The following is a 225,631-nucleotide window of genomic DNA, read 5'->3' as shown; positions in this document are numbered from 1 at the left end:
ACAGGGCCCCGGCGGCGCACCCTCCCCCTAGAGTTGCCCCATGGCTGAAGGCGTACGGCTCCGCGACCCGGAACCGGGGGACCTGGGGTGGATCGTGCAGCGCCACGGCGCGCTGTACGCCGCCGAGTACGGCTGGAACAGCGATTTCGAGGGCCTGGTCGCCCGGATCGTCGCGGACTTCGCCCAGGACCACGACCCCCACCTGGAACGGGTGTGGATCGCGGAGCTGGACGGCCGGCCCGTCGGCTCGGTGATGTGCGTACGGGAGGAGGGCGCGCCCGGCACCGCCCGGCTGCGGCTGCTCCTGGTCGACCCGCAGGGCCGCGGCCGCGGCATCGGCGCCCTGCTCGTCGACACCGTCGTGACCTTCGCCCGCTCGGTCGGCTACCGCGAGCTGGTGCTGTGGACCAACGACGTGCTGACCGACGCCCGCGAGCTCTACCTGAAGGCCGGGTTCACCCTGATCGCGGAGCGGCCGCACCGCTCGTACGGAGCGAGCCTGACGGGACAGGACTGGCGGCTGCCGTTGCAGGAGGGCTCCCCGCGCTGACGCCCGAACCGACCCCCGTACGGTTCACGGCGCGCGCCGGGGCCAGCGAGGTCAACGCCACCCCGCCCACCAGCAGTACGGCCGCCAGCCAGCGCAGCCCCGAGACGGACTCCCCGAGGACCAGGGCCGCGGAGGACATCCCGAAGACCGGGACCAGCAGCGAGAACGGGGCCACCGCGGAGGCCGGGTAGCGGCGCAGCAGGTGGCTCCAGGCGGCGAACCCGAAGACGGTGGACACCCAGGCGACGTAGCCGATGACGGCCACCCCGGACCAGTCCAGGGCCCGCAGCGCGGCCAGGTCCCGCTCGGGGCCCTCCAGCAGCAGCGAGAGCGCGAGCAGCGGCAGGACCGGGACCGTGCACACCCACACCATGAAGTTCAGGGCGTCGGGCGGGGCGGCCTTGCGGGTCAGGACGTTTGACACGCCCCAGCAGGCGGCGGCCGCCACGACCAGCGTGAAGCCGAGCACCGGCCCGGAGGTCCCGCCGTCCACGGCGGCGACCACGATCCCGGCGAGCGCCACGACCATCCCGAGCAGGCGCACCCGCCCCGGCCGCTCGCGCAGCACGAAGGCGGCGAGGACGGCGGTGAAGACGGACTGGACCTGCAGCACGAGCGAGGACAGCCCGGCGGGCATGCCGGCGTCCATGCCGGTGAAGAGCAGGCCGAACTTGGCGACGCCGAGGGCGATCCCGACGCCGACGATCCACTTCCAGGCGGCCTTGGGCCGCCCGACGAAGAACACGGCGGGCAGGGCGGCGACGAGGAAGCGCAGGGCGGACAGGAGCAGGGGCGGGAAGTGGTCGAGGCCGATCTGGATGACCACGAAGTTGAAGCCCCAGACGGCGGCGACGAGCACGGCGAGGGCGGTGTGTACGGGACGCATGCTTCGAGCATCGACCGCCCGACCATGTAGCACCAGCGCGGATGTCTTCCGGGATGGATGAAGCATTGCTTACGGATGTCCGCGGTGCCACGATGGAGGCATGCTCGATCTCGCCCGGCTGCGCGCCCTGCACGCCGTCTCCGTCCACGGCTCGGTCGCCGGCGCGGCGGCCGCCCTCGGCTACACCCCCTCGGCGGTCTCCCAGCAGATCTCCAAGCTGGAACGGGAGACCCGCACCACCCTGCTGGAGCGGCGCGGGCGCGGTGTCGCGCTCACCGAGGAGGCCCGCCATTTGGCCGACGCCGCGCAGGAGTTGCTGGCGATCGTGGAGCGCACCGAGACCACCCTGGAGGAGCGGCGCGGGCAGCCCGGCGGGCTGTTGACGGTGGCCGCGTTCGCCTCGGCGGCGCGCGGGCTGCTGCCGCAGGTGCTGGCCGATCTGGCCCGCCGGCATCCGGCGCTGGACGTCCGGCTCACCGAGGTGGACCCGCACCTGTCCGTGGAGCTGGTGGCCCGGGGGGTCACCGACCTGGCGGTGGCCCACGACTGGGACATCGCCCCGTTGCCCGCACCGCAGGGGATCGAGCAGGCGGTGATCGGGGACGACCTCTGCGACCTGGTCGTACCGGCCGGGCACCCCTTCACCGCGCGCCGGGTCATCCGGCGCTCCGACCTCGGCGGCGAGCGCTGGGTCTGCCAGCCGCCCGGGCGGGTCTGCCACGACTGGCTGGTGCGGACGCTGCGCACCGCCGGTTTCGAGCCCGACATCGCGCACGTCGCGGAGGAGAACCACACCATCGTCGCCCTGGTCGCGGCCGGGCTCGGGGTGGCCGTCGTACCCCGCCTGGGCACCGGCGCGCTGCCGCCGGGGGCCGTGGCCGTACCGCTGGAGCCGGGCCCCGTACGCCGGTTGTACGCCCTGTGGCGGACCGGGGCCGCCCGGCGACCCGCGATCACCGAGGCCGTGCGGAGCCTTCAGGAGCACTGGGCGGACCGGCGGGAGGCGTAGCCGGGACGGGACGGGACGGGCGGAGCAGGCAGGACGAACGAGGTGGCGCGCGGCAGGCGCAGGAGCACGGAGCAAGTGGAGCAGGTGGAGCGGGCGGAGCAGGCCGTGCCGGTCCGGGGCCTCGTCCGGGGGACCTTCCGAGTGTCCGTCACTCCCCGCGCGTACCGCGGCAGTAGGGTCCGGCGCGTGCCGTACCACGCCTCGCGCCGGAACCTGCTCGCCGCAGCCGCCATGGTCGCCGTCACGGCCGCCGGGGCGGCCTCCGCCGCGGTGGGCCCCCCGCACGCCCCCGACGACGCACGGCCCCCGGGCCGCCGCCCGGGCCGGGCGCGGCTGCGCGCCCTCGTGGACCGGATGAGCCTCGCCGAGAAGGTCGGGCAGCTCTTCGTCTCACGGGCCTACGGGCATTCGGCGACCGACCCCGATCCGGCGGACGCCGAGCAGAACCTGGCGGCGTTCGGGGTGCGCACCGCCGCCGAGTTGGTCTCCCGCTACCACCTCGGCGGGATCATCTACTTCGCCTGGGCCCACAACACCCGCGGCCCGCAGCAGATCGCCGCGCTCTCGGTCGGCCTCCAGCAGGCCGCCCTCACCACCGGTCCCCGGATCCCCCTGCTGCTCTCCACCGACCAGGAGCACGGCGCCGTCGCCCGGATCGGCAAGCCCGCGACGCTGCTCCCGGGGGCGATGGCGCTCGGTGCGGCCGGCTCCACCGCCCACGCCCTGCGGGCCGCGCGCATCGCGGGCTCCGAGTTGGCCGCCATGGGCATCCGGCAGGACTACGCGCCGGTGGCCGACGTGAACGTCAACCCGGCCAATCCGGTGATCGGCGTACGGTCCTTCGGCTCCGACCCGCACGCCGTGGCCAAGCTGGTGGCCGCCCAGGTCCGCGGCTACCAGGGGGCCGGGGTCGCCGCCACCGCCAAGCACTTCCCGGGCCACGGGGACACCGAGACCGACAGCCACGTCGGGCTGCCGGTGATGCGGCACACCCGGGCCGCCTGGGAGGAGCTGGACGAGCCGCCCTTCCGGGCCGCGGTGGAGGCGGGCGTGGACGCCATCATGACGGCGCACATCGTCTTTCCCGCGCTCGATCCCTCGGGGGACCCGGCGACCCTCTCCCGGCCGATCGTCACCGGTCTGCTGCGCGAACGCCTCGGTTTCGAGGGGGTGGTGGTCACCGACGCCCTGGACATGGCCGGGGTCCGCCAGAAGTACGGGGACGACCGCGTCCCGGTCCTGGCCCTGCTGGCGGGCTGCGACCAGCTGCTGAACCCGCCGGACCTGGGCCTCGCGCACCGCAGCGTGCGGGCGGCCGTCGAGTCGGGCGAGCTGACGCAGGCGCGCATCGAGGAGTCGGTGCTGCGGATCCTGGAACTGAAGTCCCGCCGGGGGCTGTTGGACGAGGCGTACACCACGGGTCGGGAGGTGGGGGCCGTCGTGGGCGTCCAGGAGCATCTCGACGCCGCCGACGCGATCGCCGCCGCCACGACGACCCTGCTGGCCGATCCGCGCGGGCTGGTGCCCTTCGATGCGACGGCCGGACCACGCCTGCTGGTCACCGGGGCCGACCCGGTCTCCCCCACGGGTACGACCGGACCCCCTACGGCCGTACTGGCCCGGGAGCTGACCGCCCTGGGCTGCCGGGCCACGGCGGTGCCGCCCGCCCGCGCCGTGGCCGCCGCGGCCGGTCACGCGGCGGTGCTGGTGTGCACGTACAACGTCCCGGAGGGGATGAGTCCGCAGCGCACGCTGGTGGCGGACCTGGTCGCCTCCGGCGTGCCGGTCGTCTCGCTGGCCGTCCGCAACCCGTACGACCCGGCCCGGCTGCCGGAGTGCGCGGCGGAGCTGGCGACGTACTCCTGGACGGACGTGGAGATGCGGGCGGCGGCCCGGGTGCTCACGGGGGTGCTGCGGCCCACCGGCCGCCTCCCCGTCCCGGTCCCGGGCCGCTACCCGCTGGGCCACGGGCTGACGCGCTGATCCCTCGGCGCCGGCCCGCGGCCCGCACCCCGCAGGCCGCGGGGTACGGGGCGCGGGGTGCGGAGCGCGTGTCCCGACTCCCGGCTACGGCCGCAGCTGCGGCTCGCGCTCCAGGTCGCGCTGGTCGAGCTGCGCGTCCGGCGCCGCCAGCGGCGCCGCCTTCCCCGCGTCGGCGAGCGCGGCGGCCGGGGCCACCCCGGCCCACTGCAGGATCTTCGAGGTGGCGAGGGCCTTCTCGCCGTCCATCAGCTTGGCGACGTTCGCCCCGTGGTTGGCGCCCGGCGCGATCATCACGTAGCTGTCGCGCACCCCGTAGCCGAGGCGGAACGGCTCGGCGCCCCACGGGTCGTTCTGCCCGTACACGAAGAGCATCTGGTGGGCGTTGTCGCGCACCCACTTGTCCACGTCAGCCATCGCCCCCGGCTGGAAGGTCATGGGGATGTCGCGGGGCACGAAGTTGCGCGGCGGCTGGTATCCGTAGCGGCTCAGGCCCTTCAGGTGCGGCTGCTTGATGTCCGGGGAGCCGAGCTGCGTACCCGCCTGGTAGTAGTACGGCGTGTACGTCTCCAGTCCCTGGTCGGCGTAGGCCGAGAAGCCGGAGATCGTGTCGATCGTGTCCCAGATCTCCTGGTCGCTCGCGGTGGCGGCGGCCGGGATCGAGGCGCAGTCGGCGAGCAGGCTGTACTGCCAGAAGGCCCACGCGTAGTCGAGCACGACGGCCTCGTAGGCCTTGTCGAGGTCGCCGATGGTGGTGAAGGTCCAGCCGTTCTCGGCGGCGGCGACCGCGTACTTGGCCTCCAGCGGCTCGCGGCGCACCAGTGCCTCGCGCTGGACGGCGTTCAGCTTGTCGCGGCATTCCTTGGTGCCGACCTTGGCGAAGAACCGGTCGTAGGCCGAGTCCTCGTTGTTGACGACGTCGTTGGGCGCGACGTACGCGACGACACCGTCCATGTCGCGCGGGTAGAAGCGCTCGTAGTACGTCGCCGTCATGCCGCCCTTGCTGGCGCCCGTGGCCAGCCAGTTCTTCTTGTAGATCTTCTTCAGCGCGGTGAAGAGGCGGTGCTGGTCACTGGCGGCCTGCCAGATGTCCAGGTTCGACCAGTTGGCCGGGTCAGGACGGGAGGGCGTGAAGAATCGATACTCCAGAGAGACCTGGTTGCCGTCGATGATGGTCGTCGGCTCGCTGCGGCGCGGGTTGGTGTTGACGTTGTAGCCGGAGGTGAAGAACACCGACGGCCGCGAGACGTCCTTGTGCAACAGGGTCAGGCGCTGCTTGAAGGTGCCCTTCCACGGCTGCCGGTGGTCCACCGGCTGCTCGTAGTTCAGTACGAAGAAGCGGTAGCCGGGGTACGGCTTCTCCTCGATCAGGCTCATCCCGGGAATGCCGAGGATCTGGTCCTTGATGTCCGTGGCGGCCGCGGGCTGTGCGGCGGTGGCCGCTTGCGCCGTGGAGCCGGCCGCACCCATGGTGCCGATCAGCACCACGAGCGACAGCAGCCATCCGAGCGTCTTGCGCATTCACCCTCCCCTTGAGTTCACTTCGGTCGCCGTGAACCTAGTCGGATCAACGCTCCACTGACCAGACCTAGTTGGGCCTGTCCGTCAGCACAGGATCCAGCCGGAATCCGCGGATCCGGCCCCCACGCTCCCCTTTACATACACGCAGCGGTTGATCGCACCCACGGTGACGGGCCCGGCATATCGGGTGAATCGCCCGGCCTCGCGCACCGGGGCACCGCCGCGCGGCTGGATGCTCACCGCCATCCGGCGCCGCTCGCCGGAGACCCGCGCCACGGTCATCGCACAGGCCTGGTTGCGGCTCTTGTAGACCCGCACCTCACCCGTCTCGAACGCCACCGTCCGGGCCAGTCGGCCCCCGCAGCCCTCGGTCGCGGCCTGCGCCGCCGGTGGCGTGCCCAGCCCGGCCGCGCAGAGCCACAGCGCCACCACGAACACCCCCAGGGACGCGACCCGGCGGCCGCGCCTCCTCCACCCCTGCAACACCCTGTCCCCCGATCGGTCGTACGTACAGCGCACGCACGCACGTACGACGCCCCAACCCCCCGGATGGTTGCCACGCGCAAGGGCCCGACCCACCGACATCGGCCACCCTCGCTCGTACGGGTGCATCCACCATCCCCCGGCGGGACAGCGGGAGTTCGCACCCGAGGGGGCGATTACGCTAGGTGACCCGTACCCCGCTCGCCGTGCCCGCACCGGTGGCGGCAGCCGTGAAAGGCCATGAGATGACGAACGACCTGCTCGACCGCAAGCTGGCGCGCGCCTTCACGCACCTGGACGCCGACAGGAGCGGCGTGATCGACGCCGACGACATCATCGCGCTCGGCTCCCGGCTGCTGACGGCCCTCGCGGAGCCGGCCGACTCGCCCAAGGCGGAGCGGGTGATGGGCGGCCTGGCCGACTTCTGGCAGGACCTGTTCACCGAGCTGGACATCGACCGGGACGGCAAGGTCACGCCCGAGGAGTACAAGCAGGGCATGACCCGCCTGTACGCGCAGGGCGGGCCCGCCTACGACCGCTCCTTCCGCCCGATGATGAGCGCGATCCTGACGATCGTGGACACCGACGGCGACGGGCTCATCAGCCCGCAGGAGTTCCACCGGGCGCAGGAGGCCTTCGACACGCGCCTGAGCCCCGCCGACACCGAGGCGCTCTTCCGCCGCATCGACGCGAACGGGGACGGCTGCCTCACCGTCGACGAGCTGCTCGCCGCGGTGCGCGAGTACTACACGGGCACCGACGAGGACGCCCCGGGGAACCTGCTCTTCGGCGAGTTCTGACCCCCGGGGCCCGCCCGCTCAGGACCGCCCGATCAAGGCCGCCCGCTCAGGCCGCCCGCTCAGGCCGCCCGCTCAGGCCGCGGCGCGCTCGTCCTCGCCGACGAAGGTGCGCCACAGCTCGGCGTACCGGCCGCCGCGCGCCAGGAGTTCGGTGTGGGTGCCGTCCTCCACCACCCGGCCGCGGTCCATGACCACGACCCGGTCGGCGCGCGCCGCGGTGGTCAGCCGGTGCGCGACCACCAGGGTGGTGCGCTTGCCCGCGAGCCGGTCCGTCGCCTGGTTGACCTGGGCTTCGGTTGCCAGGTCGAGGGCGGCGGTGGCCTCGTCGAGCAGCAGCACGTCCGGGTCGACCAGCTCGGCCCGGGCCAGTGCGATCAGCTGGCGCTGGCCCGCGGAGAGGTTGCGGCCGCGCTCGGCGACGGTGTGCAGGTAGCCGCCGTCGAGGGTGGCGATCATGTCGTGGGCGCCGACCGCGCGGGCGGCGGCCTCCACCTCGGCGTCGCTCGCCGCGGGGCTCCCGTAGGCGATGGCGTCACGGACGGTCCCCGGGAAGAGGTAGGCCTCCTGGGGGACGACACCCAGCCGGTGGCGGTACGCCGTCAGGTCCAGCTCCTTGATGTCCGTGCCGTCGGCGGTGACCCGGCCGGAGGTCGGATCGTAGAACCGGGCCACCATCTTGACCAGGGTGGACTTACCGGCTCCGGTCTCGCCGACGAAGGCGACGGTCTGCCCGGCGGGTATCCGCAGGTTGATGCCGGCCAGGGCCTCGCCCTTCTCGCCCCGCTCTTCGGCCGTCCCGTACTGGAAGCGGACGTCCTCGAAGGCGATCTCCCCGCCCAGCGATTCCAGTGCGCGCGGCCGCTCGGGCAGCGGGGTGGTGGTGGGCTCGCGCAGCAGCCCCTGGATGCGGCCGAGGGCGACCGTGGCCTGCTGGTAGCCGTCGAAGACCTGGGAGAGCTGCTGGACGGGCGCGAAGAACAGGTCGATGTAGAGCAGGTAAGCGACCAGCGCGCCGGTGGTGAGCGTCCCGGCTTCCACCCGGCCCGCCCCGACGATCAGCACGGCGGCCGCGGCGCCCGAGGAGAGCAGCTGCACGAAGGGGAAGTAGACGGATATCAGCCACTGGCCGCGGACCCGGGCCTCGCGGTAGGAGTCGCTGCGCTCGGCGAAGCGCTTGGCGCCCGAGCCCTCGCGGCGGAAGGCCTGGACGATGCGCAGGCCCGAGACGGACTCCTGGAGGTCGGCGTTGACCAGGCTGACCCGGTCGCGCGCGAGCTCGTAGGCGGCCACCGACCTGCGACGGAACACGATCGTGCCGACGACGAGGACGGGCAGGGTCGCGAAGACGATCAGCGCGAGCTCGACGTCCAGGACCAGCAGCGCGATGAGGATCCCGAAGAAGGTGAAGACGGAGACCACGGCGGTGACGAGCCCGGTCTGGAGGAAGGAGCTCAGCGAGTCCACGTCGGTGGTCATCCGGGTCATGATCTTGCCGGTCAGCTCGCGCTCGTAGTAGTCGAGGCCGAGTCGCTGGAGCTGGGCGAAGATCTTGACGCGCAGGGCGTACAGCACGCGCTCGCCGGTACGGCCCGTCATGCGGGTCTCGGCGAACTGCGCGGCCCACTGCGCGACGACGACGGCGAGGGCGAGCCCGGCCGCCGCCCAGACGGCGCCGAGCACGGCCTGCTCCACGCCCTGGTCGATGCCGTGCCGGATCAGGCTCGGCAGCAGCAGCCCGGCCCCCGCGTCCGCGGCGACGAGGGCGAGGCTGATGGCCAGCGGCGCCCAGAAGCCGCGGAGCAGGCGGCGCAGGCCGTAGCTCTCCTCGGCGGCCGCGGCGCGGGTCTCGTCCACCTCGGGCAGGTCGTCGGCGGGCGGCAGCGCGGCCACCTGCGCGAGCAGTTCGGGGGTGGCGGGCATGCCGGAGACGGACCCGGCCATGGAATGCCCGGCTCCGGGCGCGCCACCGGCGGGAGCGGGAGCGAGGGCGGCGCCGGGGGCGGTGTCGGGCTCGTCCTGGCGGCGCCAGAGCTCGGGGGTGACCCCGCCGGCGACCCGGCGCTTGGCGTTGACGGGCTCCGAGTCGATCTCGGCCTCGAGCTCGATGCCGCGTTCGAGGTCCCGGTCGAGCTCGCGCTCGAACTCGGTCATCACCCGGGCGTCCGGGGTCCGCGGCGAGGCGGCGCCGAGCGCGTCCGGGTCGGTGAGCAGCCTGCGGTAGAGCGCCGACCGGCTCTCCAGTTGCTCGTGCGTGCCGATGTCGGCGAGCCGCCCGCGGTCGAGTACGGCGATCCGGTCGGCCAGCGCGAGCGTGGAGCGGCGGTGGGCGATCAGCAGGGTGGTTCGGCCCGCCATGACGGAGCGCAGGGCCTCGTGGATCTCGTGCTCGACGCGGGCGTCGACGGCGGAGGTGGCGTCGTCGAGGAGCAGCAGCCGGGGGTCGGTGAGGATGGCGCGGGCGAGGGCGATGCGCTGGCGCTGGCCGCCGGAGAGGGTGAGCCCCTGCTCGCCGACCTTGGTGTCGTACCCGGCGGGCAGGGCCCGGATGAACCCCTCGGCCTGGGCGGCGCGGGCGGCGGCCTCGATCTGTTCCTCGGTGGCACCGGGGTGCCCGTAGGCGATGTTGGCGCGGATGGTGTCGGAGAAGAGGAAGGAGTCCTCGGGGACCAGGCCTATCGCGCCGCGCAGGGAGTCGTACGTCAGCTCGCGGACGTCGTGGCCGCCGACGCGGACGGCGCCGCCGTCGGCGTCGTAGAACCGGGGCAGCAGGAGCGCGACGGTGGACTTGCCGCTGCCCGAGGACCCGACGACGGCGACGGTCTCGCCCTGCGCCACGGAGAGCGAGAACCCGTCGAGGACCGGCCGCTCGGGGTCGTAGCCGAAGCGGACGTCGTCGAACTCGACGGTGGCGGGTGCGTCGGCGGGCAGCTCGTGGGTGCCCTCGTGGATCTCGGGCTCGGTGTCGATGAGCTCGAACACGCGCTCCACGCCGGCCCGGGCCTGCTGTCCGACGGTGAGGACCATGGCCAGCATGCGGACGGGTCCGACGAGCTGGGCGAGGTAGGTGGAGAAGGCGACGAAGGTACCGAGGGTGACCTGCCCGTTGGTGGCCATCCAGCCGCCGAGGGCCAGCATGGCGACCTGGGCGAGGGCGGGGACGGCCTGGAGGGCGGGGGTGTAGCGCGAGTTGAGCCGGATGGTCCGCATCCGGCCGGCGAACAGCCGGCGGCCGGCTTCGCGCAGCTTGCCGGTCTCCTGCTCCTCCTGGCCGAAGCCCTTGACGACGCGGACGCCGGTGACGGCCCCGTCGACGACGGTCGCGACGGCGGCGGCCTGGCCCTGGGCCCACCAGGTGGCGGGGAAGAGCTTCTTGCGGCTGCGCTTGGCGATGAACCACAGGGCGGGGGCCATGAGCAGGGCGACGAGGGTCAGCAGCGGCGAGAGCCAGAGCATGATCCCGAGGGACATCCCGAAGAGCAGGAAGTTCCCTATCGTCATGGGCAACATGAAAAGAAGGCCCTGGATTAGCTGGAGGTCGCTGGTGGCGCGGCCGACGACCTGGCCGGTGTTCAGCTCGTCCTGCCGCCGCCCGTCGAGGCGGGCGATGGTGCTGTACATGTCGGTGCGCAGGTCGTGCTGCACGTCGAGGGCGAGCCGCCCGCCGTAGTACCTGCGTATGTAGGTCAGTACGTACACCAGCAGGGCCGCGGCTATGAGCATGCCGGCCCAGGGCGCCATGGGCTTGGTCTCGTCCCCGATGACGTCATCGATGATCACCTTGGTGACCAGCGGGACGACCGCCATGACGGCCATGCCGGCCAGCGAGGAGCCGAGCGCGAGCAGCACATTGGTCTTGTACCGCCAGGTGTAGGCCGCCAGCCGCCTGCCCCAGCCCTGTTTCTCCCCAGCCGCTGTCTCTGCCGCCGCCACGTGAGGCCTCCCCGTTCGTCCTGTCCTGCCGGAAGCGCCAACGCTCCGACCGGCGGATTTCATCCCGCCGCAACAATCGCACTGCCGTACGGCGGGGGCGCGCGGACCGCGTCCGACCGGGTCGGGGAGGCGGCGGGGCGGCGTGGGAGAGGCGGGGCGGCGGCGGGGAGGGGAGGTACCGGGACCTGTCAAGTCCCGACTTTCCGGGTCTGGGCCCCCCGGGCCGTGCTCCCGATGCTGGAAGCACAGCCGATGCCGACCGCCGACCTCCGACCGGGGCGGCGGGACCGAAGGGACCAGGGCCATGACCACTCACGAGCAGCCGGGCGACCACACCTTCGTGCAGCGGACCGCCCGTGCCGTCGTCCCCTTCGTCACCGCCTTCCTGATCGCGCTGTTCGCGGCGAAGGCCGTGAGCCTGGTGACCGACAACGGGTGGACCCGGCTGGCGACGGCGGTCGGGGTGGCCGTGATCAGCCTCTTGTTCCACCCCTACGAGAACGACGACGAGCAGCCCGGGCCGTGACCGGCCCCCCGGGCCGCGGTGCCGGTCAGGGGGCGGGCAGGGGCTTCACCACGGGGGGCTTCGCCAGCGGCTCGTTCTCACAGCCGAGCGCGTCGGTGACGCGGCGGGCCATGAGGTAGGTGAGGGCGGTCTGCCGGTCCTTGGCCGCCTGGTCGATGTCCGTCCGCCCGATGTTGACCGTGTACGAAGCCTCCGCGTACAACCATGCCGCCTTCGACGGCTCCGCGAGGTCGCCGGGCATATCGCACCGGACGAACAGATTCGTGAGGAAGTAGTTGCTCTCACCGAAGGCACCGTTTGCATCGAACCGGCCTCCGTCGGCCATGGACGGTTCGGCATCCTTCGAGGTGCGGGGCACCCACCCGACCTCGAACCGCGCACGCTCGACTCCTGCCCGAGGAGTCGGCCCGTACGCGCACAAGGATGTCGAAAACGTCTTCTTGTCCGAGCCGATCGCCCGCAGATCCCGCTCCAGCGACTCCACCACACGGTTCGTGCGGTGGAAGACGTCGGTCTCGAAGCCATCTGCGCGGAGGATCCCGCGAAGGAGCGCTTCCTCTTCTGAGGCAGCGCCGACGGTGCACAGGTGCTCGATCTTTGCCTCGGGCTCGCCCGAGGCGCACGAAGCCAGCACCACCATGGAGAGCAGGGCGGTCGTCGATCGCGCGAAGGCCTTGCGCACCTTACGGCCGGAGGTGAGCACGTGCAGCCTCCCGGCCTGCTGAGTACGCGTTGCCGGCCCCGTCCTTGGCATGGTCGAACACATCGTTCTTTCCCATGTTCCGTTCATCTCTCCATGCATCCATCAGCTCGTTGAGTCCGCTCACGCCGGCGGCCGTGTACTCAGCCGCCCATTCCCCCACTGCTGGCCCCGGTTCGTCTTCCTTGTCCTTGCAGACGTCGCCCCCGATACCGTTGAGAGCGCCCGCTACCGCCCCGATGGCATCCGCGAGGCCCTCCGGGCCGAGGTCTCGGTCACGGGGCCGGAAGCGGCTTCACCACCGGGGGCTTCTCCAGCGGCTTGTTCTCGCAGCCGAGCGCGTCGGTGACGCGGCGGGCCATGAGGTAGGTGAGGGCGGTCTGCCGGTCGCGGACCGTCTGGTCGATGTCTGTCCGAGGGGGGCTGACGTTGTGCAGAGCATTCGCGTGGAACCAAGCCGACTTCGACGGCTCGCCGAGCTTGCCGGGCATCTCGCAAGCGACGAACAAGCTCGTCTCGGTGTCGTTGGTCTGGCCGAAGACGCCGCCGTCCGCCTCGAACGGAATACCGTTGGGCAGGGGCTCTTCCGCCTTCTTCGAGGCGCGCGAGACCCAGCCGAAGCTGAACGTCACGCGGTCACCGCCGTTCTGGCCGGCCACCCACAGGGCGCACGTCATCTTCGTGGACATCCGACTTTCCGGGGTGGTCTCCGGCAGTGCGTGCCTCAGCGCCGTCGCCGCTTCGCTGGTGCTGTTGTAGATCAGACTCTCGAACCCTTCCGCACGGAGGATCCCCTTCAGGAGGGCGCCCTCCTCCGAGGAAGGGCTGATCCCGCACGACTGCTCGTTCTTCGCCTCTGGCTCGCCCGAGGTGCAGGAAGCCAGCATCACCACGGAGAGCAGGGCGGTCGTCGATCGCGCGAAGGCCTTGAGCACCTTACGGCCGGAGGTGAGCACGTGCAGCCTCCCGGCCCGTCGTGTATCCGTCGCCCGCCCCGTCCTTGGCATGCTTGAACGCGGGGTCTTGCCCCATGTGCCGCTCATCCCTCCATGCATCGAGCAACTTGTGGGTCCCGTCCAGTCCGCCTGTGTAATTGTTGCTGGACTCCTGTTTGCTCTGCTCCTCGGCCGCCTCCTTGACGCCCTCGACCCAGTTGTACTTGGCCGCATCGATCAGGGAGCCTCCGATCGTGCCCACGACCGGGATCTCGCCGATGAGCGCGTTCCCGGCGGCAGCGGAGTACTCGGAGGTGCCCTCCGCCCACTGGACCTGATCGTCCTCCTTGTCCTTGTAGACGTCGGCGCCGATGCCGTTGAGGGCGCCGTTGGCCACGCCGATGTCGTGTGCGCGGTTGTCCCAGTCGGCGCTCACCGAGTGCGGGGAGTCCGCCTTGAACGGGGCGGCGGTCGCGAGCTGTTCCGCCGAGTACGCCTGCTCCGCCTCGACCAGCAGGGCGTAGGACGGGCCGTCGTCCGCGATGCCGCGCATCACGCGGATCAGGCTGCCCTGGCCCACCGCGATCTGGGCCTTGTCGCCCGAACCGTGGATCGAGTCACTGCCACCGATGCCACCCAGGTCGGAGTTCTGGCCGCCGAGGATCTCGTGGGTGTCGCTGACGTAGTCGACCAGCGCCTTCGCCATCGGCTGTTGCAGGCCCTCCAGGTCCTCCTTGAACTCGTCGCCCTTCATATCGGTGTCGAGCAGTCGGATCGCCTCGTGCATCACGCGCGTCTGGCCCTCGGTGTGGGGTCCCGGCGGGCCCAGCTTCTCGCCGTCGACGTGGCCCGTGGCCGCCGCCTGGATGGCGGCGCCCAGGCCAGCCGTCTTGTCGCCGTCCATCTCGATCGGCTGTCCGACGCCGGTCGAGATCCAGGGGTCGGGCATCTCCCGGTCGTCGAGCATGTACTTCAGGTGCTCGTTCTTGTTGCCCGGCGCTTCGGGGTCGAGGAAGTACGTCGCCGAGTCGGGATCCTTGGCCATGATGCCCAGCAGGCCGTCCAGCGGGTCGGAGACCAGGTTCGGGCGCTGGGAGTCCCATGCGTGGTCGTACATGTGCGGCTTCGACTTCTCGGCCTCGATCATGCCGTCGCCGAGGTCGTTGAGGAACTGCTTGCCGTAGCCGCTGCCGTTCGCCATCACGGTGACGAGTGCCTGGTAGCCGTACATCGGCCTCGCGCCCTTGTCGAGGAGCTGCGCGCCCTGCTCCTTGAGCCCGTCGACGAACGGCTTGTAGGCGTAGCTGGCCGGATCCTTGGTGCCCGAGGCGATCGTCCCCGCGAGGCCGGAATTGATCGACTCGTAGAGCTTCTTGTCGGCCACCGACGTGCCGCGGTCGTTGGACGCCAGGTTCATCTGGTCCGCCAGCAACAGGGTGTCCTTCGGCCCCAGCGCGTACAGGTACGCCTCGCTGAAGTGCTGGTCCCCGGAGTTCTGCTTGAGGACGTCGTTGTAGTGCCGCAGCTCCTCCGGCGAGGCCTTGCCGTCGCGGATCTTCTGGGTGAGGGCCAGCGCCTCCACGGCCTCGACGTCGTTGACGGGCTTGGAGTTGAAGCCGAACATCGCGGTCCCGTCGGCCCCCGACGCGTTCAGCAGGGCCGTCTTGACGTCCTGGTCGAACTCCGTGATCGCCTTGACCGAGTCGCCGATCCGGCTCGTCCAGGACCGCTCGATCTCCGGGAGGTCGGGATCGTGGCGGATCGCGTTCACGCTGGCCGGGTCGGCCTTGGAGAAGTCGTAGCTCGCGACGCCGTGCTCCGAGACCTTCATCCCGGCTTCCTTGGCCTCCGCCACGGCCGACACCAGGCGGGACTTGAGGTCCGTGAACCGGGCGTGCGCGTCACGGAGCAGCGACTCCATGGCCAGCGCTTCCTTCTGCGCGGCTCCGTACTCCTGGCGCGTCATGGCGGACCGGGTGGCGGCGGCCTGCTGGCTTGAGCCCAGCCAGCCGTTGCCCGCGGAGACGCTCTGGACCTCGTCCTTGTAGACGTCCTCCATGGTCTTTAACTGCGTCGCCATGGCCTTCCAGCCGTCGGCGGCGGTGGTGAGCGCGGAGAGGTCCGTCTGCATGACCTCGGCGTAGTTCGGCATGTCTCCCCCTGGTAGAGCCCTGTGACCTGTTAGCGGAGTCCGGTGACCTTGGACTGCACCGGCTGGAAGCTGCTGCCCGTCAGCTGATCGGTTCCCGACAGGAGCGTCGAAGCCCCGCGCAGGCCCGTCTTCTCCGAGTCCAGCCGTGCCATCAGGCGCTTCACCTGGTCGTCCCAGTGCGTGTGCGCCTTCGACAGGCCTGCCGCCGTGTCCCAGCCGCTGAAGGCCTTGACCGCGCTCTTGGTGGGCTCGTCGGCCGCGTCCGCCGCCCTCGTGGTGCCGGGCTGCAGGACGTTCTCGATGGTGTTGGCCGCCTTCTTCTTCTCTGGCGGAGCCGTCGCCAGTACGCCGAACCCGGGCGGCGTGGAGCCTCCCGGGTCGGTGGGGACCTGGTTCAGCCGCATCTGCGGCGACGAGACGCCGGCCGTGGCCTGCTTCTGTTGGGCCCACTCCTGCTCGAACGACACCGTTCCCCCTCGTTGCCCGCCCCGGAACTGATCGCGCACACCCTACGAGCCAGCGGGGCGGGCCCTAAAGGTGCGTCGGGGCGAACATCTTGAGCTTGGCCGAAAGCAGCAGTACCGAAGGCCCCGGAGTGCCGAGGGCGTTCTTCAGGTCGTCCTTCAAGGACTCCGGGGTGGTGGTGGAGGCCGGGACGCCGAAGGACTCGGCCAGCGCCACGAAGTCGGGGCCGGCCAGCTGGGTACCGGTGTCGCAGCCGTACTCGCGCAGGATGCCGTAGCCGCCGTCGTCCACGATCAGCCAGGTGACGTCGAGGTCGTGCTGCTTCGCCGTGGCGAGGTCCGCGACGGAGTACATCGCGCCGCCGTCGCCGGACACCGCCAGTACCGGGGTGTCCGGTTCCGCGACGCACGCGCCGAGGGCCGCCGGGAAGGCGTAGCCGAGGCCGCCCGCGCCCTGGGCCGAGTGCATGGTGTTGGGGTGCTTGGGGTCGAAGGCGGACCAGGCCCAGTAGGACAGGATCGTCATGTCCCAGAAGGACGGGGAGCGGGCCGGGAGCGCGGCCCGGATCGAGCGGAGGAGTTCCTGTTCGAGGGCCACGTCCTGGGTGGCGAGGCGGGCCGCGATGTCCGCGAGGACCAGGCGCACGCGCTCCGGGGCGGTCGGGTCCGCGCGCTCGGACACCGTCTCCAGCAGGGCCTGGAGCGCCAGGCGGGCGTCCGCGTGGATGCCGAGGCCGGCGTGGTTGGACTCCAGCTTGCCGAGGTCCGCCTCGATCTGGACGACCCGGCCCGTCGGGAAGAAGGTGTGGTAGTTCGACGAGAGCTCACCGAGGCCCGAGCCGACGACCAGCAGGACGTCCGCGTCCTCCAGGAAGTCCGTCATGTGACGGTCCTCCAGCCAGGACTGGAGGGAGAGCGGGTGGGTCCACGGGAAGGCGCCCTTGCCGCCGAAGGTGGTGACGACGGGCGCGTTCAGCCGCTCGGCGAGCTGCTTCAGCTTGCCCGCCGCGTCCGAGCGGACGACCCCGCCGCCCGCGATGATCACCGGGCGGGTGGCGTTCTCCAGCCAGTGGGCGGCGAGCGCCGTGAGCTCGGGCCGCGGGGCCAGCTCGTGCGGGGTCGCGTCCACACCCGTGACCTGCGGGATGACGGTTTCGGCCCGCAGCACGTCCTCGGGGATCTCGACGAACACCGGGCCGTGCGGGGCGGTCAGGGCCGACTCCCAGGCCTCCGCGATCACGGAGGGGATCTGGGAGGGGGTGCGGACCGTGTGGACGGACTTGACCACGTCCCGGAAGGACGCCGACTGGTCCCGCAGCTCGTGCAGGTGCCCGCGCCGCCCGCCGCCCAGGCCCGCCACCGGGACCTGGGAGGAGATCGCGAGGACCGGGGCGGAGGCGGCCGCCGCCTCCACCAGGGCGGGCAGCGCCATCAGCGCGCCCGGGCCGGTGGAGAGCAGCAGCGGCACCGCCTCGCCCGTGATCCGCCCGTACGCGTCGGCCGCGAAGCCCGCGTTGTTCTCCGTACGCAGCCCCACGAGGCGCAGGTCGGAGCGGCCGACCGCGTCGAAGAGGGCGAGCGCGTGCTGGCCGGGCAGGCCGAAGACGGCGTTCGCGCCGAGCGAGCGCAGCGTTTCCACGACCAGGTCCCCGCCCGTCCGGCCCGGCGGGGGCGCGAGCGCGGCCGCCTTCTGGGCTTCGGTGGGACGGAGTACCAGGTCGTGGTCGTGCGTCACTTCGCTTACTTGCCCTTCGCCTGCGCGATCTGTCGCGACATGATCGTGGTCAGCTCGTACGCGGTGTGCGAGGCCGCGACCGAGGTGATCTCGGCGTGATCGTACGCCGGGGCGACCTCGACGACGTCGGCGGAAACGAGGTTGCAGGAGGACAGGCCGCGGATGATCTCCAGCAGCTCGCGGGAGGTCATGCCGCCCGCCTCCGGGGTGCCGGTGCCGGGCGCGTGCGCCGGGTCGAGCACGTCGATGTCGATGGAGATGTACAGCGGGCGGTCGCCGATGCGCTGGCGCAGCTGGTCCGCGACCTCGTCGGCGCCGCGGCGGTAGACGTCGGCCGAGGTGACGATGCCGAAGCCCATCTTGGCGTCGTCGTCCAGGTCCTGCTTGCCGTACAGCGGGCCGCGGGTACCGACGTGGGAGAGCGCCTCGGTGTCGAGGATGCCCTCCTCGACGGCGCGGCGGAACGGGGTGCCGTGGGTGTACTCGGCGCCGAAGTAGGTGTCCCAGGTGTCCAGGTGCGCGTCGAAGTGGAGCAGCGCGACCGGGCCGTGCTTCTTCGCGACGGAGCGGAGCAGCGGCAGGGCGATGGTGTGGTCGCCGCCCAGGGTCATCAGGCGGGAGCCGGCGCCGAGCAGCTCGTCGGCGGCGGCCTCGACCGTCTCGACGGCCTCGTTGATGTTGAAGGGGTTCACCGCGATGTCACCGGCGTCGGCGACCTGGGCGAGCGCGAACGGGGAGGCGTCCTGGGCCGGGTTGTACGGGCGCAGCAGGCGCGAGGCCTCGCGGATGGCGTTGCCGCCGAAGCGGGCGCCGGGGCGGTAGGACACGCCGGAGTCGAAGGGCACGCCGACGACGGCGACGTCGGCGGAGCCGACCTCGTCGAGGCGGGGCAGACGGGCGAAGGTCGCCGGGCCCGCGTAGCGCGGGATGCGGGAGGAGTCGACGGGGCCGCGCGGCTGCGTGCTCATGGCTGTGCCTCTTTCTCTGGCCTGACGTGTGCGGTACTTCGAGCGTAAGCGGGCCGCCCGGGGGTGGGGAGTGTACGTTTCATCCATCTGGCAGAGCTGAAATATACGGAGTATCCATGCCCGGTCCTCCTCGTGATCCGGAGTACGGCAACGGCCCCGCCGGGGAGCCGCTCACCCCGCCGGTGCTCCTCGCCGCACTGCTCGGCGACCGGGAGCTCGGCCTGCGCCACCTCGCCGGGCCGGCCACCGCGGGGGTGCACGGGGTGCACGCCTCCGAGATGCCCGACCCCTCCCCGTACCTGCTCGGCGGCGAGCTGCTGCTGACCGCCGGGGCGGGTCCCGCCGACGACCCCGACGGGTACGTGGCCCGGCTGGCCGGGGCGGGCGCGGCGGCCCTCGGCTTCGGCGTGGCCCCGGTGCACGAGGAGGTCCCGGCCGCGTTGGCCGAGGCCTGTGCGCGGCACGGGCTGCCGCTGCTGGAGGTCCCGCCGCGGACCCCCTTCTCGGCGGTCGCCCGCGCGGTGGGGCGGCTGATGGCGGAGGCCCGGACCCGGGAGCTGCGCCGGGTCACCGAGGCCCAGCAGGCCCTGGCGGCGGCTGCGGCCCGCCCCGACCCGGTCCCGGCGGTCCTGGCCCGGCTCGCGGCGAGCCTGGGCGGGTCGGTGGCCCTGTGGCCGGGCGGCCGGGCGGCGGGCCCGGAGCTGCCGCCCCCGGCGTGGGAGGCCCTGTCCGCACTGCTGGCCCGGGTCGGCCGCGAGGGCGGACCGGCCACCGCCACCGACCGGGCGGGCGGCCACCACCTGGCCGCCTACGCCCTGGCCGGGCGGGCGGCACTGGGCACGGCGACCCCGGCCCGCGCACCCGGCGACCACACCGTGGCGTCGGTGGCCGCCGTCCTGCTGACGCTGCTCACCGCCGAGCGGCCCGCCGGGGCGGAGGCGGCGGCCCTGACCCGGCTGCTCCTCGACGGGGATCCGGCCGCGGCCCTGGCGGCCGGGCCCTGGTACGCCGTCCACGCCCGCGGGGCCGGGGACCCGCAGGCCCTCGCGGCCGCGCTGGGCACCGTACTGCTTGACCAGCACGAGGACGGCGTACGGCTGCTCACGGACCGGGAGCCCGCCGCGCAGTCCGGCTGGCGGCTCGGGGTGAGCGCACCGGCCGCGCCGGCCGGGCTGGCCACGGCCGACGCCCAGGCCGCGCGGGCCCTACAACGCGCGGAGGCGGCCCGTACCCCGCTGGCCCACCACACCGACCCCGGCTTCGCGGGCCTGGTCGGTGAGGCCGAGGCGCGCGCCCACGCCGAGGCCCTGCTGGAACCGCTCTCCGCCGCCCTGCGGGAGACCCTGCGGGGCTGGCTGGCCCACCACGGCAACTGGGACCGCACGGCCGCGGCCCTCGGCGTCCACCGCAACACCGTCCGCCAGCGCATCGGCCGCGCCGCAGAGCTGCTGGACCGGGACCTGGACGACCCGGACGTGCGGATGGAGCTGTGGTTCGCGCTGCGCGTCGCCGCCGGGTGAGGACGTCCCGGCCGGGCGGGGCGTCCCGGCCGGGCGAGGGCGGGACCGCCAGGCGAGGCGGGACCGCCGGCGAGGCAGGACCACCGGGCGAGGGCGGGCCCTCTCATCCCGGGTATCCGTTGGGCGAATCGGTACGTGAGACCACGAACAAGGCATTCATGAGCGCATTCCGGCCACCGCGACGCGGACGAACCCCCTCCATCGGGGTCGCCGCCGGAGGGCCGGGGGTGAGCCACCCCACCCTTTCTTAGGCGCCTGCACTCTGGACAGCTAGTTTGACTGGCCGGTAACTTACCCTGAGCAAGCGCTTAGGCATGGCGGCGGACCGCCGCGACCGAAGGGAGCCGGCTGTGCGCCGTACCGTTTTCAACGAGGACCACGAGGCATTCCGCGAGACCATCCGCGCCTTCATCGAGGCCGAGGTCGTCCCGGTCTACGACGAGTGGTTCGCAGCCGGTCAGGCGCCGCGCGACTTCTACTACAAGCTCGGCGAACTGGGCGTCTTTGGCATCAACGTGCCCGAGGAGTTCGGCGGCGCGGGCCTGGACACCCACAAGTTCGAGGCCGTCCTCTACGAAGAGACCTCGCGCGCGGGCGTCAACTTCGGCGGCTCCGGCGTGCACGTGCTGCTCGCGCTCCCCTACATCAAGATGCTGGCCGACATCGAGCAGAAGAAGCGCTTCCTGCCGAAGTTCGTCTCCGGCGAGGAGATGTGGGCCCTCGCGATGACCGAGCCGGGCACCGGCTCCGACGTCGCGGGCATGAAGACCACCGCCAAGCTCTCCGAGGACGGCACGCACTACGTCCTCAACGGCTCCAAGACCTTCATCACCGGCGGCGTCCACGCCGACCGCGTGATCGTCTGCGCCCGCACCTCCGCCCCGAGCGAGGACGACCGCCGCTTCGGCATTTCCCTCTTCGCCGTGGACACCAAGTCCGAGGGCTACTCCATCGGCCGCAAGCTGGACAAGCTGGGCCTGAAGACCTCCGACACCGCCGAGCTGGCGTTCGTCGACGTGAAGGTCCCGGTCGAGGACCTGCTCGGCGAGGAGGGCAAGGGCTTCTACTACCTCGGCCACAACCTGGCCTCCGAGCGCTGGGGCATCGCCTTCGGCGCGTACGCCCAGGCCGCCGCGGCCGTCCGGTTCGCCCAGCAGTACGTGACCGAGCGCACCGTCTTCGGCAAGCCCGTCGCGCACTTCCAGAACACCAAGTTCGAGCTGGCCGCCTGCCAGGCCGAGGTGGACGCCGCGCAGGCCGTCGCCGACCGCGCCCTGGAGGCCCTGGACGCCGGCGAGCTGACGCCCGCCGAGGCCGCCTCGGCGAAGCTGTTCTGCACCGAGGTCGCGCACCGCGTGATCGACCGCTGCCTCCAGCTGCACGGCGGCTACGGCTACATGAACGAGTACCCGATCGCCCGCCTGTACGCCGACAACCGCGTCAACCGCATCTACGGCGGCACCAGCGAGATCATGAAGTCCATCATCGCCAAGTCCATGGGCCTGTAAGGGCCCCGGACACGAAACACGGGGCACCTACCCTTCCCCCATGAACGACGCACTGACGACGCTCCTCGATCTGCTCGACCTCGAGCAGATCGAGGAGAACATCTTCCGCGGTACCAGCCGGCCTTCGCTGGTACCGCGCGTCTTCGGCGGCCAGGTCGCGGCCCAGGCCCTGGTCGCGGCCGGCCGGACCGTCCCCGCGGACCGCACCGCGCACTCGCTGCACTCCTACTTCCTGCGCACCGGGGACACCTCCGCGCCCATCGTCTACTCGGTGGACCGGATCCGCGACGGGCGCTCCTTCACCACGCGCCGGGTCGTCGCCGTCCAGCACGGCCAGCCGATCTTCCACCTCTCCGCGTCCTTCCAGAAGTACGAGGACGGCCTCGACCACCAGGTCGCCATGCCGTCCGCCCCGGACCCGGAGTCCCTGCCCACCGCGGCCGAGTCGCTGCCCGCGTACCGGGAGATCTTCCGCGACCCCGGCACGGTGGAGCGGCTGATCGAGACGCGGGAGGCGGTGGACCTGCGCTACGCCACGACCCCGCCCTGGGGCAGCATCGGCGAGCCGGTGGAGCCGCGCTCGCAGGTGTGGTTCCGTACGGCCGGCAAGCTGGACAGCGACGACCCGCTGCTGCACACCTGCCTGGCCACCTACGTCTCCGACATGACCCTGCTGGACTCGGTGCTGCTCGCGCACGGGCGGGGCGGCTGGGCGGTGGGCGACGTGGTCGGCGCCTCGCTGGACCACGCGATGTGGTTCCACCGGCCCTTCCGCGCGGACGAGTGGCTGCTGTACGACCAGGAGTCGCCCTCGGCGGCCGCGGGCCGGGGCCTCGGCCAGGCCCGCATCTGGACGCAGGACGGCCGGCTGGCCGTGACGGTCATCCAGGAGGGCGTCGTACGCGTCCCGCGTGCGTGACGTCCGCCCGTCCGCTCAGTCCCACCAGAAGCCCCAGTGGTTGCTGCCGGTGACCGCCTCGTCGGCGTAGGCGCGGATGCTGCCGGAACCCTGCCAGACGTTGTCGGGCGAGAAGGCGAAGTGCTCCGCCGCGACGGGGAGCGCGTGGGCGACCGTACGCGGCGGGGCCGCCACGGACACGTGGAGCTCGTCGAAGCCGAGGGCGACGACGCGGGCGCCGAAACGGTCCTCCCAGGAGCGCAGGACCGTGCTGATGAGGGCGGTGTCGGTCTCGTGGTTGGTCGGACCGCACCAACCCATCGCGGCCGGTACGTCGGCCCCGCGGCCCGCGGGGACCAGTGCGAGCCGGGGGCTCGGCAGGAAGCCGCTCGCGATCAGCCCGTCCGCGAGCCCACAGGCCACCGCGTCCGGACCGCCCGGATCGTCCGGAGCCGCCCCGCCCTCCGCGAGCCCGGGCCAGTCCCGGCCGAAGGGAGCGATGAGCTCCTCCCCCTCCGCCCCCTCCTCGGGATCGGGCACCACCGCGCTCCAGAACTCGCGCAGCACCGGCTCGACGTGGTGGTCGTCGGGGTCGGACATCCGCTCCGGTGAGAACTCCCTTGCCTGCCACCACCGTTCCAACCCGCGCCGCCCCTGGAGCAGCACCGCCTGCAACCCGGCGGCGGCGAGCGCGGGAGTCCGGTGCGCGGCGAGCGCACCGCTCCCCACGGCCTCGTCGGACACCCACAGCAACGGCCGGGGCTCCTTCCACCACCCCCGCCGCCCGGGCCGGTCGATGAGCGACCCGGGCGGCAACTCAAGCCCCAGGGACCGCCCTTGGGGATCGTCGGCCAGGACGGACAGCGGGTTGCGCGGCTTCGGAGACTTCGACATACGGCGACCGTAACCACGACCACTGACAACTGCCGCCGCAGGCTGAGCAGTACGGAGGAGGGGGGTGAAGTCCCCGCGGGACCTCACCCCCCTCACCGGTCAGCAGCCCGGTCAACCCGGGTCAGAGGGCGATGTCGTACCCGTTCCAGCCGGTACCGACCAGGGTCCGGCCGGTGCTCAGGAAGTCGCAGAGCTCCCCGGCGCGGGTCACACCGACGTGTTCCGGCGTGCCGTCGCTGTTGAGGTCGGCGGGGTAGGGCATCCATTCCCCGATCCACCAGCCGTCGCCGACGAAAGCGGGACTGCCGAAGGAGATGGGACCGTCGCCGCTGCTGGTGTTCGGGTAGATGTAGAGGTTGCTGTCAGCGGCGTGCCCGAGGATGTCGACCTTCTGGTCGTTGTTGAGGTCGGCGAACCGGATGTTCTTCCAGCTCTCGGGCCACCAGCCGTCGCCGATGAACACCCGGGTGCCGAGGGCTTCGGTGCCGGTGCCGCCCTTGTGGGGATGGACCCAGAGATTGCCGTCGCTGCCACGGGCGATGAGATCGGTGCGGCCGTCGCCGTTCATGTCTCCGAAGCCGAGGTCCGCGTACATGTTCCAGCCGGTGCCGATCAGGACGCGATTGCCGAACGGTTCGGTTCCGGCTCTGCCGGTGCCCGGGAACAGGTACAGCCCCCCGTCATGGGTGCGCGTGACGATGTCGGTGTATCCGTCGTTGTTGAAGTCGGTGGAGTAGATGTTGGTCCAGTAGTCGCGCCAGAAGCCGTTGCCCACGAAGTAACGGCTGCCGAGCGTGCTGGTGCCCGTACCACCGGTACCCGGGTAGATCCACAGGTCACCGTTGGCGTCGCGGGCGGCCACGTCCGTGTAGCCGTCTCCGTTGTAGTCAGGTCGGCTCTGGGTGCCGCTGGTCCACAGGCTCTGGCCGGAGGGGTTGTAGAGGACGAGGACGCCGCGGGGCTGGAGCACCGCGTACGAGCCCGGAATGGTGGTCCTGCTGCTCCAGAGGGGGGACTTGCCGTCGGCCGCGTAGACGACGAAATTGCCGTCGCTCTGCATCCGGGCCGTGGCGCCCGGGTGCTTGTCCGTCCTGCTCTCCCAGATCGTCTTGTTGTCCTTGCTCAGCAGCACGAGGTTGCCGTCGGCCTGCATACGCAGCTTGGCGTTGCCGCTGGAGAACTCCTGCCCCGAGGTCAGAGTGGTACCGGAGGGAATCCGTGCTCCGGGTACGCCGTCGATCTCGAAATGAGTGTCGAAGGCACTGACGGTCTTGCCGTCGGCGGCGAGCCGACCCGGCCAGCCGACCATGGTGTTGTCGGACCGGCGGGCCCACAGATCGGGGGTGCCGTCGCCGGTGAGGTCACCGGACGAACCCACCTGCGGATAGTTTGCCTGCGATACGCCGGAACCGACCTTGGCGCGGGCCTGAGTGCCCCAGGTGGCGAGGTCGACCGTCCGGTTCTCCTCCGGGCTCTTCTTGCCGTAGGTGCGCAGGACGTCGCCCGTGGCATTGTCCCTCAGCAGCAGATCGAGCACGCCGTCCTTGTTGAGGTCCCCGGGGGCGATGACCGTGTACTTGTTCCAGTCGGTACCACCGACGGGCACGGGATCGCCTTGTGCACCTGTGAGGGTGTTGTAGTACGCCCAGAGCTTGTTCCCCTGCTTGACGAGGATGTCCGGGAGCCCGTCGCCGTCGAGGTCGCCAGGGGCGATGATCTGCTCGGCGTCGAACCAGTGGTTGTCCTCGGCGTCCGCGGTCATCTCGATGCGGTTGCCGACAGCGCCCCGGCCGTCCGCGTTGCTGTAGACCCACAGCGACTTACGCGTCATGCCGGCCTGCTGCTCAAGACTGAGCATGTCGTTGTATCCGTCGTCGTCCCAACGGCCCAGGGTGGCAACCTGCGCCTTGGCGAAGGACTCGGGAGAACTGACCGTCGCCGAGAACTTCCCGTTGCCCTGGCCCGTGTAGGTCATGAGGCTGCCGAAGAGGTCGCTGCTCCAGATGTCGCGGGAGCCGTCCCCGTTGAGGTCGTGGGGCCCGTCCGCCGTAGCCGTGCGGGCCGCGTAGAACGGGTACACGGTGGTGTCGGACCGGTTGCCCGCGGCATCCTGACTGAAGGCGTAGACGAAGTGCGGGCCGGCGCCGGGTGGGGTGAGCTTCGCGGTGAACGACGTACCCGCCGCCACGGTCGTGCTCTTCACGTCCGGGTCCCAGTCGGTGTAGTAGCCGTACCAGGTGACGTCCTCGACGCCGTTGGCGGAGACGACGAAGTCCCCTTCCTGGCGGGCCTTGCCGGTGCCCGCGGGCCAGCCGTTCCTTCCGTCGGGGAAGACGGTAGAGGTGATCTTCGGCGCTTCGGTCGGCCGACCGCGGTCCACGGTGAACTTGCACGTCTGGGACCAGGCCGACTGGGCACCGTCCTGGTCGGTCGTCCGCGCCTTCCAGGTGTAGTTCCCGTTGGGGAGCGAAGCGTCGGGGACGTTCCAGGTGGCGACCCTGCCGTTGTTGGCCGGGACGGACTGGCTGAGGGGGGTGGTCTGCCCCTCCTTGAGAAGCTGGAACTCGGTGTTCAGGTTCCCCGAGTCCCGGTCGGAGATCGTCGCGTAGAGACTGACGGTGGTGTTGCCGATCGAGCCGCCCTGCACGCACGGCACCCAGGGAGAGGTCCCCGGGTCGGACGGGGTGTCGGGCGGGTTGTTGTACTCGATCTCCAGCGTCATCGTCTTCGCGTCGAAGCGCTTCCACTGGTACTCGTCGCCCTCGTTCGAGGCGAACAGGCCGAGGGTCACACTCGACCAGTGATTGGCGGCGGACTGCTGCACGGCGTCGGTGGCGTTGAACTCGAGGTTGCCGGCGCCACACTCGGCACGCCCTTTGGCATCCTTGACCGTGTCCTGCCAGCGGGCGCCGGCCTTGCCGGGCTGGTGCTTCCAGGTGGTGTCACGCGAGATCGGACCGGTGGCCCACAGCTCGACCGGGGTCTTGGTGCAGGACCAGGCCCAGGTCTCCTTGATCCTGAACGTCGCCTTCGTCACCTGGGCTCCCTTGACGCCCGAGGTGTCGAGCTGGAAGTAGGCCCGTGAGAGGCCGTTCGTCTCGGCCTCGTAGCCGACCCGCACGTCCTCCTTGGTGTTCCAGTAGGAGTTGTTCTCCCACGTGCGGTAGACCCACGACCAGTTCTGCCGCGCACCCCAGGCCACCGACGGGTCGATGTAGACGGGGTACTTCGTCTCGGCGCCGGTGAGGAGGGCCTGGTCGGGCTTGATCTCCAGATTGCCACCCGCGACCGTGGTGGGCATCTGCGCGTTCTTGGCCCCGGACGGCGTCACGAAGACGTCCGAGGGGGCGTCATTCACACCCGAGCCGGCGGCGGCCACTCCCGCATGCTTGGCGGCCTGGGGGGCGGCCCCCGTGGTGGTGGAGTCCCACATCACCGGGGTCGGGGAGGTGAAGACGATCTCGCCGGCCGGGTTGACCGCAGTCAGCAGTCCCGTCGTCGCGTCCCTGCTGACGTCGAGGCCCACGGTGTCGAGCTTGAACTTCAGCGTCGTGAGGTCGGGATGCTTGGCCGCGGCGGCGGTCTTGACCACGAGCAGCTGGGAGAAGCCCTCGACCTCGGCCTTCAGCTGCAGGTCCACATCGGGCAGGACGTTCGGGTACGTCGCGACGTTCGCGGCGAGCGTCGGCTTCGGGAGGGCCGCGGGCCAGGTCAGCGACAGGGTCCGCCCGTCCTTCACCCCTGTCAGCAGCGGCCCGGTACCTCCGCCGGAGAAAGCGATTGCGACGGCCGACGCCTTCGGCTTCACCTTCCCGTCCGCGGCGAACTGCAGCGACGGGTCGGTGGCCACCCAGCCACCGGCGCGCCGGATGCGCACGGTCGTCCCGTGCCGCTTGACCGACCACTTGCCGGTGGGCAACGCCCAGGTGTCCGAGGTCTCGGTCCGCGCGGACGTCAGCTCATAGGGCTGGCCGGTTTCTTTCGCCTTGGCGAGCGCGAAGTCAGCCGCACTCATCGAACCCTCGGCAACCGGATCGGTCGCAGCGACCGCATTGGTTGAAGAATTAATCACAGTCAATCCGGTAGTGACTATTCCGCTTACCAGGACCATCGAAATGGCCCGCGAAATCCTCCGCCCACCCGACATATCGGATGGGACTTCTCTTCTTCTCACACGCACTCCATCTGCCCGATATCCACGAGGCGACTCTACTCAGAATCTCGACGTGAACCCATTTTGACCTGCATCTTTTATGCGGATCCCACGCGTGTCACCCTATTTAATCCAGTAGATCCAAATAAAGCTTGTTCCGAGATACCGGACTAATGAATTCCGCCTGCTAGTCTGCGCCTTAAATCATTTCCAGAAGCATGGGTGGGGTGTGAGAAAATTCAGTGCGCGAGGACTTTCTGTGGCGTTGACCGCAGCCGTCCTCTCAAGCTTGCTACCAGGCGCGGTTGCCGTAGCCGACAGCAAATCCGAACCGTCATTGCCGCAGCTCAAACAGCCGAAGGCGGTGCCGGTCAAGCCGGTCCGCACGGGTGGGGCTCAGAAGCCCGACGACGCGGGTGCGACTCCGTGGAAGGCTCCGGAGGTCTCTTGGCCGGCGGCGGGCTCGGCGGAAGTCGATCTGACGGCCGCTTCGGGCCCGGTCTCGAAGTCGTTCCTATCGGGTGCCGCTCGTGGCCCAGTCGTCGGACCGGGCTCGCAGCAAGCGGGCAAGCTCCCGGTCGCGGTCCACGTAGCACCGGGCAAGGCGGCCGAAGCACCGTCGAAGGTGAAGGTCTCCGTCGTCGGCAAGGACGCGGCGCGCAAGGCCGGCGTCGACGGTGTCCTGCTGTCGGTGGGCCGCTCGGACGGAACGGCGCAGTCCGCGTCCGCGCAGGTCGAGGTCGACTACAACTCCTTCCGGGGCGCTTACGGCGGCGACTACGTCTCCCGCCTGCGTCTGGTGGAGCTTCCGGCGTGTGCGCTGACGACGCCGGAGCGCGCAGAGTGCCGTACGCAGAAGCCGCTGCAGACGCGCAACGACACGCGCGCGGGCAAGTTGTCCGCCCAGGTGACCACGCTCGGCGCCGCGGCACAGTCGGCCAAGTCCGCGGGCACGTCGGCGAAGTCGGCTCCCGCGGCTTCGGGCGGCGCGACCGTCCTCGCCGCGACGGCGGGCGACGCGGGTCCGACGGGTGACTACAAGGCGACCTCGCTCCAGCCTTCGGGCTCTTGGAGCGCGGGCGGCTCGACGGGCGCCTTCTCCTGGTCCTACCCGGTCGCGATGCCCTCCGTGCCCGGTGGGCCGGCCCCGCAGATCTCGCTCGGCTACAGCTCCCAGTCCGTCGACGGACGCACGGGCCAGTCCAACAGCCAGGGCTCATGGATCGGCGACGGCTGGAGCTGGGAGCCCGGCTTCATCGAGCGCAAGTACAAGCCCTGCAACGACGACAAGACCGGTGGCACCAACACCACCAAGGTCGGCGACCAGTGCTGGTTCAACGACAACGCCACCATGTCGCTGGGCGGCAGGTCGACCGAACTCGTCTACGAGCAGGGCAAGGGCTGGCATCCGGCCTCGGACGCGGGCGAGAAGGTCGAGAAGCTCACCGGAGCCGTCAACGGCGACAACGACGGTGAGCACTGGAAGATCACCACGACCGACGGTACGCAGTACTTCTTCGGTCTGAACCGGCTGCCGGGCTGGAAGGACGCGTCCACCCCGACGACGAACTCCGCCTGGACCGCGCCCGTCTTCGGCAACCAGGCTGGCGAGCCCTGCCACAACGCCTCGTTCGCGAGCGCTTGGTGCAAGCAGGCCTGGCGCTGGCAGCTCGACTACGTCGTCGCCCCTGGCGGCGCCGCCATGGCGTACTACTGGAAGACCGAGACCAACAACTACGGCCGCAACTTCTCCGAGACCACCGGCAAGTCCACGGTCACGCAATACATCCGCGGTGGCTGGCTCGACCACATCGACTACGGGCTGCGTTCGGACGCCGTCTACACCGGCAAAGCCATGGCCCAGGTGAAGTTCGACGTCGCCGAGCGCTGCCTCACCGCATGCGGGACCTTCGACGAGGCCACTGCCAAGAACTGGCCGGACTCGCCGTACGACCTGTTCTGCAAGGACGGCTCAACGGAGTGCAAGGGCCAGAACTCGCCTACGTTCTGGTCGCGAATGCGCCTGACGGGCATCCACACCAAGGTCCTCACCGGCGGCGCCTACCAGGACGTCGACTCCTGGTCCCTGGACCAGAACTTCCCGCCGGCGGGCGACGGGATCTCCACCCCGATGTGGCTGAAGTCCATCACCCGCACCGCCAAGGGGGGCTCCGCAGAGGACATCTCCCTCCCCCCCGTCACCTTCACCGGTGAGCAGCGGCCCAACCGGGTGGACAAGACCGGGGACGGTCTGGCCCCCTATGTGCGGCTTCGGATGTCCCAGGTCAACACCGAGACCGGTGGGACCATCGGTGTCACCTACTCCCAGCCCGAGTGCACCCCCACCACGCTTCCCGCAGCGGACGCGACGAACACCAAGCGCTGCTACCCGGTGAAGTGGGTGTGGGAGGGCGAGGACTCCAAGCTCGACTGGTTCAACTCCTACGTCGTCAACCAGATTGTGGAGGGCGACAACCTCGCTTCGACGCCCGACAAGGTGACCTCGTACGCCTACGTCGGCGGGGCGGCCTGGGACAAGGACACCAGCGAGTTCACCAAGGCCGAGGACCGCGTCCACTCCGTCGCCCGCGGCTACGGACTCGTCCAGACCCGCATCGGCGCCGCCAACGACCCCCGCTCGCTGTCCGAGACCCGCTACTTCCGCGGCCTCGACGGCAAGGAGGTCAAGGACGGTACGGGCACCGCGGTCACCGACCGGCCCGAGTACGCCGGCATGGTCCGCGAGACGGCCTCCTACGACGGCGACGACACCGGCAAACTCGTCAGCGCGACGTCCAGCACCCCGTGGCGTTCGGGCGAGGTCGCCAAGCGCGTGCGGCCCGGCCTGCCCAATCTCGTCTCCTACAAGACGAATGTCGAGAAGGAGTCCACCCGCACCACGGTCACCGGTGGCACCCGCACGACCGAGACCAGCCGTCACTTCGACGACTACGGCATGGCCGACTGGCAGGCGAGCACCGGTGACACGGCCAAGACCGGCGACGAGTCCTGCACCCGGACCACCTACGCACGCAACACCGCCACGTGGATCCTGGACCGGCAGAGCCGAGTCGAAACGGTCGCGCTCCCGTGCGAGGCGACGGGTAGCACTCCAGGCGACGTCATCAGCGACACCCGCACCTACTTCGACAACGGCACGCTCGGCACCGTCCCCGGCACGGGCCTGGTGACGAAAACCGAGAAGATCAACGGCGTGGGCGACGGCTACGACACCGCATCCACCATCCCGTCCACCTGCGGCGCTGCCAAGAACGAGCTCTGCTACGACCTCTACGGCCGGGCACTGGCTGCCACCAACGCCTACGGAAAGGTCACCACCACTGCATACACGCCGACCACCGGCGAGGTCCCGACCGCAATGACGGCGACCAACGCGCTTGGGCACACCGTCACCACCCAGCTCGAACCGCTGCGCGGTCAGGCGGCCAAGGTCACCGACCCCAATGGCAAGGTCACCACGACGGCGTACGACGCGCTGGGCCGGGTGACGAAGGTCTGGGTTCCGAACTGGACCGTCGAAACCAATCCGGAACGCCCAAGCCGCGTCTTCGAGTACACCGTGCGCAACAGCGGCCCCAACGTCATCACGTCCAAGACGCTGACGCACGACTACAAGTACTCCGTCGTCCACTCCATCCAGGACGGCCTGCTGCGCGCGCGCCAGACGCAGACCCAGACGCAGACGCCCGAGAAGGGCGGCCGCCTGGTCACCGAGACCTTCTACGACACCCGCGGCTTGGCCTGGCGGAACTCCGGCACCTACTACGCCGAAGGCACGCCCTCGCCCGAGCTGGTGACCGGGCAGGAACTCACCTACCCGGCCTCCACCGACACCGTCTTCGACGGCGCCGGCCGACCCACGACCGTGATCGCCAAGCACCTCGGCAACGAGACCAAGCGCACCACCACCAGCTACACCGGCGACACCGTCACGGTCGTCCCGCCTCAGGGCGGCACTACGACCACGACCGTCGTCGACGCGCTGGGGCGCACTGTTGAGACCAAGCAGTACACCGACCCGGCCCGCACTACCTCGCAGTCCACCTTGTACGCCTACAACAAAATCGGGCAGCTGTCCCAGGTCACCGACCCCGGCAACGCGAAGTGGACGTACAGCTACGACGTCCGCAGCCGCCAGACCGAGGCGAACGACCCGGACAAGGGCATCACCAGGACCGCCTACGATGTCGGCGACCGTGTCACTGACGTCACCGACGCCCGCGGCGTCACCCTGCACACCGAATACGACGACCTCGGCCGTCCCGTCGCCACAAAGCAGGGCACCACGACCCTGACCTCGACCGTCTACGACACCGTCGCCAAGGGCCAGCCGACCAAGTCCACGCGCTATGTCGACAGCAAGGCGTACACCTCGGAGGTCCTGGCCTACAACGACCTCTACCAGCCTCTCGACACCCAGGTCACCATCCCGTCCACCCCCGACACCGGCGCTCTGGCCGGCACCTACAAGTGGACGAACACCTACAACATCGCCGGACAGGTCCTGACGACCAAGCACCCGGCCATGGGCGGCCTCCCCGCCGAAACGGTCGGCATGACCTACAAGACGGTCTCCGGACTGCTCAACACCATGGCTGCAGGCACCAGCCGCCTCGTCTCGACGATGACTTACGATCCCTACGGCCGCACCATCAACCAGCGGCTCGGCTCGTCCGGACAGAATCTCTACCGGTCCAACGAGTACGACCCACACACCGGCGCTCTCACCCGCACCGTCATCGACCGCGACGTCGCACCGGCTCGCATCGAGGAAACCCGGTACACCAACGACTCTGTCGGCAACCTGACTTCCATCGCCACCGCGTACGGCCAGGACGCCACGCGGACCACCGACACCCAGTGCGTCAACCTCGACACACTGCGCCGAATCACCGAGGCCTGGACCAACAAGGGCGAAACCTGCGCGGCCACTCCGTCGACCACCATCATCGGCGGCGAGGACCCGTACTGGACCACGTACACCTACGACGCCGTCGGCAACCGCAAGACCGAGACCAAACACAAGACCACCTCGGGCCCGACCGCCGACACCGTCCGCACCTACGCGGCACCGACCACCGGGAAGCACGACCTTCCCAAGGTCACCCAGACCGGCACCAGCCCGCACGAGGAGACCTTCACCTACGACGCCACCGGCAATACCAAGACCCGGAAAAGCGGCACCGGTGAAACCCAGTACCTCGACTGGGACGCCGAAGGGCACCTCAAGTCCCTCATCCAGGGCACGACCACCGACTCGTTCATCTACGACACGACCGGTAACCGCATCCTGCGCAAGGAGAAGGACGCCACCACCGTCTACCTGCCGTCCGGCAACGAGCTGAAGCTCGAGAAGTCGGGCGCCGTCACCGGGACCCGCTACTACGGCGACGTCGCGATGCGCACGGGTGGCAAGCTCAGCTTCACTCTCGCCGACCACCACAACACCAGCACCACGCAGATCACCACCGACACGACCCAGGCGGTCACCCGTCGCAAGACCGGCCTCTTCGGCGAAGCCCGCGGCGGACAGCCTTCGACGTGGACCGGCGAGAAGGCCTTCGTCGGAGGCACCAAGGACAACGACAGCGGCCTGACGCACATCGGAGCCCGCGAGTACGACCCCTTGATCGGTCGATTCATCTCCGTCGACCCGATCATGGACCTGCAGGACTCCCAGCAGCTCCACGGCTACACCTACGCCGCCAACAACCCCTTCACCTACTCCGACCCGAGCGGCCTGAGGTACTACGAGGGGGACAACGACGGATGGTTCGAAGCCGCGCCGGAAAAGGTGGTGCAGGTCGCCCAGGCCCGCGAAAATCGCCGCGAGAGCCGACAAAGACTGGAGGACTCGAACAAAAAAGCTTGCCGAAACGATGCGGGTTGCAAGGGGCTTGACAAGAAGCGAGCGATAGTCACCCTTGGCGTCACTCTCGAGAAAGAGTATCGAGCAAATACCAGATGGCCGTACGGGTGGAATTCCAGCGGAACTCACGAGTATAACAAGGAGGACGTGGACGGGAACATGTGGGAGGGCACCAATGTCGCAGAGAAGATAGCCTGCTCGGAGAATCTCATCGACTGCCTGGACATCTACGGCATTAAAACCTGGGCCGAATCCATGACGGCCATCGAAAACGCCAAGGTCGAACAGGGTGGGGAGTGGCTCAATACGAATGCATTCCGCCACGCCATTACACAAGCTCGACTTGACATCGAGTACGGAGAAGATGTCGCTGACGTATGGATTGATGCACACGAGGCATATCACCCGCGCTCCGAACAGGACGACCATATGGCCGACCTGGTCAATAACTACAATGGGCGCGAGATCGGTCGAGGAGTTTATCAGATCGCGCGAGCGAACGACAAGTCGGATCCAGTGGGGTGGCTGCAGGGCATGGAGTACAAGCCGCTGATTGATGCGGCACGCTCCTACGCGAGGTCGGAAGATGCGGCGCACCGTAATGACTTCGTGGATTACCTGTGATCAAATGGGGAAAGTTCGCCGCGATCGTTTCAATAGTCACCCTCGCCACTGCAGCCGCGGCCGCGGTATTCATTTTCTCCCTGGAGGGTGAATCGACTCATCGTTTCAACCCGAAGGCTCGACCCGAATTGGCGGGAAACTGGGAAAGCAGTAACGGCGGGACCATGCGGTTCGAGGAGAACGGCGACTTCAGCGCCACGAACATAGGTCTCGAACTCGTCTGCTCCGCCAAAAAGAATCGGAAATTGGAACCCCGTATGTCCGGATCCGGAGAGTGGAAGTTCGGATCATATCCAGACGAGGGCCCAGGTATCGTCGTGGCTTTCAAGCCTGAAGGCTTGGGTGTCGCCGACTGTACGGTATGGGGAAGGTTCGGTGGAGATGAGGAGAACCCGAGGATCTACCTCCTCCAAGACGATGGGACGCCGGAGTACTACCAACGCCCAGTTTCGAAATAAAGCTGCGGGACTGATTCCAGATTCGTCGCATTCTGCGTCGGTCGACGCAGAATGCGACGACTGAAGTGGCGTCCTGGGTTCCGGCTCGAGTGAGAGCGGGGACCCAGGGCACGCCACGGCGAAGGCGGGACGGCCGATACCAGCCGCGCCCTCCCCGGTGACGCGCTGTACTGCCGCACCCGACATGCCCAGCGATAGCGAGAAGCCCCGGCCGGATGCTCCCGGCCGGGGCTTTTCGTGTCGGTCCCGCTACGCGCCCAGCAGCCCCGCCGCGTCCAGCAGGTACGCCACCATCGGGTCGTAGAAACGCGGGTCGCGGACGTGGTCGTCCAGAGGGACCGTCACCTGGACGGTGCCCTCCGCCTCGCCGATGAACAGGGCCGGGTCGTTGCAGTCCGCGTAGCCCACCGCGTCCAGGCCGCGCTGGGCCGCGCAGCCCGCCCAGCCGTGGTCGGCGACGACCAGGTCCGGCAGCGGGCGGTTCTCGGCGGTCAGGCCGTCCAGGATCGCGGCCATCGGCTCCGGCGAATGGGTGTGCCACAGCGTCGCCCCGCGCTCCAGGACCGCGACGTCCGCGAACTGCCACACCGAGCCCTCGTCCGCCACGAGGCCCCGCGGGATGACCACGATCTCGCAGCCCGCCGCCCGCAGGGCCGCCGCCGTGGCGCGGTGGACGTCCAGGAGGCCGCCCGGGTGTCCGGTGGCGAAGAGCACGCTCTGCCGGTCCAGCGCGGCCTTGCGCAGTCGCGCCGCCAGGCGGTCCAGGCCGGCCACGGTCAGTTCGGGGTCGATGGTGTCCTGCCCGAAGCGGAACTCGGGGTCGTCCACGACGCCGCAGCGCTCCGCCATCACCGCGAGCACGTCCTGCTCGTCCGTCCAGCGGTCGCCCAGCTCCAGGCCGAGCCAGTAGTGCCGGTCACCGTTGGCGAGCTTGCGGTAGTGGCTGAGGTTGTTGTCGCGCGGCGTGGCGACCTGCCCCGCGATCCGCGTGCGGACCAGGTGGTCGACGAGTTCGGCGCGGGTGGGTACGGACGTCTCTATCGGCTTCGGCATACGGGCCATTCTGCCGCCGCCGGGCCGGAGTCGGCGCGTCCATTCCGGTCGGCGGACGCCCCGGCTCATGCCGACAACGCCCCGAACGCGCCGTGCGCGAGGCGCCGCAGCAGCGATTCCACCGCCTCGCGCCCCAAGGCCGCCAGGTGCGGGGTGGAGTTGAGCAGGCCGAAGACCGCGTGCACGGCGACCCGGACCTCCGCCTCGATGACCTCCGGGTGCAGTTCGCGTACGACCTCCACCCACAGCTCCACGTACTGGCGCTGCAGCTGCCGCACGAGCTTGCGGTCGGCCTCCCGCAGCCGGTCGAGCTCCCGGTCGTGCAGGGTGATCAGCGCCCGGTCGTCGAGCGCGAAGTCGATGTGGCCGTCGATGAGCGAGGACAGCACCCGGGCCGGGTCGCCCGCCGCCTCCGCGACCCGGTGGCGGCCGCCGGTGAGCAGCCGTTCGCTGATGCCGACGAGCAGTTCGGCGAGCATGGCGTCCTTGCCCGCGAAGTGCCGGTACAGGCCGGGGCCGCTGATGCCCACGGCGGCCCCTATCTCGTCGACGCCCACGCCGTGGAATCCACGCGCGGCGAAGAGACGAGCGGCCTCACTGAGGATCTGCTCGCGACGGGTGGGTGCGGCCGCTCTGGTGCTCATGGGAAACCATTCTAGACAGGGCCGTTAGCGGTCGTTAACCTAAGTCCCACACACGTTAACGCTCACTAACAGCGTGCACCGAGCAAGTGGAACGAGCAAGGGAGCTCGACCGATGCAGCAGGCACCAGTGCTGACGAGCGCCGCGGACCCGGCGTCCGAGGCCTGGCGGACCAACGAGGCCGCCCACCGCGAGCTGACCGAGGGCCTGCGCGCCCGGCTCGACGCGGCCCGGCTCGGCGGCGGCGAGAAGGCCCGCGCCCGCCACACCGCCCGCGGGAAACTCCTCCCGCGCGACCGCGTGGACGCCCTCCTCGACCCCGGATCCCCCTTCCTGGAGCTGGCCCCGCTGGCCGCCGAGGGCATGTACGGGGGCGCCGCCCCCGCCGCCGGGGTCATCGCGGGCATCGGCCGGGTCAGCGGCCGCGAGTGCGTGATCGTCGCGAACGACGCCACCGTCAAGGGCGGCACGTACTACCCGATGACCGTCAAGAAGCACCTGCGCGCCCAGGAGGTGGCCCTGGAGAACCGTCTCCCCTGCCTCTACCTGGTCGACTCCGGCGGTGCCTTCCTGCCGATGCAGGACGAGGTCTTCCCCGACCGGGAGCACTTCGGCCGCATCTTCTACAACCAGGCCCGCATGTCGGGCGCCGGCATCCCGCAGATCGCCGCCGTCCTCGGCTCCTGCACCGCCGGCGGTGCGTACGTACCGGCCATGAGCGACGAGGCCGTCATCGTCCGCAACCAGGGCACGATCTTCCTCGGCGGCCCGCCGCTGGTGAAGGCCGCCACCGGTGAAGTGGTCACGGCCGAGGAGCTCGGCGGCGGCGAGGTCCACTCCCGGACCTCCGGCGTGACGGACCACCTCGCGGAGGACGACGCGCACGCGCTGCGGATCGTACGGAACATCGTGGCGACCCTGCCCGAGCGCGGGGCCCTGCCCTGGTCGGTCGAGGCTCCGGAAGAGCCCAAGGTGGACCCGTACGGGCTGTACGGCGCGGTCCCCGTCGACTCGCGCACCCCCTACGACGCCCGCGAGATCATCGCGCGGATCGTGGACGGCTCCCGCTTCCAGGAGTTCAAGTCCGAGTTCGGCCAGACGCTGGTCACCGGCTTCGCCCGGATCCACGGACACCCGGTCGGGATCATCGCCAACAACGGCATCCTGTTCGCCGAGTCCGCGCAGAAGGGCGCGCACTTCATCGAGCTGTGCGACCAGCGCGGCATCCCGCTCCTCTTCCTCCAGAACATCTCCGGCTTCATGGTCGGCAAGGACTACGAGGCCGGCGGCATCGCCAAGCACGGCGCCAAGATGGTGACGGCCGTGGCCTGCACCCGCGTGCCGAAGCTGACGGTCGTGGTCGGCGGCTCGTACGGCGCCGGCAACTACTCGATGTGCGGTCGGGCGTACTCGCCCCGCTTCCTGTGGATGTGGCCCAACGCCAAGATCTCCGTGATGGGCGGGGAGCAGGCGGCCTCGGTGCTCGCGACGGTCAAGCGCGACCAGATCGAGGGCGCGGGCCAGGAGTGGCCCGCCGAGGACGAGGAGGCGTTCAAGGCCCCGGTCCGCGCGCAGTACGAGGAGCAGGGCAACGCCTACTACGCCACGGCACGGCTGTGGGACGACGGGGTCATCGACCCGATGGAGACCCGGCAGGTGCTGGGGCTCGCCCTGACGGCTTGCGCGAACGCTCCCCTGAGCGATTCCGCTTTCGGCATCTTCCGCATGTGACGTGAGGACCTCTTCGATGTTCAGCACTGTTCTGGTCGCGAACCGCGGCGAGATCGCGGTCCGGGTCATCCGCACGCTGCGGGAGCTCGGCATCCGCTCCGTGGCCGTCTTCAGCGACGCCGACGCGGACGCCCGCCACGTACGGGAGGCCGACACGGCCGTCCGGATCGGCCCGGCGGCGGCCGCCGAGAGCTATCTGTCGGTGGAGCGGCTGCTGGATGCCGCGAAGCGGACGGGCGCCGAGGCCGTCCACCCCGGCTACGGCTTCCTCGCCGAGAACGCCGCCTTCGCGCAGGCCTGCGCCGACGCGGGCCTCGCCTTCATCGGGCCACCGGCGAGCGCCATCAACCTGATGGGCGACAAGATCCGGGCCAAGGAGACCGTCAAGGCGGCGGGCGTGCCCGTGGTCCCGGGCTCCTCGGGCAGCGGCCTGACCGACGCCGAACTGGTCGCGGCGGCCGCGGAGATCGGCATGCCGGTGCTGCTGAAGCCCTCGGCGGGCGGCGGCGGCAAGGGCATGCGGCTGGTGCGTGACGAGGCGGTGCTGGCCGAGGAGATCGCGGCGGCCCGCCGCGAGGCGCGGTCCTCCTTCGGCGACGACACGCTGCTGGTCGAGCGGTGGGTGGACCGGCCGCGGCACATCGAGATCCAGGTACTGGCGGACGCCCACGGCAACGTGGTGCACCTGGGCGAGCGCGAGTGCTCGCTCCAGCGCCGGCACCAGAAGGTGATCGAGGAGGCCCCCTCAGTCCTGCTCGACGAGAAGACCCGCGCGGCGATGGGCGCGGCGGCGGTCGACGCGGCCCGCTCCTGCGGGTACGTCGGCGCGGGCACGGTGGAGTTCATCGTGCCGGGCGGCGACCCCTCCTCCTACTACTTCATGGAGATGAACACCCGTCTCCAGGTCGAGCACCCGGTGACGGAGCTGATCACCGGGCTGGACCTGGTGGAGCAGCAGCTGCGGGTCGCGGCGGGCACCCCCCTCGACTTCACGCAGTCCGAGGTGACGCTGACCGGGCACGCCATCGAGGCCCGCGTCTGCGCGGAGGACCCGGCGCGCGGGTTCCTGCCGTCCGGCGGCACGGTGCTGGCCCTGTCCGAGCCCTCGGGCGGTGCGGTGCGCACCGACTCCGGGCTGACGGCGGGCGTACCGGTGGGCTCGACGTACGACCCGATGCTGTCGAAGGTCATCGTCCACGGCCCGGACCGCGCCAGTGCGCTGCGCTTGCTGCGGGGGGCTCTGGCGGACACCGTGATCCTGGGTGTCCAGACCAATGCCGGGTTCCTGCGGAGGCTGCTGGCCCACCCGGACGTCGTTTCCGGCGACCTGGACACCGGCCTGGTCGAGCGGGACCTTTCCGGGCTCCTTCCGGAGGGGGTCCCGGACGAGGTGTACGCCGCGGCAGCCCTGCTGGCGCAGGGTCCCCGGGCTCTGCCCGGACCCGGTCCTCAAACGCCGGACGGGCTGGGTAGGTGGGTCGACCCCTTCGACGCCGGCAACGGCTGGCGCCTGGGCGGCACGCCCGCCTGGACGGTGCACCACTTCCGCCTCCCCGGGCAGGACCCGGTGACAGTCCGCACCCGTCCCCAGGGCACCGGCCACGAGCTGCTGATCGATGAGGCCGGGGCCGATTCAGCCTCGCCAGGGGGTACCCCCGGACGGAGTCTGGGGGAGATTGAGGCGCGGGGTCCGGGGCAGAGCCCCGGCGCACCGGAGCGAGCCCGGATCATCACCCGCACCCCCGACACCGTCACCGTCGAACTCGACGGCGTCACGCACCGGTTCAGCCACGCCACCTCCCCGGAGGGGACCTGGCTCGGCCGGGACGGCGACAGCTGGCACGTCCAGACGTACGACCCCGTCGTGGCCAACCTCAGCGGAGCCGGCCGCGGCGGCGCCGACACCCTCGCCGCCCCCATGCCCGGCACCGTCACCGTGGTGAAGGTGGCCGTCGGTGACACGGTCGCGGCCGGGCAGAGCCTCCTCGTCGTCGAGGCCATGAAGATGGAACACGTCATCTCCGCCCCGCACGCCGGCACCGTCACCGAGCTGGACGTGACCCCCGGCACCACGGTCGCCATGGACCAGATCCTGGCCGTCGTCACCCCGGACGAGGACGCGAACGAGGGCAAGGAGGGAGCCGCATGATCGGGCTGCCCATGAACGTCCCGGTCCCCGGCCTGCCGGCCCGGGTCCGCATCCACGAGGTCGGCGCCCGCGACGGCCTGCAGAACGAGAAGTCGGCCGTCCCCACGGAGGTCAAGGCGGAGTTCATCCACCGCCTCGCCGCCGCCGGGCTGACGACCATCGAGGCGACCAGCTTCGTGCACCCCAAGTGGGTGCCCCAACTGGCCGACGCGGAGGAGCTGTTCCCGCAGCTCGCCGACATCGACGCGCACCTGCCCGTCCTCGTCCCCAACGAGCGCGGCCTCGACCGCGCGCTCGCCCTCGGGGCCACCCGCATCGCGGTCTTCGGCTCGGCCACCGAGACCTTCGCCTCCCGCAACCTCAACCGCACCGTCGCCGAGTCCCTCACCATGTTCGAGCCCGTCGTGGCCCGGGCCAAGGAGGGCGACGCGCACGTGCGCGGCTACCTCTCGATGTGCTTCGGCGACCCCTGGGAGGGCGCCGTCCCGGTCCACCAGGTCGTCTCCGTCGCCAAGGCCCTGCTGGACCTCGGCTGTGACGAGCTGAGCCTCGGCGACACGATCGGCGTCGCCACCCCGGGCCACGTCCAGGCCCTGCTCTCCGCGTTGAACGAGGCCGGTGTCCCCACCGACCGCATCGGCGTGCACTTCCACGACACCTACGGCCAGGCCCTGTCCAACACCCTTGCCGCGCTCCAGCACGGCGTGAGCACCGTCGACGCCTCCGCGGGCGGCCTCGGCGGCTGCCCGTACGCGAAGAGCGCCACCGGCAACCTCGCGACCGAGGACCTGGTGTGGATGCTCGACGGCCTCGACATCGAAACCGGGGTCGACCTGGCCGCCCTCACCGCCACGAGCGTGTGGATGGCCGAACGGCTGGGACGTCCCAGCCCCTCCCGTACCGTCCGCGCCCTCTCCCACAAGGAGTAGTCACACCATGCCCCTCGACCACCGGCTCACCCCTGAGCACGAGGAACTCCGCCGCACCGTAGAGGCGTTCGCGCACGACGTCGTCGCCCCGAAGATCGGCGACCTGTACGAGCGGCACGAGTTCCCCTACGAGATCGTCGCCGAGATGGGCCGCATGGGCCTGTTCGGCCTGCCCTTCCCGGAGGAGTACGGCGGCATGGGCGGGGACTACCTCGCCCTCGGCATCGCCCTGGAGGAGCTGGCCCGCGTCGACTCCTCGGTCGCCATCACCCTGGAGGCCGGGGTCTCCCTCGGCGCCATGCCGATCTACCTCTTCGGCACCGAGGAGCAGAAGCAGCAGTGGCTGCCGAAGATGTGCTCCGGTGAGATCCTCGGCGCCTTCGGCCTGACGGAGCCCGGTGCCGGCTCCGACGCGGGCGGCACCCGCACCACCGCCGTCAAGGACGGCGACGAGTGGGTCATCAACGGCTCGAAGTGCTTCATCACCAACTCCGGTACGGACATCACCGGTCTGGTCACCGTGACGGCCGTGACGGGCCGCAAGGCGGACGGCCGCCCGGAGATCTCCTCGATCATCGTCCCGTCCGGCACCCCCGGCTTCACGGTGGCCGCGCCGTACTCCAAGGTGGGCTGGAACTCCTCGGACACCCGTGAGCTGTCCTTCGACGGCGTACGGGTCCCCCTGGCCAACCTGGTGGGCCAGGAGGGCCGCGGCTACGCGCAGTTCCTGCGGATCCTCGACGAGGGCCGGATCGCCATCTCCGCGCTCGCGACCGGTCTCGCGCAGGGCTGCGTGGACGAGTCGGTGAAGTACGCCAAGGAGCGGCACGCCTTCGGCAAGGCGATCGGCGACAACCAGGCCATCCAGTTCAAGCTGGCCGACATGGAGATGCGCGCCCACATGGCCCGCATCGGCTGGCGCGACGCGGCGTCGCGGCTGGTGGCCGGGGAGCCGTTCAAGAAGGAGGCGGCGATCGCGAAGCTGTACTCCTCGACGGTCGCCGTCGACAACGCCCGCGAGGCGACCCAGATCCACGGCGGCTACGGCTTCATGAACGAGTACCCGGTGGCCCGAATGTGGCGGGACTCCAAGATCCTGGAGATCGGCGAGGGCACGAGCGAGGTCCAGCGCATGCTGATCGCGCGCGAGCTGGGTTTCGCCGGCTGAGGCACCCGATGACGACGTCCGGCGTGGGCCCCGTGCCCGCGCCGGACTTCGGCGTGCCGGCGGGCGGTCAGGAGAAAACTATGAGCGTGGCCGTGGGAACCAGGGTCACCAGGGCGCACACCGGCCAGTAGACCCGGGCCGCCGCCGTGTTCCATCGCCGTAGGAAGCGGTTGGCGAGCCACCACAGCACCCCGGACGCAGCCACGATCGGGACCAGAATCGGGACCATGCCGTCGTTCTCCGTGGGTTCCCGAACGGTCCAACCGAGGTCGGCGAGCGGCCCGTTGACGGCGATGTACCAAAGGAGCCAGACCGGCACGACGCCAGGGACCCCCATCACGAGGTTCGCTCCTGTGGCTATCCACCATTTGTTTCGCATCGGCCCAGTATTCACAGCCATGATCGAAATCGGTGGACGGCGGGGCTCGGCCCGGTCGCACCCGCGGGCGGACGGAGCCCGACGCGGGCCGGTCCCCTCACGGGTTCGCAAAGCCCCCAACTCGGGCCCTCGCCGCGGGCGGTACGGGTGCCGGCCGGTCGGGCCGGATTCCAGGATGGTGATCCACCTCACGGACGGATCTTCCCCCAGCTCTGGACATACCCTTAGGTTAGGCTAACCTTCTCACCGAACGGCCCAGCGGCCACCCCTGCACGCACGAAAGCGGACATCGACATGCCCAAGTCCCGAACCTCCTCCTTCACCCGTCGCGGCTTCGTCGCGGCAGGTGGCGCCCTCGGCCTCGTCGCGGTCCTCGCCGCGTGCGGCGGCACCGACTCGGCGAAGGGTGACGGCGGCAAGGACAACGGCGCCACCGCGTCCGCTGCCTGGACCTTCAAGGACGACCTCGGCAAGGACGTCACCACCAAGGCCAAGCCGAAGAACATCGTCGCCTTCACCGGCACCGCCGCCGCGCTCTACGACTACGGCGTCCCGGTCAAGGGCGTGTTCGGCCCGACCAAGACCGCCGACGGCAAGGCCGACGTCCAGGCCGGCTCGCTGGACATCTCCAAGGTCGAGATCCTCGGCAACGTCTACGACGAGTTCAACGTCGAGAAGTACGCGGCCCTCCAGCCCGACCTGCTGGTCACCAACAGCTGGGACGGCACCTACTGGTACCTGCCCGAGGCCTCGAAGGACAAGATCCTCTCGCTCGCCCCGGCCGCCGCGATCAAGGTGGGCGGCGACGTCACCCTCGACAAGGCGCTGGAGCGCACCGCGGACCTCGCCAAGTCCCTCGGCGCGGACCTGAACTCCAAGAAGACCGTGGACTCCAAGGCCCGCTTCGAGGCCGCCACCGCGAAGGTGCGCGAGGCCACCAAGGCCAACCCGGGCGTCAAGGTGCTCGTGGCCTCCGGCGCGGACGCCCTGTTCTACGCGTCCACCCCGGACACCGCGGCCGACCTGAAGTACTTCAAGCAGCTCGGCGTCGAGTTCGTCACCCCCGAGAAGCTGGACGAGGGCGGCTTCTTCGAGGCGCTCAGCTGGGAGAACGCCGGCAAGTACAAGGCCGACGTCATCCTGCTCGACAACCGCACCGGCACCCTGCAGCCCGAGCAGCTGAAGGACAAGCCGACCTGGAACGAGCTGCCCGCCGTCAAGGCCGGTCAGGTCGTCCCGCGCGTGACCGAGCCGATCTTCTCGTACGACAAGTGCGCGCAGATCCTGGAAGACCTCGCGAAGTCCATCCAGAACGCCAAGAAGGTCAGCTGACCCTCGGCGCCCGGTGACCCCGGGCGCCAACTGGGCCGTACCGACTTCCAGGGGGGACCTCTCCGCATGACCGCCACCGCATCCGACGCCCCGGCCGTCGCACACTTCCGGTTCTTCGAGCTCGAAGTGCTCCGCACGCGCCGTCTGGGCCACTCGTTCCTGCGGGTCACGTTCGGCGGGGAGTCCCTCGCGGGCTTCCGCTCGGGCGGCTTCGACCAGAGCCTGTCGCTCTTCCTGCCCGCGCCCGACCAGGAGCACACGGTGCTCCCGTCCACGGACGAGGACACCTGGTTCGCCGCCTGGCGCGGAATGCCGGAGGAGGAGCGACCGGTGATGCGCTCCTACACGGTGCGCGAGCAGCGCCGTACGCCCGAGGGCGCGGACGAGGTCGACATCGACTTCGTCCTGCACGGGGACTCCAGCCCCGCGTCCCGCTGGGCGGGGCGGGCGGTGACCGGCCGTCGGATCATGGCGATCGGACCTGCCGTCGCCGAGAACAAGTCCGTACGCTTCCAGCCGCCGGCCGACACCGACGAGATCTGGATGTACGCGGACGAGACCGCGCTGCCGGCCGCGGCCGCGATCTTGGACCGGCTCCCCGCCGGGACCCGGGTCAAGGCCTGGTTCGAGGTCCCGCACGAGGACGACCGGCTCGACCTCCGGGCGCCCGCCGACGCGGACATCACCTGGATCGTGCGCGAGAGCGGCGGCCGGGAGCGGACCGAGCGGGTGTTGGGCGCGCTGCGTGCGGCCGACCCCAGCACGGCCGTCGCCCCGTACGCCTGGCTGGCGGGTGAGGCGGGCACGATCCGCGCGGTCCGCCGGCACGTCGTGCAGGAACGATCCGTCGACCGCCGCGCCGTACGTTTCACCGGCTACTGGCGGCTCGGCGCGAGCGAGGAGCAGCTCCTCGCCGAGGCGTACGCGGGCAAGGCCCCGAGCGAGGACCCCGCGTCCGAGCTGTAGTCAGCTTCCTTACCCCATGGAGCAGTTGAGAAGGGCCCTGGCTTTTTCAGCCAGGGCCCTTCTACGTTTGGCCAAATACTAAGGTTAGGCTAACCTTAGCCTCGCACGCCACACCCCCACCCCCCCTCTCCACCCCTTGCCCGGAGGAAAGTTGATGCGCTCGCATCTGCTGAACGAGACGACCGCGGACCTCTACCGGCGCTCCGTCACCGAGGGCGTCGACCGCGTCGCCGCCAAACTCGCCACCACGCAGCGGCCCCACACCGGTATATCCGTCGACGAGCTCGCCCCGGTCATCAACGGGATCGACCTGGACAAGCCGCTCGCCGACGCGACCGCCGTCCTGGACGAGCTGGAGGACGTCTACCTGCGCGACGCGGTGTACTTCCACCACCCGCGCTACCTGGGCCACCTCAACTGCCCGGTCGTCATCCCTGCCGTGCTCGGCGAGGCGATCCTCTCGGCCGTCAACTCCTCGCTCGACACCTGGGACCAGTCCATCGGCGGCACGCTCATCGAGCGCCGCCTCATCGACTGGACCACCGAGCGCATCGGCCTCGGCCCCGCCGCGGACGGTATCTTCACCTCCGGCGGCAGCCAGTCCAACTTCCACGCGCTGCTCCTCGCCCGTGACGAGGCCTGCCGCCTCGTCATGAAGAAGGCGCTCGACGAGGGCCGCGAGCTCACCAAGGCCGAACTCCTGCCGAAGCTGCGCATCTTCACCTCCGAGGCGAGCCACTTCAGCGTGCAGAAGTCGGCCGCCATGCTCGGACTCGGCTACGAGGCCGTCATCTCCGTCCCGGTCGACCGCAACCGCCGGATGGACACCGCGGTGCTCGCCCTGGAACTGGAGGAGTGCGCCTCCGAGGGCCTCTTCCCGATGGCCGTCGTCGCCACCGCCGGCACCACCGACTTCGGGTCCATCGACCCGCTCCCCGAGATCGCCCGCCTGGCCGACGAGCACTCCGCGTGGATGCACGTGGACGCCGCCTACGGCTGCGGACTGCTGGCCTCCCCGACCCGCCGCCACCTCCTCGACGGCATCGAGCGCGCCGACTCGGTCACGGTCGACTACCACAAGTCGTTCTTCCAGCCGGTCAGCTCCAGCGCCATGCTGGTGCGCGACCGCGACACCCTCAAGCACGCCACGTACCACGCGGACTACCTCAACCCGCGCCGCATGGCCGAAGAGCGCATCCCCAACCAGGTCGACAAGTCCATCCAGACCACGCGCCGGTTCGACGCGCTCAAGCTCTGGGTGACCCTGCGCGTCATGGGCGCCGACGGTGTCGGTTCGCTCTTCGACGAGGTCATCGACCTGGCCGCGGCCGGCTGGGACGTCATCGACGCCGACCCGCGCTTCGAGGTCGTCGTCAAGCCGCAGATCTCCACCCTCGTCTTCCGCTACGTCCCTCAGGGCGAGGACGTCCGCGCCGACCTGGTCGACGAGGCCAACCTGCACGCCCGCAAGGCCCTGTTCGCCTCCGGTGAGGCCGTCGTCGCCGGCACCAAGGTGGACGGGAAGCAGTACCTGAAGTTCACCCTCCTCAACCCGCAGACCACGACGGCCGACATCGCTGCCGTCCTCGACCTTCTCGCCGCACATGCCGAGCAGTTCCTGGGAGAATCCCTTGCCCTCCACCGCTAAGACCCACGACTTCATCGGCATCGGCGTCGGTCCGTTCAACCTCGGACTCGCCTGCCTGACCGCCCCGCTCGACGAGATCGACGGTCTCTTCATCGAGTCGAAGCCGCACTTCGAGTGGCACGCCGGCATGTTCCTGGACGGCGCCCACCTGCAGACGCCCTTCATGTCGGACCTGGTCACGCTCGCCGACCCGACCTCGCCCTTCTCCTTCCTGAACTACCTGAAGGACAAGGACCGGCTGTACTCCTTCTACATCCGGGAGAACTTCTACCCGCTGCGGGCCGAGTACAACGACTACTGCCGTTGGGCCGCCGACCGCCTCGACAACGTCCAGTGGTCCACCTCGGTCACCGAGGTCACCTACGACGAGCAGGCCGGCCTGTACGAGGTCCACACGGACAAGGGCGAGACCCACCGGGCCCCCCGCCTGGTCCTGGGCACCGGCACTCCGCCGCACGTCCCGCCGACCTGCGAGGGCCTGGGCGGCGACTTCCTGCACAACTCCGTCTACATGCAGAACAAGGCGGAGCTGCAGAAGAAGAAGTCGATCACCCTCATCGGCTCCGGCCAGAGCGCGGCCGAGATCTACTACGACCTCCTCGCCGAGATCGACGTCCACGGCTACCAGCTCAACTGGGTCACCCGCTCGCCGCGGTTCTTCCCGCTCGAGTACACGAAGCTGACCCTGGAGATGACCTCCCCCGAGTACGTGGACTACTTCCACGCGCTCCCCGAGGACACCCGGTACCGGCTGGAGACCCAGCAGAAGAACCTCTTCAAGGGCATCGACGGCGACCTGATCAACGCCATCTTCGACCTGCTCTACCAGAAGAAGGTCAGCATGCCGGGCCAGGTCCCGACCACCCTGCTGACCAACACCTCCCTGAACAGCACCGCGTACGACACCACCACGGGCACGTACACGCTGGGGCTGCGCCAGGAGGAGCAGGAGCGGGACTTCTCCCTCACCTCCGAGGGCCTGGTCCTGGCCACCGGCTACAAGTACACGTTCCCGGAGTTCCTGAACCCGGTGCGCGACCGCCTGAACTTCGACGGGCACGGCCGTCTCGACGCCGCCCGCAACTACAGCATCGACACCACGGGCCGCGGGGTCTACCTGCAGAACGGCACCACCCACAACCACTCCCTCACCTCGCCCGACCTGGGCATGGCGGCGTACCGGAACGCGTACATCGTCGGTGAGCTCCTCGGCCGCGAGCACTACAAGGTCGAGAAGTCCATCGCGTTCCAGCAGTTCGCCGCCCCGGAAGGCACCCTCTGATGAGCACAACCGAACTCCTCTTCTCCCGCACCGACAAAGAACTCGGTTCCTTCGCCGTGCGCCCCCTGGACCCCTTCGCCGACGCGGAGCTGCTCCACGGCTGGGTCACCCACCCGAAGGCCTCGTTCTGGATGATGCAGGACGCATCCCTGCCGGACGTCGAGCGCGAGTACATGAGGATCGCCGCGCACGAGCACCACCAGGCCTTCATCGGCCTGCACGAGGGCCGCCCCGCCTTCCTGATGGAGACCTACGACCCGTCCGAGCTGGAGCTGGTCGGCCTCTACGACGCCCAGCCGGGCGACGTCGGCATGCACTTCCTCGTCGCCCCGAGCGACACCCCGCTGCACGGCTTCACCCGCGCCGTGATCACCACGGTCATGGCCGCGATCTTCGCCGACCCGGCCACCGAGCGCGTCGTCGTCGAGCCGGACGTCTCCAACACCGCCGTGCACACCCTGAACGAGGTCGTCGGCTTCGTGCCGGAGCGCCAGGTCACCAAGCCGGAGAAGGAAGCCCTGCTGAGCTTCTGCACCCGCGCCCAGTTCGAGGCCGCCACGGCCGCCCAGGGGGTCTCCATATGAGCCTCGCCGACGCCGTCGCCCACCTGAACCCCGAGCTGTGGGCCCGCGCCAACCGCGCCCTGGTCCGCAAGGGCCTCGCGGAGTTCTCCCACGAGCGCCTGCTGACCCCGAAGCCGCTGGGCGAGGGCTTCTACTCGGTCCTCAGCGACGACTCCACCGTGGAGTACCGCTTCAAGGCCGTCCTGCACGCCCTCGACCACTGGTCGGTCGACGAGGCCTCCATCACCCGCCACCGTGACGGGGCCGAGCTGGAGCTGGACGCCCTCGACTTCCACATCGAGCTGCGCGAGGCCCTGGGCCTGAGCCCCGAGGTGCTGCCCGTCTACCTGGAGGAGATCTCCTCCACCCTGGCCGGCACCGGCTACAAGTACACGAAGCCGCAGGTCTCCTCCGACGTCCTCGCGAAGTCCTCCTTCCAGGACATCGAGACGGGCATGACCGAGGGCCACCCCTGCTTCGTCGCGAACAACGGCCGGCTCGGCTTCGGCGTGCACGAGTACCTCTCGTACGCCCCGGAGACCGCCAGCCCCGTCCACCTGGTGTGGGTGGCCGCCCGCAAGGACGTCTCCACCTTCACGGCGGGCGCGGGCCTGGACCACGACTCCTTCATGCGCGAGGAGCTCGGCGAGGAGACCATCGGCGTCTTCGCCGAGCGGATGACCGCGCTGGGCCTGGACCTCGCCGACTTCCACCTCTTCCCCGTGCACCCCTGGCAGTGGTGGAACAAGACCACGGTCACCTTCGCGGCCGAGATCGCGGGCCGCCGCCTGGTGCTGCTGGGCGAGGGCCCGGACGCGTACCTCGCGCAGCAGTCGATCCGCACGTTCTTCAACCAGAGCGCGCCGCGCAAGCACTACGTCAAGACCGCCATCTCGGTCCTGAACATGGGCTTCATGCGCGGCCTGTCGGCCGCGTACATGGAGGCCACCCCGGCCATCAACGACTGGCTGCACCAGCTGATCGAGGGCGACGAGGTCCTGAAGTCGGTGGACTTCTCGATCATCCGCGAGCGCGCGGCGATCGGCTACCACCACCGCCAGTACGAGCGCGCCACCGACCGGTACTCCCCGTACCGCAAGATGCTGGCCGCGCTGTGGCGCGAGTCCCCGGTCAACCTGATCGAGGGCGACGAGCGCCTCGCCACGATGGCCTCGCTCCTGCACGTGGACGCCGAGGGCAAGTCCTTCGTCGGCGCGCTGATCGCGGAGTCGGGCCTGACCCCGGCCGAGTGGCTGCGCCACTACCTGCGCGCCTACCTGGTGCCGCTGCTGCACTGCTTCTACCAGTACGACCTCGCGTACATGCCGCACGGCGAGAACACCATCCTCGTCATCGAGGGCGGCCTGGTGAAGCGGGCGATCTTCAAGGACATCGCCGAGGAGATCGTCATCATGGACGCGGACGCGGTGCTGCCGCCCGCGGTCGAGCGGGTCCGGGCAGACATCCCGGAGGACATGAAGCTCCTGTCGATCTTCACCGACGTCTTCGACTGCTTCTTCCGCTTCCTCGGCGCGATCCTGGCGGACGAAGACATCTGCGACGAGGACACCTTCTGGCGGGCGGTCGCGGACTGCGGCCACGAGTACCAGGAGTCGATGCCGCAGCTCGCGGAGCGCTTCCAGCGGTACGACCTGTTCGCGCAGGAGTTCCAGCTGTCCTGCCTGAACCGCCTCCAGCTGCGCAACAACAAGCAGATGGTCGACCTCGCCGACCCGGCGGCGGCCCTCCAGCTGATCGGCAACCTCAAGAACCCCGTCGCGGCCTTCGCCCGGCGGTGACCTGGGGTCGGGCAGGCTGTCGATACGGTCCCTCGACCGCCTGCCCCTCCCTCCAGCACGAAGGCGTGTCCGCGGAGCCAGACTGGCCCTCTCCACGGACACGCCTCGCGTGTTTCTCGGTCCGCCGTCGGCGCCGTCTGCTCGTCGGGCTATTCCTCGCCGAGGATGCGCAAGTTGTGCTTGTCCTTGAAGTAGTCGTAGTCCTTGAGGTTCAAGGTCGCAAGCGGCAGGTCATAGGTGAGGCAGCAGGCGGCGATCCACATGTCGTTGGTCGGCTGCGGCCGTCCGGCCTTCCTGCCTGCGGCGGACAGTTTGCCCCAGGTGGCGGCGACGGCTTCGTCCCCGGGCAGGACGGGGATGCCGGACAGCCAGTCAGCGAGTTCCTGGCGTCGTCCGCTGCCCCAGTCGCGGATCTCCGCCCATTGGGTCAGCTCGCCGAAGGTGACGAAGGTGATCAGTGGCTTGCGGCCGATCAGCCGGGTGGCCAGCGGGCCGGTGAGCTTGCCCTTGTGAGTGAGGGAGGCGACGTCGGTGTCGAGGACGACTGGTTGCATGGCGGCGGCTCAGGCGACGTCGCGCCGACGCTCGGCGTAGGTGAAGGCGAGGAACTCGTCCAGCTCCTCGTCGGACTCGAAAGTGTCCGCTTTCAGATCGTCCAGGGACGTGATCGGCTGGGTGTTCTTCGCAGCCAGCAGTTCCTCCACCGACAGCCGCGGCCGGATCGGCGGATGGATCGGGTGCTCGGTTTCCGCACTCATGTGAGGACCTCCCCGCTGACGCCGGTCACAGCCTGCTGCGGCCCATGATACGGCCGCACCACGTCGGCCGGAGCCGACCTCTACCAACGCCTCTTGGTGATCAGCAGGGAGGCGTCGGGGCGCGGGGCGGCGCCGATACGGCCCCTCGGCGCCGCCCCGCCTCTGCAAAAGCGTGTCCGCAAAGCCCGGACCGGCCCTAATCGCAAACACGCCTCGCGTGTTTCTCAGTCCGCAGCCAGAGCCCGCCGGAAGTCGGTGACGATCCGGCGGTAGCCGGTGTGCCGTGTCTCCCGCGCATGCCGCAAGGCCCACACGGCGGGCCCGTCGTCATCATCGGCCGGCCCGGAACCGGCCAGACACGAGGTGCACTCCACCTCGTAGATCGCCGGACTCCCCGTCCGGTCGGGAGTCAGCACCCAGGCTGTGGTCACGGCACCTTCACGGACAGCTCGGCCCATACCCGCTTCCCGGGCCCGACCCGCTCCCCGACGGCCCAGCGGTCTGCGACGGCCGCCACCAGATGGAGCCCGCGCCCGCCGTCACCGTCCAGGTCCGACGCCCCGAGCACGGGCCGCGCGGGACTGGTGTCATGCACCTCGACCCGTACGGAGAGACCATGACCGCAGAGATCGTCAGCGCCTACCGCAAGTCTTCCTACTCCGGCCTTCCTGACCGGGCTTCGGTCGCCCGCAGCGGTCCACCGGTTTCCTCCGGGGACCGCCGCTTCGGCCTCGGCCGGCAGGGCATCCTCTTCCTCATGAGCACACCACCAGAAGGATTGCCCGTCTACCGAGTTCTGACCGGCCGGGACGACGCGACGTTCTGCCAACGTGTGAGCGAAGCGATCGGCCTTGGCTACGAACTACACGAAGGCCCCGCCATCACCTTCAACGGTGAGCACGTCGTCGTCGCCCAGGCATTGGTCTGGCGAGCAAGCCCGTAGCGGCCTTGGGAGCAACGGTGGTCGTGACCGAGGACACGACCGGACGTGCATCCGCAGCCCGTTCTCCTTCCGACGCGCCGGACCGCCGGCGCGTCGGAAGACGCGGAACAAGGGGCTACGACCACGGCACGTCCGGCGCCCGGAAGAAGCCGATGCCCTGCGCCTCCAGCCGGGGCGCCTGCGCGGCCAGGCGGCGGCCGTAGGCGGTCCAGTCGAGCGCGGCCGCCGGCGACCAGCCCAGCTCGGCCAGGCCCAGCACCCGCGGAAAGGCCATCAGCTCCCAGTCGCCGCGCGTCGCGACGGTCTCCGTCCACAGCGGGGCCTCCACCCCCAGCACCGCCGACTCGGGGACCCCGGCCAGGTACGCCCCCGGGTCCCAGGAATAGGCGCGCCGCACCGGGACGTACCCCGCCCAGGCCAGGCCCGGCTTCGTCGCCGGGTCGTACTTCATGTCCAGGTACAGCCGGTCCGCCGGGGACAGGACCAGCGGGTGCCCCGCCTTCGCCGCCGCCACCACGGCCGCCTTGTCCGCGGCCGCCGTCTTGTCGTGGCCCCAGTACTGGAGCACCGCGCCCCGGGCCGGGCGGGCCCCCGCCAGCTGGTGCCAGGCCATCACCGTCTTGCCGTACCGCCCCACCACCGCCTGCGCCCGGTCCATGAAGGCCGCGTAGTCCGCCGCCGGCGTCGCGTGCGCCTCGTCGCCGCCGATGTGCAGGTAGCGGCCCGGGGTGAGCTCCGCCAGCTCGCCGAGGACCTCGTCGATGAACTCGTACGTCCGCTCCTTGGCCACGCACAGGGAGCTGAAGCCCACCTTGACGCCGGTGTACCGCTCCGGGGCCTTGCCGTCGCAGTTCAGCTCGGCGTAGGAGGCGAGCGCCGCGTTCACGTGCCCCGGCATGTCGATCTCGGGGACCACGTCCACGTACCGCTGGCCCGCGTAGGCCACCAGCTCCCGGTACTCGTCCTTCGTCCAGTGGCCGCCCGGCCCGCCGCCGACCTCGCTGCCGCCCCCGTACTCCGCCAGTCGCGGCCAGGAGTCGATCGCCAAGCGCCACCCCTGGTCGTCGGTCAGGTGCAGGTGCAGGGTGTTGACCTTGTACTGGGCGAGCTGGTCCACGTACCGCTTCACCTGGTCCACCGAGAAGTGGTGGCGCGCGATGTCGACCATGGCCCCCCGGTACGCGAAGCGCGGCCGGTCGGTGACCGTCCCGCCCGGCACCGTGCCGGGACCCGCCACCGGCACCAGCTGGCGCAGCGTCTGCCCCGCGTGGAAGAGCCCGGCCGGGGTCCGCGCGGTGAGGGTGACCCCGGTCGGGCCGGACTCCAGCCGGTACCCCTCCTCGCCCACCCCCTGCGCCCCCTCGTCGATCCGGAGCCGGATCCCGTCCCCCTGCGCCCCGTCGACCACCGGCAGCGGCAGCCCGCTCGGGCCGCGCAACTGCTCGGCGAGGAGCTCGCCCACCCGGCGGACCTCCTCGCCCGGGCCCCGGCCGGTACGGATGACCGTGCCCGCGCCGAAGGAGTACCCGGGGCCTTCGGCGCGCGCGGAGACGGGCACGGGCAGCAGCCGTTCGAAGGGGGCGAGGGCCACCGGCGGGTCGTCCCCGGGTCTGGCGTCGTCACCGTGGGCGGAGGCGCAGGCCGTGACCAGGGCCGGGGCCGCGGCGAAGGCGAGGAGGGTGCCGAGCGTGCGTCGCAGGACTCTCATGCGCACAGGTATAGGCCAAGGGGGCCGTCCCGTCCGGTGAGTGAATCCGGGGCGGGCAGAAATCATCCGAAGGGGGGCACACCGAGCGTCCCACTGGTCCAGACCAGAGAGATCCTGCCCGGAATCGGGCAGGATCTTTGCGTTCATCGCTGTTAGCCGCCAATATCTACGAGTGCTCGATCGCCGCCCGTCGCATGACGACCTCGTCGACCACCTGGTGCGCAGCACCGCGCTCCAGCGCGGCGAGGCAGCCCGGGTGGTACTGGACGTGCTCGCCTACTTCGACGAGACGACCGAGGAGTTCGTCCGCCGCCGCCACCGGGAACTGCAGTCCGGCGGAGCGGTGAACGCGGAGATCTTCGAGCGGATCGCGGCCGAGCTGCCGCACCGCGCCGTGGCGCCGCCGGAGCTCTCGCTCCGGCAGTTGCGCCGCATCGTCTACGGCTGAGCCGGCCGCCGCCGCACGCGGCTCCGGACGAGTACAGAACCGAACTTCAGGAGGGGCAGAACCGTATGTGTGGAATCGTCGGTTACATCGGCAAGCGTGACGTGGCACCGCTGCTGCTGGAGGGCCTGGCACGGCTGGAGTACCGCGGATACGACTCCGCGGGCATCGTGGTCAACACCCCGAAGGCCCCGGCCCTGAAGGTCGTCAAGGCCAAGGGCCGCGTCCGCGAGCTGGAGTCCCGCGTTCCCAAGCGCTTCGCCGGCACCACCGGCATCGCCCACACCCGCTGGGCCACGCACGGCGCCCCGAGCGACATCAACTCCCACCCGCACCTGGACCCGGAGAACAAGGTCGCCGTCGTCCACAACGGCATCGTCGACAACTGCTCCGAGCTGCGCGCCAAGCTCGAGGCCGAGGGCGTCGTCTTCGTCTCGGAGACCGACACCGAGGTCATCGTCCACCTGATCGCCCGCTCCGAGGCCGACTCCCTGGAGGAGAAGGTCCGCGAGGCGCTCAAGGTCATCGACGGCACCTACGGCATCGCCGTCATGCACGCCGACTTCGCCGACCGCATCGTCGTCGCCCGCAACGGCTCCCCGGTGGTCCTCGGCATCGGCGAGAAGGAGATGTTCGTCGCCTCGGACGTCGCCGCGCTGGTCGCCCACACCCGCCAGGTCGTCACCCTCGGCGACGGCGAGATGGCCACCATCAAGGCCGACGACTTCCGCACCTACACGACCTCCGGCACGACGACCAACGCCACCCCGGAGACCGTGGAGTGGGAGGCCGCCTCGTACGACATGGGCGGTCACGACACCTACATGCACAAGGAGATCTCCGAGCAGCCCGACGCGGTCGACCGCGTGCTGCGCGGCCGGATCGACGACCGCTTCAGCACCGTGCACCTGGGCGGCCTGAACCTGGACCCGCGCGAGGCGCGCGGCATCCGCCGGGTCAAGATCCTCGGTTGCGGCACCTCGTACCACGCGGGCCTCATCGGCGCCGGCCTCATCGAGGGCATGGCGCGGATCCCCGCGGACGCCGAGCCGGCCTCCGAGTTCCGCTACCGCAACCCGGTCGTGGACCCCGACACCCTCTACATCGCGGTCTCCCAGTCCGGTGAGACGTACGACGTCCTCGCGGCGGTGCAGGAGCTCAAGCGCAAGGGCGCCCGCGTCCTCGGCGTGGTCAACGTGGTCGGTTCCGCGATCGCCCGCGAGGCCGACGGCGGCGTGTACGTGCACGCCGGCCCCGAGGTCTGCGTCGTCTCCACCAAGTGCTTCACCAACACGGTCGTGGCCTTCGCGCTGCTCGCCGTGCACCTCGGCCGCATCCGCGACCTCTCGGTCACCGACGGCAAGCGGATCATCGAGGGCCTGCGCAAGCTGCCCGCGCAGATCCAGGAGATCCTCGAGGGCGAAGAGGACATCAAGAAGCTGGCGGCCGAGTACGCCGAGGCCAAGTCGATGATGTTCATCGGCCGGGTGCGCGGCTACCCGGTTGCCCTGGAGGCCTCCCTCAAGCTGAAGGAGATCTCCTACATCCACGCCGAGGCCTACCCGGCCTCCGAGCTCAAGCACGGTCCGCTGGCGCTGATCGAGCCCTCGCTGCCGACGGTCGCGATCGTCCCGGACGACGACCTGCTGGAGAAGAACCGCGCGGCGCTGGAGGAGATCAAGGCCCGCAGCGGCCGGATCCTGGCGGTCGCCCACCGCGAGCAGGAGAAGGCGGACCACACCATCGTGGTGCCGAAGAACGAGGACGAGCTGGACCCGATCCTGATGGGCATCCCGCTCCAGCTGCTGGCGTACCACACGGCCCTGGCCATGGGCCGGGACATCGACAAGCCGCGCAACCTGGCGAAGTCCGTCACGGTCGAGTAGTCGCCCCCCTCACCGCACGCGGACGCCCCCGGGACCCACGGTCCCGGGGGCGTCCGCGTTCAGTCGACGACGGCGGTGGCTTCGACCTCGACCAGGTGCTCGGGGACGTCCAGTGCCGCGACGCCGACGAGGGTGGCCGGCGCAGCCGGGGTGGTCCCCAGCCGTGCGGCGGCGCGCGCGATGCCGCGCATCAGCAGCGGCATCTTGTCGGGGGTCCAGTCGACGACGTACACGGTCAGTTTCGCCACGTCGTCGAAGGAGGCTCCGGCCGCGGCCAGCGCGGCACAGACGTTGAGGTAGCACCGCTCGACCTGAGCGGCGAGGTCGCGTTCGCCGACGGTGGCCCCATCAGCGTCCCAGGCGACCTGTCCGGCGACGAAGACCAGCTTCGACCCGGTGGCGATCGACACCTGTCGGTAGGCGTCGACCGTCGGCAAGCCGGTCGGGTTCACGAGGGTAATGGCCATGTTCCTGCCTCCAGTGCTCTCTTGTGGTTACTCGGGCACCGTAGGAGAGTGTGCTCTGACATGGAAGAACGCACTTTTTGGTGACGGGGGAACCTGATGGTGACCAAGCAGTTCACGGGCTCGCCCGACGAGGCCGACCTCAGGCGCGCCGACTCCCTGGCGCGGGAGATCTTCTCGGACATCGCCAACAAGTGGGCGCTGCTGATCATCGAGACCCTGGGCGAAGAGACCCTGCGCTTCGGCGAGCTGCGCGACGGGATCGAGGGCATCAGCCACAAGATGCTCACCCAGAACCTGCGCATGCTGGAACGCAACGGCCTGGTGGAGCGGACGGTGCACCCCGTCGTCCCGCCACGGGTCGAGTACACCCTCACCGAACCGGGCCGGGTGCTGCGCGTGACGATCGACGGACTGTGCGACTGGACCCACCGGTTCCTCGGTGACATCGAGGCCTCCCGGCACCGCTTCGACGCGTGAGGGCGGGCGCTTGACGGGCGGGCGCTTGACGGGCGGACGCCGCCCGCCGGCACACGCGTACGGCCCCCCGGATCGTCCGGGGGGCCGCAGGTGGGATGGCCGTCAGCTCGCGGCGACCGCGCCGCCGCTACGGGCCTTGCCGAAGGCCATCGGCCAGTGCGCCAGCGCCGCGGTGGCGCCGTACCAGGCCAGCAGTCCGGAGACGGCGGCGACCCAGCCGCCCGCCTTCGCAAGCGTGCCGTTGTCCACGAACGCGCCCATGGCCAGCAGGAGCAGCGACAGGGTCAGCAGGGCGTAGACGCCCTGGCTGAACAGACCGCTCGCGGCGGCGACCGTGAGGGTCAGCGCGAGCATCGCGAAGAGGACAAGAAACGTTCCGGCGGCTTCGTCGGAGACCGAACCGCCCGCGCCCTTGGCCCACGTGAACCAGAAGATGCCGAGGCCCGCGAACGCGGTGCCGTTGAACCCGTTGCCGCCGCGGTACTCCAGGAGACCGAGGAGGAACAGGGCCGCGCCGCCGACGTACATCGCGAGCGACACGGAGTTGGCAGCGGACACGCCGTCGATGACACCGGTGTGGCCGATACCGAACGCGAGAAGGGTGAGACCCAGGGCGATGTTCCCGAGGGTCGAAGTCGAGGCCGTGCTTCCCGCAGAGACACCATTGTCCACGGCGGGCTCCCTTCGATCTGCAGTTGTTTGCTGCGTCCCAGCAGCACTTATCTACCCTTTACACAGGGGCACAACCGCACAAGCGGCTTAACAAACGGTCACGGAACGACAACGGCGAGCGACCGGATCGGTCGCTCGCCCGAGGGAGGGGAGCGGTCAAGGAATGACGACGACCGGTCGCTGTGCGCGCTTGGCCAGTCGGCCGGCAACCGAACCGAAGATCCGGCCCACGATCCCGTGCGTGGAACCGACGACGATGGCGTCGGCCGAATACTCCCGGCCGACTTCCTCCAGCTCGTGGCAGATGTCACCACCGCGCTCGACCAGGATCCACGGCACTTCGGCCAGATAGTCCGCGCAGGCGAGCTCCAGTCCGAGGACCTCGGTGCGGTGGTCCGGCACGTCGACGAAGACGGGCGGCTCGCAGCCGGCCCACACGGTGGTGGGCAGCCGGTTGGCGACATGGACGATGATCAGACCGGATCCGGAGCGGCGGGCCATGCCGATCGCATAGGCGAGTGCGCGCTCACTGGATGTGGATCCGTCGAATCCCACAACGACCCCGTGCCGGAAGGCCGGATCGCAGTGCACACGTGTCTGTTCCACCGCGCGCAGATCGGCGGCCGACTCGGGGTCGACGACGCGTTTGCGCTTGCGGTCCGCGGGTTCGGAGAATTCGTGACCGGCCATGGGTGTCTCGGCGAAGAGGTCCTTGGAGGAAGCAACAGGGGCGAAATCGGCGACGCAGTGTGACGGAGCTCTGTCCGGGAAGCATCTTCCCAAGCCCATACCCACCAGGGTACGGCGACACTCCTGTCCTGCACAGGGCATGCCGCCCTTGGAGAGCGTCCCAGGGAGCATGCCGGAGTGAGCGCGCCTTGGCAATGTCCGCTGCCCCCTACAGCCAGTGACGAGACGGGCCACCGCCACCCGTTGGCACAGTGACCGAGCCCGCCGCCGGGCGTTGGGACATGCGTCCGACCAACAGGTAAGAGCCCGCAGGGAGCACGCCGTGCCCGGTCATCCGGTTCACCCCGTCCAGCCAGCTCAGCCGACGCGGTCCGCCGCATCCCTCCAGAACGCCGACGCCGCCCCGCAGTTCGCCCCGTCCCCCCGCTCGACCCTTCACCCGTCCGTGCGTTCCGCCGGACACGCCCACGACGACCCCGCGGGTGACGTCGTGCGCTGGGCGGCCTTCAGCTGCCTGCTCGTCCCCGTGGTCCTCGTCGTCTACGGAACCTCCTTCGGCGGGGCGGCCGTCGCGACCCTCGGCCTGCTCGCCGTCACGGCCGCGTGCCGGGTCCTGCTGCGCCACTCGGAGAGGACCCGGCGGGCCGCGGCCCGGGTGCCCGTGGAGGACCACCTTCCGACCGCCCACCGCGGCCGGCACTCGCGCGCCGGCGGCGGACTGCACCGCGGATGCCGGGGTTCCGGACCGCTCTCCCCGCACGACTGACTCATTCGCACACCCACACACGCATGTTTTCAGCCAACTTCCCGGCAGGGTGCCCTCCTTGCCGGAATGTCCCCCCGTCCCCCTCATCACCAGCGACGACAGACCTCGAGGGGCGTTCCGGCCCTACAGGTACTGGCCATGGCCGGGCGGCACGCTTCCCGTTCGGGTAGCGGAGTGGAACGCTTACTGATCGAATGCTTTTCGCCAAGTTGAGAAGTCGACATAGCGCTGCGTGCTGAACTTGTCACGCCGACACCACGGGACGCAGTAGATTCGATCATGTATTTACGGCGGGGGATCCACGTGCAAGGCCGAGGGGAAACGTGCAGGTGCGACCAGACCAAGGAGTCGCGACACCCAAGGGGGGCTTAGCGCCATGAGCCAGGATTCCACCGCCGTCGTCACAGCAGACGCCGGCCGGAAGCTCGCGGGGCGTCGCCGCAGGGAGATCGTCGCGGTGCTGCTCTTCAGCGGCGGACCGATCTTCGAGAGCTCCATTCCACTTTCCGTGTTCGGCATTGACCGGCAGGACGCGGGAGTTCCACGCTACCGATTGCTCGTGTGCGCCGGTGAGGACGGTCCGCTCAGGACCACCGGCGGGCTCGAACTGACCGCGCCGTACGGGTTGGAGGCGATCGCCCGGGCAGGAACGGTCGTCGTTCCCGCCTGGCGCTCCATCACTTCACCGCCGCCGCCGGAGGCGCTCGACGCACTGCGTCTGGCGCACGAGGAGGGGGCCCGGATCGTCGGACTGTGCACGGGGGCCTTCGTGCTCGCCGCCGCCGGTCTGTTGGACGGCCGGCCCGCGACGACGCACTGGATGTACGCGCCGACGCTGGCCAAGCGGTACCCGTCCGTCCACGTCGATCCGCGCGAACTCTTCGTCGACGACGGCGACGTGCTCACGTCCGCCGGCACGGCGGCCGGAATCGACCTGTGCCTGCACATCGTGCGCACGGACCACGGCAGCGAGGCGGCCGGGGCCCTGGCCCGCAGGCTCGTCGTGCCGCCGCGCCGCACCGGCGGCCAGGAACGCTATCTCGACCGGTCGCTGCCGGAGGAAATCGGCGCCGACCCGCTGGCCGAGGTCGTCGCCTGGGCGCTGGAACACCTCCACGAGCAGTTCGACGTGGAGACGCTGGCCGCCCGCGCCTACATGAGCAGGCGCACCTTCGACCGGCGGTTCCGCTCGCTCACCGGCAGCGCTCCGCTCCAGTGGCTGATCACCCAGCGGGTGCTCCAGGCACAGCGGCTGCTGGAGACCTCCGACTACTCGGTCGACGAGGTCGCCGGACGCTGCGGGTTCCGCTCGCCGGTCGCCCTGCGGGGTCACTTCCGGCGGCAGCTGGGGTCCTCCCCGGCCGCGTACCGCTCCGCCTACCGGGCACGCCGGCCGCAGGCCGACGTGGCGCAGGTGGCCGAGATCAACGCGGGTCCGGTTCCGCACCAGCGCACTCCGCAGCCCCACCGGGCGGCGGCGGCCCTGGCCGCGTCGGGTCCCACGGTGACGGAGCTGTACGCCCCGGGCCGGGTCCTGCGGGAACACGCGTGACCGCGAGCTGAGTACGACGCACGAAGGTCCCCCACCGGTCACCGCCGATGGGGGACCTTCCGCATATGCGGTCCGCGCCGTGGGGGACCGCATAAGGTGGGACACATGAACGATCGCATGGTGTGGATCGACTGCGAGATGACCGGGCTCTCGTTGACGGACGACGCACTTATCGAGGTGGCCGCACTGGTCACCGACTCGGAGCTCAATGTGCTCGGCGAAGGCGTGGACATCGTGATCCGCCCGCCGGACGCCGCGCTGGAGACCATGCCCGACGTGGTGCGCGAGATGCACACCGCCTCCGGCCTGCTCGACGAGCTGGCCGGCGGGACCACCCTCGCGGACGCCGAGGCGCAGGTCCTGGCCTACGTGCGGGAGCACGTGAAGGAACCCCGCAAGGCGCCGCTCTGCGGAAACTCGGTCGGCACCGACCGCGGCTTCCTGCTGCGCGACATGGCCGCGCTGGAGAGCTACCTGCACTACCGGATCGTGGACGTGTCCTCGGTCAAGGAGCTGGCGCGCCGCTGGTACCCGCGGGCGTACTTCAACAGCCCGCCGAAGAACGGCAACCACCGGGCGCTGGCGGACATCAAGGACTCCATCACCGAGCTGCGCTACTACCGGGAGGCGGTCTTCGTACCGCAGCCCGGGCCCGACTCGGACACGGCCCGCAGCATCGCCGCCAAGCACGTCGTGCCGGGCGCGTAGCTCCGGCCTGGCCCCTCCGGAGGGGGCGCGGGGAAAGGGGGGAGCGAGCACCCTCCCGGACCCTGTACCCTTTTCTTCGGCCGGTCGGTTTTCCGACCGGACATGGTGGGTGTAGCTCAGTTGGTAGAGCACCTGGTTGTGGTCCAGGTGGCCGCGGGTTCAAGTCCCGTCACTCACCCTGCGGGAAGGCCCCGGTTCGCGGAAGCGGACCGGGGCCTTCTGCATGACCGGGGCCTTCTGCATGACCAGGACCCTCTGCACGACCGGGGCCTTCTGCACGACCGGGGCCTTCCCCCGGCCCCCGGCCGGGGCCGTCAGGACGACTCCCGGACCACCAGCCGGTTCGGCAGCACGGCGGCCGCCTCGCCCCGCTCCCCCGCGATCCGGTCCAGCAGCATCCGCGTCATGGTCCGGCCCATCTCCTCGATCGGCTGCCGGACGCTGGTCAGCGGCGGGTCCATGTGCCGGGCGACCACCGAGTCGTCGAAGCCGACCAGCGCCACGTCCCGCGGGATCCGGCGGCCGGCCGCGCGCAGCTCCCGCCGGGCGCCCGCCGCCATGACGTCCGAGGCGGCGAAGACCGCGTCGAGCCCGGGGTGGCGCTCCAGCAGTGCCCGCATGGCCCGCCGGCCGCCCTCCTCGGTGAAGTCGCCGACCGCGATCATCCGCTCGTCGACGGGGTGTCCGGCCTCGGCCAGGGCCTTCCGGTAACCGTCGAGGCGGCACTGGGCCCCGTACACGTCCAGCGGGCCGGTGATCGTGGCGATCGCGCGGCGGCCCCGGTCCAGGAGGTGGCTCACGGCCTCGGCCGCGCCCGCCAGGTTGTCGGAGTCCACGCTGGGCAGGGTCTCGGCGGCCGAGCGGCGGCCGCTGATCACCGTCGGGATGCCGAGTTCGGCCAGCAGCTCCGGCAGCGGGTCCCCGGCGTGGACGGAGACGAGCAGCACCCCGTCGACGCGGTGCCCGGACAGGTACTGGGCGAGCCGGCGGCGCTCGCGGTCGCTGCCCGCCAGGGTGAGGACGAGCTGGACCTCGGTGTCGGCGAGCTCGGCGCCGACCCCGCGGACCACTTCGGAGAAGTAGGGCTCGGCGAAGAAGCGGGCCTCCGGCTCGGGGATCACGAGGGCTATGGCGTCGGTGCGGTTGGCCGCGAGGGCGCGCGCGGCGCGGTTCGGTACGTATCCCAGCTCGGCCACGGCCGCCTCGACGGCGACCCTGGTGTGCTCGCTGACCTTGGAGGATCCGTTGATCACCCGGGAGGCCGTGCCGCGCCCGACTCCGGCGCGCGCCGCGACCTCCTCCAGGGTCGGTCGTCCCCCACTGCGCCCGTGCCCGTTCATGACTTCCTCCCGGTTGTGAATCTACCTCTTGACGGCTGTGGGAGCGCTCCCACACTGTGTCACACGACACCTGGCACGTTTCGTCCTTCTGGGAGGAAGCACATGCGCGTCCGAGCCCGAGCCCGAGTCCGAAGAACCCTCGTCACGACCGTCGCCGCGGTCGGAACCGCGGCCCTGCTGCTCGCGGGGTGTGCGCAGGACCCCGACGAGGGCCCCGACCAGGGCTCCCCCTCCACCGGTACGTCCGGCGGCGGCGCACAGACCACCCTCACCGTCGGGGTCTTCGGGGCCTTCGGACTCCAGGAGGCCGGGCTCTACGACGCGTACATGGCGCAGAATCCCGGGATCCGCATCGAGCAGACCTCCATCGAGCGGAACGAGAACTACTACCCCCAGCTCCTCACCCATCTGGGCACGGGCAGCGGGCTCGCCGACATCCAGGCCGTCGAGGTCAACAACATCGCCGAGATCACCGCCACCCAGGCCGACAAGCTGGTGGACCTGGCCAAGGTCCCCGGCGTGGACAAGGCCGCGTACCTGCCCTGGAAGTGGGCCCAGGGCACGGCGCCCGCGGCCAAGGGCGGGGCCACGGTCGGCCTCGGTACGGACATCGGCCCGCAGGGCATCTGCTACCGCAAGGACCTCTTCGAGGCGGCCGGGCTGCCCACCGACCGGACGGCGGTCGGGGCGCTGTGGGCGGGCGACTGGAACAAGTACCTGGAGGCGGGCCGCACCTACCAGGCGAAGGCCGGCGAGGGGAAGTCCTTCGTGGACTCGGCGTCGGGCGTCATGGCGGCGGTCACCGGGAGCAGCGCCCAGCGCTTCTACGACGACCAGGGCAAGGTCGTCTACAAGACCAACCCGGCCGTGCGCGGGGCCTTCGACCTGGCGGCCTCCTTCGCCACGGACGGGCTGAGCGCCAAGTTGCAGCAGTTCACCCCGGCCTGGGACCAGGGCTTCTCCAACGGCTCCTTCGCCACGGTCTCCTGCCCCGCCTGGATGCTCGGCTACATCCAGGACAAGGCCGGCCCGGCGGGCAAGGACAAGTGGGACGTGGCGCAGGCGCCGAAGCCGAGCAACTGGGGCGGGTCCTTCCTGGTGGTGCCGAAGGCGGGCAAGCACGCCGAGGAGGCGGCCAAGCTGGCGGCCTGGCTGACGGCTCCGGCGCAGCAGGCGAAGCTCTTCGAGAAGCGCGGCAGTTTCCCGAGCGCGAGCGCCGCGTACGCGCTGCCGACGGTGTCGGGCGCGCAGCACGCGTACTTCGGCGGCGCCCCGATCGGCGAGATCTTCGCGAAGGCCGCCGAGGGGATACCGGTGACGGTGGTCGGCCCGAAGGACCTGGTGATCGCGCAGAACCTGGCGGACATCGGGATGCTCCAGGTCGACCAGAAGGGCCGCAGCCCGCAGGAGGGCTGGGAGGCCGCGGTGAAGGCGATCGACAACGCCCTGGACCAGTGAGGCACCGGTGACGGACGAGACGGCCGTGCTGTCCCCCTCCGCGGTCGGCCCGGAGCGGCCGGCGGCGGAGGGGGGCGGCCGGGGCCGGCCGGGCCAGGTGTGGCGCTCGCGCCGCTACCGCTGGGACCTGCGCTTCAGCCCGTACGCCTTCGTGGCGCCCTTCTTCCTCTTCTTCGCCGCCTTCGGGCTGTTCCCGCTGCTCTACACGGGCTGGGCGGCGCTGCACCAGGTGGAGCTGACCGATCCCGACAGCATGACGTGGGTGGGGCTGCGGAACTTCACCCGGCTGTGGGACGACGAGTTCTTCTGGAACGCGCTGCGCAACACGGTGACCATCGGGCTGCTGTCCACGGTGCCGCAGCTGGCGATCGCGCTGGGGCTGGCCCATCTGCTCAACTACCGGCTGCGGGGCTCCGCCTTCTTCCGGGTCGCGGTGCTCACCCCGTACGCGACCTCGGTCGCGGCGGCCACGCTCGTCTTCGTCCTGCTCTTCGGCCGGGACTACGGGATGGTCAACTGGGCGCTGTCGGCGGTGGGTTTCGAGGCGGTCGACTGGCAGAACGGCACCTTCGCCTCCCAACTCGCCGTCTCCACCATCGTGATCTGGCGGTGGACCGGCTACAACGCGCTGATCTACCTGGCGGCCATGCAGGCCGTACCGGGCGAGCTGTACGAGTCCGCCGCGCTGGACGGGGCCTCGCGCTTCCAGCAGTTCCTGCACGTCACGGTGCCCTCGCTGCGGCCGACGATCTTCTTCACCTGTGTGGTGTCGACGATCGGGGCGACCCAGCTGTTCGGCGAACCGCTGCTGTTCAACGGCGGGGCGGGCGCGACGGGCGGCTCCGACCACCAGTTCCAGACGCTCGGGCTGTACCTGTACGAGCAGGGCTGGGTGAACCTGCACCTCGGGCGGGCGTCGGCCATCGCGTGGGCGATGTTCCTGATCCTGCTGCTGATCGCCGGGGCGGCGCGGCTGCTGCGCGGACGGAAGGACTCCCGATGAGGTCACTGCGCGCGGGCCGGTTCACGTACGTGGTGCTGGCCCTGTTCACGGCCGGCTCGCTCTTCCCGCTCGTGTGGACGGCGATCGCGGCGTCCCGGAGCAACACGCGCCTGGCCCAGACCCCGCCGCCGTTCTGGTTCGGCGGGAACCTGGGGCGCAACCTCCAGGTCGCGTGGACCGACGCCAACATGGGCACCGCCCTGCTGAACACGGTGATCGTGGCGGGCACGGTCGCCGCGGGCACCGTGTTCTTCTCCACGCTCGCCGGGTTCGCCTTCGCCAAGCTCCGCTTCCGCGGGAGCCGGCCGCTGCTGGCGCTGGTGATCGGGACGATGCTGATCCCGCCGCAGCTGAGCGTGGTGCCGCTCTACATGCTGATCGCGAAGCTGTCGTGGACCGACCGGCTGCAGGCGGTGGTCCTGCCGACCCTGGTGGGCGCCTTCGGGGTGTTCTTCATGCGCCAGTACCTGGTGCACGCGCTGCCGATGGAGCTGGTGGAGGCGGCCCGCACGGACGGGGCGAGTTCGCTGCGGGTGCTGTGGCACGTGGTGTTCCCCGCCGCCCGGCCCGCGATGGCGGTGCTGGGGATGCTGACCTTCGTCATGGCCTGGAACGACTTCTTCTGGCCGATCGTCGCGCTGACCCAGAACGGCAGCCCGACGGTGCAGGTGGCCCTGACCGGGCTGGGCCGGGGCTACGTCCCCGACCAGTCGGTGATCATGGCGGGCGCGCTGCTGGGCACGCTCCCGCTGCTGCTGGTGTTCCTCGTCTTCGGCCGGCAGATCGTCGGCGGCATCATGCAAGGAGCGGTGAAGGGATGACCCAACCCCCGACGAACACGCACACGAACCCGAACGCGGAAGCGGAAGCGGACACGACCGCGGAGGCCGACGGGCGGGAACTGCGCTTCCCCGACGGGTTCCTGTGGGGAACGGCCACGGCGGCCTTCCAGATCGAGGGCGCCGCGGCCCTGCGCGGACCGTCCATCTGGGACACCTTCTGCCGTACGCCGGGCAAGGTGCACGGCGGCGACACGGGCGACGTGGCCGTCGACCACCACCGGCTGTGGCGGGAGGACGTGCGGCTGATGGCCTCGCTCGGGCTCGGCGCCTACCGGTTCTCGGTGTCCTGGCCGCGGGTCCTCGCCGGCGGGATCGGCTTCTACGACGCGCTGGTCGACGAGCTGCTCTCGTACGGCATCCGGCCCTGCGTGACCCTGTACCACTGGGACCTGCCGCAGGAGCTGGAGAGCGCGGGCGGCTGGCCCGAGCGGGAGACGGCCTACGCCTTCGCCCGGTACGCCGAGCAGGTCACGGCGGCGCTCGCCGACCGGGTGGAGCTCTGGACCACCCTCAACGAGCCCTGGTGCAGCGCCTTCCTCGGCTACGCCTCGGGGGTCCACGCCCCCGGCCGCACCTCCCCCGCCGACTCGCTGCGCGCCGCCCACCACCTCAACCTGGCCCACGGGCTGGCCGCGGCGGCCCTGCCGGCCGGGGCCCGGGCCGGCATCGCGCTCAACCCCAGCGCGGTACGGCCGCTGACCGGCTCGGCGGCCGACCTGGACGCGGCCCGCCGGATCGACGCGCTGGCCAACCGGGTCTTCACCGGCCCACTGCTGCACGGGGCCTACCCGCAGGACCTGCTCGCGGACACCGCCGCGGTGACCGACTGGTCCTTCGTCCGCCACGGCGACGAGGCGCTGATCCACCAGCCGCTGGACTACCTCGGGGTGAACTACTACACCCCGGCGGTGGTCTCGGCCGCCCCCGACGGGAACGGCCCGCGCGCCGACGGGCACGGGGCGGCGGCGCACTCCCCCTGGCCCGCGGCGGAGTCGGTCGCCTTCCACCAACCCCCGGGCGAACGGACCGACATGGGCTGGTCGATCGACCCCACCGGCCTGTACGACTTGCTGATGCGCTTCACCCGCGAGGCGCCCGGGCTGCCGCTGCTGGTCACCGAGAACGGCGCGGCGTACGCCCCGGACCTGCACGACCCGCAGCGCATCGGCTACCTGGAGGCCCACCTCGCCTCCGTCCACCGCGCCCTGGCGGACGGGGCCCCGGTGGAGGGCTACTTCCTCTGGTCGCTGATGGACAACTTCGAGTGGTCCTACGGGTACAGCAAGCGCTTCGGCATCGTGCAGGTCGACTACGAGACCCAGACCCGCACCCCCCGCTCCAGCGCCCACTGGTACGCCCGCCTGGCCCGGAAGGGAAGCTTCCGCACCTACCCGGAGGAGGCGTTCTAGGGGGTGTCACGGCCCGGCCCCGCCGCCGCCGGGAGGTGAGTCCCGTACGGGCAGCGCAGTGCGTCGCAGACACGGGTGGGTCGGCGTGCGGCTGGAGGTCATCCGTGCCCCAGCCCGTCCCCGCGCCCGCGCGCCGGTTTCCGCGCGGGTTCGCACTCGGCGGCAGTGCCCTGCCCCTGTACGCGTTCCTGTGCCCCACCGGAACGCTCCTGCTCATCAACACCCGCGACGGGATCGGCGACGCCGGCGCCGTGGCCGCCGCGCTCTGGCTCGGCCAGGCCCTCGGCGGCCCGGTCATCGGCCGGTCGCCGATCGGCGCGGCCACCGCCCGGTGCTGCTCCTGGCCTGCGGCGCGCTCGCCTCGCGGCCGGGCTGGTGTGGGCCGCCATGGCCGTGACCAGCTCGGTCGCCGGCATCGTCACGGTCGTCCGGCCGGGTTCGGCGGACCTCATCGCCCGGCTGCGGTGGACCATCGCCGTGCAGGCGGTCCTCGCCCTGCCGCTGCTGGCGGTCTCCGGGCCGTGGGGGGACGCCTTCGCCGTCGCGGGCATCGGGCTGGCCGGATGGGCGAGGCGATGACTGTGGTCGGCAGCGGACCGATCCCGGGCCAGGCGCTGGCCGCGGCCGTATCGGGTCCCCTGGCGGGCGCCTACGGCTACCGGGCCGCCTTCGCCGTCTCGCGCGCGGCGGTGACCGCCTCCGCCGTACTCGGAAGGCGCAGGTGAGCCCTCAGGAGCGGCTCTGGAGCGGCTCCTGAGGGCTCAGGAGGCCTTCATCGCCGCCAGGCCCCTCGCCAGCTCCTCGGCGTTCATCACGGGAGCGACGTCGACCTCGGCGTGGAACTGCAGGAACAGATCCTCCATCAGCGGCGGCATCTGCGCGCTGTCCTGGAGGTCGAAGACCATCCAACAGGAGCGCACGCCCTCGTGCAGGCCGAAGTAGGCCGCCTCCGGCTTCACCTTCTCCATCAGGGTCTTGATCGCCTGGGGCAGCGCGCCGGTCTTGATGCCCTCGTTGGTGGCGGCCGTGTCCATGTGCGCCCTGAGCATGACTCTCATGCGTGGCTCCTTCCGTCACGCCCACCCTCGGCGCGGGCCGGGGGCGCAGCAACATGTGCGCCCCCGTCCGGGTCGGGCCCCCGGCTAGGCGCCCTGGATGTGGAAGTTGAAGTCCGTGTGGCCGAGCGCCCCCATCAGGCGGAGCCAGATGGGCAGCAGCATCTCGGTGCCCCGGGCCGTCTCGATGCCCCCGAGGTCGAGGACGCTCGCCTGCGGCCACCCGAAGGCGTACAGCAGTTCGCGCACGGACTTCTTGGCGTCCGCGTCCTCGCCCGAGAGGAAGACGTGGTGCTCGCCGGCCACCCGCCCCGGGTCCACCATGATCTGGCAGTTCATCGTGTTCAGCGTCTTGACCACCCGCAGCCGCGGGAAGGTGCGCTGGATCAGCTCGGCCAGGCTGTCGTCGTTGACCGGGTCCAGGACCGGCGGGAAGCCCCCCGAGAAGTCCAGCGGGTTCGCGATGTCGATGAGGACCTTGCCCTCGAGGTGCGCCGCGTCCGCCTCCGTCAGCGCGGCGATGCTGGCCTGCCCGCCGGTGGCGTTGACCAGGGTCTCGCCGTCCCGCGCCGCCTGCGCGAACGTGGCCAGCCCGACCGCGGGGTGGGCCTCCTGCCACTGCGCGTACTCGGAGCGGCCGAGGGTGACTGCCGGTTCCCTGGTGCCGATGACCACCTGGTGGCCCAGGCCGTCGAGCCGGGCGGCCACCGTACGGCCGACGATCCCGGTGCCGAGGACTGCGTAGCGCATTGCGGAGATCCATTCGTCGAACGGAGGCCGGGCCGCACCGGCCCGCCCGGGCACCGGTCAGCCCGGGCACCGGTCAGCCCGAAATCCGGACATCGTAGAAGAACCGGTACCGGTTCGGGCCGTCCGGCAGGAACCAGTGGAAGCCCTCCTGGAGGAAGACCGCCAGCATGCTCACGGCGATGACCATGCCCAGGAACCACAGCGCGCACATGCCCGCCGTGCGCAGCGGCCCCGGACGGACGGCCAGGACGGCGCGGTCGGCCGTCATGTGGGCGAAGGCCAGGACGACGCCGATGGCGACCACCGAGAGCTGGAAGAGGATCCACGCCCATACGTACAGGTGCAGGCCGAACACCTCGCTGCCGTACCCCTTGGCCCCCGGCAGGATGTGCAGCATGGTCTGCCGCCAGGACGCGAAGGAGCCCCCGATCGCCGCGACCAGGGACGTCCCCCAACCCGTCATGTAGACGCGGGCCGGCACGGTGCCGCTGAGCAGTGCCGCGCGGATGATGTACGCCGCACCCAGCGCGGCCAGCAGCATGAACATCCGCTGCACGACGCACAGCGGGCACGGGATCTCCCCGCGACCGAACTGGTGGTAGAGGCCGGCGCAGACCACCGCCGCCCAGCCGAAGGCGAAGGAGCAGGCGAACCAGTACTGGACCCGGCCCAGCAGGCCGCTCTCCGGCGGGGCGTCGGGCACGAGGCTGTGCATCGTCGCGGCCACGGTCAGTAGCTCAGCTTCAGGGCGAGGCCGCTGGTGATGTGGTGCGCCGTCAGCAGGGTGACGGCGATCAGCACCGCCCACCACGCGCCGAGCACGACCGTCCGGGACGCGCCCCGGTACAGGGCGATCAGCGTGGCGAGGAGCCCGCCGAAGATCAGGGTGTCCATGCCGCGGACCGTACCGAGACGGCGACATCACGCCTGCGAGGCGCGCCCCCGGTTACGTCGGTTGCCGCGTCGGCCGCGCCCGGCCCGCCCCGCGCCGGGGCCGCCGAGACTCCGCCCGTCCAGGCCGATCCAGACCCGGACCTCGGTCCCGCCGAGCACCGAGCGGCCCAGCCGTACGTCGCCGCCGGTCGACTCCGCGACCCGCCGCACGATGTCCAGGCCGAGGCCCGTCGACCCGTCGCGGCCGCCGTCGTTGCCGCGACGCAGGGCCGCGTCCGGGTCTTCGATGCCGGGGCCCGCGTCCGAGACCAGCACGATGACGGCGTCGCCGGCGTCGTGGACGTCCACCGCGAAGGGGGTGCCCTCGGGGGTGTGCCGGAAGACGTTGCCGAGCATGGCGTCGAGGGCGGCCGCGAGTTCGGGCCGCGCCACGGGGATCCGTACCGTACGGTCCACGCCCGCGAGCCGCACCTCGCGGCCCTCGTCCTCCGCGAGCGCCGACCAGAAGGCCATCCGGTCGCGGATCACCTCGGAGGCGTCGCAGCCCGCGCCCGCCCCGGCCCCCGGGCCGGTGGCCGGGCGCTGCTCCCGGGCGGTACGGATGATCGTGTCGACCTCGCGCTCCAGCTGCTCCACGGCGGCGCGGGTCTGCTCGGCGGCGGGGCCGTCACCGAGCGAGGCCGTGTTGAGCCGCAGCACCGTCAGCGGGGTGCGCAGCCGGTGCGAGAGGTCGGCGGCCAGTTCCCGTTCGTTGGCGAGGAGTTCGACGACCTGGTCCGCCATCGCGTTGAACGCGGCGGCGGCCGAGCGGAGTTCCGTCGGCCCGTCCTCGGGCACCCGGGCGCCGAGCTTGCCCTCACCGAGCTGGTGGGCCGCGTCCGCGAGTCGTTCGGCGGGCCGGACCAGCCGGGCGCCGAGCCGGTCGGCGACCCCGACCGAGCCGACGATCAGGGCCAGCCCGACGCCCGCGAGCACCAGCCAGGCGGTCGCGACCCCGTTGCTGACCTCGCTCTCCGGTACGAAGATCTCCACGACGGCGATGTCCCCGGAGCCGAGCGCGGTCGGCTGGAGCAGCGCCGAGCCGCCGCCCGGCACCGAGGCGGTCGTCCCCCGGCCCATCCGCCGGGTCTCCGCGACGGCGCGCTCCCCGGCCCGGCCCCGGCCGATGTCCACCGGCGGGCTGTCGCCGATCGCGGGCACGTGGACGGCCATCCGCCGGGCGGCGCCCATCTGGGTGGACTCCACCGCCTTGCGCAGCTGCACGGGGTCGGTGGTGATGGACAGCGTCGGCCCGATGCTGGCGGCCTGCCGTTCGGCGTTGGAGAAGGCCCGGTCGCTGGCCATCTCCTGGACGACGAGGCCCAGCGGTACGGCGAAGGCCACGACCACCATGGCCGTGACCGCGAGGCACACCTTGACGAGCGCCCATCTCATCGCGCGCTCACCGGGGCGGCTCCAGCTTGACCCCGACCCCCCGCAGCGTGTGCAGGTAGCGCGGCCGGGCGGCGGTCTCGCCGAGCTTGCGGCGCAGCCAGGACAGGTGGACGTCGATGGTCTGGTCGTCGCCGTACGACTGCTGCCAGACCTCGGCGAGCAGTTCGCGCCGGGCCACGACCACCCCGGGCCGCCCGGCGAGGAAGGCCAGCAGGTCGAACTCCCGGCGGGTGAGGTCCAGTACCGCCCCGTCCAGCTCGGCCTGGCGGCGCAGCGGGTCGATGGCGAGCCCGCCGACGCGCAGGACGCGCGAGGGCGGTTCGGCCCCGGCGGCGGCCCGGGCGCGGCGCAGGACGGCGGACATCCGGGCGGAGAGGTGCTCCACGGAGAAAGGTTTGGTCAGGTAGTCGTCGGCGCCGTCGTTGAGCAGCCGGACGATCTCCGCCTCGTCGTCGCGCGCGGTGGCGATGATCACGGGTACGTCGGTGATGCCGCGCAGCATCTTGAGCGCCTCGGACCCGTCCAGGTCGGGCAGTCCGAGGTCGAGGATGACCACGTCGAAGCGGTGGTGCGCGACCTCGCGCAGCGCCTCCAGGGCCGTGCCGACGCTCCGCACGGTGTGCGAGGCCTCGGTCAGGTGCCGGATGAGGGCGGAACGTACGAACTGGTCGTCCTCGACCACGAGCACACTTGCCATGGCCCGCACCGTAGTCCATCCGGGCGACTCAGCGGGGTGTCGGGCCACTCTTGTGGCGGGTGGTGCAGTATGTGCCTTGATGCGACGAGGACTTCTTCACGCGATGGCCTGGATGCTGGCGACCGGCGCGGCGGTGACGCTGTCGTGGTGGGGCGTGCACACCGTCATGTCGGGAACGGCCTACGATCCGCCGCTCGCAGTGCCCCTGACCAACCGTCCGCTGTCCTCGTCGACGCACGGCGCGCAGGCGTCCCCGTCGCCCTCCTCGTCCGTGTCCCCGTCCGGGTCCCCGTCGCCCTCCGGGTCGCCCGCCCCGGACGCGTCGGCGAGCGCGGGGGCCTCCCCGGAGAAGTCCCCGAAGCCGTCGACCGCCCCCGGACCGAACCAGCGGGCGGGCCAGGACGCGGGGAAGGTGCAGGCCTATCCGGTCTCCGGCGGCCGGGTCGTCTTCTCCCTGGGCGCCTCCTCGGCCGAGCTGGTCTCGGCGACACCGGCGACCGATTGGCGGATGCAGGTGTGGAAGACGGACTTCTGGATCCGGGTCACCTTCACCCGGGACGGCCGTGAGGTGTCGGTGTTCTGCACCTGGCACGACCACCCGCCGCTGGTCGAGATCGTCGACCCCTGAGGCGGCGGACGACCGTCCAGCGGAAGACCGTCCGGGGCGTCGCGGGCCCGGCAAGATCCGAAAGGGGCGGCCTAGCGGAAGACCGAGGGCGGCGGCTGCGGAGAGGCCACCGCTGAGGCGTCCACGACCGGCGTCGCGCCGCCCGCGAAGTCGGCCAGGGCCCGGCCGTGCTCGACCCGGCCCGGGTGCGGGTCGCTCGCGACCCGGCGGGTGAACTCCGCGACGGGCAGCTCGCGGTCGGCGGCCACCAGGACGGCGTTGCCGAACCGTTTCCCCCGCCACACCACCGGATCGGCGGCCAGCGCCAGCTCCGTGAACCGGGACGCGGCCGTCGCGATCTGGCCCCGCAGATGGGTCAGCGGCGGACCGTCCGCCAGATTGGCCACGTACCACCCGGTGGGCGCGAGGACGCGGCGTACGTCGTCCAGGAACTCCGTGCTCGTCAGGTGCGCCGGGGTGCGCGCCCCGCTGAACACGTCCGCGATCACCAGGTCCGCCCAGCCGTCCGGGACCTTGGCCAGACCCGCCCGCGCGTCCACGGCCCGCACCCGCACCCGCGCCTGCGGGTCCAGCGGCAGGTGTTCCCGTACGAAGGCCACCAGGGCGGCGTCGATCTCCACGACCTGCTGGGTGGAGCGGGGGCGGGAGACGGCGGTGTAGCGGGCGAGGGTGAAGGCGCCGCCGCCCAGGTGCACCACGTTCAGGGGCTGCCGGGCGGGCGCGACGAGGTCGATCAGGTGGCCGATCCGGCGCTGGTACGCGAAGTCCAGGTACCCGGGATCGTCCAGGTCCACGTGCGACTGCGGGGCCCCGTCGATCAGCAGGGTCCAGGCCCCGGCCCGCTCCCGGTCCGGCTCCAGCTCCACCCGGCCGCCGTCCACCTGCCCGACGACCGCCTCGGCGCTGCCGCGGCCGCGCTGCTTGCCCTTGTTCCTGTCCTTGCCCGCCACCACCCCATTGTGACGGGCGGCGGCGCAGGACCCGACCCGGACGCTTCAGCGGCAGTTGTCCGCGGCCTCGATCAACCGGGCCGCCTCGCCGAGCGCCGCCCGCAGCACGTCCGGATCGGTGACCGGTCCGACGGCCTCCGGCGGGAGCAGCCAGCCGGTGACGTCCGCGGCGCCCGCAGTGGGCGAGGCGGCGTCGCCGAAGCGCATGCCGCGCCCGTTGGTCTGCGTACACGCGCTGCCCGGCAGGTCCCACGCGTCGGCGGTGCCGGGCGGCACGAGGAAGCCGAGGGTGTCGCCGGACCCGTCGTGCAGGACGGGTCCGACCCCGCCGGCCTGGCTGGCGGCGCGACGGATGATGTCCACCGCCTCCAGCCCCTGCCGCGTGGGGACGGTCACCAGGTCCAGGTCCAGGTCCAGGTCCGGGGCCGTGCCGGACTCGGACGCGGTACTCGTTCCAGTGCTCTCCATGCCGCCCTCCACCAAGGGAACCCCTCCTCGATCCGGATCCGCATGGGTTCAACGCACGGGAACGTCAACGGGTGCGGCGGCAAGACGCCACAAAGGATGGCAGTTCATGGCGGATCGCGGGTGAGATATCCCTTTTGTAGCCAAACATTGCATGAACACCCCCTCGCTGGCGGTACTTTCGTGCGCGCCGGACCCCCCGTCACACCACCGGTGCTGCGTTCCTTGCCAGAGAGGTCACGTCCATGGCGGCGTCCCCCCACTCACCCAACTCCACGTTCCGGCAGCTGCGCGGGCAGCACTCCCCGGCCGAGTTCGCGGCCCTGGTGCGCCGGGCGGCGAAGGAAATCGGAGAAACGGTTTCCTGCGACGCGCGCTACATCGGCCGGGTCGAATCCGGCGAAATCCGCTGCCCCAACTACGCCTACGAGCGGGTCTTCCTCCACATGTTCCCCGGCCGCGCCCTGGCCGATCTGGGCTTCTCCCCCCGCGAGAGCGTCCGAGGCCGCTCGGCCCAGCGCGATCCCCTCTCCGTCCCCGTCCCCGTCCCCGTCCCCGTCCCCGTCCCCCGTTCCCCTTCCAGTGCCAAGGAGAGCGACGTGCTGCGTCGCGCGTTCATGGCGGGCGGCTCCGCGACCGTGGCGGCCGCGACGCTCAGCCTCACCCTGCTCGGCGACGCCCGCCGGCTCCCCAACCGCGCCGGCGAGTCCGAGGCGGCCGCCGTCGAGGACGCGGTACGCCAGATCCGCCTCCTGGACGACCGGCACGGCGCCGACTCCCTGTACCGGCGGGCCGCCGAACCCCTGCGCACGGCCTACGCGCTGCTCGACGCGGGAGCCACCCGGCAGTCCACCGAGGACCGACTGCACTCGGGCGCCGGTGAACTGGCCGTCTCCGTCGGCTGGCTGGCCCACGACTCGGGCCGCTTCGACGACGCCCGCTCGCACTACGCAGAGGCCCTGGCGACGGCCCGGGTCGCGCGGGACGCGGGCCTGGAGGCGCACGCCTTCAGCAACATGGCCTTCCTGGCCCGGGACTGCGGCCGCTCCCGGGAGGCGGTACGGGCCGCGCAGGCGGGCCGCCGCGCCGCCCGCTCCCTCGGTTCCCCGCGCCTGCTGTCCCTGCTCGCGCTGCGGGAGGCGGGCGGCTGGGCGGGGCTGGCCGACCGCAGGGCCTGCGAAGAGGCGCTGACCCGGGCGCACACGGAGTTCTCCCGGGGCGAGTCGGACGCCGACCCCGAGTGGATGTCGTTCTTCGGGCAGGCGGAGCTGGAGTTCCTGGAGGCGCGCTGCTGGTCGGCGCTGGGCGAGCACGCCCGGGCGGCCCGGCACGCGCGGCGGGCCGCCGACCTCCAGGACCCGCACTTCGCGCGGAACGTGGCCCTCTACACGGCCGAACTGGCCGGCGACCTGGCCCGCGCGGGCGCCCCGGACGAGGCCGCGTGGGCGGGCGGCCGGGTGCTGGACCTGCTGACCGAGGTCCAGTCCACCCGGGTCCGGTCCATGCTCTCGCAAACGGCCGAAGCCCTGATCCCCCACCAACGCTCGCCCCGCGTGGCCGCGTTCCTGACGCGGCGGTAGCCCTGCCGGGTCCCCTGCGGGGGGCTCGGCAGTGTGGGGTCGCCTCAATCGCCGGCGGGGCTTCGAAGGGTGGGGCGGTGCCCCGCACGAGGATCTCCTCGGCTCGCGCCAGACGGCCGCGGTCCTGCCGTACGGCCTGGGTTGCGCGCTCGTCCTGCGGGGACCCTCCTACGTGTCCCCACCCCACACCAGGGCTCCGACAGCACAACCCATCCACCCCACCCATTCAAGCCCCGCCAGCGCTTGAGGCACGGTCCACACTTTCAGCCCCGCCAACAATCAAGACGCGGGCCCGCATTTTCAGCCCCGCCAACAATCAAGACGCGGGCCCGCATTTTCAGCCCCGCCGGCGTTTGAGGCGCGGGTCCGGGCGGAGCCCGGTGGGGATACGGGCACGCCGTACACCGCCGAGCAGGCCCGCACTTTCAGCCTCGCCGGCGATTGAGGCGCGGGTCCGGGCGGAGCCCGGTGGGGGTCCGGGCGCGCCGTACACCGCCGAGCCGACCGCAGGGCAACCGTCGAAGCCAGTGCTAAACGTCCAGGTGACCGGTGTCGTTCCAGCGTTCCAGCGCCGGCGCGCCATAGGCCCAGCCGAGGACCGACAGGGAGGTCGGCTCCAGCCGGATGCGGGCACCGAAGGAGGCCTCGAAGCCCAGCCAGCGCGCGGCCAGCGTGCGCAGGATGTGCCCGTGCGCGAAGACCAGGACGTCGCGCTCCGACGAGCGGGCCCAGGCGACCACCTCGTCCGCACGGGCCGCGACGTCCGCCACGGACTCACCGCCCGGGACGCCGTCGCGCCAGATCAGCCAGCCCGGCCGCACGGCCTGGATCTCGGCCGGGGTCATGCCCTCGTAGTCGCCGTAGTCCCACTCCATCAGCGCGTCCCACGGCTCGGCCCGGGCGCCGAAGCCCGCCAGGTCGCAGCTCTCGCTCGCCCGCACGAGCGGGCTCGTGCGGACCTCGACGCCCGGCAGCCCCCGCCACGGGTCACGTGCCAGCCGCTCGCCGAGCAGCTTCGCGCCCAGCTTGCCCTCCTCCAGCATCGGCACGTCCGTGCGTCCGGTGTGCTTGCCGAGCTGGGACCACGCCGTCTGGCCGTGGCGGGCCAGCAGGATGCGGGGGGCCATGTGAATTCTCCCGGTTCGTTCGAAGTCCGTCCATCATCCATCACCCGCCCCCACCACCGGTTTCCGCACTAGCTCCACGATTGTCAGTGGCGGATGGGACACTTCCGCGGGTGAGCTCCTACCCGCCCAGCAGCCCCGCGCAGCCGACGTCCCTGCGGCAGCGGCTCGCCGGTCTGCGCGGCCCCGCCGTGCCGCCCCGTCCGCTCGACGCCCGGGCACTGGCGGCCCTCGCCGCCAATCCCGGCTGCGGCAGACGCGCCTTGCTCGACGGCGCCGGCGTGGACAAGACCGCCCTGGCCTCGGCGCTCGGCGCCCCCGCCTCCTTCGGGCAGTCGCAGTTCGCCCTGGTCCGCGGGAACTCCTTCGAGGCCAAGGTCAAGGGCGACGGCGGGGCCGAGCTGCTGCGGCTGGTCCACGCGCACCTCGACACGGCCGCCGAGCCGCCCGGTGCCGGTGCCCGCGTGCCCGATCTGACGGCCGCCGGGCCCGAGGGCCGTGCCGCGCGGACCGCGCTCGCGCTGCGCGAGGCCACGTCGGCGAAGGACTGGACGCTGCTGGACCACCCGATGCTCGCCCTGGAGGTGGCCGGCTCCCCCGCCTACCTGGAGCCCGACGCCGTCGTGGTCCACCCCGACGGCCGCTGGACCGTCGTGGAGATCAAGTCGTTCCCGATGGTCGACGGCGTCGCCGACGCCGCGAAGGTGGGCGCCGCCGCCCGGCAGGCCGCCGTCTACGTCCTGGCCCTGGAGAAGACCGCCGGGAAACTGCCCGGCGCCGTGGTCGGGCACACCGTGCTGCTGGTCTGCCCCAAGGACTTCTCCAACCTGCCCACCGCCGCCCCCGTCGACATCCGCCGCGAGCGCTCCGTCACCCGCCGCCAGCTGGACCGGCTGACCCGCGTCGAGGAGCTGGCCGCCGCCCTGCCCGAGGGCCTCAGCTTCGACCCGGCGACGCGCACCCCCGAGGAACTCGTCGAAGCGGTCTCCGCGGTCGACGCCGCCTACGCCCCCGAGTGCCTGGCCGCCTGCGAGCTCGCCTTCCACTGCCGCGACCGGGCCCGCGCCGCCGACCAGGTCACCGCGCTGGGCCGGTCGGTACGGGGCGAGCTGGGCGCGCTGACCACCGTCGAGGCCGCCCTCGCGGCGGCCGCCGGGGCCGGCTGCGCCGAGGATCCGACCGCCGCCGCCCTGCACCGCGCCGCCCGGCTGCGCGCCGAGGCCCTGGAACAGGCCGCCGCCCGTCCGCCGCACCACGCCCCGGAGACCCCCGCATGCCCCTGCTGAGCACCCTGGCCCGGCTGGAGGCCGTACGCGCGGGCCGCGCCCAGCCGCTCGCGACCGTGCGGCACCGTCACCTGAGCGAGCGCCCGATGGTCTTCGTGCCGCTGACCACGGCCGGTGAGGCGGGCGCCCCGCTCGGCGCCGTGGTCGGCACCGACCGGCACGATCCGCGGGTGTTCGTGATACCCCAGCCGCGCGACCGCGACCGGCGCTGGGCCTTCCTCGCGGAGCTGGCCGTACAGGTGCTGGCCCACATCGACGCGTACGCGGACGTCGTGGAGCCGGCCGAACGCAGCGAGACCGACCCGGAGACGGGCAAGCGGGTCAAGGTCGAGACCGAGCTGTGCGTGGACGCGCCGCAACTGATCGTGCCGAGCCGGGCGGGCATCGAGTACGTACGGCTGCTGGGGCGCTCGATGCGGTTCCGGCGCACCGCCGAGGAGGACCCGGACAATCCGTATCCGGCGCCCTCCCAGGTGCCGATGCTCGGTCGCTGGTTCACCCACCTCGCCGAGCGCTCGCGGGTGCCCGGCTCCTCGATGCTGCTGTCGGCCACCGACCTGCTGTCCCGGCACTGGGCCACCGGCCAGAGCAACCTGGAGGACCAGCACCTGGGCGCGCTCCTGGGCTGGATCGCCCCGCCCGAGGGCCGCTCGGGCGCCGAGGAGGCCCACCGGGCCGAGCTGGGTCGTGACGGGGACGGCCAGCTGCTGTGCCCGCCCGCCGGTCCGGCCACCGACCCGGTCTTCGACAACAAGCTGCTGGCCCCCGCCATCGCCCGCTACGACGCCGCGCGCACGGCCCTGGCGGCCGGCCCCGGCGACGACGACCGCCACGTCCGGGCGGCCGAGCAGGAGGTGCACCGGCTGGTCGAATCCCAGCTGTCGAGCACCTGGCGGAAGACGTGGGAGGCGATCGACCTGCTGCGCGCCCTGCCGCCGGGCGAACGCGCGGAGGAACGCTGGACGCGCGACCGCTGGTCCTACACCGGCCACCGGGACCGGGTACGGGCGGGCGAGCCGCCGCAGCCGCGCCGCGACGACGCGGTGACGGCGGCCCAGAAGCTGGCCACGCGGGAGACCGAACAGGTGCGGCTCGACGCCCAGGAGGCCCTGGACGACCCCCTGGTGATGGCGGGCCGACGGCTCGCGGGCGAGGCCTTCGCCGGTGAGGTCACCGAGGTGGTGATGGAGTGGACGGAGTCGACGCGGCCGAGCCCGCGCCCGCTGGTGACCGTGGTGACGGAGGACCGCCCGCAGCTCGCCGACGAGGGCGGCGGGAAGGTGTTCCGCTCGCTGGACGGGCGCCCGCAGAGCGCACGGTTCGTCCGCTTCGAGGAGGACGGGCGGCTGGTGCTGCGGCTCCTCGACAAAATGGGCCGCGGCCGGGACCCCGAGCCGGGGACGGTCCCGGAGAAGGGCGACCGGCTCTGCTGGACGCTCTTCGAGCACGATGCGCGCGGCGGCCCGAAACTGCCGGAGCCCGAGCAGACCCCGTGGACGCACGGCGGCCCGCCGGGATCGGCGGGCGCCCTCCCCCTGCCCGACACCGTGACCGACGAGGACCTGCTGTGACCACGACCGCTCCCTTCGACCCGGGCGCGGCGGCCGCCCGGGCGACCGCCGCGATCCTGGCCGACACCCTGCACGGGACCGAGCGGGGCGTGGTCGTCGACTCCCCGCCCGGAGCCGGCAAGTCCACGCTCGTGGTCCGCGCGGCGCGGGAGCTGGCCGCGGCCGGACGCCGCCTGATGGTGGTGGCGCAGACCAACGCGCAGGTCGACGACCTGGTGCTGCGCCTCGCCGACAAGGACCCGGAGCTGAAGGTGGGCCGGCTGCACAGCAGTGACGGGGACGCCTACGACCCGTTGCTGCTCGAGCTGCCCTCGGTCACCCTGTCGACCAAACCGAAGGACCTCGCGGAGCTGCCGATCACCATCTCCACGGCGGCCAAGTGGGCCTTCGTCAAGGACGTCGAGCCCTGGCAGCACGCCATCGTCGACGAGGCGTACCAGATGCGCTCGGACGCGCTGCTGGCCGTGGCCGGGCTGTTCGAGCGGGCGCTGTTCGTGGGCGACCCGGGGCAGTTGGACCCGTTCAGCGTGGTCGGCGCGGAGCAGTGGGCGGGCCTGTCCTACGACCCCTCCGCCTCGGCGGTGAGCACCTTGCTCGCGCACAACCCGCAGCTGCCGCAGCACCGGCTGCCGGTGTCCTGGCGGCTCCCGGCGTCGGCGGCGCCGCTGGTGTCCCGCGCCTTCTACCCGTACACGCAGTTCCGTAGCGGTACGGGCCCGGGCGAGCGGCGGCTGTCGTACGGGGTGCCCTCGGACGGGTCGGGCCCGGACCGGGTGCTGGACGAGGCGGCCGAGGCGGGCTGGGGGTTGCTGGAGCTGCCCGCGCGGCACACCCCGCGCACGGACCCGGAGGCGGTGCGGGCGGTGGCCCTGGTGGTCCGCCGGGCCCTGGACCGCGGGGCGGTGACCTCGGACGAGCAGTCCCCGGAGCCGGCCCCGCTGACGGCGGACCGGATCGCGGTCGGCACGGCCCACCGGGACCAGGCGGCCGCGGTCCGCGCGTCGCTGGCCGCGCTCGGGGTCTCGGGGGTCACGGTGGACACCGCGAACCGGCTCCAGGGCCGCGAGTACGACCTCACGGTGGTCCTGCACCCGCTGTCGGGCCGCCCGGACGCGACGGCCTTCCACTTGGAGACGGGCCGGCTGTGCGTGCTGGCCTCGCGGCACCGGCACGCGTGCGTGGTGGTGGCCCGGGCGGGCATAGCGGAACTGCTGGACGACCATCCCTCGACGGAACCGGTCCAACTGGGCGTGACGGTCAAATTCCCGGATGGCTGGGAAGCGAACCACTCGGTCCTCGCCCATCTGGCCGAGCACCGGGTCCCCTGGCGACCTTAGGGTCGGCGGGCAGGGAACCGGGGAGCCCCCGATCGCATCCTTGAACATGTTCAAGTGAATGTGACCAGGGGGTTCTCAATGTTGTCCGTACGACGCAAGCGCATCACGATGTGGCTCGCGATCACCGCCACGACAGCCGTACTGGCCTTCGGAGGCTGGTACGCGTACCAGGTGTCGGCGGCCTTCTCCGGCACCTTGGGCGTGCCGTGCGACGAGGCGGCCCGGTTCGTCCGCGCCGCCGAACTGCCCGCGGGGACGCACGATCGGCAGTGCACGACGGGCCAGTGGATGAGCATCTCGTACGACCTGGACTTCCGCGCGCCCCGGGGGGCGGCGGAGGCGTGGCTGCGGGCTTCCTATCCCGAGGCGAAACTTTCCCCGGAGTACTGCCTGGAGGGCGACGCCTGTGCGCACCCGCAGCTGCCGGGTCCCGCGCCCGTCAAGGACGAAGCCGGCCACCGGCTCGCGGACGGGGTGAGCATCGAGCTCGACTACGAGGACGGGGACGTCACGCACGTACGGATCTCCGGATACACCATCTAAAGCCTGCACGGCCGCCGGGTCAGGGCTTGCGGCGGGTGTCCAGGTGCGCGTGGAGCGCCCCGCCGACCTCGGCCAGGGTGCGCAGCTGGTCCGGGGTCAGGATGTCGATCAGGTGGCGGCGTACGGACTCCACGTGGAGCGGGGCCGCGTCCGTGATCATGGTGATGCCGGCGTCGGTGAGGACCACCTCCGCGCCCCGGCCGTCGGTGGCCACCTCCTCGCGGCGGACGGCGCCGCGCTGCTCCATGCGGGTGAGCTGGTGGGACAGCCGGCTGCGGGACCAGCGCATCAGCTCGGCCAGTGCGCTGATGCGCATACGGTGGCCGTCCGTGGAGCCGAGCACCGACAGGACGTCGTAGTCGGCTTCGGAGAGCCCGCTGTCCTGGGTGAGGTCGCGCGCGATCTCCGCGTTGACCAGCGGGAACATCCGCCGCCACGCGTACCAGGCGTCCTGTTCGGACTCGGTGAGCCAGCGGGGCCCGGGCTCCGGTGCGGGGGTCATGTCCGCCACTCTAGCCAGGTCGGTGACACATCACTTATCTAGTTGACATGTCACTCAGATCCTGGGTTTGATCAGGTGACACATCCATGATCACGCCGACCGGGAGTCCTCACCATGACCCGCCTGCACGTCATCTCCGCCGCCACCCGCCCCACCTCCGCGGGCCGCCCCCTCGCCCGCTGGGTCACCGAGCAGGCCCGCGAGCGCGGCGGCTTCGACGTCACCTCCGTCGACCTCGCCGAGATCGCCCTGCCCTTCCTCGACGAGCCCGAGTACGCCTCCACCGGCAACTACGCGCACCAGCACACCCGCGACTGGAGCGCCCTGGTGGACTCGGCCGACGCCTTCCTCTTCGTCCTGCCGATGTACAACGGCGGCTTCACCGCCCCCTTCAAGAACGCCATCGACTTCCTCTACAACGAGTGGAAGGGCAAGCCGGTCGGCATCGTCAGCTACAGCGCCGGCCCCACCGGCGGCGCCCCGGCCGCCGAGATGCTGCTGCCGATCCTCACCCGCCTCGGCATGCTGCCCGCCGAGCGCTCCGTCGCGATCCCGGGCATCCCCAAGCTGCTCGACCCCGAGGGCTTCCAGGCCCCGGAGGCGCTCGCGGGCGAGCTCGCCGGGGTCCTGGACGACGTGGCCGAACTGGCGGCCGGGCGCGCCGCCGAAGCCGTCACGGTGTGAGCAGGGTCCCCACCGGGTGCTCGTACGCGGCGTGCGCGTGCACCCGTACGCCGTAACCGAGGGCGCCGCCCACCGGCCGCCAGCGCGAGGAGGCGTGTGGCTGACGGCCGGTCAACACGATGCGGACGGGACGGGACGCGCCTCGATCGCCTGTGCGACTCTCCCGCCACTCGGCCCGTCGGCCTGCTCGTGCGCCCCATCGGCCATACGGGTGTTCTAGCCCGTCGCGCAAGGGTCTTGCGCAGCGTTGGACAATGGACGGTGGCCCGGAATCACCCCGCACGCGCAGCAGGAGGACACGCATGGCAGAGCACGAGCGGACCGAGCGGCGGCTGCGGCCGGCGCCTCTGCTCTTCGAGCCCTCGGAGGCCGTGGCGGACCCCGAGCACTTCTTCGACCTGGAGTCGATCGAGGACCCTCAGGAGCTGCTGGTCCGTGCGACCGAGCTGACGCTGGCCTTCCGGGCCGCGCAGGAGCGGGCGGTGGAGTTCCAAGCCCTGGCGGCGGCCCAGCTGGCGGATCCCCGCCGGTTCGACCGGCTCTCACCGGCCCTGATCGCCGAACAGGCCGAGTGGACCGAGGACTACGCCCGCAAGATGATCGAATTCGGCGAGACCCTCCAGCGCGGCACGGGCACGCCGTAACTCCTCGATCGACCGCCGGAGGGGCCGGACGCCCGACCCCTCCGGCGGTTCGAGGGGCGCACCATACTCCGACGGCGGCCCCGCCGTCCCGGTTTTTCGTAACTCGCGGATACTAGTCCGCTACGGCGGGTAGACAGTGGCATATGACGACGCTGACGACGGCTCCCGGCTGCACCGCCCTCCATGCGCACGACGAGCGCACCCGCACCGCGCCCGCCACCCACGTCACCCACCAGGGCGCCGCCTGGCTCACCTCCGGAGCCGCCCACCCCCGACGCACCCTCGCGGTGTGGGAGGCGCGGCCCGGACTGCCCGCCACGCTGCCCTGCGGCGACCCCTTCGACGTCGTCAACGTGCCGCTCGTTCTCGGGCGCCGCATCCTCGACCTGCTCTGGGCCGAGGGCCCCGGCTCCGGGCCGGTCGCCGTACACCGCGGCCGGATGCTGCTCTTCGCCACTCCCGGCACCGCGCACCGGCTGCCGGCCCTCCTGGCGTGGGAGGAGTGGGGAGGCTCCCGCACCGCCCCGGCGCCGCTGTGCCACGGCCGGGGCGACGCCGTCACCGTGCCGCCGCTGGCCGCCACGCCCGGGCAGTCCCGGTGGCTCGTGGCCCCCGACGCGCGCGAGCCCTGGCTCCCCGGGCCCGAGGCCCTGCTCTGGGCCTTCGTACGGGCGGCCCGCACCCCCGCACCGACCGGACCTGGGGATATCGATTTTTCGTTCCGCCGATCCTCCTGCTAATGTCTTCCTCGTCAGCAAGCGCCGCTAGCTCAGTTGGTTAGAGCAGCTGACTCTTAATCAGCGGGTCCGGGGTTCGAGTCCCTGGCGGCGCACAGACGGAAGAAGGCCCCCACGCAAGTGGGGGCCTTCTTCGTTGTCCGGCGGGGCGCGCCGCGGTCCGCCCCGCGGCGCGCCCGGCAGTCAGGTCGTGATCTTCACCGTGTACGCGCCGGACCGGGTGCGGTCCGCGACCTCGATGGTGATCCGCTCCCCCGGCACCGTGTACGTCTCGCCGACCTCCAGCGGTGCGTCCGCCAGCGGCGGGTACACCGAGCGGTCCCAGCACGCCTCCGTCGACGGGTGCGCGTCCAGCACCTCGATCGGGCCGCCGCCCGACGACGCTTCGTTGCGCACCCGGTAGACCAGGACGCCCTCCGTGCAGGTGTCCCCGTCGTTGCCGGCGGAGCCCCGCGCCTCGACGGCGATCGCGCTGCCGGGGCCCGTACGGATCACCGCGAGCCGGGTGCCGCCCGTTCCGCCGCTCGGCGGGGCCTGGGCCAGCGGCTGCAGGGTGTGCAGCGAGGAGCCCGTCTGCACGCAGTCCACCTGGGAGGCGTCCAGCCAGCCCAGCTTCCACTTGTGCCAGGCGAAGAGGTCGGGGGCCATGCCGAACTGGCTGCCCATGACGTCCCAATCCCCGACGTAGGTGTCCCAGTCGCCCTTGCCGTCCGTGGGCCGGTGGTAGAGGTCGGGCAGGTCGAAGACGTGCCCGGTCTCGTGGGCGAGCACGTTCCGGTCCGGCGGGTGGCGCTCGAAGACGGTGACGATCCGCCGCAGTTCCGTGCCGTCCGCGACGATCGGGTGCTCGAAGTTGACGACCTTCGTGGCGTCGGAGTCCACGCCGGGCGCGTCCGGGTCGGCGACGAAGTAGACGACGTCGTACTTGCGGAAGTCCACCTGGGCGTCGGCGGTGGCGACCGCGTCCCGCAGGTAGGAGGCCCGGTCCCCGGGGGCCCAGTCCCGCTTTATCCCGTACGCGGTGGACGGCTTGGGCATCTGGATCCACTGCTTCTGCGGGTGCGGGACCAGCCGGAACCGCCCGTACGAAGCCTGCTGGAAGAAGTCGCTGGTGGCGGGGAAGTAGTCACCGACGATCTGGTCGGTGGTCAGGGCGCTGCGGTGGTCGGGGAAGGAGAGGAAGACCATGACGGCGTTGAGCGTGCGCACGGGTTTGGGGTAGGCGCCGTTCCAGGTGTCCAGGCCGAGGGAGTGGTGCGCCGAGGTGCGGGTCAGCGCGCAGGGTCCGGCTCCCGAATCGGCCACCGCGGGACCGGCGACGAGCGACATGGCGGCGAGCGCCGTCAGGGAGGTGAGCGCCGCGGCGGTACTTCGGATGCGGGAGCGTTCCACTCCCCCGGGTGTCTGCTGTCGCGCCACATCGACCTCCGGTGGTGGATTCGTGCCTGTTCATCCACCTTGAGGCGATTGTCTTACTAATGCCCTGTTCCGCTGCCCCACACGAGTGAGTAGTACGGCAAGTCGGTGACCCTCGAACTTCACGCCCCTGCCTACAGACAGTCACGACCGATCACCTGAGATCAGCAGGGGCCTCGGCATGCTCATAGGCGCGCAGAAACGATCGCCCGGTCTGAGGTCGCCGATCCGTCATCACGCCGAACCGAACCGTCTCAACCCGTGGCGCCGCTGGATAGGGCCTCCCCGCAGCCTCTATGATCGGCACACTTTCCTGCGCGGACACTCACGAACACTGCGGGAGCCAACGGTGAGCGGAACCTCAGAAGGAACCGGTTCGGCGGCCGACAGCATCCGATCGGCCATTACGGAGCGTCACCCGTCAGTGCCGGCAGTGCCGTCGGCGTCGGCCACTCAGGCCACCGAGGCCGCGCCGGCCTCGCCGTACCGCGCCGCCGACTCCGACCTGCGCGACTACCGGGCCGCTTTCAACGCGGCCCACCTCGCCATGGCCGTCGTCGACCGCGAGGGCTACGTGGTCGCCGCCAACCAGGCCTTCGCCGGGCTGCTCGGCAGCGAACCGCACGCGCTCGTCCACCGGCCCGCCGCCGACCTGGTCGACCTGGCCGCGGAGGCCCGCACCTGGGCCGCGTACCAGGAAGTGCTCCGCGGCCGACAGGCCCGACTGCGCTGCACCCGCCGCCTCAAACACCCCGACGGGCACTCGCTCTGGACCGAAGTCACCCTCGGACCCGTCCCCGACACCGGGGACGTCCTGCTGTCGGTGGCCGACATCAGCGACCGCCGCGACCTCCAGGCCCGCCTGCGCCACCTCCAGATGCACGACCCGGTCACGCGCCTGCCGAACCGCGCCCTGTTCTTCGAGCGGCTCTCCGCCGCCCTGGAGGCCGCCTCGTACGAACACGGCGGCGGCACGGGCCGGATCGGGCTGTGCTACCTGGACCTCGACGGGTTCAAGGCCGTCAACGACACCCTCGGCCACCGGGTCGGCGACCGGCTGCTCACCGCCGTCGCCGCCCGGCTGACCCAGTGCGCCGACCAGTCGGGCTACGGGCGCACCGGCGGGCACCTGGTCGCACGCCTCGGCGGCGACGAGTTCGCGCTGCTGGTCGAGGACTCCACCGGCACCGAACAACTCGCCGACCTGGCGCGCAGCGTGCTGACCGCCGTACAGGAACCCTTCGACCTGGCCGGGCAGCGACTGTCCGTCTCCGCCTCGATCGGGGTCGTGGAGCGGACGGCGACCGGCACCTCGGCGACCGGTCTGATGCAGGCCGCCGACACGACCCTGTACTGGGCCAAGGCGGACGGCAAGGCCCGCTGGACGCTGTTCGACCCGGAGCGCAACGCGCACCGCATGACCCGCCAAGCGCTCTCCTCCACGCTCCGGCCGGCCGTGGAACGAGAGGAATTCGAGCTGGAGTACCAGCCGCTGGTGGACCTGGAGAGCGGCGTGGTGCGCGGGGTCGAGGCCCTGGTGCGCTGGAACCACCCGCAGTTCGGCACGCTCACGCCGAATCGGTTCATCGGGATCGCCGAAGAGGACGGGTCCATCGTCCAGTTGGGGCAGTGGGTCCTGCGGACCGCCTGCCGGCAGGCCCGCCGCTGGCAGATCGAACGGCCCAGCGACTCCCCGGTCTTCGTGTCCGTCAACGTCGCCGTCCGGCAGGTCTGGGACTCGGACCTCGTGGGCGACGTCGCGGAGATCCTGGCCGAGACGGGCCTCGCCCCGCAGCTGCTGCAACTGGAGCTGACCGAGTCCGCGGTGATGGGCTCGGCCGGGCGCCCCCTCCAGGCCCTTCAGGCGCTCAGCGACATGGGCGTGCGGATCGCGATCGACGACTTCGGCACCGGCTACTCGAACCTCGCCTACCTCAGCAGACTTCCTGTATCAGTTCTGAAACTGGACGGCTCGTTCGTGCGCGGGTTCCGCTACGAGGAGGGCGCGCACCCGAACCCGGCCGACGAGACGATCGTCGAAGCCCTGGTCCAGCTCGCCCACCGGCTCGGCCTGACGGTGACCGCGGAATGCGTGGAGACCGCCGGACAGGCGGCGCGGCTGCGGCGCGTCGGCTGCGACACCGGTCAGGGCTGGCTCTACTCGCGGGCCGTGGCCCCGGACGCCATCGCCCGCATAATCGACCGCCAAGCGGCGGCAGCGGCCTCGGCTTCCGAACCCGTCTCGGCTTCCGCTTCGGCCTCGGCTTCCGCATCGGCTCCGGAATCCGCTCCGGCCGCCACACAGTCCGACGCGCCCACCCCGCACCCCCTCGGCTGAGAACCGGGAGGGGTACGGGACGGGGAGGGCCGGGTCCGGCCGGTGCAGCCGGGACGTCACACGTCCCGGCACAGGCCCGCCACCGCCCCGGCCGCCCGCGCCGCTCCCCCGTACCCGTCCGGGGTGACGCTCAGCGCCGGGTGGTGCGGCGTGCCTGCTTGCTGACGGCCTTCCACTGGCGGCGTACGTCGGCCATCTGGGCTGGATCCTCGCGGCGGCTGCGATAGGCGATCTCTGCCTGGAGTTTGCGCCAGGTGGTGAGCCGGTCGGCGTCCAGGGCACCGGTGTGGATGGCTTCTTCGACGGCGCAGTCGCCGTCGCCGTCGTGGCTACAGTCGCCGTACCGGCAGTACATGGCCAGGGCGGCGATGTCGGTGAAGACATCGTTGACGGACTCCTGTCCCGCGGCCACTTCCAGGGAACGGATGCCAGGGATGTCCAGAAGGACTCCGCCGCTGGACAACAGGTGCAGGCGCCGCGTGGTGGTGGTGTGGCGGCCACCGGCCCGGCCAGGGGCGGCGACTGTTTCGGCGGCGCCTTCGAGGGCGTTGAGCAGGGAGGTCTTGCCCGCGCCGGAGGGACCGAGCATGACTGCGGTGGTGCCGTGGGTGAGGTGGCTGCGTACGACGTCGAGGCCGTCGCCGGTAAAGACACTGACCGGGATGACGGGAACGCCGGGGCTGAGGTGTTCGGCGGTGGTGGTGTCCTCGGCGCCGCCGTCTTCGGTGGTGTCGCTCTTGGTGAGGATGAGAACGGGCTGGGCGCCGCTGTCCCAGGCCATGACGCTCAGGCGTTCGACCATGGTGGTGTTCAGCCCGCCGTCCAGCGGGACGACGACCAGAACGGTGTCGATGTTCGCCGCGAGGACCTGACGCCCGTGTTTGGCGGTCTGGCCCCGGCCGAGCGCGGTGGTGCGGGGGGCGACGGCGTGGATGCGGCCGTCGTGGCCGAGCCTGACCCAGTCGCCGGCAACGGGGGTAATCGGCAGGGAAGCTGCGGCGCTGGCGGTGTGTGCGATGAGGGTGCCGTCGTCGGAAGGCTGCAGAACGTCGCAGACGGTGCCATGGTTGACGACCGCTCGTGCCCATCCATGGCCACTGGGTGCCCGGCCGAGCCGGGTGACAGCGGGCGTAACGGTCATGGGGTGTCCTTGGTGGTGATGAAACCGGTCCAGGTGCGGCGCATACGGTCGCCCGCAGTGGTGTCGACGCGCTGGATGGCGTGCATGGTGTGGGCGCGGAAGATGACCAGGCGGTTGGGGCGAGGCAGGATGAGGGCCGGGTGCTTGGCGGTTTGCAGGAGGGCGGCACCATCGAGCGCGTCGGCGCGGGAAGCCTCGTCGATCAGGGCCAGGCCGCCGCCCCAGTCGGTGTTCCAAGTGCGGTGGGTGAAGTAGACGTAGGCCCCGATACGGCCGGCGCCGGCGTCGTTGTGCCAGCTCAGTCGGGAGCCGGCGGGGTAGCCCCACGCGCTGAGGGTGAGGGAGATGTGATCGGCCCGGCCGGTGGCGTCGAGCAGATCCAGATGGGCGGATATCTGTTCTTTGACGGCCCGCTGCCAGCGGGGCGCGTCGGGTGCGGTGTCGCCGAGGGCCTGCCTCTCCTCGCCGCCGCGGTAGGCGAATCCGTCGTACACCGGGTCGATGGTGCTGAGCACGGGCTTGAGGCGGATGCGCTCGTCGGCGGCGGCGTCGAAGTCGGCCTGAGGCAGCAGGTCGTCGATGACGACGTACCGGTCGCCGCGTGAGTGGACGCGGAAGTCCGGGCCGGTCGCGGAGGGTGCGTCAAGGGCGGCGAGGCTCATGCGGTCGCCTTCCCAGCCTGCCCGGCGAGGCGGACGGCAGGGATGCTCAGCAGGATGAGGAGAACGCCGACAACCGTGAAGACGGTGTCGTAGTGGTCGGCGAACAGACCGCCCAGGAGCATGCCGACCGGAACACCGGCGGCATTGACGAAGTTGTCCACGGAGCCGAGCCGGGAGAGGAACCGCTCGGGTATCTCGCTCTGGTACGTGGTGTCCCAGACGATGCCGCAAGCGGCGATGGTCAGAGAGGCCAGGGCGAAGGCGGCGCCGACGACGGCGGTGGGCAACTCGTCGCGCAGGGTGAGGGCGGCCAGTTGCAGGACGACGCCGATGGTGACGACGACGGATGCCGCCTTCCACGGATGCTGTTTCATCGCCATGACGGCCAAGGAGCCGACGAGGGAGCCGGCGGCGAGGCAGGTGGCGAGCAGCGACCAGGCGCCGGTGCCGCCGAGGGACTCTACGGCGATGACCGGGCCGGCGACGGCAGCCAGACCGATGCTGAGGGAGACCACGAACCACAGGGCCATGCCGAAGGAGAACCACGGATAGCGAGCCATGATCGGGAACGCGGCGCGGAAGCGGGTGTCGGTGTCCGCATGCGCCGCGCCAGCGTCGGATGCGGCCGGGGCGGTGCCGGGTTCGGCCTCCGTGCGCGGCGCCACCGGTTGGCCGGCGGGAGTGCGCAGGCGGGTGAGCCGGATCAGGCAGCCGAGGTTCACGGCGAAGGAGGCCACGTCGAGCCAGAGCACCCAGGAGAAGCCCACCGTGCTCATGAGGACACCGGCGAGAACGGGGCCGAGCAGGAAGCTCACATCGGCGAGGAGGGACAGCAGGCCGTTGGCCCACTGGAGCTTGTGCTCGGGGACCAGCTCGGGGGTCAGACCGATCTGGGCAGGGTTGTAAAGAGCGGTGCCCGCACCGTACACAGCGGCGGAGAGGCACAGGTGCCAGGTGTGCAGGGGCAGGGGACTGATCACGATGACGGCGAGCGTGCCCTGGGCGACGAGGCGCAGCACGTCGGCGCCGATCATCACCTTCACCCGGTCGTACTGGTCGGCGAGTCGGCCGCCGGTGGCGACGAGGAGGAAGCGGGTCGCCCACAGGGAGAGCAAGACCCACGTGAGTCCGGCTGCCGAGTTCGAGACCTGGTAGGCGGCCAGGGCGAACGCGACGGGGACGGGTGCGTCGCCGAGGCTGGAGGCGGCGTGACCCGTGAAGAACGTCGCGAAGCGGCGCTCCCGGAACATCGCGGCCCGGTCCTTGAACGTGGCGGTGAGCACAGGCGGGTCATCCTTCGCAGATTAGGAAGTCGTTGCGGGCGCCGAAGGCGACCAGTGCGCGCAGGTCGGCGGCAGGCAGGTCGGCTGCGTCGACCAGGGTGTCGAACGTGAGGGCACCGCCGCGGCTGAGGAGGGCGATGGTTCGTTCCAGGCGGCGGTCGAGGCGGATGCGCCGGCCCATGGTGGTGACCGTCAGGTGTTCGCCGTCGGTGGTGATGTACGGGGGGAACCGGCTGGCCCAGCGGATGCGTGTGGCGGGGCCGACATTTCCGGTCAGGGCGCTGCGCAGAGAGGCCCCGGCGCGGCGGTCGGGGCGCAGGGCCAGCCGGGCCGCGAGCCATTCCGTGTCGTGGGCGCGGTCCCTGGCGGCGGCGTGGGCGAGGTGGCCGACGGGTTCGCGGCCGGCGCGTGCCTCATCGCAGAGCTCGGCGAACGGCTCGTATCCGACCGTGAGGTGGACGGTGAGTTCGCCGGTGCCGCATACGCGGTGCGCGGTGTCGCGTGGCACGGACAGGCACATGCCGGGGGTGAGAACACGGTCGAGGCTGTCGTCCGCCAGGTCGAGGGAGCGTGCACCGGCGCGGGAGTCGACCTGCCAGCGCTTTCGGCCCAGGAGTTGCAGGATGAGTGCGTCGTGGCCGTCGCTGTGCAGGTCGAAGGCGGAGGCGTCGCCTGCGGTGATGTAGCAGTTGACCCACGCGCGGGCGCAGAGAAGGTACTCCAGAGCCTCGCACAGCAGCATGACGCGTTCGTCGAGCGCTTCGAGATGGCTGATGACGAGGGTCGCCCCGCGTTCGACGGCGCTGTGCAGATAGGCGGGGACGAGAGCGGTGTGCAGGATCTCGCCGTCGCCGACACGGGAGCGCATCCACCGGCTCCGGTCGATCTGGCGGCCGGACTCGACAAGGCGGAAGTTGGTAGCCAGTGCGCCCGGCCGAGCCAGCGCGGACCAGACTCCGGCCAGCAGGGCTTCCTGCGCGGTGTGGTCCTGGCCGGGGCCGGCGGGTTCGTGGAGGCGGACTCCGCCGGCCGGCGGCTGCTGCTCGCCCAGGCCCGCGAGCAGCGTGCGGGCGTGATGGAAGGCATCGAAAGCGGTCATGCGGCGATCACCGCTCCCAGGGTGCACAGGGCGCGGGCGAGCTCGACGCGGCTGTCGGGCTTCAGCTCGGCGGGCAGGAGCGCTGTCAGTTCGCTGAAGGTGAAGGGGTCGGGGGAGGCGGTCGCCCGCACCAGGGCGGTGAGGTCGGCCCGGCCCTCGAGGGGAACCGTGAGGGTACGGCCACGGGCGACGAGGGTGATGCCACCGGTGCGGGGGGCCACCGCGACGGCACCGGGCCGGGACCAGCGCAGCGGGCTGTCGGTGACGGGGGCCGAGCGGGGCAGGGCGGCGCGGTGGGGCCGGCTGAGGTGGCCGTTGGTGCGCAGGCGGAGCTGGGCGAGTGTCAGCTCGTGGGCGACGCGCTCGGCGAGAGGGGTCTCGGCGGTGTCGTCGGCCAGCAGGGTGCGGGCGCGATCGGCGACGGCGCGGGCGGGCGGGTAGGCCGGGAGGGGATCGGCCGGGTCCGCAGCGCGCCACAGCGCCTCGGTGATCAGGGAGCGCGTCCTGGCAGGGTAGAGGGTGAGTCCGAGAAATACGGCGGGGCCGAGGTTTCGGAAAACGTGATACGTGTCCTGCGGGATCAGCAGGAAGTCGCCGGGACGCAGAAGATAGCGTTCGGCGGAGCCGAGATGTTCCTCGATGTCGAAGGTGATGTGACCGAACGACGGGCTGGGGGTGATCCCAGAGTCGTCGAATGGGTTGTCATGCCAAACCCAGACCTCTTTGGGGGACGGTCCGAGGTGGAAGATGAGCGAGGGCTCGCCGTCTTTGTGGATGCCGAACGGTGTCCATCCGGAATGGGCGATGAAGGTGTACACATCGGTGCCGGACGGCAGTTCGTGGATCCCGTCGACTACGAGCTCCTCGACCATGCCGGCGACTTCGGCGCACAGTTGAAGGTTCCAGCTGGAGATGTCGTTGACAGCCAGGCACGCCTCGTCGCTGCCGGCCGTACGGGCCAGCCACTCAACTGCGCTCTCGCCATCGGCGAGGGGCGTCTCCACGAAACGCTTGGTGAGTAGATAGTCGAAGGCACCGGGGCGGAAGGCGCGCAGACGCAAGTCACCAGGCGCGTGGCGGGTCGCCGTCCGCAGGCTGTCGTCGATCAGCCGACCGAGATGCCGTGGGTCGGTGACCAGGCCGGGGAGGAAGACGGTGCTCGTGAAGTCCGGAGCGTGGGCCGCCGCGAACGCCTTCCAGGTCTTCGTATCGATGCTCATTCAACTCACCACTCGCTCGGGGAATACGGCCGGCGCGGCCGGCTGTCCCTATGGACAGCCGGCCGCGTGACGGTGCGGACCTCAGTGGCCGACGTCCCGACGCGGGCTGAACTCGGCCTCGAAGTCGTAGTTGTCGTCTTCGAGGATCTCCATGACGAGGTTCTGCTCGTTCTCCATGATGTGAAATTCCCTTTCATTCGATTCTGCTTTGCTGGTACTTCCGACACGAGGTCGGAAAGTTTCCCGGATTGGAATGAGCCGGCCCGCCGAGCGAGTTGTCCGTGCACTTCCCTGTTCCGTTCTGAGAACAACTCTGACACTCCCTCAAGGGTGTTGTCATCCATTCTTCTTGGCACAGAATGCACCTGGCACAGTCGTGTCACAGGAGGCCTCTCTGCGCGGCCTGGAGGCCCAGCTGAAAACGGCTGCCGGCGTTGAACCGTTCAGTGAGACCGGAGATCATCCGGCGTTCGCTGCGCAGGGAGATGCCGAGTCTGCGGGCCGCTGCCTCGTCGGTCAGCCCTTCGGCCAGGAAGCGCAGCAGCGCCCGTTCCTGCTGTGAGCACGGGGCGGGGGTGCCGTCCGCGTCCTCCACCTCGGCCGCCATGTCCCACAGGTACGTGAAAAGGGCGCGCAGCCCCATCAGGACGCTGGACTCGGTCAGCAGGACGACGCCGGTGTCGGGATCGTCCGGGTCCAGAGGCATGACGGCGCGCGCACCGTCGACGATGCGCAGGTGCAGCGGCAGGGAGGGCAGGGTGCGGATCTCGGCGCCGGCCTGCACCAGGCGCTGCACGGCCGTGCGGCGCTGCGGCGAGCCCTCGACGCTGGCCAGATGGAGTACGCGCACGCGCACGCCTCGGGCGAGCAGGTCGAGATGGATGGGCACATCGAGGTCCCACGGGCCGCCGGACGCGGCGGTGGGGGCGAAGGCGAGGACTTCACCACGGGCCTGTACGGACAGGTCGGACTGGATCCGGTGCACGGCCTCAGCGCCGGTGAAGCGTTCCACGCGCGCGGCGGCCGTACGGCCGTGCGCGGTGTAGTCGGCGAGGAGGTCATCGACGGCGGAACGGCTCGCGTCAATCTCCATCTGGGTGCGGGCGAGTTCGTTCTGGCGGCGCTCCAGGAGCGCACCGAGCCCGGCCCGGGGCGGTACGAGCAGCGGTGTGCCCGGGGGTGAGCCGTCCGTGCCCGCCGTGCGCAGCAGGGCGAGGTCGGCGAGCGTGTCCAGCGCCCGGATGACGGCGGACCGGTCCTGGTCCAGCGCCTGGACCAGCTGGTCCACACCCCAGGAAGGATGCTCCAGCATGAGCCGGTAGACCGTCTCCGTGTCGGAGTCGAGTCCGAGTACGCCCAGCATCAGAGTCCCCCTACGGTCGTGTGATGCCGGGCACATGTGTGCCGCGGCATGTTCGTGGCTTCGCCAGATCTGGGACAAGGCCCGTGACGTACGGCACACTCGGGGCGTGCACCTCGTCGAGTTCGCCTTCGCCAAGCCGCAGGACGCGCCGGTACTGACCGGCGACGTCGTGCTCGCCGCCCTGTGGTCGGCGGCCGGCCCTGACGACGGCGTGGAGCACATCCGTCTGCACATGAGCCGGGCCGGCGCCCGGGGCGCCGCGTTCCTGCTCGCCTCTGACGGGGAGAGCGCCGTACGGCAGTGCCGTGCGGTGTGCCGGCGGGCTCTTGAGATCTCCACCGCCCTGCGCGACTGGCGACTGGTCTGACCAGGCAGGCGTGACGCCTCTCGGCCCGAGGGGGGCGAGGCAGGTGTTCCGGTGACTGCGCCGTCCTGAAGGAACAGCAGTCGGTGGGTACGGCCCGGCCGCGGTGGCACGCTGGAAACGGGACAGTGGCGTGGTCACGCCGACGCATCAGGCGGCAGATAGCGGCGCCGCATCAACGGTGAAGCCGCGTGGCAGCGGCGAAGCAGGGAGTTGGCGCGGTGTGTCGTGCTGCGGAAGCCGGGCGCGGTGGGATCGAGGGTGAGCAGGCACATCAGCACGTCGACGCGGTCCCGCTCGGCACGTCCGGAGGCATGCTCCAAGCCGTCCTCGGGTGTCGTATGGGCCCATAGGGCGTCCAGCACCTCCGACACCTCGCTCTTCGGCTCGGCATGCACCCTGGTGCGGCGGTTCAGGCTGGCGTAGATGATGTCCATCAGCGGTTCAGCCCCAGGTGGCGCTGTCCACGGGCGCCGGCTGGACGGCGGGGGCCAGGGCGACCGCGGCCGGAGCGGAGGCGGAGTGGAAGAAGACGGCGCCAAGCGCGAGGGCGGCAACCGCGAGGACCTGGGTGATACGAGTGCGGATCATGGTGATCGTTTCTTTCGGAGGCACGTGGCCGAGGTGTTCTGTTCCGTCCGGGGCACGCGGTTGACCTTCGTCCGGCTGTCGTTCGAGGTGTTTCCCGCGGCGATGAACAGCTTCGCCGTGGATCACGGCCCAGGGAAGGACTTCCCGGAGTCCTGAACAGGGCCTATCCGGATCAGGACATGTGGCACGCCGACAGCCGGGCGGCCTGGGTACGGGCCGGCGCAGCCGGCCGGCCCCTGGAGGTAGTTGCGTGTGATGGAAGCGGCCACATCATCGAGGGGCCGTCCGTCCATACAGCCTTGAACTGCGCGAACGACCAAAAGATCTTGGATGGTGGTGTGCCGGACGATACTCTTGCCGACTGGCGCGCGGCCGGGGGGCATGCGTTCCGGAGGGGACCACAAGACCATGCTGCAAACACTCGGAATCAGCACCGTAGCCGCCGCCGTCTACCAGGCGATGCTTGACCAGCCCGGCTACGGTGTCGACCAGATCGCCCGCGAATGCGGCCTGACTCACACACAGGTCCACAACGCCTTGGAGGATCTCGGACAGCTGATGCTGGTCCGTGCCTCCAGCGAGCACCCCGGACAGATGAGAGCCGTCGACCCGGACATCGGCCTGGCCGACATCGTGGCTCGACAGGAGGCCGAACTCGCGGCCCGGCAGGTCCAACTGGCAGCCTCCCGCGCCGCTGTCACCCGCATGGTCGCCGATCGCGCCGAACAGCGTTCCGCCCACGGCGAGCGCCTGCTCGGCATGGACGCCATCCAGAACCGACTCGAACGCCTGGGCCGCGCCGCCCACACCGAGATCATCGGCGTCCAACCCGGCATCCAGAACCCCGACGACCTCAATGCCGGACGCGACCACGACCTCGCCGCCCTCGTCCGCGGCGTCGCCATGCGCACCCTCTACCAGGACCACTCCCGCCGGCACACCCACATCGTCGCCTACGGCCACACGCTGATCAGCCACGGCGGAGAGGTTCGCACCGCGCCCACCATCCCCCAGCGCATGGTCATCATCGACCGCACCCACGCCCTGTTGCCCATCGACCCCACCAACACCCGCAAAGGCGCACTCCACGTCACCGAGCCCGGCATCGTGACCGCCCTGCTTGAACTCTTCGAGCAGGCGTGGAACACCGCCGTCCCCCTCGGAGCCACCCGGCCGGACGACCCGCGGACCGGTCTCACCGACCACGAACGCGAACTCCTGCGCCTCCTCGGTACCGGTCTCACCGACGAAGCGGCCGGACAGCGCCTCGGCCTCACCGACCGCACCATCCGGCGGCAGGTCGCCTCCATCATGGAGCGCCTCGGTGCCGCCAGCCGTTTCGAAGCCGGCATCAAAGCCGCACAGCGCGGCTGGCTCTGACGTCGTCCACTGCACGGATGTCCCCCCAGGGCCGTCCGCCGGGCGCCGAAGCGGCCGATCAGCGGTCCCGCTGCCACCGCGGGGAGTGTCGTGGCTCAGGCCCGGGTCGGTCGACGGCGAAGGCTGCAAGACGCCGGCCGCACCGTCCACACGGTTCCTCGGGCTCCTGAATCACCTCCGGCTTGCGGTAGTTGGGGTCCCCAGCTCGGCGCGCCCGGCGCAGGGCGGCCGCCCGGGCATGCGGTCAGAGGCTCCGGACGAACGCCGTGAACGCCTCCGGCGCCACCGTGAAGGCCGGCCCGTCGGGGTTCTTGGAGTCCCGGACCGCCACCTGGCAGGGCTGGGCGGCCACCTCGACACACTCGCCGCCGTTGGTGCTGCTGTACGAGGCCTTGCGCCAGGCCGTCGGGCCGAGGGGGGCACACTCGACGCATTCGCCGCCGGTGTTCCCGCTATAACTCGACTTACGCCACCGCGCGTTGGCCAGGTTCTGGTTGATGCCCATAACGTTCCTCCATTACGCGGACAATCAATGCCGCCGAAGCCTCAACGGAGAGAGCAGCGGCCTGCACGTGAGCGTAACGAAGCGCGGCTTCCTTGACCGTGTCAGGGTTGGCCGTCATGTGTCCGGAGATGAGGTCCTCCGAATAGACCATGTCCGGGTCATCGTCGAACCTCATGGCGGTGAACGAGCCAATGAGGCTGGCGTGTTCACCAGCCGCAAAGGGCAGCACCTGGATCCTGACCCAGCGCTTCTCGCGAAAGCTCAGTAGGTGGGCCAGCTGGTCCCGCATGACGTCCAGGCCACCGATCGGTCGGTACAACGCGGCCTCGTCGAGCACCACCCACACCATGGGCGGGCGCCCCCGGTCCAAGATTCGCTGGCGGTCCAGTCGCGCAGCCAGCATGTCATCCAACTCATCTGGCAACCCGCTAGCCAGCACAGCGCGCGCATAGTCAGGCGTCTGCAACAGCCCGTACACCAGCTGCGCCTGATACGTGGAAATGTACGAGGCCCGGGCCTCCATCTCCGCGAACGGCTGGAACCACACCGGCAAGACGCTCCGTAGGACCAGGCCCACCAGGCGGGAGAAGTGGCCGTCCGTGCCGAGCGCCGCGTCCACCCGTTCCGAGAAGTCCCGCGTCGGGACCCGTTTGCCGTTCTCGATCATGCCGATGAGCGACCCGGTGCAGAAGATGATCGCGCCCAGCTGGGCCTGTTTCAGGCCCGCCTCTTCCCTCAGCCGGCGCAGCTCGTAGCTGTAGTAGTCCAGCGGCGAGGCACTGGGATCGATGTCGCGGACGACGGCCATGGGACGGCACCTCCGAGCGGAGAACGAGCTTGTGGCCGAGAGTAGCGACGTCGACACGTACCGGTGTCGGGAATCCCGCAACCATGTGACACAGCTCCGCCCCACCCCGGTGAGGGGCAGGGCGGAGGTGTCGCTCGGCGCGGGGTGGGGGGAGATCAGCAGGCGCCGAGGTCCTTCCAGACGCCCCACTCACCCGTGGTGCCCGGGGTCTCGTTCTGCGTCCACCACTGGGCCTTGTACTTGCGGCCGTTGTGCGCGACCTCGTTGCCGGCCGTGTAGACCGTGCCCGCGACGTACGCCGGGGTCGAGCCGCAGCCCGTCGGCGGGGTGGTCGGGGGCGTGGTCGGCGGGGTCGTGGGCGGAGTGGTCGGAGGCGTCGTCGGCGGGGTGGTCGGCGGGACCGTGGTGCCGCCGAGGGCGTCCGAGATCTGGTTCAGCAGCGTGGTGTTGTTGTCCAGGCCGAGCAGGGAGTACATCATCGCGCCGGCCAGGCCGCGCTGCTTGCCGTAGTCGACCCGGGCCTGGATGGACTTCTGGTTCAGGCCGGTGAAGAACTCGCCGTCCTTGTAGAAGTACGAGGCCTTGGCCTGGTCGTCCCAGAACGTGGTCGCCGGGTTGTCGACGAGGCCGCCGAGCTCCTTGTAGTTGGCGATGCCGGCCTGCTGGCTGGTGGGGCGGGCGCCCGAGGCGCCGGTCGCGGACTGGGCGAGGCCGTTGTTCGCCCCGGCGGGGACGCCCTTCCAGCCGCGGTAGTAGAACTCGTAGCCCAGCGTCAGCTTGTTGGCGGGGAAGCCGCCGGTGATGCCGTAGGCCGGGTTGCCGTCGATCCAGGAGTCGATCGCGTTGTCGATGCTGTACTTCTGGGTGCCCGGCGCGATCGGGTCGGTCGGGTCGCCTGCCGGGGAGTAGAGCGGGGACTGGTGGTACGTGGGGCCGTCACCGTCCCAGGCGCCGTGCATGTCGTACGTCATGATGTTCGCGTAGTCGAGGTACGAACCGATCTTGTCCGTCTCGATGTACTTGATCTTGTCCTGGCCGGCCGGGAGGGCGGCGGTCAGCATGAACTTCTTGCCGCCGTTGGCCTGGCCGTGGGCGTCGAGCTGCTCGCGGAACTCCTTGAGCAGGAGCGTGAAGTTCTGCTTGTCCTCGGGGGCGTAGTGGTTGCCGAGGTGGCCGCCGGACGAGCCCGGGTACTCCCAGTCGATGTCGATGCCGTCGAAGATGCCGGCCGCGACGCCCTGGCCGCCGTAGCCGCCCTCGACCGGGAGGTTGCCCTTGATGTACTGGTCGATGCAGGAGGAGACCAGCTTCTTGCGGGAGGCGTCGGTCTTGGCCGCGTCGCTGAAGTACTTGGAGTAGGTCCAGCCGCCCAGCGAGATGTTGATCTTCAGGTGGGGGTACTTGGCCTTCAGCTGCTTGAACTGGTTGAAGACGCCGACGATCGGCTGGTCCCACTTGTCGGCGACCCCGCTGACGCTGTCCGCGGCGCTGAAGGACTTCTGGTAGTCGGCGTACGAGTCGCCCGCGCCGTCACCGGCGTTGGGGTTGTTGTCGTCGCCCGCCGCCTTGTTCGCCTCGAAACAGGTGAGGTTGGTGGGGTGGATGTTGCCGAACGAGTAGTTGATGACGTCCAACTTGCCCGCTATGCCGCGGGTGTCGAGGTGCTTGGGGTAGAAGGCGTTGCCGTACACGCTCCACTGGTCGTAGTAGGCGATGCGGACGCCTCCCGCCGCTGCCGCGGCGCCGGCCGGGGCGTCGGCGGCCTGGGCGGTGCCGAGTCCCGCGAAGGAGGCCAGCGCTCCGGCGGCCAACGCGGCCGTGGCGGCGGCAGCGATGAGTGGTTTACGGATGTGCATGAGCTGTCTCCGTGGGGGTGGGAGGGGAGTTCAAGCGGTTCGGGTGAGAGAAGTGATAGCGATCACTCCACCCCCGCGTCAATGGTTCGGACCAAAGAAGGACTAGACCACTCACGTGCCATTTCCCCAAGTCAGAGACCTGAGCGCACATCAGAAACCGCTCGCCACCCCGGGTGACGAGCGGTTTAAGGCTGCCTTCAGGCAGCTCTTCGCAAGGTTTCGGCAACAAACCAGCCAAACGCCGTTCGCACGGCGTCAATCGGCGGCGGGTACCTCCACCGGCAGGCCGTACGCATCTGCGATGAGCTCGTACGAGCGCAACCGGGCCGCCCCGCTGTGGGCGTTGGTGGTCAGCATCAGCTCGTCCGCGCCCGTGCGCTTCGCCAGGTCGTCGAGCCCGGTGCGGACCTCGTCGGGGGTGCCGTGGACGACGTTCGCGAGCCAGCCGTCGACGAACTCCCGCTCCAGCGGGGAGAACGCGTACGCCGCCGCCTCTTCGGGCGTCGGGATCAGGCCGGGTCGTCCGGTGCGCAGGCGCAGCATCGACAGCGCGCCCGTGAGCACCTGGGCGCGGGCGGCCCCGGCGGTGTCGGCGGCGAGCGCGGAGACCCCGATGACGGCGTAGGGGGCGTCGAGGACGGCCGAGGGGCGGAAGCTCTGGCGGTAGAGGTCGAGCGCGGGCAGGGTGCCGGCCGCCGAGAAGTGGTGGGCGTAGGCGAAGGGCAGGCCGAGCTCGCCGGCGAGGCGGGCGCTGAAGCCGGAGGAGCCGAGCAGCCACAGCGGCGGCCGGCCGGCGGGGCCCTGGACCGGGCCCGGTACGGCGTGCACGCGTGCGTACGGGTGCCCGTCGGGGAAGTCGTCGTCGAGGAAGCGGGTGAGCTCCGCGAGCTGCCGGGGGAACTCGTCGGCGGCCTCGTCGAGGCGACCCGGTCCGCGCAGCGCGAGGGCGGTGCGGCCGTCGGTGCCCGGGGCGCGGCCGAGTCCGAGGTCGATCCGGCCCGGGGCGAGCGCCTCCAGGGTGCCGAACTGCTCGGCGACGGCGAGCGGGGCGTGGTTGGGCAGCATGACCCCGCCGGAACCGAGCCGGATGCGGGAGGTGTGCGCGGCGAGGTGGGCCAGGATCACCGCGGGCGAGGAACTGGCGACGCCGGGCATGGAGTGGTGCTCGGCGACCCAGTGGCGGTGGTAGCCGCGGGATTCGGCGAGGCGGGCGATCTCGACGCTCGTGCGGAGGGAGGCGTGGGCGGTACTGCCCGCGCCGACGGTGACGAGGTCCAGGACGGAGAGCGGTACGGCCGCCCGGCCGTGCGCGGCGGCGCGGATCCCGCTCGCGTTCCGGTTCTCCGCCGCGCCCGCCCTCACGCGGGCCCGTACGTCGTCCCCTGCGTCACTCATCGCCACTCCCGTTTCGCTCTCCTGTGCGTGCGGCATCAGTGCGACACCGTACGAAGAACTCGAACCGTGGGCGGTCGCCGGGCATTCCCGGAGGGACGGGGCAATGCTCATGCCGCTGGCATATGCCAATGGAGTAGGTCCAGGCAGACAGACATAATTGAGCCAGCAATCTCCCCAACGGGCGCTCCACACGGGCCTCTTGATGGCTATCGTGGTAAGGCAAGCGGTAACAACCTGCTAGGGGGAAACCGTGGCGCTGAAGCCCGAGCCGACCGCGCCGTTCCACTCGGTGCAGTACGCACTACGCGTACTCGAAACGATCGCACGTCACACCGGCGGTGTGACGGACGTGCAGATCGCGCGTGAGACCGGCCTGCCCGCAGCCCATCTCGCTCCGATGCTGCTCATGCTGCGCCGGGAGGGATACGTCCTGCAGGTGTCCGACGGTGCTTACGCCATAGGGGATTCCCTCGTCCTGCTCGGCTCCGGCATCGACCGGCAGCAGGCGCTCACCGACAAGCTCCAGGAGACCCTGGACCGGCTGCGCGACTCGGTCGGCGCGGCCGTCTACATCAGCCGGTACGTGGACGGCGAGGTCAGGATCACGCAGTTCGCGGACAGTCCCCGCACCCCGAAGGTGCACGAGTGGGTCGACTTCCGCTCCGCCGCGCACGCCAGTGCGGTCGGCAAGTGCCTGCTGACGCAGCTCGACCTGAACGGGCGGCGCGACCACCTGTCCCGGCACAAGATCGCGCGGCTCACGTCGAAGACGATCGTCAACGAGCGGATCCTGTTCTCCAAGCTGGACGCCCAGCCCGCCACCGTGCCCATGCTGGACCTTCAGGAATACGCCGTGGGCACGGTCTGCGCCGCGGTCCCGATCACGGCGGGGGCCTCGGTGGGCTGCCTGGCCCTGTCGATGCCGGTCGAGCACGCGCACCGGCTGCGGGCCGCGGCGGACACCTTGAACCGGAAGGCCGCACCGCTGCTGCTGTCGCTCACGCTCTAAGCACGGGCTGCGGGCCCAGCAGGCTGGGAAAACACTTCGGGCGGTTCCCGGTGAAACCGGAAACCGCCCGAAGGACAGGTGCGCCGCCAGGGACTCGAACCCCGGACCCGCTGATTAAGAGTCAGCTGCTCTAACCAACTGAGCTAGCGGCGCCTGCTGACAGAGAAAATACTACCCGGTCCTCAGGGGTGCTCAAAACCATTAGCCGCGGAGGTAGGCGAGGACCGCCAGGACCCGGCGGTGGGTGTCCTCGGCGGGCGGCAGGTCGAGCTTCACCAGGATGTTCCCGATGTGCTTGCCGACGGCCGCCTCGGACACCACCAGCTCCCGGGCCACGGCCCCGTTCGACTTCCCCTCCGCCACCAGGCCCAGCACCTCCCGTTCCCGCGGGGTCAGCGCGGCCAGCGGGTCGCGCCGCCGGCGCAGGAGCTGGCGTACGACCTCCGGGTCCACCACCGTGCCGCCGGCGGCCACCGTGACCACCGCATCGAGGAACTGCTCCACCTGCCCGACCCGGTCCTTCAGCAGGTAGCCGACGCCGCCGCCGTCCCCGGAATCCAGCAGGTCGGCGGCGTACGAGCGCTGCACGTACTGGCTGAGCACCAGCACCGGCAGGTCCGGGCGCGCGGCCCGGAGCTCCACGGCAGCGCGCAGTCCGTCGTCGGCCAGGCCCGGGGGCATCCGTACGTCGGTCACGACGACGTCCGGGTCGTGGACGGCCACGGCGCGACGGAGCTCGTCCGCGTCCCCGACGGCGGCCACCACCCGGTGGCCGAAACGCGTCAGCAGGCCGACCAGCCCTTCGCGCAGCAGGACCCCGTCCTCGGCGAGGACGATCTTCAAGGACTCACCGGACAAGGGATCTCCAGGCTCAGAACGGTCGGGCCGCCGGGCGGGCTGGTGATCGTCAGTGTGCCATCGAGGACCGCGATCCGGTCGGCCAGTCCGGTCAGCCCGGACCCGGCGGCCGGGTCCGCGCCGCCGCGGCCGTCGTCGGTGACGTCTATGAGCAGCGCGGCGCCGGTGTGCCGGGCGGTGACGGCGGCGCGGGCCGCGCCGCTGTGCTTGCCGATGTTGGCGAGGGCCTCGCAGACCCCGAAGTAGGCGGCGGCCTCGACGGACTCCGGGAGGCGCGGCAGGCCGGTGCTCAGATCGGCGTCCACGGGGACGGCGGACCGCTCGGCGACGTCGGCGAGGGCGTCGGTGAGGCCGTAGTCGGTGAGCACCTGCGGGTGGATGCCGTGGATCAGCTCGCGCAGTTCCGCGAGGACCTTGCCGGCCTCGTCGTGGGCGGTGGCGAGCCGCTCGGCGAGCGGGCCCGGGGGTGCGTCGAGGCGGGCGAGGCCGAGGGTCATGGTGAGGGCGACGAGCCGCTGCTGGGCACCGTCGTGGAGGTCGCGCTCGATCCGGCGGCGCTCGGCCTCGAAGGCGTCGACGAGCCGGGCCCGGGAGCGGGTGACCTCGGCGAGCAGGCCCTGGAGCTCGCGCTCGCGGGGAGCGAGCAGGGCGCGGGTGAGGGCGGCGCGGGCCCCGGCGACGGCACCGAGCGGATAGAGGAGGGCGGGGAGCAGCACGGCCCCGGCGGCGGCGACCGCGAAGGCGGGCGGGTAGGAGGTGACCAGCCAGAGCTTGACCACCTTGACCTCGCCGTCGGCGGCGAGGGCGAGCTGGAGCGGGGTGGTGAGCAGGAGCAGCGGCAGGCCGAGCAGGGTGGCGACGACGGCGAGGTCGACCCACCAGAGCAGGAGGCCGTGCAGGACGGCGTGGGCGAGCTCGCGCCAGGTGGCCTGCTCGCGGTAGCGCAGCCGGGCCCAGGCCAGGAGGCCCGGTTCGGTGGGCGTGCGGTGGGGGGTGCCTGCGGGGCCGCGGTCGACGAGGCGCAGCCGGCGGCGCTCGACGGCGCCGGCCGGTACGCCGACGAGCCCGAGCAGGGCGAGCAGCGGCAGGCCGACGAGGACGAGGCCGAGCGCGGCGCCGGCCCCGGCGAGGAGGACGAGGACGAGGAGCACGGGGATCCCGGTGAGGGCGCTCCCGGCGAGGTACCCGGCGGCCCGCCAGGGCCAGGCGGAACGCAGGTACCGGCCGCGGGCCAGGGCCTGCCAGGGGGTGCGGGGGTGATCGTCCATGCGGGCACGCTAGCCGCGGTCCGCCCGCCCGGACCATGGCCCCAGCGGGCGTCCGCCAGGTATACCCAGCCCCACCCCGGACCCGCCCGGCCCGGCGCCTCAATCGCCGGCGGGGCTGGAGAACGGCCTCGCCGGCGTTTGAGGCGCGGGGGTTCGGGGGCGGAGCCCCCGCAGTGGTGGGGCGGGGTCAGTGGGGCAGGAGGTGGGAACGGCCGTGCGACTCGTACTTCGCCAAAAGGGCGGTCAGGGCGGCCGCTTCCAGGCGGCGGTAGCCCCCGGCCGGGGATCGGTGCCAGACCGGGTCTGCGCAGCGGAAGCCCTCGTGGCGCAGGGAGACGCGGTGGATCTTGTTCGTCGCCGTGGTCGGCATGGTCTCGACGATGCGGACGTAGCGCGGGGCCATCTTCGTGCCCAGGTCCGGCTGGCCGGAGAGGAAGGTCTCGAAGGCGGACGGGTCGAAGGCCGCGCCCTCCCGGAGGGCGAGGGCCGCCATGACCTGGTCCCCCGCCACCTCGTCGGGGACGGCGTAGACGGCGACCGCCGCCGCGTCCGTCCAGCGGGCCAGGATGTTCTCGATCACCGCCGCGGCGAGGTTCTCGCTGTCGACGCGGAGCCGGTCGTCGGTGCGGCCCGCGAAGTAGAGGAAGCCCGCCGCGTCGCGGAAGAAGAGGTCGCCCGTCCAGTACCAGCCGTCGCGGGTGCGGTCGGCCTCCGCGTCCGGGTTGCGCCAGTAGCCCTCGAACAGGCTGCGGCCGCGGTTGACCAGTTCGCCGATCGCCGCCGAGCCGTTGAGGAGGCAGCCGTCCGCGTCGAGGACCGCGGGCGGGCATTCGGCGCCGCTGGCGGGGTCGATCACCGCCAGGTCGTCTCCCGCGCCCGCCCGGCCCAGGGCCCCCGGCGGGGTGTCCGGGGTCCGCTGGACGGAGGCGCCGCCCTCGGTGGCTCCGTAGCCCTCCACCAGCCGGACCCCGAACCGCTCGGCGAAACGGGCCGCGTCCACCGCCCCGGCCTCGGTGCCGAAGCCGAGGCGCAGGGTGTGGGCGCGGTCGTCGGGGCGGGGTTCGGTGGCCAGGAGGTACTGGATCGCCCGCCCGACGTAGGTGAAGTACGTGGCCCCGTAAGCCCGTACGTCGTCCAGGAACGCGGAGGCCGAGAAGCGGCGGCGCAGCGCCACCGGGGCCCCGCCGACGAGCGCCGGCAGCCAGTCGGCGATGACGGCGTTGCCGTGGAAGAGCGGCATGCAGACGTAGTGGACGTCGTCCGGGGTGACGGTGAACTGGCGGGCCAGCGCCGCTCCGGCGGCCGCGAGCCGGCCCTGGCTGCAGATGGCGGCCTTGGGGGCGCCGGTGGAGCCGGAGGTGAAGTAGAGGAGGAGGCGGGAGTCGGGTCCGGGGGCTCGCAGCGCGGCTTCGCCGGGCTTGGCGGCGGCGTAGGGCGCGAGGAGGGCCTCGTACTCCTCGGTGCCGGTGACCAGGACGCGCACGCCGGGCAGGTCGAGGCCGTGCAGCAGCGGCAGGTGGGCTCGCTCGGTGATCAGGAGCCGGCAGTCGGTGTGCAGGATGTCGCGGGCCAGTTCGGGGCCGCGCCGGGTGGGGTTGATCCCGGCGACGGCGGCCCCGGCGAGGGCCGCCGCGCCGAGCCAGAACGGAAACTCGGGAGTGTTGTCGAGCAGGACCCCGAGGTGCGGCTCGGCCCCCGGAGGCATGAGGTCGACGAGGAGCGCGGCGCGCGCGGCGGCCTCCTGGGCGGTCCGGTGGTGGGTGAGGACACCGTTCTCGTGCTTCAGCCCGGGCCGGTGGTCGCCCCATTGGCGCGCTATGAGCTCCGCGACGGTTTCGGGTGCAGTCGTCGTCCGCATGCCGCCGGAGGGTAGCTGACGTTACGTCAGAACTGAACGTCGGAGCAGGCGTAGAAGGCCATCGGGGTGTCGTTGACGGTCCAGACGGCCAGGATCAGGTGCCGGCCCGTCTTGCCGCTCGGCATGGCGCCCTGGTGGACGGTGGTCATGGCGGGGCGGGCGCCGTTGTAGGCGACCGTGAGGAAGGGCTGGGGTTCGAGGTCGGCGCGGGTGAGGGCCTTGGTGCCGGTCCAGCCGTTCTTGGTGACGTAGTACTTGAAGTCGGTGGTGGAGTGGTTGGCGGTGAACTGCCACCGGAAGGCGTAGCTCTGCCCGCTGGTCACCTTGGTGGTGGGCCAGGCGCCGCCGCGCGGGTCGTCGAGCTCGGAGAACTGGGAGAGTCCGCCGGAACATATCTTGCCGTCGGCGGGGCCGGCGGCCGGGAACCCCTTGAAGCCCTCGACGCTCTGCGGCTCCCACTGGATCGCACCGCAGTTGGAGACGGTGCGGTTGGCGCAGAGCTTCTGGCGGCTGATCGGGGTGTCGGTGTAGCCGTGACTGCTGGCGGTGGGGGCGCTGACGAGGGTGATTCCGGCGACGAGGCCGAGGCCGAGCGCGGCGACGCCGGCCCGTTTGGGCATGCGGATGGGACGCATGATGCTCCTTGAACGTGGGGGGAGTTCGGTGAGAGCGCGCGCACGTGGGGATTAGGTCTAGACCAAGTTCCAGATTATTGACGAGAGTTGGCCATGTCCAGACCAATGGGAAAACGGGTGGTCCGTTACCTTCCGGCCACCCGTTCCCGTACCGCTGGACGTCCGTCCCCTATTCGGAGCGCCCCGTGTAGAAGGCGACCGTGAGGTCCTTCACCAGTGCCTTGCGCTCGTAGTCGTCGAGCTCGACCAGCCCGCGCGAGGTCAGCCGGTGGACGGTGTCGTCGACGGCGTCCACGACCGAGCTGAGCACGGTGTCCCGGTGCTTGGCGTCGATCGCCGCGACCCGGCGGCGGCGCATGGCCTCGGCCACCTCGGCCGCGTACTCGATCCGGGTCGGCTGGGCCGAGAACACCTCGATCCCGACGGCCTCGGTCTCGGCCGCGAGCATCCGGGTCAGCGCGTCGCCGACGGCCTCGGTGTCGCGCAGGGTCGGGGCGTCCTCGTGGAAGGCGTCGGCGGGCAGCTGCGACAGCACGCGCGCCATCGCCGATTCGACCTGCTCGGCGAGGTACTCCGTGTGGTCCTCGACGGCGAGGGTGGCGCGGGCGGTGTCCTTGACCTGCCAGACGACCTGGACGACGACCTGGAGGGCGAGGCCGCCCGCGTCCACGGCGGGCATCGGGTCGCTGCGCCAGTGGCGCAGGCGTACGTCGACCCGGCGGCGCAGGAGCAGAGGGCTCACCCAGGTCAGGCCGGTACGCCGGACCGTGCCTCGGTAGCGGCCGAAGAGGGTGAGCACCCAGGCGTGACCGGCGCGGGCCCGGCCGAGTCCGCCGAGCGACACGAGGGCGACGATCCCGAGGAAGGCGAGCGGCGGCCAGTGGGTGGCGCGCAGGCCGTGGTAGGCGCGGGGGGCCGCGCCGAAGGCGGCCACGAAGGCGGCGGGGACGACCCCGGCCCGCCAGAGCACGGCCGCGCAACCGGCGAGGGCCGTCCCGCCGACGACCACGCCGACCCAGCCGGGCAGCACCGGGCCGCGGTGCTCCCGGAGCCGGTCGTCACCACGGGGGACCCGGCGGCCGGGGGCGGGGCGCGGGGCACGGGTGGCGGATGCGGTGGCCTGCGGCGCGGACGCGGTGACCTGCGGCGCGGACGCGGTGACCTGCGGCGCGGGCGCGGTGACCTGCGGCGCGGGCGCGGTGACCTGCGGCGCGGGCGCGGTGACCTGCGGCGCAGGTGCGGGTACGTGTACGGCCGGAAGCTGCTGCGTGCCGTGGAACGGGATGTGTACGGGCACTTCGGTGACCGAGGTGCCCCGGCGGGTTCCGGGACCCGGGAGGTCCGGAGCGGCGCCGGCCTCGTCCAGGCCGCGGGCCACCGCCTGGGCGACGATCTCGACCGGGCCTGGTCCGGGGATGCCGGAGCGCGGCCGTGGAGCCGCGTCCACGGGTTCGGGAGCGGCGGCCTCCGGCCCGGGCTCCGGCTCCGGGTCCGGGTCCGGCTCGGACTTGGCATCGAAATCGAAGTCGAAGTCGAAGTCGGGCACGGGCACGGGCACGAACGCGGCTACCGGTTCGGGCGCGGCTTCGAGGGCGGCCTCGGGCTCGGCCACCGGTTCGGGCCGGGCTTCGGGCCGGGAATCGGCTTCGGGCCGGGCGTCGGTTTCGACGTCGGCGGTCCGCAGGCGCAGGGTGGCCGGCCCGGCGGGGGCCTCCGGGTCCTGCGGGTGCGGGATGTCCAGGCCCGCGGCGGTCGACGGGGCCGCGGCGCCCCGGTCCCCCTCCTCGTACGGGTGGGCCCGGGCCGCCGGCACCTCCCACCCGTGCGGCAGCTCGGGCGCCGGGCGGGCGGCCCGCGCCGCGGCCCAGCCGAACGAGGTCTCGGCGGCGACGGCGTGCTCCGGCGCGGCGGGGCTGCCCACCAGGGCGGGCGGCGGGCTCGGCTGGGCGGCGTCGCGCGGCGCCGCGACGGCGACGGCGACGGACGCGTGCACCGGTTCAGGCACGGGCGTCGTCGGCTCCGCGGCCCACACCGGGTGAGCTGCCGCCGGGACGGCGGGCTCGGGCTCGGGCAGGGGGGCGGGGGCGGGCTCGGGCACGGGGGCGGGATCCGCCGCACGGGCCGCTACCGGGGTGCCCAGCGGCGGCACTCGGAGGGTGCCCGTCGTCGAGGTGGTGCGCGTGGGGAACATCGTTACCTCCGTCATGCGAACAGCCGGCGCCAGGTTTCCGGGCCCGGGTAGCCGTTGGCCGAGGCGCCGGTCCAGCCCTGCGCACGCTGGAAGGCCTCGACGTTGCGGCGGTCGGCCTCGCTCCAGCGCAGGTCCGGACCGGATGTGTAGTACTTGCCGAAGCCCTTCTTCACCAGCTGGCGGCCGAGCGCCCTGATGGCCTCGTTCGACTGGCCCGGGCGGAACACCACGGCGCCCGGGTAGGCCCGTACGCCGCCCGGCCCCGGCGCGGCCCCCACCGTCGGCGGGATGTTCTTGCCCTGCTTCTCGACCAGCAGCTTCCAGGTGTGCGTGCCCGGAACGCCGTCGGCGTCCGCACCCGTCCAGCCCTGTGCGCGCTGGAAGGCGGCGGTGGCGAGCTTGTCGTGGTCGCTCCACGTCCGGTCGGCCACCCCCTTGGGGTAGAACCGGTACGCGCCGCGCTCGATCAGCATCCGGCCGAGCTGGGCGACGTAGTCGTTCGTGATTCCGGGGCCGAACTTGTCCGCGCCCGGGAAGACCGTCGAGTCCCCCGGCTTGGCGCCCGCCGGCTGCGGCTGGACGCCCGGTGCACCCGGTGCGTCCGGTGCGTCCGGGACCACGGGAACCTCCGGCAGGATCCCGGCCGGCACCCCGTTGAAGCGGTACGGGACGTACTTCGTCGCGTTGCTCCAGTACCCGTAGGGCGTGGCCAGCTTCCGCGTGTTGGGGCGCGTCTGCTCGTAGGCGACGTAGTGCGTGTGCGTCGAGTCGACCCAGCCGCCGAAGATGACCACGTGCGAGCCGTTGTTGGGGTCCGCCGGGTTGTGGAAGAGGAGCATGTCCCCCGGCAGCAGCTCATCCTTGGCGATCTTGGTGGCGAACTTGTCGAGGCTGCCGGTCCATTCGTTCGACCCGAGGTTCCAGACCATGGAGACGTAGCCCGAGCAGTCCTGCCGGTACCCGTCCGTCCAGTACTCGGACATGCTGTACGGGACCTCGGCGTCCAGCCACAGCTTCGCCCGGTTGATGATCGTCGCCCGATCGATCCGCCGCACCGCGCCGGGCCTGGCCGGGGAGCCGGGCTTGCCCACCGGCCCGCCCTTGGAGCCGTGCAGCGGGGTCCGGGCGCCCTGCGGGGAGCTCGGGTCGTCCAGGGCCGCCGGCCCCGGGGTCGGGGTAGGGGTCGGGGGCGGGGTGGCCAAGGCCACCGCGGTCGTACTGCCGCCGCCCAGGACCACTCCCGCGGCGGTGGCCAGCACCAGCGCCCGGCGGGCGCCGCGTGCGGCCGGGTGCCCCCCGTCCCGGAGCGGTATGGCCCGCGCGCGGGCGAGGGCGCGGCGGCGCTGGGCGCAGCCCCGGCACGCACAGTCGCCCGCGGGCTCGTACTCCTCGAAACCGGGCATAGGCATCTGCACATGCGTCGGAGGCTGCATCGTCATGCGGTTCCGTCCACTCCCCTGCTCGTCCATTCGTCCACTCGTCACCGGTCGACCGGAGCCACACCTGATGAGTCATCAGGTGTGGCACGCGCAGACATATGGTGCACGATAAACCCCTCAAACATGGGTTAATCGGATAAGGCGGGCGTGGCTGGTCACGCGCACCCCTGGAGGTGGGGTAGAGTTTTCCCTGTCAGCAAGCGCCGCTAGCTCAGTTGGTTAGAGCAGCTGACTCTTAATCAGCGGGTCCGGGGTTCGAGTCCCTGGCGGCGCACAGACGGGAGAAGCCCCCGCAGCGAAAGCTGCGGGGGCTTCTTCGTTTCCCGTCGGCGGCACGGCCGCTCAGGCCGCGGTTCCCGGTGCGCCCGGGCGGGCTCCCACGCCCGTCAGATAGGCGGAGACCACCACGTTCGCCGTGTACTCCTTGGCCACCTTGTCGTACGAGCCCCCGCAGGTCACCAGCCTCAGCTCCGCGCGGCCCCGGACCCGCTGGCCGTAGGCCTTGTGCGCGTCGAAGGCCGCGCGCTCGTAGACCCGTACGTCCTCGATCGTGAACTCGGCGACCGAACCGTCCGTCCGCACCACCCGCACCTTGTCGCCCGGCTGCGCGGTGCTCAGGCCGTAGAACACCGCCGGCTTGGACCGGGTGTCCACGTGCCCCACCATCAGGGCCGTCCCGGCCGTCCCCGGCTGGGTGCCCCGGCCCCACCAGCCCACCGTGCCGGGCTGGTCGTACGGGGGCGGCTCGATCGCCCCGTCCTTGTCCAGGTCCCGGCTGATCACCGGGGCCTGGATGCCTATGGAGGGCACGTCGACGCGTTGGGGCGGGGCCGGCGCGAGCGGGGCGTGCGCGGCCGGCAGCCCCGGGCCGACCGTCCCGCCGGCCTGTCCGGCGGGCGGGGCCGGCGCGACGGTGAGGTGGCGGCCCCACAACCACAGGCCGAGCACCAGTACCGCCCAGGCGGCGAAGGTCAGCAGCCGGCCGCCGGCGGTGGCCTTGCCCTCGTCGTGCCCGTCGCGCTCGTCGTACCCGTCGTACTCGTTCACCGGCACTCACCCGGACTCACGGACACCGGCTCCACCAACACCGGACTCACGGACACCGGACTCGCCGACACCGGCCTCACTCGCCGCTGCGGCGGCGGCGCAGGGCCAGCGCCCGGCCCGCGACGGCCAGGGTGGCGACCGCGGCGAGGACCGCGCCGATCACCGTGTGCGGCAGCCCCGGTCCGTCGGCGTCGTGGGCCTTCTTGGCCGACTCCGCCGCGAGCTCGGCGGACATGCCGCCGCCACCCGCGTGCACCGGCCAGACGGGCGAGGCGTGGTGGGACGGGCGGTACTCGGAGATCTGGACGGAGCCGCTGACCTTGTCGTGGCCGTCGCACGTCACCCGGACGGAGTGCCAGCCGGGCGAGACGTGCGAGCGGATCATCGCGTCGCCGTAGAGCGGGCTGCGGCCGCCGTCCCGGCCGTAGAGGTCGACGTCCGACACGAAGGCGGCGGACTTGGCCGCTCCGCGGGTACCGTCACAGCCCTGGACGCGCAGCTTGACCTGCGCTCCGGGGTGAGCCGGATTCGGGTCGACCGTGACGCTGCCGCGGTCGCCGCGGCCACCGCGGTCCTCCTCGCCCGCGAGGGCGATCGGCGCGGTCACCGCCGAGAATGCCGCCAGGGCGACGGCCATCGCGGTGGCGCGGACAGCGATCGGAACACTGCGCATGGTGAACCTCCTCGACAAGGAGATTCACGCGCGGCACGCCGCCGCGCATCCGGAGCGGCGCCGTACGTGTCGGCCGTACGCCCCAAACGCGGTAGGCCCGTTCGGCCGTACGCCGTACGCGAGTACCCGCATCGCAGGCACCCGGTACGCGGTACGTGGTGCGCGGTACGTGGTGCGCGGTGCGCGGTGCGCGTCAGACCAGGTCGACCAGGTCCGCGATCGAGGCGACCGTCTTGGTCGGGCGGAACGGGAACTTCTCGGTGTCCTGCTCGGTCGTCAGGCCGGTGAGGACGAGGAAGGTCTGCATGCCCGCCTCCAGGCCGGCCAGCACGTCGGTGTCCATCCGGTCGCCGATCATCGCGCTGGTCTCCGAGTGCGCGCCGATGGCGTTCAGGCCGGTACGCATCATCAGCGGGTTCGGCTTGCCGGCGAAGTACGGCTTCTTGCCGGTCGCCTTGGTGATCAGCGCGGCGACGGCGCCGGTGGCCGGGAGCGGGCCCTCGGTGGAGGGGCCGGTCTCGTCGGGGTTGGTGCAGATGAAGCGCGCGCCCGCGTTGATCAGGCGGACCGCCTTCGTCATCGCCTCGAAGCTGTACGTCCGGGTCTCGCCGAGGACCACGTAGTCGGGCTCGTGGTCGGTCAGGATGTAGCCGATGTCGTGGAGGGCGGTGGTCAGGCCGGCCTCGCCGATGACGTACGCCGTGCCGCCCGGACGCTGGTCGTCGAGGAACTTCGCGGTGGCCAGCGCCGAGGTCCAGATGTTCTCGACGGGGACCTGCAGCCCCATGCGGCTCAGCCGGGCCTGGAGGTCGCGCGGGGTGTAGATCGAGTTGTTGGTCAGCACCAGGAAGGGCTTGCCGGACTCGCGCAGCCGCTTGATGAAGGCATCAGCGCCGGGGATCGGGGTGCCCTCGTGGATGAGGACCCCGTCCATGTCGGTGAGCCAGGATTCGATCGGCTTGCGCTCTGCCACTGGACTGTTCTCCGCTCTCGGTGACCTGCGACCTCTGGTCTCTTCCACCCTATCCGGGCCGGGCCGCGAACGTCCCTGCCGTCCACGGCCCGGACTCGGAGCCACACCCACACCCGCACCCGGGTCCGGACCCGGGCCCGGACCCGGACCTGGGCACGGACCCGGGGAGCGATCAGCCCAGGCGGACGTTGTCGACGGTCCAGAACCAGTTGTTGTTGCCGCTGTAGCGGAAGCGGACCTGTACGTCGGTGGCGCCGGCCGGGACCTGGAGGGCGAGGGACTCGGACTTGGCGACGGCGTCGGCGGTGTAGGTCTTCACCACGGCCGGGGCGGCGCCGTTGTAGGAGACCAGGACCTGGGCGGTCTGGCCGGCCTCGTGGCGGTAGTGCGACTGGAAGGTCAGATTCCGCGTGCTGCCGCCGCTGACCGACCACTTGGGGGTGACGAGGGTGGAGTCGAAGGTGCCGGTGTGGCTCTTGTCGTCCCACTCGTCGGAGTCGGCGACGGCGAAGACGTCACGGGAGCGGACGTTCAGCTCGCGCCACTGGTCGCGCTGCGACTGGCTCCAGAACTCGTCGGTCGCGAAGGCCCAGCCGGCCCACTCGGTGACGCCGCCCGTGCCCATCTTGGAGTTGTCGACGGACCAGCCGGCGGGCGGGGTGTGCGTGAATCCCTTCACCCCGGCCGGGATGCCCGTCTCGTCCACCCGGGCCTGGAGGTTCGGGCGCAGGGTGTCGAAGGGGTCGTCGTCCGTGGCGTTCAGCGGGACGCCGTCGAGGCCGGAGCCGCTGACGCCGACCTGGGCGAGCGCGGTGGCGGCGACGTCGGCCAACCGCACGTCGGCGCGTACGGAGCCGGCCGGGATGCCGGCGCCCTTGGCGATGACGAAGGTGCCGCGCTCCTGCATGGTCGAGCCGCCGTGGCCGCCGGAGTCGGTGTGGCCGTGGTCGGTGGTGACCAGGATCTTCCAGTTCTCCTGGGCGTAGGTCGGGCGGTTCTTGACGGCGGTGAGGAGCTGGCCGACCAGGGCGTCGACGCGGGCGACGGTGTCGAGGTACTGCTGGCTGGCCGCGCCGTAGGAGTGGCCGGCCGCGTCGATCTCGCCGAGGTAGACGAAGGCGGCGTCCGGGTTCTGGTCGCGCAGTTCGGCGGCCGCGGCCGCGGCGATCTTCGGGTCCTCGCTGCGGTAGCCGTCGCGGTCGCCCTTGAGGGAAAGGCGCTTGTCGACCTTCGCGGAGAAGATCGGGCCGTTCTGGTCGGTGGAGGCGATGGGCTCCCAGTCGGCCGCCGCGTACGTGTTGAGCGCCGGCTTGGCGTTCTCGATGCGGGTCAGGAAGTCCGGGTGGGCGGCGTAGTTCTTGCCGGTGAAGGAGTTGTCCTTCACGCCGTGCTTGTCGGGCCAGACCCCGGTGGCGATGGTGGACCAGCCGGGGCCCGAGGAGGTGGCGGCCATCGGGCTCGCGTAGAGGGTGCTGCGGGCGGTCAGCCCCTGGGCCATCAGGCCGTTCAGATGGGGTGCGTTGGCGACCTTGACGCGGTCCAGGACCGCGCCGTCGATGCCGATGACGAGCACCTTGTCGGTGTTGGCCGCCGCGGCGGCGCCGGCGGGGGTGGCCAGGGCGGCGGCAGCGATCAGGGCGGAGGTGACGGCGGTCGCGGCGACGGCACGACGTCCGGGCAGGACAGGGGACACGTACTCCTCCTGGGAGCAAGTGAGCGGCGAAAGGAGCGGGGGAGTTTCGACGTTCAGACGTTCCGGGTGTTCGCGTGATCCGGTGTTCGCGTAATCCGGGTGTTCGCGTGTTCGCCTGATCCGGTGTTCGCGTGGTCCGGTGTTCCGGTGTGCGCCGGGTCCGGACCGAAGGTGCGGTCTTCGGTCCAGACCTGTTATGCATCAGTCACTCTGCCGGGCGGGGGTGGCCAGGAAGTAACCGGTCAGCTTCCGGTTGCCGACTTCCACGCGTCGACGTAGCCGGTGAGGTTCTTGTCGATGTCGGCCCAGTTCGGCTCGAAGATCTCGACGCCCGTCATGAGCTTGGTGAGTTCGATGGCGTTGGCGTCGGTCGGCTTGACGTCGGTGCGCGCCGGGAAGCCGCCGCCGACCCCGCTGACCAGCTGCTGGGCCTGCTCGCTGAGCATGAAGTCGAGGAGCTTCTTGCCGTTCTCGGTGTGCGGGGCCCCGTTGACGAGGCCGGCCGCGTACGGCAGGGCGAAGCTGGTGGGCTTGCCGCCCTCCTTCGCCGGGAACCAGATGCCCAGGTTCGGCATGGACTTGGACTGGGCGAAGTTCATCTGGACGTCGCCGTTGGCGACGAGCAGCTCGCCCTTGTCGGTCTTGGGCGCCAGCTTGCTGGTGGAGGAGGACGGGCCGACGTTGTTGGCCTGGAGCTTCTTCAGGTACTCCATCGCCGGCTCCTTGCCGCCGAAGTCGTGCATCGACTTGATGAGCACGGCGGTGCCGTCGCCCGCGACGCCCGGGGTGGAGTACTGCAGCTTGCCCTTGTACCGGGCGTCCAGCAGCTCCTCCCAGGTCTTGGGGGCCTCGGCGAGCTCCTTCTTGTTGTAGACGAAGCCGAAGTAGTTGTTGACGACCGAGGTCCACTTGCCGTCGGCGGCCTTGTCCGCGCCGTTGACCTTCTCGGAACCCTGCGGCTTGTAGGACTGGAGCAGGCCCTTGCCGTCGGCCTGCTGGATGAAGGGCGGCAGGGTGATCAGTACGTCGGCCTGGGTGTTGGTCTTCTCGCGGACGGCGCGCTGCACCATCTCGCCGGAGCCGCCCTCGACGTACTTGACCTCGATGCCGGTCTGCTTGGTGAAGTCGGCGAAGACCTTGTCGTACCAGCCGTCGCCCTTCTCGCTCTTGAGGCCGTCGGCGCTGTAGACGGTGACGACCTTCTCGCCGCCCTCGGAGTCGGCGGCGGAGGAGCCACCGCCGCAGGCGGTGAGGGAGGAGGCGAGGGCGAGACCGCCCGTGACGACGGTGGCGGTGCGCAGGAGTCTCTTGCCGGTCATGGAACTTCCTTACGGGGAAGGGGAGTCAGAAGCGGAGGACGGTTCAGCACTGGTTCAGCACTGGTTTCAGCGCTGGTTCAGCGCTGGTTCAGCGGTAGGAGGCCCTGGTGCGGACGCGGGAGACGGCCAGGAGGACCAGCAGGGTGGTGGCCATCAGGACCACGGCGACGGCGGAGCCGCTGTAGAGCGAACCGCGGTCGGTGGCGGTGAATATGCGGACCGGGAGGGGCATCCAGTCCGGCGGGTAGAGCATCATCGTGGCGCTCAGCTCGCCCATGGACAGGGCGAAGCAGAGGCCGGCCGCGGCTGTGAGGGACGGCAGCAGGAGGGGGAGTTTGACCCGCCACAGGACGTACGCGGGGCGGGCGCCCAGGGAGGCGGCAGCCTGCTCGTACGCGGGGTCGAGCCGTACGATCGCCGCCGAAACCGACTGGTGGGCGAACGCCGTGACAAGGATCGTGTGCGCCAGGATGACGATCGTGCTGGTGCCGTTGAGCAAGACCGGGGGCCGGCTGAAGGCGACGAGCACGGCGAGGCCGACGACCACGGACGGCACGGCGACGGGCAGCATGAACAGCGCGTCCAGGAACCGCTTCCCGCGCTTGTTCAGCGTGGCCGCGGCGAGCGCGGCCCAGGTGCCGACGGTGAGCGCGAGGAGGCTGGCGGCGAGGGCGGTGACCAGGCTGGTGGTCAGGGCTCGGAGGGATTCGCCGCGCACGGCGGCCGCGTAGTTCTCGGTGGTCGGACCGGAGGGGAAGGCCCCGGACCAGTGGGTGGCGAAGGAGGCCGCGACCACGACGAGCAGGGGCAGGGCGAACAGCGGTAGGAAGAGGAGGCCGAAGAGGCTCCAGGCGGCCCAGCGGCCGCTCTTGCTATGCACCAGCACGCTTGCCCACCACCCGGTAGAGGCCGAACAGGCCGACGGATATCGCGATGTTGACGACGGCGACCACGCAGGCGGCCGCGTAGTCGGATTCGAGGATGGCCTTGCCGTAGATGAGCATCGGGAGGGTCGTGACGTCCTTGGCACCGGTGAACAGGACGATCCCGAACTCGTTCAGGCACATGACCAGGACGAGGCTGCCGCCCGCGGCCAGGGCCGGGAGGGCCTCGGGCAGGATCACCTGTCGGACGATCCGGGCGGGCCGGGCACCGAGGCCGGCGGCGACCTCCAGCTGGGCGGTGTCCAGCTGGGAGAACGCGGCGAGCAGCGGGCGCATCACGAAGGGCGTGAAGTACGTGATCTCCGCGAGCAGGACGCCCCAGGGGGTGGTGAGGAAGTGGAAGGGCCCCTCGGCGGCGCCGGTGAGGTCGGTGACGAGGCCGTTGGCCATGCCGACCGTGCCGTAGACGAAGAGGAGGGCGAGGGTGATGAGGAAGGAGGGGAAGGAGAGGAAGACATCGATGAACTTGGCGACGGCGCGGGCCCCGGGGAAGGGCACGAAGGCGATGATCAGCGCGAGCACGAAGCCGAGTACGAGGCAGCCGGCGGTCGCGCCGACGGCCAGCCAGACGGTGGTCCCGAGGGCCTCGCGGAAGCCCTGCGAGGCGAAGACGGAGGCGTACGCGTCGAAGGCGCCGCCGCCGTTCTCGGGGCTGAAGGATTGCTGGACGACCAGCGCGAGCGGGTACAGGAACACCAGCGCGAGCACGACGACGGGCGGCAGGACCCACACACCGCGCGACACCCTCACCCCCGCCGACCATCCCAGCCCCGCCGGCGCACCATCCAGCCCCGCCAGCGTTTGAGGCGCGGGGTCGGGGGCGGAGCCCCGATCTTTCAGCCCCGCCGGCGATTGAGGCGCGGGGTCGGGGGCGGAGCCCCGGTTCTCGGCCGGGACGGACACCGCGCGCCGCGTGACCTCAGCCATCCGACACCCCCGCCCCCAACAGCACCGCGTCCCGCGGCTCGAAGTGCAGCGTGACCCGGTCCCCCAGCGCGGGCGTCACCCGCAGCTCGGGGAGGTCCGCCTTCACGCGGTGCCCGCCGACGTCCACGTACAGCCGGTGCGTCGAACCGCGCCACTGCACCTCGGTGATCGTCCCGCTCAGCGCGTTGGGGCCGCTGCCGAGGCCGAGCAGGTGCGGCCGCACGCACAGGGTGGCCGTCGAGCCCGGCGCCGCGCGGCCGCGGTCCAGCTCCAGGGGGTGCCCGGCGAACAGCGCGCCCCCCTCGGCCACGGTCACCGGCAGCAGGTTCGCGTTGCCGACGAACGAGGCGGTGAACTCGGTGCGCGGGGCCCGGTACAGCTCCTGGGGGGTCCCGCAGTCCTGCAACCGGGCCTTGTCCATGACCGCGATCCGGTCGGCCAGGGTGAGCGCCTCCACCTGGTCGTGGGTGACGTACAGAATCGATACGTCGGGCAGTTCGCGGTGCAGGCGGGCCAGCTCGGTGAGCATCCCGGAGCGCAGCTGCGCGTCGAGGGCGGACAGCGGCTCGTCGAGCAGGAGCACCCCGGGACGGATGGCGAGGGCGCGGGCGATGGCCACGCGCTGCTGCTGGCCGCCGGAGAGCTCGCGGGGGTAGCGCCGCGCGTAGGCGGCCATGCCGGTGAGTTCGAGGGCCTCGGCGACCCGGCCGGGGATCTCGGCCCTGGGGGCCTTCTGGGCCCTGAGGCCGAAGGCGACGTTGTCCTCGACCCGCATGTGCGGGAAGAGCGCGTACTGCTGGACGACCATGCCGATGCCGCGCTTGTGCGGCGGGAGCGCGGTGACGTCCCGGCCGCCGATCAGCACCCGCCCCGCGAGGGGTCGTACGAAGCCGGCGACGGCGCGCAGGGCCGTGGTCTTACCGGAACCGGAGGGGCCGAGCAGGGCCATCACCTCGCCCGGTTCGACCGTCAGGTCGAGGGAGTCCAGGACGGTGTTGCCGCCGTAGGCGACGCTGACCCCGTCGAAACGGATCCCGCTCACGGCGACTCCAGGAGCAGCGGGGGGAGTTCGGCGACGGAGGCCAGGACGTGGGTCGCGCCGTGTTCCGTCAGCGCCGCGCGGTCGTGGGCGCCCGTGAGGACGCCCGCCACGGTCCCGGCGCCGGCGCGGCGGCCGCTGAGCATGTCGTAGGCGGTGTCGCCCGCGACCACGACGTCGCGTACGTCGGCCACGGCGCCGGTGCGCAGGAACGCGGTCAGCACCATGTCCGGGTACGGGCGGCCGCGGCCGCCCGCGTCGGCGGGGCAGAGGGTGAGGTCGGCGAGGTCCTGCCAGCCGAGGGCGTCGAGGATGGCGTCCTGGGTGACCCGGGCGAAGCCGGTGGTCAGGACGACGGTGCGGCCGTCGGCGCGGAGCTGCTCGATCGCGGCGCGGGCGCCGGGGAGCGGGGTGACGAGACCGCCGTCGACGAGGGCGCCGTAGGCCTCTTCGAAGGCGGAGTTGGCGCGGCGGGCGAGCTCCTCCGTACCGAAGAGGTGGCGGAAGACCGAGATCTTGGACTCGCCCATGGTGTCGAGGACGTACCGGAGCTTCTCGGCGTGGTCGGGGGTGCCGGGCTCGACGCCGAGCCGCTCGGCGGCCTGCTCGAAGGCGCGCTCGACGAGGCCGCCGTCGGCGACGGTGGTGCCGGCCATGTCGAGGACGACCAGCTTGCGGCGGGTGACGTCGGTTCCGTGCGTGGCGTAGTCGTCGCTGTTGCTGTTGCTGTTGCTGTTGCTGTTGCTGTTGCTGTTGTCGCTGTTGTTGCTGTCGCTCATCTGACTTACCAGCCCAGTTCGTTCGCGGTGGTCTCGGCTATGGCGGGCGAGCAGGTCATGCCGCGCCCGCCGGGTCCGGTCACCAGCCAGACGCCGTCGGCCACCTGCTGGCGGTGGACGACGCGGGTGGTGTCCGTGCACTGGGCGTACACGCCCGCCCAGCGGTGGCGGATCTTCGGTAGCGGGCGGCCGAGGAAGGATCCGGCCACGGCGGCGACGTGCTCGTAGGGGTCTTCGAGGGTGTCGAAGGCGAAGGGGTGCTCGTACTCGTGGGTGTCGCCGATGGTCAGTCCGCCGTCCCGGCGCTGGACCATCAGCAGCTGCATCTTGTGTGCGGCGGCGATCGGCTCCTGCTCCTGCCCGGCGTTGAGGGCGTCGAGGGCGGGGGACTCGTAGGCGGGGTAGTAGCGGAAGCTGTCGGCGTCCGCGATCGAGGTGGTCAGCGGCTCGCCGAGCGGGTCGGTCTGCATCATCTGGAGGCGGACGCGGCGCACGGGCAGGTCGGGGGCCAGTTCGCGGACCAGGCCGGACAGCCAGGCGCCGGTGGCCAGGACCACCGCGTCGGCGCGGTGGACGTCGCCGTGGTCGTCGCGGACGGCTGCGGGGCCGACCACTTCGCGGACCTCGCGACCGGCGAGGAAGGTGTAGCGGCCTGCGGCTCGGGTGCGCAGGGCCTCCCGGAGGTGGAGCTGCGCGGTGCGCGGCTCGACGGCCGCGTCCCGCGCGCACCACAGGGCCGCCTCGAAGGCGCCGCGCAGGGCCGGGTTGATCTCCCGCGCCTCGGCCGCGGTGAGCAGCGCGTAGCCGCGGGCGGCGGCGTCCGGGCGGGCCAGCGCCGCCTCGGCGACCGCGAGTTCGCGGGGGGTGCGGACGGGGGTGAGGGAGCCGTTGGCGCGGAATCCCAGGCCGGGCACCTCCGCACCGATGCGCTCCCAGAGCTCGCGGGCCCGCAGGGCGGTGTCCAGCTCCTCTCCCCCGGCCCGTCCGCTGACCCAGATCTGGCCGAAATTGCGCAGGGACGCGCCGCGGGCCTCCGCTTCTCGCTCGATCTGGACGACCTCGTGGCCGCGTTCGACTGCTTGCCAGGCGTGCATGGTGCCGACCACGCCGCCTCCGACGACTATGACTCTCACGCCGCCAACGGTGGGTCGGGGCCGTGACCCGGGAGGATCCGTCGGGCGACGACCCGGTGAACAACCCTCGACGTTTGGACTAGACCCGTTATCTTTCCGTGACATCAATGCGTCCCTTTCTGTCTGGTACGGAACGATAGGTCCTCGGCTATTCGGCGCGCAGTCGGGTCGTGAAGCTGAACCGATCACCACGGTAGAGCGAACGCACCCGTTCCAGCGGCCGGCCGTCCTGGTCCCGCGAGAAGCGGTGGATGAGCAGCATGGGGAGAGCGGGCGGGGTGCCGATCAGCAGGGCTTCGCGCGGGGTCGCCAGGACCGTCTCGAGCTTCTCGTCGGCCTCGCCGAAGGAGATGCCGAGGCTGTCGCGGAGGTACCCGTAGAAGGAGGAGTCCGGCGGGAAGTCGCTGTCCAGGCGAGGGGCCCGGGCCACCCGGATGTAGGTGCTCTCCAGGCCGACGCGCTCGTCGTCGGCGAGCAGGACCCGCTCCAGGTGCCAGACGGGCTCCCCGGGCTCGGCCCCGATGCCGGGAGCGACGTCGGGCGGGCAGGGGAACCGTTCCAGGCCGATGAGGTGACGGCCCGGGCGGCGGCCCTGGCGGCGCACGCCCTCGGTGTAGCTGGCGAGGGCGAGCGGCTGCTCCAACTTGGGTCCGGCGACGACGGTCCCGCGGCCGGAACGGCGCAGCCGGCCCTCCAGGAGCAGCTCGCGCAGGGCCTGGCGGACGGTCTCGCGGGACACCTCGTACCGCTCGGCGAGATCGCGCTCGGTGGGCAGCGTGCCGCCCTCGCCGAGCTCGTCGAGGAGCTCGGCGATCCGGGCCTTGACGGCGTAGTACTTGGGGATGCGACCGTGCTCGGGAATGCCGGAACGCACGGGTGAGCCGGGGCGGTGCCGCTGGGTCTGTTCTTCCACGATGGGACTCTATGCGGGGCGGCCACCGCCACGAGGTGACGGGGGCACGGACGGAGCACGGACGGCTCACGGACGGACTGGCGGACGATCTGGCGATCGGCCGACGAACGAGCTGACCGACGAGCTGGCGATCGGCCGACCGACGAGCCGGCGATCGGCCGACGGACAGGCGGGCTGGCGGACTGGCGGGCTGGCGGGCTGGCGGACGAGCTGACCGGCGAGCTCGCGATCGGCCGACGGACGGGCTGGCGGACGGTTCAGCGGGCGGGACGGCGCAGTCGGCGGGCCCCCAGCAGGAGGCCGCCACCGGTGGCGAGCGCGGCCACGGCACCCGTCCCGTACGCCCACTCGCTCGGGCCGGTGTGGGCGAGGGAGCCCGCCTCGACGAGGTCCTCCGGCCCCTCGACCGAGAACCGGTAGCCGCCCGCCTCGCCGATCCAGTCGCCGTCGTCACCCTTGCGCTGGACGAGGGCGGCGTCGGCGACGACCTCGCCGACGGGCGCGTCGGGGGCGAAGGAGAGGCCCACCTTGACGGTCAGGGAACCCCCGGGGCCCACGGTGAAACCGGAGAAGGCGTCGCCGCCGTCGAAAACGGCGATGATCTCGTCGCGGTCGCTGCTCTCGAGACTGACGGGGAAGGTGCCGCCCGGGGCGTCGAACTCCATGCGCAGGTGCGCGGGGCGCAGGGTGCGGGCCTTGTCCGTGAAGACGACGATCGGGTGGATGGCCGTGCACTCGGAGTTGGTGGTGTTGGTCAGGTCCAGGTACCAGGTCTGCGACCCGGCACCGGTGCGGTACACGGCCGGACCGCCGCGGATCCGCGCCCCGATGGGGAAGGCGCTGCTCTTCCCGTCGCCGCAGGTGGCCTGCGTGCGCGAGGGCAGGGCGGGTGCGGGGCGGCCGCCGCCCGCGCCGATGTCGGCTCCGGCGGTGGGCGCGGTGGTGGCGACCAGGGCGGCGGAGAGGGCGGCGGTGAGGGCAAGGGCTTTGCGCAGTCGCATGGAAGACCTTCGCTGCTCGCCGGACGGGACGATGATCGGACGAGGTGACAATCACCCCGACCCTGCCCGCACCCTGCCACCCCCGCGCGATCCCTCATCGGGAGCCGCGCCTGAGTTGTTCCGGTTTACGCCCGGATGGCGGACGAGGTCAAGTGCCTCACCGCCCTTCGAGGTACGGGGACGTCGAGGTACGGGGACGTCGAGGTACGGGGTCGGGGCGGTACGGGGTCGGGGCGGAGCCCCGCCGTTTCAGCCCGCGCGCCCGAACAACGGCGCCAGTGCCAGCTCCGCCGCGCCCTCCGGCACACCGGCTCCCGCCAGGGCGACCACCGGTCGGGCCGGATCCAGCGCGCGGGCCGCGAGAACGGCCCCGACCCCGGCCACGAAGACCTCCGGCGCCGCCGCCACCACCCGCCCGCCGAGCAGCACCCGGTCCACGTCCAGCAGAGCGACCAAATTGGCGGCACCCTCGCCCAGGATCCGTGCCGCCTCGGAGAGGTCGCCCCGGGCCACTGCCTCCAGGCACAACACCTCCATGCAACCCCGCGCCCCGCACCGGCACGGCGGGCCGTCCAGCAGGATCACCTGGTGGCCGAACTCCCCCGCCGCCGAGCGGGCACCCCGGTAGACCCCGCCGCCCAGCCACAGACCCGCGCCGATCCCGGTCCCGACGTGCACGTACACGCAGGTGGGGGATCCGCCGCCGGCATACGCGTCCGCGTCCGGCCCGACGTCCGCCCCGCGCCCGACGCCCGCACCCACATCCACGCCCGCGTCCGCATCCGCGTCCTCGCCCGGCCAGGCGGCCCGGAGCCACGCCCCGGCGGCCGCGGCCGCACCGGCGTTCGTGTCCTTGTCCAGCAGCACCGGTAGGCCCAGCCGCCCCTCCAGCACCCCCCGCAGCGGGAAGCCCTTCCAGCTCGGGAACCCCGTGACCCGCCCCATCGCCCCGGCCCGGTGGTCGAGCGGCCCCGGTGCGGCCACCCCGACGCCCACGAGCGGCAGCCCGGCCGGGTCCGCGACCCTCCTGACCGCCCGTACGACCGCCTCCACCGCCGCCTCCGGGCCGGCCCCGAACTCCAGCGGGCCGCTGCTCTCGGCGACGACGCGGCCCGCCAGGTCCACCCGTACCGCCCGGAGCTCGTCGCGGTCCAGGTGCACGCCGGCGGCGTGGCGTGCGTCCGGCACCAGCCGGAGCAGGGTGCGCGGCTTGCCGCCGGTGGACGCGGCGCGCCCGGCCTCAGCGATCAACCCGTCCGCGCCGAGCCGGGCCGTGATCTTGCTGACGGCCTGCGGGGTGAGCCCCGTACGGGCCGCGAGTTCGGCGCGCCCCAGGCCCGCCGGGCCGGCGCCGCGCAGCAGATCCAGTAGCAGCGCCTCGTTGTACCCGCGCAGCGCAGGCAGGTTCACCCCGCCACGGCTCTCCCCGCTACCCCTGTTCACCCGCCCATTGTCCACCCTCCTTGCACTTTGACAACACTGTCGCCAAAGTGGTCCCCATGAGCACCTCCGCCCCCACCACCCCCCTCCGCGTCGGCCTCATCGGCTACGGACTCGCCGGCTCCGTCTTCCACGCCCCCCTCGTGGCCGCCACGGACGGGCTCGCCCTCGACACCGTCGTCACCTCCGACCCGGCCCGACAGGCCCAGGCCCGCGCGGAGTTCCCCGACGTGCGCATCGCCGCCACCGCCGCCGAGTTGTGGGACCGGGACCTCGACCTGGTCGTGATCGCCTCCCCGAACCGCACGCACGTCCCGCTCGCCACCACCGCCCTCGAAGCCGGCATCCCCGTGGTCGTGGACAAGCCGCTCGCCGCCACCGCCGCCGAGGCCCGCGCGCTCGCCGCCCTCGCGGACCGCAGCGGAACCTTCCTCTCCGTCTTCCAGAACCGCCGCTGGGACAACGACTTCCTCACCGTGCGCCGCCTCATCGCCGGCGGCGAACTCGGCGAGGTGCAGCGCTTCGAATCCCGTTTCGAGCGCTGGCGCCCGCAGCTGAAGGGCGGCTGGCGCGAGTCGGGCGCCCCCGAGGAGATCGGCGGCCTGCTGTACGACCTCGGCAGTCACGTCGTAGACCAGGCGCTCGTGCTGTTCGGCCCGGCCGTACGGGTCTACGCGGAGGCCGATCTGCGCCGCCCGGGCGCCGAGACCGACGACGACACCTTCATCGCGGTCACGCACGCGAACGGGGTCCGCTCCCACCTCTACGTCAGCGCGACCACCGCCCAGCTCGGACCGCGGTTCCGCGTCCTGGGTTCGCGGGCCGGCTACGTGAAGTACGGCCTCGACCCGCAGGAGGGCGCCCTGCGCGAAGGGCTGCGGCCGGACGGGGACCTGCCCTGGGGCGAGGAGCCCCCGCACCTGTGGGGAGTCCTCGGTTCCGGCGAGTCCCCGCTGACCGGCGGCGGGATCCCGGTCCCGACCGAGCAGGGCGACTACCCGGCGTACTACGCCGCCGTCGCGGCAGCGCTGCGCACGGGCGGGCCCGCGCCCGTGACGGCGATCGAGGCCGCGCACTGCCTCGACGTGCTGGAGGCGGCCCGCCGGTCGTCCGTGGAGGGCGTGACCGTGGAACTTCCCGCCGCGGCGTCCGGTTCCGCCTGACGGCCGGAGCCCCGGAGACGAGGAGACGAGGAACGGGCGACGGCACGCGGAAGGGGCGGGGCCGCCGATGGCGCCCCCGCCCCTCACCCGTGTCCGACACCCGTGTCCGACACCCGTGTCCGACTACGCGCCCTTGAACTCCTGGCGCTGACGGCCGAGACCCGTGATCTCCACCTCCACCACGTCACCGGCCCGCAGGTAGGGCTTCGGCTCCGGCTGGCCCATGGCCACGCCGCCCGGCGTACCGGTGACGATGACGTCGCCCGGGTACAGGGTCATGAAGTGGCTCAGGTACCGGACGACCTCGCCGACCGGGAAGATCTGGTCCGAGGTGTTGCCGTCCTGCTTGAGCCCACCGTTGACCCACAGCTTCACGTCCAGGACCTGCGGGTTCGGAACCTCGTCGGCGGTGAGCAGCCAGGGGCCGAGCGGGGTGAAGGTCTCGCAGTTCTTGCCCTTGTCCCAGGTGCCGCCGCGCTCGATCTGGAACTCGCGCTCCGAAACGTCGTTGACCAGCACGTACCCGCCGACGTGCGCGAGCCCCTGCACCGCGGAGTCCAGGTAGCGGGCGGTGCTGCCGATGACGACGCCGAGCTCGGCCTCCCAGTCGGTCTTCACGCTGCCGCGCGGGATCAGCACGGTGTCGTCGGGGCCGACCACGGTGTCCGGGGCCTTCAGGAACAGGATCGGCTCGGCCGGCGGCTCCGCGCCGATCTCGGCGGCGTGCCCGAAGTAGTTCAGGCCGATGCCCACGACCTTGCCGATGTGGCCGACCGGGGCACCGATGCGCAGGCCTTCGCCGCTCAGGACCGGAAGCTCACCGGACTCGGCCGCGTCCCGTACCCGGGTCAGGACCGAGTCGTCGGCGAGCAGGCCGCCGTCCACATCCGTGATCAGGCCGGACAGGTCACGCAGGGTCCCGTCCCGGTCGAGCAGCGCGGGGCGCTCCGACCCTACGGGTCCGACACGCAGCAGCTTCATGGGCATTCTCCCGTGGTCGTGGGTGGTCGGCCCGGGGCGTGCCCAGGGCCGGCCGATGGGTTGCGGCCATCGGAGGATTTGGTCGATCCTCCAAGATGGCCACCCCATCCGCAAGACCCTGTTCACAGACTGGAACGCTCGCCTCCAACCGTCAGCCGCTCCGCCCGGTCCTTGCGGTACTGGAGCCAGGCCCGCTCCGCCACCGACCACGCAGTGGTGGTCAGCAGGTACAGCCCGGCGGCCAGCGGCACCACGGCGGCCGTGATCAGCGTTCCGAACGACAGCAGGGGCAGTACGCCGCCCAGCTTGCGCATGACCTCCTGCTGTTCGGCACTCACCTCGGCCATGACCCCGCCCCCGGCTCCCGCCTTCGACCCGCCCTTCGTTCCGGCCTTCGCCCCGCCCCTGGGAGCGACCCGACCGGCCGGCTTCTTCGGGTCAGCGGCAGCGGCAGCGGCGGCCGCCGCGACCGAGGCGGCCGTCCGACGCCCCCGCACCGCACTCCAAGCGGCCACCACCGCGATCGCCCCGAACAGCCCGAGGAACACCAGCCCCTGCGCCCCGAACGGGCCGCCCTCGCCCAGCGCCTCGGTCCACCGGGCCCCCAGCGGCGCGGCGAAGAGTCGGTGCCCGAGCAGCTCGTTCACCTTCCCGCCCACCTCGGCGGAGGAGAACGCCTGGTACATCACGAAGAACACCGGCAACTGCAACAGCATCGGCAGGCACCCCGCCGCAGGAGTCGCTCCCCGGAAGGCGGCCCGACTCAGCGGGTGCAGCGCGAGCCGTACGAGCACGGTGAACAGCACGATCGCGGCAGCGGTCGCGGACTGCGCCAGCACCGGCTCCAAAAGCCGGCCCAGCTCAGCAACAAGGTGGGTGAAAACGGACACGCGGGCCCTCCGGAGGGTCTCGTCGAACGTCGAAAGAGATGCATTTCGGCGTGACGACCCGCGAGGGGCGACAACAGTGATCAGTCAGCAGAAGGCGAGAAGTACTGCGCGCCCCTACGCGGCCGTCGGGACGAGACGGCCGGGCGCCCTGGGCCTCGACCGGCCCGAGGCATCGGGATCACGCTGCGGCAGGAAGGCCGTGCGCTGCTCGCGATCACGGATCGCGGTGCGTATTCGGTGCGGCGGCACGGGCCGCACGAGCCGCGCGGCAGCGGCGAGGGCCGCGGTGCCCACGGCGACGGTGGCCGCGAGGGCGACCACCACGGCGCCCAGCCCGCCCTCCCCGGCGAACAGCCCGAGGAGCCCCCCGAGCAGCACGAGCGGGAGCAGCAGGGCAAGGGCCCGCGAGGTCCGCGCGAACAGGGCGCAGGACAGCAGGCGGCCGTCGTGTCGTTGCCGAGCCATACGGACCTCCCCCTCTCCCACTCCCGCGCACGAACTCCCGTACGAGATCGATGGTAACCGGGTCCACCGACAGATCCATCGGCCGGAAGTATCGAGGTCAGGAAGACCTGAGTAGGGTCCCCCAGACCACCAGCCGGTACTTCGAGCTGTACTCGGGCGTGCAGGTGGTGAGCGTGATGTACGCCCCGGGCTCGCTGTACCCCTGGTCCGGTTTCACCACGCTGCGCGGCACGGGCGCGATCACCCCGGTGTCCCGCTCGGTGGTCTCGCTCAGGATCTTCCCGACCACGTACGTGAACCGGCGCCCGCGCACGTCGACGATCAGCTCGTCGCCCGCCCGCAGCCGGTTGACGTACCGGAACGGCTCGCCGTGCGTGTTCCGGTGCCCGGCCAGCGCGAAGTTCCCCTGCGCCCCCGGCCCGGCGGTCCCCGGATACTGCCCGGCGTAGCCCTTGTCCAGGACGGCCCGCTTGTCCACGCCCTGCGCGACGGGCACGACGAGCCCGAGGCGCGGGATGCGCAGCACGGCGTACGCCCGGTCCCGCGCGGAAGGCCCGGCGGGCCCGCCGGTCCCGGCGGCGGGCCGGGCGGCCCGGGTCGCCGCGGGCGCCGCCCCGGAATCCGCCGCCCCGGAATCCGCCGGCCCGCTCGGCTCCGGCCCGCTCGGCTCCGGCCCCGTCGCCGGAACGCCACCGACCCCCGCCCCGGCCCCGGCCCCGGCCCCCGAACCACGGTCGGGACCATCACCCCAGGACCGCTCCAGCGCCCGGACCCGCTCCTGCGCGCCGGCCGCCGCCTGCCGATTGGTCCACCACACCTGATGCACCACCAGCAACAGGACCACCACCCCCACGGTGACGATCAACTCGGCGCCCGCCCACAACACCCCCGCGAGACCGGCCCGGCGCCCCCGCCGGCCGCTCCCCTGCACCACCACGGGTACGCGATCTCGCACGGGCGGCACCCTAAGTCCTCCCCCGCCAACTGACCAGCAGCAGTACGGTGTGAACCATGCGCCCCGACACGCCTGCCGAGCACATCGCCGAAGCCGAGCGCCTCATCCGCACGGCGACCCGCTACCCCGAGGACCAGGAGCCCTTGCTCCTCCAGGCCGCGGCCCACCTCGAACTGGCCGACGCACGCGACCGGGCGAGTGCCCTGTACGACCAACTCCTCTCCTCCTCGCCCGCCGACCCCCACCTGATCAAGGCCCTCCAGGCGGCGAACCTCTGGGAGTACGGCCACGAGGCGGAGGCGCGCGCCCTCATCAACGGCATCCGCGCCGCCTCGCCCAAGGACCCGGCGCCGTGGGAGGTCATCGCGGAAGCCCTGGAGGCCCACGACGAGTTGGAGGCCTCGCACGACTGCTTCACCGAGGCGGCCACCCTCCTCATCGCGGAGGACGACCCGCTGACCCCGGCCACCACCGCCCTGCTCACGGGCCGCCACCGCGTACGCCGCCTCCTCGGGCGCCCGCACGACGACTGGGACATGGTCGCGGACACCCGCCACATCGGCCCGATCCCCCTCGACGAGCTCCACGACCCGAAGCGCATCTGGGCCCTGGGCTCCGACGACCCCGCCGAACTGCGCGCCGAGATCGCCCGCCTGCGCGCCGAACTGGGCGACCGCCGCGCGGCCCTCTCCCGCCCGTTCCCGGTGGCGATCCTGCACTGGCCGCAGCGCGAACTGTCAGAGCTGCTGACCGGCTACCCGACCCTCGCCTCCGAGTACCCCTCGCACGAGGCCCACCTGCGGGACATCGAAACCTCCCTGCGCGCCCTGGCCGCCTCGGGCACCACGAACCTGGGCATCGTCACGGCGAGCGTCCCCTCCTACGAGGCCTTCGCCGCATCGGAGAAGACCTCCCCGGCCTCCCCGTCCCTCCTGGCCGAATACGCCACGACCCTGGCGGCCCGCGGCAAGGCCACCCCGTGGCCCCCGACCCCCACGGCCTCCTGCTGGTGCACGTCGGGCAAGCCGTACTCGGAGTGCCACGGGGGCTGAGAACGCCATGCTCCTCAGCGGTCCGCCGCCGCGTAGGAGGCCGTGGCCACCGCGGCGGCGGCCGTGAAGACGGCCGGCCAGGCGCCGATCTTCTTCGCCAGGGGGTGCGATCCCGCGAACGCGGCGACGTAGGCCGCGCCGAGGAGGGCCGTCGTCGTCGGGGTCGTGCGGCGGTGCCATTCGCGGGCCGCGACGGCGCCGGCGGCCGCGAGGACCACGCCGCCGAGCGGGCGTACGCCGGTCCAGCGGGCCGTGGCGTAGCCGCCGACCAGGCCGGCCGCCGCTAGTGCCGAGGCGGGAATCTGCGCCATCGTGGAGTCCTCCAGCCGTTCGAACGTCTCCGGACGAGGCTAACGCGCGCGCCGCGTGAAGCGGCGCGCGGTCGTCACGCCCAGGACCACGACGGCTCCGCCGAGGACGCCGCGCGGAACGGTGTCCTGGACGGTGCGGGGCAAGGCGGCGATGACGCCCAGGGTGATGAAGAACGCCACGGCGCACGCGGCGAGGCCGACCAGGGCCTTGCGCAGGAGAGAGCTGGACACACGGGTTCAACGCCGGGCCCGGGGCAGCGATACGGGCGGCCCGGGCCACCGTACGGAAGTCGGATTTGTCGCACACCCTCCGGATCCGTGCAGGTGCCCTCCGTGGAACCTCCCCGGCGTAGATTCACTCTCCTACACGGGCGATACGACCCAACCCGCCCAAGCCGGCCCAAGGAGCTGCAAACGTGATCTGTTACGGACCGGCCGTGCTGGACCTCTCGGACGAACTGGCCGACGCCTACAGCGAGGTGTTCTCCGCGCCCCCTTGGAACGAGGACGAAGAAACCATTCGCCAATTCTCCCTGCGACTCCAGGCCGACAGCCGCCGCGCCGGTTTCCGTACCGCCTTCGCGCAGTCGCCCGCGGGCATCGACGGCTTCGCCACCGGTTGGCTGACCCCCAAGACCTTCCCCCGCGACCGCGGCTACGGGCAGGTCTCCGCGCAGCTCGGCCGACAGCGCGTCCGGGAACTCCTCATCGGCGCCCTTGAGATCGACGAGCTCGCCGTACGCCCGCACGCCCGCGGGACCGGCACCGGACGCGCCCTCCTCGCCGAGATCACCGCCGACGCCCCCGACGAGCGCGCCTGGCTGCTGACCGCCCGGATGGCCACCGACACCGTCGCCACCTACCGGCGCCTCGGCTGGCACGAGGTCACCCCGCTGCCCGGCACGCAGAACGGCGTCGTCGTCTTCCTCGCCCCGAACCACCCCTCGGCCTGAGCATCGGGCACGCCCCGCCGGGCATACCCGGGGCATGATCACTCACGGCACTTCCCTCGCCCGCCTCGCCCAGCGGCAGCTCAACATGGCCACCTACCACCAGCTCACGCAGGCCGGGATCCCGGCCGCCACCATCAGCGGCCGCAGCCGCCACGGAGGTCCCTGGCAGCGGCTCCTGCCACGGGTGTACCTCCTCCAGACCGGCCCGCCCGACGCCAGGCAGCAGGCGCTCTCCGCCGTCCTGTACGCCGCCCACCCCGCGGCCGACCCGCTCTCCGGGTCCACCGCCGCGCTCACCGGCGGGGCCGCGCTCGCCCTCCTGGGCGTCCGCGACGCCCCGTCCGAACCGCTGGACGTCCTCGTGCGCGCCCCGCGCTCACCGGCCGCCACCGGCCGGGTCCGGCCCTACTCCACCTCGCGCTGGCCCGCCACCCTCCACATCCGCGGCGTCCCCAGCGCCCGCCCGATCCGAGCCGCCGCCGACTTCGCGGCCCGGACGGACGATGGCGATGCCGATCTGGTGCGCTCCGTACTGGCCAACGTCGTCCAGGGCGGCTGGTGCCACCCGCACGACCTGCACGCCGAACTGCGCGCGGGCCGCGTCCGCGGCCGCCCCGCCGTACGGGCCGCGGCCGCGGAGCTGGTCGCCGGCGTCCGCTCGATCGCCGAGGGCCGCGCACGCGACGCCCTGGCGGCGACCGACCTGCCGGCCCCGCTCTGGAACGCCCGCCTCCACGACCCGGACGGGGCCTTCCTCGCCAGCCCGGACGCGTACTGGACCGAGGAGGGCGTGGCCCTGGAGATCGACTCCGCGGAGTACCACTACACGCGCGACGCCTGGCAGGCCACCCTGCACCGGCGGCTGCGCCTGGAGTCCCGGGGCGTCCTGGTGGCCAGCACGACCCCCGGGATCCTGCGCGGCAGACCGACGGACGTGATCGCCGCCCTGCGCGCCCTCCTGGAACTGGGCGCCGCCCGCCCCGCGCCCCTGCAGGTCACCACCCGCGGGCACGCCCAGCTGGAACTGCCGTTCCCGACGGCCCGGACCCCGGCGGCCCGGACCCCTGCGGTCTACGCCCCGAAGGCGCGGGACACCGTATAGATCAGCAGGCCCGCCAGGGCGCCGACCACCGTGCCGTTGATCCGGATGAACTGCAGGTCACGGCCGATGTGGGCCTCGATCTTGCGGGAGGTGTGCTCGGCGTCCCAGCCCGCCACCGTGTCCGTGATCAGCGAGGTGATCTCGGTCCGGTAGGTGGTGACGACGTAGACGACCGCGCCCTCGATCCAGCCCTCCACCTTCGCCTGCAGGCGGACGTCGGTGGCCAGACGCGCACCGAAGGAGATCAGCGAGGCACGGACCCGCAGGCGCAGCTCGCTCTGCTCGTCCTCCGCCGCCGAGATGATCATCGACCGGATCGCCGACCAGGCGGAGGCGATGACGTCCTGGACCTCGTCGCGCGCCAGGATCTCGGACTTGAGCCGCTCCACCTTCGCGCGGGTCTCCGTGTCCGATTGGAGATCGGCCGCGAAGTCCGTCAGGAAACGGTCCACCGCCCCGCGCGCCGGATGCTCGGGCATGTCCCGCATCTCCGTGACGAAGCGCAGCAGCTCCTTGTAGACGCGCTCGCCCACCTTGCGGTCCACGAACCGGGGGGTCCAGCCCGGAGCGCCGCCCTGGACCGCGTCCGTGATCGAAGCCCCGTGCGTGACGAGCCAGTCGTGGGCCTTGGCGCAGATGAGGTCCACGGCGCGGCGGTGGCCGCCGTCCTCGACCACCCGCCCCAGGGTCTTGCCGATGCCCGGCGCGATCTCGGCGGTCTCGGCGCGCCGGGTGATGGCCTCGCCCACGACGGCCTGCACGTCGGAGTCGCGCAGCACGGTGAGCGCGCCGCGCAGGGCGGCCGCCAGCTCGGCCGTGACCCGGTCGGCGTGCTCGGGCTCGGCGAGCCAGGAGCCGAGGCGGCCGCCGATGCCGAGGGCGTGGAGCCGGGCCCGGACCACGTCGGCGGAGAGGAAGTTCTCCCCGACGAACTCGCCGAGGGTGACGCCGAGCTGGTCCTTCTTGGTCGGGATGATCGCGGTGTGCGGGATGGGCAGGCCGAGCGGGCGCCGGAACAGGGCGGTCACGGCGAACCAGTCCGCGAGCGCGCCGACCATGCCGGCCTCGGCCGCGGCGGCGACGTACGCGGCCCAGCCGCCCGCGCCCCAGGCGTGCTGGGCGTACTTCGCGAGTACGTAGACCAGCGCGACCAGGATCAGCAGCCCGGTCGCGGTGGCCTTCATCCGGCGGACCCCGCGGCGGCGCTCCTCGTCGGCGGCGCTGAACACGAACCCGCCGCGGGTGGGTGGTGGTGCCGTTCTGGTACCTCCGGTGGTGCTGCGGTTCTCCACGTGCTCCTGCCTTCCCCCGGGGGCGCCGGTTTTGTCTGCATAGCATCCGACTCCTGGGCGGGACGAGGAGTTCCCGCCACGCCAGTCCGCTCCCGCGGGGGCGACGATGACAACCCGGGGCGCGGCCCCGGGTACCCCGACGCCCCCGGCGCGCCGCCGAGGCGGTCCCCCAGGACCGGGCCGTCCGGGCACCCCTGACCCCCTAGGGCCAGCCGCCGACAGGCCCGCGGGCACGACCCGGGCGGCGCCCGCTCACTCCCGCTGCGGCAAGTCCGGGCGGCGAACCGCGCCGGCCCGCGCCGGCCTGCCGGCCGGAATCCGGGCGCGGTGCGGGCCGGCCCGCGCTGGCCTGCCGGCCGAAATCCGGGCGCGGTGCAGGCCGGCCCGCCCTGGCCTGCCGGCCGAAATCCCGGCCCAGGGCGGGCCGGTCCGCGCTGGCCTGCCGGCCGGGATCTGGGCGCGGTGCGGGCCGGTGCGCGGGGCCGCGGAGGGGTGTCTCCTCGGCTCGGCGCCTACGAGCCATCTCGGTTGTGCTCAGTGGTCGCGCGCTCGTCCTGCGGGGACACCCCTCCACTTCCCCGCTCCCCACGCGTCGGGGCGGCTTCGGGGCACTGTCGGAGCCTTGCCGTGGGGTGGGGACACGGTGGAGTGTCCCCGCAGGACGAGCGCGCACCACCGAGCACCACCGCGACATGCCGCACCGCGCGAGCCGAGGAGACATTCCGGCGGGGCACCGCCCCACACCACCCAGCCCCGCCGGCGCTTGAGGCGCGGGGTCCGGGGCAGAGCCCCGGCACCACCGACCGGCGGAAGCCGAAACCACACCGCCACCCCGGCGGGAGCCAAAGGGCAGAGCCCCGGCACCACCGACCGGCCGGAGCCGAAACCACACCGCCACCCCGGCGGGAGCCAAAGGGACGGGACCCTACAGCTCCTTGCGGAGGGACGGGCCGTCCAGCGGGCGCTTGCGCTTCTTGACCTTGACCTCCACGCCGCCCCAGAAGGCGAAGCCCGTCACGACCACCCGCGGCGCACCCGGCTCCGACGGCCCCGGGGTGTCGCGCTGGTCGAAGGCGCCCATGAAGCCGAAGCCCCGGACGTCCACTTCCACCCCCGGCGGCACCGTGATCTCGATGCCGCCCATGATCGCGACGCAGTTGATCACCACCTCGCGCTGCGCGAAGTCCGCCTCGCGCAGGTCCAGCTCCCCGCCGCCCCAGAACGCCACCGCGTCGAACCGCGCCGGCACCGTCCACCGGCCCTTGCGCTGGAAGCCCGACATGACCGCGACGGCCACCGCCGAACTGCCCCCGCCGCCGATCCGGCCCGTCCAGGGCTCGGCCGCCGCCGTCGGCGGGGCCACCGGCCCGCCCAGCGGCCCGCCCGCCGGCGCCGGCAGGTCCCGCGTCAGCGGTTCCAGTTCCGCGTACGTCCGCGACTTGTACGCCGCGTCGAGCCGCTCCTCGAACTCCTCCATGTCGAGCCGGCCCTCGGCGACGGCGTCCCGCAGGCGCTCCACCACCCGGTCCCGGTCGGCGTCCGACGCCCTCAACTCCGGCAACGGCTTCTCCGGCCGCTCGTCACTCATGTGGACCAGACTATGCAGGGTTGTCGGCGAGTTGTACGGCTCGGCCCCTGAGATCGTCCCCAGATCGTCCCCGGTTTTCCCCTGACGCGGGGGACGCGGGAAACCTCAGCCGCGCCCCGCGTACATCCGCGCGATCACGTCCTCGATGTCCGGCTCCCGCACCGACAGGTCCACCAGCGGGTAGTCCGCCGCCACCGCCGCCACCAGCGGCGCCGCCGACGCCCCCGCCGGGAACGCCAGCCACTGCCGCGGCCCCTCCACCTTCACCACCCGCGCCCCCGCCACGCTGATCGGCGCGAGCTCCCGCTCCAGGTCCACCACCAGCGTCCGCTCGCTCTCCCCCGCCGCCCCCGCCTCGTGCAGCCCGCCCAGCGGGCCGTCGTACATCAACCGCCCGTGGTCGATCACCATCACCCGCTCGCACAGCTGCTCGATGTCCTGGAGGTCGTGCGTGGTGAGCAGCACGGTCGTACCGAGTTCCTCGTTCAGCTGCCGCAGGAAGCCCCGTACCTTCGCCTTGCTCACCACGTCGAGCCCGATCGTCGGCTCGTCCAGGTACAGCACCTCCGGATCGTGCAGCAGCGCCGCCGCGATGTCCCCGCGCATCCGCTGCCCGAGCGACAACTGCCGTACCGGTACGTCCAACAGCTCGGCCAGGTCGAGCCGTTCCACGCAGCGCTCCAGGTTCTCCTCGAACCGCGCCCTCGGCACCCGGTACAGCCGCCGCATCAGCCCGTACGAGTCCTTCAGCGGGAGGTCCCACCACAGCGTCGTGCGCTGCCCGAACACCACGCCGATGCGGTGCGCGAGCCGCATCCGCTCCCGCGCCGGGTCGATGCCCGCGACCCGCAGCCGGCCGCCGCTGGGGGTCAGGATGCCGGTCAGCATCTTGATCGTGGTCGACTTCCCGGCGCCGTTGGGCCCGATGTAGCCGACCACCTCGCCCCGGGCGACCTCGAAGCTGATCCCGTCCACCGCCCTGACCTGGCGTTTCTCCCGGCGCATCAGGCCCACCCGGCGCCGTACGTCAAAGACCTTCTCGACCCCGTCCAACGAGATCAGCGCATCCGCCACAGCTCTAGCTCCCCGTGCTTCGGTACGAACGGACTCCCGCGCGCCACACCAGCGACGCGGGCAGGAACACCACGAAGGCCACCAGCGGGCTTAGGTACGCGACCCAACCGGGCAGGCCCAGCGGATCGGGCCGCCCCAACACGTGCAGCGCCGGCAGCCAGTTGACGAAGGCCAGCGGGACGATGAAGGTCACCCCGCGCAGCAGGTCCTTCGCGAAGACCGTCGGCGGGTACTGCAGCATCGTGCAGCCGCCGTAGGTGAAGGAGTTCTGCACCTCGGCCGCGTCCCCGGACACGAACTGGAAGGCCGCACCGGCCACCATCACGGCCCCGAAGATGGCCGCCCCAGCGAGCACCATCACGGGCACCAGCAGCACCTTCCCGACCGTCCAGTCCACGTCCAGGGTCCAGACCGCCCAGCCCATCACCCCGACCCCCTGCCCGATCCGGCCCAGCCGGCGCAGCGCGAACCGGTCCGCCGCGACCTGCGCCAGCACCGGGACCGGCCGCACCAGCATCGTGTCGAGCGAACCGTCGCGGATCCGGGCCCCGATCCGGTCGGTGTTCCCCAGCAGCAGGTCCGCCAGGCCCAGGGAGGCCGAGCAGGACCCGTACAGCAGGGCGATCTCGGGCAGCGCGAAGCCGCCGAGGGCGTCCACGTGGGAGAACATGATGGAGATCGCGACGAAGTCCAGGAGCGTGATCGCCGCCTGCCCGAAGGTCGTCAGGACGAAGGACGTCCGGTACGTCATCGTGGAGCGGATCCACATGCCCACGATCAGCCGGTAGCCGCGCAGCCCCTCCAGCATCGGGCCGCGCCGCCCCGCCCCCGCCACCGCGGCGTCCCGCGCCCCCTCCCGGCCCCGCTCCCGCGCCCGGTCAGGTGCACGCGCCGGTACCGCCTCCAGCTCGGCCTCGGCCTCAGCCACCCTGGACCACCACCTTCCGCGTCGCGGCCGACTGCAACAGCCGCCCCGTTCCCAGCAGTACGAGCACCCACCCGGCCTGGAAGCCCAGCGCCCCGGCCGCGTCCCCGGCCCCCGCGTGTTCGCCCAGCAGGACGTCCATCGGCACCTGGAGCATCGCCGCCCACGGCAGGGTCCGTACGAACTCGCCGAACCCGCCCGGGAAGACGGTCAGCGGCAGCAGCATCCCGGAGAAGAAGATCGAGGCGACGGTGGCCATGACGTTGATCCCCGCCCCGTCCATCAGCCAGAAGGCCACCAGACCCACCATGTAGCGCAGCGCGAAGCTCACCACCAGTGCCAGCAGGACGGACACCAGGAACAGCAGCCAGCGCACCGGATCGACGGGCAGCGCCAGCGGGAACGCCAGCGCCCCCGCCACCAGCGGCAGCACCCCGCGACCCACCAACTGGAAGCCCGCCCGGCCCAGATCGGCCGCGAGCCACCACAGCTGGAGGTCCGCGGGCCGGTAGAGGTCGACCGCGATGTCGCCCGTCCGGATCCGCTCCTGGAGCTCCTCCTGGAAGCCGCCGCCGATCAGGGCGGCGGCGGCGAGCAGCGATTGGCTCACCCAGACGAAGGTCAGCGCCTGCGCCTGGTCGTAGCCGCCGAGTCCGGGCCGCTCGTCCCAGAGCGCGATGTACGTGTAGGCGACGATGAACCCGAACACGGTGTTGGTGAACACCCCGGCCGCGGTTGCCGTCCCGTAGGTGGCGTAGCGCCTGAATCCGCCCGCCGCGACCGCCAGGTAGAGACCCGCCGTTCGAAGCGCTCCGTTCCGCACTCTCCGGCGCACCGTATCCCTCCGTTTCCCACGTCGTTCCTACGTCGGCCAAAGCGCGCGAGCTTAGTACGGAGGGGCGAGCCACGCGACCGATTTATGCCCGTCCGGGGCGGAATCAGTGGCCATCGGGTAGACAGCATGAGGTACGGAAGTGGATGTTTTGAACGGCGTCGAGGAGTCCTGGAGATGAGCGACCAGTCACCACCACCGGGCTGGACCCCTCGTGACCCCGACACCCCGCCCGAGGTACCGCAGCCGCGGACGGAACCGCCGACCCCACAGCAGGCACAGCAGGCACAGCAGCCACCGCACCGGGGCGGTGGACCGGGGAAGGAGGCCCGGCGCCGGAGAACCGGCTGGCGCCGCTTCCTGCCCACCTGGCGCACGGTCCTCGGCGCCGTCCTGCTCTTCGCCCTGCTGATCGGCGGCGCCCTCGTGGCCGGCTACCTGCTGGTCGACATCCCGCCGGCCAATGCCGCCGCCACCGCGCAGTCCAACGTCTACCTCTACTCCGACGGCTCCCACATCGCCCGCGACGGCGAGGTCAACCGCGTCAACGTGCCGCTGTCGCAGGTCCCCCGGACCGTGCAGGAGGCCGTACTGGCCGCCGAGGACCGGGACTTCCACTCCGAACGGGCGGTCGACCCCAAGGCGATGCTCCGCGCCGCCTGGAACACCGCGACCGGCAAGGGCACCCAGTCCGGTTCGACCATCACCCAGCAGTACGTCAAGAACTACTACTTGGGCCAGGAACAGACGATCAAACGAAAGGTCAAAGAGTTCTTCATCGCGATCAAACTCGGTCGTGAGAAGTCGAAGAACTACATCCTCGAGGGCTACCTCAACACCAGCTACTTCGGCCGAAACGCCTACGGCATCCAGGCCGCCGCCCAGGCCTACTACGGCAAGGACGTAGGCAAACTCACCACCGCCGAGGGCGCCTACCTCGCCACCCTCCTCAACTCCCCCAGCGCCTTCGACGTCGTCTCCCACCCCCAGAGCCGCCCCCGCGCCCTCGCCCGCTGGAACTACGTACTCGACGGCATGGTCAAGAAGGGCTGGCTGACCCCCGCCGAACGTGCGACGACGCAGTTCCCCGAACCGGGCAAGGTCCGCGCGGCCGCCGGCCTCTCCGGCCAACGCGGCTACCTCGTCGAAGCGATCAAGGACTACATCGTCGACAACGAGATCCTCGACGACAAGACCCTCGCCGAAGGCGGCTACCGCATCACCACCACCCTCGACAAACGCCGCCAGACCGCCCTCGTCGGCGCCGTCAACGACCAGATGGTCAGCAAGCTCGAACCCGAGAAGCGGGGGGCCGACCGGCTCGTCCGGGCCGGCGGGGTCTCCCTCGACCCGGCCACCGGCAAGGTCCTCGCCATGTACGGCGGCATCGACTACACCAAGCAGTACGTGAACAACGCGACCCGCCACGACTACCAGGTCGCCTCCACCTTCAAACCCTTCGTCTTCGCCTCCGCCGTCGAGAACGACTCCCGCACCCAGGACGGCCGCCGGATCACCCCGAACACGATCTACAACGGCGACAACAAACGCCCGGTCGTCGGCGGCCGCATCCGCTTCGCCCCCGAGAACGAGGGCCAGGTCTCCTACGGGAACATCAGCGTCAACACCGCCACCGACCTCTCCGTCAACGCCGTGTACGCACAGATGGCGGTCGACGTCGGCACCGCCAAGGTCAAGAAGACCGCCATCGACCTCGGCGTCCCCGAGAACACCCCCAACTTCGTACCCGGCCCGGCCATGGCCCTCGGCACCCTGCAAGCCAGCGTCCTGGACATGACCCAGGCCTACGCCACCCTCGCCGACCACGGCCGACGCACCCCCCACACCTTCCTGGAAAAGATCACCAAGGGCGGCGACACCATCAGCCTCCCCCAGCGCACCCCCACCCAGGCCATCAGCCGCGAAGCCGCCGACACCACCACGTCCATGCTGGTCAGCGTCGTGGACAACGGCACGGGCACGGCCGCCCTCGCCGCCGGCCACCCGGCCGCGGGCAAAACCGGCACCGGCGAACTCGACCGCTCGGCCTGGTTCGCCGCCTACACCCCGGACCTGGTCACCGTGATCTCCATGATGGGCCAGGACCCGGACACCGGAACCCTGGAATCCCTCTACGGCGCCCTCGGCGAGGCACGCATCGGCGGCGGCGGCTACCCCGCCCGGATCTGGGCCGCGTACACCAAGACCGCCCTGGAAGGCATCGACCCCGTCGACTTCGACCTGGAACTCCAGCCCGGCGCCGCCCCGCCCCCGCCGCCGCCCAGCCCGGAATCCAACCCGCAGCAGGAAACCCCCGGCGAACCCTCGCCCAGCACCCCCGAGCGCCCCGCCCGGCCCTCACCGTCGAACCCCACGGGCGGCCGCAACCAGGGCGGACAGAACAACGGGGGCCAGAACCAGGGCGGACAGGACAACGGCGGCCCGGCGAACGGGGGCCAGGAAAACGGCGGCCAGGACAACGGCGGCACCACCCAGGGCGGCGAGCAGGGCGGCACCACCCAGGGCACGCAAGGCAGCACCCAGGGCAGTGCGCAGGGCAGCGACGGAGGCCCCGCAGAAGGCCTGCGCCCGCCGTCGGCGTTCCTGGAGTAGAACAGGTCCCGGCCCGGCAGGGCCGGTCAGTGACCGGAGGTCGCCTTCAGCCCCACCACGGCGACCAGCAGCAGACAGATGAAGAAGATCCGGGCGGCGGTGACGGGCTCACCCAGCACCGCCATGCCGAGCACGGCCGCCCCGGCGGCACCGATGCCCACCCACACCCCGTACGCCGTACCGATGGGCAGGGTCTTCGCGGCGTACGACAGCAGCACCATGCTCGCGACGATCCCGGCACCCGTGAACACACTGGGCCACAGCCGGGTGAAACCTTCGGTGAACTTCATGCCGATCGACCAGCCGACTTCGAGCAGACCGGCGACGAGAAGAAGAACCCATGCCATGACGGCACCTCCGAGACAACGAGCGGTACGGGGTGCGTCGTCTTGTCGTACCCGGTACGGCGCGTCTCGTCGGGGTTCTCCCCCACCGTAGCAAAAGGCCGCGAAAAGGGCCGGTGACCTGGGCCACCAGCCCTTGTTCAGCGCCTCAGAGGTACAGCCCCGTGGAGTCCTCCGACCCCTCCAGCCGCTCCGCGGCCACGGCGTGCAGGTCCCGCTCGCGCATCAGCACGTACGTCGCGCCGCGCACCTCGACCTCGGCACGGTCCTCGGGGTCGTACAGCACCCGGTCACCGGGCTCGACCGTCCGGACGTTCTGCCCGACCGCGACCACCTCGGCCCAGGCCAGCCGCTTTCCCACCGCGGCCGTAGCGGGGATCAGGATGCCGCCGCCCGAGCGCCGCTCGCCCTCCGGCAGATCGGACTTCACGAGCACGCGGTCGTGCAGCATGCGAATGGGCAGCTTGTCGTGGGTGGTGTTCTCGCTCACGCCCCGAACCTACCTGCCCGCGCCCGTCCCGTACCGCTCAGGGTCATCCGCGCTTGCGGCGCGCCGACACCACGAACAGACCGACCAGGCTCACGGCGACCAGCGCCATGGGTACGATCCGGTCGACGCGCGGAGCCCCGTCGTCGTGGCGCAGACCGTCGCGCAGGTCCGTCACGAACCGGTTCACCGTGGCGAAGGCCCGCCCGGCGGTCTGGTCGACGGACGAGGCGACCCGTGCCTTCGCGTCCCCGATGATCGTCTTCGGGTGCATGCGCACGCCGATCTCGTCGAGCGTCTCGGCGAGCTGCTCACGGCGGCGGACGATGTCCGCCTCGATCTGTGCGGGGGTCCTGGCTTCCTGTGCGGGGGTCCTGGCTTCCGGCACCGCGCTGCCTCCGTCGTCGTGGTCGTGTGGGGCGTAGTCCGCCATGAACAGTCTGTCAGCTTAGTCTCATGGCATACCGATCCCCTCCCGAGGAGAGTGTCACGATGAGCGAGCGACTCCAGCCGGGCGACACCGCCCCCGCCTTCACCCTGCCCGATGCGGACGGCAACGAGGTCTCGCTCGCCGACCACAAGGGCCGCAAGGTGATCGTCTACTTCTACCCGGCCGCGCTGACCCCGGGCTGCACGAAGCAGGCCTGCGACTTCACGGACAACCTGGCCTTCCTGACGGGACACGGCTACGACGTCATCGGCGTGTCCCCGGACAAGCCGGAGAAGCTGGCGAAGTTCCGCGAGAAGGAGGACCTGAAGGTCGCCCTGGTCAGCGACCCGGAGAAGGAGACGCTGACGGCGTACGGCGCGTACGGCGAGAAGAAGCTGTACGGCAAGACGGTCACCGGGGTCATCCGCTCCACGGTGGTCGTCGACGAGGAGGGCAAGGTCGAGCACGCCTTCTACAACGTCAAGGCCACGGGCCACGTAGCCAAGATCATCAAAGACCTGGGCCTCTAACTCCACCCTCCCCTCGACAAGCGGCCCGCACCCCACCGGTGCGGGCCGCTCCGCTTATCGGACGAAATAGCCCGTAACCGTCCGCCTTCCGGTGCCGTTACTCCGTACGAGCGCCGCACACGCGGCCGAACGTACGGGGGCGAAAGTGAACGACTCGCACGAGCAGCAGGCACTGGCTTCGGCCGTTGCCGATTCGAAGAGCTGGGCCGATCTGATGAGGCGGCTCGGACTGAGGGCCAGTGGCGGACAGCGCCGGGCACTCCAGGCCAAGGTGAAGCTCTACGGAATCGACGCCGGCCACTTCGCAAACCGGAGCTTCCGGCACACCTACACCGACGAGGCCATCGCCTCGGCCGCAGCCTCTTCCGCGACCGTCCGTGAGGTCGCACTGAAACTCGGCGCCCGACCGGCGACCGGCACCTTGTCGCACATCGTTCGCCGCATGGACGCGGCAGGCATCGACGCCAGCCACTTCAAGGGCGCGCAGCGTGATCGCGTCGAGTTGCCCTTCACCACGGAGGAACTCAGGGACGCCGCTGCCACCTCCGACAGCATCAGGGGTACGGCGCGCACGCTGGGCATGACCGACGACGGCCGGTCGCGTGCCGCACTCGCGAGGGCGCTGAAGGAGCAGGACATCAGCACCGCCCACTTCCGGAACACGCGCCTGCTCATCCCCGAGGCCGAGTTGCGTGCGGCCGTTCCGGGCGCTACGAGCTATGCGGACCTCATGCGTGCACTCGGCATCGAGGTCAACGACGTGAACCACCGTCGACTGCGACGCAAGGTGGCACAACTCGAACTGGACGTCCGCCATTTCACGCGCCGCCCGTGGAGCAGGCGTCCGGCGGCGACAGCCGAGCCCATCGCACTGGCCGTACTCACCCTGCGCCCGGAGGGGTCCTCGCGACCCAAGCGCTCCCGGCTGCATCAGGCCCTGCAGGAAGTCGGGGTCCCCTACGCATGCGCCGGCTGCGGGAATCTCGGCGAATGGCATGGGCGACCGCTCACCCTTCAGATCGACCACGTCAGTGGCGACTGGCTCGACAGCCGACGCGAGAACCTCAGGTACCTCTGCCCCAACTGCCACGCCCTGACAGACACGTGGTGTCGGAAGCGTCCCCCCAGGGCTGACTCCAGCTCCAGTCGCCCGTAGACTGGAGCGACCCAACAGGGCGCAATGTCCGAATTGGGCCACATGTCGCGGTTGTGGTGGAATTGGCAGTCACGCTTGGTTTAGGTCCAAGTGGGGTAAAACCCGTGGGGGTTCGAGTCCCCCCAACCGCACATCTACGCCGAAGGCCCCGTACGTAGTTGTCACGTACGGGGCCTTCGGCGTGTCCGCGTCCCGGCGACGGCCGCCGGATCGGTCCGCGTCAGCCCAGGAGGGCGCGGACGAAGGGGACCAGGGCCCGGAAGGCCTGGCCGCGGTGGGAGATGGCGTTCTTCTCCGCCGGGGTCAGTTCCGCGCACGTGCGGGTGTCGCCCTGCGGCTGGAGGATCGGGTCGTAGCCGAAGCCGCCGGTGCCGGACGGGGTGTGGCGGAGGGTGCCGAGGAGGCGGCCCTCGACGACGCGTTCGGTGCCGTCCGGGAGGGCCAGGGCCGCCGCGCACGCGAAGTGGGCCCCGCGGTTCTCGTCGGCGATGTCGCCGAGCTGGGCCAGCAGCAGGTCCAGGTTGGCCTTGTCGTCGCCGTGGGTGCCGGCCCAGCGCGCCGAGAAGATGCCGGGAGCGCCGTGCAGGACGTCCACGCAGAGGCCGGAGTCGTCGGCGACCGCCGGGAGGCCGGTGGCGCGGGCCAGGGCGTGGGCCTTGAGGAGGGCGTTCTCGGCGAAGGTGACGCCGGTTTCCTTGACGTCCGGGATCTCGGGGTACGCGTCCGCGCCGACCAGCTCGTGCGGCAGGCCGGCGTCGGACAGGATCGCGCGGAGTTCGGAGACTTTGCCCGCGTTGCGGGTGGCCAGGATGAGGCGGCTGGGCGTCGAGGTCATGCCCCCATTATCCGGGTCAGCCCGGGGTGCAGACCTTGGAGAGCTCGCTCGCAGCGTCCGCGACCGGCTTGATGTCCGGGGCGGTGTTGCCGCTCTCGATCGAGGCGCGGACGTTCTTGACGGCCGTGTTCATCGAGTCGATGGCCTTGCCCAGGTCGGCGTTGTCCGTCTGGTCGCCGATCTTCTTCAGGTTCGACTCGATCTGGTTGAGCGCGTTCTGGGCGTCCTGGGGGCTGTTGCCCGCCTGGGAGACGGCCTGCTGGAGGTCGTTCGCGCCGTCGGTGATGGCCACGGCCGTGTTCGCGCAGTCCATGGCCGTGGAGATCGCGTCGCAGGCGGACAGGGCCGGGACGGTGAGTACGGCGGCCACGGCTACGGCCGCTATGCGGAGCTTCATGCGGTTCTCCCCCTGGGGGCTTGGACGCTACGAGGACGGGCGCACGGCTTCGAGACCGTGCGCCCGTATCTTCCTGGACGCCGGGACGGGCCCGGCGGTTGCCGCTTACAGTTCGAGCGCGCCCCGCTGGATGGCTTCCAGGTCCGCGCAGCCGCCGGCGGCGAGGTCGAGGAGGGCGTTCAGTTCCTTGCGGTCGAAGGGCTCGCCCTCGGCGGTGCCCTGGACTTCGACGAAGCGGCCGTCGCCGGTGCAGACCACGTTCATGTCGGTCTCGGCGCGCACGTCCTCCTCGTAGCAGAGGTCGAGGAGCGGGACGCCGTCGACGATGCCGACGCTGACGGCGGCGACGGTGCCGGTGAGCGGCTTGCGGCCGGCCTTGATGAACTTCTTCTTCTGGCCCCAGGCGACGGCGTCGGCCAGGGCGACGTAGGCGCCGGTGATGGCGGCGGTGCGGGTGCCGCCGTCGGCCTGGAGGACGTCGCAGTCCAGGACGATGGTGTTCTCGCCGAGGGCCTTGTAGTCGATGACGGCGCGCAGGGAGCGGCCGATCAGGCGGGAGATCTCGTGGGTGCGGCCGCCGATCTTGCCGCGGACGGATTCGCGGTCGCCGCGGGTGTTGGTGGAGCGGGGCAGCATCGAGTACTCGGAGGTGACCCAGCCTTCGCCGCTGCCCTTGCGCCAGCGCGGGACGCCTTCGGTGAAGGAGGCGGTGCAGAAGACCTTGGTGTCTCCGAAGGAGACGAGGACGGAGCCCTCGGCGTGCTTGCTCCATCCGCGTTCGATGGTGACCGGGCGGAGCTGTTCGGGCGTACGGCCGTCAATGCGAGACATGGCTCCGAGCCTAGTCCCTGCCCGCCCGGGCCCGTGCCGCTGTGCGAAGACCCCGTCCGGGGCTTCCGGGACGGGGTCTGCCGGGACCTGCCTAGCGGGTCCGGATCACATCATGTCTTCGATGTCGGCGGCGATCGGGTCGGCGTCGGTGCCGATGACGACCTGGATCGCGGTGCCCATCTTGACGACGCCGTGGGCGCCGGCGGCCTTGAGCGCGGCTTCGTCGACCAGGTCCGGGTTGATGACCTCGGTGCGCAGGCGGGTGATGCAGCCCTCGACCTCTTCGATGTTCTCGATGCCGCCGAGCCCGGCGACGATCTTCTCAGCCTTGGTGGCCATGTGTTTCTCCCTGAGTGTTTCGAAGAACGAGTCTCGGCGGCCAGTTCGTGGCTACCCACCGGCATGGTCCGCTTCGTCACGGTAACGCACGGTTGGCCCATCTATGCAGGCACATGACCGGCCTCTGCCGAATGATGACGATCAGCAGCAACCTGCCCACAACTGGTCTACACCAGTGTGCCGCAAGTGTTGCGGCAGCCAAAACGGGCCGGTCAGGGAGGACGCCGATGAGCGTGAGCAGCTCCAAAGCAGCGCCACAACCGAATTGGCGGAACAACCTGTTCCAGGGGCTGCAGAAGATGGGGCGGAGCCTTCAGCTCCCCATCGCCGTACTGCCCGCGGCGGGCATCCTGTTGCGGCTGGGGCAGCCGGACGTCTTCGGCGACGAGGGCCTGCAGTGGACGGACGTCGCCAAGGTGATGGCGGGCGCGGGCGGGGCGCTGCTCGACCCCGACCTCGGCCTGCCGCTGCTCTTCTGCATCGGTGTCGCCATCGGCATGGCGAAGAAGGCGGACGGTTCGACCGCGCTCGCGGCCACGGCGGGGTTCCTCGTCTACCGGGGGGTGCTGCACGCGTTCCAGAAGGCCTGCCCGGTGGGGACCAAGGACATCGGGGGCGGTTGCCTGGGGCCGAACGACACCTTCGTGGCGTACACCTACCAGAATCCCGGGGTCTTCGGCGGCATCATCATGGGGCTGCTGGCGGCCCATTTCTGGCAGCGGTACCACCGGGTGAAGTTGGTGGACTGGCTCGGCTTCTTCAACGGTCGGCGGCTGGTCCCGATCATCATGTCCTTCGTCGCGATCGCCTTCGCCGCGCTCTGCCTGTGGGTCTGGCCGCCGGTGGGGGACGCGCTGGAGAGCTTCTCCGACTGGCTGCGCGGGCTCGGCGCCTGGGGCGGCGGCATCTTCGGCGTCGCGAACCGCGCGTTGCTGGTGATCGGTCTGCACCAGTTCCTGAACGTGCCGGTCTGGTTCCAGTTCGGTTCGTACACGGCGGCGGACGGGAAGACGTACCACGGTGACATCAACATGTTCCTGCACGGCGACCCGACGGCGGGCCTGTTCCTGACCGGCTTCTTCCCGATCATGATGTTCGCGTTGCCGGCGGCGGCGCTGGCGATCACGCACTGCGCGAAGCCGCAGCGGCGCAAGGAGGTCGGGGGTCTGATGCTGTCGGTGGCGCTGACCTCGTTCGTCACCGGGATCACCGAGCCGCTGGAGTACTCCTTCCTCTTCGTCGCGCCGGTCCTGTACGCGGTGCACGCGGTGCTGACGGGCGTGTCCATGGCGGTGTCGTGGGGGCTGGGCGTCAAGGACGGCTTCAGCTTCTCGGCGGGCCTGATCGACTACGTCATCAACTGGAACCTGGCGACGAAGCCCTGGCTGATCGTTCCGATCGGCCTGTGCTTCGCGCTCGTCTACTACGTGGTGTTCCGCTTCGCGATCACGAAGTTCGACCTCGCGACGCCGGGCCGGGAGTCGGACGAGGAGATCGCGGCGATGGAGTCGGAGACCACCAAGGCCTGAGACCGGGTCCCGGCAGGGTTACCGAACGGTCCGTCAAGGGCCCCTGGATCACGATCCGGGGGCCCTTCGATATACCCCGGGGAGTGTGATCCAGGCCACAGGAAATCGAAGGTTCCTTATCTATCCCTCACCGTGTTACAACTGGTCTACACCACAATTGGTGTAGACCACGAGGGCCTGTCTGAGCCCGCGTACCCCCGTATCTGAGACGTCGCCGTCCCCCGTTTCCCTCTGGCGTCGCCTTGCCCACTGGAGGAAGTTGTGTCCACGGCTACCGCCCCCTCGGCGGAAAAGAAGAAGGGCGCTGGCGTGATGGCCGTCATGCAGCGCATCGGCCGGAGCCTCATGCTCCCCGTTGCCGTGCTGCCTGCCGGCGCGCTCCTGCTCCGCCTGGGCGCGGGTGACATGCTCGGCGACGCCGACGTCTTCCCCACGTTCGTCACCAAGATCGCCGGCTACATGGCCGCGGGTGGTGGCGCCATCCTCGAGAACATGGCGCTGCTGTTCGCCGTGGGCATCGCCATCGGCTTCGCCAAGAAGTCGGACGGCTCCACCGCGCTGGCCGCCGTGACCGGGTACCTGGTCTTCAAGAAGGTCCTCGCCACCTTCACCGACAGCAACCTGCCGCAGGTCGAGAAGGTCATCGACCACAAGGTCGCCCTGGTGGACGCCACGGTCGACGCGGGCGTCCTCGGCGGTGTCGTGATGGGCATCATCACGGCCCTGCTCTACCAGAAGTTCTACCGGACCAAGCTGCCGGACTGGGCGGGCTTCTTCGGCGGCCGCCGCCTCGTCCCGATCCTCTCCGCCCTCGCCGGTCTGCTCGCCGGTATCGTCTTCGGTCTCATTTGGCCGGTCCTCGGTACGGGTCTGCACAACTTCGGTGAGTGGCTCGTCGGTTCCGGTTCTGTCGGCGCGGGCATCTTCGGTGTCGCCAACCGTGCGCTCATCCCGATCGGCATGCACCACCTGCTGAACTCCTTCCCGTGGTTCCAGGCCGGCTCCTTCGACACCCCGACCGGCGCCGTCCACGGTGACATCGGCCGCTTCCTCGCCGGTGACCCGACCGCCGGACAGTTCATGACCGGCTTCTTCCCGATCATGATGTTCGCCCTCCCGGCGGCCTGCCTCGCGATCGTCCACTGCGCCCGCCCCGAGCGCCGCAAGGTCGTCGGCGGCATGATGCTCTCCCTCGCGCTCACCTCCTTCGTCACCGGTGTGACCGAGCCGATCGAGTTCACCTTCATGTTCATCGCCCCGGTGCTGTACGCGATCCACGCGGTGCTGACCGGTATCTCCCTGGCCCTGACCTGGGCCCTGGGCATGCGCGACGGCTTCGGCTTCTCGGCCGGCCTCGTCGACTTCCTGCTGAACCTGGGCATCGCGGAGAAGCCCTGGATGCTGGCGGGCGTCGGTCTCTGCTTCGCGGTGGTCTACTACGTCGTCTTCCGCTTCGCGATCCTCAAGTTCAACCTCCCCACCCCGGGCCGCGAGTCCGACGAGGAGCTCGCCGAGCTGCTGAAGGCCGAGGCCAAGTAAGCGGTTCCGTACGAACGAAGGAGCCCCCGCTCTCCCGGAAGGGAGGGCGGGGGCTCCTCGTCGTCGTGGGGCCGTCAGACCTCGTAGACCGCGCCCGAGTACGCCAGGTCGACCGGGCCGTCGTAGACCGCGCGGGCGTCGGCGAGGTTCTGGTCGGGGTCGGTCCACGGCGGGATGTGGGTGAGGACGAGCCGGCCCACGCCGCCGCCCGCCGCGTACTCGCCGGCCTCGCGGCCGTTCAGGTGGAGGCCCGGGATGTCCTCCTTGCCGTGCGTGAAGGAGGACTCGCACAGGAAGAGGTCGGTGCCGTCGGCGAGCAGGCCCAGCTCGGGGCAGGTGCCGGTGTCCCCGGAGTACGTGAGCGAGCGGCCGCCGTGCTCGATGCGGATGCCGTACGCCTCGACCGGGTGGGAGACCCGCTCGGTGCGGATCTGGAACGGGCCGATCTCGAAGGTCCCGGACTTCAGGGTGCGGAAGTCGAAGACCTCGCTCATCGAGCGCTCGTCGGGGACGTCGTCGTAGGCGGTGGTCAGGCGGCGCTCGGTGCCCTCGGGCCCGTACACGGGGATGGTGCCGCAGCGGCCGCCCTCGTGCCGGTAGTAGCGGGCGACGAAGTACGCGCACATGTCGATGCAGTGGTCGGCGTGCAGGTGGCTCAGGAAGATCGCGTCGAGGTCGTAGAGGCCGATGTGGCGCTGCAGCTCACCGAGGGCGCCGTTGCCCATGTCGAGGAGCAGCCGGAAGCCGTCGGCCTCGACGAGGTAGCTCGAACAGGCCGATTCCGCGGACGGGAACGACCCCGAGCAGCCGACGACGGTGAGCTTCATGGAGCGTGAACCTCCGAGGACGGTCCGTGGACGGAATGCGGGCCGTGCGTGCGTCGAGCGTAAGGCGCGAAACGTCCGGTCGCTCCTCCGCGGCAGGCCGTTGTGGGGGGAATCACCTGCGCTGTCACCCGGGGGAGCGACGGTGGGCACGGGCGTTGCCATGCCGGGGCGTTCCCGCGCGGCTACGGTCGAAGCATGGACACGTCCTGGTGGCCCGCGGTGGCCGCGGTGGTGGCCGTGGCGCTGCTGGTGCTGGTCGCCGGAGGCCGCTCCGGGCGGCCGCGCCGGACCCCGCCGGCGCACGGGGCCGGCCCGCCGCCGCACCCGAAGGCGGGTGAGCTGTGGTCCCTGGCGGACGGCCGTACCTGCCTGGTCCTCGCCGTGGGGTCGGTACGGGGCCACCGGGCGCGGGTCGCGTGGATCACCGGGAAGTACGACGACCGGCGGGCCGGGGTGATCCCGCTGCCCCCGGGGACGGTCGGGGCGCAGGGCCGGGCGAGTTTCCTGGAGGCGGACCGGCCGGCGGAGGTGTCGTTGTGGGAGTTCCGCACCCGGCTGGGGATGCTGGACCCTGCGGTGTGGGACGAGATCAAGGGGTTGGGAGGCGCGCGGTGACGCGGAAGCCGGTGATCCGCCTGCGGCGGGTGTACGACCCGCCGGAGCCGGCGGCGGACGGGCCGGGGGTCCCCCCGGACGAAGTCTGGGGGAGGGTCCTCGTGGACCGGCTCTGGCCGCGCGGCCTGGCGAAGGCGGTGGCCGGGGTGGACGAGTGGCCGAAGGCGGTGACGCCGTCGACGGAGCTGCGGAAGTGGTTCCACGACGGCGGTTCGGTGCAGGAGTTCCGGCAGCGGTACGAGGCGGAGCTGGCGGAGCCGGGGGCGGTGGCGGAACTGGCCCGGCTCCGTTCGCTGGCCGAGGCGGGCCCGCTCACCCTCCTGACCGCGGTCAAGGACCCGGGCTCCAGCCACGCGGCGATCCTGGCGGAGCGGCTCTCCGGCTAGCGGTGCGGGCAGTGCCGCTGCGCGGAGCCTCTCCCCGCCCCGCCCTTTCGCCGTTTCCCGGGCTCTGCCCGGACCCAGTCCTCAAACGCCGGACGGGCTGGAATACCAGCCCCGCCGGCGTTTGAGGCGCGGGGGTTCGGGGGCGGAGCCCCCGCGACGGCGCCGCACCCGGTACCCGTGGGCGACCCCGCAGGGGCGCGGCAGGGGCTACGCCCAGAGTTGGCCCTGGAGGACCTCGATGGCTTCCTCGGTGGTCGCAGCCGTGTAGACGCCCGTCGACAGGTACTTCCAGCCGCCGTCGGCCACGACGAAGACGATGTCCGCCGGTTCGCCCGCGGCCACCGCCTTGCGGCCGACGCCGATCGCCGCGTGCAGGGCGGCTCCCGTGGAGACGCCGGCGAAGATCCCCTCCAGCTGGAGGAGCTCCCGGGTGCGGGTCACGGCGTCCGCGGAGCCCACCGAGAAGCGGGTGGTGAGCACGGAGGCGTCGTAGAGCTCCGGGACGAAGCCCTCGTCCAGGTTGCGCAGCCCGTAGACCAGGTCGTCGTAGCGCGGCTCGGCCGCGACGATCTTGATGCCGGGCACGTTCTCGCGCAGGTAGCGACCGACGCCCATGAGGGTGCCGGTGGTGCCCAGGCCCGCCACGAAGTGGGTGATGGAGGGGAGGTCCCTGAGGATCTCCGGGCCCGTGGTGGCGTAGTGGGCTCCCGCGTTGTCCGGGTTTCCGTACTGGTAGAGCATGACCCAGTCGGGGTGCTCGGCGGCCAGTTCCTTGGCCACCCGGACCGCGGTGTTCGAGCCGCCGGCGGCCGGCGACGAGATGATCTCGGCTCCCCACATGGCCAGCAGGTCACGCCGCTCCTGGCTGGTGTTCTCCGGCATCACGCACACGATGCGGTAGCCCTTGAGCTTGGCCGCCATCGCCAGCGAGATGCCGGTGTTGCCCGAGGTGGGCTCCAGGATGGTGCAGCCGGGGTACAGCCGGCCGTCCTTCTCGGCCTGCTCGACCATGTGGAGCGCGGGGCGGTCCTTGATCGAGCCGGTCGGGTTGCGGTCCTCCAGCTTCGCCCAGATGCGGACGTCGTCCGAGGGCGAGAGCCGGGGCAGCCGGACGAGCGGCGTGTTGCCGACCGCGGCCAGCGGGGAGTCGTAGCGCATTACTTCGATCCGCCGGCCACGGCCGGGAGGATGGTGACGCTGTCGCCGTCCTTGAGGGCGGTGGAGATGCCGTCGAGGAAGCGGACGTCCTCGTCGTTGAGGTAGACGTTGACGAAGCGGCGCAGCTGGCCGCCGGCCGCCTGGTCGATGAGTCGCTCTCGAATGCCCTTGTGGCGGGTCTCGAGGTCGGCGAAGAGGTCGGCGAGGGTCGCGCCCTCACCGGAGACGGCCTTCTCGCCTTCGGTGTAGGTGCGGAGGATGGTGGGGATGCGGACCTCGATGGCCATGGCTGTCAGTCTCCAGTCGTCTGGGAGTGCGTGAGAAGCGTGGGAAGGTGCGGCGCGCGGTTCGTCGGCCCCCCGCGCGGAAGGGCTCTGGTGCTCAGAGCGCAGGACAGATGGCGCTGGCGAGGCGGCACAGGTCGACGTGCAGCCGCGCCACGAGCAGCAGCCTGCCGGGCGTCTCGATGCTCACGTCGTGGGAAACCATGCGGTCATGTTAACGATTCCCGGTCCCCCGTTTGGAGTGTGATCCCGCATCATGGACGCCAACCGCTCACATACTGGTCAGTAGGCGTCGACGACCTGCACTTCTTCCTCAGTGATCACTCCGTCGACGATCCGGTACGAGCGGAACTGGAACTCCCCGAGGCCGTCCTCGTCCGCCGTCGAGACGAGCACGTAGTGCGCGCCGGGCTCGTTCGCGTACGTGACGTCGGTGCGCGAGGGGTAGGCCTCGGTCGCGGTGTGCGAGTGGTAGACGATCACCGGCTCCTCGTCGCGGTCGTCCAGATCGCGGTAGAGCTTCAGCAGGTCCTTCGAATCGAACTCGTAGAACGTGGGCGAGCGGGCCGCGTTGAGCATCGGGACGAACCGCTCGGGGCGGTCGGTGCCCGCCGGGCCGGCCACGACACCGCACGCCTCGTCGGGGTGGTCCTGGCGGGCGTGCTCGACGATCTGGTCGTACAGGGCCTGGGTGAGGGTCAGCATGAGCGACAGGATAAGCAGACGGGCCCCCGCGTACCGAGGAGCGGTACGCGGGGGCCCGGATGCTGGACAGGGAGTCCGTGGCGTCAGACGTCCACGCTCAGCGAGACCTTCACGGAGGTGTCGCCGCCCTGGCCGCGGCGCTGGGAGAACAGGTAGGCCAGACCCAGGATCAGGCCCCACAGCGGGGCGCAGTACAGCGAGACGCGGGCGTCCTTGTCGGCGCCCATCATCACGATGACCATGCCGATGAAGAGCAGCGCGAACCAGCTCGTGTACGGGGCGCCGGGGGCGCGGAACGCGGACTGCGGGAGCTCGCCGCGGTCGGCCTTGGCCCGGTAGCGGATCTGGCAGACCAGGATCATGATCCAGGCCCACATGCCGGAGATGGTGGCGAAGGAGACGACGTAGTCGAAGGCCTTGCCCGGGGCGACGTAGTTGATCCAGACGCCCACCAGCATCAGCGCGGCGGAGAAGGTGGTGCCGATGAGCGGGGTGCCGCTCTTGGTGAGCTTGGTGAAGATCTTCGGGCCCTGGCCGTTGAGCGCCAGGTCGCGCAGCATGCGGCCGGTGGAGTACATGCCGGAGTTGCAGGAGGACAGGGCGGCGGTCAGCACGACGAAGTTGACGATCGCGGCGCCGATGCCCAGGCCCATGCGCTCGAAGGCGGCGACGAAGGGCGAGACGCCCGGCTGGAAGTGCGTCCACGGGACGACCGACAGGATCATGATGAGCGCGCCGACGTAGAAGACGGCGATGCGCCACGGCACGGTGTTGATGGCCTTGGGCAGGGTCTTCTCGGGGTCCTTGGACTCGCCGGCGGTGACGCCGACGAGCTCGACCGCGAGGAAGGCGAACATCACGATCTGCAGGGTCATCAGCGTGCCGCCGATGCCCTTGGGGAAGAAGCCGCCGTCGTTCCACAGGTTGGAGACGGTGGCGGTGTCGGCCGCGTCGGAGAAGCCGATGGTGAGGATGCCGGCGCAGATCAGGATCATGCCGACGATGGCGGTGACCTTGACCATGGAGAACCAGAACTCCAGCTCACCGAAGAGCTTCACGGAGATCAGGTTGGCGGCGTAGAGGATGACCGTGAAGATCAGCGCGTAGGCCCACTGCGGGAAGCTGTCGTGGGTCCAGTACGACATGTACTGTGCGGCCGCGGTGACCTCGGTGATGCCGGTGACCACCCAGAACAGCCAGTAGGTCCAGCCGGTGACGTACCCCCAGAACGGGCCCAGGAACTCGCGGGCGTAGTCCGAGAAGGAACCGGAGACGGGCCGGTACATGAGCAGCTCGCCCAGGGCCCGCATGATGAAGAAGATGACCAGGCCGGCGATGGCGTACGCCAGGATCAGGCTCGGGCCCGCCTTGGAGATCGCCTTGCCCGCGCCCAGGAACAGGCCGGTGCCGATGGCCCCGCCGATCGCGATCATCTGGATCTGACGGGCGCCGAGCGTGCGGTGGTAACCCTCGCCGCCCTCGCCCTGTCCGCCCTCGCCGGGCGTCTTGTCGTGCTGCTCGACCTGCACTGAGGTCATGTCTGGTGCGCCTTTCTCCACGCCGACCCGCGCCTTCGTTGGCTGCGGATCGGGTCCTCGATCCCCCCGGATACGGATGGAGTTGCACGCCGGCGGTCAGCCGGTCAAAGCGAGCCGGGGGACATGGGTGGCGTCCCGTCGGCGATCGTGAAGATTTATCACGTGCTTACGGCTGCCCGACGGGGAGAAATGTGGCGGAGGGCATCAAAAAATCACCCCAAAGCCCCGGAAATGGATCAGATCACCGCATGGCGGTGATCTGATCGTTATCCGGATTTGAGCGTCCGCTGAGCGAACGATGTTCCCCTTTGAGGTTTCTCAGAGGGTTTCGATCAAGGTTTCCTGGAGGCCGCCGAGCCAGAGGTAGGCCATCACCATCGGCTTGCGCGGGTCCTCGTCCGGCAGCCGGAACAGCACCGCGCTCTCGTCGTCCTCGGTGATCTCGAGGCGGGCCGCGATGGTCAGGCGCAGGTCGTTGAGCGCGCCCAGCCAGCGCAGCGGCAACTCGCCGGACAGCTCCAGCACCGCCGCGCCGTCGCCGGCCGGGGTGAGCCCGTCCAGGCTGCGCACGACCGCCAGCGCGTCCTCGCGCTTGCGGGCGCGCAGGTCGTTCTCGGTGAAGCGGCGGAACTCCGCGGCGCGGGCCGCGAGCTCCTCGGGGTCCACGCCCTTGTCGCCGGCCCCGTCGGGGGCCCCGTACGCGTCGGGGAAGAGCCGGGCCAGCGCCGGGTCGGACGGGGGCTCGGAGGGGCCCTCGGCGAACAGCGCGGCGAGCGGGTCGGCGTCCTCGGCGGGCTCCGGCGCACCGGGGCCGATCAGTTCCAGCAGCTGGACGGCCAGGGAGCGCAGGATCGAGATCTCGATCTCGTCGAGCGCGATGGCGGCGCCGCCGCCCTTCAGGGACTCAAAGGTGCCGCCCATCAGTTGCGGTCCTGCGAGAGGGTCGCCCACAGGCCGTAGCCGTGCATGGCCTGCACGTCGCGCTCCATTTCCTCGCGGGTGCCGCTCGAAACGACCGCCCGCCCCTTGTGATGGACGTCGAGCATCAACTTGTGCGCCACGTCCTTCGAGTAGCCGAAGTACGCCTGGAACACGTACGCCACGTAGCTCATGAGGTTGACCGGGTCGTTGTGCACCAGGGTCACCCAGGGGACGTCGGGTTCGGGGACCGCAAAGGTCTCTTCGGCGGATTCGGTGCGTTCGATCTCAACAGGAGCAACACTCACTCGTCCCATGCTGCCACCTCGACCGCACCACCGCCCAAACAGGGGCCGAACGGCCCGGTCGAGCAATCGCCGCCTACATCTCGTCACTTTGACGAAATGTGCGCTAGCATCCCAGCCATGAACCCTGCGGACCTGGGCCTGCCGGTGGACGTGCCGTCGACAGCGCTCTTCACGGACCATTACGAGCTCACGATGCTGCAGGCCGCGCTGGCCAACGGCACCGCCGACCGACGCTCGGTCTTCGAGGTGTTCACCCGGCGACTGCCCGAGGGGCGCCGCTACGGGGTGATCGCCGGAACCGGGCGGGTGCTGGACGCGGTGGAGAACTTCCGCTTCGACGGCGCGGTACTGGAATTCCTGCGCGAGCGGGCCGTCGTCGACATGCGGACCCTGGACTGGCTGGCCTCGTACCGCTTCTCCGGCGACATCTGGGGCTACCCGGAGGGGGAGGTCTACTTCCCCGGTTCCCCCGTCCTGCGGGTGGAGGGCAGCTTCGCCGAGTGCGTGCTGCTGGAGACCGTGATCCTGTCGATCCTGAACCACGACTCGGCGATCGCCGCGGCCGCTTCCCGGATGTCCTCGGCGGCGGGCGGACGCCCGCTGATCGAGATGGGCGCCCGGCGCACGCACGAGCTGGCGGCCGTCGCCGCGTCGCGGGCCGCGTACGTGGGCGGCTTCACCTCGACCTCGGACCTGGCGGCCGGATTCCGGTACGGCATCCCGACGGTCGGCACGAGCGCGCACGCCTTCACCCTGGTCCACGACAGCGAGCGGGACGCCTTCACGGCCCAGGTGGACTCGCTGGGACGGGGCACCACCCTGCTGGTGGACACGTACGACGTGGCCGAGGCCGTCCGCACCGCCGTCGAGGTGGCGGGCACCGACCTGGGCGCGGTCCGGATCGACTCCGGGGACCTGCTGCTGGTGGCGCACCGGGTGCGGCAGCAGCTGGACGAGCTCGGCGCGACCTCGACGAAGATCGTGGTCACGTCGGACCTCGACGAGTACGCCATCGCCTCCCTGGCGGCGGCTCCGGTGGACACGTACGGCGTGGGCACCCAGCTGGTGACCGGCAGCGGGCACCCGACGTGCTCCATGGTCTACAAGCTGGTGGCGCGGGCCACCTCGGCGGACCCGAAGGCGGCGCTGGCCCCGGTGGCCAAGAAGTCCACGGGAGGCAAGACCTCCATCGGCGGCCGCAAGTGGGCGGCCCGCCGCCGGGACGCCGAGGGCGTCGCGGAGGCGGAGGTGATCGGCGTGGGCCCGGTGCCGGCGGCCCTGGCCGACCACCAGCTCCTGACCCAGCTGGTCAAGGCCGGCGAGGTGATCGCCCGCGAGCCGCTGGAGGCCGCGCGGGACCGCCACCGCGCGGCCCGCGCGGGGCTCCCGCTCTCGGCGACGCAGCTCTCGCGCGGCGAGGCCGTGATCCCCACCGAGTACGTCTGACCCTGCGGGCCGGCTGCCGGGGCTGGAAGACCGGCGCTCCGCCGCGGGCGCGGAGCGCCGTAGGGGTCCGGGGCGGAGCCCCAGTTTCGGGTAGGGGCGGGGTGGGGGAAGAGCCCCCGCAGGGCCCCGCCGCCGCACAGAGACATCGAGCCGAAGGACAACGTCATGCACCGCGCACTGATCGTCGTTGACGTACAGAACGACTTCTGCGAGGGCGGCAGCCTCGCGGTCACCGGCGGAGCCGACGTCGCCGCCGCCGTCACCGAGTACATCGGCCAGGCCACGCCCGCCTACCGGCACGTCGTCGCCACCCGCGACCACCACGTCGACCCGGGGTCGCACTTCGCGCACCCGCCGGCCGAGCCGAACTACGAGACCTCCTGGCCCGTCCACTGCGTCGCCGGGACCGAGGGCGTGGGCTTCCACCCGAACTTCGCCCCCGCCGTGGCCTCGGGAGCCGTCTCCGCCGTCTTCGACAAGGGCGCGTACGAGGCCGCGTACAGCGGTTTCGAGGGCGCCGACGAGAACGGGACGACGCTCGGCCAGTGGCTGCGGGACCGGAACGTCACCGAGGTCGACGTGGTCGGGATCGCCACCGACCACTGCGTGAAGGCCACCGCCCTCGACGCCTCCCGCGCCGGCTTCACCGCCCGCGTCCTGCTGGACCTGACCGCCGCCGTGGCCCCGCACACGACCGCACGGGCCCTGGACGAGCTCCGTGCGGCCGGTGTGACCCTGGTGGGCGGTCAGGCCGACCGGGGCACTGCCTAGCCGGCTCCTAACCGGCTCCTAGCCGGCTTGGGTGCCCAGCAGGGCCCGGATGGGGTGCCAGAGCTCCTGCGCCCGGTCCGGGGCGGCGCGCCACAGCAGGCCGTCCGGATGGTGCAGGACGGCCGTGACCTCGTCCGGGGTCGGCGGGTGCGCGTTGCCTCGCAGGTACACCGCCCGCATTCCGAGGTTCCGCAGCCTGGTCAGGGCGCGGGCCCGGTTCGCGGCGTGCACCAGCACGCGGACATTTCCACCTTCTCCGGACGGCCTCGGCAGCATGAGCGCAACCACCACACTGCCGCCCGGCAATCTCACGAAACCTCCGCCTGGCATGGCTGTCATCTCCCCCGTCAATAAGACACTCGTACCGGGCATCTAAACGCGATCGGCCGCCGCCCGCTAGAGGGCGACGGCCGATCATGCTTTGACCTGCGGTTTTACCGAGTTACTTCGAGGAGGGGCCGACCTCGATGGTCATGACCTCACCGTCGTAGGTCTCCTTCAGGATCTTGATCTTGGTGTTGGTGTCAGTGACCTTCACCGATCCGGTCGGGTTCTCGTCGTAGTAGTACTTGCCCTTGTGGTCGTCGAAGACGAGGTTCGCGGGCTTCGGCTTCAGGAACAGCGACTCGCCGTTCTTGTGCAGGGTGATCGCATCCGTCGAGTACGCGCTGAAGGTGGCGTCGTACGGCTGGATCTTGTTGCGGAGCAGGGTGCCGTCCGCCCACTTCATGGGCTTGGCGTTGGCGTCGATCGGCAGGATCAGGCCCTGGCCCGGGTGGACGCTGGTGTTGTTGTCCTTCTGGCTGGTGTCCCACTGCCAGATGAGCAGACCGTCCTGGTACGGGTAGTGCTCGACCCAGTCCGGCTTGGTGTTGCCGAAGCCGAAGTTGTACGGGCCCACCTTGAGGGTGGAGTCGTACGAGACGTAGCGGCGGTTCTCGGCGATGTAGCGCTGCGCGTACTCCTTGGAGAAGTCGGCGCCGATGCGCGAGAAGCCCTTGCCGGTCCAGCCGTTGTCGCCGTTCTCGGCGCCGTCGGTGAACAGCGCGGAGCCGTCCGCGGTCAGGGAGATGGCGTCGGCCGTGAAGCCCTTGCCGCCCGCGCCGCCGTCCGTCTGGTAGCGGAAGCGGAGGTCGACCTTCTTGCCCGCGTAGGCGTCGAGCGGGAAGTTCAGGTTCTTCCAGGCACCCGAGACACCGGTGAGCGACGGGCTGCCGGAGGCGTCGACCGGGAGGGCCGTGCCGTCGGCGGTGCCGGCGAGCGCGGTCCAGGTGGCGCCGCCGTCCGTGGACACCTCGGTGTAGAGGTAGTCGTAGTCGGCCTCGATGTCCCACCAGCCCTTGAGGGACAGGGCGGCGGACTTCTTGCCCGTCAGGTCGACCGAGCGGGTCAGGGTGTTCTTGAGGTCGTCACCCATGTTGCTCCACCACTGGGTGGAGCCCTCGGCCGGCTTGACGACCTCGGTCTTGACCTGCTTCTTCGGCAGCTCGACGACGAGCGCCTGCTTGTCCTTGGTGTTGAACGCCGACACGCCCAGCTTGTGGGTGGACTTCGTCGCGGCCTTGGCCGTGTCGTAGTTCAGCCAGCCCAGCTGGAGCTTGTCCCAGGCGGTCATGTCGCCCGGGGTGTCGCCGATGGAGTCCTTGCCCTTGCCGAGCCAGGAACCGGCCGACATCAGGGACCAGAAACCGACGCTGTTGTCGCCGCCACCGGTGGTGTCGTAGAGGTCCGGCAGACCGAGGTCGTGACCGTACTCGTGCGCGAAGACGCCGAGGCCGCCGTTCTCGGGCTGCATCGTGTAGTCGCCGACCCAGATGCCGGTGTTGCCGATCTGGGTGCCGCCGGCCTTGTTGTTGTCCGGGCCGGTCTTGCCCGCCGCGGTGCCGTAGGCGTACCAGCGGTGCGCCCACAGTGCGGTCGTGCCCTGAACGCCGCCACCGGCCGACTCGTCCTCGCCCGCGTGGACGATCTGGAAGTGGTCGATGTAGCCGTCGGGCTCGTTGAAGTTGCCGTCGTTGTCGAAGTCGTAGCGGTCCCACTGGTCGTACTGGGACAGCTGCGCCTTGATCTGCGCGTCGGTCTTGCCGGCCTTCTTCTGGGCCTCCGACCATGCGGTGACGCCGTCCTTGACGGTGTCCCACACGTTGGCGCAGTTGGTCTGGCCACAGTAGTTGGAGCCGTAACGGCCCTCGTTGTACGGGACCTTGACCCAGTCGGCGACCTCGCCCTCGACCGAGTAACGACCCGAAGAGGTCTTCTCGTAGTAGGTCTTCAGCGACTCCTTGCCCTGACCCGTGGCGAAGTACAGGTCCTGGAAGTACTGACGGCTGAAGTCCTTGCGCCAGGCCGTGCTGTTGTCCTTGGCACGGTCCGGCTGGGCGATCTGGTTGTGCAGCGGACCGGGGGTACCGCCGTACTTGGGGACCTCGGGCTTGGGGCCCGGGCCGTCCGGGTCGAACATGGTGGTGTTGTCGACCTGGTCGCCGAACTCGACGAGGATCGTGAAGATCTTGTCGGTCTTCTCGCGGCCGAGCTCGACGTACTTCTTGTCGTCCAGCTTGACGACCTTGGAAGCGCCGCGCTGCTCGACGCCCTTCTTGCCGGTCAGGACCTGGTCCAGGGCGGCCGCGCGCTGCTTGGCCTGCTGGTCGCTGAAGGGGCCCTTGAGGTCGTGCTCGACGACCTTGGAAGGCGACGTCGGGTCCTGCCGGTCGGCCGCCGGGGCGGCCGGAGCCTTGCCCTCGGCCTGAGCCGCGGTGACGGTGAAGAAGGTGGCGCTTGTCGCACAAGCGGCCATGGTCACGGTGACGGCGGCAGCGCGTATCGCACGCCGTCTGGCGGAATTGCTGGTCACTTGATGTGTTCCCCTCCCGCGGCCGCAACGTTGGTCGGAACTTCTCCATAGGAGCGGGGGGTTCCGCGCGGCGCGCGTCTCAAGTGACGACATTTGACCGGAGGGAAGCAAGAAAAGACAGACCTTGACTTGACCCTTACAACTGCACTATGCGGTCAGGGAGTTCCGCTATCCGGACGTTCCACAGCCATACGGGGCGAAGGGTCCTTCCCGCCCCTGCGAGTGGTCCGTCCCGTCCCCCTTTCTCCCCCCAACCTCCCCCCGCCGTCGCCCGGAAAATGATCCCGTGCGCCCCCCGTGCTACGGCACCGTGTGTTAGGTCACGCATACCGGCGGTCCGACTCGGGCATCTCCCGTCATAGAGTCACTTGACGCGCGAACTGGTTGAGCCGACTCCCTCTCCCCTCACCGAGGACGGATATCGCCATGCCGCGTCCGACTGCCGCACAGCTCGCGTACGGGTCCGCCACGGTCGTCGTGTCGACGATCGCCATGCTGCTGCTCTCGCAGACGAGCACCGGGCTCGGCGTCGCGGTCATCTCCGCCGCCGCGCTCGCCCTGGGTCTGCTCGTCGCGCTCACCGTGCCCATCCCGCGGCGCCGTGGCCGCCACGCGGCGCGTACGGGGTCCTCCGCGGCCGCCGGGGCCCCCGCGGCCCAGGAGGGCGCGACAGGGGCCGCCCGGGCGTCCGAGCCCCGGCCGGCGACGGCCGAATACCCCGTACACCACTGACGGTTGACGGCGCGCACGGCGCGGGCGGCCGTCCCGGAGGACGGCCGCCCGCGTCGCGGTGCGTCATGTCTAGCTGGTGGCCTGGACCACCACGGTCTTGGCGACCTTGTCGTGCAGGCCCTGCTTGTACGGCTTGTCGACCAGGATCGAGACGACCAGCGCGATCGGCCACAGGCAGGCGCAGCAGATCAGGGTCGGCAGCCAGAGCACGGCGGCGCGCGTCAGGGAGGCGTTGGAGTTCGGCACGCTCCCGTCGTTGAGCATCGCGACGCGCAGTCCCATCGCCTTCTTGCCGACCGTCTGGCCGTTCTTCTTGGTGAACCACCAGTCGTAGCCGACGTACGCGATGATCGAGATCAGGGTCATGATCAGGCCGCTGCCGCTGTAGGACTTGCTGAAGACATCGCCGATGTCCTCGCCCTGGTCGGTGTCGTACCGGTAGCGGTTCGCGCCGAACGCCCACTGGATGAGGGCCAGCGGGATGGCGATGATCACGACGTCGATGATGCGCGCGAGGAGCCGCTTGCCGAAGTCGGCGAGCGGGGGCATCCCGGCGAGCGGATCGGGCATGCCGTAGCCGCCGCTCCCGCCGTACGGGTCCCCACCGCCGCCGTACGGGGGCGGCGGGGGCGGGTATCCGCCGCCCCCGGGCGGGCCGCCGGGCGGGCCCCCGGGCGGGCCTCCGGGCGGGGGCGGCGGACCGCCGCTGCCGGGGGGCGGCGAGTCGTACGGCGAACCGCCCGACGGAGGCGTCGGTTCCTGGGGCTTCTTGAGGAACGGGTCGTCCTCGGGCGGCTGGCCCGGCGGCTGGTCGGTACTCATGGCCCGAGTCGAACCCGGCTCCGACACCCCCGCAACGGGACCGCGTCCATTCGGGGGGGAGGGGCGGCGCCCGGCCCGGTCCGGGGCGCCCTCCCGGGCCGTCCCGGCGCGCTCAGCGGGCCACGTACGTGCTGGCCGCCTTATCGTGCCAGGCCTGGCGGCGGGGGCGGTCCACGAGGCACCAGAGGCTGCCCGGGAGGCCGAGGAAGGCGTACACCAGCCAGCGACGCAGGGCCGCGCCGAAGGTGGGCGGGCGCAGGGTGGCCGTGGCCAGGACCCGGACGCCCAGCAGCTTCTTGCCCGGGGTGCGGCCCCAACGGGCGGTGGGCAGCACCTCGTAGAGGATCCCGAAGAGGAGGACGGCGCCGAGGACCAGGCCCAGGAGGCCGGTGATGGTCCCGTCGAGGAGCCAGACGGTGGTGGTGCGGCCGCTCACCCGGGCGGCGTTCACCTTGGCGTCGACGTGGGCGGTGGCCTCGGGGAGGAGGGGCCGGGCCACGGCCACCGCAACGGCGGCGTACACGAGGGAGTCCAGCGCGCGGGCCACGGCCCGGCGCGGCAACCCGGCGGGGCGCACGGCCCGCTCGGCCATCCGCTCGAACACCTCCCGCGGCGTACGGGCCGCCGCGGGGCGGGAGCCGGAGCCACCGGTGCGGTCCGCGTCGGGCCCGTGCGGCTCCCGGCCCTGCGGCTGCGGCTGCGGCTGAACTTGGACCTGGACCTGCACCTGGACCTGCGCCCGGGCCTCTGCCCGGGCCTCTGCCCGGGCCTCTGCCCGGGCCTCCGCCGGGGCGGGCGCCTCGGGCCGCGCCGTGATCTTCGGACGCACTCCGGCGGGGCGCGGCGCCCACACCTCGGGCCGGTCGGCGGACGGGGCGGCGGGCGGGGCAGGGGTGGCGGGGCGGGGCCGCGGGGGTGCGGGAGCCGCGGTGGGTGCGGGAGTGGGCGCGGGTGCCGGTGCGTCGACGACCGCCTCGGGCCAGGAGGAGGTGAGTCCGGACCCGCCCGGCCCGCCGGCCCCCGGGGCTTCGGGCCACTCCGGAGCCGGGGCCGGAGCCGGAGTCGGAGCCGGAGCCGGGGCCGGGGCGGCCGGGGAACGCACCGACAGGATCCCTGCTGTGGCCTGCTCGGCGGGTCTCGCGGGCGCCGTACGGGCCAGGGAGATGCCCGCCGACCGCGGGGACGGTTCGGGTTCCGGTTCGGGTTCCGGTTCGGGCCGCGGAACGGACTCCGCAGCTGGTTCCGGATCCGGCGCGCTCCCCCACGACACCCGGTGGTCGCGGGGCCCGCCGAAGCCGGCCTGGTGCACGGGATCGGCCTGCCACACCACGGGCTCCGGAGCGAGGGCATGCACGGGGGCGGGGGCCGGCTCCGGCAGCGCCTCGGTCATGGAGGTCTCGTCGAGGAACACCGGTCCCGTCTCGTCCGCGCGCAGGGGGTGCCCGCCGCGGACGGCGGGTACGACGGGTGCGGCGGGCGTGGCCACGGGGGCGGGCGCGGCGACGGGGGCGGCCTGCGCGGCAGGTGCCGGCTGCGGGGCAGGGCGGCTCGTACCGGGAACCCATGCCGCTCCGTTCCAGTAGCGGATGTACCCCGGGATGGACGGATCCGGGTAGTAGCCCTCGCGGGCCGCGTGCTCGCCGTCACCAGGGGAGGCCGTCATGTCCCCAACTCCGATCGTGGCTTGAGGCTTGTGCAAGGGAGGACCATAGCCAAGAACCGCCCCCCGACAGGTCCGGTAACGGGAGAATCCAAGCAAACGAGCGAACGTCACCCTGCACGACGGTTTTCGGTCAGTCGAAAGAAATCGGCCATTCTCCGGTTCGCTGCCCGAAGTCGCGTCATACCTGGGCACACTGCCGCTCTCTCCGGGTGCGGGGCTCCGTCCGGCCCCGCGCACCGAATCGAAGTGAGGCCGTCATGCACCACCCCGTCATCGAGCGCGAGCTGGAACTGAAGCTGGTCCTGTCCCCCGAGCGCAGCATCCCCGTCCCCGCCCGGCTCCTCTACCTGACGCACGACCCGTACGCCGTCCACATCACCTTCCACACCGGTTCGAACACCCCCGTCAACTGGACGTTCGCCCGCGAGCTGCTCGTCGAGGGGGTCTTCCGCCCCTGCGGCAACGGCGACGTCCGGATCTGGCCCACGAAGGTCGACAACAAGGCCGTGCTCTGCATGGCGCTCACCTCCCCCGACGGCGACGCCCTCCTGGAGGCCCCGGCGGGCTCCGTGTCGGCCTGGCTGGAGCGCACGTTGCGCGTCGTTCCGCCCGGCACCGAGACCGAGCGACTCGGCCTGGACGACGCGCTGGTCGAGCTGCTCGCCCCGACCCCGGCGGACGACCTGTGGCTGCGCGACCCGTGGCCGTCGGACGAGTCGGCGGACGGAGACCTGTGATGCCGGGCGACCGCACGCCCGCCGGGCCCGGCCGCCCCTCCCGCCGCCGCCCCGGCCGCACGCGGCGGGCGGCGTCAGAAGAGCTTGCCGGGGTTGAGCAGCCCGAGCGGGTCGAAGGCCTGCTTGACGGCCCGCTGCATCTCCAGCCCCACCGGGCCGAGTTCGCGGGCCAGCCACTCCTTCTTCAGGACGCCGACCCCGTGTTCGCCGGTGATGGTCCCGCCCAGGGAGAGGCCGAGCGCCATGATCTCGCCGAAGGACTCGCGGGCCCGCCGCGTCTCGTCCTCGTCCGCGGGGTCGAAGCAGACGATCGGGTGGGTGTTGCCGTCCCCGGCGTGCGCGCAGACCCCGATGAGCAGGTCCTGGGCGCGGGCGATGGCGGCCGTGCCGTCCAGCATCTCGCCGAGCCGCGAGCGCGGTACGCACACGTCGTCGATCATCGTCGCCGGCCGCAGCGCCTCCAGCGCGGGGAAGGACATCCGGCGGGCCTGGAGCAGCAGTTCGGACTCCGCCTGGTCCTCGGCGGGGACGACGGCGGTGGCCCCGGCGGCCGTGCACAGCTCCCCCACGGCCGCGAGGTCCTCGGGGGCGTGCGGGGTGTCGAAGGCGGCCAGCAGCAGGGCCTCCGTGGCCTCGGGCAGCCCCATCTTGCCGAGGGCGTTGACGGCGCGGACTGTCGTCCGGTCCATCAGCTCCAACAGCGAGGGGGTCAGGCCCGCCTCCATGACGGCGCAGACGGCCTCGCAGGCGGCCGCGACGGAGGGGAACTCGGCCGCCAGGGCCAGCTGCCGGGGCGGCGCGGGCCGCAGCGCGAGGACGGCCTGGACGACCACGCCCAGGCTGCCCTCGGAGCCCACGAAGAGCCGGGTGAGGTCGTAGCCGGCCACGCCCTTGGCGGTACGCCGGCCCGTGCGCAGCAGCCGCCCGTCGGCCAGGACCACGTCGAGGCCGAGCACGTACTCGGCGGTGACCCCGTACTTGACGCAGCACAGGCCGCCCGAGGCGGTTCCGATGTTGCCGCCGATGGTGCACTGCTCCCAGCTGGAGGGGTCGGGCGGGTAGTACAGGCCCTGTTCGGCGACGGCACGTGAGAGGACGGCGTTGACCACGCCCGGCTCGACCACGGCGATCCGGTCGACGGCGCTGATCTCCAGGATCCGGTCCATCTTGACGAGCGAGAGCACGATGCAGCCGTCGGAGGCGTTGGCGCCGCCCGACAGGCCCGTCCGGGCGCCCTGCGGGACCACGGGGATCCGTAGGGCCGTGGCGGTGCGCAGGACGTGCTGGACCTGTTCCACGGTGCGGGGCAGGACGACGGCGGCCGGGGTGCCGGCGGCGCAGAAGCTGGCCATGTCGGTGGCGTAGGAGGTGGTCACCTGGGGATCGGTGAGCAGGGCCTCGGCGGGGAGCCCTTCGAGCAGACGGGCCCGCAGACGTGCGAAGAGATCGTCATCCATGGGTCCAGCGTGGCAGCCGGGGCCATCGGTGTGAACACGACCGCGCCCCCCTTCGGACACCTCGGCGAGCTCTTCATATTGACGCACAGTGACCCCATGGACCGTATCGACGAGGAATCGCAGACGCCGGCGCCGCCCGTGACCTTCACCGGCCGCAAGACGCTCGTGGCGGCTGCGGTCGCCGTGGTCCTGATCGCCGGGGCCCTGCTGATCCGGCCTGCCAGGACCGCTGACGACGCCCGTCCGCCGGAGCCGAGCGAGCGTGCCGCGTCGGCGGTGGGCATGGGCGCGCCCGCGGCGGCGGTGGACCTGACGGAGCTGGTGGCGGACCGGGAGAAGTGGCTCGCGGCGCATCCGGACGATGACGCCTCGTGGGCCGTGCTCGGCTCCGCCTACCTCGAACAGGCGCGGCGGACGGCCGATTCCGGCTGGTTCCCGAAGGCGGAGAAGGCCCTGAAGCGCTCGCTGGAGGAACGTCCGGCCGAGAAGGGCAACTTCGACGCGATGACGGGCATGGGCGCGCTGGCCAATGCCCGGCGGGACTTCGGGACGGCCCGCAAGTGGGGTGAGCTCGTACGGGCGCAGGCGCCCAAGCGGTGGACGGCGTACCCGGTGCTGGTGGACGCGTACACCGGGCTCGGCGACTACAAGGCCGCGCAGAAGGCGATGGAGCTGCTGCTGGACATGCGGCCGGGCCTGGCCGCGTACGTCAGGGCCTCGCAGGTCTACCGGGACCGCGGCTGGCGCGAGGACGCGGTGGTGGCGATGGAGCACGCGGCGGGTGCGGCGAAGGCCCCGGCGGAGAAGGCGTACGCGCTGCTGCGCCTCGGGGAGCTGTCGTGGGAGCGGGGCGACGCGGCCGAGGCGCTGCGGCAGTACGAGGGCGCGCTGCGGACGGATCCGGCACAGGCGCAGGCCCTCGGTGGCCGGGCCCGCGCGCTGGCTGCTCTGGGGCGCGGTGGCGAGGCGGTACGGGACTACCGGCTGGCGCTGGGCCGGTCGGCGGTGCCGCAGCTGGCGCGGGAGCTCGGCGAGCTGCTGGACTCGCTGGGGCGGGGACCGGAGGCGCGCGCCCAGTACGAGGCGCTGACCACGATGGTGGCCCGGGACAGCAGGAACGGGGTCGACGACGTCGTGCTCCTCGGCCTGTACGAGGCGGACCACGGGGATGCGCAGTCGGCGGTGCGGCGCCTGTCGCAGGAGTGGTCGCGGCACAAGAGCGTGCAGGTCGCGGACGCGCTGGGGTGGGCGCTGCACCAGAGCGGCGAGGACGCGGCGGCGCTGGAGTACGCGAAGAAGGCCGCGGAACCGGGGCTGCGCAGCGCCGACTTCGCCTTCCACCGGGCGATGATCGAACGCGGCCTCGGTGACGAGGAGGCGGCCCGCCGCCACTTCCAGGAGGCCATGCGGACGAACCCGCACTTCTCGCCGCTGCGCGCGCCGGTGGCGAAGGAGGCCCTGGCATCGATCGCGCAGCCGCCGTCGGGGGGTCCGGAGAACGTCCGGCCGACCGCTCCGTGGGTGGAGCCGGAGCTCCCGAAGGCGCCGACCCCGACGCCGACCCCGAAGCCGTCCCCGAAGCCGACGGGGCGCTGAACCGGCGCTGAACCCCGGCCCGGGAAGCACGACGGCGCCGCACCCGGGAACGGGTGCGGCGCCAGGCCCCCCTCGGGCCGGATCGTGAAGACCCGCTGCGCGGTGCACCGGAGCGGTACGTGCAGCGCGTCGAAATCTGCGGGCCGAGCCGGAGGCTAGAGGTTTCCGCGCTTGTCCTGCTCGCGCTCGATCGCCTCGAACAGGGCCTTGAAGTTGCCCTTGCCGAAGCCCATCGAGCCGTGCCGCTCGATGATCTCGAAGAAGACGGTCGGGCGGTCCTGCACCGGCTTGGTGAAGATCTGCAGCAGGTAGCCGTCCTCGTCGCGGTCGGCCAGGATCTTCAGCTCGCGCAGCTCGTCGATCGGCACGCGGGTGTCGCCGACCCACTCGCCGAGGGTGTCGTAGTAGGTGTCCGGGACGGACAGGAACTGGACGCCCGCCGCGCGCATCGAGCGGACGGTGGAGACGATGTCGTTCGAGGCCAGCGCGATGTGCTGGACACCGGGGCCGTTGTAGAACTCGAGGTACTCGTCGATCTGCGACTTCTTCTTCGCGATCGCCGGCTCGTTGATCGGGAACTTGACCTTCTTGGTGCCGTCCGCGACCACCTTGGACATCAGCGCCGAGTACTCGGTCGCGATGTCGTCGCCCACGAACTCCTTCATGTTCGTGAAGCCCATGACCTTGTTGTAGAACGCGACCCACTCGTTCATCCGGCCGAGCTCGACGTTGCCGACGCAGTGGTCGATGGCCTGGAAGGTGCGCTTGGCCGGGGGCTCGACCATCGGGTCGACGGCCTCGTAGCCCGGCAGGTACGGGCCGGTGTAGTCGCCGCGCTCGACCAGCGTGTGGCGGGTCTGGCCGTAGGTCGCGATCGCGGCCAGCACGACCGTGCCGTTCTCGTCCTTGACCTCGTACGGCTCGTCCAGCCCGCGGGCGCCCTGCTCGACGGCGTACGCGTACGCCGCGCGGACGTCCGGGACCTCGATGGCGAGGTCGATCACGCCGTCGCCGTGCTCGGTGACGTGCTCGGCGAGGAAGCGGCCGTGGTCGGTCGTCGCCTTGATGACCGAGGTCAGCACGAAGCGGGCGGAGCCGTTGGTCAGGACGTAGCTGGCCGTCTCGCGGGAGCCGGTCTCCGGTCCGGAGTAGGCCACGAGCTTCATGCCGAAGGCGGTCGAGTAGTAGTGCGCGGCCTGCTTGGCGTTGCCGACGGCGAAGACGACCGCGTCCATGCCCTTCACGGGGAAGGGGTCGGCCTCACGCGCGGTGTGCGGGGTGGTTTCGAGGTTCGCCAGGGACTCAGTCATGAGCGCAGAGTCCCGCCGATCCACAAGCTGCGCAATAGTTTCCAGTTTGACTGTACAAACTGCCCAGGATGACCGCAGGCTGGTTGAAACATCTGTGCACTATGACCACCCACGAGCACGCGTGGGCACCCGGAGGCGTCCATGGGCATCGACGAACTCGACGGCCGGCTCATCGTCCTGCTCGCCCGCGAGCCGCGGATCGGGGTCCTGGAGGCCTCGCGGCGGCTCGGCGTGGCCCGCGGGACCGTGCAGGCGCGGCTGGACCGGCTCCAGTCGAGCGGGGTCATCCGCGGGTTCGGCCCGCAGGTCGACCCGACGGCCCTCGGGTATCCGGTGACCGCGTTCGCGACGCTGGAGATCAAGCAGGGGCAGGGGGCCGACGTACGGGCGCACCTGAACGGGGTGCCGGAGGTGCTGGAGCTGCACACCACCACCGGGCACGGGGACATGCTGTGCCGGCTGGTGGCCCGGTCCAATGCCGACCTCCAGCGGGTGATCGACCGCGTCGTCGGCTTCGAGGGGATCGTGCGGGCCTCGACGGCGATCGTGATGGAGAACCCCGTACCTCTGCGGATCATCCCGCTGGTGGAGCAGGCGGCGGAGGACGACACCCGGGCCTGACGCCCCCGGCCGGCGGGGATCCAAAGAAGGCGTTGCAAAGAAACCCTTGCACAGAACTCTTTGCAACCCTATCGTCGAGCCATGCCCGAGAAGCCGGTAGAACCCGTAGGCCCCGTACAACCCACAGGCCCCGTAGAACCCACAGGCGCCGTAGGACCCGTCGGCCCCGTGGAGCCCAACGTCCGTACGCTCGACGCCCGTTCACTGCGCGGCCTCGCCCACCCGCTGCGCATCCGCCTGCTGGGCGCGCTGCGCCACGACGGCCCCGCGACCGCCTCCCAACTGGCGGACCGGCTCGGGGAGTCGAGCGGCGCGACCAGCTACCACCTGCGCCAGCTCGCGGCCCACGGGTTCGTCGAGGACGCGCCCGAGCACGGCAAGGGCCGCGAACGCTGGTGGCGGGCCGTGTACGACGGCACGGCGTTCGACGAGACGCTGACGCTCGACGAGGACCCGGCCGTGCGCGGTGCGGCGGACCTCTTCCTGCACGAGATCGCGACGATCCACACGCAGGAGCTGAGCACCTGGCTCGGCAACGCCCACGACTGGCCCACGGAGTGGCGGCGCGGCGCCGACATGAGCGACTTCACCCTGCACCTGACCCCCGCGCAGAGCCACGAACTGATCCACAAGATGCACGACCTGATCAACAGCTATCGCGACCTGCCGGCCTCCGAGGAGACGAAGGCGGTCCGCTTCCACACGCACGCCTTCCCGCGCGGGACGTCGGACTAGCGCGGACGGGCCCGCCCCCGCCGGGGCGCCCGGGCAGGGCAGGGCAGGGCCGCACACCACCGAACACACCATGCGAGGAGTCCACCGTGCACGCCTTACATCCCGACGAGCCGACCCGCGCGGAACACCGTACGGACCGGCGCCCCCTGGTCGGCGTGCTGGCCGCCAACACCATTTCCATAGCCGGTAGTTCACTCACCCTCATCGGCGTCCCGTGGTTCGTGCTCCAGACCACGGGCAGCGCCGGCCGGGCCGGGGTCGTCGCCTTCTGCGCCACCCTGCCCGTCATCGTGGCCGCCCTCGTCGGTGGACCGGTCATCGACCGGATCGGCCGCCGCCGGGTCTCCGTCGCCTCCGACCTGATCAGCGGCCTGTCGGTCGGCGCGATCCCGCTGCTGCACTACGCGGGCGTGCTGGAGTTCTGGATGCTGTGCGCACTGATGGCCGTCGGCGGCCTGGTGCACACCCCGGGCCTGACCGCCCGCGCCGTCCTGCTGCCCCATCTCGCCGAGCACGCCGGCACCACCATCATCCGGGCCGCCGGCCTCTACGACGCGGTCTCGCGCGGCGCCCGGATGATCGGGGCGGCGGTGGCCGGCCTGCTCATCGCGGCGTTCGGCGCCGAGACCGTCCTGCTGCTGGACGCGGCGACCTTCGGGACGTCGGCGCTGCTGGTCGCCGCCTTCCTGCGCGGGGTGCCGGCCGCCGAACCGCAGCGCACGACCGGGAAAGTGTCCTTCACCGCCTACCGCGCCGAACTCGCCGAGGGCTGGGCCTTCATGACCCGTACCCGGCTGCTGCTGGGCGTCACGGTGATGGTCATGATGACCAACGGGCTGGACCAGGGCTGGTCCTCGGTCCTGCTGCCGGTGCACTGCCGCGAGGACCTCGGCGGCGCGGCCGCGATCGGCTTGATGATCTCCCTCTTCGGCGGCTTCGCCCTGCTGGGCGCCCTGCTCTACGGGATGTGGGGCGAGCGCTTCCCGCGCCGCGCGGTGTTCACGGCGGCCTTCCTGCTCTCCGGGGCGACCCGGTACGTGGTGGCCGCCCTCACCGACACGACCCTGCCGCTCGCGGTGACGATGGCCCTGGCCGGCCTGGGCGCGGGCATGCTCAACCCGATCCTGACCACGGTGATGTACGAGCAGGTGCCGGAGGCACTGCGCAGCCGCGTCTCGGGCGTGGCCACGGCGGGCTGCGAGCTGACCATGCCGCTGGGCGGACTCGCCGCCGGCCTGCTGGTCGACGGGTTCGGGGTCACCACCGCGCTGCTGCTGTTCGGCGGCACGTACCTGCTGACGACGCTCGCCCCGATGGTCTTCCCGGCCTGGCGCGGACTGGACGGGGCGCCGGCCGTCAGCAGGACGGAGCCGGCTCTCCCCGGTTCAGCGCGCGAAGAGAGTTCACCGCATCCGTCAGCGAGGTGACGGGGACCAGCCTCAGCCCCTCGGGAAGTTCCGACAGGGCGTCCGCGCACTCGGCCTTCGGTACGAGGAACACGCTCGCCCCGTCGCGCCGCGCGGCCTGGGTCTTCAGGGCCACCCCGCCGACCGCGCCGACCCGGCCGTCGGCGGTGATGGTGCCCGTACCGGCGATGCTGCGACCGCCGGTGAGATCGCCTCCGCTGCCGTCGCCGTCGAGCTTGTCGACGATGCCGAGGGAGAAGAGGAGCCCGGCGCTCGGGCCGCCGACGTCGGCGAGGTTGAGGTCGACCTTCACGTCCTTGGGGTCCTTGTGGAGGAAGCCGAGGGCCGCGTCGGTGGCGGCCGACTGCGACTTGGTCATCTCCTCCAGGTTGTGCTTCTCGATCTCCTCGTCGCTTCCGCCCGAGGAGTAGACGGCCTCCCGGGGCATGACCGCCTGATCGGTCTTGAACCAGTGGCCGATGAGCTCGTGCAGCTTCATGGTCGAGGACGGACCGGTGGCCCGGATCGTGGTCATCCGCAGCTCGCCCTTGGTGTCCCGGACCGGGGCGCCGGTCACGGTGATGACCGGCTTGCCCTGGTCGGAGCCCAGGACGTCGGCCGTGAGCCCGGGAATGGCGACCACGAAGGGCAGCGGCGCGAAGGCCGCGGCGGCGAACAGCCCGAGCGCGGGCACGGCGCAGACGGCCAGGGCGGCGGGACGCGGCAGACGTGTGAGGCGTGAGAGCACCCGCCCAATCTATCCGCCCACCCACCGGCCCCTCTTTCAGCCCCGCCAGGGGGCACCTCCCAGCGGTAGCTGGGGGAGCTTGAGGCGCGGGGGTCCGGGGGCAGCGCCCCCCGGCCACGGCGCCGCACCCGGCAACGCGGCGGCGCCACCGGCACGGATCCGCCGAGCCCGCGGCCTAGCGAAGGGCGTCGGCCACCTCGCGCGCCGCGTCGACCACCCGCGGCCCGACCCGCTCCGGCACCGCGTCCGCCAGCATGACGACGCCGACGCTGCCTTCCAGCCCGGTGATGCCCACGAGGGGCGCGGCGGCGCCACTGGCTCCCGCTTCCAGCTCCCCGTGGGTCAGCGTGTACCCCGGCTCGATCAGGGAGCCCTGACGGGCGGCCAGGATGGCCCGCCCGGCGGCCCCGCGGTCCAGCGGGTGGCGGAAGCCGGCCCGGTAGGCCACGTGGTAGTCCGTCCAGGTCGGCTCCACGACGGCGACGGCGAGCGCCTCGGTGCCGTCGACGAGGGTCAGGTGCGCGGTGGCACCTATGTCCTCGGCGAGGGACCGCAGCGCGGGCAGGGCCGCCTCGCGTACGAGCGGGTGGACCTGCCGGCCCAGCCGCAGCACTCCGAGGCCGACCCGGGCCCGGCCGCCGAGGTCACGGCGGACCAGGGCGTGCTGTTCGAGGGTGGCGAGGAGCCGGTAGACCACGGTGCGGTTCACACCGAGGCGGTTGGAGAGCTCGGTGACGGTCAGACCGTGGTCGGTGTCGGCGAGCAGTTTGAGGACTCTGAGCCCTCTGTCGAGAGTCTGGGAGGTTTCCGCGGTCACGACGCCTCTCCCTCTTTCGGTGAGCGGCGGTGACTCTCGGGGTGGCACGTCGCCGGTCCCGCGGCGACGCACGGAGAGGCCGCCGGTAGCGGCCATAGCACCGGCTGCGCTCCCGCGGCGGCGCTGCCACGGTGCGTTTGATGCGGGGACATTAGCGAGCGGGTCCGCTCAGCGGAAGGGCTCGTCCAGAATCCGGGCGCGTGCTACCTGTTTGTGCCGTTTCCTGATCGGCGTCGGTGTCAATTCGTGACCTCGATTGCCACAGGACGCCTTCACCCGCCCACTGCTCCGAGCATGTTCAAAACGACCGTGCTCGACTCCGGCTCGGCTCCGGCTCGGCTCCGGTGGGATGCGCCGACGCGCGGACGGGGTCCGTACGAACCTCCGCACGGACCCCGTCCCCCACTTCGTAGGTGCTCACCGCATACGGGTGGCCCACTCCTGCACCTTTTTGATCCGCTCGCGCAGCTGCCCCGCGGTCGCCTCCGCGCTCGGCGGACCGCCGCACACCCGGCGCAGCTCCGTGTGGATCACCCCGTGCGGCTTCCCGCTCTGGTGGACGTAGGCGCCCACCATCGTGTTCAGCGACTTGCGCAGCTCCAGCAGCTCCTTGTGCGAGACCACGGGCCGCCGGTCCGCCGGCAGCTCCAGCAGGTCCGCGTCCGCGTCCGGCTTGCGGCGGCTGTGCGCGATCTGCCGCGACTGCCGCTTCTGCAGCAGCATCTGCACCTGGTCCGGCTCCAGCAGTCCGGGGATGCCGAGGTAGTCCTGCTCCTCCTCGCTGCCGGGGTGCGCCTGCATGCCGAATTCGGCGCCGTCGTAGAGGACCCGGTCGAAGACCGCGTCGGACTCCAGCGCCTCGAAGGACATCTGCTCGTCCTCGCCGGTGTCCTCGTCCTCCTGCTTGTTCGCCTCGTCCATCTCCTTCTCGGACTCGGCGTATGGATCCTCCTCGCCCTGCTTCTTCGGCTTGTCGAGGACGTGGTCGCGCTCGACCTCCATCTCGTTGGCGAAGCCGAGGAGGTAGGGAATGGTCGGCAGGAACACGGACGCGGTCTCGCCGCGCCTGCGCGAACGCACGAACCGGCCGACGGCCTGCGCGAAGAACAGCGGCGTCGAGATGGTGGTGGCGTAGACGCCCACCGCGAGGCGCGGTACGTCGACGCCCTCGGACACCATCCGGACCGCCACCATCCAGCGGCTGCCGTCCTCACTGAACTCGTCGATCCGCTTCGACGCACCGGTGTCGTCGGAGAGCACCACGGTCGCTTTGCTACCGGTGATCTCGCGGAGCAGCTTGGCGTAGGCGCGCGCGGAGTCCTGGTCGGAGGCGATCACGAGGCCGCCGGCGTCCGGGATGCCCTTCCTGACCTCCGTCAGCCGCTGGTCGGCGGCGCGCAGCACGTTCGGCATCCAGTCGCCGCGCGGGTCCAGCGCCGTGCGCCAGGCCTGGGAGATGGCGTCCTTGGTCATCGGCTCGCCGAGCCGGGCGGCGATCTCGTCGCCGGCCTTGGTCCGCCAGCGCATGTTGCCGCTGTAGGAGAGGAAGATGACCGGCCGGACGACGCCGTCGCCGAGCGCGTTCCCGTAGCCGTAGGTGTAGTCGGCGGAGGACCGCCGGATCCCGTCGTTCCCCTCCTCGTACGTGACGAAGGGGATCGGGTTCGTGTCGGACCGGAAGGGCGTTCCGGTCAGGGCCAGGCGCCGGGTCGCCGGGTCGAAGGCTTCCAGGCAGGCCTCGCCCCAGGACTTCGAGTCACCGGCGTGGTGGATCTCGTCGAGGATGACGAGGGTCTTGCGCTGCTCGCAGCGGTTGCGGTGCAGCATCGGCCGTACGCCGACACCGGCGTAGGTGACGGCGACGCCGTGGTAGTCCTTGCTGAGCGGTCCGGCGGAGTACTCGGGGTCGAGCCGGATGCCTATCCGGGCCGCCGCCTCCGCCCACTGCTTCTTCAGGTGCTCGGTCGGAGCGACGACGGTCACCTGCTGGACGACGTGGTGGTGCAGCAGCCACGAGGCGAGGGTGAGCGCGAAGGTGGTCTTGCCGGCGCCGGGCGTGGCGACCGCGAGGAAGTCCCGCGGCTGGTTCTGGATGTAGCGGTCGAGCGCCCCCTGCTGCCAGGCGCGCAGCTTGTTGGCGGTACCCCAGGGGGCACGGCCGGGGAAGGCGGGTGAGAGATGGTGGGAGGCGGTAGTAGTCACGGTCTCCGGTTCGTGCTCTCGGCGTATCTGGTACGGGTGGCAGGCAGTCGTACGTAGGACAACCGGGCCACCCTACCGGCCCGGGCCCGCCCCTCGCGGAGGGACAGGCCCGTGACCTCGGCGGGTGCGGCGAGCGTCACATCGGCGGGGCGAGGAGCGCCCGCAGCCGGGCCGCGATCCGCGCGACGTCGCTCTCGTGCCCGGCGGCCACGTCGATGACCAGCGCGTACGCGGCCTCCTGGTCCGCGTCGCCCGGATCGGCCCCGTTCACGGCGAGGAAGGTCGCCGCGGCGAGCCAGGCGGTGCGCTTGTTCCCGTCGACCAGGGGGTGGTTGGTCGCGATGCCGTGGAGCAGCGCGGCGGCCTGCTCGTAGGGGTCCTCGTAGGCGGGGGTCCCCGAACTCCCCCAGCTACCGCTGGGAGGGGCCCCCTGGGCGCGTGGCCGGTGCACCGCCGACTCCAGCAGCCCGGGGGCGCGCAGTTCGACGGGCTGGTCCTGGGCCAGGCAGGCGTGCCGGGCCAGGTCGAGGACCTCGGCGAGCGTGAGGTGGCGCACCGGGGCCGTGGGGGCGCTCATTCGCCGAGCCGCTTCAGCAGGGGCGCGTGCCGCTGCGCGAGGCGCAGCGCCTCGGCCCCGACCCGGTCGCGCTCGGCCCGCAGCAGTGCCCGTACGGCGTCCAGCGCGAGCTCCTCGGGCGACCGGCCCGTCGCGTCGGCGAGGTCGGCGCACTCCGCGCGCTCGGCGTCGGAGAGCCTGATGACCATCTCGTTCATGGGCGGAACGGTGGTGCGGCCGCCCGTCGAGGCGCAGCCGGGTTTCCCGGCGCCCGGCAGGCCCTGTCGGTCAGTCCCCGACGGGAACCTCGACGGAACCCCCGACGGGAACTTTGGCGGGAACCTTGGCGGGATCCAGCCGGGTCGCCACCCAGGCCCCCACCAGCGCCACGCAGGCCATCGGCAGGAACACCACGGCGAAGGCGGCCGGGTGCGAGGCCGACGCGCCCTCCGTCAGGGCGTGCGAGGCACCGACGGCTCCACCGCCCAGCGCGGCGAACGCGGCGCCCCCACCGGCCAGCAGCACCACGTTCGCCAGCGCGTCCGAGATCTGCAGCGAGGCGGAGTTGGAGCCCGCTTCCTCCGGCGCCGACAGCTGGAGCAGCAGCACGCTCGTGGAGCCGATCACCAGGCCCATGCCGAGGCAGCCGACCGCCCAGGCCAGCGCCAGCGTCCACACCGGCACGGACTCGATCAGCACGGCGGGCGCCGCAGCGATGGCCAGCGCCACCAGCACCATCCCGGTCACCATCAGCCGCTGCCGGTAGGGGGCCGTCCGCCCCTGCGACTGCACCCACGAGCCGCCCGCCCAAGTCACCCCGCCCAGCGCGAGCGAGAACCCGGCCATCGTCGGGCTCAGCCCCCGCTGGCTGACCAGCATCAGCGGTACGAAGCTCTCGGCGGCGACGAACGACCCGGCGGCGACCCCGCGCAGCAGCACCACGGACGGCAGCCCGCGCCGCGCCCGGTAGGTCCCGCGCGGCAGCAGCCCCCGTACGGCGGGTACGAGCAGGGCCGCGCCGGCGATGCCCGGCGCCAGCGACAGCCACCGCAGGTCCTGGGCGGCGTACTGGAGCAGCCCCGCCCCCACCGAGATGCCGAGGGCCAGCCGGATCCGCCGCCGGTCGAAGGCCACGGGCGGGGCGTCGGGGTCGACGGGCCCGGACGCGGTCCGCCGTATCGCGGGGAGCGCCACCACCAGGGGAACCACCACCAGCGCCGGTATCCCGAGGAAGACCCACCGCCACCCGAGGTGCTCGGTGACCGTCCCGGAGGCCAGCGGCCCGACGATCGAGGGGACCACCCAGCTCGCGGCGAACGCGGCCATGATCGCGGGCCGCAGCCGCTCCTCGTAGGCCCGGCTGACGACGACGTACAGGGCGACGATGACCAGCCCGCCACCGAAGCCCTGCACGGCCCGGCCGAGGACGAACGCCCACATGACCCCGGCGGTCCCGGAGATCACGAGCCCGGAGGCGAAGGCGGCGATCCCGACGGTCAGCGGCCGCAGCGGCCCCTGCCGGTCGGCCCACTGGCCGGCCAGGACCATGCCGAAGAGGCTGGTGGTGAAGTAGGCGGAGAAGGCGAAGGCGTAGAGCCCGATCCCTTCCAGCTCCCGGGCGGCGACGGGCATGGCCGTGCCGACGGCGGTGGCCTCGAAGGCGATGAGGAAGATGACGGAGATGATCCCGATGCTGAGCGTCCGGTACGCGGGCCCGAGGATCCCGCCCCCGGGCGGGGGCGGGATCGGTGCGGTTCTCTGCGGCACACGGGGTTCAAGGGCGCTCATCGCCCCAGAGTAAGGGGCGTACCCCGGGATCGTCCCTGTCAATTCGACGGATCCCGTCCTCGTCCCGGAGACCTAGGTCCGCCGGACTGTGAACGCGGCATGGCAGTCGCATTGCACGGTCCGCGCATCCCTTCCCCAGCCCCGCGGGCCCCGTAGCGTCATGCACGTCACCACCACACAGCCGTGTGCCCGAGTGGTTGAGGGACTCGCCTGCAAAGCGGGTTACGCCGGTTCGAATCCGGTCACGGCTTCGCGGCGGGCCGTCCAGGGGCAGGCGCACCCCTGGGCGGCCTTCGCCTTGTCCGGACAACCCCGCCCGTACGACCGGTAGCTGACGTACGGTGACCGGGCGCGGCAGCCGCCGGAGCAGCAAGGCGCGAGGCCACCGACTCCCCGGCTTCCCCGGGAACAACCGCGCGGTACGGGAAAACGCTCCGGTTGCGGGCCGGGAGGCGCTGTAGGAATGTGGTGAGTGAAGGGCTGGGGGCTGCCGAATCAGCTGGTCAAAAGCGCGGCAGCTGAACCCCGGCCCGGTTCACGGACGACCCCTCGAAACCTGGCGATCTCCAATGCCACGCCTGTCGTGTCGGCGTCAGGGTCGGCCTCCACAGAACTACTCGTACGCCAAACGGGCAGGTGGTCCCATGTCTACGCGCACGTCCCGCATGTCTCGTATCTCCCGCAGGTCTCGCACTCTGACGACCATGGCCCCGATCCTCGCCGCGGTACTGGCAGGAGGACTCCTGACGGCCGGTCAGGCCTCGGCGGCACCCCCCGTCGGAACAGTGAACTTCAACGGAAAAGTGACCTGCAAGAACGCGTTCCCGGCCCCCAACAACTCCGTCCCCACACGGGTTTCGCTGGACAGCGATGAGGACGACGGGTCGGGTCCCACCAACAACCCGGTCAACCGCAGGGCGACGTTCGGCCCCATCAGCCTCGACACCCCGTTGGACTCGTCGTTCAACCTCACGGCCGAGGTCACGTGCAAGGCGCCGGGGAAGCAGCCCCAAACGTTCACCAGGACCATCCAGCTGGACAGCCTCACCGAAGGCGACACGGTCGCGCTGAACATCAAGTAGGCGACCACGCCACGCACTGCGCACTGCGCACCGCCCCGTCAGGCCAACGGCCTGACGGGGCGGTCTACAGCGGGCCCTCGGGCTGGCGCGGGTCCGGAGCCGACCGGGTCAGCGGTTGCGTCGTACGACGACCACGGTCACCGCTCCACCGATCAGCACGCAGGCCGCCAGACCGAGCCCGATCCAGGGAAGCGCGCTACCGCTCTTCTTCTCCTCGGCCTGCGCCGCGGGCTTGGACGCGGCCGCGTCGGGGGCCTTGGCGTCGGAGGACGCGGAGGGCTTCTTGGGCGCATCCGCCGCCGCGAGGTCGGGCAGCGGGTAGACATCGGCCGGGCCGGGGTCGCCGGGGGTCTGCAGCGCGATGCGGGGACGGACGATGCCGTAGCCGACGTAGTCGTTGCGCTCGACGCCGTCGGTGGGCTTGCCAGCGGTGTTCAGGAGGACCCGCAGCACCTGGTTGTTGGTCCAGTCGGGGTGAGCGGACCAGATGAGGGCGGCGGAGGCGGAGGCGAGGGCGGAGGCGTCACTGGTTCCAGAGGTTTTACACAACCCCGTCTTGCCAGAACAAGCAGTGACAATATCGATGCCCGGTGCAGCCATATCCACCTGGGGGCCGTGCTGCGACTCCTTGGTCGGCCCGCCATTAGGGTCTACTGCAGCTACTCCGACCACCCCGGGTGTCGCACCCGGGTACTCGACCTCATTGAGCGAATCCCCTGAGTTCCCAACAGCCGCGAAAACCAGCTTTCCCTTCGAGAGCGCATACTTCACTGCTTCGGCCCGCGCCCGGTCAGTCTCCGGCGTACCTTCGATTCCCATAGAAATATTGATGACCTTGGCATCCGATTCTGCCGCGAACCGAATCGCCGCGACCCAAGACGGTGTTGCCAATTCAGCGTTAGCAACACGGATTGGGAGAATCTTGACACCGGGCGCTAGCCCGAAACCACCGTCGCCGCTCGGATGTTTGCCCGTCGCAGCAATCATGGCGGCCATGCCTGTGCCGTGACCACTCTTGTCGTGACGCCCATCTCCACCTTGCGCCACGAAATCCGCGCCAGGGACGATCTGGCCCTTCAGTTCAGGGATCTCCTTGACGCCATCGTCAATTACAGCGACGGTAACGCCCTTCCCCGTACTGACCTTCCAGATGTCATCAGCCTTCATGGCGTCGAGATGCCATTGCTGGGCTCGAATGGTCTCAGCATGGGCCGGGGTCGCAGCGACCCCGGCCAGCAAGAGACCCACCAGGGCCGAGGTCGCCTTGCGCATGCGCATCCCGTGCAACGTCCGTTCTGCTCAGTCGATCACAGGCGGAACAACACGACGGCTGCCCTGCCAGGTCTCTTCGTCCTCAGCCAGGTAATCGGGGCGTTCGCCCCCCTGGTCGTTCCGTCGGGTACCCGGGCTCTGCGTGCCTGCGCCGGCGTGGCCCATGGAGCCCATGCCCGCGCCGCCGCCGCTGCCATTACGCACGAGACCCGAACCGCCCTGGGTGAAGGTTTGACCGCCCACGCCCGGGCGACCGACCGCACCGGTCTGGCGCCCGCCCACGACACCTCCCGGCTCCGAGGCCAGTCGACGTCCTGCAGCGAGGCCTCCTTGGCTGCCGAGGGCACCACCGCCGCCGTGGCCCATACCCCCGCCGCCCATGGGGCGGCCCACCTGGCCGCCTTCACCAATGACCGTGCCACGCGGGATACCCAAGCCGGGGCCGGTGGAAGTCACCTGGCGGCCGCCCATAATGCCGGGGTCACGCGGGGGCATGCCGGGCGTACCGATCACTTTGCCACCGGGAGTGCCCGGACCGGTCAGACTCGGGTAGGGACCAATACCGGGACCAGTGCCGATGGGGCCCGGCCCCTTCACACCGCCGACTGGCGGGAAAGCTACCGGCGGGAGAACGGGGCTGGGGGTGGGCCCACCAGGGCCCGTGGGCAGCGGGCCACCTGGCGTGATCGTCACCGGAGGCGCACTCCGGTCGGGAAGCGTCGCGACGCTGTCGAGGTCCACATTCACCTCACGGTCCGGAATCGACGGCACGGACACCGACGGAACCGTGTTGTCCGGTCGCGCTTGTTGACCAGGCACGTATCCGGGCGCGCCCGAGGGTGACCCTGCAGAACCGCCGGACGGTGAATACGAGGAAGATCCCACCGAGCCTCCGCCTTCGCCTCCTCCCGGACGTGCCATGTCCTGATCGGAGCCGTAGCGAGCAGGCGGCAACAGCACCGCCGGCGGCGGCGGGAACGTCGGGATCGTCGCCTTGTTCATCTCGTCCGACGACACCTGGTACGACTGCGCCAGGTTGGTCATCAGCCTGACCGCCTCGCGGTGGTCCGCGTCCAGCGTCGCCTGCGCCTCCGAGCGGGCCTGCGCCGAGTCCGGGTCGTTGTGGTACTTGCGGGCCGCCGCGAGGTTCGCGGTCGCGGTCGCGTCGACGGCGGTCATCTTCGTGGCCTCGGTCATCGTCTGGACGACCTTGCCCATCCATTCCCCGCCCTTGGCGCTGTACTCGCCCAGGCGCAGCGTCGCGTTGCCCGCGCGGCCCACCCACTCCTGGAAGGCGTCGGCTCCTTCGCCTTCCCAGCCGGACACGACGTGCTTCTTGAGCGCCTCGCCGATCTTCTTGATGTCCTCGGCGGCCTTCTTCAGCTGATCGGCCCGCGTCTGGACCGAGGTCGGGTCCAGCGAGGCGCTCATGTCCCGCATCTGCTGATGCGTGAAGCCTTCGAAATCCGTTGCCATCAGTAGTTACCTCCCGACGTGCTGGGCGACGGGGTAGGAGTCGGGGTCGTGGACGCCGGCGGCTGGTTGGACTCCTTCAGACGGCGCTGTTCCTCCGGCCACGGGTCACGGTCCGGCACGTACTCCTCCTTCGCCTGCTTGGCGATGGCGACCATGCGCCGCTTGGTCTCCTCGTCCACGCCGGCGTAGTTGTTGCCAGCCGACAGGACCGCGATGCCCAGGGCCTCGATCGTCTCCGCCAGCCCCTTCGAGAGCTTCTGCAGCTCCGTGACGACCGTGTCGTACGACTTGAACAGCGCGTCGACCTCTGCGAAGCCCTTGCCGAGCTTGTTGGCCGGCAGTTTGTCGTCCGCCAGCTTCTTGTGGTCCGCGTCGGAGCCGGTGAGGTCGTCCAACAGCGAGTCCACCATGCGCTTGTACTCGCTCAGCGAGTCGAACTCGTACCGCAGCGCCGCATTGGCCGCCGTGTAGGCCGCCCCGGCGATCGCGCCCATCGGACCCGCGATCCCCAGCGTGAGGGCCGTTGCTACTTGGCTCGCCCCGTTGTCCTCTGCCACGTTGGCCTCCCCGTCTCCCCGTGGTCGCGGCGTTTCCGCCGCTCCCCGTCCCCGTTCGCACCCGTGTCCATACGTACATGCACACTTGTACCGATCACTCTAGCGACCGGCACCGACAGCCCCAAGTCCGGGGTTGCACGTGCAATGTGGGTCACACGGTCACGAGTTGGGCGTACCGACCGCCGCAGACGGCCTGATCGGCAGGCGGTTGACCGGGCGGCCCGTGGCCGCGCGGACCGCCGAGGCCACCGCCGCCGGGGTCGTCACCACGGGGACCGCGCTCGCCGCCTTCGCGCCGAACGGGGCCACCACGTCGCGTTCTTCGACCAATTTGACGATGCGGACCGTCGGGGCGTCCAGCGCCGTCGGCAGGGCGTAGCCCGTCAGGTCCGGGTGGCGGATCAGGCCGGAGACCGTGCGGAGGTTCTCCGTCAGGGCCGCGCCCACGCCCTGGGTGACGCCCGCCTCGATGCGAGCCTCCAGCTGACGGGGGTTCAGGATGCGGCCCACGTCCTGGGCCACCGCGAGTTCCACGACCCGGACCGAACCCAGTTCGATGTCCACGTCCACCACCGCGCGGATCGCGCAGAAGGCGAGGCCCACGAAGGCGTCGCCCTGGCCGTCCGCGTCCAGGGGTTCCGTGGGGTGGGGGCGGCACTGTGCCGTCGCCCAGAGTTCCTTGCCGGCCATCGCCTCCGCCACCGACATGGAGAACGCGCCGTCGTACGACGTGATGCGGCCGTCCTGGATCTGCAGGAGCTCCGTCGACATGCCCAACTTGTGGGCCATCGGCTGCAGGAGCTGGGTGCGGACCATCTTGGCCGCCCGCTCCACCGCGCCGCCCGACACCCACGTGTGGCGACCGTGTGCCGCCGGGCCGGCCGGCGGCTGGTCGGTGTCCACGGGGGCCATGGCGACCTCGTCGACGCCCAGCACCTCCTGGACGATCTGCCGGGCCAGCGTGGCGAAGCCCTGGCCGGTGTCGACGGCCGCGCAGATGACCGTGGCCGCTCCGCCCACCACCTTCACCGTGGCCGTGGAGACCTCGTCCGTGCCCTCCGCTCCGAGCATGTGCACCATGCCGACGCCGTAGCCGACCCCGCGCCGTACCGCGCCCGGCTCGCCCGCGCCCTCCGGGCCGCCCGGCAGCAGCCACTCGTCCTCCGGGGCGTCCTTGGGCAGCGCGGGCAGTTCGAAGTCGCGGACCGCGCGCAGCAGTTCCGCCACCGGGGCCGGGCAGGTCACCGTCTGGCCGGTGGGGAGCAGGTCCCCCGTCGCCAGGACGTTGCGCATGCGCAGCTCGGCCCCGTCGATGCCGAGGGCGGCCGCGAGCTTGTCCATCTGGCCCTCGTACGCGGCGCACACCTGCATGGCGCCCTCGCCGCGGACGTGACCCGACGGCGGGTTGTTGGTGCGGACCACCCAGCCCTCGACGAAGGCGTGCGGGACGACGTACGGGCCGCACGCGAAGGCGACCGCCGCCGCCAGGGACTCGGCGGAGGAGTCGGCGTACGCGCCGCCGTCCATCAGGATCTGTGCCTCGACCTTGACGAGGCGGCCCTCCGCGTCCGCGTGGTGGCGGTAGCGCAGCAGGGTCGGGTGCCGGTGGGTGTGGCCGAGGAAGGACTCCTCGCGGGTGGCGACCAGTTTGACCGGGCAGCCCGTGCGCAGGGCGAGCAGGCCGAGCGGGAGCTGGAAGGCGGCGTCCTCGCGGTCGGCCGTCGCGCCGGGCACGCCGGTGACGACGACGCGCACGCGGTCCGGTTCCAGGCCGAAGCAGGCGGCGGCCAGGTCGCGGTCGGTGTGCGGGTCGGTGGACGCGGTGTAGAGCTCCACCCCGCCGTCGGGGCGCGGCACGGCCAGTCCGGCCTCGGCGCCGATGGGGGCGGGGTCCTGGCGGCCGATCCGGTACAGGCCCTCGACGACCACCTCGCCGGTGGCCTCCGGGTCGCCGTAGCGCAGCGGGATGTGCCGGATCAGGTTGCCGTCGGGGTGCAGGGCGGGGGCGCCGAAGGACTGCTCGGGGTCGGTGACCGGGTCGAGGAGCTCGTACTCGACCGCGATCGCGGCGGCGGCGAGCCGTGCGGTGTCCGGGTGGTCGGCGGCGACGGCGGCGATGGCCTCGCCGTGGTGGCGTACGACGTCGTGCGCGAACACCGGCCGGTCGGCGATCCGACGGCCGTGCGTGGTGGTGCCGGGCACGTCGGCGTGGGTGACGACGGCGCGCACGCCGGGCATCTCGGCGGCGGCCGTGGTGTCGATGGAGAGGATCCGGGCGTGGGCGTGCGGGGAGCGCAGCACGGCGGCCCACAGGAGGCCCTCGGCCCACAGGTCGGCGGCGTAGGGGAAGGTGCCCTCGGTCTTGGCGCGGGTGTCCGCGGCCGGTACGGAGGCTCCGATTCCGCGCGGGACCTGCTGTTCGGAGGCCTCGGTGCCCGGGGCGGCCATGGCCGTCACCGTGGTGTTGACCGTTGTCGTCGCCGTCGCCGCGTCCTGCCCGCTCACGCCGTGCCTCCGTGGTGGATGCCGCCCTCGCCGGGCGCTGCCTGGTGCGGGATGCGCGGCTCCGGTGCACCTGTGCCCGGGGCCGCGGGCTCCGCGGCCGCCGCTTCGCGCTCGGCCACTACCTCGCGCACGGCGTCGACGACCCCCGCGTAGCCGGAGCAGCGGCAGAGGTTGCCGCACAGGGCCTGACGGGTCTCCAGCTCGCTGGGGGCGTGATTGCCCTCCAGCAGGTCGTGGATGGTCATGGCCATGCCGGGTACGCAGAACCCGCACTGCACCGCGCCCGACCTGCACAACGCTTGCTGGACGTCCGAGAGTTCCCCGTTCGTCGCGAGACCCTCGACCGTGCGGACCTCGCTGCCGGCGGCCGTGGCGGCCGGTACCAGGCAGGAGGCGACGAGCCGGCCGTCGACCTTCACGGCGCAGGCACCGCATTCGCCCTGCGAGCAGCCGTCCTTGGCGCCCGCGAGGCCGAGCCGCTCGCGCAGCACGTACAGGAGGGACTCGCCGATCCAGGCGCCGGTGACGGGCCGGTCGGCGCCGTTGACGCGCAGGACGTAGGAGGCCGAAGGGTGCTCGTGATGGGCGACGGCCCCGGCGTCCGCCTCTTCCTCGTACGGCGTCGCCCCGGTCGGGAGCGCGTCCTCGCCGTCGGCGGTGTCCGCGTGCGGCGCGGGGTCGGCCGGGGGCTCCTGGGCGGCCGGCCCGTCCCCGTTCCCGGGGTCGGCTTCCGCAGCGACCGGCTCCGCCCCGTGCGTCGCCTCGTGCTCCGCCCCGTACGCGGCTTCGTGCTCCGCCCCGTACGCGGCTTCGTGCGCGGCCTGGGGGCCGGGCTCCGGTGCGTGGCCGAACGCCGTGAAGCCGTGGCCGTCGGTGCCGGCGGGCTGCGCGGGCTCGGCGGCCGGCGCCTGGACGCGCACCCCGCCGAAGAGGTCCAGCCCGGTGTCGGCCACCGCCGACCGCTCGGCAGCGGCGGGGGCGGCGTCGGCGGTGGCCGGCTCGGCGTACCCGGCCTGCTGCTCCGCGTATCCGGTGTACTCGCCCCGCCCGGCGTACTCCTCCTGGACCGCGTGTCCCGTGTGCCCCGCGTACTCGCCCTGGCCCGTGTGGTCCGCTGCCCTGGCGCCCTCCGCCTGCTCCGCGGCCGGGCCGTGCGCGGCCTCGATGTCGTGCGGGGCCTGGTGCACCGGCTCGCCCTCGGGCAGGGCGGTGCCCACCCCGGGCCCGCCCAGCACCCGCGGCCCGCGGGCCGCGGCGCCCACGCCCGGCCCTCCGAGCAGCCCGGCGGCCTGCGCGGTCGCGGCGGCGGCGGCCGAAGCGGCGGCGGCCTCGTCCGTGCCGGGCAGCACACCGCCGGCACCGGCGGCACCGGCGGCGTCCGCGTCAGGGGTCCCGGCCGGCTGCTGCGTCAGGTACGCCCACGGCGCCGGGGCGCCGCCCGGCAGCGTCGCCGGGGCCTGGCTCCAGTCGGCGTCCAGCCCGCCCGACCGGTAGTCGTTCGGCTGCTCGGGGAATTCGGGGACGGCCCACTGTCCGGTCGCCGGACCGCCGACCTGCTCGGGCTCGTGCGCCGCTTCCGGGAACCGCCACTCGGCCGTCTCGCTCGGATCGGTCACCGGCAGCTCCGGCTCCGGCTCCGGCTCGGCGAACGCCGCCGCGACCGACGCCGGGATCGGGATCGACGCCGGGATCGGCCCGCCCACGGAACCGGGGCCCGCGCCCTGACCCGCACCGGCGGCACCAGCACCACCCGCCGGACCGGCCTGCGCCGAGCCGCCCGCCTCCGGCCACTGCACCGGAAGCGTCCACGTCCCCGTGGCCGACGGATCCGTGCTCGCCGAGCCCAGCGGCACGATCATCGGCGGCGGCACGTAGCCGTGCCCGGGCGCCGCGAGCGGCTCCCCGGTGCCGAGCGCGTCCAGCATGTCCTGCGGCAGTTTCACGAAGGCCGTGGCGTCCGAGTCGTACTCGCCGCCCTGCGGGACCGGTTCCCAGCCCCAGCCCGCCGTGCCGTTCCCCTGGGTCACGTTCTCGTTCTCGTTCTCGCTCATGAGGTCAGCGCCCTCCCCAGGGCCCTGCGCGCCAGCACGGCCACCGTCCGCCGCAGATGCAGTACTCCGGGAGCCACCGGCTCGCCCTGGTCGGGCACGCACGCCGCCGCGACGTACTCGCCGAAGGCCTCCAGCGCCTCGGGGGCCAAGGTCCGCCCGCCGTCCCAGTCGATCAGCGAGGCCACCCACTGCTCGGCCTCCAGCGGCCGCAGCGGCATCGGAGCGACCGCACCGATGGCGCAGCGCACGCCCCGGCGCGCGGGATCCAGGACGAGCCCCACGGACGCCACGGCCCGCCCCGGCCCGGTACGGCCCGTGGCCTTCAGGAACACCTGCGGTGCGTGCAGCAGCGGGACCCGCACGAAGCCGATCAGCTCACCGGGCCGCAGCATCTCCCGCCCGGCCAGCAGGTGCGACACCGGGATCTCCCGCTGCCCGACCGGGCCGACGATGACGAGTACGGCCTCCAGCGCGGCCAACACGGGCAGCGCGTCACCCGTGGGCGCGGCGGTGGCGATGTTGCCGCCGAGGGTGCCCGCGTTGCGGATCTGCGGGGGGCCGGCGGCCCGGGCCGCGGCCGCCAGCGCGGGGATCAGAGCGGCGAAATCCGGCCGTCCCATCCGGGCGTGCGTGAGGCCCGCGCCGAGCAGCGCGTGGCCGTCCTGGTACTGCCAGCCGCGGATCTCGTTGATCCGGCCCAGGCCCACCAGTGCGGCGGGCCGCAGCAGCCCGGCGTTGACCGCGGCCATCAGGTCGGTGCCGCCCGCGACCGGCACGGCGGCGGGCATGGCGGCGAGCGCCGCCACGGCCTCGTCGAGCGAGGCCGGCAGCGTCACGGACTGCGCCGCCTGCGGGCCCTGCGGCCCCTGAGGTGAATCCAGTGCGTGCGGTGCGTGCGTGGTCAACCCAGCTGCCCCTTCCCGATGTCCCGGTTCCGGCGCTCACGCCTGTTCCGCCGTACGGTACGTGCTCACCGCCGGGACGTGGCAACTCTGGCACATCTTCCGGGCCGCCCGGCGCGAGGGTCCGCCCCCTGTGCCCGACCCCGGGCGCGGTGCCCCGTACGGGCCGTACGGCCCTGTCGCACCGCGTTCGGCGGCCCTGCTCCGCGATTGCCCGATTTTCCCTGTATCGGGGGAAATTGAGGCAGAGTTCCGCTCCCGTTCCCTTTCGGTTCCGGTCGCAGGCGTCATCCAGTTGTCACACGTTCGGGGGCGCCCCCTCGATCGGGCGCCCCACCACCCCGGGCCGCCGCTGCCGCGGCAAGGGGCCGCCCGGCGGCCGGTAATCGACCCCCTGCGCGGCCAACCGCGCGTAGTGCGCACCCATCCGCTCCTCGAACCGCGCGAAGTCGCGCTCCTCGGGCTCCGGCTGCTGCGACCACACCACCTCGGCGAAGGCCGCGAGCCGCGGGAACACCTGGTAGTCGACCCGGCCCTGGTCCTCCATCACCTCGGTCCAGACGTTGGCCTGCGCGCCCAGCACGTGGGCGGCGGCCTCCGGCGACAGCTTCGGCGGCACCGGCTCGAAGCGGTAGACGTCCTCCAGCGAGCGCACGTACCCGATGGGCACCGGTTCGTCCGGGCCGCCCGCCTGCCGGTGGTCCAGGTACACCTGCTGCTCGGGGCACATGACCACGTCGTGCCCGGCTTCGGCGGCGGCGATCCCGCCCGCGTAGCCGCGCCACGAGGACACCGCGGCGCCCTCGGCGAGCCCGCCCTCCAGGATCTCGTCCCAGCCGATCAGTCGCCGCCCGCGCGCGGCGAGCCAGCCGTCGAAGTGCCGGACGAACCACGCCTGCAGCCCGTCCTCCCCGTCCACGCCCAGCTCGCGGATCCGCTCCTGGGCGACCGCGGAGGCCTTCCACTGCGCCTTGGGGCACTCGTCCCCGCCCACGTGCACGAAGGGTGAGACCTCGGCCGGGAACAGCTCCAGCAGCTCCTCGAAGACCCCCTCGTAGAAGCGCAGCACGGCCTCGGTCGGCGCGAGCACGTTCTCGGTGATCCCCCAGTCGTCCCACACCCCGAGCGCAGCGGTGTCGACGACGTCGGTGTTGCCCAGCTCCGGGTACGCGGCGATGGCGGCCTGCGAATGGCCGGGCACGTCGATCTCCGGGACCACCCGGACGTGCCGCTCGGCGGCGTACGCGACGATCTCGCGGATGTCGTCCTGGGTGTAGTACCCGCCGTGCGGGGTCTCGTTCCACAGCGGCGAGGCCCGGTGGCCCCACCGGCTGCGCGGGCGCCACCCGCCGACCCCGGTCAGCCGCGGGTGGCGCTCGATCTCGATCCGCCAGCCCTGGTCGTCGGTCAGGTGCAGGTGCAGCACGTTGAGCTTGTGCGCGGCGAGCAGGTCGAGGTAGCGCAGCACGCCGTCCTTGGGCATGAAGTGCCGGGCCACGTCCAGCATCATCCCGCGCCAGCCGAACCGCGGGCCGTCCGCAACGGAGGCGTACGGCAGGCTCCACGCGCGGCCGGGCAGCGGTGCCTTCCGGTACGCGTCGGGCCCCAGCAGCTGACGCAGCGTCTGGGCGCCCCAGAACAGCCCGGTGGCCGTCGCTCCCGTCAGCTCCGCCCCGTCCGGCCCGATCTCGATGCGGTACGCCTCCGGCCCCGGGTGCGCGGCGCCGTCCGGGTCGACGCGCAGCCGCAGCTCGGCGGTCGCGCCGGCTCCGGCGGCGGGCAGCTCCCAGCCGGTGGCCGCGCCCAGCTCGCGCCGCAGCCAGCGCGCGACCCCCGCGGCTCCCGGCCCGGCGTCCAGGACCGGATCGGACCCGAACGCGAAGCGGCGCCCCTCCTCGTCGAGCCGTACGACCTGGGGTGCGGGGATCAGGTCCATGCGTGAGCCCTTCACGACTGCGTGCGCGTGTTGCGTCCTGCGCAACGCTCGTTCCGCAGGGCGCTCGTCGCGCCGACCCTAACGCTCCGCGGGAACACGGCAAAGACCCCCGGACGCGCTGACGCGCGCCGGGGGTCTCGATCCTGCGAAGTCCCGCGAAGTCCTGCGAAGCCCCACGGAAGAGGGGCCGGGAGGAAGGACTACTTGTCCTTGCCGCCCTTGTCCTTGTCCCCGCCGGGGCCCATGGACTCGTAGATCTCCTTGCACATGGGGCAGACCGGGTACTTCTTCGGGTCCCGACCCGGTACCCAGACCTTGCCGCAGAGCGCGACGACGGGGGTCCCGTCGAGCGCGCTCGCCATGATCTTGTCCTTCTGGACGTAGTGGGCGAAGCGCTCGTGGTCGCCGTCACCGTGCGACACCTGCGGCGTCGGCTCTACGAGGGTCCCCGTGCCAGTCCCGCGCTCGGGCTCAAGAGTGCTCATGGAACCCAGGGTACTTAACCCCGCGCCCGTCAGTTCAGCGACGGGTCGTCCGGATAGGTGGCGACCATCGCGAGGTCGCTGCGCTGGCGGCGCAGCACCGCCCGCCACAGCCGCTCCGGATCCGGGAAGGACACGTCCCCGGGCTCCGACTCCACCACGTACCAGGCGCCCTCGCCGAGCTCCGCCTCCAGCTGGCCCGGACCCCAGCCGGAGTAGCCCGCGAAGATCCGCAGGCCGCCCAGGGCCGCGGCCAGCAGCTCCGGCGGCGTCTCCAGGTCGACCAGTCCGATCGCCCCGTACACGCGGCGCCAGCCGAGCGGACCCTCCTCGCCCGGGATCACCGCCACGCCCAGGGCCGAGTCCATGGCCACCGGCCCGCCCTGGAAGACCACTCCGGGGTCGCCCGCCAGGGGCGCCCAGGGCAGCAGGACGTCACCGACGCCCACGGGGGTCGGCCTGTTCAGGACCACGCCGAGGGAGCCCTGCTCGTCGTGATCGAGCAGCAGCACGACCGCGCGGTCGAAGTTCGGGTCCGCGAGGGCGGGGGTGGCCACGAGCAGCCGCCCTGTGAGGGAGGACACCTCGGTCATGCCGCCATGATCCCGCACATCGGCCGATTCCGGGGAGCGGGCGGGAAGATCGGATCGATCGCAGCTCAGGGCGCACGGCAGCAGGGAGGAGCGCGCACGGACGGAGTAGGCGGAACGCAACACTCCGCCATGCGGTGGATACGGAGGGTGTTGTACCGAATTCATGACAGTCCTACGGCCACGTCGGCCTTACGAACAAGGGGGTAATGGCCCTTACCCTTTTCCCTGGCCCCCTGCCCATCCCTCTCCGGAACGCGAGATTCATGACCGGCATCAGTGACGATGTACTGCTTGTCCACGGCGGTACCCCGCTCGAGGGCGAGATCCGTGTCCGTGGTGCGAAGAACCTCGTGCCCAAGGCCATGGTCGCCGCTCTGCTCGGCAGCGAACCCAGCCGGCTGCGCAACGTTCCCGACATCCGTGACGTGCGCGTCGTCCGCGGGCTGCTCCAGCTGCACGGGGTGACGGTCCGTCCCGGCGAGGAGCCGGGCGAACTCGTCCTCGACCCCACCCACGTCGAGAGCGCGAACGTCGCCGACATCGACGCCCACGCGGGCTCCTCGCGCATCCCGATCCTGTTCTGCGGCCCGCTGCTGCACCGGCTCGGCCACGCCTTCATCCCGGGCCTGGGCGGCTGCGACATCGGCGGCCGACCGATCGACTTCCACTTCGACGTGCTCCGCCAGTTCGGCGCGACCATCGAGAAGCGCGAGGGCGGCCAGTACCTGGAAGCCCCCCAGCGGCTGCGCGGCTGCAAGATCCGCCTCCCCTACCCGTCGGTCGGCTCGACCGAGCAGGTGCTGCTGACGGCCGTCCTGGCCGAGGGCGTCACCGAGCTCAGCAACGCCGCGGTGGAGCCGGAGATCGAGGACCTCATCTGCGTCCTGCAGAAGATGGGCGCGATCATCTCCGTCGACACCGACCGGACCATCCGGATCACGGGCGTCGACCGCCTCGGCGGCTACAACCACAAGGCCCTCCCGGACCGCCTGGAAGCCGCCTCCTGGGCGTCCGCGGCGCTCGCCACCGGCGGCAACATCTACGTGCGCGGTGCCCAGCAGCGCTCGATGATGACGTTCCTGAACACCTTCCGCCGCGTCGGCGGGGCGTTCGAGATCGACGACGACGGCATCCGCTTCTGGCACCCGGGCGGCCCGCTCAAGGCCATCGCGCTGGAGACGGACGTCCACCCCGGCTTCCAGACCGACTGGCAGCAGCCGCTCGTCGTGGCCCTGACGCAGGCCTCCGGCCTGTCGATCGTCCACGAGACGGTCTACGAGTCCCGGCTCGGCTTCACCTCGGCGCTCAACCAGATGGGTGCTCACATCCAGCTGTACCGCGAGTGCCTGGGCGGCAGCGCCTGCCGCTTCGGCCAGCGCAACTTCCTGCACTCGGCGGTCGTCTCCGGCCCCACCAAGCTGCAGGGCGCCGACCTGGTCATCCCCGACCTGCGCGGCGGATTCTCGTACCTGATCGCGGCCCTGGCCGCCGAGGGCACCTCGCGGGTCCACGGCATCGACCTGATCAACCGCGGCTACGAGAACTTCATGGAGAAGCTCGTGGAACTCGGCGCGAAGGTCGAACTCCCGGGCGGCGACCTCGCCTGAGCCGTACCCGTACCCGGACACCCGGACGTACGCAGAAAGCCCCCCGGGCCCCGCACAGGGCCCGGGGGGCTTTTCCGTGCCCCGACCGAGGCCGGGGCACGGGACTCGGCCGAAGGCCCCGCCGAGGCCCGCGAAGCCCCGTACGGAGCCGCACGGCGGCCCGGCGGGACGTGCCGGTGGCATACCTGGGCCCCGCCAGGCCCCTGACGGGCCCTCACAGGGCCTGCCAGGCCCGCCCGGTGGTCCGGGGGCGCCCCCCGCCCGTCCGGGCCCACCGGCCCGCGTCCGGCCCCGGACGGACCGAAGGGCGGCCACCCCGCCCGGGGGTGACCGCCCATCGTCGTTCTGCGTACTTGCGTACTACTGCCGTTCCAAAGGCCTGTGCGGCCTTCGGCGCCGGGGCAGGACTTACTTGCCCTTGGCGGCTTCCTTGAGCTTGGAGCCCGCGGAGACCTTCACGCTGTAGCCGGCCGGAATCTGGATGGGGTCGCCGGTCTGCGGGTTGCGCGCGGTGCGAGCGGCACGGTGGGTGCGCTCGAAGGTCAGGAAGCCGGGGATGGTGACCTTCTCGTCGCCCTTGGCGACGATCTCGCCGACGGTCTCGGCGAGCGCGGCCAGAACGGCGTCGGCGTCCTTGCGGGTCACCTCGGCGCGCTCGGACAGAGCGGCCACCAGCTCACTGCGGTTCATGTTGTACTCCCGTGTTCAACTTGCCTTAGAGGCGTGAGATCGAAGCCGATGCTGCCAGGGCCCTAGGACAGTCCCCGGACCCGGGTCTGAACGTCAGACCCTCTCGCCCGGTTACGCATCCTGCCCCCACCAGCGGCGGGAAAGCCAATCCGGCACCCGTCGGGGTCACACGAAAAGCGCCACAGTCACGCCGCGGTGACGCTCCGTCCACGCCTTCGCTCACACGCCGTCGCGGACCGCGGACCTCGCGGGCATCCCCGCAAACCCTAGAGGCGGCCCGTCGGACCCGCATCTCGCGACGCGCCGGGATCGGAGCGCCGTGAGGGCCGTCACAGCGGGGCTCAGGCCCCCGAGGCCGCCTTGCGGACGGCGCCCGCGACCGCACCCGCGACCTTGTCGTTGAACACCGACGGGATGATGTAGTTCGCGTTCAGCTCGTCCTCGCCGACGACGTCCGCCAGCGCGCTCGCGGCGGCCAGCATCATCTCCGTGTTCACGGTGCGGGACTGGGCGTCCAACAGACCGCGGAAGACGCCCGGGAAGACCAGCACGTTGTTGATCTGGTTCGGGAAGTCGGAGCGGCCGGTGGCCACGACGGCGGCGGTCTGGCGGGCGACGGCCGGGTCCACCTCCGGGTCCGGGTTCGCGAGCGCGAACACGATCGCGCCTTCCGCCATGGCGGCAACGTCCTCGCCGGACAGCACGTTCGGGGCCGAGACGCCGATGAACACGTCGGCGCCGACCACGGCTTCCTTCAGCGTGCCCGTGTAGCCCTCGGGGTTGGTGTTGTCGGCGATCCAGCGCAGCGGGGAGTCCGCGGCCGCGTCGACGAGGTCGGGGCGGTCCGCGTGCACGACGCCGTGGATGTCGGCGCTCACCGCGTTCTTGACGCCCGCCGCGAGGAGCAGCTTGAGGATGGCGGTACCGGCCGCGCCGGCACCCGACATGACGACCTTGACGTCGCCAACTGCCTTGCCCACCACGCGCAGTGCGTTGGTGAGGGCCGCAAGTACGACGATCGCGGTGCCGTGCTGGTCGTCGTGGAAGACGGGGATGTCGAGGGCCTCGCGCAGCCGGGCCTCGATCTCGAAGCAGCGCGGCGCGGAGATGTCCTCCAGGTTGATGCCGGCGAAGCCCGGGGCGATGGCCTTGACGGCGGCCACGATCTCGTCGGGGTCCTGGGTGTCCAGGCAGATCGGCCAGGCGTCGATGTCGGCGAAGCGCTTGAACAGGGCCGCCTTGCCCTCCATGACCGGCATGGCGGCCATCGGACCGATGTTGCCGAGACCCAGCACGGCGGAGCCGTCCGTCACGACTGCGACGGTGTTGCGCTTGATGGTGAGGCGGCGCGCGTCCTCGGGGTTCTCGGCGATCGCCATGCACACGCGGGCCACGCCCGGGGTGTAGATCATGGAGAGGTCGTCACGGTTGCGGATGGGGTGCTTGGACGCCATCTCGATCTTGCCGCCGAGGTGCATCAGGAAGGTGCGGTCGGAGACCTTGCCGAGGCTGACGCCCTCGATGCCGCGCAGCTTCTCGACGATCTCGTCCGCGTGCGCGGTGGAGGTCGCGGCGATGGTGACGTCGATCCGGAGCTTCTCGTGGCCGGATGCGGTCACGTCGAGGCCGGTGACCGATCCGCCGGAGGACTCCACGGCGGTGGTGAGCTGGGAGACCGCGGTTCCGCTCGCGGGCACTTCCAGCCGGACCGTCATCGAATACGAGACGCTGGGCGCCGTTGCCATGACCGTGTTCCTCTTCTGTCCCTGGTTCGCTGTAACACACAGAGCCCCGCTGCACAGCAGGTGCGGCAGGACCTGTTGTCCGATCGTCCCACCTACCAGCCAGTACAAGGTAACCAGCTACAAAATTCGGAAAGACTCTTCCACCATACGAGATACCAGGGGTGTTCGGAATGGTGGGGTCATACGAAACAGGTCCGCGCCCCCCACAGGTGGGGGACGCGGACCTGGTGATTCGTACGTTTGATGACACCGACCCGCCATGCTCGCCTCGCGGCAAGTGGTCGCTCTGAGCGACGAAGGTTGGGCCCGGGGGCTTGGATCGAGTCGGTGCCGTACCCAGGCTAACAAAGGATCGCCGAAAGTGATCCCTCTGCTCGCGCCCGTATCCGAGCACCACGCTCCTGGCCGCGGACCATCCGGCCGTAGGAGAGCGGGGCGGGACCCGGCCTACGGCAGCAGCAGCTCCGGCACCCCGGCCGCGTCCGGCTTGTCCCGGTCCGCCGAGACCACCGTCAGCTGCTGCGTCGCGCGCGTCAGCGCCACGTACAGCACCCGCAGGCCCGCCGGGGACTCGTCCGCGATCTCCGCCGGGGAGACCACCACCGTGGCGTCGTACTCCAGGCCCTTGGCCTCCAGGCTGCCCAGCGCCACCGCCCGCTCGCCGAGGTCCGCGAGCCAGCCCGCGGCCTCCGCGCGCCGGTCCATCGCCACGACCACGCCGACCGTCCCGTCCACCTGCTCCAGCAGCCGCCGGGTCTCTTCCCGGACCGTGGTGCCCAGATCGCCGACGGCGGCCGTGAAGCGGGGCTCCAGGCCCGTGGAGCGCACCGCCGACGGCGGCTCCATGCCGGGCATCGCCAGGCGCAGCACCCGGGAGGCGACCTCGGCGACCTCCGCCGGGTTGCGGTAGTTGACCGTCAGGGTGAACCGCCTGCGCGGGCGGCTGCCCAGGGCCTCGTCGCGGGCCGCGGCCGCCTCCTCCGGATCCGTCCAGGACGACTGCGCCGGGTCTCCGACCACGGTCCAGGTGCCGTGCCGGCCCCGCCGGCCCACCATCCGCCACTGCATCGGCGTCAGGTCCTGGGCCTCGTCCACGATGACGTGCGCGTACTCGGTGCGCTCCGCCGCGAGCCGCTCGGCCCGCTCCCACTGGGTCTCCTCGCGGGTCGGCATCAGCTCTTCCAGCCCGCTGAGCTGGTCGAGCCCCCAAGAATTGGACGCAGTCATCTCCCGCTTGCGCTTCGGCCGCGCCGGGGCGCCCAGCAGCAGCTGGAGCTCGTCCAGCAGCGCCACGTCGTGCACCGACAGGGGGCCCTTGCCGTCCGGGCCCACCCGGCGCAGCGAGCGGGCCAGCTGGCGGGTCTCGCGCGGGTTGAGGTCCCGGCGCGACCAGCGGCCGAGGTGGCGCTCGTCGGCGAGCGCGGCGAGCACCGCCCGCGGGGTCAGCTCGGGCCACCAGGCACCCAGGAAGTCGATGAAGGCGTCCTCGGTGGAGATGTCCTCGTCGAAGGCGGAGCGCAGTTCGGCGGCCAGCTCCGGGTCGCTGTGCCGGCCGGCGCCGCCGGACTTCGCGTAGAGGGCGTCGAGCAGCAGTTTGCGGGCGCGCGGGCGCAGCAGGTTGACCGGGGCGGTGCCGCCGAGCACGTTCTGCCGGATCCGGTTCAGCTCGTTGGCCTCCAGCTCCTGGCGGCGGCCGAAGGCCACCACGCGCAGCCGGTCGGGGGCGCCGCCGAGCTCCAGTGCGCCGCGTACGGCCTTGCGGAGCACCTTGAGCATCCGGGAGGAGCCCTTGATGCGGGCCACGGCCGGGGAGTCGTAGGTGGTGGCCTCCGCGCCGTCGACGAGCGAGCCCAGCGCCCGGATGGCCACCTGGCCCTCCTCGCCGAGCGAGGGCAGCACGCCCTCGGTGTACGCGACGAGCAGCGGCGTCGGCGAGACGATCAGGATGCCGCCGGAGTAGCGGCGCCGGTCCTGGTAGAGCAGGTAGGCGGCGCGGTGCAGGGCGACGGCGGTCTTGCCGGTGCCGGGGCCGCCGGCGACCTCGGCGACGGAGGCGGCGGGGGCCCGGATGACCAGGTCCTGCTCGGCCTGGATGGAGGAGACGATGTCGCGCATCGAGTGCGTGCGCGCCCGCCCGAGGGCTGCCATCAGGGCGCCGTCGCCGATGGCGGGGAGCTCCCGGCCGTCCAGGGAGGCGGTGACCTCGGGGCGCATCAGGTCGTCCTCGACGCCCAGCACCTTGCGGCCCTTGGAGCGGATGACGCGGCGGCGCACGACCCGGCCGGGCTCCTTGGGCGTGGAGCGGTAGAACGGCGCGGCGGCCGGCGCGCGCCAGTCGATGACCAGCGGCGTGTAGTCGGAGTCCAGGACCCCGATGCGGCCGATGTGCAGCGTCTCGGCGATGTCGGCGGTGAGGTCCTCGCGGATCGCGTCGTCGGCGGGCTCGACGGAGGTGTACGCGCCGTCGGCGCCGCGCTCCCCGTCCTTGCCGAGCACCAGGTCGATGCGGCCGAAGAGGAAGTCCTCGAACTCGTTGTTCAGCCGGTTCAGGTGGATGCCCGCCCGGAAGACCTGAGCGTCGCGCTCGGCGAGCGCGCCGGGCGTACCCACCTGGCCGCGCTTGGCGGCGTCGTTCATCAGGAACTCGGCCTCGTGGATCTTCTCCTCGAGGCGTCGGTACACCTGGTCGAGATGCGTCTGCTCGACCGCGATCTCCCGATCGCGGACGGAATCCGCCGTGCTGTCGACAGCGGCATTCTGCGCGGCCACCAAGGCCCCCTTCTGACGTGCATGGGCGACCGTCAAAGGTACGCGAATCGGCCCCCTGTCCGCACGCCCGTTCCGGAACCGGTCTCGCAGGGTGGTACGCCGCTCACCGGGACCCTTGCCCCGCCCCGGCCGCCAGGGCCCGGCGGCGGTGCCGGGCCACGCGCTCCCGGTTCCCGCAGCGCTCGCTGGAGCACCAGCGGCGCCGGTGGCCCCGGGAGGTGTCCAGGTAGACGCGGGTGCAGCCGTCGCCCGCACAGGCCCGCAGCAGCGCCCGGTCGCCGGGGTCGGTCAGCAGCTCGACGGCGTCCCGGGCCACGGCCGCGAGCAGCGCACCGCACTCCACGCCGCCGCACAGCTCCCGTACGAGGTGTCCTTCCTGGTCCCGTACGGCGCACAGGCCGGGGGGTGGTCCGGCGGCCAGCGCGTTGACCCGGGCGAGGGCGTTCTCGTCCGTGTCGGTGCCGAGCAACTCCGCCCGTACGAGCGTTTCCACGTCGGCGCGCAGGGACCGGAAGGCCGCGGCCCAGTCGGGCCCCACCCGGACGAGCGGCGTCCGGTCGGGGACCAGGCCGGCGCCGGCGAGCCACAGCCGCAGCTCGTCACCGTCCGGGATCCCCTCGTGCGGGGTGAAGGTGGCCACCAGGTCCAGACAGACCCGCCCGGAATCGAACCGCATGCCGTCAGCCTCCCGTCGTGGGGTGCCGTACCAGATTGCCGCCCGCCGGTTCCCAACGGAAGCCCCCGAACCGGTGGGTCCGCCCTCCCGCTCGCGCGAAGCACCGCCTGCGCAGATCCAGCCTCGCCGGCCATCTTCAGCCTCGCCGGCGTTTGAGGCGCGGGGTCTGGGGCGGCGCCCCAGGAAACCCGGCTCCGCCGGGCACCGGGCTCCGCCCGGACCCGCTCCTCAAACGCCGGAGGGGCTGGAATGGGCCGGCGGGTCGTCGTGGAGGAGGCGTTGGAAGAGGCGGTGGTCGCGCCAGGCGCCGTCGATGTGGAGGTAGCGCGGCGCGAGGCCGAACGGCTCGAAGCCCGCCTTCGCCAGCACCCGCTGCGAGGCCAGGTTGTCGACCAGGGTCCCCGCCTCCACCCGGTGCAGGCCCAGTTCGTCGCGGGCGACCCGGCACACCTCCTCCACGGCCGCGGTGGCCACCCCCTTGCCGTGCCAGGCCGGGTCGACCCAGTACCCCACGCCGCCGCTGCACAGCGGCCCGTACGCGATGGAGCCGAGGTTGATCGCGCCGACGGGCGCACCGGTGGCGCTCTCGACGAACACGTACGGGACGATCCGCCCCGCGTCCCGCTCGGCGAGCACGCCCTCGATCCGCTCCCGCTGGCCGTCCTCCGTGTAGAAGGCGTCCGGCCGGACCGGCTCGAAGCGCGCCATGAAGGCCCGGTTCCGTGCGAACGCCTCGGCCAGCCCCGCCGCGTCGTCGAGCGCGACGCCCCTCATCTCAACCCCGTCAACGATCATCCCGGCACGCTAGCCGAGGACGCCCCGGGCCGTCACCGCGTCCACCGGGAGCTCCCCGTACTTGGCCTCCCCGCCCGCGTCCAGCGACAGCCGGTACCCCCGCTTGACCACCGTCTGGATCAGGTTCGGGGCCCCGAGGGCCACCCGGAGGCGGGCCATCGCCGTCTCCACGGCGTGCTCGTCCCGCCCCGCGCCCGGCAGCGCCCGCAGCAGTTCCGCGCGGGACACCACCCAGCCCGGCCGCCGGGCCAGCGCCCGCAACAGGGCCATCCCGGCGGGCGGTACGGGCCGCAGCTGCGCGTCCACCAGGACCGCGTGCCCCCGGATCTCCACCCGGTGCCCGGCCACCGGCAGCACCCGGGCCCGTCCGGGCAGCTCCTGACAGAGCAACTGCACCAGCGGGCCCAGCCGGAACCGTTCCGGCTGCACCGTGTCCACCCCGTGCGCCTGTAGCGGCAGCGCGGTCACCGGCCCGACGCACGCGGACAGCAGCCGGCCGCGCAGCGCGTCCAGCACGGACTCCGTCAGCCCCCGTTCCTCGGCCCGGGACAGCAGTGAGGCCGCCGCCGGCGCCGAGGTGAAGCTGACGGCGTCCACCCCGCCGCCGATCATCGCGTCCAGCAGCCGGTCCAACGGCGCGAGGTCCTCCGGCGCCATCCACCGGTACACCGGGACCACCACCACCTCGGCCCCGCCGGCCCGCAGCGCCTCGACGAAGCCGGGCAGCGGCTCCCCGTGCAGCTGGAGCGCGATCCGCCGGCCGTCCACCCCGTCCGTCAGCAGCCGTTCCAGTACCTCGGCGAGCGATTCCGAGTCCGGGGACCAGGTCTCCACGAGCCCGGCGGCCCGGATGGCGCCCTTCACCTTCGGCCCGCGCGCCAGCAGCTCGGCGGCCCGCAGCCGCTCCAGCAGTCCTTCGCCGACGCCCCAGCCGTCGGCCGCCTCGATCCACCCCCGGAAGCCGATGGCGGTGGTGGCCACGACCACGTCCGGTGCGCAGCCGATCAGCTCCTTCGTCGCGGCCAGCAGCTCGCTGTCGTCGGCGAGCGGCACGATGCGCAGCGCCGGTGCGTGCAGCACGGCCGCACCGCGGCGGCGCAGCAGTGCGATGAGCTCGTCCGCGCGCCGGGCGGCCGTGACCCCGACGGTGAAGCCCGCGAGCGGGCCGGTGTTCGTGTCGTCCATCGTGACCTGCCTAGTGACGCATGTGGGGGCGGTACGGGTGGACCGAGCCTGCCAACACGTCGTGTCGGACTCGGTTCACCCGTATTTCGCCCCGGTTACACCGACGTGAGCTGCGGTTTCGTCTCGACCCCGACCGTGTGGATCACCGGGGCCACCGGGCGGCGAAGGTATACCGCCCAGGTGACCGCGCAGCACAGGGCGTAGAAGGCGAGGAAGGTGACGAAGGCCGCCGTTCCGGAGCCGGAGGTGCGGAACGCCTCCCGGAAGACCAGGTTGATGCCGAGTCCGCCGAGCGCGCCGACCGCTCCGATGAGTCCCATCGAGGCGCCGGAGAGCCGTCGCCCGTAGGCGGCCGCGGCCTCGCCGCTCATGCCGCGCGCCAGTGCCTTCGCCTGGAAGATGCCGGGGATCATCTTGTACGTCGATCCGTTGCCGAGCCCGCTCAGTACGAACAGGGCCACGAACCCGACGAGGAAGACCGGCAGCGAGGACCGCTGCGAGGCGAACACCACCACTCCGGTGGCCGCGGCCATCGCCACGAAGGTCCCCAGGGTGATCCGGGCCCCGCCGAACCGGTCCGCGAGCGCCCCGCCCACCGGCCGGATCAGCGATCCGAGCAGCGGTCCCATGAAGGTCAGCGAGGCGGCCTGGAGCGGAGTGCGGCCGAACTGGGTCTGGAGCACCAGGCCGAAGGCGAAGCTGTAGCCGATGAAGGACCCGAACGTGCCGATGTAGAGGAACGCCATGATCCAGGTGTGCGCGTCCTTCAGCGCCTCGCGGACCGCGCCGGTGTCGTTGCGCACGGGCGCCAGGTTGTCCATCCGTACGGCCGCCAGGACGGCCGCGGCCACGATCAGCGGGATGTAGGCGGCCAGCAGGTACCGCGGGTGCGCGGCCCCGGCGGTCGCGATGACCAGCAGCCCGGCCAGCTGCACCACGGGCACGCCGATGTTGCCGCCGCCGGCGTTCAGGCCGAGCGCCCAGCCCTTCTTGCGCAGCGGGAAGAAGGCGTTGATGTTGGTCATGGAGGAGGCGAAGTTGCCGCCGCCGACGCCGGTGAGGGCCGCGACGACCAGGAAGGTCCCGTAGGAGGTCCCGGGCTCCATCACCACGATCGCGGCGACCGTCGGCGCGAGCAGCAGCAGCGCGCTGACGACGGTCCAGTTGCGGCCGCCGAAGCGGGCCACGGCGAAGGTGTACGGCACCCGTACGAACGCGCCCACGCAGGTCGCGGTCGCGATCAGGAAGAACTTCCCGGCCGGGTCGATCCCGTACGCCGGTCCCATGAAGAGGACCATCACGGACCAGAGCGACCAGATGGAGAAGCCGATGTGCTCGGAGAACACGGAGTAGACGAGGTTGCGGCGGGCGGTGCGCTCCCCGGTCTCCTTCCAGAAGGTCTCGTCCTCGGGGTCCCACCGCTCGATCCAGCGGCCCCCCTTGCGCGGTGCGGTCGTACCGGTCATCACACGCCTCCACAACTCTCGCGTCCGTGGCACGACCGTAGGAACGGCGCGTTTCGGCCCCGGTCACCGCCTGATGACCGCCGGGAAACCTTGCTCTCACCCGCCGCCGGGGGCACCTGTGAGCGCGGCGGGGCGCCAGCTCGCCGGGGGCACTTCCAGCCAGCCGCGTTCGCCGCCGAGCCCGGCCACGGCCCGGTGCAGCGCTTCGAGTCCGGGGTGGCTGAAGCCCTTGCGCCACACCATGGACAGTGGGGAGAGCGGTACGGGGTCGACCAGCGGGCGCTTGACGGACCCGGGCATGTCGACGAAGTCGACGGTCACCAGTACCGGATTGCGGGTCTTGGCCATGACCCGGCGGAACTCGTCCTTGCCGATGGCCACCGGCGCGGGCGGCGCCATCAGGATCTCCCGCCCGGCGAACAGCTCGCGCGCCAGCCCCGTCCACTCCAGCGTGCGGGGGTTCCCGGCGCCCGCGTAGACGGTCTCCCCGGCCAGCGCGTCCAGCGGTACGGCCGCCAGCCCGGCCAGCGCGTGCCCCTCGGGCAGCAGCACGGCGAGCGGCTCGTAGCGCACGGGCCGGTGCGCGAGGCGCGAGCGCCACACCGGGTCCAGCCCGTCGGCGTACCCGAAGGAGACGTCGAGGCGCCCGGCGGCGATCTCGGCGGCGGCGTGGGTCAGGCCGCTCTCCCAACGGGCCATCAGCTCGCAGTCCGGGTCCAGCTCCCGGGCCCGGTCGAGCACGGTGCGCGCGGTGCTCGGCCCGTCGGTGTTCAGGTCGACGAGCAGTGGCCGGGGCGCGGCGAAGGCGGCGGCGACCGCCTCGTGCGCGGCGAGCACCCGCCGGGCCAGCGGCAGCAGCCGCTCCCCGTCGGGGGTCGGCTCGACGGCGCGGGTCGTACGGACGAACAGCGCGGTGCCGAGGGCCTCTTCGAGCCGCCGTACGTCGCGGCTCAGCGCCTGCTGGGCAACGTACAGCCGGGCGGCGGCGCGGGTGAAGTGCAGTTCCTCGGCGACCGCGACGAACCCGCGCAGCAGCCGGGGATCCACGTCACGGGGCATCATCCCCGGAGACTAACAACAGATCGGCGTGAATGGTCGCCGAACAGGTGTTGGACGGTCCGCCCGGTCCGGGCCGAGGGTAGGGGGCATGCCCCTCATGGCCGTCACCGGCAGCACGCTCGTCCTCGCCGCCTCGCCCGCCTCGCCCGCCTCGCCCGTCCCGCCCGTCCCGCCCGTCCCGCCGGTCCCCGCCCGCACCGCGCCGCGCCCGCCGCGCTCCCCCGGCCCGCTGGCCCCCTACCGGCGCCTGTTCGCGCTGCCCGGCACCCGCGGCTTCACCGCCGGGAACCTCCTCGCCCGCCTCCCCATGGGCATGTTCGGGATCAGCGCGGTCATGATGATCGCCGGCCAGCGCGGCTCGTACGCCCTCGCCGGCGCGGTCACGGCGACCGGCCTGGCCGCCACCGCGCTGGTCGGGCCGTGGACCGCCCGGCTGATCGACCGGCACGGGCAGGCCCGGATCGCCGTCCCGGCCACCCTGATCGCGGTCCTCGGCTCGCTGTCCCTGGTCGTGTGCGTCCGTACCGGGGCACCGGCCTGGACCCTCTTCGTCTCGTACGCCGCGACCGCCACCACCCCCAACATCGGCGGCATGTCCCGCGCGCGCTGGACGCACCTGCTGCGCGGCGAACCGAAGGCGCACCACACCGCGATGTCCTTCGAACAGGCCGCCGACGAACTCTGCTTCATGCTCGGCCCGGTGCTGGCGGCCTTCCTCTGCTCGGTCGTCCTTCCCGAGGCCGGCACCCTCACCGCGGCGGCCCTCCTGCTGACCGGCATGCTGGTCTTCACCTCCTGCCGCGCCACCCAGCCCCCGGTGACGGCGGGTCCGCGCCACGGCTCGCCGCTGCGCGCCCTCGGCCCGCTGATGCCCCTCTTCCTCGCCACGGGCGTGGTCTTCGGCTCGATGGAGATCGCCTCGATCGCCCACCTCGACGCCCTGGGCCTGGGCGCCGCCTCCGGCCCGGTGCTGGCCCTCCAGGCGGCGGGCTCCTGCGCGGCCGGCCTGCTCTACGGCACGATGCGCCCGCGCGGCCTGCGCACCTGCCTGGTCGCCATGGCCGCCGCGATGGCCCTGCCCTGGCTCGCGGCGAGCACGGGCACGCTCTTCCCGCTGGCCTGCGCGCTGCTGCTGGCGGGCATGGCCACGGCCCCGACGATGGTGACGGCGATGTCCCGCGTCCACGCGCGCACCCCGCAGGGCCGCCTCAACGAGGGCATGACCCTCGCGGTCACCGCCATCTTCGCGGGTATCTCCCTGGGCGCGGCCACGGCCGGCACCCTGGTCGACCACCTGGGCCCGGCGACCGCCTACGCCCTCCCGGCCGCGGCGGCCGTTCTCGCCCTCGCCTCCGTCCGGGCCGTCACTCGTACCAGGTGATGCTGCAGACGTAGACGCACTCGTGCCGGGGGACGGCCAGGAAGTTGATGAACCCGCGCCCACCGAGGATGTCGAATTCCCGGAGACCGCCGGTCCTTCCGGTGGGGCGACCGACGGCCTCGGCATCCCGGCCGAGCGCTGACAGTTCGGTGGCGATCCGCTCGACCTCCGCGACCACCCCGGGCGGCAGGCCGCCAGTGATGTGCGCGGAATCGTCAGTGTTGTAGTCCCATGTCCAGTGGCTCACAGGCCGGTCTCGGCCTCTGCCTTGTCGAGGATCTGCTGGATCTCGGCCAAGGCCGGCCCGGGATCCTCGACCCCTTCCTGAACCAGCCGTTCCAGGGCGTGGAGACGCGCGGCCCTCCGGGGGTGGCGTTCGATCTCGACGAATACGGCCCAGGAGTGGATGAAAGCTCGCAGCGGGGCGAGCGACTGCGCCTGCTGGGCGCTCGTCGTCGCCTCGAAGAGGTGCTGCGTCAACCCGGGGACACGGCTGGGCGCGATCTTCGCAACGGCCTCACGAAGGGCGGCAGGCGTGAGTTCCGGCATGGGGATCAGCGGCCCGCCCTCGTCGGGGATCGGCGTACTCACATGTCCTCCTCGCTGGAACTCCGCTCCGGAGTGGGCTTCTCACCGTACCGCCACCAGCAGCGCAGCGCGGACGCTTCCCCCATGACGAAGGCCCCGCAGCCGAGAGGCTGCGGGGCCTTTGCCCACATGGGATGAGTGGAGATGGCGGGAATCGAACCCGCGTCCAACGGTGCAGAAGCAGGGCTTCTCCGAGCGCAGTCCGCTGCGCTTTTCTCAGCCCCGGAGATCACACGGACAAGTCTCCGACGGGCTCAGTCACTGTTTGATTTCCCTCCAACCCCCGTGACCGGGGTTAGAGGTTTAGATCCCTAATTGACGCCAGGATCCGGACCGGGACCACTTCCGGGCTGACGCTCCTCACAGAGGCTTCAGCTCACTGTTATTAGGCAGCGAGGGTGAAGCGGGAGTTATCGCTCTTGGAGTTGGCGATTATTTTTTGCGACATGTGGTTAGCGAGATCATTGCCGCTTCCTCGGCTCGCTTCCCCTGCATCGACATCCGCTGTCGAAACCGATCATCCCCATGTTGTTTTTTCAAGCTGCGCCGACCCCTGGGGGACGGTGCTGACGCCATGGTACGCGAAGTGGACCACCGCGTGCCAGATGATTAAACCGTGCCGCGCTGCTTGCGACGGATGGCCGAGATCGTCCGGTTCGTCTCGCGGGTGTCCTGCTTCTCCCGCATGGTCTGCCGCTTGTCGTACTCCTTCTTGCCCTTCGCCAGCGCGATCTCGACCTTGGCCCGGCCGTCCTTGAAGTACAGGGACAGGGGCACGATCGTGTGACCCGACTCGTCCGCCTTGCGCTCCAGCTTGTCGATCTCCTCGCGGTGCATGAGGAGCTTGCGCTTGCGCCGGGCGCTGTGGTTGGTCCAGGTGCCCTGGCTGTACTCCGGCACGTGCACGTTGTAGAGCCAGGCCTCCCCGCTCTCCACCGACACGAAGCCGTCCACCAGCGAGGCCCGGCCCTGGCGCATGGACTTGACCTCGGTACCCGTGAGCACGAGACCGCACTCATAGGTGTCGAGGATCGCGTAGTCGTGACGCGCCTTCTTGTTCTGGGCGATCAGCTTGCGCCCTTTTTCCTTAGCCATAGTGCGGTCATTTTCGCACTACGGACCCACCCCGAGGCCACCCAATACCGTGACGGCCCGCTCCTCGACCGCCTCGCCCGCCGGCACGTCCGGGGTGATGCCGCCGCCGTCCAGGCTGCGGCCCGCCGGCGTGCGGTACGTGCCCACCGTCAGCTCGGCCACCGAGCCGTCCGGGAGCTCGGTCGGCATCTGCACCGATCCCTTGCCGAAGGTCCGGCTGCCCACGGCCACCGCCCGGCCCCGGTCCTGCAGGGCGCCCGTCACCAGTTCGGCCGCGCTCATCGTGCCGCCGTCGACCAGGGCCACCAGCGGTCGGGTGGTGTCCCCGCCCTCGGCCGCGTACAGGACCCGCTGGTCGCCCCGTACGTCGTACGTGGCCACGAGCCCGCCGTCGAGGAAGGCCGAGGCGGCGGTGACCGCCTCGGTGACCAGCCCGCCCGGGTTGCCGCGCAGGTCGAGCACGATCCCCCGGCCGGGCGGGGCCGCGCGGACGGCGGCCTTGACGCGATCGCCGGAACCGCGGGTGAAGGAGGCGACCTTGATGACCGTGACCCCGTCCGGGCGCTGCCGTACGGTCACCGGCTCGGTGCGCATCTGCTCGCGGCGCACCGTCTCGGTGAGGTCGGCGCCGTCCCGGCTCAGGTTCAGCACGACGGGGGTGCCCGCATCGCCGCGCAGCAGGGCGACCACGTCGGGCACGGCGAGGCCCGTCACGGCGTGCCCGTCGACGCTCATCAGCCGGTCCCCGGCGCGTAGCCCGGCCCGGGCGGCGGGGCTGCCGGGCTGGACCCTGTCGACCTTGATCATGCCGTCTGCGGCCCGACCGGCCCACACCCCGACGCCGGTCCAGCGGCCGTCGAGGCCCTCGGCGAAGGCGGCGTACTCACCCTGGTCGTAGACGGCGCCCCAGCGGTCGCCGCTGCGGCTGACGACCTCCTGGGCCGCCTTCTTCCCGGACTTGCCCTCGGCGACGGCCTCGGCGACGGCCCGGGCGATGGCCTCCCGGTCGGCGGTGCCCGCCTCCCGCGCGGGTTCGGCCGCGGGGGCGCCGGTCAGGGCCGCAGCGGCCCCGGCGCCTTCCTCGTGCTCCCAGCATCCGGTTAAGGCACCGGTGGCGACGGCGGCGAGGAAGGCCAACGTCAAAACGGCCCCGCGACGCAGGTCGCGGGGCCGGAGACAGAGAGCGGGCAGTCCCGGCATGGCGCCGAGTCTAGGACAAGCCCCGCTCCGGTACGGATGGTTGGCCGTACCGCTCACGGGGCGCTTGTCACACCTTCAGGTACTTGCGCAGGGCGATGAAGGCGGCCATGGAGGGCATCAGGAGGCCGATGAAGAGTACGTACGGGAGCTTGGCCAGCACCGATCCCCACCCCATGAAGTCGATGAGCTGGATCTTGTCCCGCAGCCCGACGCCGTGGTCGATCACGAAGTACTGGCCGGAGACGAGCATGCCGCAGGCGAAGAGCGCACCGATGAGGCCGGCGACGGCCGCCTCCATGATGAAGGGGACCTGGATGTAGAAGCTGGAGGCACCCACCAGCCGCATGATCCCCGTCTCACGCCGTCGGCTGAAGGCCGAAACGCGCACGGTGTTGACGATCAGCAGCAGCGCCACGACCAACATGATCAGCATGATGGCGAGCGCCGCGATGTTCAGGTAGTTGAGGATCCGGAAGAGGTCGTCGATGGCCTGGCGCTGGTCGTCGACGGTGTGGATGCCGTCGCGGCCGACGAAGGCGGAGGTGACGACCTTGTACTTCTCCGGGTCCTTCAACTTGACCCGGAAGGACTCCTGCATCTGGTCCGGGGTGATGGAGGAGGCGAGCGCCGTGTTCCCGAACCGCTCCTGGTAGTGCTTGTACGCCTCGTCCGCCGACTCGTAGGCGACGGACTTCACCAGGGACATCTTCTTGAGTTCGGACTCGATCTGCTTCTTCTGCTCCTCGGTCACCGCACCCTTGGCGCAGGTGGTGACGCCCGTGGAGGCCGCCGGCGAACCGTCGGCCTTCTTGGCGGCGGCCTCGCTCGCCTCCACGGCGTCCTGCTTGTTGCAGAGGTAGATCGAGACGTTGGCCTTGTCGTACCAGTAGCCCTTCATCTTGCTCACCTGCTCGCTCATGAGCATGGAGCCGCCGAACAGGGCCAGGGAGAGGCCCACCGAGATGATGACCGCGAAGGTCATGGTGAGATTGCGACGGAGACCGACGCCGATCTCCGACATGACGAACTGGGCGCGCATTGCGTCTCAGGGACCTTTCAGTGCTGGTAGCCGTAGACGCCGCGCGACTGGTCGCGCACGAGTCGGCCCTGTTCGAGTTCGATGACGCGCTTGCGCATCTGGTCGACGATCTGCTGGTCGTGGGTGGCCATGATCACGGTGGTGCCGGTCCGGTTGATCCGGTCCAGTAGCTTCATGATCCCGACCGAGGTCTGCGGGTCGAGGTTGCCGGTGGGCTCGTCCGCGATCAGCAGGGCGGGACGGTTGACGAAGGCGCGGGCGATGGCCACGCGCTGCTGCTCACCGCCGGAGAGCTCGCCGGGCATCCGCTCCTCCTTCCCGCCCAGCCCCACGAGTTCGAGGACCTGCGGGACGGCCTTGCGGATCTCGCCCCGCGGCTTGCCGATGACCTCCTGGGCGAAGGCCACGTTCTCGGCCACCGTCTTGTTGGGGAGCAGGCGGAAGTCCTGGAAGACGGTCCCCAGCTGGCGCCGCATCTGCGGGACCTTCCAGTTGGAGAGCTTGGCGAGGTCCTTGCCCAGGACGTGCACCTGGCCGTGGCTCGCCCGCTCCTCGCGCAGGATGAGCCGCAGGAAGGTGGACTTGCCGGAGCCGGAGGAGCCGACCAGGAAGACGAACTCGCCCTTCGCGATGTCGAGGGAGACTTCTCTGAGTGCGGGACGACTCTGCTTCGGGTAGGACTTGGAGACACTGTCGAATCGGATCACGGGTGCACCACGGTCGCCGGGAGTAGGTGTGCGTGACCATACGCGAACGGGCGCGCGGTGTGGACCCGGCCTCCGGACTTGCCCGATTTATCCCGGCGGGCGGACGCTCGGGAACGTGATTGCCCGGACGGGCCGCGCCGAATGTCGGCGAAGCTGGCACAGTGGTAGGGGGAACGCTCCGGTTCCCCACGCCGTTATAGGCGACAGAAGACCGAGGGGACGAGAGGAGGAGCGCATGACATATGACCGGCTCGTGTGCGCGAACTGCGCCGCACCCGTCAGCCAGGGCCGCTGCCCGGTGTGCCGGGCGAACCGGGAGCGCCTCCAGCAGGAGGGCCCCTTCTCCGGCCTGAACCCCGTGACGCTCATCGTGCTCATGGTGGTCCTCGTGACGGCTCTGGTCCTGGTGGCCCAGCACACCGCCTAGGACCGCCCGGCCGTGGTGCCCGCGGTAGGCCCGCGCCACGTTCCGATCACACACGCGAGAAGGGCCCGGACACCATGTGTCCGGGCCCTTCCGCACGTACGCGTTGTACGCCGCGGCTACCGAGGGTTACGCGGTCTGCTCCTGCTGCTTGCGCCAGCGGATCCCGGCCTCCAGGAAGCCGTCGATCTCGCCGTCGAGCACCGCCTGCGGGTTGCCGACCTCGAACTCCGTCCGCAGGTCCTTGACCATCTGGTACGGGTGCAGGACGTAGGAGCGCATCTGGTTGCCCCAGGAGCTGCCGCCGTCCTTGAGGGCGTCCATCTTGTCCTTCTCCTCCTGGCGGCGCCGCTCCAGCAGCTTGGCCTGGAGGACGTTCATGGCGCTCGCCTTGTTCTGGATCTGCGAGCGCTCGTTCTGGCAGGAGACCACGATGCCGGTCGGGATGTGCGTGATGCGGACCGCCGAGTCGGTGGTGTTGACGCCCTGGCCGCCGGGGCCGGAGGCGCGGTACACGTCGACGCGCAGCTCGGCCTCGTCGATCTCGACGTGGTCGCTGGTCTCCACGACCGGGAGCACCTCGACGCCCGCGAAGGAGGTCTGGCGGCGGCCCTGGTTGTCGAAGGGCGAGATGCGCACGAGGCGGTGGGTGCCCTGCTCGACGGAGAGCGTGCCGTAGGCGTACGGGGCCTTGACGACGAAGGTGGTCGACTTGATGCCGGCCTCTTCCGCGTACGAGGTCTCGTAGATCTCGGTCGAGTAGCCGTGCCGCTCCGCCCAGCGCAGGTACATGCGCTGGAGGCGCTCGGCGAAGTCGGAGGCGTCGACGCCACCGGCCTCGGCGCGGATGTTGACCAGGGCCTCGCGCTCGGCGTACTCGCCGGAGAGCAGGGTCCGGACCTCCATCTCGTCCAGCGCCTTGCGGACGGAGACCAGCTCGGTCTCGGCCTCGGCCAGGGTGTCCGCGTCGTCCATCTCCTGGGCGAGGTCGAAGAGCACCCCGAGGTCGTCGATGCGCCCCCGCAGCGTTTCGGTCTTGCGGACCTCCGCCTGGAGGTGCGAAAGCTTGCTCGTGATCTTCTGGGCGGCCTCCGGGTCGTCCCACAGGGACGGCGCAGCGGCCTGCTCCTCGAGCACGGCGATATCTGCCCTCAGCTTGTCGAGGTCCAGGACGGCCTCGATCGACCCCATGGTCGAGGAGAGGGACTTCAGCTCTTCGGAAACATCGACGACTGCCACGGGTCCAGCGTAGCCGGTCCTCGGACAACGCAGTCCGGGCAGGCCGAATCACCCGTTCTGGTGATGGATCGTACGGGCGTACCCTCTCTCTATGACCGTTCTCCTCGTCAAGCGCCGCCATGTCGACCACATGCGTGTCACGACGACGAGCTGTCCGCCGCCGGACCGAACCCAAGCCTGATCCACCACGATCCGACTTGGTCCTGTACGCGGCCCCCGTGGTCCCGGCACCATCCCCGTCGGAGACCCGCCCCCCGCCCGCGACCCCCACCACCTTTGGGGAACAGGACCCCGTGACATCCGAAACGGAGCCGTCATGCCGTCCGCGCACTCTCTCCCCGTCCTGGACCTTTCCCAGGCCGACGACCCGGCCCAGCGGGCCGATTTCCTGAAGAAGCTGCACGCAGCCGCCAGGGACACCGGTTTCCTGCACCTGACCGGGCACGGCGTCACCGCCGCCGAGAGCGCCCGCATCCTCGAGCTGACCCGGGCCTTCTTCGCCCTCCCGGAGGCCGACCGGCTCGCCGTCAGCAATCTGAACTCCCCCCACTTCCGCGGCTACACCCGGATCGGCCACGAGCTGACCGGCGGGGCCTCCGACTGGCGGGACCAGCTCGACGTCGGCGCGGAGCGCCCGGCGCCGGTCGTGGGGCCGGACGACCCGGCGTTCCTGTGGCTGGAAGGCCCGAACCAGTGGCCCGCCGCCCTCCCGGAGCTCCGTACGGTGGTCCTGGACTGGCAGACCCGGCTCGCGGCGGTCGCCCACCGCCTGCTCCAGGAGCTCCTCGTGGCCATCGGCGCCCCGGCGGACTTCTTCGACGAGGCCTTCGCGGACCGCCCGCACCTGCACACCAAGCTGATCCGCTACCCGGGATCGGCCCCGTCCGGCGCCGACCAGGGCGTGGGCGCGCACAAGGACTACGGCTTCCTGACGCTCCTGCTCCAGGACGCGGTCGGCGGCCTCCAGGTGGTCCGGGACGGCGGCTACGTGGACGTACCGCCGATGCCGGGCGCCTTCGTGGTGAACCTGGGCGAGCTGCTGGAGATCGCGACCGAGGGCTACCTGACGGCGACGGACCACCGGGTGGTCAGCCCGCCCGGCGCGGTGGAGCGGTACTCGGTGCCGTTCTTCTACAACCCGCGGCTGGACGCGGTGATCGAGACCGTCCCGGGCGAGTACCTGCGTTCCGCGCCCGGTGTCGCGCACGACGAGTCGAACCCGTTGCACGCCCAGTACGGCCGCAACGAGCTGAAGGGCTGGGTCCGCGCCCACCCGGCCGTGGCGCGGCGCTGGCACCCGGAACTGGCCGCGGTGTAGCCGGCTCTGCCCGGACCGGTCCTCAATCGCCGGCGGGGCTGGAAAATCCAGCCCCGCCGGCGATTGAGGTGCGGGGGTTCGGGGGCAGCGCCCGCGACCGCGGCGCCGCATCCGGCGGCTACCGCTTCGCGGGGACCGACTGCTTGCTGTCCTGCGGGGGCGGGGCCTCGTCGCCCGAGACCGCCAGCCACGTGCCCAGACCGATCGCCGCGGCCAGGCCCAGGGCCGATGCCGAGAGGACCAGGCGGCGCTTGCGGGCCGCCTCGGCCCGGTGGCGGGCGGAGCCGGGGCGGTGGCCGCCGGCCGGGCGCGGGACGCGGGCGGTGCCCAGCGCCCCGCCCGCCAGCTCGTCCGGCCCCGGCACCCGCATCGAGGTGTGGGTGTCCCGGTTGGAGTCGGTCGCGGAGCCCGGCACCAGCGGGACCACGCCCCGCCGCCGGACCGGGTCGGCCGCCGGTTCCTCCGAGGGCTCGGGGTCCGGATCCGCATCGTCCGGCTCGTCCACGTCCAGCGGCGGAATCCCGGCCAGCATCGGGAGCAGGTCCCGCAGCCGCACCGACAGCTCCGAGGCCCGCAGCCGCGAGGCCGGGGCCTTGGCCAGGCACTGGACCATGAGCTGCCACAGCTCGTCGGGGATCCCCGGCAGCGGGACCACCGTCTCCGTCACGTGCCGCCGCAGGACCGCGCCCGGGTGGCCCCCGCCGAAGGGGGTGAACCCGGCCAGCAGCTCGTACAGGACCGTGGCCAGGGCGTAGATGTCCACCGCGGCTCGCGGGGGCAGGCCCTCGACGATCTCCGGCGCCAGGTAGTCCGGGGTGCCGATGATCCGGGTCGTCGGGGCCGAGGCCCGGCCCGTGGAGGCCCGCCGCGGGGAGTCGATCAGCTTGGCCACGCCGAAGTCGGTCAGCAGCGCCGGGTGCGAACCCCCGGGGCCGAGCCGGCCCTGCATGTCCAGCAGGACGTTCTCCGGCTTGACGTCCCGGTGGACGACCCCCGCCGCGTGCGCCGCGGCCAGCGCGTCGGCGACGTCCGCGACGATCGCCACGGCCGCCTCGGGGGCGAGCCGCCGTTCGCGGTCCAGGCGCGTGCGCAGGTCCGTACCGCGGACGAGGTCCATCACGAGGGCGAGGTCGTTGCCGTCCACGACGAGGTCGCGGACGGACACGACGTGCGGATGCTCCAGGCCGAGCAGCGCGCTGCGCTCCTGGACGAACCGTCCGACGAGTTCCTGGTCGGACGCGAGGTCCTCGCGCAGCAGTTTGACGGCGACGGGCCCGTCAGGCCCCTCGCCCAGCCACACCGTGCCCGCGCTGCCGCGCCCCAGGATCTGGTGCGCGGTGTACCGGCTGCCGATCTTCCGTGCCACGACTGCTCCCTCAGCGGCTGGCGTACGCACCAAAGCTACGCGGCCGGGTGGGCATTAGAGGCCAGCAGGGGTCCGGATTCGCGGCGACCTTCACTTCTGCGAGCGAAATCATGTTCCAGAAGTCGACAAATCCACGAAGTCGGAGCTACGAGGGCTCGTTTCAGGGCTTGGTGGAGCCCGTCGAGCCCGAGGAGCCCGCGGAGTCCCCGATCGTGCTGACCCAGTCCACGGCGTCGCCACCCCAGGTCCAGACCTGGTCCCACCAGCCCCGGCCGGTACCGATCCACTCCTGAAGCGGGGTCAGTTCCCAGATGAGCCAGCCGGCGACGAAGAACACCAGGATCAGCACCAGGCAGCCCTTGAGGCAGCCGAGGCCGGGGATCCGCACCGGGTTGGCGCTGCGGCGGCGCGGCTCGCGCGGCTCCCGGGGTGCCGGCCGCTGCTGCGGCGGGGGCTGCGGGGGCTGCTGCTGCTGCGGGGGCTGGCGGTACTGGGGCTGCTGCGGCTGAGGCTGCTGCTGGTACGGCTGGGGCTGGTGCTGCTGCGGCTGGTAGTGCTGCGGCGGCGGGGGCGCGTACTGCTGCTGGGGCGGCTGCTGCGGCGGGCGGTACTGCGGCTGCTGGGGCTGCTGGTACTGCTGCTGCGGGGGCGGCGGGCCCTGCCGGTACTGGGGCGGCTGCTGTGCCTGCTGCGGCTGCTGGGGCCGGTGCTGCGGCGGCGGGGGCGCCTGCCGCTGCGGGCGGCGGCGCAGCGGGTCCTCGTTCGGGTCGAGGTACTGGATCTGGGTCTGCTCGTTGCGGTCGCGGGCGGCCTGCATCTGCGACTGCCACGGGTGCGGCGAGTCGGGCCGCTGCACCGGGGGCATCACCGAGGTCGGGTCGGCCCCGGGGCCGGCCGCTCCCCCCGGCCCGCCGGGTCGGGGGGACCCCGTGGGCAGCACCGAGGTGGCGTCGGCCGCGCCGACCGGCGGCATGACGCTCGTCATGGCGTTCGGGTCGTACGCGCCCGCGTCGGGGGTCTCGGGGACCGGGGCCGGCGAGGGGTCGGGCGCGAGCAGCGCGCCCACGCCGAGCGCGGCCTCCACCTCGGCGGCCGAGGAGTGCACGCCGATGCCGGAGGCCACCACGCGCAGTGCGCGGGCCAGGCTCTCGGCGCTGGGGCGCTCGTTCGGCTCCTTGCGCAGGCAGCGCTCGATGACCGTCCACAGCGGCTCGGGCACGGTCTGGGGCCGCTGCGGGTCCTCGCTGAGGTGGCGGTGGAGCACTTCGAGCGCGGTGCCACCGGCGAACGGCGGGCGGCCGGTGAGCAGCTCGTACAGCAGGATGCCGGCGCCGTAGATGTCGACGGCGGAGGTCTGCGGGCGGCCCTCGGCGGACTCGGGCGCGACGTAGGCCGGGGTGCCGACGAACTCGTGGGTGCGGGTCAGGCCCGGGGAATCGGCGAGGCGGGCGATGCCGAAGTCGGTGAGCATCGGCTTCATCTGCCCGCCGCGCTCGTCGAGCAGCACGTTGGCCGGCTTCAGGTCGCGGTGGACCACTCCGTCGGCGTGGCTGGCGGCGAGGGCGTCGGCGATCTGGGCGGTCAGCAGGCTCGCGGCGACGGGCGTGAACGGGCCGTTCTCGCGGAGGTACTTGTGCAGGTCCGGACCGTCGATCAGGTCCATGACCAGAGCCAGCAGGTCGCCCTCGACGACGAGGTCGCGGGTGCGCACGATGTTGGGGTGGGTCAGGCGCAGCAGGACCGAGCGCTCCCGCAGGAAGCGCATGACGATGTCGGGATCCTGGGCCAGCTCCTCCTTGAGGACCTTGATGGCCACGGTCTCGCCCGGCTGTCCCGCGACGGCCGCCTCCGCGCCGGCGGCCTCCCTCTGGCGGGCACGCCAGACAGTGCCCGTGGCGCCGCGCCCGAGCGGCTCCTCGAGCAGGTACTTGCTGCCGACTGGCCGCACGTCTCGCGCTCCCCTGCTGTCGTCGGATGTGGTCGATCCGCTGATTTGTTTTCGGCCCACTCTAGGGGGTGTCCCCCTGGAAGACGCCGGTCCCCGGAGGTTGGTTGCCGCACATATGTACGGAGGGTGATGTTTGCGGGGTATGCCGGAGGCGATTTTCCCCGTCTTCTGCCGCCTTGCTGTCCGGATCCGATCGGGGTCCGGCCCGGGTCCCGAAACATCAAGATCATTTATTGCCGGGTGCCGGGCGTGTTGTCCGTGACAGGTGCGAGGATGCACATGTACGGACGGCACGGGACGGGAGCCCCGCCGTCCGGGCAGACCTGACCGGACGACGCGTCCGTGCCGGGTGGGGGGCGACCGGGCGGTCATGTCACGGGATTCCCCTGCCGGGCGCACACACCGCGCACCGCGCAGAAGGGACCGCTGACGGCGATGCAGATCCGGCTGACCGTCCTTGGGTCGCGCAGCGGCCACCAGACCGCGACCGCCCCCGCGAGCTGTGACGTACTCGTCACCGCCCCCGTCGGCACCGCGCTGGCCGCGGTCGCCTCCGGGCTCGCGGCGACCGTCGGCGGGCCCGACACCGGGGGCACGGTCGTGCTCTACGCCGGCTCCGAGCGCCTCGACCTCCAGCGGCGGGTGCTCGGCGAGCCGCCGCTCGTGGACGGCGCGGTACTGGCGCTGCACGGGCCCGTACCGGACGTCCTGCCGGAGGACGGCCTCGGCGCGGCCCAGCTGCACGTCGTCGCCGGACCCGACGCGGGCGGGGTGCACCTGCTGCACAGCGGGCAGATCCGGGTGGGCCGCTCCGCCGACGCCGACGTCCCACTCGACGACCCCGACGTCTCCCGGATGCACTGCGCGGTCACGGTCGTCCCCGACGGGCGGGTCGCGGTGGCCGACCTGAACTCGACGAACGGCACCACGCTGGACGGCGCCCCGGTGGGGGCGCAGCCCGTCGCCCTGCCCCCGGGAGCGCTGCTGCGGGTCGGCGAGTCCACCTTGCGGCTGGCCCCCGCGGGCGCTCCCGCGCTGTCGGTGACCCCGGACCTCCAGGGCCACCTGTCGGTCGCCGCCCGGCCCGTCGCCGCCCTCCCGCTGCCCGGCCCGCTCCCCGGAGCGGATCCGGCCGCGCCCGGGCCCGATCCCGACGCGGCCGAGGTCCCCGACGCCCCGGGCGTCCCGAGCACCCCCGGTGTTCCCCGCGAAACCGGGTCGCAGAGCGCAGCACCACCACCGAGCCCGAGCTCCGGCGCCGGCCCCGGGCGGCGCAAGGGCCTCGGCGCCTGGGCCCGCAAGTGGGTGCGCGGCGAGGAGCCCGCCGAGGCCCCGCAGGAACCGGTGGCCGCCGCACCCCACCCCGACGATCCGGCCGCGGTGCTGCTGGCCGCGATGGGCCCCACCGAGCGCCTGTGGTCCCGTACGCCCGGGCATCCCGCCGTCCTGGACGTGGGGCTCGGCGCCGGGAGCCGGGTGTCCCTGCCCGCCGTCGGCGCCCTCGGGCTGGCCGGCCCGCGGGCCCGGCTGGCCGGGGCCGCCCGCTGGGTCGTCGCGCAGCTGGCGGCGCTCCACGCGCCGGGGCAGCTGGAGATCGTGCTCGTCTCCGCCGACCGGGCGCGCGGCCTGGCCGACCGGCGGCGCGACTGGGGCTGGCTCGGCTGGCTGCCCCACGTACGGCCCGTGCACGGCCAGGACTGCCGGCTCCTGCTCGCGTACGACCGCGACCAGGCCGTCGCCCGCACGGGTGAGCTGACCCGGCGCCTCGACGAGGGTCCGCTCGGCGTGCACTGGTCCGCCGCCGACGCCGGACAGGTGCGGCGGGCCGCCGCCGTCTACGAGGGCCCGCACACGCTCGTCGTCCTCGACGGCGATCCCGGAGCCGGCCCGCTGCGCGACGTCACCGGCCGGCTCGCCTCGCACGGCCCGGCCGCCGGGATCCACGTGCTCGTGCTCGCCGAGGCCCCGGCCGCCACCCCCGCCTCGCCGGTCGAAGAGACGTACGAGGCCGCCTGCGCGAGCTCTCCCGCCTTCCGGGACTGCGGCGCGGTCGCCCTGCTCAGCGGCGATGTGGCCACGGCCGTGCGCACCTTCACGATCAGCGGTGGCAGGCCGGTCCCGTCGGGGGGCACCGCCACCGCCGACTCCGTCTCCGCCGCCTGGGCCGAGCGCTTCGCCCGGGCCCTGGCCCCGCTGCGCACCGCCGAGGGGGGCGGCTCCGCCGAGCCCTACCGGTCGGCCGCGGCCGCCCTGCCCGCCACCGCGCGGCTGCTGGACGAGCTGGGGCTGGCCCGGGCCACCCCGGCCTCCCTGATGGCGCGGTGGGCCGCCGCCACCGACCAGGGGCAGGGCATGGGCGGCCTCGCCGAGATCGTGCTGGGCAGCGGCCGCCGCGGGCCCGTCGGCACCGAACTCGTCCACGACGGCCCGCACCTGCTCATCGAGGGGCCGGCCGGCAGCGGGCGGACCGAGCTGCTGCGCTCGGTGGCCGCGTCGCTGTCCGCGGCCGCCCGGCCCGACCGGCTCGGGCTGCTCCTCCTCGACGGGGCCGGCGGCGAGCGCGGCGACGGGCTGCTGCCCTGCACCGAGCTCCCGCACGTCTGCGCCCACCTGGTCGCCTCCGATCCGCTGCGCATGCGGGAGTTCGCGCAGGCGCTGGGCGCGGAGCTCAAGCGCCGCTCCGAACTGCTGGAGGACCTGTCCTTCGCCGAGTGGCACGCGCAGCGCGAGGTGTCCGACCGCATGGTCGCGCCGCGCCGACCCGCCCCGGGCGAGCAGCGCGGCGATCTCGACCCCCAGCGCACCGGCACGCTGCGGCTGCGGGCCTCGACCCTCCGTACCGATCCGCCCGGGCCCAGCCCGCTGCCCCGCCTGGTGGTGCTCGTGGACGACCTCGACGCGCTGGTCGCGCCGGGGCTGGGCAGTACGGGCCGCCCCGCCGCGGGCTCAGTGGTCCGGGCCCTGGAGGCGGTGGCCCGCGAGGGCGCCCGGCTCGGCGTGCACCTGGTGGCCGCCAGCGCCCTCCCGGACCGTACGGCGGAAGCCGGGCCGGCCCGGCTGGCCACCCTGCGCGTGGAGCTCGACGCCCCCGACCAGCCGGGCCCGGGGCGCGGCCTGCTCCGTTTCGGCGACGGCCGGACGGTCCCGTTCCAGGCGGGCCGGGTCACCGGCCGGATCCCCCGGACGGCGACCCAGCGGCCGACCGTGGTCCCGGTGGAGTGGGAGCGGATGGGCGATCCGCCGGCCCGCCGCCCGGTGCGCGAGCTGGGCAACGGGCCCACCGACCTCGCACTGCTGGCCAGCGCCCTGGACCGGGCCTCGCACCTGGTCTCGGCGATACCCGTGCTGTTCCCGCCCGCGCCCTGACACGCGGCCGCGCCCCGCGAGGCGGTATTGCGGGGGCGCACGGCTCGGCGTAGACCTTGTGGTCCAGGACACATCACGGGCATCGGGGGCGAACCATGCGCAGGCACGGAACGAGCCGCACGACACTCACCTGGACGGCGTTCGCCGCGGCGGCCGCCCTCGCGCTCTCCGCGTGCGGGGGCGGCGGGACGGAGGAACCGCAGGGTCCCGAAGGCAGCACGGCCGTACCCCGGGTGCAGTTACCGAAGCTGCCCGGCGAGAAGCTGGAGGTCGCCGCGGTCTGGACGGGCCCGGAGCAGGAGAACTTCACCAAGGTCCTGAAGGAGTTCGAGAAGCGGACGGGTGCCTCCGTCACCTTCGTCCCGGCCCAGGACCCGATCGTCACCTTCCTCGGCGCGAAGATCGCGGGTGGTGCGCCGCCGGACGTGGCGCTGCTCCCGCAGGTCGGGGTGTTGAAGGCGGCGGTGGAGAACAAGTGGGCGCAGCCGTTGGGCCCGGAGGCCGCCGCCCAGCTGGACGCGAACTACTCGAAGGGCTGGCGGACGCTCGGCGCCGTCGGCGGCACCCAGTACGGCGTGTACTACAAGGCCGCCAACAAGTCGCTGATCTGGTACAACGCGAAGGCCTTCGAGGCGGCGGGGGTCAAGCCCCCGAAGACCTGGAAGGAACTGATCGCCGCGGCCGACACGCTGTCCGCGTCCGGTACCCCGGCCGTCTCGGTGGCGGGTGCGGACGGCTGGACCCTCACCGACTGGTTCGAGAACATCTACCTCTCCCAGGCCGGGCCGGAGAAGTACGACCAGCTGGCCAAGCACCAGATCAAGTGGACGGACGACAGCGTCAAGCAGGCGCTGACCACGCTCGGCGAGCTGTTCGGCCGCAAGGACTTCCTGGCGGGCGGGCCGAGCGGGGCGCTGTCCACCGAGTTCCCGAAGTCGGTGACGCAGACCTTCACCGGTGGCGACCGACCGGCGGCGGCGATGGTCTTCGAGGGCGACTTCGTGGCGGTGAACATCGCGCAGACGGAGGCCAAGGTGGGCGAGGACGCCCTCGTCTTCCCCTTCCCGGTGGTCGGCGAGAAGGCTCCGGTGGTCTCGGGAGGCGACGTGGCGGTCGCCCTGAAGCCGTCGAAGGGGGCGCAGGCGCTGCTGACCTTCCTGGCGTCGCCGGACGCGGCGGAGATCCACGCCCGGCAGGGCGGCTTCGTCTCCCCGAACAAGGCGGTGGACCCGGGCGCCTATCCGAACGCCATCCAGCGGGACATCGCCAAGGCGCTGATCGCCTCGGGCGACGACTTCCGCTTCGACATGTCGGACCAGGCCCCGGCGGCCTTCGGCGGGACCCCGGGCGCCGGTGAGTGGAAGGCGCTCCAGGACTTCCTGGCGAACCCGTCGGACGTGGCGGGCACCCAGGCGAAACTGGAGGCGGACGCGGCCAAGGCCTACGGGAACTGATCCCGTGCCGGCCCCTGCCGCCAAGGGCGTCGCGTCCAACGGCGTCGCGTCCAAGGGCGTCGTCTCCGCGGAGGCACGGCGCCGCCGGCTGATCGCGGCGGCGTTCCTCCTCCCGGCTCTCGTGCTGCTCGGTGCGCTCGTCGTGCACCCGATCGGCTACTCCCTCTACCGCAGCCTCTTCGACCGTTCCGGCGACACCTTCGTCGGCGGCGACAACTACCGCGAGATCCTGAGCGACGACACGATCCGCACCGCCCTGAAGAACACGGCGCTCTGGGTGGTGTTCGCCCCGGCCACGGCCACCGCCCTCGGCCTGATCTTCGCGGTCCTCACCGAACGGGTCCGCTGGGGAACGGCGTTCAAGCTGCTGGTGTTCATGCCGATGGCGATCTCGATGCTGGCCGCGGGCATCATCTTCCGGCTCGTCTACGACCACGATCCCGACCGCGGGGTCGCCAACGCGGTCTGGGTCGGGGTCCACGACACCTTCGCGGAGTCCTCGGCCTTCCCCAAGGCCCGCCCGGGCCGGGACTCCCCGCTCGTGGACGCCGGCGGGGGCGCCTTCATCACCCGCGACCCCGTCCGCGCGGGCACCCCGGTGCTGCTCCCGCTGGTCGGCGTGGCCCCGGAGGCGCTGCCGGAGGGGACCCGTACCGCCGGCCGGTCCGACGCCGTGCCGGGAAAGGTCACCGGCACCGTCTGGCAGGACTTCACCCGGGGCGGCGGCGGGGCGACGAACGCGGTCGACCCGACCGAGCAGGGCTACGCCGGGATGCGGATCGAGGCGGTCAAGGACGGCCGGGTGGTCGATGGGGCGACGGCCGGCGCCGACGGCACCTTCACCCTGTCCGCGAAGGCCGACGGGGCCCTGCTGCGGCTGCCCGCGGCCAACTTCCGGGAGGCGTACGCGGGGGTGCAGTGGCTCGGCCCGGCGCTCGTCACCCCGGCGGTCATCGGGGCGTACGTATGGATGTGGGCCGGTTTCGCAATGGTGCTGATCGGAGCCGGACTGGCCGCCGTACCGCGTGAGCTGCTGGAGGCGGCGCGCGTGGACGGGGCGAACGAGTGGCAGGTGTTCCGGCGGATCACCGTCCCGCTGCTGGCGCCCGTCCTGGTGGTCGTGCTCGTCACCCTCGTCATCAACGTCATGAAGATCTTCGACCTGGTCTTCGTGATCGCCCCGGGTGCGGTCCAGGACGACGCGAACGTGCTCGCGCTCCAGCTGTACCGGACCTCGTTCGGCACGGACGCCGATCCGGGGCTGGGCAGCGCCATCGCCGTGCTGCTGCTGGTGCTGGTGATCCCGGTGATGCTCGTGAACATCCGTCGGCTGCGCAAGGAGGGGTCCCGATGAGCCGTTCCGACGCGACGCCGGACCCGGCGGCGGTGGACCCGACGGCGGTGGACCCGGCGGCCGCCGGACCCGCGGACGCCAGGCCCGCGCGCTCCGCGCTCGCCCCCGCCAAGCCCTCGTACGCCGCCCTCGTCTCCGCCAAGCTCAGCGCGGGCGCGCTGCGCGTCTTCCTGGTCGTGGCCGCGCTCTTCTGGCTGCTGCCCACGCTCGGGCTGCTGCTCTCCTCGCTCGTCTCCCCCACCGACCTCAACGGCGGCGGCTGGTGGCAGGTGTTCACCGCGCCCTCGCGGCTGACGGCCGACAACTACGAGCGGCTGCTGGCGAACGACACCATCACCGGCTCGCTCCTGAACACGTTCGCGATCGCCGTGCCGGCCACCCTGCTGGTCCTGGTCCTGGGCTCGCTCGCCGGATACGCCTTCGCCTGGCTGGAGTTCCCCGGCCGGGACTGGCTCTTCCTCCTCGTCGTCGGACTGCTCGTGGTCCCCGTACAGGTGGCGCTGATCCCGGTCTCCGAACTCTTCGGCTCCATCGGGCTGTTCGAGACCACGGCGGGCGTGGTCCTCTTCCACACCGCCTTCGGACTGCCCTTCGCCGTGTTCCTGCTGCGCAACTTCTTCGCGGAGATCCCGCGCGAGCTGCTGGAGGCGGCCCGTCTCGACGGGGCGGGTGAACTGCGCCTGTTCGCACGGGTGGTGCTGCCGCTCGGCGGTCCTGCGATCGCCTCGCTCGGCATCTTCCAGTTCCTGTGGGTGTGGAACGACATGCTGGTGGCGCTGGTGTTCGCGGACTCGGCCAACCCGCCGGTCACGGTCGCGCTCCAGCAGCAGGTACGGCAGTTCGGGAACAACATCGACGTCCTCGCGCCCGGCGCGTTCCTGTCGATGGCGGTCCCGCTCGTCGTCTTCTTCGCCTTCCAGCGGCAGTTCGTCTCGGGGGTGACGGCCGGGGCGATCAAGTAACCCCTCCCCCGCACGGCGCCCGACGCACTCCGTTGACGCTGCGCAACCCGAATGTGCCACACACCGCGTATCCCGATCGCCACACCAGGGGTTCCCGGGCCATATGCCCGAGCCGACCCCTGGATGTGCCGTGCCCCGGTTCAGCGTCATCGTGCCCGCGTACAAGGTCCAGGTGCGCCGGGTCTTCCTCGGGCAGACGGCCCCGGTCCCGGCGGTCGTCCCCCTGGCGGACCGTCGCCCCACTCCCGCGGCTCGCGCGGTTGCCGCGCCGGCGCCGGCCCTGGCTACCGTCCGGCCGTAGCCGCCGCTATGCGCCGGCCCCGGAGCTCGCCTTCAGGCCCGCCACCACTTGGTGGGCCAGGACGTCGAGGTGGCCGCCCGTCACCGCGTCCCGGACCACCACCTGGCGCCAGTAGAGCGGGCCGATCAGCAGGTCGAGGGCGTGGGCCGGGTCGATGCCCGCCGGGAGCTCGCCGCGGGCGACCGCGTCCGAGACGATCCCCTCCGCCATCCGCCGCTGTCCGTCGAGGAGCGCGCCGCGCACCGCGTCCGCGATCTCCGGGTTCCGCGCCGCCTCCACGAGCAGGTCGGGGATCACCGCGGAGGCCACCGGGTGCCGCAGCACGTGTGACATGACCTCCAGCAGGGCCCGTACGTCCCCGTACAGCGAGCCGGTCGCGGGCACCGGCAGGCCGTCCACCGCGAAGGCCCCCACCAGGTCCAGCACCAGGTGCAGCTTCGACTTCCACCGCCGGTAGACCGCGGTCTTGCCGACCCCCGCCCGCCGGGCGATGCCCTCGATGGACATCTTCGAGAAGCCGACCGCGGCCAGCTCCTCCACCACCGCGTCGCGGATCGCCTCGGTCACGTCCGCGCGCAGGACGGCGGCCCCGGCGGGAGCTCTACGGGCGGGGGCGGGGGCGGAAGCGGCGGCGGGGTCCGGGGTCATGCAGAGAGCATAACCGCGCCACCGTCACGACGATACGGTTGCGTTCCGACGCAGCACGCCCTAACCTCGCCGTAGCGACGATACGGACCCGTCCCGACCTCGGCAGTGACGTACTGACCCCGTCGAAAGCGAACCCTGTGACCACCGCGACCGCCTCCACGACCGAGCCCGCGCCCTCCGCGGAACTCGCGCGCCTCGCCGCCGCCCACGGCCTCACCCTCAGCGGCGCCCGCCCCACGCTCCCCCGCTACATCGCGGAACTCTGGGACCGCCGCCACTTCGTGACCGCGTACGCGACCGCCCGCATGCAGGCCACGTACAGCACCGCCAAGCTCGGCCAGCTCTGGCACCTGGTGACCCCGCTCCTCAACGCGGCCGTCTACTACTTCATCTTCGGCATCGTGATGCAGGCCAGCCACGGCGTGCCGGACTACGTCCCCTTCCTGATCACCGGCATCTTCGTCTGGGACTTCATCGGCAGCTCCATCAACGCCGGCACCCGCGCCGTCCACAGCAACCGAGGCCTGGTCCGCGCCCTGCACTTCCCCCGCGCCAGCCTGCCCATCTCCACCGTCGTCCAGCTCTTCCAGCAGCTGCTCGTCACCATGGGCGCCCTGGTCATCCTGCTGCTGGCCTTCGGCCAGCGGCCCGCCTGGTCCTGGTTCCTGGCCGTCCCGGCCCTACTGTTGATGGCCGTCTTCGCCGCCGGCTGCGCGATGGTCATGGCGCGCATCGGCAGCAAGAGCCCGGACGTCAGCCAGCTGATGCCCTTCATCCTGCGCACCTGGATGTACTCCTCGGGCGTCATGTGGTCCATCGACCAGATGATCAAGTCGGGCCACCTGCCGCACCACTGGGCGCTGGTGCTGCTCAAGCTCAACCCCGCCGCCGTCTACATCGACCTGATGCGCTTCGCACTGATCGACAGCTTCCAGGCGCACTCGCTCCCGCCCCACGCCTGGCTGCTCGCCATCGGCTGGGCCCTGGTCGCCGGCGTCGGCGGCTTCATCTGGTTCTGGAAGGCAGAAGAGGAGTACGGACGTGGCTGACACCGCGACGCAGACCGACACCCGGGTACCGACCGTCATCGCCGACGGGGTCCACGTCATCTACAAGGTGCACGGCGCCGGCGCCCGCAAGGGCGGAGCCACCGCGGCGCTCAGCCGGGTCTTCTCCCGCAAGGCGCCCCCCGGCATCAAGGAGGTGCACGCCGTCAAGGGCGTCACCTTCACTGCGTACAAGGGCGAGGCCATCGGCCTCATCGGCTCCAACGGCTCGGGCAAGTCCACCCTGCTGGCCGCCATCGCCGGCCTCCAGCCGGTGGCCCGCGGCCGGATCTATTCGCACGGCCAGCCGTCCCTGCTCGGTGTGAACGCCGCCCTGATGAACGACCTGACCGGCGAGCGCAACGTCGTCCTCGGCGGTCTCGCGATGGGCATGTCCAAGCAGCAGATCCGCGAGCGCTACCAGGGGATCGTCGACTTCTCGGGCATCAACGAGAAGGGCGACTTCATCTCCCTGCCCATGCGGACGTACTCCTCCGGCATGGGCGCCCGGCTGCGGTTCTCCATCGCCGCCGCCAAGGACCACGACGTCCTGATGATCGACGAGGCCCTGGCCACCGGCGACGCGGCCTTCCAGCGGCGCAGCCAGGCCCGCATCGAGGAACTCCGCGAGCACGCCGGCACCGTCTTCCTCGTCAGCCACGGCATCAACACGGTCCGCGAGACCTGCGACCGCGCGATCTGGCTGGAGGCCGGTGTGCTCCGCATGGACGGCCCCTCCTCCGAAGTCTGCGACGCCTACGAGGCCTTCACAGCGGGCCGCTGACCTTCCCGGGCTCCGCCCAGACCCGCGCCTCCTTTCAGCCCCGCCGGCGCTTGAGGCGCACTTTCAGCCCCGCCGGCGTTTGAGGCGCGGGGGCCCGGGGGCAGCGCCCCCGCAACGGGCCGGGCCCGGGACCTCGAAGGTCCCGGGCCCGGCCCGTTCC

207 protein-coding genes, 6 tRNA genes, 1 other RNA gene, 4 pseudogenes and 1 riboswitch are annotated in these 225,631 nt (G+C 71.6%); of the genes and pseudogenes, 83 read left to right on the top strand and 135 right to left on the bottom strand.

Translation table 11 applies throughout. The features are described from left to right. Positions 1–58: 58 nt before the first annotated feature. Positions 59–550: pseudogene (locus OG594_RS07090) on the top strand (GNAT family N-acetyltransferase); the annotation flags it as partial. Here the strand turns inward: OG594_RS07090 and OG594_RS07085 are convergent. Continuing rightward, the gene (locus OG594_RS07085) at positions 456–1,436 is read right to left on the bottom strand and encodes an EamA family transporter (RefSeq protein ID WP_266596300.1); all 981 of its coding nucleotides are present in this window, start codon (positions 1,434–1,436) and stop codon (positions 456–458) included. The pseudogene OG594_RS07090 and the gene OG594_RS07085 overlap by 95 nt on opposite strands. Positions 1,437–1,536: 100 nt before the next feature. Between OG594_RS07085 and OG594_RS07080 the strand changes: the two genes are divergently transcribed. Beyond that, positions 1,537–2,445 carry a LysR family transcriptional regulator gene (locus OG594_RS07080; protein WP_266596298.1) on the top strand — a complete coding sequence of 303 codons (909 nt, stop codon included), beginning with the start codon at positions 1,537–1,539 and terminating at the stop codon, positions 2,443–2,445. Positions 2,446–2,676: 231 nt separating this feature from the next. Further along, on the top strand, positions 2,677–4,428 hold the full coding sequence (locus OG594_RS07075; protein WP_266602689.1) for a glycoside hydrolase family 3 protein: 1,752 nt from the start codon (positions 2,677–2,679) through the stop codon (positions 4,426–4,428). 84 nt (positions 4,429–4,512) lie between these two features. Here OG594_RS07075 and OG594_RS07070 read toward each other — a convergent pair whose 3' ends face one another. After that, the gene (locus OG594_RS07070; RefSeq protein ID WP_266596296.1) at positions 4,513–5,946 is read right to left on the bottom strand and encodes a S28 family serine protease; all 1,434 of its coding nucleotides are present in this window, start codon (positions 5,944–5,946) and stop codon (positions 4,513–4,515) included. Between the two features lie 84 nt (positions 5,947–6,030). Continuing rightward, a complete protein-coding gene (locus tag OG594_RS07065; protein WP_323185175.1) occupies positions 6,031–6,375 on the bottom strand; it encodes a hypothetical protein in 345 nt (114 codons plus the stop codon). A gap of 239 nt (positions 6,376–6,614) precedes the next feature. Here OG594_RS07065 and OG594_RS07060 point away from each other — a divergent pair, with 239 nt between their 5' ends. Beyond that, positions 6,615–7,229 (top strand): EF-hand domain-containing protein, encoded by a 615-nt coding sequence (locus OG594_RS07060; protein WP_266596295.1) that lies wholly within the window; start codon positions 6,615–6,617, stop codon positions 7,227–7,229. Positions 7,230–7,301: 72 nt separating this feature from the next. On the opposite strand, the gene OG594_RS07055 is transcribed toward OG594_RS07060, so the two are convergent. Continuing rightward, positions 7,302–11,159 carry an ABC transporter ATP-binding protein gene (locus tag OG594_RS07055; protein WP_266596293.1) on the bottom strand — a complete coding sequence of 1,286 codons (3,858 nt, stop codon included), beginning with the start codon at positions 11,157–11,159 and terminating at the stop codon, positions 7,302–7,304. A gap of 304 nt (positions 11,160–11,463) precedes the next feature. On the opposite strand from OG594_RS07055, the gene OG594_RS07050 reads away from it, so the two are divergent. Further along, complete coding sequence (locus OG594_RS07050; RefSeq protein ID WP_266596291.1) at positions 11,464–11,685, top strand: hypothetical protein; 222 nt, start codon at positions 11,464–11,466, stop codon at positions 11,683–11,685. Positions 11,686–11,710: 25 nt separating this feature from the next. Here the strand turns inward: OG594_RS07050 and OG594_RS07045 are convergent, their stop codons facing one another. The 6 genes from OG594_RS07045 to speB form a co-directional block, all read right to left on the bottom strand. Further along, entirely contained in the window at positions 11,711–12,388 is a 678-nt protein-coding gene (locus OG594_RS07045; protein ID WP_266596289.1) for a hypothetical protein, read from the bottom strand. Between the two features lie 272 nt (positions 12,389–12,660). After that, positions 12,661–13,341 (bottom strand): hypothetical protein, encoded by a 681-nt coding sequence (locus OG594_RS07040; RefSeq protein ID WP_266596287.1) that lies wholly within the window; start codon positions 13,339–13,341, stop codon positions 12,661–12,663. Then, positions 13,322–15,472, bottom strand: coding sequence for a DUF6571 family protein (locus OG594_RS07035; protein WP_266596285.1), 2,151 nt, complete (start codon positions 15,470–15,472; stop codon positions 13,322–13,324). The genes OG594_RS07040 and OG594_RS07035 overlap by 20 nt, the downstream gene beginning before the upstream one ends. Before the next feature lie 29 nt (positions 15,473–15,501). Then, complete coding sequence (locus tag OG594_RS07030; protein WP_266596283.1) at positions 15,502–15,939, bottom strand: hypothetical protein; 438 nt, start codon at positions 15,937–15,939, stop codon at positions 15,502–15,504. A gap of 64 nt (positions 15,940–16,003) precedes the next feature. Next, positions 16,004–17,671: a thiamine pyrophosphate-binding protein gene (locus tag OG594_RS07025; protein WP_266596281.1), complete on the bottom strand. Its 1,668-nt coding sequence runs from the start codon at positions 17,669–17,671 to the stop codon at positions 16,004–16,006. A 5-nt stretch (positions 17,672–17,676) separates the two neighbouring features. Beyond that, a complete protein-coding gene (speB, locus tag OG594_RS07020) occupies positions 17,677–18,639 on the bottom strand; it encodes an agmatinase (protein ID WP_030013156.1) in 963 nt (320 codons plus the stop codon). Between the two features lie 116 nt (positions 18,640–18,755). Between speB and OG594_RS07015 the strand changes: the two genes are divergently transcribed. From OG594_RS07015 to tesB, 3 genes are all read left to right on the top strand, one after another. After that, positions 18,756–20,159 (top strand): PucR family transcriptional regulator, encoded by a 1,404-nt coding sequence (locus OG594_RS07015; RefSeq protein WP_266596279.1) that lies wholly within the window; start codon positions 18,756–18,758, stop codon positions 20,157–20,159. Between the two features lie 350 nt (positions 20,160–20,509). Then, complete coding sequence (locus OG594_RS07010; RefSeq protein ID WP_189737167.1) at positions 20,510–21,667, top strand: acyl-CoA dehydrogenase family protein; 1,158 nt, start codon at positions 20,510–20,512, stop codon at positions 21,665–21,667. 40 nt (positions 21,668–21,707) lie between these two features. Then, positions 21,708–22,586: an acyl-CoA thioesterase II gene (gene tesB / locus OG594_RS07005; RefSeq protein ID WP_030009022.1), complete on the top strand. Its 879-nt coding sequence runs from the start codon at positions 21,708–21,710 to the stop codon at positions 22,584–22,586. A gap of 15 nt (positions 22,587–22,601) precedes the next feature. Here the strand turns inward: tesB and OG594_RS07000 are convergent, their stop codons facing one another. Both OG594_RS07000 and OG594_RS06995 read right to left on the bottom strand, forming a co-directional pair. After that, positions 22,602–23,459: a DUF4253 domain-containing protein gene (locus OG594_RS07000; protein WP_266596270.1), complete on the bottom strand. Its 858-nt coding sequence runs from the start codon at positions 23,457–23,459 to the stop codon at positions 22,602–22,604. Positions 23,460–23,580: 121 nt separating this feature from the next. Continuing rightward, positions 23,581–27,474: an FG-GAP-like repeat-containing protein gene (locus OG594_RS06995; RefSeq protein ID WP_266596268.1), complete on the bottom strand. Its 3,894-nt coding sequence runs from the start codon at positions 27,472–27,474 to the stop codon at positions 23,581–23,583. A gap of 763 nt (positions 27,475–28,237) precedes the next feature. Here OG594_RS06995 and OG594_RS06990 point away from each other — a divergent pair. Both OG594_RS06990 and OG594_RS06985 read left to right on the top strand, forming a co-directional pair. Further along, complete coding sequence (locus tag OG594_RS06990) at positions 28,238–34,126, top strand: RHS repeat domain-containing protein (protein ID WP_266596266.1); 5,889 nt, start codon at positions 28,238–28,240, stop codon at positions 34,124–34,126. Then, positions 34,123–34,584 carry a hypothetical protein gene (locus OG594_RS06985; protein WP_266596264.1) on the top strand — a complete coding sequence of 154 codons (462 nt, stop codon included), beginning with the start codon at positions 34,123–34,125 and terminating at the stop codon, positions 34,582–34,584. Before OG594_RS06990 ends, OG594_RS06985 begins: the two co-directional genes overlap by 4 nt. 249 nt (positions 34,585–34,833) lie before the next feature. Here the strand turns inward: OG594_RS06985 and OG594_RS06980 are convergent, their stop codons facing one another. Next, positions 34,834–35,646: a phosphatase gene (locus OG594_RS06980; protein ID WP_266596262.1), complete on the bottom strand. Its 813-nt coding sequence runs from the start codon at positions 35,644–35,646 to the stop codon at positions 34,834–34,836. Positions 35,647–35,702: 56 nt separating this feature from the next. Then, the gene (locus tag OG594_RS06975) at positions 35,703–36,281 is read right to left on the bottom strand and encodes a TetR/AcrR family transcriptional regulator (protein WP_266596260.1); all 579 of its coding nucleotides are present in this window, start codon (positions 36,279–36,281) and stop codon (positions 35,703–35,705) included. Between the two features lie 112 nt (positions 36,282–36,393). Here OG594_RS06975 and OG594_RS06970 point away from each other — a divergent pair, with 112 nt between their 5' ends. The 4 genes from OG594_RS06970 to OG594_RS06955 are packed head-to-tail and all read left to right on the top strand — an operon-like array spanning position 36,394 to position 42,256. After that, positions 36,394–38,010, top strand: coding sequence for a carboxyl transferase domain-containing protein (locus OG594_RS06970; protein WP_266596258.1), 1,617 nt, complete (start codon positions 36,394–36,396; stop codon positions 38,008–38,010). A 16-nt stretch (positions 38,011–38,026) separates the two neighbouring features. Further along, on the top strand, positions 38,027–40,159 hold the full coding sequence (locus OG594_RS06965; protein WP_266596256.1) for an acetyl-CoA carboxylase biotin carboxylase subunit: 2,133 nt from the start codon (positions 38,027–38,029) through the stop codon (positions 40,157–40,159). Beyond that, the gene (locus OG594_RS06960; RefSeq protein ID WP_266596254.1) at positions 40,156–41,088 is read left to right on the top strand and encodes a hydroxymethylglutaryl-CoA lyase; all 933 of its coding nucleotides are present in this window, start codon (positions 40,156–40,158) and stop codon (positions 41,086–41,088) included. Before OG594_RS06965 ends, OG594_RS06960 begins: the two co-directional genes overlap by 4 nt. Positions 41,089–41,095: 7 nt before the next feature. Next, positions 41,096–42,256 (top strand): acyl-CoA dehydrogenase family protein, encoded by a 1,161-nt coding sequence (locus tag OG594_RS06955; protein WP_266596252.1) that lies wholly within the window; start codon positions 41,096–41,098, stop codon positions 42,254–42,256. Positions 42,257–42,323: 67 nt separating this feature from the next. On the opposite strand, the gene OG594_RS06950 is transcribed toward OG594_RS06955, so the two are convergent. After that, positions 42,324–42,593 (bottom strand): hypothetical protein, encoded by a 270-nt coding sequence (locus tag OG594_RS06950; protein WP_266602685.1) that lies wholly within the window; start codon positions 42,591–42,593, stop codon positions 42,324–42,326. A 336-nt stretch (positions 42,594–42,929) separates the two neighbouring features. Between OG594_RS06950 and OG594_RS06945 the strand changes: the two genes are divergently transcribed. The 6 genes from OG594_RS06945 to OG594_RS06920 all read left to right on the top strand — a co-directional run bounded on the left by OG594_RS06945 (position 42,930) and on the right by OG594_RS06920 (position 50,225). Further along, positions 42,930–43,967 (top strand): ABC transporter substrate-binding protein, encoded by a 1,038-nt coding sequence (locus OG594_RS06945; protein ID WP_266596250.1) that lies wholly within the window; start codon positions 42,930–42,932, stop codon positions 43,965–43,967. A 66-nt stretch (positions 43,968–44,033) separates the two neighbouring features. Further along, positions 44,034–44,933 (top strand): siderophore-interacting protein, encoded by a 900-nt coding sequence (locus OG594_RS06940; protein WP_266596248.1) that lies wholly within the window; start codon positions 44,034–44,036, stop codon positions 44,931–44,933. A 154-nt stretch (positions 44,934–45,087) separates the two neighbouring features. Then, on the top strand, positions 45,088–46,581 hold the full coding sequence (locus tag OG594_RS06935) for an aspartate aminotransferase family protein (protein ID WP_266596246.1): 1,494 nt from the start codon (positions 45,088–45,090) through the stop codon (positions 46,579–46,581). After that, positions 46,565–47,863 (top strand): lysine N(6)-hydroxylase/L-ornithine N(5)-oxygenase family protein, encoded by a 1,299-nt coding sequence (locus OG594_RS06930; RefSeq protein WP_266596244.1) that lies wholly within the window; start codon positions 46,565–46,567, stop codon positions 47,861–47,863. The genes OG594_RS06935 and OG594_RS06930 overlap by 17 nt, the downstream gene beginning before the upstream one ends. Continuing rightward, entirely contained in the window at positions 47,863–48,447 is a 585-nt protein-coding gene (locus OG594_RS06925) for a GNAT family N-acetyltransferase (protein ID WP_266596242.1), read from the top strand. The genes OG594_RS06930 and OG594_RS06925 overlap by 1 nt, the downstream gene beginning before the upstream one ends. Beyond that, positions 48,444–50,225 (top strand): IucA/IucC family siderophore biosynthesis protein, encoded by a 1,782-nt coding sequence (locus tag OG594_RS06920; protein ID WP_266596240.1) that lies wholly within the window; start codon positions 48,444–48,446, stop codon positions 50,223–50,225. Before OG594_RS06925 ends, OG594_RS06920 begins: the two co-directional genes overlap by 4 nt. Before the next feature lie 149 nt (positions 50,226–50,374). Here the strand turns inward: OG594_RS06920 and OG594_RS06915 are convergent, their stop codons facing one another. From OG594_RS06915 to OG594_RS06900, 4 genes and pseudogenes are all read right to left on the bottom strand, one after another. Next, positions 50,375–50,779 carry a type II toxin-antitoxin system VapC family toxin gene (locus tag OG594_RS06915; protein WP_266596238.1) on the bottom strand — a complete coding sequence of 135 codons (405 nt, stop codon included), beginning with the start codon at positions 50,777–50,779 and terminating at the stop codon, positions 50,375–50,377. A 9-nt stretch (positions 50,780–50,788) separates the two neighbouring features. Beyond that, on the bottom strand, positions 50,789–50,983 hold the full coding sequence (locus tag OG594_RS06910) for a hypothetical protein (RefSeq protein WP_266596236.1): 195 nt from the start codon (positions 50,981–50,983) through the stop codon (positions 50,789–50,791). A gap of 224 nt (positions 50,984–51,207) precedes the next feature. After that, positions 51,208–51,414 carry a hypothetical protein gene (locus OG594_RS06905; RefSeq protein WP_266596234.1) on the bottom strand — a complete coding sequence of 69 codons (207 nt, stop codon included), beginning with the start codon at positions 51,412–51,414 and terminating at the stop codon, positions 51,208–51,210. Further along, positions 51,411–51,593 (bottom strand): annotated as a pseudogene (locus tag OG594_RS06900) (ATP-binding protein); the annotation flags it as partial. The pseudogene OG594_RS06900 and the gene OG594_RS06905, both read right to left, overlap by 4 nt. A gap of 147 nt (positions 51,594–51,740) precedes the next feature. On the opposite strand from OG594_RS06900, the gene OG594_RS47030 reads away from it, so the two are divergent. Then, a complete protein-coding gene (locus OG594_RS47030) occupies positions 51,741–51,926 on the top strand; it encodes a DUF1737 domain-containing protein (RefSeq protein ID WP_323185174.1) in 186 nt (61 codons plus the stop codon). Positions 51,927–52,041: 115 nt separating this feature from the next. On the opposite strand, the gene OG594_RS06890 is transcribed toward OG594_RS47030, so the two are convergent. Further along, on the bottom strand, positions 52,042–53,634 hold the full coding sequence (locus OG594_RS06890; protein WP_266596230.1) for a beta-N-acetylhexosaminidase: 1,593 nt from the start codon (positions 53,632–53,634) through the stop codon (positions 52,042–52,044). A 172-nt stretch (positions 53,635–53,806) separates the two neighbouring features. Between OG594_RS06890 and OG594_RS06885 the strand changes: the two genes are divergently transcribed. Further along, entirely contained in the window at positions 53,807–54,082 is a 276-nt protein-coding gene (locus OG594_RS06885) for a hypothetical protein (protein ID WP_030008735.1), read from the top strand. A 65-nt stretch (positions 54,083–54,147) separates the two neighbouring features. Then, positions 54,148–55,965 carry a glutamine--fructose-6-phosphate transaminase (isomerizing) gene (gene glmS, locus OG594_RS06880; protein ID WP_266596228.1) on the top strand — a complete coding sequence of 606 codons (1,818 nt, stop codon included), beginning with the start codon at positions 54,148–54,150 and terminating at the stop codon, positions 55,963–55,965. Between the two features lie 59 nt (positions 55,966–56,024). Here glmS and OG594_RS06875 read toward each other — a convergent pair whose 3' ends face one another. Continuing rightward, positions 56,025–56,432, bottom strand: coding sequence for a RidA family protein (locus OG594_RS06875; RefSeq protein WP_266596226.1), 408 nt, complete (start codon positions 56,430–56,432; stop codon positions 56,025–56,027). Positions 56,433–56,528: 96 nt separating this feature from the next. Between OG594_RS06875 and OG594_RS06870 the strand changes: the two genes are divergently transcribed. Further along, positions 56,529–56,909 (top strand): helix-turn-helix domain-containing protein, encoded by a 381-nt coding sequence (locus OG594_RS06870; protein WP_266596224.1) that lies wholly within the window; start codon positions 56,529–56,531, stop codon positions 56,907–56,909. A 102-nt stretch (positions 56,910–57,011) separates the two neighbouring features. Here OG594_RS06870 and OG594_RS06865 read toward each other — a convergent pair whose 3' ends face one another. Both OG594_RS06865 and OG594_RS06860 read right to left on the bottom strand, forming a co-directional pair. Next, positions 57,012–57,581 carry an acetate uptake transporter gene (locus OG594_RS06865; protein ID WP_266596222.1) on the bottom strand — a complete coding sequence of 190 codons (570 nt, stop codon included), beginning with the start codon at positions 57,579–57,581 and terminating at the stop codon, positions 57,012–57,014. A gap of 156 nt (positions 57,582–57,737) precedes the next feature. After that, positions 57,738–58,271 carry a universal stress protein gene (locus tag OG594_RS06860; RefSeq protein ID WP_266596220.1) on the bottom strand — a complete coding sequence of 178 codons (534 nt, stop codon included), beginning with the start codon at positions 58,269–58,271 and terminating at the stop codon, positions 57,738–57,740. A 445-nt stretch (positions 58,272–58,716) separates the two neighbouring features. On the opposite strand from OG594_RS06860, the gene OG594_RS06855 reads away from it, so the two are divergent. From OG594_RS06855 to OG594_RS06840, 4 genes are all read left to right on the top strand, one after another. Next, a complete protein-coding gene (locus OG594_RS06855; protein ID WP_266602683.1) occupies positions 58,717–59,037 on the top strand; it encodes a hypothetical protein in 321 nt (106 codons plus the stop codon). A 376-nt stretch (positions 59,038–59,413) separates the two neighbouring features. Next, the gene (locus OG594_RS06850; protein ID WP_150257537.1) at positions 59,414–60,589 is read left to right on the top strand and encodes a helix-turn-helix domain-containing protein; all 1,176 of its coding nucleotides are present in this window, start codon (positions 59,414–59,416) and stop codon (positions 60,587–60,589) included. Positions 60,590–60,694: 105 nt separating this feature from the next. Beyond that, the gene (gene orn / locus OG594_RS06845; RefSeq protein WP_030008729.1) at positions 60,695–61,297 is read left to right on the top strand and encodes an oligoribonuclease; all 603 of its coding nucleotides are present in this window, start codon (positions 60,695–60,697) and stop codon (positions 61,295–61,297) included. Positions 61,298–61,402: 105 nt separating this feature from the next. Further along, positions 61,403–61,475 (top strand) — tRNA-His (locus tag OG594_RS06840). A 136-nt stretch (positions 61,476–61,611) separates the two neighbouring features. Here OG594_RS06840 and OG594_RS06835 read toward each other — a convergent pair. Beyond that, positions 61,612–62,637: a LacI family DNA-binding transcriptional regulator gene (locus tag OG594_RS06835; protein ID WP_266596186.1), complete on the bottom strand. Its 1,026-nt coding sequence runs from the start codon at positions 62,635–62,637 to the stop codon at positions 61,612–61,614. A gap of 102 nt (positions 62,638–62,739) precedes the next feature. Between OG594_RS06835 and OG594_RS06830 the strand changes: the two genes are divergently transcribed. From OG594_RS06830 to OG594_RS06805, 6 genes are all read left to right on the top strand, one after another. Then, the gene (locus tag OG594_RS06830) at positions 62,740–64,095 is read left to right on the top strand and encodes an ABC transporter substrate-binding protein (RefSeq protein WP_266596184.1); all 1,356 of its coding nucleotides are present in this window, start codon (positions 62,740–62,742) and stop codon (positions 64,093–64,095) included. Positions 64,096–64,192: 97 nt separating this feature from the next. After that, positions 64,193–65,098, top strand: a complete 906-nt coding sequence (locus OG594_RS06825; RefSeq protein WP_266602681.1) for a carbohydrate ABC transporter permease — start codon at positions 64,193–64,195, stop codon at positions 65,096–65,098. Next, a complete protein-coding gene (locus tag OG594_RS06820; protein ID WP_266596182.1) occupies positions 65,095–65,919 on the top strand; it encodes a carbohydrate ABC transporter permease in 825 nt (274 codons plus the stop codon). The genes OG594_RS06825 and OG594_RS06820 overlap by 4 nt, the downstream gene beginning before the upstream one ends. Beyond that, entirely contained in the window at positions 65,916–67,349 is a 1,434-nt protein-coding gene (locus tag OG594_RS06815; RefSeq protein WP_266596180.1) for a GH1 family beta-glucosidase, read from the top strand. The genes OG594_RS06820 and OG594_RS06815 overlap by 4 nt, the downstream gene beginning before the upstream one ends. A gap of 387 nt (positions 67,350–67,736) precedes the next feature. Next, positions 67,737–67,928: a hypothetical protein gene (locus OG594_RS06810; RefSeq protein WP_266596178.1), complete on the top strand. Its 192-nt coding sequence runs from the start codon at positions 67,737–67,739 to the stop codon at positions 67,926–67,928. Then, on the top strand, positions 67,925–68,074 hold the full coding sequence (locus OG594_RS06805; RefSeq protein ID WP_266596176.1) for a hypothetical protein: 150 nt from the start codon (positions 67,925–67,927) through the stop codon (positions 68,072–68,074). The genes OG594_RS06810 and OG594_RS06805 overlap by 4 nt, the downstream gene beginning before the upstream one ends. Before the next feature lie 36 nt (positions 68,075–68,110). Here OG594_RS06805 and OG594_RS06800 read toward each other — a convergent pair whose 3' ends face one another. The 6 genes from OG594_RS06800 to OG594_RS06775 form a co-directional block, all read right to left on the bottom strand. Further along, positions 68,111–68,407, bottom strand: coding sequence for a hypothetical protein (locus OG594_RS06800; protein ID WP_266596174.1), 297 nt, complete (start codon positions 68,405–68,407; stop codon positions 68,111–68,113). Between the two features lie 84 nt (positions 68,408–68,491). After that, complete coding sequence (locus tag OG594_RS06795; protein WP_266596172.1) at positions 68,492–69,154, bottom strand: NADPH-dependent F420 reductase; 663 nt, start codon at positions 69,152–69,154, stop codon at positions 68,492–68,494. Positions 69,155–69,227: 73 nt separating this feature from the next. Further along, entirely contained in the window at positions 69,228–69,881 is a 654-nt protein-coding gene (locus OG594_RS06790) for a disulfide bond formation protein B (RefSeq protein WP_266596170.1), read from the bottom strand. 2 nt (positions 69,882–69,883) lie between these two features. Beyond that, on the bottom strand, positions 69,884–70,048 hold the full coding sequence (locus OG594_RS06785) for a DUF5993 family protein (RefSeq protein ID WP_189737231.1): 165 nt from the start codon (positions 70,046–70,048) through the stop codon (positions 69,884–69,886). Positions 70,049–70,075: 27 nt separating this feature from the next. Next, the gene (locus OG594_RS06780; RefSeq protein ID WP_266596166.1) at positions 70,076–71,482 is read right to left on the bottom strand and encodes a HAMP domain-containing sensor histidine kinase; all 1,407 of its coding nucleotides are present in this window, start codon (positions 71,480–71,482) and stop codon (positions 70,076–70,078) included. 7 nt (positions 71,483–71,489) lie between these two features. Continuing rightward, positions 71,490–72,179 (bottom strand): response regulator transcription factor, encoded by a 690-nt coding sequence (locus tag OG594_RS06775; RefSeq protein WP_030010722.1) that lies wholly within the window; start codon positions 72,177–72,179, stop codon positions 71,490–71,492. A gap of 79 nt (positions 72,180–72,258) precedes the next feature. On the opposite strand from OG594_RS06775, the gene OG594_RS06770 reads away from it, so the two are divergent. Further along, positions 72,259–72,807 (top strand): hypothetical protein, encoded by a 549-nt coding sequence (locus OG594_RS06770; protein WP_266596163.1) that lies wholly within the window; start codon positions 72,259–72,261, stop codon positions 72,805–72,807. A 71-nt stretch (positions 72,808–72,878) separates the two neighbouring features. Here the strand turns inward: OG594_RS06770 and OG594_RS06765 are convergent, their stop codons facing one another. Further along, positions 72,879–73,757 (bottom strand): spermidine synthase, encoded by an 879-nt coding sequence (locus OG594_RS06765; protein WP_266596161.1) that lies wholly within the window; start codon positions 73,755–73,757, stop codon positions 72,879–72,881. Between the two features lie 45 nt (positions 73,758–73,802). Next, complete coding sequence (locus OG594_RS06760; protein WP_266596159.1) at positions 73,803–74,225, bottom strand: hypothetical protein; 423 nt, start codon at positions 74,223–74,225, stop codon at positions 73,803–73,805. Between the two features lie 242 nt (positions 74,226–74,467). Between OG594_RS06760 and OG594_RS06755 the strand changes: the two genes are divergently transcribed. Beyond that, the gene (locus tag OG594_RS06755) at positions 74,468–75,802 is read left to right on the top strand and encodes a tetratricopeptide repeat protein (RefSeq protein ID WP_266596157.1); all 1,335 of its coding nucleotides are present in this window, start codon (positions 74,468–74,470) and stop codon (positions 75,800–75,802) included. 530 nt (positions 75,803–76,332) lie between these two features. On the opposite strand, the gene OG594_RS06750 is transcribed toward OG594_RS06755, so the two are convergent. Continuing rightward, positions 76,333–76,929, bottom strand: coding sequence for a histidine phosphatase family protein (locus OG594_RS06750; RefSeq protein ID WP_266596155.1), 597 nt, complete (start codon positions 76,927–76,929; stop codon positions 76,333–76,335). A gap of 110 nt (positions 76,930–77,039) precedes the next feature. Between OG594_RS06750 and OG594_RS06745 the strand changes: the two genes are divergently transcribed. The 4 genes from OG594_RS06745 (at position 77,040) to OG594_RS06730 (ending at position 81,663) form a co-directional block, all read left to right on the top strand. Then, positions 77,040–78,212 (top strand): hypothetical protein, encoded by a 1,173-nt coding sequence (locus OG594_RS06745; RefSeq protein ID WP_266596153.1) that lies wholly within the window; start codon positions 77,040–77,042, stop codon positions 78,210–78,212. Further along, positions 78,200–79,783, top strand: a complete 1,584-nt coding sequence (locus OG594_RS06740) for a hypothetical protein (RefSeq protein WP_266596151.1) — start codon at positions 78,200–78,202, stop codon at positions 79,781–79,783. Before OG594_RS06745 ends, OG594_RS06740 begins: the two co-directional genes overlap by 13 nt. Then, on the top strand, positions 79,780–81,120 hold the full coding sequence (locus OG594_RS06735) for an AAA domain-containing protein (RefSeq protein WP_266596149.1): 1,341 nt from the start codon (positions 79,780–79,782) through the stop codon (positions 81,118–81,120). The genes OG594_RS06740 and OG594_RS06735 overlap by 4 nt, the downstream gene beginning before the upstream one ends. A 78-nt stretch (positions 81,121–81,198) precedes the next feature. Next, a complete protein-coding gene (locus tag OG594_RS06730; RefSeq protein ID WP_266596147.1) occupies positions 81,199–81,663 on the top strand; it encodes a hypothetical protein in 465 nt (154 codons plus the stop codon). A gap of 19 nt (positions 81,664–81,682) precedes the next feature. On the opposite strand, the gene OG594_RS06725 is transcribed toward OG594_RS06730, so the two are convergent. Beyond that, entirely contained in the window at positions 81,683–82,165 is a 483-nt protein-coding gene (locus tag OG594_RS06725) for a MarR family winged helix-turn-helix transcriptional regulator (protein WP_266596145.1), read from the bottom strand. A gap of 114 nt (positions 82,166–82,279) precedes the next feature. Here OG594_RS06725 and OG594_RS06720 point away from each other — a divergent pair, with 114 nt between their 5' ends. After that, a complete protein-coding gene (locus OG594_RS06720) occupies positions 82,280–82,849 on the top strand; it encodes an NADPH-dependent FMN reductase (protein ID WP_266596143.1) in 570 nt (189 codons plus the stop codon). Here the strand turns inward: OG594_RS06720 and OG594_RS06715 are convergent. Next, the gene (locus tag OG594_RS06715; protein ID WP_266596141.1) at positions 82,839–82,967 is read right to left on the bottom strand and encodes a hypothetical protein; all 129 of its coding nucleotides are present in this window, start codon (positions 82,965–82,967) and stop codon (positions 82,839–82,841) included. The two genes, OG594_RS06720 and OG594_RS06715, sit on opposite strands and share 11 nt — an antisense overlap. A 184-nt stretch (positions 82,968–83,151) precedes the next feature. Here OG594_RS06715 and OG594_RS06710 point away from each other — a divergent pair, with 184 nt between their 5' ends. The 3 genes and pseudogenes from OG594_RS06710 (at position 83,152) to OG594_RS06700 (ending at position 84,325) form a co-directional block, all read left to right on the top strand. Further along, a complete protein-coding gene (locus tag OG594_RS06710; RefSeq protein ID WP_266596139.1) occupies positions 83,152–83,493 on the top strand; it encodes a hypothetical protein in 342 nt (113 codons plus the stop codon). A 143-nt stretch (positions 83,494–83,636) separates the two neighbouring features. Then, positions 83,637–84,261 (top strand): annotated as a pseudogene (locus OG594_RS06705) (hypothetical protein). Further along, positions 84,252–84,325: transfer RNA gene (locus tag OG594_RS06700), tRNA-Lys, on the top strand. Before OG594_RS06705 ends, OG594_RS06700 begins: the two are co-directional and overlap by 10 nt. A gap of 88 nt (positions 84,326–84,413) precedes the next feature. On the opposite strand, the gene OG594_RS06695 is transcribed toward OG594_RS06700, so the two are convergent. Next, positions 84,414–85,649 carry a M6 family metalloprotease domain-containing protein gene (locus tag OG594_RS06695; RefSeq protein ID WP_266596137.1) on the bottom strand — a complete coding sequence of 412 codons (1,236 nt, stop codon included), beginning with the start codon at positions 85,647–85,649 and terminating at the stop codon, positions 84,414–84,416. 346 nt (positions 85,650–85,995) lie between these two features. On the opposite strand from OG594_RS06695, the gene OG594_RS06690 reads away from it, so the two are divergent. Then, positions 85,996–87,984, top strand: coding sequence for a bifunctional diguanylate cyclase/phosphodiesterase (locus OG594_RS06690; protein ID WP_266596135.1), 1,989 nt, complete (start codon positions 85,996–85,998; stop codon positions 87,982–87,984). 130 nt (positions 87,985–88,114) lie between these two features. Here the strand turns inward: OG594_RS06690 and rsgA are convergent, their stop codons facing one another. The 6 genes from rsgA to OG594_RS06660 form a co-directional block, all read right to left on the bottom strand. Continuing rightward, positions 88,115–89,125: a ribosome small subunit-dependent GTPase A gene (gene rsgA, locus OG594_RS06685; RefSeq protein ID WP_266596132.1), complete on the bottom strand. Its 1,011-nt coding sequence runs from the start codon at positions 89,123–89,125 to the stop codon at positions 88,115–88,117. Continuing rightward, the gene (locus OG594_RS06680) at positions 89,122–89,787 is read right to left on the bottom strand and encodes a 2OG-Fe(II) oxygenase (protein ID WP_266596130.1); all 666 of its coding nucleotides are present in this window, start codon (positions 89,785–89,787) and stop codon (positions 89,122–89,124) included. The genes rsgA and OG594_RS06680 overlap by 4 nt, the downstream gene beginning before the upstream one ends. Continuing rightward, positions 89,784–91,070 carry an MFS transporter gene (locus tag OG594_RS06675; RefSeq protein WP_266596128.1) on the bottom strand — a complete coding sequence of 429 codons (1,287 nt, stop codon included), beginning with the start codon at positions 91,068–91,070 and terminating at the stop codon, positions 89,784–89,786. The genes OG594_RS06680 and OG594_RS06675 overlap by 4 nt, the downstream gene beginning before the upstream one ends. A 7-nt stretch (positions 91,071–91,077) precedes the next feature. Continuing rightward, on the bottom strand, positions 91,078–92,169 hold the full coding sequence (locus OG594_RS06670) for a cupin domain-containing protein (protein WP_266596126.1): 1,092 nt from the start codon (positions 92,167–92,169) through the stop codon (positions 91,078–91,080). Beyond that, entirely contained in the window at positions 92,166–93,389 is a 1,224-nt protein-coding gene (locus OG594_RS06665; protein WP_266596123.1) for a cupin domain-containing protein, read from the bottom strand. Before OG594_RS06665 ends, OG594_RS06670 begins: the two co-directional genes overlap by 4 nt. Positions 93,390–93,768: 379 nt before the next feature. Then, positions 93,769–94,752: a helix-turn-helix transcriptional regulator gene (locus tag OG594_RS06660; RefSeq protein WP_266596121.1), complete on the bottom strand. Its 984-nt coding sequence runs from the start codon at positions 94,750–94,752 to the stop codon at positions 93,769–93,771. A 106-nt stretch (positions 94,753–94,858) separates the two neighbouring features. Between OG594_RS06660 and OG594_RS06655 the strand changes: the two genes are divergently transcribed. Next, on the top strand, positions 94,859–95,119 hold the full coding sequence (locus OG594_RS06655; protein WP_266596119.1) for a hypothetical protein: 261 nt from the start codon (positions 94,859–94,861) through the stop codon (positions 95,117–95,119). 134 nt (positions 95,120–95,253) lie between these two features. On the opposite strand, the gene OG594_RS06650 is transcribed toward OG594_RS06655, so the two are convergent. Together OG594_RS06650 and OG594_RS06645 are read right to left on the bottom strand one after the other, a co-directional pair. After that, a complete protein-coding gene (locus OG594_RS06650) occupies positions 95,254–95,553 on the bottom strand; it encodes a hypothetical protein (RefSeq protein WP_266596117.1) in 300 nt (99 codons plus the stop codon). A gap of 7 nt (positions 95,554–95,560) precedes the next feature. After that, the gene (locus OG594_RS06645; protein ID WP_266596115.1) at positions 95,561–95,707 is read right to left on the bottom strand and encodes a hypothetical protein; all 147 of its coding nucleotides are present in this window, start codon (positions 95,705–95,707) and stop codon (positions 95,561–95,563) included. A gap of 24 nt (positions 95,708–95,731) precedes the next feature. On the opposite strand from OG594_RS06645, the gene OG594_RS06640 reads away from it, so the two are divergent. Together OG594_RS06640 and OG594_RS06635 are read left to right on the top strand one after the other, a co-directional pair. Beyond that, entirely contained in the window at positions 95,732–95,863 is a 132-nt protein-coding gene (locus OG594_RS06640; protein ID WP_266596113.1) for a hypothetical protein, read from the top strand. A 252-nt stretch (positions 95,864–96,115) separates the two neighbouring features. After that, positions 96,116–97,087: a LuxR C-terminal-related transcriptional regulator gene (locus OG594_RS06635; protein WP_266596111.1), complete on the top strand. Its 972-nt coding sequence runs from the start codon at positions 96,116–96,118 to the stop codon at positions 97,085–97,087. A gap of 244 nt (positions 97,088–97,331) precedes the next feature. On the opposite strand, the gene OG594_RS06630 is transcribed toward OG594_RS06635, so the two are convergent. The 4 genes from OG594_RS06630 to OG594_RS06615 form a co-directional block, all read right to left on the bottom strand. Beyond that, complete coding sequence (locus tag OG594_RS06630; RefSeq protein ID WP_266596109.1) at positions 97,332–97,592, bottom strand: DUF397 domain-containing protein; 261 nt, start codon at positions 97,590–97,592, stop codon at positions 97,332–97,334. After that, entirely contained in the window at positions 97,552–98,400 is an 849-nt protein-coding gene (locus OG594_RS06625) for a helix-turn-helix transcriptional regulator (protein ID WP_266596107.1), read from the bottom strand. Before OG594_RS06625 ends, OG594_RS06630 begins: the two co-directional genes overlap by 41 nt. Before the next feature lie 155 nt (positions 98,401–98,555). Next, the gene (locus OG594_RS06620) at positions 98,556–100,256 is read right to left on the bottom strand and encodes a glycosyl hydrolase family 18 protein (protein ID WP_266596105.1); all 1,701 of its coding nucleotides are present in this window, start codon (positions 100,254–100,256) and stop codon (positions 98,556–98,558) included. A gap of 255 nt (positions 100,257–100,511) precedes the next feature. Then, a complete protein-coding gene (locus OG594_RS06615) occupies positions 100,512–101,651 on the bottom strand; it encodes an LLM class flavin-dependent oxidoreductase (protein WP_266596103.1) in 1,140 nt (379 codons plus the stop codon). Between the two features lie 250 nt (positions 101,652–101,901). Here OG594_RS06615 and OG594_RS06610 point away from each other — a divergent pair, with 250 nt between their 5' ends. Next, on the top strand, positions 101,902–102,660 hold the full coding sequence (locus OG594_RS06610; protein ID WP_030012142.1) for an IclR family transcriptional regulator: 759 nt from the start codon (positions 101,902–101,904) through the stop codon (positions 102,658–102,660). Positions 102,661–102,739: 79 nt separating this feature from the next. Here OG594_RS06610 and OG594_RS06605 read toward each other — a convergent pair. The 7 genes from OG594_RS06605 to OG594_RS06575 form a co-directional block, all read right to left on the bottom strand. Then, positions 102,740–102,813, bottom strand: a tRNA-Lys gene (locus OG594_RS06605). Positions 102,814–102,861: 48 nt separating this feature from the next. After that, on the bottom strand, positions 102,862–103,518 hold the full coding sequence (locus OG594_RS06600) for a response regulator transcription factor (protein WP_266596101.1): 657 nt from the start codon (positions 103,516–103,518) through the stop codon (positions 102,862–102,864). Next, complete coding sequence (locus OG594_RS06595; RefSeq protein WP_266596099.1) at positions 103,500–104,786, bottom strand: sensor histidine kinase; 1,287 nt, start codon at positions 104,784–104,786, stop codon at positions 103,500–103,502. Before OG594_RS06595 ends, OG594_RS06600 begins: the two co-directional genes overlap by 19 nt. Before the next feature lie 187 nt (positions 104,787–104,973). Next, complete coding sequence (locus OG594_RS06590; protein WP_266596097.1) at positions 104,974–106,644, bottom strand: AMP-binding protein; 1,671 nt, start codon at positions 106,642–106,644, stop codon at positions 104,974–104,976. 26 nt (positions 106,645–106,670) lie between these two features. Continuing rightward, entirely contained in the window at positions 106,671–107,264 is a 594-nt protein-coding gene (locus OG594_RS06585) for a lytic polysaccharide monooxygenase (RefSeq protein WP_266602679.1), read from the bottom strand. 184 nt (positions 107,265–107,448) lie between these two features. Continuing rightward, positions 107,449–109,470, bottom strand: coding sequence for an SPFH domain-containing protein (locus OG594_RS06580; RefSeq protein ID WP_266596095.1), 2,022 nt, complete (start codon positions 109,468–109,470; stop codon positions 107,449–107,451). 11 nt (positions 109,471–109,481) lie between these two features. After that, complete coding sequence (locus tag OG594_RS06575) at positions 109,482–110,879, bottom strand: peptidoglycan-binding protein (RefSeq protein WP_266602677.1); 1,398 nt, start codon at positions 110,877–110,879, stop codon at positions 109,482–109,484. A gap of 230 nt (positions 110,880–111,109) precedes the next feature. On the opposite strand from OG594_RS06575, the gene OG594_RS06570 reads away from it, so the two are divergent. Further along, positions 111,110–111,183: transfer RNA gene (locus OG594_RS06570), tRNA-Lys, on the top strand. A 68-nt stretch (positions 111,184–111,251) separates the two neighbouring features. On the opposite strand, the gene OG594_RS06565 is transcribed toward OG594_RS06570, so the two are convergent. The 13 genes from OG594_RS06565 to OG594_RS06505 all read right to left on the bottom strand — a co-directional run bounded on the left by OG594_RS06565 (position 111,252) and on the right by OG594_RS06505 (position 124,793). Continuing rightward, positions 111,252–111,887, bottom strand: coding sequence for a class F sortase (locus tag OG594_RS06565; RefSeq protein WP_266602675.1), 636 nt, complete (start codon positions 111,885–111,887; stop codon positions 111,252–111,254). A gap of 145 nt (positions 111,888–112,032) precedes the next feature. Further along, positions 112,033–112,629, bottom strand: coding sequence for a hypothetical protein (locus OG594_RS06560; protein WP_266596093.1), 597 nt, complete (start codon positions 112,627–112,629; stop codon positions 112,033–112,035). Between the two features lie 193 nt (positions 112,630–112,822). Next, the gene (locus OG594_RS06555) at positions 112,823–113,602 is read right to left on the bottom strand and encodes an HAD-IIA family hydrolase (RefSeq protein ID WP_030016791.1); all 780 of its coding nucleotides are present in this window, start codon (positions 113,600–113,602) and stop codon (positions 112,823–112,825) included. Positions 113,603–113,774: 172 nt separating this feature from the next. Then, positions 113,775–115,295 (bottom strand): alkaline phosphatase family protein, encoded by a 1,521-nt coding sequence (locus OG594_RS06550; protein WP_266596064.1) that lies wholly within the window; start codon positions 115,293–115,295, stop codon positions 113,775–113,777. 242 nt (positions 115,296–115,537) lie between these two features. Continuing rightward, the gene (locus OG594_RS06545; RefSeq protein ID WP_266596062.1) at positions 115,538–116,614 is read right to left on the bottom strand and encodes a 2-aminoethylphosphonate ABC transporter substrate-binding protein; all 1,077 of its coding nucleotides are present in this window, start codon (positions 116,612–116,614) and stop codon (positions 115,538–115,540) included. Between the two features lie 88 nt (positions 116,615–116,702). Continuing rightward, on the bottom strand, positions 116,703–117,500 hold the full coding sequence (locus OG594_RS06540) for an ABC transporter permease (RefSeq protein WP_266596060.1): 798 nt from the start codon (positions 117,498–117,500) through the stop codon (positions 116,703–116,705). Further along, entirely contained in the window at positions 117,487–118,308 is an 822-nt protein-coding gene (locus tag OG594_RS06535) for a 2-aminoethylphosphonate ABC transporter permease subunit (RefSeq protein WP_266596058.1), read from the bottom strand. The genes OG594_RS06540 and OG594_RS06535 overlap by 14 nt, the downstream gene beginning before the upstream one ends. 169 nt (positions 118,309–118,477) lie before the next feature. Then, on the bottom strand, positions 118,478–119,527 hold the full coding sequence (locus tag OG594_RS06530; RefSeq protein WP_266596057.1) for an ABC transporter ATP-binding protein: 1,050 nt from the start codon (positions 119,525–119,527) through the stop codon (positions 118,478–118,480). Continuing rightward, positions 119,524–120,303 carry a phosphonatase-like hydrolase gene (locus tag OG594_RS06525; protein WP_266596055.1) on the bottom strand — a complete coding sequence of 260 codons (780 nt, stop codon included), beginning with the start codon at positions 120,301–120,303 and terminating at the stop codon, positions 119,524–119,526. Before OG594_RS06525 ends, OG594_RS06530 begins: the two co-directional genes overlap by 4 nt. A 5-nt stretch (positions 120,304–120,308) precedes the next feature. Further along, positions 120,309–121,436 (bottom strand): TIGR03364 family FAD-dependent oxidoreductase, encoded by a 1,128-nt coding sequence (locus tag OG594_RS06520; RefSeq protein ID WP_266596053.1) that lies wholly within the window; start codon positions 121,434–121,436, stop codon positions 120,309–120,311. Between the two features lie 148 nt (positions 121,437–121,584). Then, complete coding sequence (locus OG594_RS06515) at positions 121,585–122,349, bottom strand: GntR family transcriptional regulator (protein ID WP_266596051.1); 765 nt, start codon at positions 122,347–122,349, stop codon at positions 121,585–121,587. A 257-nt stretch (positions 122,350–122,606) separates the two neighbouring features. Then, positions 122,607–123,350, bottom strand: coding sequence for a hypothetical protein (locus OG594_RS06510; protein WP_266596049.1), 744 nt, complete (start codon positions 123,348–123,350; stop codon positions 122,607–122,609). A gap of 249 nt (positions 123,351–123,599) precedes the next feature. Beyond that, positions 123,600–124,793 (bottom strand): ROK family transcriptional regulator, encoded by a 1,194-nt coding sequence (locus OG594_RS06505; RefSeq protein ID WP_266596047.1) that lies wholly within the window; start codon positions 124,791–124,793, stop codon positions 123,600–123,602. Positions 124,794–124,849: 56 nt separating this feature from the next. On the opposite strand from OG594_RS06505, the gene OG594_RS06500 reads away from it, so the two are divergent. Continuing rightward, positions 124,850–125,953, top strand: a complete 1,104-nt coding sequence (locus OG594_RS06500; RefSeq protein ID WP_266596045.1) for a Gfo/Idh/MocA family oxidoreductase — start codon at positions 124,850–124,852, stop codon at positions 125,951–125,953. 123 nt (positions 125,954–126,076) lie between these two features. On the opposite strand, the gene OG594_RS06495 is transcribed toward OG594_RS06500, so the two are convergent. From OG594_RS06495 to OG594_RS06480, 4 genes are all read right to left on the bottom strand, one after another. Further along, positions 126,077–126,934, bottom strand: a complete 858-nt coding sequence (locus OG594_RS06495; RefSeq protein WP_266596043.1) for a fumarylacetoacetate hydrolase family protein — start codon at positions 126,932–126,934, stop codon at positions 126,077–126,079. 122 nt (positions 126,935–127,056) lie between these two features. After that, positions 127,057–127,824 carry a YidC/Oxa1 family membrane protein insertase gene (locus OG594_RS06490; RefSeq protein ID WP_266596042.1) on the bottom strand — a complete coding sequence of 256 codons (768 nt, stop codon included), beginning with the start codon at positions 127,822–127,824 and terminating at the stop codon, positions 127,057–127,059. Between the two features lie 114 nt (positions 127,825–127,938). Next, complete coding sequence (locus OG594_RS06485; RefSeq protein ID WP_266596041.1) at positions 127,939–128,289, bottom strand: DUF6412 domain-containing protein; 351 nt, start codon at positions 128,287–128,289, stop codon at positions 127,939–127,941. Positions 128,290–128,386: 97 nt separating this feature from the next. Further along, complete coding sequence (locus OG594_RS06480) at positions 128,387–129,244, bottom strand: class E sortase (protein WP_266596040.1); 858 nt, start codon at positions 129,242–129,244, stop codon at positions 128,387–128,389. A 56-nt stretch (positions 129,245–129,300) separates the two neighbouring features. Here OG594_RS06480 and OG594_RS06475 point away from each other — a divergent pair, with 56 nt between their 5' ends. Further along, positions 129,301–130,296 carry a hypothetical protein gene (locus OG594_RS06475; protein ID WP_266596039.1) on the top strand — a complete coding sequence of 332 codons (996 nt, stop codon included), beginning with the start codon at positions 129,301–129,303 and terminating at the stop codon, positions 130,294–130,296. Between the two features lie 14 nt (positions 130,297–130,310). Here the strand turns inward: OG594_RS06475 and OG594_RS06470 are convergent, their stop codons facing one another. Together OG594_RS06470 and OG594_RS06465 are read right to left on the bottom strand one after the other, a co-directional pair. Continuing rightward, positions 130,311–130,607, bottom strand: coding sequence for a hypothetical protein (locus OG594_RS06470; RefSeq protein ID WP_266596038.1), 297 nt, complete (start codon positions 130,605–130,607; stop codon positions 130,311–130,313). Between the two features lie 39 nt (positions 130,608–130,646). Beyond that, the gene (locus tag OG594_RS06465) at positions 130,647–130,838 is read right to left on the bottom strand and encodes a hypothetical protein (RefSeq protein WP_266596037.1); all 192 of its coding nucleotides are present in this window, start codon (positions 130,836–130,838) and stop codon (positions 130,647–130,649) included. Between the two features lie 185 nt (positions 130,839–131,023). Between OG594_RS06465 and OG594_RS06460 the strand changes: the two genes are divergently transcribed. Both OG594_RS06460 and OG594_RS06455 read left to right on the top strand, forming a co-directional pair. Further along, positions 131,024–131,560, top strand: coding sequence for an N-acetyltransferase (locus tag OG594_RS06460; protein WP_266596036.1), 537 nt, complete (start codon positions 131,024–131,026; stop codon positions 131,558–131,560). 34 nt (positions 131,561–131,594) lie between these two features. Further along, positions 131,595–132,662 carry a hypothetical protein gene (locus tag OG594_RS06455; protein WP_266596035.1) on the top strand — a complete coding sequence of 356 codons (1,068 nt, stop codon included), beginning with the start codon at positions 131,595–131,597 and terminating at the stop codon, positions 132,660–132,662. Here OG594_RS06455 and OG594_RS06450 read toward each other — a convergent pair. The 5 genes from OG594_RS06450 to OG594_RS06430 all read right to left on the bottom strand — a co-directional run bounded on the left by OG594_RS06450 (position 132,632) and on the right by OG594_RS06430 (position 138,364). Then, complete coding sequence (locus OG594_RS06450; protein WP_266596034.1) at positions 132,632–133,954, bottom strand: DUF445 domain-containing protein; 1,323 nt, start codon at positions 133,952–133,954, stop codon at positions 132,632–132,634. The two genes, OG594_RS06455 and OG594_RS06450, sit on opposite strands and share 31 nt — an antisense overlap. Before the next feature lie 925 nt (positions 133,955–134,879). Continuing rightward, on the bottom strand, positions 134,880–135,542 hold the full coding sequence (locus OG594_RS06445) for a DUF1707 domain-containing protein (protein WP_266596033.1): 663 nt from the start codon (positions 135,540–135,542) through the stop codon (positions 134,880–134,882). Between the two features lie 105 nt (positions 135,543–135,647). Next, positions 135,648–136,616 carry an ATP-binding cassette domain-containing protein gene (locus tag OG594_RS06440; RefSeq protein ID WP_266596032.1) on the bottom strand — a complete coding sequence of 323 codons (969 nt, stop codon included), beginning with the start codon at positions 136,614–136,616 and terminating at the stop codon, positions 135,648–135,650. 4 nt (positions 136,617–136,620) lie between these two features. After that, the gene (locus tag OG594_RS06435) at positions 136,621–137,424 is read right to left on the bottom strand and encodes an ABC transporter permease (RefSeq protein WP_266602673.1); all 804 of its coding nucleotides are present in this window, start codon (positions 137,422–137,424) and stop codon (positions 136,621–136,623) included. Positions 137,425–137,536: 112 nt separating this feature from the next. Then, the gene (locus tag OG594_RS06430; RefSeq protein WP_266596031.1) at positions 137,537–138,364 is read right to left on the bottom strand and encodes an ABC-2 family transporter protein; all 828 of its coding nucleotides are present in this window, start codon (positions 138,362–138,364) and stop codon (positions 137,537–137,539) included. A gap of 186 nt (positions 138,365–138,550) precedes the next feature. Between OG594_RS06430 and OG594_RS06425 the strand changes: the two genes are divergently transcribed. Next, positions 138,551–140,986, top strand: a complete 2,436-nt coding sequence (locus OG594_RS06425) for a transglycosylase domain-containing protein (protein ID WP_266596029.1) — start codon at positions 138,551–138,553, stop codon at positions 140,984–140,986. A 26-nt stretch (positions 140,987–141,012) separates the two neighbouring features. On the opposite strand, the gene OG594_RS06420 is transcribed toward OG594_RS06425, so the two are convergent. The 3 genes from OG594_RS06420 to OG594_RS06410 all read right to left on the bottom strand — a co-directional run bounded on the left by OG594_RS06420 (position 141,013) and on the right by OG594_RS06410 (position 142,250). Further along, positions 141,013–141,333 (bottom strand): multidrug efflux SMR transporter, encoded by a 321-nt coding sequence (locus OG594_RS06420; RefSeq protein WP_030158619.1) that lies wholly within the window; start codon positions 141,331–141,333, stop codon positions 141,013–141,015. A gap of 31 nt (positions 141,334–141,364) precedes the next feature. Then, positions 141,365–141,435: riboswitch (guanidine-III (ykkC-III) riboswitch) on the bottom strand. A 43-nt stretch (positions 141,436–141,478) separates the two neighbouring features. Next, complete coding sequence (locus tag OG594_RS06415; RefSeq protein ID WP_030009035.1) at positions 141,479–141,820, bottom strand: co-chaperone GroES; 342 nt, start codon at positions 141,818–141,820, stop codon at positions 141,479–141,481. A gap of 43 nt (positions 141,821–141,863) precedes the next feature. Further along, entirely contained in the window at positions 141,864–142,250 is a 387-nt protein-coding gene (locus OG594_RS06410; protein WP_266596026.1) for a DUF3618 domain-containing protein, read from the bottom strand. 59 nt (positions 142,251–142,309) lie between these two features. Between OG594_RS06410 and bcp the strand changes: the two genes are divergently transcribed. The 3 genes from bcp (at position 142,310) to OG594_RS06395 (ending at position 144,064) form a co-directional block, all read left to right on the top strand. Further along, positions 142,310–142,777, top strand: coding sequence for a thioredoxin-dependent thiol peroxidase (gene bcp / locus OG594_RS06405; RefSeq protein WP_266596024.1), 468 nt, complete (start codon positions 142,310–142,312; stop codon positions 142,775–142,777). A gap of 145 nt (positions 142,778–142,922) precedes the next feature. Then, positions 142,923–143,933, top strand: a complete 1,011-nt coding sequence (locus tag OG594_RS06400; protein ID WP_266596022.1) for an HNH endonuclease — start codon at positions 142,923–142,925, stop codon at positions 143,931–143,933. A 47-nt stretch (positions 143,934–143,980) separates the two neighbouring features. After that, positions 143,981–144,064, top strand: a tRNA-Leu gene (locus tag OG594_RS06395). Positions 144,065–144,153: 89 nt separating this feature from the next. On the opposite strand, the gene rdgB is transcribed toward OG594_RS06395, so the two are convergent. From rdgB to OG594_RS06375, 4 genes and pseudogenes are all read right to left on the bottom strand, one after another. Beyond that, positions 144,154–144,768: an RdgB/HAM1 family non-canonical purine NTP pyrophosphatase gene (gene rdgB, locus OG594_RS06390; protein WP_030009030.1), complete on the bottom strand. Its 615-nt coding sequence runs from the start codon at positions 144,766–144,768 to the stop codon at positions 144,154–144,156. A 16-nt stretch (positions 144,769–144,784) separates the two neighbouring features. Continuing rightward, a complete protein-coding gene (locus OG594_RS06385) occupies positions 144,785–145,165 on the bottom strand; it encodes a hypothetical protein (RefSeq protein WP_266596020.1) in 381 nt (126 codons plus the stop codon). A gap of 105 nt (positions 145,166–145,270) precedes the next feature. Then, positions 145,271–145,996, bottom strand: a complete 726-nt coding sequence (gene rph, locus OG594_RS06380) for a ribonuclease PH (RefSeq protein ID WP_030009028.1) — start codon at positions 145,994–145,996, stop codon at positions 145,271–145,273. 105 nt (positions 145,997–146,101) lie between these two features. Continuing rightward, a pseudogene (locus OG594_RS06375) lies at positions 146,102–146,344 on the bottom strand (glucose PTS transporter subunit EIIB); the annotation flags it as partial. 218 nt (positions 146,345–146,562) lie between these two features. Between OG594_RS06375 and OG594_RS06370 the strand changes: the two are divergent. Next, positions 146,563–147,864, top strand: a complete 1,302-nt coding sequence (locus OG594_RS06370) for a PTS transporter subunit EIIC (protein WP_266596017.1) — start codon at positions 146,563–146,565, stop codon at positions 147,862–147,864. 312 nt (positions 147,865–148,176) lie between these two features. After that, positions 148,177–149,403, top strand: coding sequence for a PTS transporter subunit EIIC (locus OG594_RS06365; protein WP_266602671.1), 1,227 nt, complete (start codon positions 148,177–148,179; stop codon positions 149,401–149,403). A gap of 74 nt (positions 149,404–149,477) precedes the next feature. Here the strand turns inward: OG594_RS06365 and OG594_RS06360 are convergent, their stop codons facing one another. Further along, positions 149,478–150,230, bottom strand: coding sequence for an MBL fold metallo-hydrolase (locus tag OG594_RS06360; protein WP_266596015.1), 753 nt, complete (start codon positions 150,228–150,230; stop codon positions 149,478–149,480). A gap of 195 nt (positions 150,231–150,425) precedes the next feature. On the opposite strand from OG594_RS06360, the gene OG594_RS06355 reads away from it, so the two are divergent. After that, positions 150,426–150,845, top strand: a complete 420-nt coding sequence (locus OG594_RS06355) for a hypothetical protein (RefSeq protein ID WP_266596013.1) — start codon at positions 150,426–150,428, stop codon at positions 150,843–150,845. Then, positions 150,842–151,231 (top strand): DUF488 domain-containing protein, encoded by a 390-nt coding sequence (locus tag OG594_RS06350; protein ID WP_266596011.1) that lies wholly within the window; start codon positions 150,842–150,844, stop codon positions 151,229–151,231. Before OG594_RS06355 ends, OG594_RS06350 begins: the two co-directional genes overlap by 4 nt. Positions 151,232–151,438: 207 nt before the next feature. Here the strand turns inward: OG594_RS06350 and OG594_RS06345 are convergent, their stop codons facing one another. From OG594_RS06345 to clpS, 7 genes are all read right to left on the bottom strand, one after another. Then, positions 151,439–152,389, bottom strand: a complete 951-nt coding sequence (locus OG594_RS06345) for a PLP-dependent cysteine synthase family protein (protein ID WP_266596009.1) — start codon at positions 152,387–152,389, stop codon at positions 151,439–151,441. Then, complete coding sequence (locus tag OG594_RS06340; RefSeq protein WP_189973415.1) at positions 152,389–152,676, bottom strand: MoaD/ThiS family protein; 288 nt, start codon at positions 152,674–152,676, stop codon at positions 152,389–152,391. The genes OG594_RS06345 and OG594_RS06340 overlap by 1 nt, the downstream gene beginning before the upstream one ends. Before the next feature lie 94 nt (positions 152,677–152,770). Then, on the bottom strand, positions 152,771–152,878 hold the full coding sequence (locus OG594_RS47025; protein WP_314252769.1) for a putative leader peptide: 108 nt from the start codon (positions 152,876–152,878) through the stop codon (positions 152,771–152,773). A 77-nt stretch (positions 152,879–152,955) separates the two neighbouring features. Further along, the gene (locus OG594_RS06335) at positions 152,956–153,378 is read right to left on the bottom strand and encodes a M67 family metallopeptidase (protein WP_266596005.1); all 423 of its coding nucleotides are present in this window, start codon (positions 153,376–153,378) and stop codon (positions 152,956–152,958) included. Positions 153,379–153,461: 83 nt separating this feature from the next. Beyond that, positions 153,462–154,916 (bottom strand): amino acid permease, encoded by a 1,455-nt coding sequence (locus OG594_RS06330; protein ID WP_266596003.1) that lies wholly within the window; start codon positions 154,914–154,916, stop codon positions 153,462–153,464. A 318-nt stretch (positions 154,917–155,234) separates the two neighbouring features. Continuing rightward, on the bottom strand, positions 155,235–155,837 hold the full coding sequence (locus OG594_RS06325; protein ID WP_266596001.1) for a DUF2017 domain-containing protein: 603 nt from the start codon (positions 155,835–155,837) through the stop codon (positions 155,235–155,237). Continuing rightward, positions 155,837–156,151, bottom strand: a complete 315-nt coding sequence (gene clpS / locus OG594_RS06320; protein ID WP_030010601.1) for an ATP-dependent Clp protease adapter ClpS — start codon at positions 156,149–156,151, stop codon at positions 155,837–155,839. The genes OG594_RS06325 and clpS overlap by 1 nt, the downstream gene beginning before the upstream one ends. 108 nt (positions 156,152–156,259) lie before the next feature. On the opposite strand from clpS, the gene OG594_RS06315 reads away from it, so the two are divergent. Further along, positions 156,260–157,588 (top strand): nicotinate phosphoribosyltransferase, encoded by a 1,329-nt coding sequence (locus OG594_RS06315; protein WP_266595998.1) that lies wholly within the window; start codon positions 156,260–156,262, stop codon positions 157,586–157,588. 165 nt (positions 157,589–157,753) lie between these two features. Then, a complete protein-coding gene (locus OG594_RS06310; protein WP_266595996.1) occupies positions 157,754–158,359 on the top strand; it encodes a nicotinamidase in 606 nt (201 codons plus the stop codon). An 18-nt stretch (positions 158,360–158,377) separates the two neighbouring features. On the opposite strand, the gene OG594_RS06305 is transcribed toward OG594_RS06310, so the two are convergent. Both OG594_RS06305 and OG594_RS06300 read right to left on the bottom strand, forming a co-directional pair. Further along, positions 158,378–158,689 carry a hypothetical protein gene (locus tag OG594_RS06305; protein WP_266595994.1) on the bottom strand — a complete coding sequence of 104 codons (312 nt, stop codon included), beginning with the start codon at positions 158,687–158,689 and terminating at the stop codon, positions 158,378–158,380. Positions 158,690–158,801: 112 nt separating this feature from the next. Next, the gene (locus OG594_RS06300) at positions 158,802–161,156 is read right to left on the bottom strand and encodes an immune inhibitor A domain-containing protein (protein ID WP_266602669.1); all 2,355 of its coding nucleotides are present in this window, start codon (positions 161,154–161,156) and stop codon (positions 158,802–158,804) included. Between the two features lie 483 nt (positions 161,157–161,639). Here OG594_RS06300 and OG594_RS06295 point away from each other — a divergent pair, with 483 nt between their 5' ends. After that, complete coding sequence (locus tag OG594_RS06295; protein ID WP_266595992.1) at positions 161,640–161,945, top strand: hypothetical protein; 306 nt, start codon at positions 161,640–161,642, stop codon at positions 161,943–161,945. Positions 161,946–162,014: 69 nt separating this feature from the next. Here the strand turns inward: OG594_RS06295 and OG594_RS06290 are convergent, their stop codons facing one another. After that, entirely contained in the window at positions 162,015–162,767 is a 753-nt protein-coding gene (locus OG594_RS06290) for an RDD family protein (protein ID WP_266595990.1), read from the bottom strand. 112 nt (positions 162,768–162,879) lie between these two features. Beyond that, positions 162,880–164,430, bottom strand: coding sequence for an RDD family protein (locus OG594_RS06285; RefSeq protein WP_266595988.1), 1,551 nt, complete (start codon positions 164,428–164,430; stop codon positions 162,880–162,882). A gap of 257 nt (positions 164,431–164,687) precedes the next feature. Here OG594_RS06285 and OG594_RS06280 point away from each other — a divergent pair, with 257 nt between their 5' ends. Continuing rightward, positions 164,688–165,167: an SsgA family sporulation/cell division regulator gene (locus OG594_RS06280; RefSeq protein ID WP_266595986.1), complete on the top strand. Its 480-nt coding sequence runs from the start codon at positions 164,688–164,690 to the stop codon at positions 165,165–165,167. Between the two features lie 74 nt (positions 165,168–165,241). Here the strand turns inward: OG594_RS06280 and OG594_RS06275 are convergent, their stop codons facing one another. Next, positions 165,242–166,624, bottom strand: coding sequence for an FAD-binding oxidoreductase (locus OG594_RS06275; protein ID WP_189737410.1), 1,383 nt, complete (start codon positions 166,622–166,624; stop codon positions 165,242–165,244). Between the two features lie 96 nt (positions 166,625–166,720). On the opposite strand from OG594_RS06275, the gene OG594_RS06270 reads away from it, so the two are divergent. After that, a complete protein-coding gene (locus OG594_RS06270; protein WP_266595983.1) occupies positions 166,721–168,220 on the top strand; it encodes a lipopolysaccharide assembly protein LapB in 1,500 nt (499 codons plus the stop codon). A gap of 155 nt (positions 168,221–168,375) precedes the next feature. Here the strand turns inward: OG594_RS06270 and hppD are convergent, their stop codons facing one another. Beyond that, positions 168,376–169,530, bottom strand: a complete 1,155-nt coding sequence (gene hppD / locus OG594_RS06265) for a 4-hydroxyphenylpyruvate dioxygenase (protein ID WP_030012481.1) — start codon at positions 169,528–169,530, stop codon at positions 168,376–168,378. A gap of 141 nt (positions 169,531–169,671) precedes the next feature. Here hppD and OG594_RS06260 point away from each other — a divergent pair, with 141 nt between their 5' ends. From OG594_RS06260 to OG594_RS06250, 3 genes are all read left to right on the top strand, one after another. After that, positions 169,672–170,151: an Lrp/AsnC family transcriptional regulator gene (locus tag OG594_RS06260; RefSeq protein WP_030724270.1), complete on the top strand. Its 480-nt coding sequence runs from the start codon at positions 169,672–169,674 to the stop codon at positions 170,149–170,151. Positions 170,152–170,319: 168 nt separating this feature from the next. Next, positions 170,320–170,886 (top strand): transcriptional regulator, encoded by a 567-nt coding sequence (locus tag OG594_RS06255; RefSeq protein ID WP_266595980.1) that lies wholly within the window; start codon positions 170,320–170,322, stop codon positions 170,884–170,886. 155 nt (positions 170,887–171,041) lie between these two features. Next, on the top strand, positions 171,042–172,313 hold the full coding sequence (locus OG594_RS06250) for an MFS transporter (RefSeq protein WP_266602667.1): 1,272 nt from the start codon (positions 171,042–171,044) through the stop codon (positions 172,311–172,313). Here OG594_RS06250 and OG594_RS06245 read toward each other — a convergent pair. The 6 genes from OG594_RS06245 to OG594_RS06220 form a co-directional block, all read right to left on the bottom strand. Further along, on the bottom strand, positions 172,243–173,040 hold the full coding sequence (locus tag OG594_RS06245) for a S16 family serine protease (RefSeq protein WP_266595978.1): 798 nt from the start codon (positions 173,038–173,040) through the stop codon (positions 172,243–172,245). The two genes, OG594_RS06250 and OG594_RS06245, sit on opposite strands and share 71 nt — an antisense overlap. Before the next feature lie 175 nt (positions 173,041–173,215). Further along, complete coding sequence (locus tag OG594_RS06240; RefSeq protein ID WP_007264382.1) at positions 173,216–173,857, bottom strand: IclR family transcriptional regulator; 642 nt, start codon at positions 173,855–173,857, stop codon at positions 173,216–173,218. A 417-nt stretch (positions 173,858–174,274) separates the two neighbouring features. Next, positions 174,275–176,059: a DEAD/DEAH box helicase gene (locus OG594_RS06235; RefSeq protein WP_266595976.1), complete on the bottom strand. Its 1,785-nt coding sequence runs from the start codon at positions 176,057–176,059 to the stop codon at positions 174,275–174,277. Between the two features lie 136 nt (positions 176,060–176,195). Then, positions 176,196–176,636: a type II toxin-antitoxin system death-on-curing family toxin gene (locus tag OG594_RS06230; protein WP_266595975.1), complete on the bottom strand. Its 441-nt coding sequence runs from the start codon at positions 176,634–176,636 to the stop codon at positions 176,196–176,198. Further along, on the bottom strand, positions 176,633–176,833 hold the full coding sequence (locus tag OG594_RS06225; RefSeq protein WP_266595973.1) for a hypothetical protein: 201 nt from the start codon (positions 176,831–176,833) through the stop codon (positions 176,633–176,635). Before OG594_RS06225 ends, OG594_RS06230 begins: the two co-directional genes overlap by 4 nt. Positions 176,834–176,903: 70 nt before the next feature. Continuing rightward, positions 176,904–178,403, bottom strand: a complete 1,500-nt coding sequence (locus tag OG594_RS06220) for an MFS transporter (protein WP_266595971.1) — start codon at positions 178,401–178,403, stop codon at positions 176,904–176,906. Positions 178,404–178,582: 179 nt separating this feature from the next. Here OG594_RS06220 and OG594_RS06215 point away from each other — a divergent pair. Both OG594_RS06215 and OG594_RS06210 read left to right on the top strand, forming a co-directional pair. Then, positions 178,583–178,654 (top strand) — tRNA-Cys (locus OG594_RS06215). Between the two features lie 453 nt (positions 178,655–179,107). Then, positions 179,108–179,485 (top strand): hypothetical protein, encoded by a 378-nt coding sequence (locus OG594_RS06210; protein WP_266595969.1) that lies wholly within the window; start codon positions 179,108–179,110, stop codon positions 179,483–179,485. Between the two features lie 108 nt (positions 179,486–179,593). On the opposite strand, the gene mycP is transcribed toward OG594_RS06210, so the two are convergent. The 9 genes from mycP to OG594_RS06165 form a co-directional block, all read right to left on the bottom strand. Next, a complete protein-coding gene (gene mycP, locus OG594_RS06205; RefSeq protein ID WP_266595967.1) occupies positions 179,594–180,763 on the bottom strand; it encodes a type VII secretion-associated serine protease mycosin in 1,170 nt (389 codons plus the stop codon). A 21-nt stretch (positions 180,764–180,784) separates the two neighbouring features. Continuing rightward, positions 180,785–182,233 (bottom strand): WXG100 family type VII secretion target, encoded by a 1,449-nt coding sequence (locus OG594_RS06200; protein WP_266595965.1) that lies wholly within the window; start codon positions 182,231–182,233, stop codon positions 180,785–180,787. After that, a complete protein-coding gene (locus OG594_RS06195) occupies positions 182,233–182,790 on the bottom strand; it encodes a hypothetical protein (protein WP_266595963.1) in 558 nt (185 codons plus the stop codon). The genes OG594_RS06200 and OG594_RS06195 overlap by 1 nt, the downstream gene beginning before the upstream one ends. Positions 182,791–182,949: 159 nt before the next feature. Then, positions 182,950–185,238, bottom strand: a complete 2,289-nt coding sequence (locus tag OG594_RS06190) for a xanthine dehydrogenase family protein molybdopterin-binding subunit (protein WP_266602665.1) — start codon at positions 185,236–185,238, stop codon at positions 182,950–182,952. A gap of 53 nt (positions 185,239–185,291) precedes the next feature. Then, a complete protein-coding gene (locus tag OG594_RS06185; protein ID WP_266595961.1) occupies positions 185,292–187,346 on the bottom strand; it encodes a 2Fe-2S iron-sulfur cluster-binding protein in 2,055 nt (684 codons plus the stop codon). Beyond that, positions 187,343–188,227 carry a xanthine dehydrogenase family protein subunit M gene (locus OG594_RS06180; RefSeq protein ID WP_266602663.1) on the bottom strand — a complete coding sequence of 295 codons (885 nt, stop codon included), beginning with the start codon at positions 188,225–188,227 and terminating at the stop codon, positions 187,343–187,345. Before OG594_RS06180 ends, OG594_RS06185 begins: the two co-directional genes overlap by 4 nt. 319 nt (positions 188,228–188,546) lie before the next feature. Continuing rightward, entirely contained in the window at positions 188,547–190,184 is a 1,638-nt protein-coding gene (locus OG594_RS06175) for a beta-N-acetylhexosaminidase (protein WP_266595959.1), read from the bottom strand. Positions 190,185–190,384: 200 nt separating this feature from the next. Beyond that, the gene (locus OG594_RS06170; RefSeq protein ID WP_030010729.1) at positions 190,385–190,669 is read right to left on the bottom strand and encodes a DUF3039 domain-containing protein; all 285 of its coding nucleotides are present in this window, start codon (positions 190,667–190,669) and stop codon (positions 190,385–190,387) included. Between the two features lie 29 nt (positions 190,670–190,698). After that, positions 190,699–191,259 carry a YqgE/AlgH family protein gene (locus OG594_RS06165; RefSeq protein WP_266595951.1) on the bottom strand — a complete coding sequence of 187 codons (561 nt, stop codon included), beginning with the start codon at positions 191,257–191,259 and terminating at the stop codon, positions 190,699–190,701. Between the two features lie 263 nt (positions 191,260–191,522). Between OG594_RS06165 and murA the strand changes: the two genes are divergently transcribed. Continuing rightward, the gene (gene murA / locus OG594_RS06160) at positions 191,523–192,866 is read left to right on the top strand and encodes a UDP-N-acetylglucosamine 1-carboxyvinyltransferase (RefSeq protein WP_266595949.1); all 1,344 of its coding nucleotides are present in this window, start codon (positions 191,523–191,525) and stop codon (positions 192,864–192,866) included. A gap of 408 nt (positions 192,867–193,274) precedes the next feature. Here murA and OG594_RS06155 read toward each other — a convergent pair whose 3' ends face one another. The 8 genes from OG594_RS06155 to OG594_RS06120 all read right to left on the bottom strand — a co-directional run bounded on the left by OG594_RS06155 (position 193,275) and on the right by OG594_RS06120 (position 203,254). Continuing rightward, positions 193,275–193,556 carry an HU family DNA-binding protein gene (locus OG594_RS06155; protein WP_007264399.1) on the bottom strand — a complete coding sequence of 94 codons (282 nt, stop codon included), beginning with the start codon at positions 193,554–193,556 and terminating at the stop codon, positions 193,275–193,277. A gap of 341 nt (positions 193,557–193,897) precedes the next feature. Continuing rightward, positions 193,898–195,301 (bottom strand): NAD-dependent malic enzyme, encoded by a 1,404-nt coding sequence (locus OG594_RS06150; RefSeq protein WP_030724224.1) that lies wholly within the window; start codon positions 195,299–195,301, stop codon positions 193,898–193,900. Between the two features lie 447 nt (positions 195,302–195,748). Further along, positions 195,749–198,070: a UvrD-helicase domain-containing protein gene (locus OG594_RS06145; RefSeq protein ID WP_266595946.1), complete on the bottom strand. Its 2,322-nt coding sequence runs from the start codon at positions 198,068–198,070 to the stop codon at positions 195,749–195,751. A gap of 103 nt (positions 198,071–198,173) precedes the next feature. Further along, positions 198,174–198,746, bottom strand: a complete 573-nt coding sequence (locus OG594_RS06140) for a CGNR zinc finger domain-containing protein (RefSeq protein ID WP_266595944.1) — start codon at positions 198,744–198,746, stop codon at positions 198,174–198,176. A 228-nt stretch (positions 198,747–198,974) separates the two neighbouring features. Further along, complete coding sequence (locus OG594_RS06135; RefSeq protein ID WP_266595942.1) at positions 198,975–199,541, bottom strand: GNAT family N-acetyltransferase; 567 nt, start codon at positions 199,539–199,541, stop codon at positions 198,975–198,977. A gap of 9 nt (positions 199,542–199,550) precedes the next feature. Further along, a complete protein-coding gene (locus tag OG594_RS06130; protein WP_266595940.1) occupies positions 199,551–200,726 on the bottom strand; it encodes a uroporphyrinogen-III synthase in 1,176 nt (391 codons plus the stop codon). Between the two features lie 95 nt (positions 200,727–200,821). Beyond that, a complete protein-coding gene (locus OG594_RS06125; protein ID WP_266595938.1) occupies positions 200,822–202,192 on the bottom strand; it encodes a NarK/NasA family nitrate transporter in 1,371 nt (456 codons plus the stop codon). A gap of 96 nt (positions 202,193–202,288) precedes the next feature. Beyond that, the gene (locus tag OG594_RS06120) at positions 202,289–203,254 is read right to left on the bottom strand and encodes a LysR family transcriptional regulator (protein WP_266595936.1); all 966 of its coding nucleotides are present in this window, start codon (positions 203,252–203,254) and stop codon (positions 202,289–202,291) included. A 94-nt stretch (positions 203,255–203,348) separates the two neighbouring features. On the opposite strand from OG594_RS06120, the gene OG594_RS06115 reads away from it, so the two are divergent. Beyond that, complete coding sequence (locus OG594_RS06115) at positions 203,349–204,632, top strand: MFS transporter (protein ID WP_266602661.1); 1,284 nt, start codon at positions 203,349–203,351, stop codon at positions 204,630–204,632. Here the strand turns inward: OG594_RS06115 and OG594_RS06110 are convergent. From OG594_RS06110 to ftsE, 8 genes are all read right to left on the bottom strand, one after another. Continuing rightward, positions 204,616–204,879, bottom strand: coding sequence for a hypothetical protein (locus OG594_RS06110; RefSeq protein WP_266595934.1), 264 nt, complete (start codon positions 204,877–204,879; stop codon positions 204,616–204,618). The two genes, OG594_RS06115 and OG594_RS06110, sit on opposite strands and share 17 nt — an antisense overlap. Further along, positions 204,876–205,223, bottom strand: coding sequence for a hypothetical protein (locus OG594_RS06105; RefSeq protein ID WP_323185172.1), 348 nt, complete (start codon positions 205,221–205,223; stop codon positions 204,876–204,878). Before OG594_RS06105 ends, OG594_RS06110 begins: the two co-directional genes overlap by 4 nt. After that, complete coding sequence (locus OG594_RS06100) at positions 205,220–205,351, bottom strand: hypothetical protein (RefSeq protein WP_266595932.1); 132 nt, start codon at positions 205,349–205,351, stop codon at positions 205,220–205,222. Before OG594_RS06100 ends, OG594_RS06105 begins: the two co-directional genes overlap by 4 nt. A 5-nt stretch (positions 205,352–205,356) precedes the next feature. Continuing rightward, positions 205,357–205,745: a transfer-messenger RNA gene (gene ssrA, locus OG594_RS06095) on the bottom strand. Between the two features lie 84 nt (positions 205,746–205,829). Continuing rightward, complete coding sequence (smpB, locus tag OG594_RS06090) at positions 205,830–206,315, bottom strand: SsrA-binding protein SmpB (protein ID WP_266595930.1); 486 nt, start codon at positions 206,313–206,315, stop codon at positions 205,830–205,832. Positions 206,316–206,333: 18 nt separating this feature from the next. Continuing rightward, positions 206,334–207,515, bottom strand: a complete 1,182-nt coding sequence (locus OG594_RS06085; RefSeq protein WP_266595928.1) for a S41 family peptidase — start codon at positions 207,513–207,515, stop codon at positions 206,334–206,336. 67 nt (positions 207,516–207,582) lie between these two features. Beyond that, on the bottom strand, positions 207,583–208,554 hold the full coding sequence (ftsX, locus tag OG594_RS06080; RefSeq protein WP_266595926.1) for a permease-like cell division protein FtsX: 972 nt from the start codon (positions 208,552–208,554) through the stop codon (positions 207,583–207,585). 17 nt (positions 208,555–208,571) lie between these two features. Beyond that, the gene (gene ftsE, locus OG594_RS06075) at positions 208,572–209,261 is read right to left on the bottom strand and encodes a cell division ATP-binding protein FtsE (protein WP_030011324.1); all 690 of its coding nucleotides are present in this window, start codon (positions 209,259–209,261) and stop codon (positions 208,572–208,574) included. A 235-nt stretch (positions 209,262–209,496) separates the two neighbouring features. On the opposite strand from ftsE, the gene OG594_RS06070 reads away from it, so the two are divergent. Next, positions 209,497–209,688, top strand: coding sequence for a hypothetical protein (locus OG594_RS06070; RefSeq protein WP_030011325.1), 192 nt, complete (start codon positions 209,497–209,499; stop codon positions 209,686–209,688). A gap of 126 nt (positions 209,689–209,814) precedes the next feature. On the opposite strand, the gene prfB is transcribed toward OG594_RS06070, so the two are convergent. Further along, positions 209,815–210,924 (bottom strand): peptide chain release factor 2, encoded by a 1,110-nt coding sequence (gene prfB / locus OG594_RS06065; protein ID WP_266595922.1) that lies wholly within the window; start codon positions 210,922–210,924, stop codon positions 209,815–209,817. 316 nt (positions 210,925–211,240) lie between these two features. Between prfB and OG594_RS06060 the strand changes: the two genes are divergently transcribed. Continuing rightward, complete coding sequence (locus OG594_RS06060; protein ID WP_266595920.1) at positions 211,241–212,242, top strand: isopenicillin N synthase family oxygenase; 1,002 nt, start codon at positions 211,241–211,243, stop codon at positions 212,240–212,242. 118 nt (positions 212,243–212,360) lie between these two features. On the opposite strand, the gene OG594_RS06055 is transcribed toward OG594_RS06060, so the two are convergent. Continuing rightward, positions 212,361–213,608: a serine/threonine-protein kinase gene (locus OG594_RS06055; RefSeq protein ID WP_266595918.1), complete on the bottom strand. Its 1,248-nt coding sequence runs from the start codon at positions 213,606–213,608 to the stop codon at positions 212,361–212,363. A 160-nt stretch (positions 213,609–213,768) separates the two neighbouring features. Continuing rightward, on the bottom strand, positions 213,769–215,556 hold the full coding sequence (locus OG594_RS06050; RefSeq protein WP_266595916.1) for a serine/threonine-protein kinase: 1,788 nt from the start codon (positions 215,554–215,556) through the stop codon (positions 213,769–213,771). Positions 215,557–215,991: 435 nt separating this feature from the next. Between OG594_RS06050 and OG594_RS06045 the strand changes: the two genes are divergently transcribed. From OG594_RS06045 to OG594_RS06025, 5 genes are all read left to right on the top strand, one after another. Continuing rightward, positions 215,992–218,922, top strand: coding sequence for an FHA domain-containing protein (locus OG594_RS06045; protein WP_266595910.1), 2,931 nt, complete (start codon positions 215,992–215,994; stop codon positions 218,920–218,922). Between the two features lie 95 nt (positions 218,923–219,017). Then, a complete protein-coding gene (locus tag OG594_RS06040; RefSeq protein WP_266595908.1) occupies positions 219,018–220,376 on the top strand; it encodes an ABC transporter substrate-binding protein in 1,359 nt (452 codons plus the stop codon). Between the two features lie 88 nt (positions 220,377–220,464). After that, positions 220,465–221,730, top strand: coding sequence for a carbohydrate ABC transporter permease (locus tag OG594_RS06035; protein WP_266602658.1), 1,266 nt, complete (start codon positions 220,465–220,467; stop codon positions 221,728–221,730). Next, complete coding sequence (locus OG594_RS06030; RefSeq protein WP_266595906.1) at positions 221,727–222,692, top strand: carbohydrate ABC transporter permease; 966 nt, start codon at positions 221,727–221,729, stop codon at positions 222,690–222,692. The genes OG594_RS06035 and OG594_RS06030 overlap by 4 nt, the downstream gene beginning before the upstream one ends. Before the next feature lie 130 nt (positions 222,693–222,822). Next, positions 222,823–222,993: a hypothetical protein gene (locus OG594_RS06025; RefSeq protein WP_266595904.1), complete on the top strand. Its 171-nt coding sequence runs from the start codon at positions 222,823–222,825 to the stop codon at positions 222,991–222,993. A gap of 6 nt (positions 222,994–222,999) precedes the next feature. On the opposite strand, the gene OG594_RS06020 is transcribed toward OG594_RS06025, so the two are convergent. Beyond that, positions 223,000–223,641: a TetR/AcrR family transcriptional regulator gene (locus OG594_RS06020; RefSeq protein ID WP_266595902.1), complete on the bottom strand. Its 642-nt coding sequence runs from the start codon at positions 223,639–223,641 to the stop codon at positions 223,000–223,002. Positions 223,642–223,778: 137 nt separating this feature from the next. Between OG594_RS06020 and OG594_RS06015 the strand changes: the two genes are divergently transcribed. Both OG594_RS06015 and OG594_RS06010 read left to right on the top strand, forming a co-directional pair. After that, entirely contained in the window at positions 223,779–224,690 is a 912-nt protein-coding gene (locus tag OG594_RS06015) for an ABC transporter permease (RefSeq protein WP_266595900.1), read from the top strand. Beyond that, entirely contained in the window at positions 224,683–225,471 is a 789-nt protein-coding gene (locus OG594_RS06010; RefSeq protein WP_266595898.1) for an ABC transporter ATP-binding protein, read from the top strand. The genes OG594_RS06015 and OG594_RS06010 overlap by 8 nt, the downstream gene beginning before the upstream one ends. Positions 225,472–225,631 lie beyond the last annotated feature (160 nt).

It is taken from the genome of Streptomyces sp. NBC_01214 (assembly GCF_026340975.1).
Lineage (GTDB): Bacteria > Actinomycetota > Actinomycetes > Streptomycetales > Streptomycetaceae > Streptomyces.
The sequence above is the reverse complement of the archived record's forward strand: the minus strand, read 5'-3'. Positions and strand labels throughout refer to the sequence as shown.

Excerpts from the sequence above, each read along its gene's own strand:
- OG594_RS07085 (WP_266596300.1), bottom strand. The coding sequence starts at position 1,436 with ATGCGTCCCGTACACACCGCCCTCGCCGTGCTCGTCGCCGCCGTCTGG.
- OG594_RS07080 (WP_266596298.1), top strand. The coding sequence starts at position 1,537 with ATGCTCGATCTCGCCCGGCTGCGCGCCCTGCACGCCGTCTCCGTCCAC.
- OG594_RS07075 (WP_266602689.1), top strand. The coding sequence starts at position 2,677 with ATGGTCGCCGTCACGGCCGCCGGGGCGGCCTCCGCCGCGGTGGGCCCC.
- OG594_RS07070 (WP_266596296.1), bottom strand. The coding sequence starts at position 5,946 with ATGCGCAAGACGCTCGGATGGCTGCTGTCGCTCGTGGTGCTGATCGGC.
- OG594_RS07050 (WP_266596291.1), top strand. The coding sequence starts at position 11,464 with ATGACCACTCACGAGCAGCCGGGCGACCACACCTTCGTGCAGCGGACC.
- OG594_RS07035 (WP_266596285.1), bottom strand. The coding sequence starts at position 15,472 with ATGCCGAACTACGCCGAGGTCATGCAGACGGACCTCTCCGCGCTCACC.
- speB (WP_030013156.1), bottom strand. The coding sequence starts at position 18,639 with ATGAGCACGCAGCCGCGCGGCCCCGTCGACTCCTCCCGCATCCCGCGC.
- OG594_RS07015 (WP_266596279.1), top strand. The coding sequence starts at position 18,756 with ATGCCCGGTCCTCCTCGTGATCCGGAGTACGGCAACGGCCCCGCCGGG.
- tesB (WP_030009022.1), top strand. The coding sequence starts at position 21,708 with ATGAACGACGCACTGACGACGCTCCTCGATCTGCTCGACCTCGAGCAG.
- OG594_RS07000 (WP_266596270.1), bottom strand. The coding sequence starts at position 23,459 with ATGTCGAAGTCTCCGAAGCCGCGCAACCCGCTGTCCGTCCTGGCCGAC.
- OG594_RS06995 (WP_266596268.1), bottom strand. The coding sequence starts at position 27,474 with ATGAGTGCGGCTGACTTCGCGCTCGCCAAGGCGAAAGAAACCGGCCAG.
- OG594_RS06980 (WP_266596262.1), bottom strand. The coding sequence starts at position 35,646 with ATGGCCCGTATGCCGAAGCCGATAGAGACGTCCGTACCCACCCGCGCC.
- OG594_RS06975 (WP_266596260.1), bottom strand. The coding sequence starts at position 36,281 with ATGAGCACCAGAGCGGCCGCACCCACCCGTCGCGAGCAGATCCTCAGT.
- OG594_RS06970 (WP_266596258.1), top strand. The coding sequence starts at position 36,394 with ATGCAGCAGGCACCAGTGCTGACGAGCGCCGCGGACCCGGCGTCCGAG.
- OG594_RS06965 (WP_266596256.1), top strand. The coding sequence starts at position 38,027 with ATGTTCAGCACTGTTCTGGTCGCGAACCGCGGCGAGATCGCGGTCCGG.
- OG594_RS06960 (WP_266596254.1), top strand. The coding sequence starts at position 40,156 with ATGATCGGGCTGCCCATGAACGTCCCGGTCCCCGGCCTGCCGGCCCGG.
- OG594_RS06955 (WP_266596252.1), top strand. The coding sequence starts at position 41,096 with ATGCCCCTCGACCACCGGCTCACCCCTGAGCACGAGGAACTCCGCCGC.
- OG594_RS06950 (WP_266602685.1), bottom strand. The coding sequence starts at position 42,593 with ATGGGGGTCCCTGGCGTCGTGCCGGTCTGGCTCCTTTGGTACATCGCC.
- OG594_RS06945 (WP_266596250.1), top strand. The coding sequence starts at position 42,930 with ATGCCCAAGTCCCGAACCTCCTCCTTCACCCGTCGCGGCTTCGTCGCG.
- OG594_RS06940 (WP_266596248.1), top strand. The coding sequence starts at position 44,034 with ATGACCGCCACCGCATCCGACGCCCCGGCCGTCGCACACTTCCGGTTC.
- OG594_RS06935 (WP_266596246.1), top strand. The coding sequence starts at position 45,088 with ATGCGCTCGCATCTGCTGAACGAGACGACCGCGGACCTCTACCGGCGC.
- OG594_RS06925 (WP_266596242.1), top strand. The coding sequence starts at position 47,863 with ATGAGCACAACCGAACTCCTCTTCTCCCGCACCGACAAAGAACTCGGT.
- OG594_RS06920 (WP_266596240.1), top strand. The coding sequence starts at position 48,444 with ATGAGCCTCGCCGACGCCGTCGCCCACCTGAACCCCGAGCTGTGGGCC.
- OG594_RS06915 (WP_266596238.1), bottom strand. The coding sequence starts at position 50,779 with ATGCAACCAGTCGTCCTCGACACCGACGTCGCCTCCCTCACTCACAAG.
- OG594_RS06910 (WP_266596236.1), bottom strand. The coding sequence starts at position 50,983 with ATGAGTGCGGAAACCGAGCACCCGATCCATCCGCCGATCCGGCCGCGG.
- OG594_RS47030 (WP_323185174.1), top strand. The coding sequence starts at position 51,741 with ATGAGCACACCACCAGAAGGATTGCCCGTCTACCGAGTTCTGACCGGC.
- OG594_RS06890 (WP_266596230.1), bottom strand. The coding sequence starts at position 53,634 with ATGAGAGTCCTGCGACGCACGCTCGGCACCCTCCTCGCCTTCGCCGCG.
- glmS (WP_266596228.1), top strand. The coding sequence starts at position 54,148 with ATGTGTGGAATCGTCGGTTACATCGGCAAGCGTGACGTGGCACCGCTG.
- OG594_RS06875 (WP_266596226.1), bottom strand. The coding sequence starts at position 56,432 with ATGGCCATTACCCTCGTGAACCCGACCGGCTTGCCGACGGTCGACGCC.
- OG594_RS06870 (WP_266596224.1), top strand. The coding sequence starts at position 56,529 with ATGGTGACCAAGCAGTTCACGGGCTCGCCCGACGAGGCCGACCTCAGG.
- OG594_RS06860 (WP_266596220.1), bottom strand. The coding sequence starts at position 58,271 with ATGGCCGGTCACGAATTCTCCGAACCCGCGGACCGCAAGCGCAAACGC.
- OG594_RS06850 (WP_150257537.1), top strand. The coding sequence starts at position 59,414 with ATGAGCCAGGATTCCACCGCCGTCGTCACAGCAGACGCCGGCCGGAAG.
- orn (WP_030008729.1), top strand. The coding sequence starts at position 60,695 with ATGAACGATCGCATGGTGTGGATCGACTGCGAGATGACCGGGCTCTCG.
- OG594_RS06835 (WP_266596186.1), bottom strand. The coding sequence starts at position 62,637 with ATGAACGGGCACGGGCGCAGTGGGGGACGACCGACCCTGGAGGAGGTC.
- OG594_RS06830 (WP_266596184.1), top strand. The coding sequence starts at position 62,740 with ATGCGCGTCCGAGCCCGAGCCCGAGTCCGAAGAACCCTCGTCACGACC.
- OG594_RS06820 (WP_266596182.1), top strand. The coding sequence starts at position 65,095 with ATGAGGTCACTGCGCGCGGGCCGGTTCACGTACGTGGTGCTGGCCCTG.
- OG594_RS06815 (WP_266596180.1), top strand. The coding sequence starts at position 65,916 with ATGACCCAACCCCCGACGAACACGCACACGAACCCGAACGCGGAAGCG.
- OG594_RS06810 (WP_266596178.1), top strand. The coding sequence starts at position 67,737 with ATGGCCGTGACCAGCTCGGTCGCCGGCATCGTCACGGTCGTCCGGCCG.
- OG594_RS06805 (WP_266596176.1), top strand. The coding sequence starts at position 67,925 with ATGACTGTGGTCGGCAGCGGACCGATCCCGGGCCAGGCGCTGGCCGCG.
- OG594_RS06800 (WP_266596174.1), bottom strand. The coding sequence starts at position 68,407 with ATGAGAGTCATGCTCAGGGCGCACATGGACACGGCCGCCACCAACGAG.
- OG594_RS06795 (WP_266596172.1), bottom strand. The coding sequence starts at position 69,154 with ATGCGCTACGCAGTCCTCGGCACCGGGATCGTCGGCCGTACGGTGGCC.
- OG594_RS06785 (WP_189737231.1), bottom strand. The coding sequence starts at position 70,048 with ATGGACACCCTGATCTTCGGCGGGCTCCTCGCCACGCTGATCGCCCTG.
- OG594_RS06780 (WP_266596166.1), bottom strand. The coding sequence starts at position 71,482 with ATGAGATGGGCGCTCGTCAAGGTGTGCCTCGCGGTCACGGCCATGGTG.
- OG594_RS06775 (WP_030010722.1), bottom strand. The coding sequence starts at position 72,179 with ATGGCAAGTGTGCTCGTGGTCGAGGACGACCAGTTCGTACGTTCCGCC.
- OG594_RS06770 (WP_266596163.1), top strand. The coding sequence starts at position 72,259 with ATGCGACGAGGACTTCTTCACGCGATGGCCTGGATGCTGGCGACCGGC.
- OG594_RS06760 (WP_266596159.1), bottom strand. The coding sequence starts at position 74,225 with ATGGAGAGCACTGGAACGAGTACCGCGTCCGAGTCCGGCACGGCCCCG.
- OG594_RS06755 (WP_266596157.1), top strand. The coding sequence starts at position 74,468 with ATGGCGGCGTCCCCCCACTCACCCAACTCCACGTTCCGGCAGCTGCGC.
- OG594_RS06750 (WP_266596155.1), bottom strand. The coding sequence starts at position 76,929 with ATGGCCCCCCGCATCCTGCTGGCCCGCCACGGCCAGACGGCGTGGTCC.
- OG594_RS06740 (WP_266596151.1), top strand. The coding sequence starts at position 78,200 with ATGCCCCTGCTGAGCACCCTGGCCCGGCTGGAGGCCGTACGCGCGGGC.
- OG594_RS06730 (WP_266596147.1), top strand. The coding sequence starts at position 81,199 with ATGTTGTCCGTACGACGCAAGCGCATCACGATGTGGCTCGCGATCACC.
- OG594_RS06725 (WP_266596145.1), bottom strand. The coding sequence starts at position 82,165 with ATGACCCCCGCACCGGAGCCCGGGCCCCGCTGGCTCACCGAGTCCGAA.
- OG594_RS06720 (WP_266596143.1), top strand. The coding sequence starts at position 82,280 with ATGACCCGCCTGCACGTCATCTCCGCCGCCACCCGCCCCACCTCCGCG.
- OG594_RS06710 (WP_266596139.1), top strand. The coding sequence starts at position 83,152 with ATGGCAGAGCACGAGCGGACCGAGCGGCGGCTGCGGCCGGCGCCTCTG.
- rsgA (WP_266596132.1), bottom strand. The coding sequence starts at position 89,125 with ATGACCGTTACGCCCGCTGTCACCCGGCTCGGCCGGGCACCCAGTGGC.
- OG594_RS06680 (WP_266596130.1), bottom strand. The coding sequence starts at position 89,787 with ATGAGCCTCGCCGCCCTTGACGCACCCTCCGCGACCGGCCCGGACTTC.
- OG594_RS06670 (WP_266596126.1), bottom strand. The coding sequence starts at position 92,169 with ATGACCGCTTTCGATGCCTTCCATCACGCCCGCACGCTGCTCGCGGGC.
- OG594_RS06665 (WP_266596123.1), bottom strand. The coding sequence starts at position 93,389 with ATGAGCATCGATACGAAGACCTGGAAGGCGTTCGCGGCGGCCCACGCT.
- OG594_RS06660 (WP_266596121.1), bottom strand. The coding sequence starts at position 94,752 with ATGCTGGGCGTACTCGGACTCGACTCCGACACGGAGACGGTCTACCGG.
- OG594_RS06650 (WP_266596117.1), bottom strand. The coding sequence starts at position 95,553 with ATGGACATCATCTACGCCAGCCTGAACCGCCGCACCAGGGTGCATGCC.
- OG594_RS06645 (WP_266596115.1), bottom strand. The coding sequence starts at position 95,707 with ATGATCCGCACTCGTATCACCCAGGTCCTCGCGGTTGCCGCCCTCGCG.
- OG594_RS06635 (WP_266596111.1), top strand. The coding sequence starts at position 96,116 with ATGCTGCAAACACTCGGAATCAGCACCGTAGCCGCCGCCGTCTACCAG.
- OG594_RS06630 (WP_266596109.1), bottom strand. The coding sequence starts at position 97,592 with ATGGGCATCAACCAGAACCTGGCCAACGCGCGGTGGCGTAAGTCGAGT.
- OG594_RS06625 (WP_266596107.1), bottom strand. The coding sequence starts at position 98,400 with ATGGCCGTCGTCCGCGACATCGATCCCAGTGCCTCGCCGCTGGACTAC.
- OG594_RS06620 (WP_266596105.1), bottom strand. The coding sequence starts at position 100,256 with ATGCACATCCGTAAACCACTCATCGCTGCCGCCGCCACGGCCGCGTTG.
- OG594_RS06615 (WP_266596103.1), bottom strand. The coding sequence starts at position 101,651 with ATGAGTGACGCAGGGGACGACGTACGGGCCCGCGTGAGGGCGGGCGCG.
- OG594_RS06595 (WP_266596099.1), bottom strand. The coding sequence starts at position 104,786 with ATGGACGATCACCCCCGCACCCCCTGGCAGGCCCTGGCCCGCGGCCGG.
- OG594_RS06590 (WP_266596097.1), bottom strand. The coding sequence starts at position 106,644 with ATGCGGACGACGACTGCACCCGAAACCGTCGCGGAGCTCATAGCGCGC.
- OG594_RS06585 (WP_266602679.1), bottom strand. The coding sequence starts at position 107,264 with ATGCCCAAACGGGCCGGCGTCGCCGCGCTCGGCCTCGGCCTCGTCGCC.
- OG594_RS06580 (WP_266596095.1), bottom strand. The coding sequence starts at position 109,470 with ATGTTCCCCACGCGCACCACCTCGACGACGGGCACCCTCCGAGTGCCG.
- OG594_RS06575 (WP_266602677.1), bottom strand. The coding sequence starts at position 110,879 with ATGCCTATGCCCGGTTTCGAGGAGTACGAGCCCGCGGGCGACTGTGCG.
- OG594_RS06560 (WP_266596093.1), bottom strand. The coding sequence starts at position 112,629 with ATGCGCAGTGTTCCGATCGCTGTCCGCGCCACCGCGATGGCCGTCGCC.
- OG594_RS06545 (WP_266596062.1), bottom strand. The coding sequence starts at position 116,614 with ATGACCGGCAAGAGACTCCTGCGCACCGCCACCGTCGTCACGGGCGGT.
- OG594_RS06525 (WP_266596055.1), bottom strand. The coding sequence starts at position 120,303 with ATGAGCGACAGCAACAACAGCGACAACAGCAACAGCAACAGCAACAGC.
- OG594_RS06510 (WP_266596049.1), bottom strand. The coding sequence starts at position 123,350 with ATGCGACTGCGCAAAGCCCTTGCCCTCACCGCCGCCCTCTCCGCCGCC.
- OG594_RS06500 (WP_266596045.1), top strand. The coding sequence starts at position 124,850 with ATGAGCACCTCCGCCCCCACCACCCCCCTCCGCGTCGGCCTCATCGGC.
- OG594_RS06495 (WP_266596043.1), bottom strand. The coding sequence starts at position 126,934 with ATGAAGCTGCTGCGTGTCGGACCCGTAGGGTCGGAGCGCCCCGCGCTG.
- OG594_RS06485 (WP_266596041.1), bottom strand. The coding sequence starts at position 128,289 with ATGGCTCGGCAACGACACGACGGCCGCCTGCTGTCCTGCGCCCTGTTC.
- OG594_RS06475 (WP_266596039.1), top strand. The coding sequence starts at position 129,301 with ATGCGCCCCGACACGCCTGCCGAGCACATCGCCGAAGCCGAGCGCCTC.
- OG594_RS06470 (WP_266596038.1), bottom strand. The coding sequence starts at position 130,607 with ATGGCGCAGATTCCCGCCTCGGCACTAGCGGCGGCCGGCCTGGTCGGC.
- OG594_RS06455 (WP_266596035.1), top strand. The coding sequence starts at position 131,595 with ATGATCACTCACGGCACTTCCCTCGCCCGCCTCGCCCAGCGGCAGCTC.
- OG594_RS06445 (WP_266596033.1), bottom strand. The coding sequence starts at position 135,542 with ATGAGTGACGAGCGGCCGGAGAAGCCGTTGCCGGAGTTGAGGGCGTCG.
- OG594_RS06435 (WP_266602673.1), bottom strand. The coding sequence starts at position 137,424 with ATGCTGGAGGGGCTGCGCGGCTACCGGCTGATCGTGGGCATGTGGATC.
- OG594_RS06425 (WP_266596029.1), top strand. The coding sequence starts at position 138,551 with ATGAGCGACCAGTCACCACCACCGGGCTGGACCCCTCGTGACCCCGAC.
- OG594_RS06420 (WP_030158619.1), bottom strand. The coding sequence starts at position 141,333 with ATGGCATGGGTTCTTCTTCTCGTCGCCGGTCTGCTCGAAGTCGGCTGG.
- OG594_RS06410 (WP_266596026.1), bottom strand. The coding sequence starts at position 142,250 with ATGGCGGACTACGCCCCACACGACCACGACGACGGAGGCAGCGCGGTG.
- bcp (WP_266596024.1), top strand. The coding sequence starts at position 142,310 with ATGAGCGAGCGACTCCAGCCGGGCGACACCGCCCCCGCCTTCACCCTG.
- rdgB (WP_030009030.1), bottom strand. The coding sequence starts at position 144,768 with ATGACCTCGACGCCCAGCCGCCTCATCCTGGCCACCCGCAACGCGGGC.
- OG594_RS06385 (WP_266596020.1), bottom strand. The coding sequence starts at position 145,165 with ATGAAGCTCCGCATAGCGGCCGTAGCCGTGGCCGCCGTACTCACCGTC.
- rph (WP_030009028.1), bottom strand. The coding sequence starts at position 145,996 with ATGTCTCGCATTGACGGCCGTACGCCCGAACAGCTCCGCCCGGTCACC.
- OG594_RS06370 (WP_266596017.1), top strand. The coding sequence starts at position 146,563 with ATGAGCGTGAGCAGCTCCAAAGCAGCGCCACAACCGAATTGGCGGAAC.
- OG594_RS06365 (WP_266602671.1), top strand. The coding sequence starts at position 148,177 with ATGGCCGTCATGCAGCGCATCGGCCGGAGCCTCATGCTCCCCGTTGCC.
- OG594_RS06360 (WP_266596015.1), bottom strand. The coding sequence starts at position 150,230 with ATGAAGCTCACCGTCGTCGGCTGCTCGGGGTCGTTCCCGTCCGCGGAA.
- OG594_RS06355 (WP_266596013.1), top strand. The coding sequence starts at position 150,426 with ATGGACACGTCCTGGTGGCCCGCGGTGGCCGCGGTGGTGGCCGTGGCG.
- OG594_RS06345 (WP_266596009.1), bottom strand. The coding sequence starts at position 152,389 with ATGCGCTACGACTCCCCGCTGGCCGCGGTCGGCAACACGCCGCTCGTC.
- OG594_RS06340 (WP_189973415.1), bottom strand. The coding sequence starts at position 152,676 with ATGGCCATCGAGGTCCGCATCCCCACCATCCTCCGCACCTACACCGAA.
- OG594_RS47025 (WP_314252769.1), bottom strand. The coding sequence starts at position 152,878 with ATGGTTTCCCACGACGTGAGCATCGAGACGCCCGGCAGGCTGCTGCTC.
- OG594_RS06335 (WP_266596005.1), bottom strand. The coding sequence starts at position 153,378 with ATGCTGACCCTCACCCAGGCCCTGTACGACCAGATCGTCGAGCACGCC.
- OG594_RS06330 (WP_266596003.1), bottom strand. The coding sequence starts at position 154,916 with ATGACCTCAGTGCAGGTCGAGCAGCACGACAAGACGCCCGGCGAGGGC.
- OG594_RS06325 (WP_266596001.1), bottom strand. The coding sequence starts at position 155,837 with ATGGGCGGCACCTTTGAGTCCCTGAAGGGCGGCGGCGCCGCCATCGCG.
- clpS (WP_030010601.1), bottom strand. The coding sequence starts at position 156,151 with ATGGGACGAGTGAGTGTTGCTCCTGTTGAGATCGAACGCACCGAATCC.
- OG594_RS06315 (WP_266595998.1), top strand. The coding sequence starts at position 156,260 with ATGAACCCTGCGGACCTGGGCCTGCCGGTGGACGTGCCGTCGACAGCG.
- OG594_RS06310 (WP_266595996.1), top strand. The coding sequence starts at position 157,754 with ATGCACCGCGCACTGATCGTCGTTGACGTACAGAACGACTTCTGCGAG.
- OG594_RS06305 (WP_266595994.1), bottom strand. The coding sequence starts at position 158,689 with ATGCCAGGCGGAGGTTTCGTGAGATTGCCGGGCGGCAGTGTGGTGGTT.
- OG594_RS06300 (WP_266602669.1), bottom strand. The coding sequence starts at position 161,156 with ATGGCCGCTTGTGCGACAAGCGCCACCTTCTTCACCGTCACCGCGGCT.
- OG594_RS06295 (WP_266595992.1), top strand. The coding sequence starts at position 161,640 with ATGCCGCGTCCGACTGCCGCACAGCTCGCGTACGGGTCCGCCACGGTC.
- OG594_RS06290 (WP_266595990.1), bottom strand. The coding sequence starts at position 162,767 with ATGAGTACCGACCAGCCGCCGGGCCAGCCGCCCGAGGACGACCCGTTC.
- OG594_RS06285 (WP_266595988.1), bottom strand. The coding sequence starts at position 164,430 with ATGACGGCCTCCCCTGGTGACGGCGAGCACGCGGCCCGCGAGGGCTAC.
- OG594_RS06280 (WP_266595986.1), top strand. The coding sequence starts at position 164,688 with ATGCACCACCCCGTCATCGAGCGCGAGCTGGAACTGAAGCTGGTCCTG.
- OG594_RS06275 (WP_189737410.1), bottom strand. The coding sequence starts at position 166,624 with ATGGATGACGATCTCTTCGCACGTCTGCGGGCCCGTCTGCTCGAAGGG.
- OG594_RS06270 (WP_266595983.1), top strand. The coding sequence starts at position 166,721 with ATGGACCGTATCGACGAGGAATCGCAGACGCCGGCGCCGCCCGTGACC.
- hppD (WP_030012481.1), bottom strand. The coding sequence starts at position 169,530 with ATGACTGAGTCCCTGGCGAACCTCGAAACCACCCCGCACACCGCGCGT.
- OG594_RS06260 (WP_030724270.1), top strand. The coding sequence starts at position 169,672 with ATGGGCATCGACGAACTCGACGGCCGGCTCATCGTCCTGCTCGCCCGC.
- OG594_RS06230 (WP_266595975.1), bottom strand. The coding sequence starts at position 176,636 with ATGAGCGCCCCCACGGCCCCGGTGCGCCACCTCACGCTCGCCGAGGTC.
- OG594_RS06225 (WP_266595973.1), bottom strand. The coding sequence starts at position 176,833 with ATGAACGAGATGGTCATCAGGCTCTCCGACGCCGAGCGCGCGGAGTGC.
- OG594_RS06220 (WP_266595971.1), bottom strand. The coding sequence starts at position 178,403 with ATGAGCGCCCTTGAACCCCGTGTGCCGCAGAGAACCGCACCGATCCCG.
- OG594_RS06210 (WP_266595969.1), top strand. The coding sequence starts at position 179,108 with ATGGCCCCGATCCTCGCCGCGGTACTGGCAGGAGGACTCCTGACGGCC.
- mycP (WP_266595967.1), bottom strand. The coding sequence starts at position 180,763 with ATGCGCATGCGCAAGGCGACCTCGGCCCTGGTGGGTCTCTTGCTGGCC.
- OG594_RS06200 (WP_266595965.1), bottom strand. The coding sequence starts at position 182,233 with ATGGCAACGGATTTCGAAGGCTTCACGCATCAGCAGATGCGGGACATG.
- OG594_RS06190 (WP_266602665.1), bottom strand. The coding sequence starts at position 185,238 with ATGGCCGCCCCGGGCACCGAGGCCTCCGAACAGCAGGTCCCGCGCGGA.
- OG594_RS06185 (WP_266595961.1), bottom strand. The coding sequence starts at position 187,346 with ATGAGCGAGAACGAGAACGAGAACGTGACCCAGGGGAACGGCACGGCG.
- OG594_RS06175 (WP_266595959.1), bottom strand. The coding sequence starts at position 190,184 with ATGGACCTGATCCCCGCACCCCAGGTCGTACGGCTCGACGAGGAGGGG.
- OG594_RS06170 (WP_030010729.1), bottom strand. The coding sequence starts at position 190,669 with ATGAGCACTCTTGAGCCCGAGCGCGGGACTGGCACGGGGACCCTCGTA.
- OG594_RS06165 (WP_266595951.1), bottom strand. The coding sequence starts at position 191,259 with ATGACCGAGGTGTCCTCCCTCACAGGGCGGCTGCTCGTGGCCACCCCC.
- murA (WP_266595949.1), top strand. The coding sequence starts at position 191,523 with ATGACCGGCATCAGTGACGATGTACTGCTTGTCCACGGCGGTACCCCG.
- OG594_RS06155 (WP_007264399.1), bottom strand. The coding sequence starts at position 193,556 with ATGAACCGCAGTGAGCTGGTGGCCGCTCTGTCCGAGCGCGCCGAGGTG.
- OG594_RS06150 (WP_030724224.1), bottom strand. The coding sequence starts at position 195,301 with ATGGCAACGGCGCCCAGCGTCTCGTATTCGATGACGGTCCGGCTGGAA.
- OG594_RS06140 (WP_266595944.1), bottom strand. The coding sequence starts at position 198,746 with ATGCGGTTCGATTCCGGGCGGGTCTGTCTGGACCTGGTGGCCACCTTC.
- OG594_RS06135 (WP_266595942.1), bottom strand. The coding sequence starts at position 199,541 with ATGATCGTTGACGGGGTTGAGATGAGGGGCGTCGCGCTCGACGACGCG.
- OG594_RS06130 (WP_266595940.1), bottom strand. The coding sequence starts at position 200,726 with ATGGACGACACGAACACCGGCCCGCTCGCGGGCTTCACCGTCGGGGTC.
- OG594_RS06125 (WP_266595938.1), bottom strand. The coding sequence starts at position 202,192 with ATGACCGGTACGACCGCACCGCGCAAGGGGGGCCGCTGGATCGAGCGG.
- OG594_RS06120 (WP_266595936.1), bottom strand. The coding sequence starts at position 203,254 with ATGATGCCCCGTGACGTGGATCCCCGGCTGCTGCGCGGGTTCGTCGCG.
- OG594_RS06115 (WP_266602661.1), top strand. The coding sequence starts at position 203,349 with ATGGCCGTCACCGGCAGCACGCTCGTCCTCGCCGCCTCGCCCGCCTCG.
- OG594_RS06100 (WP_266595932.1), bottom strand. The coding sequence starts at position 205,351 with ATGTGGGCAAAGGCCCCGCAGCCTCTCGGCTGCGGGGCCTTCGTCATG.
- smpB (WP_266595930.1), bottom strand. The coding sequence starts at position 206,315 with ATGGCTAAGGAAAAAGGGCGCAAGCTGATCGCCCAGAACAAGAAGGCG.
- OG594_RS06085 (WP_266595928.1), bottom strand. The coding sequence starts at position 207,515 with ATGCCGGGACTGCCCGCTCTCTGTCTCCGGCCCCGCGACCTGCGTCGC.
- ftsX (WP_266595926.1), bottom strand. The coding sequence starts at position 208,554 with ATGCGCGCCCAGTTCGTCATGTCGGAGATCGGCGTCGGTCTCCGTCGC.
- OG594_RS06070 (WP_030011325.1), top strand. The coding sequence starts at position 209,497 with ATGACATATGACCGGCTCGTGTGCGCGAACTGCGCCGCACCCGTCAGC.
- OG594_RS06060 (WP_266595920.1), top strand. The coding sequence starts at position 211,241 with ATGCCGTCCGCGCACTCTCTCCCCGTCCTGGACCTTTCCCAGGCCGAC.
- OG594_RS06045 (WP_266595910.1), top strand. The coding sequence starts at position 215,992 with ATGCAGATCCGGCTGACCGTCCTTGGGTCGCGCAGCGGCCACCAGACC.
- OG594_RS06040 (WP_266595908.1), top strand. The coding sequence starts at position 219,018 with ATGCGCAGGCACGGAACGAGCCGCACGACACTCACCTGGACGGCGTTC.
- OG594_RS06030 (WP_266595906.1), top strand. The coding sequence starts at position 221,727 with ATGAGCCGTTCCGACGCGACGCCGGACCCGGCGGCGGTGGACCCGACG.
- OG594_RS06020 (WP_266595902.1), bottom strand. The coding sequence starts at position 223,641 with ATGACCCCGGACCCCGCCGCCGCTTCCGCCCCCGCCCCCGCCCGTAGA.